The sequence below is a fragment of the Brevundimonas faecalis genome (assembly GCF_040549405.1).
GTDB lineage: Bacteria > Pseudomonadota > Alphaproteobacteria > Caulobacterales > Caulobacteraceae > Brevundimonas > Brevundimonas faecalis.
The window spans coordinates 781183-1002085 of record NZ_JBEPTF010000001.1; the positions used below are offsets into that span (position 1 = coordinate 781183).

213 protein-coding genes, 9 tRNA genes, 1 other RNA gene and 1 pseudogene (2 of these 224 running past the window's edge) are annotated in these 220903 nt (G+C 68.8%); 138 read left to right on the plus strand and 86 right to left on the minus strand.

Annotated elements, in window-relative coordinates; translation table 11 throughout:
* Positions 1 to 527, plus strand: partial view of a glutathione S-transferase family protein gene (locus ABIE19_RS03725; RefSeq protein WP_354087777.1) — the 3' portion only. Its footprint begins 106 nt before the window's first position; only the last 527 of its 633 coding nucleotides appear in the window; its start codon lies beyond the left edge, outside the window; the stop codon is at positions 525 to 527.
* Here ABIE19_RS03725 and ABIE19_RS03730 read toward each other — a convergent pair.
* Positions 524 to 1078: a putative immunity protein gene (locus ABIE19_RS03730; RefSeq protein WP_354087778.1), complete on the minus strand. Its 555-nt coding sequence runs from the start codon at positions 1076 to 1078 to the stop codon at positions 524 to 526. The genes ABIE19_RS03725 and ABIE19_RS03730 overlap by 4 nt on opposite strands.
* A 107-nt stretch (positions 1079 to 1185) precedes the next feature.
* Here ABIE19_RS03730 and ABIE19_RS03735 point away from each other — a divergent pair, with 107 nt between their 5' ends.
* Both ABIE19_RS03735 and ABIE19_RS03740 read left to right on the plus strand, forming a co-directional pair.
* On the plus strand, positions 1186 to 2499 hold the full coding sequence (locus tag ABIE19_RS03735; RefSeq protein WP_354087779.1) for a hypothetical protein: 1314 nt from the start codon (positions 1186 to 1188) through the stop codon (positions 2497 to 2499).
* Positions 2500 to 2556: 57 nt separating this feature from the next.
* The gene (locus ABIE19_RS03740) at positions 2557 to 3345 is read left to right on the plus strand and encodes a TSUP family transporter (protein ID WP_354087780.1); all 789 of its coding nucleotides are present in this window, start codon (positions 2557 to 2559) and stop codon (positions 3343 to 3345) included.
* A gap of 19 nt (positions 3346 to 3364) precedes the next feature.
* Here the strand turns inward: ABIE19_RS03740 and ABIE19_RS03745 are convergent, their stop codons facing one another.
* Positions 3365 to 3796: an HU family DNA-binding protein gene (locus tag ABIE19_RS03745; protein WP_354087781.1), complete on the minus strand. Its 432-nt coding sequence runs from the start codon at positions 3794 to 3796 to the stop codon at positions 3365 to 3367.
* Positions 3793 to 4518, minus strand: a complete 726-nt coding sequence (locus ABIE19_RS03750) for a hypothetical protein (protein ID WP_354087782.1) — start codon at positions 4516 to 4518, stop codon at positions 3793 to 3795. Before ABIE19_RS03750 ends, ABIE19_RS03745 begins: the two co-directional genes overlap by 4 nt.
* Positions 4519 to 4718: 200 nt before the next feature.
* On the opposite strand from ABIE19_RS03750, the gene ABIE19_RS03755 reads away from it, so the two are divergent.
* Both ABIE19_RS03755 and ABIE19_RS03760 read left to right on the plus strand, forming a co-directional pair.
* A complete protein-coding gene (locus ABIE19_RS03755) occupies positions 4719 to 5000 on the plus strand; it encodes a hypothetical protein (protein ID WP_354087783.1) in 282 nt (93 codons plus the stop codon).
* A 119-nt stretch (positions 5001 to 5119) separates the two neighbouring features.
* The gene (locus tag ABIE19_RS03760; protein WP_354087784.1) at positions 5120 to 5758 is read left to right on the plus strand and encodes a hypothetical protein; all 639 of its coding nucleotides are present in this window, start codon (positions 5120 to 5122) and stop codon (positions 5756 to 5758) included.
* 261 nt (positions 5759 to 6019) lie between these two features.
* Here the strand turns inward: ABIE19_RS03760 and ABIE19_RS03765 are convergent, their stop codons facing one another.
* The gene (locus ABIE19_RS03765) at positions 6020 to 6820 is read right to left on the minus strand and encodes a class I SAM-dependent methyltransferase (RefSeq protein WP_354087785.1); all 801 of its coding nucleotides are present in this window, start codon (positions 6818 to 6820) and stop codon (positions 6020 to 6022) included.
* A gap of 313 nt (positions 6821 to 7133) precedes the next feature.
* Here ABIE19_RS03765 and ABIE19_RS03770 point away from each other — a divergent pair, with 313 nt between their 5' ends.
* Positions 7134 to 7688, plus strand: a complete 555-nt coding sequence (locus ABIE19_RS03770) for a hypothetical protein (protein WP_354087786.1) — start codon at positions 7134 to 7136, stop codon at positions 7686 to 7688.
* A gap of 183 nt (positions 7689 to 7871) precedes the next feature.
* Here ABIE19_RS03770 and ABIE19_RS03775 read toward each other — a convergent pair whose 3' ends face one another.
* Positions 7872 to 9698: an ABC-F family ATP-binding cassette domain-containing protein gene (locus ABIE19_RS03775; protein ID WP_354087787.1), complete on the minus strand. Its 1827-nt coding sequence runs from the start codon at positions 9696 to 9698 to the stop codon at positions 7872 to 7874.
* 100 nt (positions 9699 to 9798) lie between these two features.
* Between ABIE19_RS03775 and ABIE19_RS03780 the strand changes: the two genes are divergently transcribed.
* The 5 genes from ABIE19_RS03780 to ABIE19_RS03800 all read left to right on the plus strand — a co-directional run bounded on the left by ABIE19_RS03780 (position 9799) and on the right by ABIE19_RS03800 (position 14751).
* Positions 9799 to 10389 carry a hypothetical protein gene (locus ABIE19_RS03780; RefSeq protein WP_354087788.1) on the plus strand — a complete coding sequence of 197 codons (591 nt, stop codon included), beginning with the start codon at positions 9799 to 9801 and terminating at the stop codon, positions 10387 to 10389.
* Between the two features lie 42 nt (positions 10390 to 10431).
* On the plus strand, positions 10432 to 11028 hold the full coding sequence (locus tag ABIE19_RS03785; RefSeq protein WP_354087790.1) for a TetR/AcrR family transcriptional regulator: 597 nt from the start codon (positions 10432 to 10434) through the stop codon (positions 11026 to 11028).
* The gene (locus ABIE19_RS03790) at positions 11025 to 11363 is read left to right on the plus strand and encodes a DMT family transporter (RefSeq protein WP_354087791.1); all 339 of its coding nucleotides are present in this window, start codon (positions 11025 to 11027) and stop codon (positions 11361 to 11363) included. The genes ABIE19_RS03785 and ABIE19_RS03790 overlap by 4 nt, the downstream gene beginning before the upstream one ends.
* Positions 11364 to 11808: 445 nt before the next feature.
* On the plus strand, positions 11809 to 12300 hold the full coding sequence (locus ABIE19_RS03795) for a YcgN family cysteine cluster protein (RefSeq protein WP_354087792.1): 492 nt from the start codon (positions 11809 to 11811) through the stop codon (positions 12298 to 12300).
* A gap of 36 nt (positions 12301 to 12336) precedes the next feature.
* On the plus strand, positions 12337 to 14751 hold the full coding sequence (locus tag ABIE19_RS03800; RefSeq protein WP_354087793.1) for a hybrid sensor histidine kinase/response regulator: 2415 nt from the start codon (positions 12337 to 12339) through the stop codon (positions 14749 to 14751).
* A 369-nt stretch (positions 14752 to 15120) separates the two neighbouring features.
* Here the strand turns inward: ABIE19_RS03800 and ABIE19_RS03805 are convergent, their stop codons facing one another.
* Positions 15121 to 16239 carry a DUF2336 domain-containing protein gene (locus tag ABIE19_RS03805; RefSeq protein WP_354087794.1) on the minus strand — a complete coding sequence of 373 codons (1119 nt, stop codon included), beginning with the start codon at positions 16237 to 16239 and terminating at the stop codon, positions 15121 to 15123.
* A complete protein-coding gene (locus ABIE19_RS03810; protein ID WP_354087795.1) occupies positions 16236 to 17615 on the minus strand; it encodes a hypothetical protein in 1380 nt (459 codons plus the stop codon). The genes ABIE19_RS03805 and ABIE19_RS03810 overlap by 4 nt, the downstream gene beginning before the upstream one ends.
* 244 nt (positions 17616 to 17859) lie before the next feature.
* On the opposite strand from ABIE19_RS03810, the gene ABIE19_RS03815 reads away from it, so the two are divergent.
* The 8 genes from ABIE19_RS03815 to ABIE19_RS03850 all read left to right on the plus strand — a co-directional run bounded on the left by ABIE19_RS03815 (position 17860) and on the right by ABIE19_RS03850 (position 22851).
* Complete coding sequence (locus tag ABIE19_RS03815; RefSeq protein WP_354087796.1) at positions 17860 to 18312, plus strand: citrate synthase family protein; 453 nt, start codon at positions 17860 to 17862, stop codon at positions 18310 to 18312.
* Positions 18254 to 19450: a DNA-packaging protein gene (locus ABIE19_RS03820; RefSeq protein WP_354087798.1), complete on the plus strand. Its 1197-nt coding sequence runs from the start codon at positions 18254 to 18256 to the stop codon at positions 19448 to 19450. The genes ABIE19_RS03815 and ABIE19_RS03820 overlap by 59 nt, the downstream gene beginning before the upstream one ends.
* Positions 19451 to 19628: 178 nt before the next feature.
* Entirely contained in the window at positions 19629 to 20786 is a 1158-nt protein-coding gene (locus ABIE19_RS03825; RefSeq protein ID WP_354087799.1) for a phage portal protein, read from the plus strand.
* Positions 20787 to 20991: 205 nt separating this feature from the next.
* Positions 20992 to 21216 carry a hypothetical protein gene (locus ABIE19_RS03830; RefSeq protein ID WP_354087800.1) on the plus strand — a complete coding sequence of 75 codons (225 nt, stop codon included), beginning with the start codon at positions 20992 to 20994 and terminating at the stop codon, positions 21214 to 21216.
* A gap of 27 nt (positions 21217 to 21243) precedes the next feature.
* On the plus strand, positions 21244 to 21678 hold the full coding sequence (locus ABIE19_RS03835) for an HK97 family phage prohead protease (RefSeq protein ID WP_354087801.1): 435 nt from the start codon (positions 21244 to 21246) through the stop codon (positions 21676 to 21678).
* A 257-nt stretch (positions 21679 to 21935) separates the two neighbouring features.
* A complete protein-coding gene (locus ABIE19_RS03840; RefSeq protein ID WP_354087802.1) occupies positions 21936 to 22082 on the plus strand; it encodes a hypothetical protein in 147 nt (48 codons plus the stop codon).
* Positions 22083 to 22089: 7 nt separating this feature from the next.
* On the plus strand, positions 22090 to 22500 hold the full coding sequence (locus ABIE19_RS03845) for a hypothetical protein (RefSeq protein WP_354087803.1): 411 nt from the start codon (positions 22090 to 22092) through the stop codon (positions 22498 to 22500).
* A 15-nt stretch (positions 22501 to 22515) separates the two neighbouring features.
* Positions 22516 to 22851 (plus strand): hypothetical protein, encoded by a 336-nt coding sequence (locus ABIE19_RS03850; RefSeq protein ID WP_354087804.1) that lies wholly within the window; start codon positions 22516 to 22518, stop codon positions 22849 to 22851.
* Between the two features lie 143 nt (positions 22852 to 22994).
* On the opposite strand, the gene ABIE19_RS03855 is transcribed toward ABIE19_RS03850, so the two are convergent.
* From ABIE19_RS03855 to ABIE19_RS03865, 3 genes are read right to left on the minus strand one after another with little or no spacing between them, the layout of a single operon-like run.
* Positions 22995 to 23636, minus strand: a complete 642-nt coding sequence (locus tag ABIE19_RS03855) for a hypothetical protein (protein WP_354087805.1) — start codon at positions 23634 to 23636, stop codon at positions 22995 to 22997.
* Positions 23633 to 24565 carry a hypothetical protein gene (locus ABIE19_RS03860; RefSeq protein WP_354087806.1) on the minus strand — a complete coding sequence of 311 codons (933 nt, stop codon included), beginning with the start codon at positions 24563 to 24565 and terminating at the stop codon, positions 23633 to 23635. Before ABIE19_RS03860 ends, ABIE19_RS03855 begins: the two co-directional genes overlap by 4 nt.
* Positions 24566 to 24578: 13 nt before the next feature.
* Complete coding sequence (locus tag ABIE19_RS03865; protein WP_354087807.1) at positions 24579 to 24959, minus strand: hypothetical protein; 381 nt, start codon at positions 24957 to 24959, stop codon at positions 24579 to 24581.
* A gap of 125 nt (positions 24960 to 25084) precedes the next feature.
* Here ABIE19_RS03865 and ABIE19_RS03870 point away from each other — a divergent pair, with 125 nt between their 5' ends.
* The 7 genes from ABIE19_RS03870 to ABIE19_RS03900 all read left to right on the plus strand — a co-directional run bounded on the left by ABIE19_RS03870 (position 25085) and on the right by ABIE19_RS03900 (position 28903).
* Positions 25085 to 26329: a phage major capsid protein gene (locus ABIE19_RS03870; protein ID WP_354087808.1), complete on the plus strand. Its 1245-nt coding sequence runs from the start codon at positions 25085 to 25087 to the stop codon at positions 26327 to 26329.
* 205 nt (positions 26330 to 26534) lie between these two features.
* Entirely contained in the window at positions 26535 to 26801 is a 267-nt protein-coding gene (locus tag ABIE19_RS03875; protein ID WP_354087809.1) for a head-tail connector protein, read from the plus strand.
* Positions 26798 to 27199 (plus strand): DUF3168 domain-containing protein, encoded by a 402-nt coding sequence (locus tag ABIE19_RS03880; protein WP_354087810.1) that lies wholly within the window; start codon positions 26798 to 26800, stop codon positions 27197 to 27199. Before ABIE19_RS03875 ends, ABIE19_RS03880 begins: the two co-directional genes overlap by 4 nt.
* Positions 27200 to 27266: 67 nt before the next feature.
* Positions 27267 to 27677, plus strand: coding sequence for a phage major tail protein, TP901-1 family (locus ABIE19_RS03885; protein ID WP_354087811.1), 411 nt, complete (start codon positions 27267 to 27269; stop codon positions 27675 to 27677).
* Between the two features lie 205 nt (positions 27678 to 27882).
* Complete coding sequence (locus ABIE19_RS03890) at positions 27883 to 28176, plus strand: GTA-gp10 family protein (RefSeq protein ID WP_354087812.1); 294 nt, start codon at positions 27883 to 27885, stop codon at positions 28174 to 28176.
* A complete protein-coding gene (locus ABIE19_RS03895) occupies positions 28173 to 28358 on the plus strand; it encodes a phage tail assembly chaperone (RefSeq protein WP_354087813.1) in 186 nt (61 codons plus the stop codon). Before ABIE19_RS03890 ends, ABIE19_RS03895 begins: the two co-directional genes overlap by 4 nt.
* A 17-nt stretch (positions 28359 to 28375) precedes the next feature.
* Complete coding sequence (locus tag ABIE19_RS03900) at positions 28376 to 28903, plus strand: phage tail tape measure protein (protein WP_354087814.1); 528 nt, start codon at positions 28376 to 28378, stop codon at positions 28901 to 28903.
* A gap of 46 nt (positions 28904 to 28949) precedes the next feature.
* Here the strand turns inward: ABIE19_RS03900 and ABIE19_RS03905 are convergent, their stop codons facing one another.
* On the minus strand, positions 28950 to 29654 hold the full coding sequence (locus ABIE19_RS03905; RefSeq protein WP_354087815.1) for a DUF805 domain-containing protein: 705 nt from the start codon (positions 29652 to 29654) through the stop codon (positions 28950 to 28952).
* A 111-nt stretch (positions 29655 to 29765) separates the two neighbouring features.
* On the minus strand, positions 29766 to 30401 hold the full coding sequence (locus ABIE19_RS03910; protein ID WP_354087816.1) for a DUF805 domain-containing protein: 636 nt from the start codon (positions 30399 to 30401) through the stop codon (positions 29766 to 29768).
* Between the two features lie 89 nt (positions 30402 to 30490).
* Between ABIE19_RS03910 and ABIE19_RS03915 the strand changes: the two genes are divergently transcribed.
* From ABIE19_RS03915 to ABIE19_RS03955, 9 genes are all read left to right on the plus strand, one after another.
* Complete coding sequence (locus ABIE19_RS03915) at positions 30491 to 31102, plus strand: phage distal tail protein, Rcc01695 family (RefSeq protein ID WP_354087817.1); 612 nt, start codon at positions 30491 to 30493, stop codon at positions 31100 to 31102.
* Positions 31103 to 31311: 209 nt separating this feature from the next.
* Positions 31312 to 31965, plus strand: coding sequence for a phage/gene transfer agent baseplate hub protein (locus ABIE19_RS03920; RefSeq protein ID WP_354087818.1), 654 nt, complete (start codon positions 31312 to 31314; stop codon positions 31963 to 31965).
* A gap of 164 nt (positions 31966 to 32129) precedes the next feature.
* Positions 32130 to 32582 carry an NlpC/P60 family protein gene (locus ABIE19_RS03925; RefSeq protein ID WP_354087819.1) on the plus strand — a complete coding sequence of 151 codons (453 nt, stop codon included), beginning with the start codon at positions 32130 to 32132 and terminating at the stop codon, positions 32580 to 32582.
* A 3-nt stretch (positions 32583 to 32585) separates the two neighbouring features.
* Positions 32586 to 36296 (plus strand): baseplate multidomain protein megatron, encoded by a 3711-nt coding sequence (locus ABIE19_RS03930; protein WP_354087820.1) that lies wholly within the window; start codon positions 32586 to 32588, stop codon positions 36294 to 36296.
* Positions 36297 to 36420: 124 nt separating this feature from the next.
* Complete coding sequence (locus ABIE19_RS03935) at positions 36421 to 37329, plus strand: DnaJ C-terminal domain-containing protein (RefSeq protein WP_354087821.1); 909 nt, start codon at positions 36421 to 36423, stop codon at positions 37327 to 37329.
* 48 nt (positions 37330 to 37377) lie between these two features.
* Positions 37378 to 38553 carry a phosphoserine transaminase gene (locus ABIE19_RS03940; RefSeq protein ID WP_354087822.1) on the plus strand — a complete coding sequence of 392 codons (1176 nt, stop codon included), beginning with the start codon at positions 37378 to 37380 and terminating at the stop codon, positions 38551 to 38553.
* Between the two features lie 56 nt (positions 38554 to 38609).
* A complete protein-coding gene (locus tag ABIE19_RS03945; protein WP_354087823.1) occupies positions 38610 to 39296 on the plus strand; it encodes a hypothetical protein in 687 nt (228 codons plus the stop codon).
* 221 nt (positions 39297 to 39517) lie between these two features.
* The gene (locus ABIE19_RS03950; protein ID WP_354087824.1) at positions 39518 to 40813 is read left to right on the plus strand and encodes an adenylosuccinate synthase; all 1296 of its coding nucleotides are present in this window, start codon (positions 39518 to 39520) and stop codon (positions 40811 to 40813) included.
* Positions 40814 to 40928: 115 nt separating this feature from the next.
* Positions 40929 to 41714 carry a response regulator gene (locus ABIE19_RS03955; RefSeq protein WP_354087825.1) on the plus strand — a complete coding sequence of 262 codons (786 nt, stop codon included), beginning with the start codon at positions 40929 to 40931 and terminating at the stop codon, positions 41712 to 41714.
* Between the two features lie 193 nt (positions 41715 to 41907).
* Here ABIE19_RS03955 and rpoH read toward each other — a convergent pair whose 3' ends face one another.
* Complete coding sequence (gene rpoH / locus ABIE19_RS03960; protein WP_354087826.1) at positions 41908 to 42792, minus strand: RNA polymerase sigma factor RpoH; 885 nt, start codon at positions 42790 to 42792, stop codon at positions 41908 to 41910.
* 271 nt (positions 42793 to 43063) lie between these two features.
* Here rpoH and ABIE19_RS03965 point away from each other — a divergent pair, with 271 nt between their 5' ends.
* Entirely contained in the window at positions 43064 to 44002 is a 939-nt protein-coding gene (locus ABIE19_RS03965; RefSeq protein WP_354087827.1) for a siderophore-interacting protein, read from the plus strand.
* A gap of 4 nt (positions 44003 to 44006) precedes the next feature.
* Here the strand turns inward: ABIE19_RS03965 and ABIE19_RS03970 are convergent, their stop codons facing one another.
* Positions 44007 to 45008 carry an RluA family pseudouridine synthase gene (locus tag ABIE19_RS03970; RefSeq protein ID WP_354087828.1) on the minus strand — a complete coding sequence of 334 codons (1002 nt, stop codon included), beginning with the start codon at positions 45006 to 45008 and terminating at the stop codon, positions 44007 to 44009.
* A gap of 78 nt (positions 45009 to 45086) precedes the next feature.
* Here ABIE19_RS03970 and ABIE19_RS03975 point away from each other — a divergent pair, with 78 nt between their 5' ends.
* On the plus strand, positions 45087 to 45725 hold the full coding sequence (locus ABIE19_RS03975; protein ID WP_354087830.1) for a DUF2799 domain-containing protein: 639 nt from the start codon (positions 45087 to 45089) through the stop codon (positions 45723 to 45725).
* A 161-nt stretch (positions 45726 to 45886) separates the two neighbouring features.
* Here ABIE19_RS03975 and fba read toward each other — a convergent pair whose 3' ends face one another.
* The 5 genes from fba to ABIE19_RS04000 form a co-directional block, all read right to left on the minus strand.
* A complete protein-coding gene (gene fba / locus ABIE19_RS03980) occupies positions 45887 to 46951 on the minus strand; it encodes a class II fructose-bisphosphate aldolase (protein WP_354087831.1) in 1065 nt (354 codons plus the stop codon).
* Between the two features lie 254 nt (positions 46952 to 47205).
* A complete protein-coding gene (gene sciP, locus ABIE19_RS03985) occupies positions 47206 to 47490 on the minus strand; it encodes a CtrA inhibitor SciP (protein ID WP_354087832.1) in 285 nt (94 codons plus the stop codon).
* Positions 47491 to 47676: 186 nt separating this feature from the next.
* Entirely contained in the window at positions 47677 to 49110 is a 1434-nt protein-coding gene (gene flgE, locus ABIE19_RS03990) for a flagellar hook protein FlgE (protein ID WP_354087833.1), read from the minus strand.
* Positions 49111 to 49131: 21 nt separating this feature from the next.
* The gene (locus tag ABIE19_RS03995; protein WP_354087834.1) at positions 49132 to 49869 is read right to left on the minus strand and encodes a flagellar hook assembly protein FlgD; all 738 of its coding nucleotides are present in this window, start codon (positions 49867 to 49869) and stop codon (positions 49132 to 49134) included.
* Positions 49870 to 49871: 2 nt separating this feature from the next.
* Positions 49872 to 51548: a flagellar hook-length control protein FliK gene (locus ABIE19_RS04000; protein WP_354087835.1), complete on the minus strand. Its 1677-nt coding sequence runs from the start codon at positions 51546 to 51548 to the stop codon at positions 49872 to 49874.
* A 394-nt stretch (positions 51549 to 51942) separates the two neighbouring features.
* On the opposite strand from ABIE19_RS04000, the gene flgK reads away from it, so the two are divergent.
* From flgK to ABIE19_RS04030, 6 genes are all read left to right on the plus strand, one after another.
* Positions 51943 to 54057 (plus strand): flagellar hook-associated protein FlgK, encoded by a 2115-nt coding sequence (flgK, locus tag ABIE19_RS04005; protein WP_354087836.1) that lies wholly within the window; start codon positions 51943 to 51945, stop codon positions 54055 to 54057.
* The gene (locus tag ABIE19_RS04010; RefSeq protein ID WP_354087837.1) at positions 54054 to 54995 is read left to right on the plus strand and encodes a flagellin; all 942 of its coding nucleotides are present in this window, start codon (positions 54054 to 54056) and stop codon (positions 54993 to 54995) included. Before flgK ends, ABIE19_RS04010 begins: the two co-directional genes overlap by 4 nt.
* Before the next feature lie 221 nt (positions 54996 to 55216).
* A complete protein-coding gene (locus ABIE19_RS04015) occupies positions 55217 to 56338 on the plus strand; it encodes an ABC transporter permease (protein ID WP_354088580.1) in 1122 nt (373 codons plus the stop codon).
* The gene (locus ABIE19_RS04020; protein ID WP_354087838.1) at positions 56335 to 57138 is read left to right on the plus strand and encodes an ABC transporter ATP-binding protein; all 804 of its coding nucleotides are present in this window, start codon (positions 56335 to 56337) and stop codon (positions 57136 to 57138) included. Before ABIE19_RS04015 ends, ABIE19_RS04020 begins: the two co-directional genes overlap by 4 nt.
* 15 nt (positions 57139 to 57153) lie before the next feature.
* A complete protein-coding gene (locus tag ABIE19_RS04025) occupies positions 57154 to 58092 on the plus strand; it encodes an MlaD family protein (RefSeq protein ID WP_354087839.1) in 939 nt (312 codons plus the stop codon).
* On the plus strand, positions 58089 to 58709 hold the full coding sequence (locus ABIE19_RS04030) for an ABC-type transport auxiliary lipoprotein family protein (RefSeq protein ID WP_354087840.1): 621 nt from the start codon (positions 58089 to 58091) through the stop codon (positions 58707 to 58709). Before ABIE19_RS04025 ends, ABIE19_RS04030 begins: the two co-directional genes overlap by 4 nt.
* A 78-nt stretch (positions 58710 to 58787) precedes the next feature.
* Here ABIE19_RS04030 and ABIE19_RS04035 read toward each other — a convergent pair whose 3' ends face one another.
* Positions 58788 to 59438, minus strand: a complete 651-nt coding sequence (locus ABIE19_RS04035) for a 3-oxoacid CoA-transferase subunit B (protein WP_354087841.1) — start codon at positions 59436 to 59438, stop codon at positions 58788 to 58790.
* A gap of 3 nt (positions 59439 to 59441) precedes the next feature.
* On the minus strand, positions 59442 to 60143 hold the full coding sequence (locus tag ABIE19_RS04040; protein WP_354087842.1) for a CoA transferase subunit A: 702 nt from the start codon (positions 60141 to 60143) through the stop codon (positions 59442 to 59444).
* Between the two features lie 182 nt (positions 60144 to 60325).
* Here ABIE19_RS04040 and ABIE19_RS04045 point away from each other — a divergent pair, with 182 nt between their 5' ends.
* Entirely contained in the window at positions 60326 to 62806 is a 2481-nt protein-coding gene (locus tag ABIE19_RS04045; RefSeq protein WP_354087843.1) for a S9 family peptidase, read from the plus strand.
* 154 nt (positions 62807 to 62960) lie between these two features.
* Here the strand turns inward: ABIE19_RS04045 and ABIE19_RS04050 are convergent, their stop codons facing one another.
* From ABIE19_RS04050 to ABIE19_RS04065, 4 genes are read right to left on the minus strand one after another with little or no spacing between them, the layout of a single operon-like run.
* The gene (locus tag ABIE19_RS04050) at positions 62961 to 63791 is read right to left on the minus strand and encodes an HpcH/HpaI aldolase/citrate lyase family protein (RefSeq protein ID WP_354087844.1); all 831 of its coding nucleotides are present in this window, start codon (positions 63789 to 63791) and stop codon (positions 62961 to 62963) included.
* A 51-nt stretch (positions 63792 to 63842) separates the two neighbouring features.
* Positions 63843 to 64739, minus strand: a complete 897-nt coding sequence (locus tag ABIE19_RS04055; protein WP_354088581.1) for an ROK family protein — start codon at positions 64737 to 64739, stop codon at positions 63843 to 63845.
* Entirely contained in the window at positions 64736 to 65230 is a 495-nt protein-coding gene (locus tag ABIE19_RS04060; protein WP_354087845.1) for a GAF domain-containing protein, read from the minus strand. The genes ABIE19_RS04055 and ABIE19_RS04060 overlap by 4 nt, the downstream gene beginning before the upstream one ends.
* 18 nt (positions 65231 to 65248) lie before the next feature.
* The gene (locus ABIE19_RS04065) at positions 65249 to 66010 is read right to left on the minus strand and encodes a hypothetical protein (RefSeq protein ID WP_354087846.1); all 762 of its coding nucleotides are present in this window, start codon (positions 66008 to 66010) and stop codon (positions 65249 to 65251) included.
* A 185-nt stretch (positions 66011 to 66195) separates the two neighbouring features.
* Between ABIE19_RS04065 and ABIE19_RS04070 the strand changes: the two genes are divergently transcribed.
* A complete protein-coding gene (locus tag ABIE19_RS04070; RefSeq protein ID WP_354087847.1) occupies positions 66196 to 66375 on the plus strand; it encodes a hypothetical protein in 180 nt (59 codons plus the stop codon).
* A gap of 213 nt (positions 66376 to 66588) precedes the next feature.
* Here the strand turns inward: ABIE19_RS04070 and ABIE19_RS04075 are convergent, their stop codons facing one another.
* Both ABIE19_RS04075 and ABIE19_RS04080 read right to left on the minus strand, forming a co-directional pair.
* Positions 66589 to 66972, minus strand: a complete 384-nt coding sequence (locus tag ABIE19_RS04075; protein ID WP_354087848.1) for an immunity protein Imm33 domain-containing protein — start codon at positions 66970 to 66972, stop codon at positions 66589 to 66591.
* A 153-nt stretch (positions 66973 to 67125) separates the two neighbouring features.
* Positions 67126 to 67201 (minus strand) — tRNA-Ile (locus ABIE19_RS04080).
* 186 nt (positions 67202 to 67387) lie between these two features.
* Here ABIE19_RS04080 and ABIE19_RS04085 point away from each other — a divergent pair.
* The 16 genes from ABIE19_RS04085 to ABIE19_RS04160 all read left to right on the plus strand — a co-directional run bounded on the left by ABIE19_RS04085 (position 67388) and on the right by ABIE19_RS04160 (position 84750).
* On the plus strand, positions 67388 to 68134 hold the full coding sequence (locus ABIE19_RS04085) for an SIMPL domain-containing protein (protein ID WP_354087849.1): 747 nt from the start codon (positions 67388 to 67390) through the stop codon (positions 68132 to 68134).
* A gap of 162 nt (positions 68135 to 68296) precedes the next feature.
* The gene (sppA, locus tag ABIE19_RS04090) at positions 68297 to 70081 is read left to right on the plus strand and encodes a signal peptide peptidase SppA (protein WP_354087850.1); all 1785 of its coding nucleotides are present in this window, start codon (positions 68297 to 68299) and stop codon (positions 70079 to 70081) included.
* Between the two features lie 110 nt (positions 70082 to 70191).
* Complete coding sequence (locus ABIE19_RS04095; RefSeq protein WP_354087851.1) at positions 70192 to 70515, plus strand: hypothetical protein; 324 nt, start codon at positions 70192 to 70194, stop codon at positions 70513 to 70515.
* Between the two features lie 9 nt (positions 70516 to 70524).
* Entirely contained in the window at positions 70525 to 71286 is a 762-nt protein-coding gene (locus tag ABIE19_RS04100) for a peptidoglycan recognition protein family protein (protein WP_354087852.1), read from the plus strand.
* Between the two features lie 55 nt (positions 71287 to 71341).
* An RNA gene (rnpB, locus tag ABIE19_RS04105) (RNase P RNA component class A) lies at positions 71342 to 71718 on the plus strand.
* 522 nt (positions 71719 to 72240) lie between these two features.
* On the plus strand, positions 72241 to 72717 hold the full coding sequence (locus ABIE19_RS04110) for a division/cell wall cluster transcriptional repressor MraZ (protein WP_354087853.1): 477 nt from the start codon (positions 72241 to 72243) through the stop codon (positions 72715 to 72717).
* Complete coding sequence (gene rsmH / locus ABIE19_RS04115; protein ID WP_354087854.1) at positions 72714 to 73679, plus strand: 16S rRNA (cytosine(1402)-N(4))-methyltransferase RsmH; 966 nt, start codon at positions 72714 to 72716, stop codon at positions 73677 to 73679. The genes ABIE19_RS04110 and rsmH overlap by 4 nt, the downstream gene beginning before the upstream one ends.
* A complete protein-coding gene (ftsL, locus tag ABIE19_RS04120) occupies positions 73676 to 74056 on the plus strand; it encodes a cell division protein FtsL (protein WP_354087855.1) in 381 nt (126 codons plus the stop codon). The genes rsmH and ftsL overlap by 4 nt, the downstream gene beginning before the upstream one ends.
* A 20-nt stretch (positions 74057 to 74076) precedes the next feature.
* On the plus strand, positions 74077 to 75858 hold the full coding sequence (locus tag ABIE19_RS04125; RefSeq protein WP_354088582.1) for a peptidoglycan D,D-transpeptidase FtsI family protein: 1782 nt from the start codon (positions 74077 to 74079) through the stop codon (positions 75856 to 75858).
* Positions 75855 to 77315 (plus strand): UDP-N-acetylmuramoyl-L-alanyl-D-glutamate--2,6-diaminopimelate ligase, encoded by a 1461-nt coding sequence (locus tag ABIE19_RS04130; RefSeq protein ID WP_354087857.1) that lies wholly within the window; start codon positions 75855 to 75857, stop codon positions 77313 to 77315. Before ABIE19_RS04125 ends, ABIE19_RS04130 begins: the two co-directional genes overlap by 4 nt.
* Positions 77308 to 78756, plus strand: coding sequence for a UDP-N-acetylmuramoyl-tripeptide--D-alanyl-D-alanine ligase (locus tag ABIE19_RS04135; protein WP_354087858.1), 1449 nt, complete (start codon positions 77308 to 77310; stop codon positions 78754 to 78756). The genes ABIE19_RS04130 and ABIE19_RS04135 overlap by 8 nt, the downstream gene beginning before the upstream one ends.
* Before the next feature lie 11 nt (positions 78757 to 78767).
* The gene (mraY, locus tag ABIE19_RS04140; RefSeq protein WP_354087860.1) at positions 78768 to 79877 is read left to right on the plus strand and encodes a phospho-N-acetylmuramoyl-pentapeptide-transferase; all 1110 of its coding nucleotides are present in this window, start codon (positions 78768 to 78770) and stop codon (positions 79875 to 79877) included.
* Between the two features lie 4 nt (positions 79878 to 79881).
* Positions 79882 to 81273, plus strand: a complete 1392-nt coding sequence (gene murD, locus ABIE19_RS04145) for a UDP-N-acetylmuramoyl-L-alanine--D-glutamate ligase (protein ID WP_354087861.1) — start codon at positions 79882 to 79884, stop codon at positions 81271 to 81273.
* Positions 81270 to 82448 carry an FtsW/RodA/SpoVE family cell cycle protein gene (locus ABIE19_RS04150; RefSeq protein WP_354087863.1) on the plus strand — a complete coding sequence of 393 codons (1179 nt, stop codon included), beginning with the start codon at positions 81270 to 81272 and terminating at the stop codon, positions 82446 to 82448. Before murD ends, ABIE19_RS04150 begins: the two co-directional genes overlap by 4 nt.
* 11 nt (positions 82449 to 82459) lie before the next feature.
* Positions 82460 to 83542: an undecaprenyldiphospho-muramoylpentapeptide beta-N-acetylglucosaminyltransferase gene (gene murG, locus ABIE19_RS04155; protein ID WP_354087865.1), complete on the plus strand. Its 1083-nt coding sequence runs from the start codon at positions 82460 to 82462 to the stop codon at positions 83540 to 83542.
* A 65-nt stretch (positions 83543 to 83607) separates the two neighbouring features.
* On the plus strand, positions 83608 to 84750 hold the full coding sequence (locus ABIE19_RS04160; protein WP_354087867.1) for a mechanosensitive ion channel family protein: 1143 nt from the start codon (positions 83608 to 83610) through the stop codon (positions 84748 to 84750).
* Here ABIE19_RS04160 and ABIE19_RS04165 read toward each other — a convergent pair.
* On the minus strand, positions 84747 to 85208 hold the full coding sequence (locus ABIE19_RS04165; protein ID WP_354087869.1) for a hypothetical protein: 462 nt from the start codon (positions 85206 to 85208) through the stop codon (positions 84747 to 84749). The genes ABIE19_RS04160 and ABIE19_RS04165 overlap by 4 nt on opposite strands.
* A gap of 72 nt (positions 85209 to 85280) precedes the next feature.
* Here ABIE19_RS04165 and ABIE19_RS04170 point away from each other — a divergent pair, with 72 nt between their 5' ends.
* Positions 85281 to 86150, plus strand: a complete 870-nt coding sequence (locus ABIE19_RS04170; protein ID WP_354087870.1) for a WecB/TagA/CpsF family glycosyltransferase — start codon at positions 85281 to 85283, stop codon at positions 86148 to 86150.
* 178 nt (positions 86151 to 86328) lie between these two features.
* Here the strand turns inward: ABIE19_RS04170 and smc are convergent, their stop codons facing one another.
* The 4 genes from smc to ABIE19_RS04190 all read right to left on the minus strand — a co-directional run bounded on the left by smc (position 86329) and on the right by ABIE19_RS04190 (position 91723).
* Positions 86329 to 89769 carry a chromosome segregation protein SMC gene (gene smc / locus ABIE19_RS04175; protein ID WP_354087871.1) on the minus strand — a complete coding sequence of 1147 codons (3441 nt, stop codon included), beginning with the start codon at positions 89767 to 89769 and terminating at the stop codon, positions 86329 to 86331.
* A gap of 10 nt (positions 89770 to 89779) precedes the next feature.
* Entirely contained in the window at positions 89780 to 90418 is a 639-nt protein-coding gene (locus ABIE19_RS04180) for a thioredoxin domain-containing protein (RefSeq protein ID WP_354087873.1), read from the minus strand.
* 4 nt (positions 90419 to 90422) lie between these two features.
* Positions 90423 to 91058, minus strand: coding sequence for a DsbA family protein (locus tag ABIE19_RS04185; protein WP_354087875.1), 636 nt, complete (start codon positions 91056 to 91058; stop codon positions 90423 to 90425).
* A gap of 101 nt (positions 91059 to 91159) precedes the next feature.
* Positions 91160 to 91723 carry a DUF721 domain-containing protein gene (locus ABIE19_RS04190; protein ID WP_354087877.1) on the minus strand — a complete coding sequence of 188 codons (564 nt, stop codon included), beginning with the start codon at positions 91721 to 91723 and terminating at the stop codon, positions 91160 to 91162.
* Between the two features lie 21 nt (positions 91724 to 91744).
* Between ABIE19_RS04190 and mutY the strand changes: the two genes are divergently transcribed.
* Positions 91745 to 92776: an A/G-specific adenine glycosylase gene (gene mutY, locus ABIE19_RS04195; protein WP_354087878.1), complete on the plus strand. Its 1032-nt coding sequence runs from the start codon at positions 91745 to 91747 to the stop codon at positions 92774 to 92776.
* A 3-nt stretch (positions 92777 to 92779) separates the two neighbouring features.
* On the opposite strand, the gene ABIE19_RS04200 is transcribed toward mutY, so the two are convergent.
* The 16 genes from ABIE19_RS04200 to ABIE19_RS04275 all read right to left on the minus strand — a co-directional run bounded on the left by ABIE19_RS04200 (position 92780) and on the right by ABIE19_RS04275 (position 114237).
* On the minus strand, positions 92780 to 94924 hold the full coding sequence (locus tag ABIE19_RS04200) for an amylo-alpha-1,6-glucosidase (RefSeq protein WP_354087879.1): 2145 nt from the start codon (positions 94922 to 94924) through the stop codon (positions 92780 to 92782).
* Positions 94925 to 94979: 55 nt separating this feature from the next.
* Positions 94980 to 96107 (minus strand): glycosyltransferase family 4 protein, encoded by a 1128-nt coding sequence (locus tag ABIE19_RS04205; protein ID WP_354087880.1) that lies wholly within the window; start codon positions 96105 to 96107, stop codon positions 94980 to 94982.
* Positions 96108 to 96215: 108 nt separating this feature from the next.
* On the minus strand, positions 96216 to 97295 hold the full coding sequence (locus tag ABIE19_RS04210; protein WP_354087881.1) for a site-specific DNA-methyltransferase: 1080 nt from the start codon (positions 97293 to 97295) through the stop codon (positions 96216 to 96218).
* 137 nt (positions 97296 to 97432) lie between these two features.
* Positions 97433 to 98554: a P1 family peptidase gene (locus ABIE19_RS04215; protein WP_354087883.1), complete on the minus strand. Its 1122-nt coding sequence runs from the start codon at positions 98552 to 98554 to the stop codon at positions 97433 to 97435.
* Positions 98551 to 100167, minus strand: a complete 1617-nt coding sequence (locus tag ABIE19_RS04220; protein WP_354087885.1) for an ABC transporter ATP-binding protein — start codon at positions 100165 to 100167, stop codon at positions 98551 to 98553. The genes ABIE19_RS04215 and ABIE19_RS04220 overlap by 4 nt, the downstream gene beginning before the upstream one ends.
* 2 nt (positions 100168 to 100169) lie before the next feature.
* Positions 100170 to 101024: an ABC transporter permease gene (locus tag ABIE19_RS04225; protein WP_354087886.1), complete on the minus strand. Its 855-nt coding sequence runs from the start codon at positions 101022 to 101024 to the stop codon at positions 100170 to 100172.
* Positions 101021 to 103609, minus strand: coding sequence for an ABC transporter substrate-binding protein (locus ABIE19_RS04230; protein WP_354087887.1), 2589 nt, complete (start codon positions 103607 to 103609; stop codon positions 101021 to 101023). Before ABIE19_RS04230 ends, ABIE19_RS04225 begins: the two co-directional genes overlap by 4 nt.
* A gap of 52 nt (positions 103610 to 103661) precedes the next feature.
* Positions 103662 to 104981: an omega-aminotransferase AptA gene (gene aptA, locus ABIE19_RS04235; protein WP_354087888.1), complete on the minus strand. Its 1320-nt coding sequence runs from the start codon at positions 104979 to 104981 to the stop codon at positions 103662 to 103664.
* Between the two features lie 191 nt (positions 104982 to 105172).
* Positions 105173 to 107380: a TonB-dependent receptor gene (locus ABIE19_RS04240; RefSeq protein ID WP_354087889.1), complete on the minus strand. Its 2208-nt coding sequence runs from the start codon at positions 107378 to 107380 to the stop codon at positions 105173 to 105175.
* Between the two features lie 291 nt (positions 107381 to 107671).
* The gene (locus tag ABIE19_RS04245; protein WP_354087890.1) at positions 107672 to 108238 is read right to left on the minus strand and encodes a cupin domain-containing protein; all 567 of its coding nucleotides are present in this window, start codon (positions 108236 to 108238) and stop codon (positions 107672 to 107674) included.
* Between the two features lie 5 nt (positions 108239 to 108243).
* Positions 108244 to 109530, minus strand: coding sequence for an acetylornithine deacetylase/succinyl-diaminopimelate desuccinylase family protein (locus ABIE19_RS04250; RefSeq protein WP_354087891.1), 1287 nt, complete (start codon positions 109528 to 109530; stop codon positions 108244 to 108246).
* A gap of 10 nt (positions 109531 to 109540) precedes the next feature.
* Positions 109541 to 110659, minus strand: coding sequence for a 3-isopropylmalate dehydrogenase (gene leuB / locus ABIE19_RS04255; protein ID WP_354087892.1), 1119 nt, complete (start codon positions 110657 to 110659; stop codon positions 109541 to 109543).
* A complete protein-coding gene (locus tag ABIE19_RS04260) occupies positions 110643 to 111407 on the minus strand; it encodes a glucose 1-dehydrogenase (RefSeq protein ID WP_354087893.1) in 765 nt (254 codons plus the stop codon). The genes leuB and ABIE19_RS04260 overlap by 17 nt, the downstream gene beginning before the upstream one ends.
* Positions 111408 to 111422: 15 nt before the next feature.
* On the minus strand, positions 111423 to 112868 hold the full coding sequence (locus tag ABIE19_RS04265) for an aldehyde dehydrogenase family protein (RefSeq protein ID WP_354087894.1): 1446 nt from the start codon (positions 112866 to 112868) through the stop codon (positions 111423 to 111425).
* A gap of 172 nt (positions 112869 to 113040) precedes the next feature.
* Positions 113041 to 113778 carry a class I SAM-dependent methyltransferase gene (locus ABIE19_RS04270; RefSeq protein ID WP_354087895.1) on the minus strand — a complete coding sequence of 246 codons (738 nt, stop codon included), beginning with the start codon at positions 113776 to 113778 and terminating at the stop codon, positions 113041 to 113043.
* A 9-nt stretch (positions 113779 to 113787) separates the two neighbouring features.
* Positions 113788 to 114237, minus strand: coding sequence for a PACE efflux transporter (locus ABIE19_RS04275; RefSeq protein ID WP_354087896.1), 450 nt, complete (start codon positions 114235 to 114237; stop codon positions 113788 to 113790).
* Between the two features lie 85 nt (positions 114238 to 114322).
* On the opposite strand from ABIE19_RS04275, the gene ABIE19_RS04280 reads away from it, so the two are divergent.
* Entirely contained in the window at positions 114323 to 115219 is an 897-nt protein-coding gene (locus ABIE19_RS04280; protein WP_354087897.1) for a LysR family transcriptional regulator, read from the plus strand.
* 59 nt (positions 115220 to 115278) lie between these two features.
* On the opposite strand, the gene ABIE19_RS04285 is transcribed toward ABIE19_RS04280, so the two are convergent.
* A complete protein-coding gene (locus tag ABIE19_RS04285) occupies positions 115279 to 116253 on the minus strand; it encodes an alpha/beta hydrolase family protein (RefSeq protein ID WP_354087898.1) in 975 nt (324 codons plus the stop codon).
* Positions 116254 to 116421: 168 nt separating this feature from the next.
* On the opposite strand from ABIE19_RS04285, the gene ABIE19_RS04290 reads away from it, so the two are divergent.
* The 8 genes from ABIE19_RS04290 (at position 116422) to ABIE19_RS04325 (ending at position 126598) form a co-directional block, all read left to right on the plus strand.
* A complete protein-coding gene (locus ABIE19_RS04290; RefSeq protein WP_354087899.1) occupies positions 116422 to 117333 on the plus strand; it encodes a LysR family transcriptional regulator in 912 nt (303 codons plus the stop codon).
* 199 nt (positions 117334 to 117532) lie between these two features.
* Positions 117533 to 118123: a hypothetical protein gene (locus ABIE19_RS04295; RefSeq protein ID WP_354087900.1), complete on the plus strand. Its 591-nt coding sequence runs from the start codon at positions 117533 to 117535 to the stop codon at positions 118121 to 118123.
* A 76-nt stretch (positions 118124 to 118199) separates the two neighbouring features.
* A complete protein-coding gene (locus ABIE19_RS04300; RefSeq protein ID WP_354087901.1) occupies positions 118200 to 118931 on the plus strand; it encodes a fimbrial biogenesis chaperone in 732 nt (243 codons plus the stop codon).
* Between the two features lies 1 nt (position 118932).
* Positions 118933 to 121554 (plus strand): fimbria/pilus outer membrane usher protein, encoded by a 2622-nt coding sequence (locus ABIE19_RS04305; RefSeq protein ID WP_354087902.1) that lies wholly within the window; start codon positions 118933 to 118935, stop codon positions 121552 to 121554.
* Positions 121517 to 122449, plus strand: coding sequence for a hypothetical protein (locus ABIE19_RS04310; protein WP_354087903.1), 933 nt, complete (start codon positions 121517 to 121519; stop codon positions 122447 to 122449). Before ABIE19_RS04305 ends, ABIE19_RS04310 begins: the two co-directional genes overlap by 38 nt.
* Before the next feature lie 417 nt (positions 122450 to 122866).
* Positions 122867 to 123433: a helix-turn-helix transcriptional regulator gene (locus ABIE19_RS04315; protein WP_354087904.1), complete on the plus strand. Its 567-nt coding sequence runs from the start codon at positions 122867 to 122869 to the stop codon at positions 123431 to 123433.
* A 127-nt stretch (positions 123434 to 123560) separates the two neighbouring features.
* Positions 123561 to 123764, plus strand: coding sequence for a ribbon-helix-helix domain-containing protein (locus ABIE19_RS04320; RefSeq protein WP_354087905.1), 204 nt, complete (start codon positions 123561 to 123563; stop codon positions 123762 to 123764).
* A gap of 185 nt (positions 123765 to 123949) precedes the next feature.
* A complete protein-coding gene (locus ABIE19_RS04325) occupies positions 123950 to 126598 on the plus strand; it encodes an autotransporter family protein (protein WP_354087906.1) in 2649 nt (882 codons plus the stop codon).
* A gap of 171 nt (positions 126599 to 126769) precedes the next feature.
* Here the strand turns inward: ABIE19_RS04325 and ABIE19_RS04330 are convergent.
* From ABIE19_RS04330 to ABIE19_RS04360, 7 genes are all read right to left on the minus strand, one after another.
* Positions 126770 to 126859, minus strand: a tRNA-Ser gene (locus tag ABIE19_RS04330).
* 94 nt (positions 126860 to 126953) lie between these two features.
* Positions 126954 to 127895 (minus strand): NUDIX hydrolase, encoded by a 942-nt coding sequence (locus ABIE19_RS04335; RefSeq protein WP_354087907.1) that lies wholly within the window; start codon positions 127893 to 127895, stop codon positions 126954 to 126956.
* An 8-nt stretch (positions 127896 to 127903) separates the two neighbouring features.
* The gene (locus tag ABIE19_RS04340; protein ID WP_354088583.1) at positions 127904 to 128497 is read right to left on the minus strand and encodes a YfbR-like 5'-deoxynucleotidase; all 594 of its coding nucleotides are present in this window, start codon (positions 128495 to 128497) and stop codon (positions 127904 to 127906) included.
* A gap of 155 nt (positions 128498 to 128652) precedes the next feature.
* Positions 128653 to 129525 (minus strand): methyltransferase type 11, encoded by an 873-nt coding sequence (locus tag ABIE19_RS04345; RefSeq protein WP_354087908.1) that lies wholly within the window; start codon positions 129523 to 129525, stop codon positions 128653 to 128655.
* Positions 129526 to 129619: 94 nt separating this feature from the next.
* Positions 129620 to 130480 carry an AAA family ATPase gene (locus ABIE19_RS04350; protein ID WP_354087909.1) on the minus strand — a complete coding sequence of 287 codons (861 nt, stop codon included), beginning with the start codon at positions 130478 to 130480 and terminating at the stop codon, positions 129620 to 129622.
* A gap of 60 nt (positions 130481 to 130540) precedes the next feature.
* On the minus strand, positions 130541 to 130747 hold the full coding sequence (locus tag ABIE19_RS04355) for a hypothetical protein (protein WP_354087910.1): 207 nt from the start codon (positions 130745 to 130747) through the stop codon (positions 130541 to 130543).
* Complete coding sequence (locus ABIE19_RS04360) at positions 130744 to 131106, minus strand: hypothetical protein (RefSeq protein WP_354087911.1); 363 nt, start codon at positions 131104 to 131106, stop codon at positions 130744 to 130746. The genes ABIE19_RS04355 and ABIE19_RS04360 overlap by 4 nt, the downstream gene beginning before the upstream one ends.
* 163 nt (positions 131107 to 131269) lie before the next feature.
* Here ABIE19_RS04360 and flbT point away from each other — a divergent pair, with 163 nt between their 5' ends.
* Together flbT and flaF are read left to right on the plus strand one after the other, a co-directional pair.
* Positions 131270 to 131695 carry a flagellar biosynthesis repressor FlbT gene (flbT, locus tag ABIE19_RS04365; RefSeq protein ID WP_354087912.1) on the plus strand — a complete coding sequence of 142 codons (426 nt, stop codon included), beginning with the start codon at positions 131270 to 131272 and terminating at the stop codon, positions 131693 to 131695.
* Positions 131655 to 132017, plus strand: a complete 363-nt coding sequence (gene flaF / locus ABIE19_RS04370) for a flagellar biosynthesis regulator FlaF (protein ID WP_354087913.1) — start codon at positions 131655 to 131657, stop codon at positions 132015 to 132017. The genes flbT and flaF overlap by 41 nt, the downstream gene beginning before the upstream one ends.
* Positions 132018 to 132368: 351 nt before the next feature.
* Here the strand turns inward: flaF and ABIE19_RS04375 are convergent, their stop codons facing one another.
* The 9 genes from ABIE19_RS04375 to ABIE19_RS04415 form a co-directional block, all read right to left on the minus strand.
* On the minus strand, positions 132369 to 133145 hold the full coding sequence (locus tag ABIE19_RS04375; protein ID WP_354087914.1) for an exopolysaccharide biosynthesis protein: 777 nt from the start codon (positions 133143 to 133145) through the stop codon (positions 132369 to 132371).
* A gap of 81 nt (positions 133146 to 133226) precedes the next feature.
* Positions 133227 to 133415, minus strand: a complete 189-nt coding sequence (locus ABIE19_RS04380; RefSeq protein ID WP_354087915.1) for a DUF3008 family protein — start codon at positions 133413 to 133415, stop codon at positions 133227 to 133229.
* A 51-nt stretch (positions 133416 to 133466) separates the two neighbouring features.
* Entirely contained in the window at positions 133467 to 134093 is a 627-nt protein-coding gene (locus ABIE19_RS04385; protein ID WP_354087916.1) for a hypothetical protein, read from the minus strand.
* Complete coding sequence (locus ABIE19_RS04390; protein ID WP_354087917.1) at positions 134074 to 134259, minus strand: hypothetical protein; 186 nt, start codon at positions 134257 to 134259, stop codon at positions 134074 to 134076. Before ABIE19_RS04390 ends, ABIE19_RS04385 begins: the two co-directional genes overlap by 20 nt.
* Positions 134260 to 134303: 44 nt before the next feature.
* On the minus strand, positions 134304 to 135467 hold the full coding sequence (locus ABIE19_RS04395) for an isovaleryl-CoA dehydrogenase (protein ID WP_354087918.1): 1164 nt from the start codon (positions 135465 to 135467) through the stop codon (positions 134304 to 134306).
* Positions 135468 to 135500: 33 nt separating this feature from the next.
* Complete coding sequence (locus ABIE19_RS04400; protein WP_354087919.1) at positions 135501 to 136316, minus strand: lysozyme; 816 nt, start codon at positions 136314 to 136316, stop codon at positions 135501 to 135503.
* A gap of 84 nt (positions 136317 to 136400) precedes the next feature.
* On the minus strand, positions 136401 to 137816 hold the full coding sequence (gene mgtE, locus ABIE19_RS04405; protein WP_354087920.1) for a magnesium transporter: 1416 nt from the start codon (positions 137814 to 137816) through the stop codon (positions 136401 to 136403).
* Positions 137817 to 137875: 59 nt separating this feature from the next.
* Positions 137876 to 137960: transfer RNA gene (locus ABIE19_RS04410), tRNA-Leu, on the minus strand.
* 149 nt (positions 137961 to 138109) lie between these two features.
* Positions 138110 to 138415 carry a FliM/FliN family flagellar motor switch protein gene (locus tag ABIE19_RS04415; protein ID WP_435521128.1) on the minus strand — a complete coding sequence of 102 codons (306 nt, stop codon included), beginning with the start codon at positions 138413 to 138415 and terminating at the stop codon, positions 138110 to 138112.
* 9 nt (positions 138416 to 138424) lie between these two features.
* On the opposite strand from ABIE19_RS04415, the gene lipB reads away from it, so the two are divergent.
* On the plus strand, positions 138425 to 139153 hold the full coding sequence (gene lipB / locus ABIE19_RS04420; RefSeq protein WP_354087922.1) for a lipoyl(octanoyl) transferase LipB: 729 nt from the start codon (positions 138425 to 138427) through the stop codon (positions 139151 to 139153).
* Here lipB and ABIE19_RS04425 read toward each other — a convergent pair.
* The gene (locus ABIE19_RS04425; RefSeq protein WP_354087923.1) at positions 139117 to 139524 is read right to left on the minus strand and encodes a DUF805 domain-containing protein; all 408 of its coding nucleotides are present in this window, start codon (positions 139522 to 139524) and stop codon (positions 139117 to 139119) included. The genes lipB and ABIE19_RS04425 overlap by 37 nt on opposite strands.
* Before the next feature lie 173 nt (positions 139525 to 139697).
* Between ABIE19_RS04425 and ABIE19_RS04430 the strand changes: the two genes are divergently transcribed.
* The 4 genes from ABIE19_RS04430 (at position 139698) to ABIE19_RS04445 (ending at position 143214) form a co-directional block, all read left to right on the plus strand.
* A complete protein-coding gene (locus ABIE19_RS04430; RefSeq protein WP_354087924.1) occupies positions 139698 to 141176 on the plus strand; it encodes a hypothetical protein in 1479 nt (492 codons plus the stop codon).
* A 110-nt stretch (positions 141177 to 141286) separates the two neighbouring features.
* Positions 141287 to 141778 (plus strand): peptide-methionine (R)-S-oxide reductase MsrB, encoded by a 492-nt coding sequence (msrB, locus tag ABIE19_RS04435; RefSeq protein WP_354087925.1) that lies wholly within the window; start codon positions 141287 to 141289, stop codon positions 141776 to 141778.
* A gap of 49 nt (positions 141779 to 141827) precedes the next feature.
* The gene (locus ABIE19_RS04440) at positions 141828 to 142418 is read left to right on the plus strand and encodes a hypothetical protein (protein ID WP_354087926.1); all 591 of its coding nucleotides are present in this window, start codon (positions 141828 to 141830) and stop codon (positions 142416 to 142418) included.
* A gap of 139 nt (positions 142419 to 142557) precedes the next feature.
* Positions 142558 to 143214: a DedA family protein gene (locus tag ABIE19_RS04445; RefSeq protein ID WP_354087927.1), complete on the plus strand. Its 657-nt coding sequence runs from the start codon at positions 142558 to 142560 to the stop codon at positions 143212 to 143214.
* A 65-nt stretch (positions 143215 to 143279) separates the two neighbouring features.
* On the opposite strand, the gene ABIE19_RS04450 is transcribed toward ABIE19_RS04445, so the two are convergent.
* Positions 143280 to 146570: an amidohydrolase family protein gene (locus tag ABIE19_RS04450; RefSeq protein ID WP_354087928.1), complete on the minus strand. Its 3291-nt coding sequence runs from the start codon at positions 146568 to 146570 to the stop codon at positions 143280 to 143282.
* Between the two features lie 287 nt (positions 146571 to 146857).
* On the opposite strand from ABIE19_RS04450, the gene ABIE19_RS04455 reads away from it, so the two are divergent.
* Positions 146858 to 147319 carry a PraA/PraB family alkane oxidation protein activator gene (locus ABIE19_RS04455; protein ID WP_354087929.1) on the plus strand — a complete coding sequence of 154 codons (462 nt, stop codon included), beginning with the start codon at positions 146858 to 146860 and terminating at the stop codon, positions 147317 to 147319.
* Positions 147320 to 147603: 284 nt separating this feature from the next.
* Here the strand turns inward: ABIE19_RS04455 and ABIE19_RS04460 are convergent.
* Positions 147604 to 147678 (minus strand) — tRNA-Thr (locus ABIE19_RS04460).
* A gap of 100 nt (positions 147679 to 147778) precedes the next feature.
* On the opposite strand from ABIE19_RS04460, the gene ABIE19_RS04465 reads away from it, so the two are divergent.
* The 15 genes and pseudogenes from ABIE19_RS04465 to ABIE19_RS04535 form a co-directional block, all read left to right on the plus strand.
* Entirely contained in the window at positions 147779 to 147949 is a 171-nt protein-coding gene (locus tag ABIE19_RS04465; protein WP_354087930.1) for a hypothetical protein, read from the plus strand.
* Between the two features lie 128 nt (positions 147950 to 148077).
* Positions 148078 to 149367 carry a UDP-N-acetylglucosamine 1-carboxyvinyltransferase gene (murA, locus tag ABIE19_RS04470; RefSeq protein ID WP_354087931.1) on the plus strand — a complete coding sequence of 430 codons (1290 nt, stop codon included), beginning with the start codon at positions 148078 to 148080 and terminating at the stop codon, positions 149365 to 149367.
* The gene (locus ABIE19_RS04475) at positions 149357 to 149851 is read left to right on the plus strand and encodes a DUF2948 family protein (protein WP_354087932.1); all 495 of its coding nucleotides are present in this window, start codon (positions 149357 to 149359) and stop codon (positions 149849 to 149851) included. The genes murA and ABIE19_RS04475 overlap by 11 nt, the downstream gene beginning before the upstream one ends.
* Positions 149848 to 150315, plus strand: a complete 468-nt coding sequence (locus ABIE19_RS04480) for a UPF0262 family protein (RefSeq protein ID WP_354087933.1) — start codon at positions 149848 to 149850, stop codon at positions 150313 to 150315. Before ABIE19_RS04475 ends, ABIE19_RS04480 begins: the two co-directional genes overlap by 4 nt.
* 161 nt (positions 150316 to 150476) lie before the next feature.
* On the plus strand, positions 150477 to 150695 hold the full coding sequence (gene infA / locus ABIE19_RS04485; RefSeq protein ID WP_008261544.1) for a translation initiation factor IF-1: 219 nt from the start codon (positions 150477 to 150479) through the stop codon (positions 150693 to 150695).
* 8 nt (positions 150696 to 150703) lie between these two features.
* A complete protein-coding gene (locus tag ABIE19_RS04490; RefSeq protein ID WP_354087934.1) occupies positions 150704 to 151303 on the plus strand; it encodes a Maf family protein in 600 nt (199 codons plus the stop codon).
* 1 nt (position 151304) lies between these two features.
* Positions 151305 to 152330, plus strand: coding sequence for a ribonuclease E/G (locus ABIE19_RS04495; protein ID WP_354087935.1), 1026 nt, complete (start codon positions 151305 to 151307; stop codon positions 152328 to 152330).
* An 11-nt stretch (positions 152331 to 152341) separates the two neighbouring features.
* On the plus strand, positions 152342 to 152506 hold the full coding sequence (locus tag ABIE19_RS04500) for a DNA gyrase inhibitor YacG (protein WP_354087936.1): 165 nt from the start codon (positions 152342 to 152344) through the stop codon (positions 152504 to 152506).
* Between the two features lie 63 nt (positions 152507 to 152569).
* A tRNA-Phe gene (locus tag ABIE19_RS04505) sits at positions 152570 to 152645 on the plus strand.
* Positions 152646 to 153107: 462 nt separating this feature from the next.
* Complete coding sequence (locus ABIE19_RS04510) at positions 153108 to 154025, plus strand: MotA/TolQ/ExbB proton channel family protein (RefSeq protein WP_354087937.1); 918 nt, start codon at positions 153108 to 153110, stop codon at positions 154023 to 154025.
* Positions 154026 to 154030: 5 nt separating this feature from the next.
* The gene (locus ABIE19_RS04515) at positions 154031 to 154462 is read left to right on the plus strand and encodes an ExbD/TolR family protein (protein ID WP_354087938.1); all 432 of its coding nucleotides are present in this window, start codon (positions 154031 to 154033) and stop codon (positions 154460 to 154462) included.
* 18 nt (positions 154463 to 154480) lie between these two features.
* A complete protein-coding gene (locus tag ABIE19_RS04520; RefSeq protein ID WP_354087939.1) occupies positions 154481 to 155200 on the plus strand; it encodes an energy transducer TonB in 720 nt (239 codons plus the stop codon).
* A gap of 168 nt (positions 155201 to 155368) precedes the next feature.
* Positions 155369 to 156121 (plus strand): M48 family metallopeptidase, encoded by a 753-nt coding sequence (locus ABIE19_RS04525; protein ID WP_435521129.1) that lies wholly within the window; start codon positions 155369 to 155371, stop codon positions 156119 to 156121.
* Between the two features lie 94 nt (positions 156122 to 156215).
* Positions 156216 to 156292, plus strand: a tRNA-His gene (locus ABIE19_RS04530).
* Between the two features lie 41 nt (positions 156293 to 156333).
* Positions 156334 to 156759: pseudogene (locus tag ABIE19_RS04535) on the plus strand (methyltransferase domain-containing protein); the annotation flags it as partial.
* A 238-nt stretch (positions 156760 to 156997) separates the two neighbouring features.
* Here the strand turns inward: ABIE19_RS04535 and ABIE19_RS04540 are convergent.
* Positions 156998 to 158836 carry a patatin-like phospholipase family protein gene (locus ABIE19_RS04540; RefSeq protein ID WP_354087941.1) on the minus strand — a complete coding sequence of 613 codons (1839 nt, stop codon included), beginning with the start codon at positions 158834 to 158836 and terminating at the stop codon, positions 156998 to 157000.
* Positions 158837 to 158916: 80 nt separating this feature from the next.
* On the opposite strand from ABIE19_RS04540, the gene ABIE19_RS04545 reads away from it, so the two are divergent.
* From ABIE19_RS04545 to ABIE19_RS04590, 10 genes are all read left to right on the plus strand, one after another.
* Positions 158917 to 160509, plus strand: a complete 1593-nt coding sequence (locus tag ABIE19_RS04545) for a carboxyl transferase domain-containing protein (protein ID WP_354087942.1) — start codon at positions 158917 to 158919, stop codon at positions 160507 to 160509.
* Positions 160510 to 160629: 120 nt separating this feature from the next.
* Positions 160630 to 161136 carry a hypothetical protein gene (locus ABIE19_RS04550; RefSeq protein ID WP_354087943.1) on the plus strand — a complete coding sequence of 169 codons (507 nt, stop codon included), beginning with the start codon at positions 160630 to 160632 and terminating at the stop codon, positions 161134 to 161136.
* A gap of 17 nt (positions 161137 to 161153) precedes the next feature.
* Positions 161154 to 161561, plus strand: coding sequence for a hypothetical protein (locus tag ABIE19_RS04555; RefSeq protein ID WP_354087945.1), 408 nt, complete (start codon positions 161154 to 161156; stop codon positions 161559 to 161561).
* Positions 161551 to 162450 (plus strand): enoyl-CoA hydratase-related protein, encoded by a 900-nt coding sequence (locus ABIE19_RS04560; protein WP_354087946.1) that lies wholly within the window; start codon positions 161551 to 161553, stop codon positions 162448 to 162450. The genes ABIE19_RS04555 and ABIE19_RS04560 overlap by 11 nt, the downstream gene beginning before the upstream one ends.
* Positions 162451 to 162643: 193 nt before the next feature.
* Positions 162644 to 164647: an acetyl/propionyl/methylcrotonyl-CoA carboxylase subunit alpha gene (locus ABIE19_RS04565; RefSeq protein WP_354087947.1), complete on the plus strand. Its 2004-nt coding sequence runs from the start codon at positions 162644 to 162646 to the stop codon at positions 164645 to 164647.
* Complete coding sequence (locus tag ABIE19_RS04570; RefSeq protein WP_354087948.1) at positions 164644 to 164982, plus strand: hypothetical protein; 339 nt, start codon at positions 164644 to 164646, stop codon at positions 164980 to 164982. Before ABIE19_RS04565 ends, ABIE19_RS04570 begins: the two co-directional genes overlap by 4 nt.
* Before the next feature lie 42 nt (positions 164983 to 165024).
* Positions 165025 to 165423 carry a DUF1489 family protein gene (locus ABIE19_RS04575; protein WP_354087949.1) on the plus strand — a complete coding sequence of 133 codons (399 nt, stop codon included), beginning with the start codon at positions 165025 to 165027 and terminating at the stop codon, positions 165421 to 165423.
* 63 nt (positions 165424 to 165486) lie between these two features.
* Positions 165487 to 166827, plus strand: coding sequence for an MATE family efflux transporter (locus ABIE19_RS04580; RefSeq protein ID WP_354087950.1), 1341 nt, complete (start codon positions 165487 to 165489; stop codon positions 166825 to 166827).
* A gap of 119 nt (positions 166828 to 166946) precedes the next feature.
* Entirely contained in the window at positions 166947 to 168656 is a 1710-nt protein-coding gene (gene metG / locus ABIE19_RS04585) for a methionine--tRNA ligase (protein WP_354087951.1), read from the plus strand.
* Complete coding sequence (locus ABIE19_RS04590; protein WP_354087952.1) at positions 168653 to 169381, plus strand: 2OG-Fe(II) oxygenase; 729 nt, start codon at positions 168653 to 168655, stop codon at positions 169379 to 169381. Before metG ends, ABIE19_RS04590 begins: the two co-directional genes overlap by 4 nt.
* Positions 169382 to 169439: 58 nt before the next feature.
* Here the strand turns inward: ABIE19_RS04590 and ABIE19_RS04595 are convergent, their stop codons facing one another.
* Together ABIE19_RS04595 and rlmB are read right to left on the minus strand one after the other, a co-directional pair.
* Positions 169440 to 170285, minus strand: a complete 846-nt coding sequence (locus ABIE19_RS04595) for a TerC family protein (protein ID WP_354087953.1) — start codon at positions 170283 to 170285, stop codon at positions 169440 to 169442.
* A 64-nt stretch (positions 170286 to 170349) separates the two neighbouring features.
* Positions 170350 to 171222, minus strand: coding sequence for a 23S rRNA (guanosine(2251)-2'-O)-methyltransferase RlmB (rlmB, locus tag ABIE19_RS04600; RefSeq protein WP_435521130.1), 873 nt, complete (start codon positions 171220 to 171222; stop codon positions 170350 to 170352).
* A 147-nt stretch (positions 171223 to 171369) separates the two neighbouring features.
* Between rlmB and ABIE19_RS04605 the strand changes: the two genes are divergently transcribed.
* From ABIE19_RS04605 to ABIE19_RS04630, 6 genes are all read left to right on the plus strand, one after another.
* Positions 171370 to 171453, plus strand: a tRNA-Tyr gene (locus ABIE19_RS04605).
* 96 nt (positions 171454 to 171549) lie between these two features.
* A tRNA-Gly gene (locus tag ABIE19_RS04610) sits at positions 171550 to 171623 on the plus strand.
* A gap of 61 nt (positions 171624 to 171684) precedes the next feature.
* A complete protein-coding gene (tuf, locus tag ABIE19_RS04615; protein WP_354087954.1) occupies positions 171685 to 172875 on the plus strand; it encodes an elongation factor Tu in 1191 nt (396 codons plus the stop codon).
* Between the two features lie 328 nt (positions 172876 to 173203).
* Positions 173204 to 174775 (plus strand): PAS domain-containing hybrid sensor histidine kinase/response regulator, encoded by a 1572-nt coding sequence (locus ABIE19_RS04620; protein WP_354087955.1) that lies wholly within the window; start codon positions 173204 to 173206, stop codon positions 174773 to 174775.
* Positions 174776 to 174844: 69 nt separating this feature from the next.
* Positions 174845 to 174979, plus strand: coding sequence for a hypothetical protein (locus ABIE19_RS04625; RefSeq protein WP_354087956.1), 135 nt, complete (start codon positions 174845 to 174847; stop codon positions 174977 to 174979).
* Between the two features lie 108 nt (positions 174980 to 175087).
* Positions 175088 to 176410, plus strand: coding sequence for a hemolysin family protein (locus ABIE19_RS04630; protein WP_354087957.1), 1323 nt, complete (start codon positions 175088 to 175090; stop codon positions 176408 to 176410).
* A gap of 28 nt (positions 176411 to 176438) precedes the next feature.
* Here the strand turns inward: ABIE19_RS04630 and ABIE19_RS04635 are convergent, their stop codons facing one another.
* The 3 genes from ABIE19_RS04635 to cydD all read right to left on the minus strand — a co-directional run bounded on the left by ABIE19_RS04635 (position 176439) and on the right by cydD (position 180289).
* A complete protein-coding gene (locus ABIE19_RS04635) occupies positions 176439 to 176810 on the minus strand; it encodes a hypothetical protein (protein WP_354087958.1) in 372 nt (123 codons plus the stop codon).
* 192 nt (positions 176811 to 177002) lie between these two features.
* Positions 177003 to 178664, minus strand: a complete 1662-nt coding sequence (locus tag ABIE19_RS04640; protein WP_354087959.1) for an amino acid ABC transporter ATP-binding/permease protein — start codon at positions 178662 to 178664, stop codon at positions 177003 to 177005.
* The gene (gene cydD / locus ABIE19_RS04645; RefSeq protein WP_354087960.1) at positions 178661 to 180289 is read right to left on the minus strand and encodes a thiol reductant ABC exporter subunit CydD; all 1629 of its coding nucleotides are present in this window, start codon (positions 180287 to 180289) and stop codon (positions 178661 to 178663) included. Before cydD ends, ABIE19_RS04640 begins: the two co-directional genes overlap by 4 nt.
* 215 nt (positions 180290 to 180504) lie before the next feature.
* Between cydD and ABIE19_RS04650 the strand changes: the two genes are divergently transcribed.
* The 4 genes from ABIE19_RS04650 to ABIE19_RS04665 all read left to right on the plus strand — a co-directional run bounded on the left by ABIE19_RS04650 (position 180505) and on the right by ABIE19_RS04665 (position 184213).
* Positions 180505 to 182070: a cytochrome ubiquinol oxidase subunit I gene (locus ABIE19_RS04650; protein WP_354088585.1), complete on the plus strand. Its 1566-nt coding sequence runs from the start codon at positions 180505 to 180507 to the stop codon at positions 182068 to 182070.
* A gap of 26 nt (positions 182071 to 182096) precedes the next feature.
* Positions 182097 to 183245: a cytochrome d ubiquinol oxidase subunit II gene (gene cydB / locus ABIE19_RS04655; protein ID WP_354087961.1), complete on the plus strand. Its 1149-nt coding sequence runs from the start codon at positions 182097 to 182099 to the stop codon at positions 183243 to 183245.
* A 22-nt stretch (positions 183246 to 183267) separates the two neighbouring features.
* Entirely contained in the window at positions 183268 to 183387 is a 120-nt protein-coding gene (cydX, locus tag ABIE19_RS04660; protein WP_354087962.1) for a cytochrome bd-I oxidase subunit CydX, read from the plus strand.
* Between the two features lie 172 nt (positions 183388 to 183559).
* Positions 183560 to 184213, plus strand: a complete 654-nt coding sequence (locus ABIE19_RS04665; protein WP_354087963.1) for an OmpW/AlkL family protein — start codon at positions 183560 to 183562, stop codon at positions 184211 to 184213.
* An 81-nt stretch (positions 184214 to 184294) separates the two neighbouring features.
* On the opposite strand, the gene ABIE19_RS04670 is transcribed toward ABIE19_RS04665, so the two are convergent.
* Both ABIE19_RS04670 and ABIE19_RS04675 read right to left on the minus strand, forming a co-directional pair.
* Positions 184295 to 185038 (minus strand): Crp/Fnr family transcriptional regulator, encoded by a 744-nt coding sequence (locus ABIE19_RS04670; protein WP_354087964.1) that lies wholly within the window; start codon positions 185036 to 185038, stop codon positions 184295 to 184297.
* 79 nt (positions 185039 to 185117) lie between these two features.
* On the minus strand, positions 185118 to 185513 hold the full coding sequence (locus ABIE19_RS04675) for a hypothetical protein (RefSeq protein WP_354087965.1): 396 nt from the start codon (positions 185511 to 185513) through the stop codon (positions 185118 to 185120).
* 97 nt (positions 185514 to 185610) lie between these two features.
* On the opposite strand from ABIE19_RS04675, the gene ABIE19_RS04680 reads away from it, so the two are divergent.
* The 6 genes from ABIE19_RS04680 (at position 185611) to rplA (ending at position 188671) form a co-directional block, all read left to right on the plus strand.
* Positions 185611 to 186147, plus strand: coding sequence for a pyridoxamine 5'-phosphate oxidase family protein (locus tag ABIE19_RS04680; protein ID WP_354087966.1), 537 nt, complete (start codon positions 185611 to 185613; stop codon positions 186145 to 186147).
* A 136-nt stretch (positions 186148 to 186283) separates the two neighbouring features.
* A tRNA-Trp gene (locus ABIE19_RS04685) sits at positions 186284 to 186359 on the plus strand.
* Positions 186360 to 186429: 70 nt separating this feature from the next.
* The gene (gene secE / locus ABIE19_RS04690) at positions 186430 to 186729 is read left to right on the plus strand and encodes a preprotein translocase subunit SecE (protein WP_354087967.1); all 300 of its coding nucleotides are present in this window, start codon (positions 186430 to 186432) and stop codon (positions 186727 to 186729) included.
* Between the two features lie 13 nt (positions 186730 to 186742).
* Positions 186743 to 187318, plus strand: a complete 576-nt coding sequence (gene nusG / locus ABIE19_RS04695; protein ID WP_354087968.1) for a transcription termination/antitermination protein NusG — start codon at positions 186743 to 186745, stop codon at positions 187316 to 187318.
* Positions 187319 to 187546: 228 nt separating this feature from the next.
* Positions 187547 to 187978: a 50S ribosomal protein L11 gene (gene rplK, locus ABIE19_RS04700; RefSeq protein WP_207826319.1), complete on the plus strand. Its 432-nt coding sequence runs from the start codon at positions 187547 to 187549 to the stop codon at positions 187976 to 187978.
* Between the two features lie 3 nt (positions 187979 to 187981).
* A complete protein-coding gene (rplA, locus tag ABIE19_RS04705) occupies positions 187982 to 188671 on the plus strand; it encodes a 50S ribosomal protein L1 (protein WP_354087969.1) in 690 nt (229 codons plus the stop codon).
* An 81-nt stretch (positions 188672 to 188752) separates the two neighbouring features.
* Here rplA and ABIE19_RS04710 read toward each other — a convergent pair whose 3' ends face one another.
* Both ABIE19_RS04710 and ABIE19_RS04715 read right to left on the minus strand, forming a co-directional pair.
* Positions 188753 to 189232, minus strand: coding sequence for a nuclear transport factor 2 family protein (locus ABIE19_RS04710; RefSeq protein ID WP_354087970.1), 480 nt, complete (start codon positions 189230 to 189232; stop codon positions 188753 to 188755).
* Positions 189233 to 189245: 13 nt separating this feature from the next.
* The gene (locus tag ABIE19_RS04715) at positions 189246 to 189857 is read right to left on the minus strand and encodes an NAD(P)-dependent oxidoreductase (RefSeq protein ID WP_354087971.1); all 612 of its coding nucleotides are present in this window, start codon (positions 189855 to 189857) and stop codon (positions 189246 to 189248) included.
* Positions 189858 to 189911: 54 nt separating this feature from the next.
* Between ABIE19_RS04715 and ABIE19_RS04720 the strand changes: the two genes are divergently transcribed.
* From ABIE19_RS04720 to rplL, 8 genes are all read left to right on the plus strand, one after another.
* A complete protein-coding gene (locus tag ABIE19_RS04720) occupies positions 189912 to 190316 on the plus strand; it encodes a winged helix-turn-helix transcriptional regulator (RefSeq protein ID WP_354087972.1) in 405 nt (134 codons plus the stop codon).
* Between the two features lie 91 nt (positions 190317 to 190407).
* Complete coding sequence (locus ABIE19_RS04725; RefSeq protein ID WP_354087973.1) at positions 190408 to 191064, plus strand: DUF47 domain-containing protein; 657 nt, start codon at positions 190408 to 190410, stop codon at positions 191062 to 191064.
* A gap of 6 nt (positions 191065 to 191070) precedes the next feature.
* Positions 191071 to 192072 (plus strand): inorganic phosphate transporter, encoded by a 1002-nt coding sequence (locus tag ABIE19_RS04730; protein WP_354087974.1) that lies wholly within the window; start codon positions 191071 to 191073, stop codon positions 192070 to 192072.
* Complete coding sequence (locus ABIE19_RS04735; RefSeq protein ID WP_354087975.1) at positions 192072 to 192503, plus strand: NUDIX hydrolase; 432 nt, start codon at positions 192072 to 192074, stop codon at positions 192501 to 192503. Before ABIE19_RS04730 ends, ABIE19_RS04735 begins: the two co-directional genes overlap by 1 nt.
* A gap of 61 nt (positions 192504 to 192564) precedes the next feature.
* Entirely contained in the window at positions 192565 to 193053 is a 489-nt protein-coding gene (locus ABIE19_RS04740; RefSeq protein ID WP_354087976.1) for a DUF2059 domain-containing protein, read from the plus strand.
* Between the two features lie 64 nt (positions 193054 to 193117).
* Positions 193118 to 193675: a DUF2059 domain-containing protein gene (locus tag ABIE19_RS04745; RefSeq protein WP_354087977.1), complete on the plus strand. Its 558-nt coding sequence runs from the start codon at positions 193118 to 193120 to the stop codon at positions 193673 to 193675.
* 296 nt (positions 193676 to 193971) lie between these two features.
* Positions 193972 to 194487, plus strand: coding sequence for a 50S ribosomal protein L10 (gene rplJ / locus ABIE19_RS04750; protein ID WP_354088586.1), 516 nt, complete (start codon positions 193972 to 193974; stop codon positions 194485 to 194487).
* 55 nt (positions 194488 to 194542) lie between these two features.
* Entirely contained in the window at positions 194543 to 194923 is a 381-nt protein-coding gene (gene rplL / locus ABIE19_RS04755; protein ID WP_354087978.1) for a 50S ribosomal protein L7/L12, read from the plus strand.
* Positions 194924 to 195212: 289 nt separating this feature from the next.
* Here rplL and ABIE19_RS04760 read toward each other — a convergent pair whose 3' ends face one another.
* From ABIE19_RS04760 to ABIE19_RS04770, 3 genes are all read right to left on the minus strand, one after another.
* Entirely contained in the window at positions 195213 to 197210 is a 1998-nt protein-coding gene (locus tag ABIE19_RS04760; protein WP_354087979.1) for a M61 family metallopeptidase, read from the minus strand.
* Between the two features lie 50 nt (positions 197211 to 197260).
* Positions 197261 to 199228 (minus strand): M61 family metallopeptidase, encoded by a 1968-nt coding sequence (locus ABIE19_RS04765; protein WP_354087980.1) that lies wholly within the window; start codon positions 199226 to 199228, stop codon positions 197261 to 197263.
* A gap of 209 nt (positions 199229 to 199437) precedes the next feature.
* A complete protein-coding gene (locus ABIE19_RS04770; RefSeq protein ID WP_354087981.1) occupies positions 199438 to 200052 on the minus strand; it encodes a hypothetical protein in 615 nt (204 codons plus the stop codon).
* A gap of 187 nt (positions 200053 to 200239) precedes the next feature.
* Between ABIE19_RS04770 and ABIE19_RS04775 the strand changes: the two genes are divergently transcribed.
* Positions 200240 to 201160, plus strand: a complete 921-nt coding sequence (locus ABIE19_RS04775; protein WP_354087982.1) for a DUF2268 domain-containing putative Zn-dependent protease — start codon at positions 200240 to 200242, stop codon at positions 201158 to 201160.
* Positions 201161 to 201170: 10 nt separating this feature from the next.
* Here the strand turns inward: ABIE19_RS04775 and ABIE19_RS04780 are convergent, their stop codons facing one another.
* Entirely contained in the window at positions 201171 to 201689 is a 519-nt protein-coding gene (locus ABIE19_RS04780) for an FKBP-type peptidyl-prolyl cis-trans isomerase (RefSeq protein WP_354087983.1), read from the minus strand.
* 461 nt (positions 201690 to 202150) lie between these two features.
* Here ABIE19_RS04780 and rpoB point away from each other — a divergent pair, with 461 nt between their 5' ends.
* The 4 genes from rpoB to ABIE19_RS04800 all read left to right on the plus strand — a co-directional run bounded on the left by rpoB (position 202151) and on the right by ABIE19_RS04800 (position 213961).
* The gene (gene rpoB / locus ABIE19_RS04785) at positions 202151 to 206266 is read left to right on the plus strand and encodes a DNA-directed RNA polymerase subunit beta (protein ID WP_354087984.1); all 4116 of its coding nucleotides are present in this window, start codon (positions 202151 to 202153) and stop codon (positions 206264 to 206266) included.
* Between the two features lie 97 nt (positions 206267 to 206363).
* Positions 206364 to 210560, plus strand: a complete 4197-nt coding sequence (gene rpoC, locus ABIE19_RS04790) for a DNA-directed RNA polymerase subunit beta' (protein WP_354087985.1) — start codon at positions 206364 to 206366, stop codon at positions 210558 to 210560.
* Between the two features lie 224 nt (positions 210561 to 210784).
* On the plus strand, positions 210785 to 211621 hold the full coding sequence (locus ABIE19_RS04795) for a LytTR family DNA-binding domain-containing protein (protein WP_354087986.1): 837 nt from the start codon (positions 210785 to 210787) through the stop codon (positions 211619 to 211621).
* Between the two features lie 117 nt (positions 211622 to 211738).
* Positions 211739 to 213961: a CocE/NonD family hydrolase gene (locus ABIE19_RS04800; protein WP_354087987.1), complete on the plus strand. Its 2223-nt coding sequence runs from the start codon at positions 211739 to 211741 to the stop codon at positions 213959 to 213961.
* On the opposite strand, the gene ABIE19_RS04805 is transcribed toward ABIE19_RS04800, so the two are convergent.
* From ABIE19_RS04805 to ABIE19_RS04820, 4 genes are all read right to left on the minus strand, one after another.
* Complete coding sequence (locus ABIE19_RS04805; RefSeq protein WP_354087988.1) at positions 213948 to 214775, minus strand: hypothetical protein; 828 nt, start codon at positions 214773 to 214775, stop codon at positions 213948 to 213950. The genes ABIE19_RS04800 and ABIE19_RS04805 overlap by 14 nt on opposite strands.
* Before the next feature lie 66 nt (positions 214776 to 214841).
* Positions 214842 to 215501, minus strand: a complete 660-nt coding sequence (locus ABIE19_RS04810; RefSeq protein WP_354087989.1) for a PA4824 family protein — start codon at positions 215499 to 215501, stop codon at positions 214842 to 214844.
* 27 nt (positions 215502 to 215528) lie between these two features.
* The gene (locus ABIE19_RS04815; protein WP_354087990.1) at positions 215529 to 216443 is read right to left on the minus strand and encodes a CorA family divalent cation transporter; all 915 of its coding nucleotides are present in this window, start codon (positions 216441 to 216443) and stop codon (positions 215529 to 215531) included.
* A complete protein-coding gene (locus ABIE19_RS04820; protein WP_354087991.1) occupies positions 216440 to 216694 on the minus strand; it encodes a hypothetical protein in 255 nt (84 codons plus the stop codon). Before ABIE19_RS04820 ends, ABIE19_RS04815 begins: the two co-directional genes overlap by 4 nt.
* Before the next feature lie 528 nt (positions 216695 to 217222).
* On the opposite strand from ABIE19_RS04820, the gene rpsL reads away from it, so the two are divergent.
* The 4 genes from rpsL to tuf (ABIE19_RS04840) form a co-directional block, all read left to right on the plus strand.
* Complete coding sequence (rpsL, locus tag ABIE19_RS04825) at positions 217223 to 217597, plus strand: 30S ribosomal protein S12 (protein WP_008260482.1); 375 nt, start codon at positions 217223 to 217225, stop codon at positions 217595 to 217597.
* Between the two features lie 78 nt (positions 217598 to 217675).
* Positions 217676 to 218149, plus strand: a complete 474-nt coding sequence (rpsG, locus tag ABIE19_RS04830) for a 30S ribosomal protein S7 (RefSeq protein ID WP_354087992.1) — start codon at positions 217676 to 217678, stop codon at positions 218147 to 218149.
* 135 nt (positions 218150 to 218284) lie between these two features.
* Positions 218285 to 220366, plus strand: a complete 2082-nt coding sequence (gene fusA, locus ABIE19_RS04835) for an elongation factor G (protein ID WP_354087993.1) — start codon at positions 218285 to 218287, stop codon at positions 220364 to 220366.
* Between the two features lie 109 nt (positions 220367 to 220475).
* A protein-coding gene (gene tuf / locus ABIE19_RS04840; RefSeq protein ID WP_354087954.1) for an elongation factor Tu crosses the window boundary here: on the plus strand, positions 220476 to 220903 show its beginning. It continues 763 nt past the right edge of the window; the window shows 428 of its 1191 coding nt (coding positions 1–428); it begins with the start codon at positions 220476 to 220478; the stop codon falls past the right edge of the window.

Genomic DNA, 220903 nt, shown 5'->3' on the forward strand with positions numbered 1-220903 from the left:
GCGAAAGCCGAGCGTTCCGGGATTTCAGCCCCGCCGGCCGTGTTCCCGTCCTGCTCGACGAGGGCGGGGCCCTTTGGGAGTCCGCGGTCCTGGTCGAGTATCTGGAGGAGCGCTTTCCCGATCCGCCGCTGACGCCGGTCGACGTGCTTGATCGGGCGACCGCCCGGCTGTTGGTTCAGTGCGTCGATCTCTATCTGACGCCGCCCCTCGTGGCGCTCGCCGATCCCCGCACCGACGGCGCGGGCGCGCGGCGCGCGGTGGAGGACGCCCTGAACAGCGTCATGATGATCGACCGGCTTCTGACCGGGCCGCGATACGCGCTTTGCGACGAACTCTCGATCGCCGACTGCGCCCTGGCGCCCGCCCTGTTCGCGGTCGGCGTGACGGGCGAGCGCATCGGCCTGGACCTGCTCGAACCGGGTTCGACCCTCCACGCCTACGCCCGCATGTCGCGACAGGACCCGCACATCGGCCGCGTGATCGATGAAATGGAGGAGGGGCTGCGGCTTCTGACCCGGACCGCCTAGCCCGGCTCAGGGGCGGATCGCAGCAGGGCGTCCAGTTCGCGGATCAGGGCGCCCGTGCGGCCGCCGCCGGGCGGGGCGGGCGGATAGCGGCGGAGGACCGCGATCACCGACGGCGCGGCGGCGCGGCGCGCGCGGTCCAGGGCGGCGGACGCGACGGCCGGATCGTCTGCGGCTTCCTGCTCCAGGGCGCGGGCGGCATGGGCGGCGGCGCCCAGGACGTGCTTGACCTGGGCGGCCTGGGGCAGGGGATGCAGAAAGCCCGCGGCGGCCGCCGCCATGGCCGCCCGCGCGGCTTCCGACGCGGCGGACAAGCCGTCGTCGCGCGCCGCGATCGCCGCCCCTTGCGCGGCCCATGCGGCGTCGCGCAGGGCCTTGCTGCGAGGCGCGCCCGCCGCGAAGGCCTCGGCGGCGTCCAGCGCCGCGCGCGGACGCAGGTCGCTGGGGCGGTCGCGCTCGAAGACCGCCAGGACAGGCCGGGCGCAGGCGGCCGCATAGCGCGCCGTCTCGCGCAGCTCGGCCATGCTCAGGGCGAAGGGTTCGGGGGCGCTCATGCCGACGGTTCTAGCAGTTTCGGTCCCATCTGGATCATGAGCAAAGCTTAAGCTGCGCTCCGACCCTGAATCTGGGATGCGTCGTCGCGAAACGAACGGGGAAGGCCATGTCCATGAAATCCTGGGTGAAGCTTCTGGCGGCGATGGGTCTGGGGGCGATCGCGTCTCAGGCCCAGGCCCAGGCTCAGGCTCAGGCCCAGGCCGCAGCGCAGAATCCGCAGCCCGCCCCGCCGTCGGCCGAGGGCCTGGCCCAGGCCGGAGCGGCGCTGAAGGTCGGGCCGGACGGGCTTTCCGGGCCGGGGGCGGAGATCCTGGCCCAGGCCGTAGCCGCCAGCCGCTACGTCATGGTCGGCGAAAGCCATCACTCGCGGGAGATTCCCGCCTTCACGGCTCAGGTCTGCCGGCTGATGGCGCCGGGCGGCCTGACGGCCATGGCGGTCGAGATGGGGCCGGAGGCCGCCAGGGCGATCGACGCCGACATGCGCGCGCCGGATCGAGATCAGAGGATCGCCGACTTCGCGCGCGGCCATCCCGACGCCCTGATCTTCTTCAACAGTCCCGACGAGGCCCGGATGGCGGCGGACTGCGCAGCGGCGGCCGGCCCTGACTTCGCGCTCTGGGGGCTGGACCAGGAGTTCCTGGGGGCCAGCGGCCACCTGCTGGAGCAGATGCTGGCGGCCGGTCCCGGTCCGGTCGCCCGCGCCGCGATCCAGGCCCTGTCGGAACAGGAACGGGAGGCGACGCGCGAGGCCCTGGAATCCGGCTCGCCCGGCGACCTGCTGCTGTTCACGGTGACGGACGAGACCCTGGAGCGGACCCGGGCGGCCGTCGCTCGCGACGGAGGAGACAGGGTCGGCGAACTGTTCGAGGCCCTGGCCGAGACCCACGCCATCTACCAGGCGTCGCAGAAGGGGCAGGGCGATCCCAACGGGCGCCGCGCGCGACTGATGAAGCGGACCCTGGCGGGTCGTCTGGCCGAAAACCCGGGGGCGCGGGTCCTGATGAAGTTCGGCGGCTGGCATCTGTACAAGAGTCTCAACCCGCTGGATCAGCGCGATCTCGGCGCCTTCGTGGCCGAGCGCGCCGACGGCGAGGGCGTGAATGCGCTTCACGTGGTCGTTTTGGGAACGCGCGGCTCGGAGGCCGGCTACAACGGCGTCGGGCGACCCGCCGTCGTCCGCACCTTCGACGCCCTGACCGAGGAGGGCGAGGACTGGCGCAAGGAGGTCGCGCTGGCGCGTCCCGCCGACATGGCGGCCGAGGACTGGTTCCTGGTGGACCTGCGTCGCCTGCGTGGTCCGGCCGCAGCCAATTATACGCCGGAGTGGCGACGTCTGGCGCTCGGCTACGACATCGCGATCCTGGCCCCGACCCTCAGCGCGACCCGCTTCCTCGGGGCGCGAGAGGCCGCCGCGCCCTAGGGGCGGCGTTTCTGCAAGGCGCTGGATCGGGGGCGCGGGTCGGCGTAGGTGCGGGGCATGCTCGAACTCGCCCCTGAAATCATCGCCCTGCTGTTCCTGGCCGCGGTCGCGGCGGGCTTCGTCGACGCCATCGCCGGGGGCGGGGGACTGATCACCGTGCCGGCTCTGCTGGCCGCCGGGGTCAGCCCCGTGGCGGCCATCGCCACCAACAAGATCCAGGGCAGTTGCGGCACGGCGGCGGCGACCTGGACCTTCTGGCGCAAGGGACGGATCGACTTCGCCCTGCTGAAGTGGCCGCTGATCGCCACGGTGGTCGGGGCGGCCCTGGGCGCCGTGACGGTCATGTTCGTGGACACGACCTGGCTGATGGTCCTGCTGCCGCTGCTGCTGGCGGCCATCGCCGTCTATTTCCTGGTCGGGCCGAAGGCGAGCGACGAGGACGTCCACGCCCGGCTGACGCCCTTCGCCTTCGGGGCCGTGGCCGGGGGGATCGGCTTCTACGACGGCTTCTTCGGCCCCGGCGCCGGCTCCTTCTTCGCCCTGGCCCTGGTCACCCTGCTGGGCATGGGCCTGACCCGCGCCACGGCCCACACCAAGGCGCTGAACCTGGCCAGCAACCTGGTCTCGGTCGCGGTCTTCGCCGTCGGCGGCCAGGTGCTGTGGGCCGTCGGCCTGTCGATGGCGGTCGGCCAGGTGATCGGCGGCTGGCTGGGCTCCCACGCGGCCATGCGCTTCGGCCCGCGCCTGATCCGGCCCCTGCTGGTCGTCATCTGCCTGGCCATGGTGGTCAAGCTGCTGTCCGACCCGACCAACCCCCTGCGGGTCTGGCTGGCCGGCTTCTTCTGACCAAGGGCGAAGGGCGTCTTCAGCCGGCCGCCTCGCCCTCCTCGACGGCCTGGACCAGGTCCTCGTCGGGGATGAATTCCAGGACTTCCATCACCCTGGCCTCCTGGGCGGGAATGACGACGGTTTCGATCTTGGCGATCTTGATGACCCCCAAGCGCTCAAGCATGACGGGGTGACCGGCGATGAGCTGTTCGGCCAGGGTCTCCATCGTCTGGTCCAGGATGCGGGCCACCTCCGTCTCGGGCAGGCCGGAACGGATCGTCACCCGCTCGATCAGCTCGGCGTGGGTCAGGGGGAGATCGGTCTCGGCCTCGGCCTCCGCGACCAGTTCCTCGATGGCGCGAGGGCGCCAGTTGATGGCCGCCTCCCCGCCGCCGACGATGTCGGTGAAGCCGTCGGGCATGTCGTAGGGCGGGGCGGAACCGGGATCGGCCTTGAACTTGGGGCTCATGACAGGGCCTCCGTGACTCTGCGCCTCTGGGCGACGTCCTGAAGATCCCAGGACGCGCTCCAAGAATAGCCTATCAGCAGGGGTCTGCCCAAGGGCTTGTCGTCGGCGCCGACGGCGCTGGCCAGATCGCGCATCAGGGTCTGGGCCGAGGCGGCGTCGATCAGCCGCCTCAGCATCTCGCGTTCATAGGGGGTGAAGGCGTCCCCGGCCTGGTCCAGCCGGTCCTTCAGCTCCGCCCTGACCCTGGCGGGGTTTTCGGGGCAGGCGCCCAGCTTGGCCCAGGCGTAGCCGCCGATGTCGAAATTGGCGTAGGCGCGGCATCGGGCCACGCCCAGATGGTCGTAGACCACGGCGGCGTTCCGCAGGGCGGTCCGCGTCAGGCGCTGGCCCTGAAGCAGGCTCTCCAGCACCAGCAACTCGAAATGGACGGTCAGGGCCCCGGCCTGATCGCGCAGGAAACGCTGGGCCATGCGGGTCTGGCCGTCGTCGACATAGAGCAGCAGGCCGCCGATCGTGTCGTCGGCCAGGACCTCGTCCGCCATGAACCAGCCGACGCGGGTCCCCTGCGCCAGCGGCAGGTCGGCCGCCAGCAGGCGGGCCGCCTCCACGACCTCCGCCTCGCTCCTGTTCAGAAAGACGGCCGCCGTCTGCTCGCCCTCGACCTCGATAGGGCGAGAGCCGAAGTCCGGCGTCCAGGGCCACAGAGAGCGGATAAGGGTCATGGCGTGACGGGGGCGGTTGCAGGAGGGGTCATTCTATTTGTCGAACATCGTTCGTCAATCGAGGGCTGCTTCTCCTACCCTGCGCAGCGGGGGAGGAGTTCGGGTGACGGTCCTGAGAGAGTTTCACGTATTATTGTTTTGCGAATCTATGCCGTCGCCTGCCTCCCTTCGCGTGGAGGTTGTCTCCAAGGGAGGGTGAAATGAGCGGTTCCATTATTCGCAGGCTGGCGCTGGGCGCCGTGGTCCTGGCTGCGGCGGGTCTGACGGCGGCCGTCACGCCGGGCGCGTCCCCGGCCGAGGCCCAGGGCCTGTCCCAGTACGACATGTGCATGCTGAACGCCTATTACGACTGCTACCCTCGGGATTCCTCGGGCCAGCCCCGGCCGCCGAACCTGGGCGACATGGACGAGGCGGCTGCGTTCGAGCAATGCGTGGCGGCCAGCTATCCCCGCTGTGCGGGACTGCCCGGCGATCCCAACTGATCGGGGCGCCAGACAGGGGACGGCGGCTCCGACCGGGGCCGCCGTTTCCGTTTGATAGCCGTCGCTTGTCGAGGGGCGCGGTCGGCGCCTAGGCTGGGCCGCCGGAGGAGGGCGGGGCGATGAAGATCGGTTCCAGGCTGTTCATGCTGAAGCTGCTGTTGCTCGGGACGCTCGCCGCGACCCAGGCCCAGGCCGGCAATCAGGCCCAGAACAAGGCCCAGAACCAGGGCAGCGCCCTGGAGGAGGCGCGCGCACAGGGCGGAATTTTCGCCGAAACCCAGCGGCCGAGCCGAACCGAGGCCCTTGAACAGAGGCCGCCCTTCGGCGGCGTCAGCCTGTACGCCTATCTGTCGCGCGCATGGTCGGTGAACAGCTTCTACACGGTGTTCCGAGGGCAGGGGGCGGAGCAGACCTGGTTCTGGGTCGTGAAGCGCATCAGCTGGGCGCCGGGCGGGACGCGGACCGTGGTCTGGGCGGATTCGCGATCATGTCCGGCGGTCGAGAAGACGCTGACGGCGATGGAGAATATGCCCCCGGTCCGGCCCGACGCTCCGCGCCTGGGGACGGAGAGCGCCAACCTGGGCCTCGTCCTGGATGGAACGCGGCATGTCTTCTGGAACAGCTTGGCGCGATCCGGGGACGATGACGCGACCGTGGCCCTGGAGATCGTCGGCAACGTCAACAGCCCGGTCGGCCAATGGTGGAGCGCCGGAGAGGCCGCGCTCGCCGAATGCTGGAGCGAAACCACGCCGTCCTAGGGACCGCCTTCCCGCAGGCGGGGGAGGCGTTTCTTCTCCTCTCCTGCGAAGCGGGGGAGGGGGACCGCGCGCAGCGTGGTGGAGGGGGCGAGGGTTCGGGCGGCGGTGTCCGGTTCGGGTGGAGGCCGGCGGAAGCTGGGCCGACGTCGGCGTCTGTGGTCGCCCCCTCCACCACTTCGTGGTCCCCCTCCCCCGCAGGCGGGGGAGGAGTTTAGGGGGCCTGCTCTCAGCCGTTCCGCTGAGGCGCCCTGATCCCTGTCTCTAGGTCTTGAGGGCCAGGGTGGACAGGTAGGTCGGCAGGCAATGGTCGATCAGGAAGCGCGGCGCCGGGGGTCGATCCTCCTGGAAGCCCGCGATCACGAAGCCCGCCTCGATCTGGCCCGCGACGAGATCGGTCAGGCTGTGGCCGAAGACCAGGGCCTCGCCGCGTTCGACCTTGGCCGCCAGGGCGTCCGGGGCCAGGTCGGTCGCGTCGGCGTAGGGGATCGAATAGACGGGTCGGATCAGGCCCTGCCGGACCAGTTCGGGGTCGCGATCTCCGATGAAGATCGCCGGATTATAGAAGCCGGCCAGCATTCGCCCGCCGGGCTTCAGGACGCGGAAGCACTCGCGCCATATCGGCTTCACCTCGGGGACGTAGTGGTTCGATATGGGATGGAAGACGATGTCGAAGGCCTCGTCTTCGAACATGGAGAGGTCGCGCATGTCGCCCTGCGCGACGGTCAGGGAAAGACCGTCGCGGTCCGCGACAAGACGGTCCTGATCGAGCTGCCTGCGCGAGATGTCGAACACGGTGGTTTCGGCGCCGGCCGCGGCCAGGACGGGCGCCTGTTGGCCGCCCGCCGAGGCGAGGCAGAGGATGCGTCGCCCGCGAACATCGCCGAGCCAGTCGTCGGGCAGGGCGCCCGGCGTCAACTGAACGGACCATCGCCCGGCCCTGGCGGCGGCGACGGTCTCCGGAGAAACGGGACGCGACCAGTCGCAGTCCAGGGCGGCCTGTCGATCCCAGGCGGTCTGATTGTGCGCGAGGACGTCGAGCGCGTCGGAGATGAATTCTGGCATGTGGAAAGCTCGGATCAAGGTCCGGCCGGTCTGTCGGCCGGACATCAGGAATGTTCGATCCTGCGAATGACGCAGGGCGCTATTGCGCGGTTCCTGAATGTTTCAGGCGTCTTCGCGCAAACAGTCGACAGTCCTAGATCAAGGCGGCGCTTCCCAGTTTCGATAGGGCCTCTATCACCCGGCGCCTGTCCTGACAACGCGATGCGGCTTGTGCGGCGTCCCTGACTCCTCCCCTGCGGAGCGGCGGAGGAGTCAGGGACGGTTTCGCATTCTGGGAAAACGCGGATATGAAGGAGCGCCGGGGGAGGGCGAGATGTCAGGATTTGAAGCGATATTCGCCTTCTACGCCTTGTTGCTGGGGCTGGCGGTGGCGAACGTCACCTCGGCCTTCGCCAACATGTACAAGGCGCGACGGAAGACGGCTGTCGGCTGGACCACGCCGCTCCTGGGCGTGGTCATCCTGCTCTCGGCCAGCCAGCAGTGGATCGCCCTGTTCCGGGCCCAGGCCGACATCGCCATCGGCCTCAAGGAAATCCTAGCCTGCCTGGGCATGGCCCTACCCTATATCTTCGCCAGCCATACGATGACGCCGCGCGACGGCGAGGTCGCCTCGCTGGAAGACTATTATGTGGACCATCGCCTGGTCCTGGTCTGGGCGCTTCTGACGCCGATCTGCACCAGCGCGATCCTGAACCTCGTCTACACCTCGACGCTGGATCGATGGAGCGTTCAGGTGGTCATGGAGATGCTTCTCTATCAGGGCGTGCGGTTCGCCTGCCTGATCCCCATGCTGATCTGGCCCGCCGCGGCCGTCCAGCGCGCCGGCCTCCTGGCCCTGGCGGCCTACACCGTCTTCCTGATGATCTGAGGGCGGCGCTGATCTTTCCTCCCCGCTTGCGGGGAGGGGGACGATGCGAAGCATGGTGGAGGGGGCGGCGGGACGGTTGGTTTTTGAGGCGCCTGGGACGGCAGGCGTCGGCGACGCCCCCTCCGTCTCGGCCGCTGTGCGGCCGATCCACCTCCCCATGAATGGGGAGGAGAAGAAGCGCCCTCACCCCGCCAGGGCGGCCTTCTTCTCTTCCAGCTCCAGCCAGTCCATTTCGGCGGCTTCGAGGTCGGTGCGGGCCTTTTCGGCGGCCTTCATGGCGCGGTCGAAGGCGGCGGGGTCGCGGGTGTAGAGGCTCTGGTCGGCGAGGACGGCGTCCTGCTTCGCGATCTCGACCGGCAGGGTCTCCATCAGCTTCTCGACCTCTTCCAGACGGCGGGCGTCCTTGTAGGACAGCTTCTTGGAAGTGGCGGGTGGCGAGTGGCGAGTGGCGAGCGCAGGGGCGGACGGCGGCGATCCGAGCTTTTTCTTCTCGTCACTCGCCACTCGTGACTCGTCACTTAGGAAGGTCGGGTTCTGGCGCAGGAAGTCCTGCCAGCCGCCGGGGGTCTCGACGATGTCGCCGCGCCCGTTCATGGCGATGGTCGAGGTGGCCAAGCGGTCGACGAAGTCGCGGTCGTGGGACACCAGGATCAGGGTGCCGTCATAGCCCTCGAGCAGCTCTTCCAGCTTGTCGAGGGTGTCCATGTCCAGGTCGTTGGTCGGTTCGTCGAGGACCAGCATGTTGGCGGGCTTGGCCAGGGCGCGGGCCAGCAGCAGGCGGTTGCGTTCCCCGCCCGACAGGGTCGAGATCGGCTGGCGCAACTGGCTTTCCTGGAACAGGAAGTCCTTGGCGTAGGCGGCGACGTGCTTGGAGAAGCCGCGCACCAGGATGGAGTCGCCGCCCCCCGGCGTCAGGGCGTCCCACAGGGTCATGTCCGACTTCAGCCCCTCGCGCGACTGATCCAGATAGACGGGCTCCAGATTGGCGCCGAGGCGGACGGTCCCTTCGTCGGGCGTCAGTTCGCCCAGCAGGGTCTTGACCAGGGTGGTCTTGCCCGCACCGTTGGGGCCGACGATGGCCAGGCGGTCGCCGCGCATGACGCGGGTGGTCAGGCCCTTGAAGATGGTCCGCTGGCCGAAGACCTTGGACACGCCCTTCAGCTCGGCCACCAGCTTGCCCGAGACGGCGCCGGAATCGACGCCCAGATAGAGGTCGCGCGGGACGTCCTTCATCTTCTCGGCGCGTTCGGCGCGCAGGGCGGCCAGGTTGCGGGCGCGGCCCTCGTTACGGGTGCGGCGGGCGGTGATGGAGCGGTAGAAGGTCTCGGTCTCGCGCTCGATGGTCTTGGTCAGCTTTTCGAGGGCCAGGGCCTCTTCTTCCTGAACCTTGGCGGCCCAGTCGTCGAAGGCGTCGAAACCCTTGTTCAGGGTGCGGACGCGGCGGTTGTCCAGCCAGTGGACGGTGTTCGTGACCTTGTTCAGGAAGGCGCGGTCGTGGCTGACCACCAGGACGGCGAAGCGGGCCTGGACCAGCTCGTTCTCAAGCAGTTCGATGGCCAGGATGTCGAGGTGGTTGGTCGGCTCGTCCAGCAGCAGGACGTCGGGCTCCTCGGCGAAGGCTTTCGCCAGGGCGGCGCGGCGGGTCTCTCCGCCGGACAGGTTCTGCGCGGGCTTTTCCGGGTTGAGGCCGAAGGTGGTCAGCCAGCTCTCGGCGGTCCAGCGCTCGGCCCCGCCCGAGGCGGCGTAGTCCAGCAGGGTGTCGCCAGTGATGTCCGGCTCCTGCGCCACATAGGCGAAGCGGGTCCCGGCCTGGACGGCGCGGTCGCCGCTGTCGGCCTCGACCAGGCCCATGGCCACCTTCATCAGGGTCGACTTGCCGGCCCCGTTGCGGCCGACGACGGCGGCGCGGCTGCGCGGCTCGACCGCCAGGTCGACACCGTCGAACAGCGGGCGCTGACCATCCTGAAGACGGACATCCTTAAGGGCGACGAGGGGGGGACGAGCAGCCATGGGCGGCCATATAGCGACTGACCGCCGGTTCGGCCATCGGCGTTGACCAAGTCGGCGACGCGGGCTGTAGTCCTGCTGAAAAAGGGGAGGCGGGGCGCGCATGGATCTGAACGGTTCGAAACGACACGAGGGGTCGCGCAAGGCGCCGGGCCGGGGGTGGTACGCCCTGGCCGTCCTGCCCGCGATCTGCGGCTTCGCGGTCATGGGCGTCATCCTGTTCACCTCGTTGTCCAAGCTGGACGACGGGCTGGAGCAGATCGTCGTGCCGGGCGCGCGCGAGTTGAAGCTGGAGCCCGGCCGGCACACCGTCTTTCTGGAGTACAACAGCGTCGTGGACGGCCGGGTCTATCGGGTCGATCAGGTGTCCGGCCTGGCCGTTCGGGTCGAGGCGGCGAACGGAGCGCCGGTCGCGGTGCGCGCGCCGACGGGCAGCTCCTACTATACGATGGGCGGCGGCCAGGGCGAGGCGATCAACGTCTTCGACGTCGAACAGGCCGGCGCCTACCGGATTTCAGCCGACTACGACGGGGCGGCGGGACCGCAGACGGTGATCGCCGTGGGGCAGGGCTTCATGGGGGCGCTTTTGGCGTCCGTCTTTGGAGGCCTGGGGGCGGCCTTCCTGGGCGTGTTCCTGGCCTCGGGAGCGGCGCTCTGGGTCTATCTGGCGCGGCGAAGGGTGCGACAAAATTGACGGGGTCTTGATTGCTACCGTCCGGCTGGTATGTAAAGCGTCATGGACGCACAGACACGCCGCCGCGCGCCGGAAGCCACCCGCGCAGAGATCATCGACATGGCCATCGAGGTGGCCGCCGACCAGGGGGCCATGGGGCTGACCCTGGATGCGGTGGTGGCGCGCCTGCCCTTCAGCAAGGGCGCCCTGCTGCATCACTTCCCGACCAAGCAGGCCCTGCTGGAAGGCGTGGTCGATCAGCTGGCGAACGAGATGACGGCGGCCATCCTGGCCGAGGCGGCGCGCGACCCCAACCCCTATGGCCGCAACGCCAGGGCCTATCTGCGCGCGACGGTCAACGAGCCGGTGACGGAGCGCGACGTCAGCATCGGGCGGGCCATCCTGGCCACCTGCGCGGTGGAGCCGGCCTTGATCGGGCGCTGGCGGGCGGCGATGCGGACCCTGGCCGAGGACGATCCGACCGACATGGCGGGCAAGGACGACGCCCTGATGCTGCGGCTGATCGCCGACGGCCTGTGGATGAGCGACCTGTTCGGCACCCATGAGGTGTCGCCGGAACAGCGCCGCGCCCTGCTGTCCCTGCTGACGCCGGGCAGCATCCTGACCGAGGCCCAGAACGAGCTTGAAGGCGTCGAATGAGCCCGATCACCTGGGCGTCCCTGCTGGGCGCCATCGCCTTCGAGGTCATGGGGACCACCCTGCTGCAGGCGTCGCAGCAGTTCACCCGACCCTGGCCGACGGCCGGGCTGGCGATCTGCTACGGCCTGGCCTTCTACCTGCTGACCATAGCCCTGAAGCAGATGCCGGTGGGCCTGGCCTACGCCATCTGGAGCGGGCTGGGCGTGGTGGCGATCTCGATCATCGGCCTGGTCCTGTTCAAGCAGAAGCTGGACGGCCCCGCCGTCCTGGGCCTGGCCCTGATCGTCGGCGGGGTGGTGGTGATCAACCTGTTTTCCAAGAGCGTGTCGCACTGAGCTTCCTTCTCTAGCCGGCGGGGATTTCTTCTCCTCCCCTGCGAAGCGGGGGAGGGGGACCATGCGGAGCATGGTGGAGGGGGCGGCGGGACGGTTGGTGTTTATGGGGCCTGGGACGGCTGGCGTCGGCGCCGCCCCCTCCGTCACGTCCGCTGCGCGTCCGCGCCACCTCCCCATGAATGGGGAGGAAGGAGGCGGGTTTTTCCTCCCCGCAAGCGGGGAGGGGGACCATGCGGAGCATGGTGGAGGGGGCGGCGGGACGGTTGAAGTGTATGGCGCCTGGGACGGCTGGCGTCGGCGACGCCCCCTCCGTCACGTCCGCTGCGCGTCCGCGCCACCTCCCCATGAATGGGGAGGAGAGAAGCGGGTTTTTCCTCCCCCGCAGGCGGGGGAGGAGTTTGTTCTTGGGGCGACAGGGCGGTGCTGGGGGGGTATAGGCCCGGCGATGAAGCCGTTCTGGGAGAGCAAGGGGCTGGAGGAGATGACTCCGGCCGAGTGGGAGAGCCTGTGCGACGGGTGCGGTCTGTGCTGCCTGGTCCGCTTCGAGGACGAGGACACCGGCGAGGTGATCCCGACCAAGGTCCACTGCAAGCTGTTCGACTCCGGGACCTGCGCCTGCACCGACTATGTCCACCGACAGAAGCACGTGCCGGACTGCATCCGGCTGACGCCCGGCAAGATCGGTCAGCTGGGCTGGCTGCCGCTGTCCTGCGGCTATCGTCGGGTGCATGAGGGGCGGGGCCTGGCCTGGTGGCATCCCCTGGTCTCGGGCGATCCGGAGACGGTCCATAAGGCGGGGGTCTCGATCCGCGGCCAGACCATCTCCGAAGAGACGCTGGAGCATGAGGAGGACGCCCTGGACTTCATCGCCGCCGAATGGCTGCTGGAGCGGGGCGGCGACGCGCCGGGAGGCGGGTCGAAGCCGGGCGGTTCGTAACGAATAATTACCCTGGGGCGGGGAATAAGGGCGGGTATGGCGATCGTGGTTACGCAGGCGAAGACGCAGCAGGACGGTGCGGAGCGGGACGCTTTCGACCGGCTGACCGCCGTGGCCTGCAGTCTCTTTGGAACCCCCGCCGCCATGATCGCGGTCCTGGACGCGGAGCAGGCGGTCTTTCGGTCCAGCCTCGGACTGGATCGCGTCAGCGTGCCGCGCGAAGGCAGCGCCAGCTTCCGCCTAGTCGACATGGGGGCGGGCGGCGAGCTGATCGTCGAGGACACGTTGGACCGGGAAAGGGACCATCCCCTGGTCGTCGGCGGCCCCCGGGTGCGCTTCTTCGCCGGGGTGACGATCAGCACGCCCGACGGCCGGCCGGTCGGCGCCTTCGGCGTCATGGATTTCAAGACCCGTCCGGCGCCCGAGCCGGAAAAGATGGCCCTGCTGCATGAGCTGGCGGCCGTCGCCGGGCAGCTTCTGGAGCAGGACGAGGCGGCGCGGCAGGAGGCGGCGCGGCTGGAGACCCTGAGGCTGGCCGAGGCCATGGTCGGGGTCGGACGCTGGCGCTATGAGGTCGCCGGCGCCGAAGTGACCTGGTCGGACGAGATCTATCGCATCCACGGCGCGGCGCCGGGCGCGTTCCAGCCGACGCTGGAGACGGTGATCGCCGCCTATCATCCCGACGACCGGGAGGAGATGCGCGGCCTGGTCGAGCAGGCCCTGAAGACCGGGGAGCGCTACGCCTACAAGCTGCGGCTGATCAGCCGCGACGGGACGGAGCGGATCGTGGCGGCCGAGGGGGCGGCCGAGAAGGACGCCACGGGCCGGGTCGTGGCCCTGTACGGCGTCCTGCAGGACGTGACGGACCGCGAGTCCCTGCTGCGCCAGGCCCAGACCAACGAGCGCCGCTATCGCCTGCTGGCCGAGAACACCGGGGACGTCATCACCCGGGTGAAGATGGACGGGTCGAGCAAGTATATCTCCCCGGCGATTCAACAGCTTCTGGGCTGGACCTTTGAGGAGATGAGCGGGCAGTCGACCGACTACGTCCACCCCGAGGACCGGCACCTGGTGCTGAAGGCCATCGGGGAGGCGGTGAAGACCGGCTCGCCCAGCCGCCTGGAGCACCGCGCCGTCCATCGCAGCGGGACGGTCATCTGGGTCGAGTGCACCTTCAAGGCCCTGACGGACCAGAACGGCCACGTGGACGACGTGGTGGTGGTGATCCGCGACATCACGGCGCGCAAGGCCCTGGAGGCCGAGGTGCTGGAGGCCAAGGAGACGGCCGAGGCGGCGGCCCGGGTGAAGAGCGAATTCCTGGCCAACATGAGCCACGAGCTGCGGACGCCCCTGACCAGCGTCATCGGCTTCTCCGACCTGCTGAAGGCGTCGGATACCCTGCCGGAGGCGGAGCGGGTCTACGCCGAGCGGATCGCCACGGCGTCGGAGGCCCTGCTGGGGGTGATCAACGACATCCTCGACTACTCCAAGCTGGAGGCCAATGCGATCGAGATGGACCCCGAGCCCTTCGCCGTCGCGGCGCTGGCGGAGGGGGCGGCGGCCATCGTCGAGGCCCAGTGCGCGGCCAAGGGGCTGGCGCTGGCGGTGACGGTGGACCCGGAGACGCCGGAGGTCCTGACGGGGGACGCCGGGCGGCTGCGCCAGGTCATGCTGAACTTCCTGTCCAACGCCGTGAAATTCACCGGCAAGGGCGGGGTGACCATGAGGGTCGGCGGCCGGGCCGACGGCGATGGACGCTGGCGCCTGAGGACCGAGGTGACGGACACCGGCATCGGCATCCCGACCGAGAAGATCGAGCAGTTGTTCGAGCGCTTCACCCAGGCCGACGCCTCGACCACGCGGCTCTACGGCGGGACGGGACTGGGCCTGGCCATCTCGCGCCGCCTGATTGAGATCATGGGCGGGGAGATCGGGGTCGAGAGCCGGCCCGGCGAGGGGGCGACCTTCTGGTTCGAGACCCCCCTGGCCCAGGGCGGGACGGTCGGACAACTGGACGCCGGCGACGCCCCCATGCCCGAGCCGGGCGCCACGGCGGGCGGGCGCATCCTGATGGCCGACGACGCGCCGGGCAACCGGGAGCTGGTCGGCGCCATCCTGCGCGGCCTGGGACTGGAGATCGAGGTGGTCTGCGACGGGGCCGAGGCGGTCCACGCCATGCAGGTCGGCGCCTACGACCTGGTGCTGATGGACGTCCACATGCCGGTCATGGACGGGCTGACGGCGACGCGGGAGATCCGGCGGATGCAGGTCGGGACCGGGCGCCGCACGCCCATCCTGGCCCTGACCGCCAACGTCCAGGCCGACCAGGTCGCACGCTGCCTGGAGGCGGGCATGGACGGCCACCTGGCCAAGCCCATCCAGATCCCGGCCCTGGTCGAGGCCCTGTCCCGCTGGCTGACCCCTGACGAAGCGGCGGCCCTGGCCAGCTGAGTTGCTTCTCCTCCCCTGCGGAGCGGGGGAGGGGGACCATGCGGAGCATGGTGGAGGGGGCGAAAGGTCGGGCCTGGGGTTTCCAGGTTCGGGCAGGCTTCGGCGGAAACAAGCTGAACGTCGGCGGCTGTGGTCGCCCCCTCCACCACCTTCGGCGGTCCCCCTCCCCCGTGAACGGGGGAGGAGTCAGGGCGCCCCTTCTTCTCCTCCCCGCTTGCGGGGAGGGGGACCGCGCGCAGCGTGGTGGAGGGGGCGGCGAGGCGGTTGATGTTTGAAGCGCTTGGGACGGCTGACGTCGGCGCCGCCCCCTCCGTCACGGCCGCTGCGCGTCCGCGCCACCTCCCCATGAATGGGGAGGAAGGATCGACTCTAAGCGGCCTGGGCGGCGCGGCGCATGCGCCAGAAGCGGAGGGTGCGCAGGGCGGCGTCGCGGGACAGTTCGTTGTACATGCCGGCGTAGGCCCGGGCCTTGCCCATGGCGTTGTCCTCGGTGTTCAGCAGGACCACGGCGTAGGTCAGGAAGAGGGCGCGGTCGAGGTCGGCGGCCTTGCAGACCACGGCCAGGGCGTCCAGCTCGCGCCGGTCGATGATCTGGCGCGCGGTGTGGTAGTCGATGTCCGCCAGCTGGGACAGGGCGATCAGGAAGGACGTCCGGCTGCCCGAGCGCAGGAAGCGGGCCAGCATCTCGGGCGTCAGCTGACCGGCGGCCCGCAGCTCCTCCACATAGGCCAGGCTCTCGGCGTGGTCGGGCGGCAGGATGCCGTCGTCGGCGGCGACGCGGGCGCGTCCGGCGGCCAGGGCGCTTTCCAGCAGGACCGGGTCCATGCGGGCGTTCTGGGCCAGGATGTGACGGCGCAGCCGGGCCTCGACCGCGAAATACATGTCGTTCAGCAGGTCCGGCGGCAGGGCGGCGCGCTCGACCGTCACGGCGTGCAGGGCCGGATTGGCCAGGGCGCGGCCCACGGCGGCCTCGGAGGCGGCGCGGGACAGATGGGCGCCCTGGTTGCCCAGGAGGACGCCCAGGGTCTGGTCGTCGCCGCGTTCGACGATGGCGTCGGACACGGCTTCCGGCACGTCGGCGCGGAGGCTGACGGCGCGCATGTGGCCCTGGCCGCGCGAGCGGATGACGCGGATCAGGTCGGCTTCGGTCAGGACGGGGGAGGCGCGCAGCACGGGCTCGGCCACGGCCTCGGCCTCGTCCTCGGCTAGGCGGCGGATCAGTTGGACCGGGGCGTCCGGGGCCGTGGCGAAGCGTTCGGCCAGTTCGGCGCGGACGGCGGCGTCCATGGCCTGGGTCAGGTCGCCCAGGACGGCGCCGTACAGGGCGGTCTCGGCCTCGGTGCGCTCCGACACGCCGAAGAAGGCGTCCGACAGTTCGCGCAGCAGGGCGCGGCGCTTTTCGCTGGACGGCTCCTGGGCCAGGGCGATCAGCTCGGGAAGGCGGGACGCGGGAACCGGAACGCGCTTTGGAGAGGCGCCGTCGCTCATAGGATGTCGGGATCGTCGGTCATCGGAGCGGCGCGAACGCGGCCGTCCTGGTTGCGGATCAGGTTGGGAGCGGCGGGAGGCTCGGCCAGGTCGGTCGAGGCGGGCGCCTGGTCCAGCTCCACCGGCAGGGCGTTCAGATAGGTGGGGGCGGGCAGGGGCGCGGCGTCCGGCTGACGACCCGCCTGACGGTGCAGGGAGTAGTAGCGGGCCGTCTCCTGCGGGGGGACGGGCGCGGCCGAATAGGGCTGGGGCTGGGTCGGCGCGGGGGCGGCGGCCTGAGAGGCGGGTTGGGGCGCGGCGCGTCGGCCGCCCTGTGCGGCGGCGCGGGGCGGTTGGCCCGAAGCCTGGTTCTGCGCCTGGTTCTGGGCTTCGGCCTGGGCGCGCGCCTGGGCCTCGGCCTCGGCCTGGGCCGCCTGGGCCGCCTGGGCGGCGGCGGCCGCAGCGGCCTCCTGCTGGGCTCTCAGGCGGAAGATGGGGGCGTCCCGGCGCGGGGCCATGGGATCGTAGGCGGGCGCAGCCTCGGCCGCAGGGGCGGGGGCGGCTTCCGCCGCTGGTGCGGGGGCGGCCTCGATCGTGGGAACGGGCGGGGGAGGCGGCGGCGCCTCGACTGCGGGAGGCTCGACCCTGCGGGTCGGCGCGGGCAGGGGCGCGTCCGCGACGCGGGCGGGCGCGGGCGCCGGGGCGGGGGCCTCGACGGGAGGCTGGACGACCGGGGGGGCGTAGGCGGGCGGAGGCGGGGCGGCGCGTTCGCGCACCGGGGCCGGGATCGGCGCGTCCCTGTAGACCTCGCGCGGCGGCGCGGGCGGCTGGTAGGCCGGGGGTTGGGGCGCGGCGGCGTAATAGGCCGTCGGGGCCTCGGCCGGCGCTTCGACCGGGGGCGGGGCGTAGGCGGGGGCGTCGACGTAGGAATAGACCTGGGCCTGGCCTTGATCCGGGGCCTGATCCTGGCCCTGCGGGGCGTAGGCCTGGGCCTGCTGCGGCCGGGCGTTCCAGGGTGCGGCGGGGGCGGGGCCTCGGCTGAGGACGCGGCCGCCCCAGGAGGGCGGAGCCGGACGGGCGTCGGGATAGGGCGGCGGGGCGGGCTGGTAGACGGGGGCGTTCGGCCCCGTCCAGGCGCTGGCCGGCGTCAGGCCCTGGGCGGGGGCCTCGGGCGCGGCCGCCTCCGCCGGGGGATAGGCGCGGGCGAAGCCGCCGTGCGGGATCATGGGGGCGTTGCGGCGCGAGGCCATGACCACGGCCGTCGGGCTGGGCCGGGCGGTCGAGGCGGTCTGAACATAGGGGGCGACGGTCTGGGCCGTCGCCGGCGCGCCTGCGGCCAGGGCTCCGGCGACCAGGACGCCGGCGGCTGGAAGAAGCGATTTGGGCGGACGTCGCACGGACGGGCTCCTGAGGCGGACCACGGGTTCAAGCGTCCATCCTTAACGCCGGACGGCTTAATCCGGCGCTAACGCGGGTTTGGGGCTTCTTTTCCTCCTCTGCGGAGCGGGGGAGGAGATAGGGGTGCGGGAATATTCGCGCGGGTCGCCTATCGGGACGGGCCAATCCCAAGGATTCATTGGGATTGGAAGTTTCTGGAGGCTTTTCGCCAGCCTAGGCGCGGCGGCGCCCTATGCTTTGGGTATGACGCAAGAAACCGATGAAATCGACGATTGGACGGCCGCGGTCGTCCGCACGCTGAAGGGCGAGGTGGACCAGGCGATCATCGCGATGGCGAAGATCACATACCCCACGGAGCCCGCGGAAATCGAGCGGCGGACGCGGCTGGCGGGGACGATCGCCCGGACGGCGGCGGCCGTGACGGCCCTGATGCGGCGACCGGCCCGCAAGGCGCGCGAGACCGCGCGCGAAGAGGATCAGATGAGCGAAGACGACCGTGAACTCACCGAGGCTGAAGTGGACGGGATCGAAACTGAGCTGTTCGCCCGCGTCGATCATCTGGTCGGAGCCGTCGAACGCAAGTCGCTTGTTGCGGGAATGGGCGCGATCCCTGCCGAGGGAGGAGCGTGGCCCGGCCTTGAAGGCGGCCTTGCAGGCGACGCCCTGGCTGAGCGACGAACAGGTCAGTCCGCCTGACGACTGGCGCACCTGGGTGCTGCTGGGCGGGCGGGGGTCGGGCAAGACCTTCGCCGGGGGCTTCTGGATGAACGAGCTGGCCAAGGGCGGGGACCTGACCTTCGCCCTGGTCGGGCCGGCCATCCACGACGTGCGCGAGGTCATGGTCGAGGGGCCGTCGGGGCTGAAGGCCCAGGCGCCCAGGGACAACCGGCCGCGTTGGGAGGCGGGACGGCGGCGGCTGGTCTGGCCGTCGGGCTGCAAGGCCTACGCCTATTCGGCGGAGGACCCGGACGGGCTGAGGGGACCGCAGTTCCATGCGGCCTGGGCCGACGAGTTCTGCGCCTGGCGAAACATCGAGGCGACCCTGTCCAACCTGAGGTTCGGGTTGCGGCTGGGGCCCCGGCCCCGGCTGACGATCACCACCACGCCCCGGCCCATTCCGGAACTGAGGCGGCTGCTGGCCGAACCGGGGGTGAGGCGGGACCGGGCGAGCACGGCGGCCAACGCCGCCAACCTGGCCCCCGGCTTCCTGGAGCATCTGCGGTCGCTGTACGCGGGGACGCGGATGGAGGCGCAGGAGCTGGAGGGGCTGATCGTCGAGGACGACGGCGCCCTGTTCCGGGCCGAGGACCTGGCGCGGGCGCGGGGAAGCCGGCCGGCGCGGCTGGATCGGGTGGTGGTGGCGGTGGACCCGCCCGCCAGCGCCCACGGCGACGCCTGCGGGATCGTGGCGGCGGGACGCAGGGGCGGGACGGCCTATGTCCTGGCCGACCGGTCGGCGCGGGGACTGTCGCCCATGGGCTGGGCGCGGCGGGTGGTCGAGACGGTCCGGGATTTCGGGGCCGACCAGCTGGTGGCCGAGGCCAACCAGGGCGGGGAGATGGTGCGGGCCCTGCTGGTCCAGGCGGACTGTCCGCTGAAGCCGCAACTGGTCCACGCAACGCGCGGCAAGCGGGTCCGGGCCGAGCCTGTGGCGGCTCTCTACGAACAGGGGCGGGTCGTCCACTGCGACGCCTTTCCGGCCCTGGAGGAGGAGATGATGGCCCTGGGCTGCGACGGCGGCGGGCGCAGCCCCGACCGGGCGGACGCCCTGGTGTGGGCGCTGACGCAACTGATGCTGGCCGGCCGGACCCAGCCCCGACTGCGGGTGCTGTGAGGGGGACCGCGCGGAGCGTGGTGGAGGGGGCGAGGGTCGGGCCTGTGGTTTCCAGGTTCGGGCGGGTGTCGGTGGACACAAGCTGAACGGCGGCGGCTGTGGTCGCCCCCTCCACCACTTCGTGGTCCCCCTCCCCCGTGAACGGGGGGAGGAGTTCTTTAGGCATCGGGAGGTCTGGATGGATTGGCGGCGGGTGTTCGGGCGGGGGGCGCCGGAGGCGAAGGACAGTCGGGCGGGGCCGCTGATCGCGGTGACGTCGGGCGGGCGGGCCAGATGGACGCCGCGCGACTACGCCCATCTGGCGCGGGAGGGGTTCGGGAAGAACCCGGTGGCCTATCGCTGCGTGCGGATGATCGCGGAGGCGGCGGCCTCGGCGCCCCTGGTGGTGACGGCGGGGGGCGTGCGGACGGCGGAGCATCCGCTGGCGCGGCTGCTGGAACGGCCCAATCCCGAGCAGTCGGGGGCGGAGCTGATGGAGGCGGTCTACGGTGCCCTGCAGACGGCGGGGAACGCCTATGTCGAGGCGGCGGGGGACGCCGACGAGGACGGCGCGCCGGACGAGTTGTGGGCGCTGAGGCCGGACCGGGTGAAGGTGATCCCCGGACGGGCGGGCTGGCCCGAGGCCTATGAGTATGCGGTGGGGGCGCGGTCGGTGCGGATCGGGCGCGCGAGCGACGGTTGGTCGCCGGTGCTGCACCTGAAGCTGTTCCACCCGACGGACGACCACTATGGATTTTCGCCGCTGGAGGCGGCGGCCTTCGCCATCGACGTGCACAACGCCTCGGGGGCCTGGAACAAGGCGCTGCTGGACAATGCGGCGCGGCCCAGCGGGGCCCTGGTCTATGGCGCCAAGGACGGGGACCGGCTGACGGCCGAGCAGTTCGAGACGCTGAAGGCGGAGCTGGGCCAGGTCCACGCCGGGGCGGGGAACGCGGGGCGGCCCCTGTTGCTGGAGGGCGGGCTGGAATGGAAGCCCATGAGCCTGACGCCGCACGACATGGACTTCATCGCCGGCAAGCACGCGGCGGCGCGGGAGATCGCCCTGGCCTTCGGCGTGCCGCCGCAGCTGCTGGGGATTCCGGGGGACGCCACCTACGCCAACTATCGCGAGGCGAACGCGGCCTTCTGGCGCGGGACGGTTGTTCCGCTGGCGCGCAAGGCGGCGGGGGCGATGACGGCCTGGCTGGGCGGGCGCTTTCCCGACTGTCGGATCGAGGTCGACCTGGACGCCGTCCCGGCCCTGCAGATCGAGCGGGACGCCCTGTGGGCGCGGCTGAACGCGGCGGGCTTCCTGACGGACGAGGAGCGGCGGCGGATGGCCGGGGTCGGGGGGTGAGCGTCTTCTCCTCCCCTGCGGAGCGGGGGAGGGGGACCGCGCGCAGCGGGGTGGAGGGAGCGAAGGATCGGGCTGAGGTATCCGGGTTTGGGCGGGGCGGTGGTGGGAACTGGGCTGACGTCGGCGACTGTGGTCGCCCCCTCCACCGCTCCGCGGTCCCCCTCCCCCGCAGGCGGGGGAGGAGTTTGGAGAGGAGGAGAAAAGCATGACGGAGTGGAAGAAGGCGCCGGCGGCGCTGGTCGCGGCGCTGGCCGTGCAGACGGTGGCGGGGCTGGTGTGGGCGGGCGGGGCGGCGGCGCGGATCGCGACCCTGGAGCAGAGGGTGGCGGAGCAGAGGCTGGTGGCCGAGCGGCTGGCGCGGCTGGAGGCCCAGGGCGAGGCCGTGCGGGCGGCCGTGGCGCGGATAGAGACGCGGCTGGAGGGCCGATGATCCGGCGGACGCGAGGGGAGGCGGAGCATGTCTGAGACGCAAAAGGCAGAGCGGCGGGCGCCGCTGAGGATTTCCGGCTACGCCTCGCTGTGGGGGCGGGTCGACCTGAACGGGGACGTGACGGCGCGCGGCGTCTTCGCGCGGAGCCTGGCGCGGACCGGGGCGCGCGGGGTGCGGATGCTGTACCAGCACGAAAGCCGCGCCGTGGTCGGGGTCTGGGAGCGGATGGTCGAGGACGATCGCGGCCTGTGGGTCGAGGGGCGGATCGAGGCCTGGTCGCCCGAGGCCCGCTACGCCGCCGCCCTGACGCGGGCGGGCGCCCTGGACGGCCTGTCCATCGGGTTCCGCACGGAAAGGTCGCGGCGCGACGGCAAGCTGAGGGTCCTGAGCCAGGTGGAGTTGTGGGAGGTGTCGCTGGTGACGTTTCCGATGCTGCCCTGGGCGCGATACGCGGCGGCGTGAGGCGAAACGAAATCTCCCTCCCCGTTCGGGGAGGGTGGCCGGCGCATAGCGCCGGACGGGCGGGGAGGGCCGGGAGAGGCGGAGATGTCGTTTGGTCCTGGTTCGGCGCCCGTATCGCCTTGCCGCCCCCGCCCGGCGCTGCGCGCCACCCTCCCCCGCAGGGGGAGGGAGAGACGTAGAGCTTGGTTGGTCGCCTTGACGGGCGGGGCGGGCTGACTGTTGATGGCGCGTATGGTTCGAGTCGAGGGAAGCGTCGGATGAGCAAGAAGGACGGGATGAACTTCTGTTTGGGGGTCATCGGGGGAATTCTGCTGGGCGCCCTGATCGGCAATATGGCGATCGGTCTGATGCTGGGGCTGGCCGTGGGCTTGGGCCTGGTGAAGTTCAACAAGAGCAGGTCGTAGGTCGGCCATGAGGTCTTCCGTTTCCGAGCCCCAGGCGCAGGGGGTCATGACGCCTCTGTGGCTGGCGGGCGCCGTGACGGCGATCTTCATCACGGGCGCGGGCTTGGGGAGCGCGTGGATGACGGGCTACTTGCCCGTGCGGGCGTTCAATTCCGAGGTGTGGAAGGCCGAGAGGGAGACCGGCACGCGGGTCAACATGGTCAACGCCCTGATCGGGGACGTCTGGCTGAAGGAGATGACGCGGGGCGAGATCATCGACCTGCTGGGCCAGCCGACGGAGACGACCTATTTCGGGGACTGGGACTTCGTCTATGAACTGGGTATGGAGCGCGGCCTGTTCCGGATCGACCGGGAATGGCTGGTGCTGGACTTCGGGCCAGACGACAGGGTCGTGGCCTGGGCGGTCGTCAGCGACTAGAGCGGTTCGGCTGCGATGCTGACCTTCCTCGCCTATTTTCTGATCTTCGCGGCGGTCGCGCCCCTGGTTCTGCTGGGGCTGGCGGTGCTGGCGGACGCCCTGGGATTCAAGGCGGGGATGAGGATGCTGGACGGCGTGATCGCCCTGTTGGTGCTGCAGGGGGCCGTCGGGGGACTGCTCAACCTGGTCGGGGGCGCGGCCGTGGCGGCGCTGGGGATATGGGGCCTGTCCCGGATGGAGGGATGGCCGGGCATGCTGGGCGCGGCGGCCCTGGTTCCCTTCGGCGCCTGGCGGAGCTGGCGCGGCCTGCAACTGCTCAGGGCCGTGTGGGCGGAGTTGCGCGGCGGTTGAGGTTTCTTCGCTTCCCCTGCGGAGCGGGGAGGGGGCGGAGGTTGGCGTCGGTGGACGCTGGGCTGACGTTGGGCTGTGGTCGCCCCCTCCACCGCCTTCGGCGGTCCCCCTCCCCCGCAGGCGGGGGAGGAGTTTGGGGCGGTTCAGAAGCTTCGGCCCGAGGTCTTGGCCTCGGCGGCGTAGTGGTCGTGCATCTGGCGCAGCCAGGACAGGAAGCGGAACCCCAGGATCAGGGAGAGCAGGAGCAGGAAGGTCGTCCAGTAGGACAGGGGCCAGGGCGCGCCGATCAGGCGCGAGGCCAGGGCGATGGGATCGTCCAGCAGGGCCATGGCGATAAGCACGAGGTCGGCGGGAAGACTGACCAGAAGGGCGACAACGCTCAGGACGGGTGCCGGACGACCGAAGCGACGGGTCAGGACCTGAAGGACTGGCGGAAGGCTTGTGAAGGCGGGCTTCTGGTCGATGCCCAGAATCTCCTCGAGCGGCTGGTAGTCCATTTCCTCCGACATCTGCATGCGTTGCAGCGGCGAGAGGGCGCGACGGCGGGCGCGTTGGAGGGGTCTGAGCATCCGCTTCACGATTGAGGGGGCGAAGCCGATCAACAAGGCGGCCGCTACAGTCGCTGGGATGAACCGGGAGTCTAGGCTGCCGTGCTTGACGGCCGCGCAGATGACGACGGGGATTTCGGGGACGCACAGCCAGGCCAGTTTGAGAGACCAGGAGCGTTCGATGGCGTCGAAGGGGACGAAAGCGCCCAGGGGACGAGTGTTGGAGAACTCGCTCATTTGCCGGGCTCTTTCGATATCTTGGTCAGGAAGCCGCAGGCCATGAAGAGGATGAACGCCAGGAAGAGGGGCGAGATCGGGAGCCAGCGGAGGGGCGGGCCGAAGACGGACAGGATGAAAAGGGCGAAGGCCAGGCCGTAGCCGAGGCGGGCCAGGCGCTGCAGCCCGGGCGAGGGGGCCATGGAGACGGCGGGATCGGCGCCCGGATTCTGCGCGGCCTGGCGGGCCTTGATCTTTTCCAGGACGGCGGCGACGGCGTCGTTGACGGGATCGGGGTCGGGTTTCTGGCCGGACTGGAGCTTCTTGAGCGAGGAGACGAGGGCGCCGTTGTCGCCGAACATCGCGGGCGCGGGGGCGGCTTTTTGCGGCGCGGGCTTGTGCGAGACCGGGCGATGGGCGGCGGATGCGGCGGGCGCGGGTCTGGACGGCGTCGGCTGGGGTCGGGCCTGGACCTGGGTCTGGGCTTTCGGGGTCTGGGTTTTCTGGGCCTGGGCGCGGTTCGGCGCCGGACGGGCGGGGGCGTCGGGGCGCGGCGGGTCGTAGAAGACGGACCGGCCCGAGGCGTCGATCAGGAAGACGTCCTCGAAGGGAACCGCAGCGAAGTCTATGGCGCGGGTGTCCTGGCCGTAGCTGGAGGCATGCAGGGCGACGAGGCGGCCCTGGCGCAGTTCGATCTGGAAGGCGACGGGGTCGGGCAGGCGGCCGACCATGGCGTGGACCGTGCCGAACAGGCCGGAGGGCGCGCGGGAGCCCTTGGGCGCCGGGCGCCGATCGACGATGAAGCGGGTCAGAAGCCCGGCGCCGGTGTTGCGGCGAGATTCAGGCCGGGCGTGCCGGGCCTGGGTCGCGAGGTCGGGGGCGAGGGCGCGCTGCTCCCAGGCCAGGGCTTCCAGGACGGCGCGTTCGAGCGGGGCGAGGGCGAGGGACATGGGCGTCGTCAGGTCAGGAGGGATCGGCGGCGACGAGAGGGGCGGTCGCGGTCTGGACCCCGACCTCGGCCCCGGCCTCGGCGTCGAGTTCGGCCTGGAGGCGGAGCATGTCGGCGCGCAGGGCGTCGAGGGCGGCGTGGCAGGCTTCCTCGGTCGGGGGCGATTCCTGGGCCGCGGCGAGGCCGCCTTCATAGGCCGCGACCAGTTCGGGGTCCGACCCGTCGGCGAAGGCGGCGTTCAGGGACTGGGCCGCGTCTGGAAAGACCGCCTCGCAGGCGCCGGCGAGGGCGAACATGTCCACGAGGTCGGCCTGGAGCCTTTGCAGGAAGGCTTCGGTCGTCGCCTCGGCGGGCGACTGGACCAGAAGGGCGGCCGATAGGGCGGCGATGATCATGAAACTCTTCCCCCTCGATCCGGCGATAGCACGGTTCGGATCGGGGACGAAGGGAGACCAGGGTTCGGGCTGAACGCCCGACGACGGCGCGCCGATCCGGGGCGCATATTTTCCACGGAGACATCATGAAAGAGACCAAGACCGTGTCGGGTTCGCCCGAGGCGCGGGCGGCGCTGCACGAGATGATGGCGGCGTTCGAGGCGTTCAAAGGGGCGAACGACGCCCGGCTGGAGGAGATCGAGCGGAAGGCGTCGGCGGACGTCCTGCTGGAGGAGAAGGTGGCGCGCATCGACGCCGCCGTGACCCAGGCGCAGGCGCGGCTGGAGCGGGTGGCGAGCGAGGGGCGCAGGCCGGCCTTGAGCGGGGGCGGGGAGGAGACGCCCCGGGTCGCGGCGCCGGAGGCCAAGGCCGGCTGGGACGGCTATATGAAGTCGGGTTCGGCCCCGGGTGCGGGCTGGGGTCTGGAGCAGAAGGCGGGGCTGTCGACGGCGTCGAACTCGGCCGGGATGGTGGCGCCGCCGGAGACGGAGCGGGCCATCGAGCGGCGGCTGGCGGCGGCCTCTCCCATGCGGGAGATCGCCACGGTGCGGACGGTAGGCGCGGGGGTCTTCCGCAAGCCGGTGTCCACGGCCGGGGTGCAGGCGGGCTGGGTCGCGGAGACGGCGGCGCGGCCGGAGACGGACCCGGCGAGCCTGGCCCTGCTGGAGTTCGCCTCGGCCGATCTCTACGCCTGTCCGGCGGCGACGCAGAACTTGCTGGACGACGCCCTGATCGACCTGGACGAATGGCTGGCGGCCGAGGTGGAGGACGCCTTCGCCGCCCAGGAGACGACGGCCTTCGTCGTCGGGGACGGGGTCAACAAGCCTAAGGGCTTCCTGGCCTATGACACGGCCGCCGAGGGGAGCCAGACCTGGGGGCAGATCGGGACCGTGGCGTCCGGGGCGGCGGGGGCCTTCGCCGCCGCCAATCCGACCGACCGGCTGATCGACCTGATCTATGCGCCCAAGGCCCGGTTCCGGCCGAACGGGCGCTTCGTGATGAACCGGCGCACGGTCGGGACGGTGCGCAAGTTCAAGGACGCGGACGGGAACTACATCTGGTCGCCGGCGACGCGGCCGGGTGAGACGGCGTCCCTGCTGGGCTATCCGGTCACGGAGATCGAGACCATGCCGGACATGGCGGCGGGCAGCCTGTCGATCGCCTTCGGCGACTTCCAGAAGGGCTATCTGATCGTCGACCGGGCGGGGGTGAGGGTGCTGCGCGATCCCTATTCGGCCAAGCCCTATGTGCTGTTTTACACGACCAAGCGGGTCGGCGGCGGGGTGCAGAACTTCGACGCGATCAAGGCGATGAAGTTCGCCGCGAGCTGAGGGGGTCTCCTCCCCGGCGGAGCGGGGGAGGGGGACCGCGCGTGAGCGGGGTGGAGGGGGCGAAAACTCGGCTGCGGTTTCCGGGTTTGGGCGGGCGTCGGCGGAAACAAGCTGAACGCCGGCGGCTGTGGTCGCCCCCTCCACCACTTCGTGGTCCCCCTCCCCCGTGAACGGGGGAGGAGTTTTATGTGAAAAGGAGAGACTGATGACCGAGCCGGTGACGCTGGCGGAGGCCAGGCTGTTTCTGCGCGTGGGGGATGGGGCGGAGGACGGGGTGATCCAGACCCTGATCGACGCGGCCCGGGCGCGGGTGGAGGCGGAGACGGGGCGGGCGCTGGACGGCGCGTCCCCGGCTCCGCTGAGGCTGGCGGTGATGATGCTGGCGATGCGAGCCTATGAGCGGGGCGAGGCGGATGAGACCGTCGCCCCGGTCGAGGGCTGGATCGCGCCCTATCGGACGGTGCGGCTGTGAAGGATCACGAGGGGGCGCTGATCAAGGGATTGATCGCGCGGCTGAAGGGCGACGGGGCGCTGAAGGCCCTGCTGGGCGATCCGATCCGGATCTGGGACGAGCCGCCCGCCGGGGCGGCCTTTCCCTATCTGCTGGTCGGCCGGGGTGAGAGCCGGGAGCTGGCGGGCGGGGGCCTGATCGAGCATCGGCTGACCCTGAGCTGCGCCAGCCGGTTTCGCGGAACGGAGGAGGCGCGGGCCGTGGCCGCCGCCGTCCGGGCCAGGCTGGCCGACGCGCCGGTCGAGGCGGACGGGGTGAGGGCGGTCAGCCTGGGCGTCGTCTTCACCGACGTGTTTCGCAGCAGCGACCTGAAGCGGGCCTGGGCCGTGATGCGGGTGCGGGCGGCGACGGAGGAGTGAGGGGGAGGCTTCTTCTCCTCTCCTGCGGAGCGGGGGAGGAGTTGTTTGATTGAAGGGGAGATGAGGCATGGGCGCGCAGCGGGGCAAGGATGTTCTGTTGAAGATCGAGGACGGGGGCGGGGGCTTCACGACCGTGGCGGGGTTGAGGGCGCGGACGATTTCGCTGAATGCGCGGACGGTGGATGCGACCGACGGCGACAGCGCCGGGCGGTGGCGGGAGCTGCTGGCCGGGGCGGGGGTGAAGTCGGCGGCGGTTTCGGGACAGGGAATCTTTCGCGACGCGGCCTCCGACGCCCTGATCCGGGAAGCCTTCTTCGAGCAGGCGGCGCGGCGGTGGCGGCTGATCGTCCCGGACTTCGGGGTGCTGGAGGGCGCCTTCCTGGTGGCGGCGCTGGAATACGCCGGGGAGCACGAGGGGGAGGCGAGCTTCGCCCTGAGCCTGGCGAGCGCGGGCGAGGTGACGTTCGCGGCGGTTTGAGGGGGCTGCTTCTCCTCCCCTGCGCAGCGGGGGAGGGGGACCGCGCGTAGCGGGGTGGAGGGGGCGAGGTTCGGGCGTCGGTGTCCGTGTTGGGGCCGGCGTCGGTGGGAACTGGGCTGGCGTTGCGGCTGTGGTCGCCCCCTCCACCGCTCCGCGGTCCCCCTCCCCCGTGAACGGGGGAGGAGAAGAGAGCAGGAGGTTTCGGATGATCAACGGGGCGAGGGGCGAGGTGGGGGTGGTGCTGGCGGGGGCGGAGCGGAGGCTGTGCCTGACGCTGGGAGCGCTGGCGGAGATGGAGACGGCGCTGGGCGTCGCGGGGCCGGGAGCCTTGGCGGAGCGGATGAAGACCCTGTCGGCGCGGGACCTGGCGGCGGTGCTGGCGGCCCTGCTGCGCGGCGGGGGCGAGACGGCGTTCGCGGCGCGGCTGGCCCAGGAGCCGGTCGATCCCCATGCGGCGGCGGAGGCGGTGGCCAGGGCCTTCGCGGCCTCGGTCGCATGAGCGCAGCCGGGGAGGAAATCTGGGGCGAGATGCTGCGGGCGGCGGCGCGGGCGGGCGTGACGCCGGAGGTCTTCTGGCGGCTGTCGCTGCGGGAGTGGCGGATGCTGACGGCGGCGCCGGCCCAGGCGCGGCCGATGGGACGGGCGGAGCTGGAGCGGATGGCCGAGCTGTGGCCCGATTGAGCGGGAGGAGGACGAGGATGGACGAGCGGGGGCTGGACGACCTGCCGATGCGGGCGGCGGAGGCGGGCGAAGCGCTGGAAGGACTGAAGGCACCGGCGGAACGGGCGGCGGCCTCGATCGAGGCGGCGTTCGGACGCGCGGGGGAGAGCCTGTCGCGGTCCCTGGTCCGGGCGGCGGCGGACGGGGAGGTGAGCCTGGGCGAGCTGGCGCGGGCGGTGCTGAACGCCGTGAACGCGGCGGCAGCGGCCATGAGCAAGGGCGGGAGCGGGGGTCTGTCGGAGGCGGTCGCGGCGGCCGTGAACGGCTTTTCCGGCGGACGGGCCGACGGCGGGCCGGTGCTGGGCGGCGGGGCCTATCTGGTCGGGGAGCGGGGGCCGGAGGTGTTTCGTCCGGCGGGCGCGGGGATGATCGAGCCGATGGGCGCGGGGCCGGGGGTGACGGTCAATCTGAAGATCGACGGCGGGGCCGAGGGCCTGTTGCGGTCGGAGGCGCAGATCGCGCGGATGCTGGCCCGGGCGACGGCCCTGGGGGCCAGGCGGTTCTAGAACCAAGGAAAAAGGGAGCAGGGCGGACCCTGCTCCCTCAATCGACTTACTCGCCCTTGGGGTTGGGGCCGAACCTGTTGTCGCCGCGCTGGCTGTCGGTGATGCCGATCCAGAGCAGGAAGGCGATGCCGACCAGGAACATGACGGCGAGGCCGCCCATCATCGAGCCGATCATGGCCAGGGCCGCGGACGGGTCTTCGTTCTCGAAGGCCTGAGGGTTGGTGAAGATCGCCGTGCCGACCGAGGCGATGATCATGAAGAAGCCGACGACGGTGGCGGCCCAGGGAATGACGGCGAACCAGCCGCTCTTGCCCATGTCGTGCAGGCGTTTCACCGTGATGGCCAGGTTCGGCCAGATCAGGGCGATGGAGATCACCGTGCCGATGATGGGAATCCAGCCCAGGACGACGCTGACGCCGAGGAGGATCAGCCAGCTGATCCAGAAATGCTGGCGGCGCAGGCGGCCGTTGAAGGACAGCATGGCGCTTTGGAAATCATAGCCGCCGCCGGTGTCGCGCACGGTGTAGGCGGCCTGGGCCGCCTGGCCGAAGGCGGCGGCGGGCGAGCCGGCGAGGATCATGATCTGGGTCGCTTCAAGCCCTTCGGGAACGAAGTCGACGCGGGCGCCGGGGGCGATCACGCCGCCGCCCGCCTGGACGGCCGAACGGCCGAAGCCGTAGCGGATGCTGTCGTCGCCGCTGATCAGGCCCGTGCCCGAAACGTCGTCGTAGCTGAGAATTTCACCGCGCACTCAAGGTCTCCAGATCTGAACGGCCCCTTGCCGTAAAGGAAGCATGACATGGGCGAAGGCGAGGCTGCAAGCCGGTGTTTTCCCTGAGGCGACGTTTTCTGCGACTCGATCTCAGGAGCGGCTCTGCGGCGGGCCGTAGGGGTTGGGGTAGGGCTGGGACGGGATGCAGGCGACCACCAGCATGAAGAAGCCCCCGACATAGGGGATGAAGGTCACCAGATAGAGCCAGCCGGTCAGGCCGATGTCGTGCAGGCGGCGGACCGCCACGCAGACCGACGGAATGATCATGAAGAAGGTCCACAGCACCGGCAGGACCAGCAGGACCAGGGACAGGGGGAAGAGATCCTCGTTCACCGCGCCGAGGACGGCGGCGGCGAACAGGAAGGGCAGGAAGGCCCCGAGCAGGGTCAGGGTGGAGAAGAGGACGAAGGACCAGTACTCCAGCCGGCGGGCGCGGCCGTAGCCGTCGAAATACTTGCCGCGCAGGCAGCGGACGAAATAGGCCCACATGTCCAGGGGCGGCTCGCCCGGCTGGAAGGCGGCGGCGGGAAGGCCGCGTTCCTGAACCTGGAGCAGGATGATCTGGCGGGCCTGGCCGCCGTCCGGAACGAAGTCGACGCGCAGGCCGGGCGCCGGAGCGACGTCGCCGCCGAGGTCGGCGCGGTCATAGGCGTAGCGCGCGAGGTCGTCGCCGCTGATCAGGCCGGAGCCTGTGGTTTCGTCGTAGCTGAGAATCTCGCCGCGCATGGACGTCCCCCGACCAGCGGCCCGGGCGGCCGCCTTTGACGTCCGTGGACGGGGCGGGCGCGAAAATCAAGGAAGGGGAGACATTCGGCATGGCCTTTCACGAGGTGCGCCTGCCGGCGCGGCTGGCCTTCGGGTCGACGGGCGGGGTGGAGCGGCGGACGGAGATCGTCGCCCTGGCGTCCGGTCACGAGCGGCGCTCCACCCCCTGGGCCGAGGGGCGCAGGCGGTATCTGATCGGGGCGGGGCTGAGGTCGCTGGACGACATGGCGGCCCTGACCGCCTTCTTCGAGGCGCGGCGGGGGCGGCTGTACGGGTTCCGCTTCCGGGATTTCGCCGACTTCAAGAGCTGTGCGCCGGGGGCGACGGTCGCGGCGACCGACCAGGCGATCGGGACCGGCGACGGGACGCGGCGCGTCTTTCAGTTGAGCAAGGCCTACGGCGACCACGCGCGGCGCATCGCCAAGCCCGTGGAGGGCAGCGTGCGGATGGCGGTCGCGGGGACGGAGACGACGGCCTTCGCGGTCGACTGGACCACGGGGGAGGCGAGCCTGAACGCGGCGCCGGCGGCGGGAGCCGTGGTGACGGCGGGCTTCGTCTTCGACGTGCCGGTGCGGTTCGATTCCGACCGGATCGAGGTGACGCTGGAGAGTTTCGGCGCCGGGCGGATGGCGGCGATGGGCTTGGTCGAGGTGAGGGTTTGAGGGGGCTCTCCTCCCCGGCGGAGCGGGGGAGGGGGACCGCGCGTAGCGTGGTGGAGGGGGCGAAGGGTCGGGCGGCGGTTTCCGGGTCTGGGCGGGAGGTCGGTGGGGGATTGGGCTGGCGTGGCGGCTGTGGTCGCCCCCTCCACCACCTTCGGTGGTCCCCCTCCCCCGCAAGCGGGGGAGGAGTTTGTTTGAAGGGGGAGAGAGCGTTGCGGAACTTGCCGGGGGGGATGGTCGAGCGGATCGAGAGCGGGGCGGCGGGGATGTGCCATGCCTGGACGGTGCGGCGGGGGGACGGGGCGGTCCTGGGCTTCACTGATCATGACCGGGATCTGAGGCTGGGGGACGTGGTCTGTCTGGCCGGGAGCGGGTGGACGGCGGGGGCCGGGGACGCGGCCGTGGGGACGGCGGCGGGCGGGCTGTCGGCGTCCGGACCGCTGGACGAGACAGGGGTCGTCGAGGCGGAGATCGAGGCGGGGTTGTACGACGGGGCGCGGGTCGAGCTGTGGCGCGTGGACTGGGCGCGGCCGGAGCTGAGGGTCCGGTTGTGGGCGGGGAGGCTGGCGCGGATTCGGCGCGAGAACGGCGCCTTCGTCGCCGACCTGGAGGGGCCGGCGGCGGCGCTGGAGCGGGTGGTCGGGCGGACCTTCGGACGGAGCTGCGACGCGGTGCTGGGCGACGCGCGGTGCGGCCTGGCGCCGGAGGCGGTCGCCGGGCGGCGTTGCGACAAGCGCTGGGCGACCTGCGTCGGGGTCTTCGGCAACGGGGTCAATTTCCAGGGCTTTCCGGACATTCCGGGCGACGACTTCCTGACCGCCCAGCCGATGGAGACGGGGCGGAACGACGGGGGGAGCCGGCGGTGAGGGGGAAGACGGGCGACGTCTCCCCTGCGGAGCGGGGAAGGGCGAAGGGTAGGGCGGAGGTTTTCGCGTTGGTCGGGAGCGTCGGTGGAAGTTGGGCTGATGTCGCGGATGGGGTCGCCCCCTCCACCGCTTCGCGGTCCCCCTCCCCCGTGAACGGGGGAGGAGTGCTGGAGGTGCGGGAGGCGGTGTTGCGGGCGGCGCGGGGGTGGTTGGGGACGCCGTATCGGCATCAGGCGAGCGTGAGGGGCGAGGGGGCGGATTGCCTGGGGCTGGTGCGGGGGGTCTGGCGCGAGGTCGTCGGGCCGGAGCCCGAGGCGCCGCCGCCCTATCGCCCGGACTGGGCCGAGGTCGGGGGCGAAGAGAGCCTGTTGCAGGCGGCGCGGCGGCGGCTGACGGAGATTCCCCTGGGCCGGGAGCGGCCGGGGGACGTGCTGCTGTTCCGCATGGCGGCGGGCTGTCCGGCCAAGCACTGCGCGATCCTGTCGGCCGACGACGGGCCGGAGCGGCGGATGATCCACGCCTATTGGGGGCGGTCGGTGGTCGAGAGCTGGATGGGGACATGGTGGCGGCGAAGGCTGACGGCGGCCTTCCGCTGGCCCGGAACGACGGGGAGCTGAGGCATGGCGCAGGTCGTACTGAGCGAGGCGGGCCGGGCGATCGGCGGGCCGATCGGCCAGGCTGTGGGCTCGACCCTGGGGCGGATGCTGGACCAGAGGCTGATCGCGAGCCTGTCGCCCGCGCGGCGGGGGCCGAGGCTGGAGGGGCTGAGCCTGCAGTCCTCGGCGGACGGGGCGCCCATGGCCTGCGTCCTGGGACGGGCGCGGGTGGTCGGGCAGGTGATCTGGGCCGCGCGCTTCCTGGAGAAGAAGAAGGAAAGGTCGGGCGGCAAGGGCGGGCAGAGGGTCGTGGACTACAGCTATTCGCTGAGCTTCGCCGTGGGGCTGTGCGAGGGGCCGATCGACGGGGTGGGGCGCGTCTGGGCGGACGGGCGGCCGATGGACCTGTCGGGCGTGAGCATGAGGGTGCATCGCGGGACGCCGGACCAGGCGCCCGACCCGCTGATCGAGGCGGTCGAGGGGGCGGCTCCCGCGTTCCGGGGCGCGGCCTATGTGGTGTTCGAGGACCTGCCGCTGGGGCCGTTCGGCCATCGGCCGCCGCAACTGGCCTTCGAGGTCTTTCGGCGGCCTCTGGGGTCGGAGCGGCGGCTGGAGGACCGGCTGGAGGGCGTCTGCCTGATCCCCGGGGCGGGGGAGTTCTGTCTGGCGACCGAGCCGGTGATGCGGCGCGAGGGCCTGACGCGGACCACGGCGGAGAACGTCAACAACGCCGAGGGACGGGCGGACCTGGAGGTGTCGCTGGATCATCTCATGGCTCAGGCGCCGAACCTGAAGCGGGTCAGCCTGGTGGTCGGCTGGTTCGGGGACGACGTGCGGGCCGGGCGGTGCCGGGTGCGGCCGGGGGTAGAGCGGCGGATGAAGCCGACGGAGCCCCTGGTCTGGAGCGCGGCGGGGCTGGACCGGGGGAGCGCGCATCTGATCTCGCAGGCCGGGGGCGGGCCGGCCTATGGCGGGACGCCGTCGGACGAGAGCGTGCGGCAGGCGATCCGCAGCCTGAAGGCGCGGGGGCTGGAGACGACCCTCTATCCCTTCGTCTTCATGGACTGCCCCGGCTATCCGTGGCGGGGGCGCGTGGCCGGGACGGACGGGGACGGGGCGGCGGCGGAGGTCGCGGCCCTGTTCGGCGGGACGGAGGACTGGGGCCTGAGGCGGATGGCGCTGCATTATGCGCGGATCGCGGCCGAGGAGGGGGCGGACGGCCTGCTGATCGGGTCGGAGATGCGGGGCCTGACGCGGACGCGGGACGCGGGCGACGGCTTTCCGGCCGTGGCGCAGTTCCGGGCCCTGGCGGCGGAGTGCCGGGCCGTGGTCGGGCCGGAGGTCAGCCTGTCCTACGCCGCCGACTGGTCGGAGTATTTCGGGGTGCAGGGCGGCGGGGAGGCGCGGTTTCCCCTGGACGCCCTGTGGGCCGATCCCAACATCGATTACGTCGGAATCGACTGGTATCCGCCGCTGGGGGACTGGCGCGGTGGGGACGGGGGGCTGGACGCGGAGACCCACGACGGGCCGTCGGACCCGGCCTATCTGGCCCTGCAGATGGCGGGGGGCGAGGGCTATGACTGGTTCTATGCGGACGAGGCCGACCGGGCGGCGCAGGCGCGGACGCCGATCCGCGACGAGGCGCACGGCGAGGACTGGCTGTGGCGGCCCAAGGACCTGAAGGGCTGGTGGTCGAACCCGCATCACGAGCGGATCGGCGGCGCGCGCAGCCCGACGCCCACGGCCTGGGTCCCGATGATGAAGCCGATCCGCCTGACGGAGTTCGGGTGCGCGGCGACGGACCGGGGGACCAACGCGCCCAACCTGTTCCAGGACCCCAAGAGCGCGGAGAGCGCCCTGCCGCCCCATTCGACCGGGGCGCGGGACGACCGGATGCAGAGGCGGGCGCTGGAGGCGGTGCTGGCCCATTTCGACGAGGCGGCGAACAATCCGGTCTCGCCCGTCTACGGCGGGCCGATGATGGCGGGGGCGGACGCCTGGTGCTGGGACGCGCGGCCCTGGCCGGCCTTTCCGGCGCGGGCCGAGGTCTGGGCCGACGCTGGGGCGTGGCGGACGGGGCACTGGTTGAACGGGCGGCTGTCGGGGGAGGCGGCGGACCTGGTCGGAGCGGTGCTGAGGCGCGGGGGGCTGGCGGACGAGGACTTCGCCGTGGACGCCCTGGCGGGGTCGGTCGCGGGCTATGTGATCGACCGGCCGATGCGGACGCGGGACGCCCTGGAGCCCCTGCTGGCGGCCCTGGGGGCGACGGCGGCGGAGCGGGACGGGCAGGTGGTCGTCCTGGGGGAGACGCCGGTGGAAACCGTGCTGGCGCTGGAGGCCCTGGCCCTGCCTGAGACGGGCGGGAGCCTGGTCGCCGAGCGGGCGCTGTCGCCGGCGCCGGACACGGCGCGGGTGCGCTTCATCGACGAGACGGCGGACTATCAGACCGGGGCGGCGAGCGTGCGGGCCGAGGACGACCTGGGGGAGGGACCGGCGCGCGGGCGGGGCGGCGGCGGGCTGGACCTGGAGCTGCCGGTGGTGTGCGGGGCGGCGCAGGCCCTGGCCGTGGCGCGGCGGGCCCTGGCCGAGGACGAGGGGCGGGCCGAGCGGCTGACGGCGCGGCTGGGGCCGCTTGAGGCGCTGAGGCTGGAGCCCGGCGACGCGGTGCGGGTCGAGGGCCGGGACGGCGACTGGCAAGTGACGCGGCTGGAACTGGACGAGCAGCCGTCGGCGATGCTGGCGCCCCTGGTCGTCGTGCGGCCGGGAGAGACGGTCGAGGCATGGCGGCCGGGCGAGGGGCCGAGGCGGCCGGGGGCGCCCTTCCTGAAGCTGGCGGACCTGCCGCCCCTGCCGGGCGAGGAGGAGGACGCGCGGCCCGTGGCGATCGTGGCGGCGGACCCGTGGACGCTTACGACCGTGCACGGGGGCGAGACGGCGGACAGCCTGACGCCGCGCGCGACGGCGGAGCGGCCGGCGACGGTCGGGGTCTTGACCCAGGCCCTGGCGCCCGGCGTCGTCGGGCGCTGGGACGAGGTCGGGGCGGTGGTGCTGCGCGTCGAGGGCGGGGCGCCGCAGAGCCGGTCGGCCGGGGCCGTGCTGGGCGGGGCCAATGTCCTGGCGGTCGAGACGGCGGCGGGCTGGGAGGTGCTGCAACACCGTCGGGCGGAGCTGGTCGGGGCGGGGATCTGGCGGCTGACGGGCCTGTTGCGCGGACAACAGGGGAGCGAGGCGGCGGCCGAGGCCGGAGCGCCCGAAGGGGCGGTCGCGGTCTTTCTGGAACGGGACATGCCGAGGGTCGAGGTCGCGGCCGGGGAAAGGGGCTTGCCGCGTCTGTGGCGGGCGGGGCCGGCGGGCGCGCCTCCGGGCGGGCCGGGGTTCGCCCAGGCGGACTTCGCCTGGAAGGCCGAGGCCCTGAGGCCGTGGCGGCCCGCCCGGCCCAGGGTCGAGGTCCTGGCGGACGGAGGGCGGCGGCTGAGCTGGACGCCGCGCGTACGGACCGGCGGCGACGGCTGGGAGACGGAGCCCGTCGAGGTCGATCCGCGCCGTTTCCGGGTGCGGGTCATGGACGGGGAAGTCGAGGTCCGCGTCTGGGAGGTCGAGGGGCTGGAGACGCTCTATCCGGCGGACCAGGCGGCGGCGGACTTTCCGGGCGGCGTCGGTCCGGGCGCTCGGGCGAGGATCAGCCAGAGGAGCGAGGCCTATGGATGGGGGAGCGAGGCGGAGACGGGGTTGTAGGGGGCTTCTCCTCCCCTGCGGAGCGGGGGAGGAGAAGAAGCAGTCCCCTTTCCCCTTTCGGCGGGGGGGAGGATGGCTTAACTGACGCTCTCTTGGTTTTTCTGTCTCTCGGAGCGGCGTGAAGGTGGCTGGCGATCCCTATAAGGAACTGGGCGTTTCGAAGGGCGCGAGCGCGGACGAGGTCAAGAAGGCGTTCCGCAAGCTGGCCAAGGAGCTGCATCCGGACAAGAACCCCGGCGACAAGGCGGCCGAGGAGCGGTTCAAGCGCGTGACCGGCGCCTTCGACCTGCTGGGCGACGCCGAGAAGCGGGCCAAGTACGACCGGGGCGAGATCGACGCGGACGGGCGCGAGCAGTTCCGCGGCTTCGGCGGAGGTCAGCCGGGCGGCGGACGGTCGGGCGGTTTCGGGGGCTTCGGCGGTTCGGGCGGACGCGGCGGTTTCGAGGACATCGACCTGGAGGAGCTGTTCGGCGCCTTCGGCGGCGGCCGGGCGAAGGGCGGTTTCGGGGGAGGCGGGCGCGGGCAGGACGTCCGGGCCACCCTGGACGTCAGCCTGGAGGACGCCATCGCGGGGACGACGCGGCGCATCCAGTTCTCGGACGGACGCATGCTGGACGTGGCCATTCCCAAGGGAGCGACGGACGGCCAGACCATCCGCCTGAAGGGGCAGGGGACGCCCGGACGGGGCGGCCAGGCGGGCGACGCCCTGATCGAACTGCGCATCCAGCCGCATCCGCTGTTCAAGCGCGACGGGGCGGACCTGACCATGGATCTGGCCGTGTCGGTTCCCGACGCGGTCCTGGGCGGAAAGATTCCGGTGCCGACGCCCGAGGGCACGGTGATGATGACCATTCCCAAGGGCTCGAACAGCGGCAAGACGCTGAGGCTCAAGGGGCGGGGCGCCTATGCCGGCGGCAAGCGGGGCGACCTGCTGGCCCGCCTGGTCGTGACCCTGCCGGAGACGCCGGACGAGGACCTGGTCCGCTTCGCGACCGAATGGCGCGACAAGCGCCCCTACAAGCCTGGCCGTTGATGGCTTAAGGGTGTCGTCTCTCTCCCCGAGACACAGCGAGTCGCGCCCATGAACGCCCAGACCGTCGCCAAACCCCTCGTCAAGCCCGCGCGGCCGTGGTTCTCGGCCGGGCCGACGGCCAAGCGGCCGGGGTGGTCGCTGGCGGGGCTGCCCGACGACCTGATGGGGCGGGGCATTCGCGCGCCGGAGGTGGTGGAGCGGTTCGCCCACGGCCTGAGGCTGACGCGGGAAGTCCTGGCGCCGCCGGCGGACTATGTGCTGCTCTATACGCCGGGATCGGACACGGGCGCGGTGGAGGCGGCCCTGTGGGGCATGCTGGGCGAGCGGCCGGTGCAGGTGGTCGCCTATGAGAATTTCGGCCTGACCTGGCTGGCGGACGTCAAGACGCACCTGGGGCTGGAGCCCGAGGCCCTGACGGCGCCCTGGGGCGAGCTGCCGGACCTGTCCCGGGTCGATCCGAAGAAGGACGTGGTCTTTCCGTGGAACGGCACGACCTCGGGCGTGCGGGTGCCGGACGGCGACTGGATCGCCGACGACCGCGAGGGGCTGACGATCTGCGACGCCACCTCGGCCGCCTTCGCCCAGCCTCTGCCCTGGGCGAAGCTGGACGTGACCACTTTCAGCTTCCAGAAGGCCCTGGGCGGGGAGGCCGGGATCGGGGTCATGGTCCTGTCGCCGCGCGCCGTGGCGCGGCTGGACGCCTATCGGCCCGACCGGCCCGTGCCCAAGCTGCTGCGCCTGACGGACGGCAAGGGGTTCGACCGGGCCCTGGGCGAGGGGGTGGCGATCAACACCTTCTCGGTCCTGACGATCGAGGACTGGATCGACGCCCTGGACTGGGCCCGGGGGATCGGCGGGATCGAGGCCCTGATCGCCCGCACCGACGCCAACTACGCCGCCCTGGCGGCCTGGGTGGAGCGGACCGACTGGATCGACTTCCTGCCCGCGCGGCCGGAGATCAGGTCCACCACCTCGGTCTGCCTGAAGTTCGTCGATCCGCGCGTCACGGGCCTGGACGAGGCGGGGCAGAAGGCCTTCGTCAAGCGGTTCAAGGCCCTGCTGGAAGGCGAGGGGGCGGTCTATGACATGGAGCCGCACCGCAACGCCCCGCCCGGACTGCGCCTGTGGTGCGGATGCACGGTCGAGACGGCCGACGTGATCGCCGCCACGCCCTGGCTGGAATGGGCGTTCGAGACGGCGGTCGCCTCGTCCGAAATCTCCTAGGGTCTGTCCTGTTCGCCCCAACCGGATTGCGGCTCCGAACGGGCGCGACCCATGCCTTGGCCCTCAATTCGGTTCGCGCCGACATTCGCATTCAGAAGGGAAGCGACATGCAGGCCTGGAAACCGATCCTCAGCCAAGTCGCTTCCGAGTTCGCCGAGCGAGGCTGGCGCAGCTTCAGATCGGAAATACTCACGAGCGAGCCGGCGGCAGGAGGGTGTTACGGCTGGATAGGGTTGAACGGCACGCCGATGAGCGTAGGGGCCACGGTTGGACTCGTTCATCCTGAGCTCAATCGAATCTGCGCGGGCGCTGCAAACCGAGCCCATGGCGCAGGGATCGGCGCAGGGTTTACGCGCAGACCTGGCGTCCCGGTTCTCCAGTACGTCGTGCGGCCGGACGAACGGTGGGGAATGGAACGGCTTGACGCAGATCGTATCAGCCCTGCCGACATCCAGAGCTATGCGCGAAGGATCGAAACGGCCTTTCACGACAGGATCGATCTGAGTTGGTCGCTGAATGAAATTGTTGAAGTTTTTCGTGGCGGCGGGGTCATCGGCGGTCAAGCTGCAATGTATCTGATGCCTGTGGCGCTCATGATGATCAATGACGAGGCGGGCCTGCACGCTCTCGTTCAGGATATCCGCTCGGGTGTGGGGTTGGGCGCCGAGTATGAAGTCTACCTCGAGGCGGCTGCCGAGATTGTTCGCGGAGCCGAACCCCCGCGGGCCCGTCCATTGGGCTGAACTCCCGGGTTCAGGAGCGGTTGAGGCCCGACCGGCTGCTACATGTCGGCGCGCCGACGCCTCCATGTCGAAGGGATGCGTGGGTTTGGAACCTCCTCATGCGCTGCTGAACGAATTGCCGGATCAGCCACTCAAATCCGCGAATATCGTCCAGGCCTGAGACAAATCGCGATTCAGGGGTTATAGGCTCCCACCGCATTCTGGATTGCGGAGAAACGGTCTTGGCTAACGTCGCGGTGGTCGGCGCCCAATGGGGCGACGAGGGCAAGGGCAAGATCGTGGACTGGCTGTCCAATCGCGCCGACATGGTGGTGCGGTTCCAGGGCGGCCACAACGCGGGCCACACCCTGGTCGTCGACGGCAAGGTCTACAAGCTGGCGCTGCTGCCCTCGGGCGTGGTGCAGGGCAAGCCCTCGATCATCGGCAACGGCGTGGTCGTGGACCCCTGGCACCTGGTCGGCGAGATCGAGAAGATCCAGGCCCAGGGCGTGGCCATCACGCCGGACATCCTGACCATCGCCGATAACGCCTGCCTGATCCTGCCGATCCATCCGGCCCTGGACGTGGCGCGCGAGGCCGCCGCCAGCGCGCCGGGCGCCAAGATCGGCACGACCGGCCGGGGCATCGGCCCGGCCTATGAGGACAAGGTGGGGCGCCGGGCCATCCGCGTCTGCGACCTGGCCAACGAAGACGACCTGAAGATCAAGATCGACCGCCTGCGCTCGCATCACGATCCGCTGCGCGCCGGCCTGGGGCTGGAGCCGATCGATCCGGCGGCCCTGCTGGCGCAACTGCTGGAGATCGCGCCGAAGATCCTGCCCTATGTGAAGCCGGCCTGGCGCGTGCTGGACCAGGCCCAGAAGGACGGCAAGCGGGTGCTGTTCGAGGGGGCGCAGGGCGCCTTCCTGGACGTGGACCACGGCACCTATCCCTATGTGACCAGCTCCAACACCGTGGCCGGTCAGGCGGCGGCGGGATCGGGCCTGGGGCCGCGCGGGGTCGGCTATGTGCTGGGCATCGTCAAGGCCTATACGACCCGGGTGGGCGAGGGACCCTTCGCCTGCGAGCTGAACGACGCGGTCGGCGAGCATCTGGCGACCGTGGGTCGTGAGGTCGGCGTGAACACCGGCAGGGCGCGTCGCTGCGGCTGGTTCGACGCCGTGCTGGTGCGCCAGTCGGTGGCGATCAACGGCATCGACGGCATCGCCCTGACCAAGCTGGACGTCCTGGACGGGCTGAAGACGCTGAAGATCTGCGTCGGCTATCGCGTGAACGGCGAGGTGCTGGACTATCTGCCGTCCAGCCTGAAGGACCAGGCGGCGGCCGAGCCGGTGTTCGAGGAACTGGACGGCTGGGACGAGAGCACGGGCGGGGTCCGCAGCTTCAAGGACCTGAACGCCCACGCCCTGAAATACGTGCGGCGGATCGAGGAGCTGATCGGCGCGCCGGTGGCCCTGCTGTCGACCAGCCCCGAGCGGGACGACACCATCCTGATGCGCGATCCGTTCCAGGGCTGATCGAGCCTAAGGGTAATTTACAAAAGGCCGGGTTTGAAACCGGCCTTTAACCCGTGGGGCGATAGGGTCAGGCTCGAAACGGAGTCCGCCCTTGTTCGCTTTAGACGCCAGGACGATGCAACGGATCGCCCCCGTGGTGAGGCGCGTGGTCATCGTCGATTCCAATCCCGCCGCGGCCCGCCTGTTGAGCGACCTGTTGAAGGGGTTCGGCGCGCGCGAGATCGCGGTCGAGAGCGACGAGGCCAAGGTGATCGACCTGTGCCGGGAGATGGAGCCGGGGCTGATCCTGACGGAACGCGCCGGGCCGCGCCTGGACGGGGAGGGTCTGGTGCGGCGCATTCGCCGGTCCAGCCTGTCGTGCCGCCGGGCGCCCATCGTCATGGTGACGGCCGAGGCCACCGCCACATCGATCAAGGGCGCACGCGATGCGGGCGTGCACGAGTTCCTGAGGAAGCCCTTCACCAGCGGCGATCTGCAACGCCGGATCGAGAACCTGGCGACCAAGCCGCGCGACTGGGTCGAGGCGGTCGGCTATGTCGGGCCGGACCGGCGGCGCTTCAACTCGACCGACTACGCCGGGCCGGGCAAGCGCAAGGCGGACAAGCCGGCGTCGGGCGCCGAGGCGGCCCTGGCGGTCAAGGACCAGGCGATGCGCATCCTGGCCTCGGCCCTGACCCAGTTCGACACCGATCCCATGCAGGCCTTCCGCGCCATCAAGCAGCAGGCGGAGACCCTGAAGGCCCTGGCGGTCAAGACGGGGGACGCCTCCCTGGCCATAGCCGCGGCGGGGCTTGAGACGCATCTGACCAGCGGCGGAGCGCCGACCAAGGCCAGCCTGACCGATCCGATCAACGCCGTCCTGGCCCTGGCCTCGCCCGAGAGCCTGTCGCGGGCGGGGTAGGGGCGAACCCTTTCCCTCCCCCTTGGGGGAGGGTGGCGCGCAGCGCCGGGCGGGGAGGGCGAGGCAAACGCGCCTTGCGATCGTTCCCCGCGCCTGACGTTTTCAGTCCCTGCATCGCCCAGCGCCCCCACCCGGCCTCGCCTCACGGCTCGACCACCCTCCCCGAATGGGGAGGGAGAGGTCTTGGGACGCCCTAGGCGTCGACCAGGTTGCGTTCCATGGCGGCGGCGCGCATGGCCTTTTGCAGTTTTTCGAAGGCGCGGACCTCGATCTGGCGGACGCGTTCGCGGGACACGCCGTATTCGCCGGCGAGTTCCTCCAGGGTGACGGGGTCGTCCTTGAGGCGGCGTTCCGTGAGGATGTGCTTCTCGCGGTCGGTCAGCTCCTCCATGGCTTCCTGAAGGAGGCTCATGCGGATGGATTTTTCCTCGCTGTCGGCCAGCTGGGTTTCCTGGCTGACCGCGTCGTCGTCGGCCAGCCAGTCCTGCCATTCGCTCTCGCCGTCGGCGCGCAGGGGCGCGTTCAGGGAGGCGTCGCCGCCGAGGCGGCGGTTCATGTCGGTCACTTCCTGTTCCGACACGCCCAGCTTGGTGGCGATGGCGGCCAGGTGCTCGGGGTGCAGGTCGCCTTCTTCAAAGGCCGAGATCTGGCTTTTGGCCTTGCGCAGGTTGAAGAAGAGCTTCTTCTGGGCGGCGGTGGTGCCCATCTTCACCAGCGACCAGGAGCGCAGGATGTATTCTTGGATCGAGGCGCGAATCCACCACATGGCGTAGGTCGCCAGGCGGAAGCCCTTGTCCGGGTCGAATTTCTTGACGGCCTGCATCAGGCCGACGTTGCCCTCCGAGATCACTTCGCCGATCGGCAGGCCGTAGCCGCGATAACCCATGGCGATCTTGGCCACGAGGCGAAGGTGGGAGGTGACGAGACGGTGGGCCGCTTCGGGATCCTGGTGTTCGCTCCACCGCTTGGCGAGCATGAACTCCTCGTCCTTGGTGAGCATCGGAAACTTGCGGATTTCCGTGAGATAACGGGACAGTCCCTGTTCAGGCGACATCACCGTCAGCGTATTATTGGCCATGTGGTCCCTCCGGCTGGACGAGCAGGTTCTGCGGCTTTGACCACTTGGCGTGCGCCATCGCCTGACCCCTCAACTGACTAGATGGGAATCCGTTGCCCTCTGGAAAAGGGGCGAATTGTCCCAATTCGGCGGCGGCTCGTTTCCGCGTCGTCGTCGAGGCGATTATCTAGCACAGACAGTGTTGCTGATAAAGGGGTAAATTTGCAAACAAGTCTCATTAGCGATACGGCCGGTCCCAGTACATCGTCCTAGCGAGAGAGTGAGGCGCGCCATGGGCCCCTATCGTCTGTTTGACCTGGTGCTGGCGCGGCGGACGCGGCTGTGTCCGTCGCTGACGCGGTTCACCTTCGGCGGGGCCGGGGTGGAGCACGTGGGCGCCTTCGCCCCGGACCAGAGGGTCAAGCTGTTCTTTCCCTCGGCGGACGGACGGGCGGCGCAGCTGGCCGAGCGGCTGGGGGCGGCGAACGCCGGCTGGCTGGAGGCCTATCGCGACCTGCCGGAAGAGCGGCGGCCGCCCATGAGGACCTACACCATTCGCGCCCTGAGGCCCGAGGCGGGCGAGGTGGACATCGACTTCGTCATGCACGGCGGGCCGGAGCATGGCGACGAGGCGGCGGACCTGGGGCCGGCGGGCCGTTGGGCCATGCGGGCCCGGGTCGGAGATCGCCTGTCCATGTCGGCGCCCGACAGCCGGTCGGCGGCCGAGCCGGTCGGGTTCGAGTGGCGGCCGCCGCGCGCCGCGCGCCAGGTCCTGATCGCCGCCGACGAGACGGCCGTTCCCGCCGCCATGGGCATAGTGGAGGCCATGGGGGCCTGGACCGAGCGGCCGCGCGTGCGCCTGCTGGTCGAGGCGCCGAGCGAGGCGGACCGCCTGCCCACGCCCGACTGGGTCGAGGCGGAATGGCTGCCCCGGCGGGGCGGCTACGGCGAGGCCCTGACGGCGGCGGTGCGCGGGTTGGACCTGTCGGGCGTCCTGCCGACGCAGGGCGAGCGGCGGACGGAGACGGACGAGGCGATCGGCCGGGTCGACATCGACGCCGAGATCCTGTGGGACACGGCGGTGGACGAGGGGGCCGAATTCTATGCCTGGATCGCCTGCGAGACGCGGGCGGCGCGGGACATCCGCCTGCACCTGACCCGCGAACGCGGCGCGCCGCGACACAGCGTGGCCTGCATGGGCTACTGGCGCGAGGGGCGGGTGCTGGAGTGAGGCTCTAGAGCTCGGCCAGCAGGGCTTCCAGCTGGCGCATGTCCTCGGGCGGGGCGGTTTCGAAGCGGAGGGCCTGGCCGGTGACGGGGTGGACGAAGCCGAGGACGGCGGCGTGGAGCGCCTGGCGGGTCAGGCCCGCCTGGGCGACGGCGTCGCGCACGGCGGCGGCCGGGGCGCCTGAGCCGTAAACTGGGTCGCCGAGCAGGGGCGAGCCCTTGGACGCCATGTGGACGCGGATCTGGTGGGTGCGGCCGGTGTGCAGGGTGCAGGCGACGCGGGCGGCCAGGGGCGCGCCCGAGGCCTTGGCCGGGCGGCCGAAGGTCTGCTGCACGACATAGTCGGTGACGGCCTCGCGCCCGCCGGAGCGCAGGACGGCCATCTTCTTGCGGTCATGGGGGGAGCGGCCGATCAGGGTCTGGATGCGGCCCTTCTCGGGCGTGGGCGCGCCGCGCGTCAGGGCCAGGTAGGTGCGCTCGATGTCGTGGGCGGCGAAGAGGGCGGATAGGCCCGCGTGGGCGCGGTCGGACTTGGCGGCGACCATGACGCCGGAGGTGTCCTTGTCCAGGCGGTGGACGATGCCGGGGCGGGCGACGCCGCCTATGCCCGACAGACTGTCGCCGCAGTGGGCCAGCAGGGCGTTGACCAGGGTGCCGGTCTCGCAGCCGGGCGCCGGGTGGGCGGCCATGCCGGGCGCCTTGTCGATGACGATCAGGTCGGCGTCCTCGTAGAGGACGGTCAGGGGGATGGCCTCAGGCAGGGGGAGGGCCGGGGCCACGGGGGGCAGGGTCACGGCGTAGAGGCCGGGCAGGGCCTTGGCCGAGCCGCTGGAGACCGGCTGTCCGTCGCGGGCGACGGCGCCCTCGGCCAGCAGGGCCTGGAGGCGGGCGCGGGACAGGTTCGGGAAGGCGGCGGCCAGGGCCTTGTCCAGGCGGACGCCGGGCGCGTCGATCCGCGCCTCGAAGATTTCCGCGTCTTCGTCTTCCGTCAGCAAAGGTTCATCGGCCATAGGGTGGAATAGCATGGCTTGCGGGGCGAAACCTCATTCGTCCGGGTCGTGGAATGAAACGCCTTGGGAGAGGCCGATATGAAGGTTCTGATCGCCGCCGCAGCGGCGGCCGCGGGCGTCCTGCTGCTGTCGGGATGCGCCACCATGAACGAGGACCAGTGCATGGTCGGCGACTGGGGCGGGCAGGGATGGCGCGACGGCGCGGCCGGCTATCCGACCAGCCGGGTCGACGACCACGCCAAGGCCTGCGCCAAGTACGGGGTGGCGCCGAACATGAGCGCCTATCTGGCGTCGCGCGAGGACGGCCTGAGGACCTATTGCACCTGGGAGAACGGTTTCCGGCAGGGGCGGCAGGGCAACAGCTATCACGGGGTCTGCGCCCCGGCGGAGGAGCGCGACTTCGTGCCCGCCTATGAGGACGGACGGCGCATCCATTCCGTCGAGCAGGCGGTGTCGGCGGCGCAGAGCGCGCTGAACTCGGCCATCAGCCGGATCGACGACCGCGAGGACAAGCTGGACGCCAAGGAGCGGGAACTGCGGCAGGAAGGCCTGTCGAACGAGGACCGCGAGCGCATCCGCAACCGTATTCGCGAGGTGCGGGGCGAACTGCGCGACGCCCGTCGCGACGCGCGCCAGGCCGAGGAGAATCTGCGCTATGCCGAGATCGAGGCGCGGGCGACGATCAGCGCGATCGGCGGGCGGTACGGGGTGTGGTGAAACTGAGACCTTCCTCCCTGTCGCGGAGCGATGGGGAGGTGGATCGGCGCCGATAGGCGACGAGACGGAGGGGGCGACTCAACGGTTGACGTCGGCGCCGCCCCCTCCACCACGCTTCGCGCGGTCCCCCTCCCCGCGAGCGGGGAGGAGAGCATGGACGATCAGCCGATCCGCGGGGTCAGTTCGCCGGAGGCGTAGCGCTTGGCCATCTGGGCGGTGGACAGGGGCTTGATCTTCGAGGCCTGGCCTTCGCAGCCGAACTGCTGGTAGCGCTCGACGCAGAGCTTGCGCATGGCTTCCTTGGCGGGCTTCAGGTAGGCGCGCGGGTCGAACTCGCCCGGCTTCTCGGCCAGGACCTTGCGGATGGCGCCGGTCATGGCCATGCGGTTGTCGGTGTCGATGTTGATCTTGCGCACGCCGTGCTTGATGCCGCGCTGGATCTCCTCGACCGGGACGCCCCAGGTCTGGGGCATCTGGCCGCCGTAGGCGTTGATGATGTCCTGCAGGTCCTGCGGCACCGAGGAGGAACCGTGCATCACCAGGTGGGTGTTGGGCAGGCGCTTGTGGATTTCCTCGATCACGTTCATGGCCAGGACCTCGCCGTCCGGCTGACGCGTGAACTTGTAGGCGCCGTGGCTGGTGCCCATGGCGATGGCCAGGGCGTCGACCTGGGTGGCCTTGACGAAGTCCACGGCCTGGTCCGGGTCGGTCAGCAGGGCCGAGTGGTCCAGCTTGCCCTCGAAGCCGTGGCCGTCCTCGGCCTCGCCCATGCCGGTTTCCAGCGAACCCAGAACGCCCAGTTCGCCCTCGACCGAGACGCCGCAGGAGTGGGCCATCTCGGTGACGCGACGGGTCACGTCGACGTTGTATTCGTAGGAGGCGGGGGTCTTGGCGTCTTCTTCCAGCGAGCCGTCCATCATCACCGAGGTGAAGCCGTACTGGATGGCAGTGGCGCAGGTGGCCGGGCCGTTGCCGTGGTCCTGGTGCATGCAGACCGGGATGTGGGGGTAGATCTCGACCAGGGCGTCGATCAGGCGGGCCAGGACGATGTCGTTGGCGTAGCTGCGGGCGCCGCGCGAGGCCTGGATGATGACGGGGGCGTTGACGGAGTCGGCGGCCTCCATGATGGCCAGGCCCTGCTCCATGTTGTTGATGTTGTAGGCCGGAAGGCCGTAGTCGTGCTCCGCCGCGTGGTCGAGCAGCTGTCGCAGCGTGATGCGCGCCATGTAGTAGTCTCCTGAGCCGATTTATATTTTGCGGCAGGCTTTAGCCCGAAGGGCCGGGGAAGTCACGCCGGGTTACAAGACCAATTCGGCGTTCGTTCGCGATGGGCCGCGATTGTCGTCGAACGTCGAGTCGCCCCCTCCACCGCTTCGCGGTCCCCCTCCCCGCAGGCGGGGAGGAAAAAGATGCTGCGGAGCGATAGAAACGAGAAAGGCCGCCCGGAGGCGGCCTTTCGTGTCTTGTCGAGGCGCGAGGGTCAGTCGCGGTAGCTCTGGATGCGCGTGGTGCGCAGTCCCTGCATGCCCCATTTGTCGATCGCCTGTTGCCAGGCGATGAATTCCTCGGCCGTCAGACGATATTTCGTCAGGGCGTCTTCCAGGCTGATCAGCCCGCCGCGAACGGCGGCGACCACCTCGGCCTTGCGTCGGATGACCCAGCGGTTCGTGTCCGCCGGCGGGAGGTCCCGCAGGGTCAGGGGCGTGCCCGTCGGACCGACCACATATTGTTCGCCTCTACTATTCAGGCGTCGCTCTTGCAGCATGGGCTTAAGCCTCTTTCACCACCACCATCGACGCGCAGGCTAGACCCTCGGCTTCTAAGGTCAGTTTAAGCGTCGTGGTGAAGGAATGGCTAAGACGCGCCCCCCGCGTCCGGCGCGTCGAGGGCGCCGGATACGAAGGATTCATCGACCCTAACGGAAGCTTACTCATCGAACCCCGTCAGGCCGTCAGCGCTTGATGTTGATCAGTTCCGCCAGCATTTCGTCGGCGGTGGTGATGATCTTCGACGAGGCGGAGTAGGCGCGCTGGGTGGTGATCAGGCCGGTGAACTCGGTCGAGAGGTCGACCGTGGAGGCCTCCAGCTGCTTGGCGCCCAGAAGGCCGGCGCCGCCCGTGCCCGGGGCCTTCAGGTTGAAGGTGCCGGAGTCCTGGCTGACGCGGTAGGCGTTGCCCGAGACCTCGACCAGGCTGTCGGTGCTGGGGAAGGTGGCCAGGGCGACCTGGGCGATACGGCGCATCACGCCGTTGTCGAAGATGGCGGTGACGAAGCCGTTGTCGTCGATCTCGACCTCGGTCAGGTTCCCGAAGGCGGTGCCGTTCGTATAGGTGGCCTGGACGACGGAGGTGCTGTCGTACTGGGTCAGGCCGCCCGCCGAGGCGTTGAGGTCGAAGTTGATGGTCTGGGCGGCGATGCCCAGGCCGGCGGCCCAGGCGCCGTTGGCGCCGGGAACGGCGCCGTCGGACGAGCCGAGCGACAGGACGGCCTTGGTCGGGTCGTCGAACAGGCCGGTGCCGGCGGCCCAGCCCTGCATCTTGGCCACGTCGAGGCGGCCGTCCTGGGTGAAGGCGACGCGGCCGGACTTCAGCAGGCCGTTGGCGTTGGTCACCGTGCCGGCGGGGGCGTGGATCTCCGCATACCATTCATTGGCGACGTTGCTCTTCAGGAAGGAGACCGTCAGGTTGCGCTGGCCGCCCTTGGAGTCCGAGACCGGGATGGTGATCTCGAAGTCCGGCTTCACGCCCGTGGCCGCATTGTTCGAGTTCATGGCCATGGAGTTGGTGGCCGCGTTGTAGGGCGTGACGCCGGTCGGCGGGGGGACCTGGGCCGCCTCGTTGATCGCCTGGCTGGACTTGAGGTTGGCGTTCAGGCTGACGCGGGTGGTCGGTTCGGCGGCGCCGCCGACCGAGCCGACGTTGATGGTGCGCAGGCGGCTCATGTCCGAGGGGTCGCTGTTGACCACGCCGTCGGCGTCCACCGGCCAGCCCTGGAGGTAGAGGCCCGAGGTGTTCTTGAGATAGCCCAGGTCGTCGATCTTGAAGGCGCCGGCGCGGGTGAAGAGGCGGGCGTCCGACAGGGTCAGGTTTTCCGACTTCTCGGTCACGACGAAGAAGCCCTGGCCGGCGATGGCCAGGTCGGTGCCCGAGGTGGTGCGCTGAAGCTGACCGGCCTGGCTGATGAAGTGGCGGGCCGAGGCCTGGACCCCGCCGGCCGAATAGCCGACGCCGTGGGTCTGGGCGTTGACGACGGTGGCGAACTCGGTCGACGCGCGCTTGTAGCCGACGGTGTTCACGTTGGCGATGTTCTGCGAGATCGTCGAAAGGGCCGCGGCGTTCGCGGCCAGGCCGGACACGCCGGCGAGCATGGCGCCGTTGATGCTCATGTCAGGTGCTCCTTGCGAAAGTTAGTTGAAGAGGTTGGGGATGGAGGAGAAGGCGGACGCGGCGGCGTCTTCCTCATCCTTTTTGGCGGGGGGAGAGGCCTTGGCCTCTTCCAGGGCGATCAGGCTGCTGACCGGCATGATGGACTTGCCGATGGTGACGAAGGCGGCGCCGTCGTACATCTCGACGCCGGAGACGCGGCCGCGGATGACGACCTGGCTGCCGACGTCCTTGCCGGCGCCGTCCTTGGCGATGACCTTCATGGTGTAGACGCCGCCGTCGTCGACCTGACCGCCGCCGGTGGTCTTTCCGTCCCACTTGAAGTCGTGCAGGCCGTTGGTCTTGGCCGGGGCGTCGCCGCTCCAGACCACCTTGCCCTTGGCGTCCAGGACCTGGATCGTCGCCGTGGCCGCGTTTCCGGCCAGTTCGTAGCTCCAGTTGGCCTCGCCGTCCTCGAAGCGGGTGGTCGACCAGACGGCCGTGGCCTCCTTGCCGATGTACTGGGCGGCGCCGTTCAGGCCCTGGCCTTCCTGGGCCTTGAGCAGGCTGTTCAGCAGGGTGTTGGTCAGGAGCTGCTGCTCGACCCCGGCCATCTGGGTCAGCTGGGCGGTGAATTCGTTGGAATCGACCGGGGACAGGGGGTCCTGGTTCTTCAACTGGGCGGTCAACAGCGACAGGAAGGTCTCGAAGTTCGAGGCCATCATGGTCGAGCCGGTGTTGATCTTCCCGGCGGCTGAGTTGGAGGAGACGGCGTCAACCATCGTCAGACCTTCAGATCGACGCGGTCAGGCGTCAGGGAAAGGGTGGTCCAGGCACCCGAAGCGGGGGCGGCCAGGTCGGCCTCTGCGGCCAGGCGGGCGGCGCCGGCGAAGGCGCGGCGGTCGGGTGCGCGGTCAAAGCCCTGGCCGCCGCCGAAGCCGGAGGAGGCGTCGCGTTCGGCGAACTGCAGGGAATCCTGGCTGAGCTCAAAGCCCGCGTCCTGAAGCTGACGACGCAGGTCGTCGGCGCGGCTGCGCAGCTCGGCCGAGGCGGCGGCGCTGTCGGCGGCCAGGACGGCGGTCAGGCGGCCGTCGGCCTCGATCTTCATCGAGACGTCGACGCGGCCCAGGTCGTCGGGCGTCAGGGCCATGTCGAAGCGGGTCGAGCGGCCGTCCAGCTTGCGGATGATCTGGGCGGCGATCTGGGCCGTGGTCTCGACCGTGGCGCGCGACAGCATGGAGGCGGCCCCGTGGCGCTCAGGCGCGGCGGCGGTCGAACCGGCGTTGGCGGCGTCGCCCGAAGCGGCCGGAGACAGGTCGGCGGGCGGCGGGGCGTCGTCCTCGACGGCGGCGGTCTGGAGCGGGGTCGGCTGGGCCGAGGCCTGTTCGGCCGGGCGCGGCGCCGGGGCGGCGCCGGCGCCCTCGACGCGGGCCTGGCCGTCGGACAGCAGGGCGCCGGTCGCGGTTTCGGCGTTGGAGAGGCGGTCGGGGTCGACGCGGTTCTCGCCGCCGCGCAGACGCGACGGAGCCGGCGCGGGGACGGGCGCCTGGGCGGAGGCCTGGGCGGCGGATTGGGCCTGCGCGGGGCGGGCCTCGGCCGTGGACTGAGCCTCGGCCGGGGCCTGTCCGACCAGGGCGGGCTCGGCGTCCTCGGCGGCCGTGTCCGCGACCTGGGGCAGGATCGGGGCCTGGAGAGAGGATTTGAAGACGGAGGCCGAGGGGGGCGCCGCCATGCGGGCGAGGGCGGCGACCAAGGCGGCGTCATCGACCTGGGGCCGGGCGGTTTGCGCCTGAGCGGTCGGAGATTGCGCGGACTGGGCCTGAGCCTGGGTCTGGGTCTGGGTCTGGGCCTGGGTTTGGGCGGACGGCTCGGCGGCAGGCGCGTTTGGGGCGGCCTCTGCAGAAACGACGGGTGCGACGGCGGACGGTTGGGTCTGAGCCTGAGCCGAAGACAGGGTTTGAGTCTGAGCCTGAGCCTGGCCTGGGGTCTGTGCAGGGGCGGAAGACTGGGGCGAGGGCGCGTCCTGGCCTTCGGCCGGAGCCGCGTCGGCGGAGGCGTCCTGGGCGGCGAGATGTTGAGCGGCGGCAGGCGCGATCTGGGCGCCGGGCCGGCCGTCGGCCTGACCGTCGGACGAGGCCGTCGTGACCGGCGGCTGGACGGGCGCGGGGACGGGAAGGGGGGCGGCCTGGGCCGCGGCGAGGGCGGCGACGTCGGCCGGGACGGTCGTAGCCTCGTCCTTTTCAGCCGGGGCCACAGGCGCGGCGAGGCCGAAAGGGAGGATGGAGGCAGTCTGGGGCGCCGTGACTTCGGCCGCTTGAGACGGAGCGGGGGCGGGGGCGACCTGGGCCAGCAGGTCCGCGAACAGACCGGCCCCGGCGTCGCCTTGAACGGCGGACGCGTCGACGGCGGCCGTCGCGGGGACGGTCGGCGTCAGGACGGACAGGATGTTCAAGGCGGACATCGGGCGCAGGGCGGCTTTCGAAGGATACGGCGGCGCCTGCTGCGCCCAAGGTGTTCGATCAGGCCGTCGCAAGCGGCGGGCCAGTTTGTTACGTTTCTTCAGCATGTTGAAAACAAAGAGATTTGTTCCGAATTTCGGCCGGGTTCGGGCGAATTCGGCCGGGCGCTTCTTGCCGCGCCGTTACGCTTTTTGCCGGGTGGGAAACGACAGGCGCCGGGGTCCGTCCAGGCCTGGCCCGCGACTTGCGAGTCTGGAGGCGAACGCACAGAGGCTGAAAGTCGATGTCTTATAAATTCAGCGGGTTAGCCAGAAGGCTGGGCCGTACGGCCGGGCAAGAATTGCGCGCAGGGCAGCATGTCTTGCCGGGCGCCGTCACGTGGAAAGGTCGCGTCTGATGTCGCTCAGCTCGGTCATGAACAACGCCGTCTCGGGCATGAATACGGCCCAGACGCAGCTGCGGGTCGTTTCGGACAACGTCTCCAACGTCAACACGCCCGGCTATATCCGCAAGATCGCCGACCAGCAGGCCTATACCAACCAGGGCATAGGCGCGGGCGTGGAGGTGGCGCGCATCCGCCTGGCCACCGACCGCTTCCTGCAGGCCGCAGGCATGAGCGCGGGCGCCGAGGCAGGACGGCAGACCGTGCGCTATGAGCTGTTCGACCGCATCCAGTCCCTGTTCGGCGATCCGGGCGCGGACAGCGGCTTCTTCTCGCAGATCGACAACCTGTTCGCGGCCTTCGCGGCCTCGGCCGAGAACGCGACCTCGGGGCCGGCGCGGCAGGACGCCATCTACAAGACCCAGGCCCTGTTCGACGAATCCGCCCGCATCGCCAAGCAGATCCAGGGCGTGCGCGCCGACGCCGACGGCCGGGTGCAGAGCGCGGTCGAGCGGGCCAACGCCCTGCTGGAGCAGATCGAGAAGCTGAACACGGAGATCGCCAAGGCCACGGTGATCGACGGCGACGCGACGGGCGCAGAGAACGCCCAGGCCAACCTGATTTCGGAACTGTCCGAGCTGATGGACGTGCGGGTGGCCCCGCGCTCGGTCGGCGGGGTCGAGATCCGCACCGGCGCCGGAATACTGCTGGCCGGGCAGGGCGCGGCGAAGCTGGAATATACGCGGGCGGGCGCCGTCACGTCCGAGACGAGCTTCGGCGACATCGTGGTGGTCGAGCCCAGCGGCCAGAAGAAGATCCTGTCGGAAAGCCTGACCTCGGGTGAGATCAAGGGTCTGCTGGAACTGCGGGACGTCGAGGCGCCGGCGACGGCGGAGCGGCTGGGCGAACTGATGGCCAAGCTGGCCGACGAGCTGAACCGCGCGCACAACGCCTCGGCCTCCGTCCCGGCGCCGATGGTGCTGACGGGCCGCAACACGGGCCAGTCGCTGGACACGGCCCTGGCGGGCTTCACCGGCAAGACGACCATCGCCATCGTCAATGCGCAGGGCGTGGTGCAGAGCCGGGCGGAGATCGACTTCTCCGGCGGGGCGATCACCGTCAACGGCGTGGCGACGACGCCCGCCGCCTTCCTGACGACGCTGAACGGCCAACTGGGCGGCGCCACGGCCAGCTTCAACAACGGCGTGCTGAGCATCGACGCGGGCGCGCCGAACGGGGTGGCGATCGCCGAGGACCCCACGACCCCCAGCAACAAGGCGGGACGGGGCTTCTCGCACTATTTCGGTCTAAACGACCTGATCGCGACGGACCGGCCGTCGAACTACGACACCGGACTGACGCCCGCGTCGCAGCACGGCTTCACGCCGGGCGAGACCCTGACCTTCCGCTTCTCGGACCCGGCGTCGGGGACGAAGATCCGCGACGTGGTCTTCACCGTGCCGCCGGGCGGGGACATGGCCTCGCTGATCACCGCCCTGAACGATCCGGCGACGGGGATCGGGCGGCAGGGCAGCTTCGCCCTGAGCGCGACGGGCGAAATGGTCTTCACCGGCCGGGGCAATCCGGCGCCGAGCCTGTCGGTGGCCGAGGACCGCACGACCCAGGTTCCCTCGGGCGTTTCGATGAGCGAGCTGTTCGGCCTGGGCGGGGTTCGCGCCTCGCGCGCCGACGGCTTCACCATCCGGAGCGACATCGCCAAGGACCCGTCCAAGCTGGCCCTGGCGCAGTTGAACCTGACCGCCCCGGCGGGAACGCCGGCCCTGGGCAAGAACGACGGACGCGGCGCGCGCCTGCTGGCCGACGCCGGCCAGGCGGCCACGCGCTTCGCGGCGGCGGGCGGCGCGGCGGGCGGGTCCATGTCCATCTCCCGCTACGCCTCGGAACTGTCGGGCGACATCGGCGGCAAGGCGACCATCGCCAAGAACCGGGCGACCAGCGCCGAGGCCCTCTATACCGAGGCGACCAAGCGCCGGAGCTCGGCCGAGGGCGTCAACATGGAAGAGGAACTGGTGCTGATGACCACCTATCAGCAAGCCTTTAACGCCTCGGCGCGCCTTATCCAGGCGGCGACGGAAATGTACGACACGCTGATCGGGATGGTGAGATGACCCGCGTTTCGACCTATGGAAACTATCAGTCGGCCCTGTTGCAGCTCATGGCGGCGCAGTCGCGCGGCGAAGAGGCGCAGAACAAGGTCAACACCAAGAAGAACGCCACCGACCTGGTCGGATTCGGCCGGACCTCGGAGACGGTCAGCGCGCTGAAGTCCAGCCAGACGCGGATCCAGGCCTTCATCGACACCTCCAAGACGGTGGCCGACCGGCTGGAGACCCAGGACCTGGCGCTGGGGCGGGTCGGCGACGCCGCCACGGCCGCGCGCAAGGCCATCGCCGAGGCGATCGCCGCCGGCCGCAGCGAAGGGCTGATGTCCAGCATGGAAGCCCTGTTCCAGCAGGCGCAGGAAGGGCTGAACACCCGGCACCAGGGCAAGTACCTGTTCTCGGGCGGGACGACCGAGCAGGCGTCCGTGGTCCTGCCGACCACGCCCGTGGGGGCCAGCAGCCTGGAGAGGCTGGCGACCCTGCCGGCGGCGGGCGACGCCTTCCGCAACGATCCGCTGAAGCAGACGTCCTGGATGGACGAGACGGTGACGATGGAGACCGGCTTCCTGGCCGACGAGGTGGGGGAGGAGCTGTTCGGCATCTTCCGCGACCTGCAGATCTTCCATCAGACCACGCCGCTGAACGGAAACCTGAATCAGGCGCAGATCAACTTCCTGACGACCCAGATGACCCGCTTCGAGACGGCGGCCAAGGGAGTGGTCGAGGTCCAGGCGATCAACGGCGCCAAGCAGGCGCGGGTGGACGCCCTGATCGAGACGCAGGAGGCGCGGAAGATTTCGGTCGACACCATCCTGTCGGGCAAGACGGACGCCAACATGGCCCAGGCCGTGACCGAGCTGGAGATGGCCCAGATCGCCATCCAGGCCTCGGCCCAGGTGATCAGCCAGCTGCGCCAGGTCTCCCTGCTCGACTATCTGCGCTGAGGCGCGGCGAACCTTCCTGACTGAACGAAAGCGGCGGCGCGGCGTTTTCAAGCGGCGCCGTGAACAGGGAGGGCGTGGGTGAACCGTATCGAGTCCGCAGCAGCGACAGAATGTCATCCGTCGTTGACAGTCGCCGGAAAGCAGAGCTTTAAGCGCGTTCGATCGGCGTCGCCGGCCTGCGGGCGTAGGCGGACGCCATGGCCTGTGTCAGTGTCGGAACGATGAATCGGGCGGCGGAATATCAGATCGATCAGGCGGACGACGGCGCGGCGCGGCTGAGGCTGACCGGCGACTGGTCGACGACCTCGGTCGGGCGCCAGGGCGAGCGGCTGAAGGCCGAGCTGGCCGAGCGGCCGGTGACGACGCTGGACCTGGACGACCTGGGCCGGTTCGACACGGCGGGCGCCCTGGCCGTGGCCCAGGCCATGTCCTCGCCCATTCCCGACGCCGCCTGGCGCGCGCGGCCGGAAGCCGGACGCCTGTACCGCATGGTGGCCAAGCTGGACTGCATGACGGCCGATCCGCCGTCGCGGTCGGCGGCCATGACGCGCGGCTTCGCCAAGGTCGGGCGCGGGGTCTACGACTTCGCCGCCGAGGCCATGCTGTCCCTGGCCTTCCTGGGACGGCTGATGGCGGCGGTGGTGACGGCGCTGAAGCACCCGGGCCGCCTGCGCTGGGCCGCCTGGTTCAGCCAGGCCGAGCGCACGGGCCTGGACGCCATTCCCATCGTGGTGGTGACCAACTTCTTCATCGGCGCCGTGGTGGCCTTCATCGGCGTGGACCTGCTGACCCAGTTCGGGGCCGGGGTCTTTTCCGTGCAACTGATCGGCGTGGCCGTCTTCCGCGAGTTCGCGGTGGTGATCACGGCGGTCCTGCTGGCGGGCCGTTCGGCCTCCTCCTTCGCGGCCGAGATCGGCTCCATGCGGATGACGCAGGAGGTGGACGCCATGCAGGTGATGGGCGTCGACCCCTTCCAGGCCCTGGTGATCCCGCGTCTGGCGGCCCTGCTGATCATGCTGCCGCTGCTGACCTTCCTGGCCATGCTGGGCGGTCTGATGGGCGGGATGCTGGTGTCGTGGAGCCAGTTGAACCTGGGCCCGGCCTTCTTCCTGCAACGGCTGCTGGAAGACGGCTACATGCACAAGCACATGATGGTCGGCCTGGTGAAGGCGCCGGTCTTCGCCGTGGTCGTGGCCGCCATCGGCTGCCGCCAGGGCATGTCCGTGGCCGGGGACGTCGAGAGCCTGGGCCGTCGGGTGACGGCGGCGGTGGTGCAGGCCATCTTCGCCATCATCCTGCTGGACGCCGTCTTCGCCCTCATCTTCATCGAGCTGAAAATATGACGGCGGACGCGAAGATCGAAACCGGCGCGGCCGCGGAGACGCCCCTGATCCAGGTGCGCGGCCTGCTCAGCCAGTTCGGGGACCGGGTGATTCACCAGGACTTGAACCTGGACGTGAAGCGCGGCGAGGTGTTGGGCGTGGTCGGCGGGTCCGGCACGGGCAAGACGGTGCTGCTGAACTCCATCATCGGCCTGAAGGAGCCGGAGGGCGGAGAGGTCCGCCTGTTCGGCCAGGACCGCGCGACCATGACCGAGGCCGAGACGGCGGCGGTCGAGCGCCGCACCGGGGTCCTGTTCCAGCAGGGGGCGCTGTTCTCGGCCCTGACGGTGCTGGACAACGTCGCCTCGCCCCTGGTCGAGCATACGCGCCTGCCGCGATCGACCATTCGCGAACTGGCCGAGATGAAGGTGGCCATGGTCGGGTTGAAGCCCGAGGCCCTGTATCTGAAGCCCGCCGAACTGTCGGGCGGAATGAAGAAGCGGGTCGGCCTGGCCCGCGCCCTGGCCCTGGATCCGGAACTGGTCTTCCTGGACGAGCCGACGGCGGGGCTGGACCCCATAGGGGCGGCGGCCTTCGACGAGCTGATCCGGCAGTTGTCGGACGACCTGGGCCTGACGGTCTTCATGATCACCCACGACTTGGACAGCCTGTACGCCATCTGCGACGAGGTGGCGGTGCTGGCGGACAAGCATGTGGTGGCCAAGGCCCCGGTGGCGGAGCTGGAACGCTCCGACCATCCGTGGATCAAGGAATACTTCCTGGGGCCGCGCGGACGCGCCGCCCACAAGAGCGCGGCCTGAGGAGGGCGCGAGACGATGGAAAGAGACGCACACTACGCCGCCGTCGGCATCGCCACAGTCGCCCTGATGGTGGCGCTGGCGGTGTTCGCCATCTGGCTGGCTCGGCTGCAGTTCAACAAGGACTTCGACGTCTACGACATCGTCTTCTACGGGCCGGTGCGCGGCCTGTCGGAGGGCGGCGAGGTCCACTTCAACGGCATCCGGGTGGGCGAGGTGACGGACCTGAACCTGGACCCGAAGAAGGGCGACCAGGTCATCGCCCGCGTTCGCCTGAACGGCACGACGCCGGTGCGCACGACCTCGCGCGCCCAGTTGGAGCCGCAGGGCATCACCGGCCTGAACTACATCCAGATCACGGCGGGCGATCCGGCCAGCCCCATGCTGAAGGCGCAGTATCCGGACAATGTCGTGCCGGTGATCCAGAGCCAGCCCAGCCCCATCGCCGAGCTGCTGAGCGGATCGGGCACGGTCCTGGCCCAGACGGTGGACGCGCTGAACCGCATCAACCGGGTCATGTCGGACGACAACATCCGCAGCTTCTCGTCCAGCGTGAAGAGCGTGGAGGCCCTGACCGCCGAGCTGGAGGCCCGCAAGGGCATGTTCCAGCAGCTTGAGGAAACCATCGCCAAGGCCAACGCCGCCGTCGGCGAATATCAGGCCCTGGGCGCCAGCGCGCGCCAGATGGTCGACACCGACGGCAGGCAGGCCATCGCCAACATCAACAAGGCGACGCAGGAGGCCCAGGCGGCCATCGCCTCCATCAACCGTTCGGCCAGCGGGCTGGAAGGGCCGTTGGGCGATTTCGGGACCCAGACGGTGCCGCAGCTGAACGACACCATCCGCCAGCTGGACCAGGCGACGCGCTCGCTGCAATCCCTGATCGACAATGTGCGTGACAGTCCCCGCGACTTCATCAGCAAGGCCCCGTCCAAGGAAATCGAGGTGCAGCCATGATCCGTAACAGCCTGCTGATCGCGGCCGCCTCCGTCGCGGTTTCGGGGTGCGCCCTGCTGTCGTCGCCGGATCCGGTGCAGCTCTATCGTTTCGGCGGGGCGTCGGCCTTCGCGGGGACGGGAGCGACCTCGGCCTGTCCCGACGTCCAGGTCTCCCTGCGCCGGGTGGACTTTCCCGAAGCCGCGCGGGGGGACCGCATCCTGGCCGTGACGGGCGCCGAGGCCGCCTACATCAAGGGCGCGCGCTGGGTGTCGCCGGCCGAGACCCTGTTCGAGGAAACCCTGCGCAACGCCTTCCTGGACGGCGCGGCCTGCACGGTCCTGAGCGGCGGTCCGCTGACGCGCGACGGCCTGCTGCTGAGCGTGGAGGTGCGGCGGTTCGAGGCGGCCTACGCCGCGCCGGGCGCCGTTCCTGACGCGAACATCGATGTGCTGCTGCGCCTGGTTCGTCCCGGCGACCGCTCCATCGTCGCCGAGGACCGCATCTCGGTCAGCGAGAACGCGGGCCAGAACCGCCAGTCGGCCATCGTCGCCGCCTTCGACCGCGCCGCCGCCGAGGCCAGCCGCCAGATCGTCGTCTGGACGGACCAGCAGGCCAGCCAGGCGACGCCGCGCTGATCTCTACATGAAGCCGAATAAAAACCCCGGCGGCCTCGCGGTCGCCGGGGTTTTCGCTTTTCAGGCCGAAAGGGCGGTTCAGGCCAGGCCGGCCGCCGTGGTGTAGGTCGCCTCGGTCTTGGCCGCGACCTCGTCCAGGGTCACGCCCTCGGCCAGTTCGATCAGCTCCAGGCCCGAACCGTCCGGCTTGACGTCGAAGGTCGCCAGGTCGGTGATGATGCGGCTGACCACGCCCGTGCCCGTCAGCGGCAGACTGCAAGCCTTCAGGACCTTGGACTGGCCGTGCTTGTTGGCGTGCTCCATGACCACGACCACGCGCTTGACGCCCGCGACCAGGTCCATGGCGCCGCCCATGCCCTTCACCAGCTTGCCGGGGATCATCCAGTTGGCGATGTCGCCGTTCTGGGCCACTTCCATGGCGCCCAGGATCGACAGGTTGATGTGGCCGCCGCGGATCATGGCGAAGCTGTCGGCCGAGGAGAAATAGCTGCTCTCGGGGATTTCGGTGATCGTCTGCTTGCCGGCGTTGATCAGGTCGGGGTCTTCCTCGCCCTCATAGGGGAAGGGGCCCATGCCCAGCATGCCGTTCTCCGACTGCAGGGTCACGACCATGCCCTCGGGGATGTAGTTGGCCACCAGGGTCGGGATGCCGATGCCCAGGTTCACGTAGAAGCCGTCCTGCAGCTCCTTGGCGGCGCGCTCGGCCAGTTGTTCGCGAGTACGAGCCATGGATCAGGCCTCCTTCTGGCGGACGGTGCGCTGTTCGATGCGCTTTTCGGAGACGGTCTGGATCAGGCGGTCGACGTAGACGCCCGGCGTGTGGATGTGATCGGGGTCGATCGAGCCGACGGGGACGATCTCCTCGACCTCGACGACCGTGACCTTGCCGGCCGTGGCCATCATCGGGTTGAAGTTGCGGGCCGTCTTGCGGAAGACGAGGTTGCCGCGTTCGTCGGCCTTCCAGGCCTTGATGATGGACAGGTCGGCGATCAGGCCGGTCTCCATCACGTATTTGCGGCCGTCGAAGTCGCGGACTTCCTTGCCTTCGGCGACCAGGGTGCCGACGCCGGTGGCGGTGAAGAAGGCGGGGATGCCCGCGCCGCCTGCGCGGATGCGCTCGGCCAGGGTGCCCTGGGGGTTGAATTCCAGCTGCAGTTCGCCGGCCAGGTACTGACGCTCGAACTCCTTGTTCTCGCCGACGTAGGACGAGATCATCTTGGCGATCTGGCGCGTCTCCAGCAACTGGCCCAGGCCGAAGCCGTCCACGCCCGCGTTGTTGGAGATGACGGTCAGACCCTTCACGCCCGTGTCGCGCAGACCGGCGATCAGGTTTTCGGGAATGCCGCACAGGCCGAAGCCGCCGGACATGACGGTCATGCCGTCGAAGGTCAGGCCCTCCAGCGCGGACTTCACGTCAGCGTAGATCTTTCCCATCGGTCTCCCTTTTTTCATCGTGTGATGAATATTGTGGTTCTTTTCGTCCATAAGACGGGACGCGAGGAGGGGCAAGCGCCGATCGCAGGCGCCGACGACAAGCCAGGCGGTTGACCCCCATGCATGAAATCCTTCAAACCCGGAACCGTCGCGCCGCAAGCGAAGTTTTCGGGAAGGGTTTCATGCACCGCCTCATTCTGCGATCCGCCGTATCCGCCCTGGTCCTGATGACCGCCGCGCCTGTCTTGGCCCAGGTTTCGGCCCAGACTCAGGCAAGCGCTCAGGCAAGCGCGCCGCCGGTCTATCAGCAGCCGCCGCAGCCGATCGCGCAGATCCTGGATTCGAAGCCCAATCCCTCGGCGAGCCTCAGCCCCGACCGGCGCACCGTCCTGTTGCAGGAGCGGACCAACCTGCCGAGCATCGCCGAACTGTCGGAGCCCATGCTGCGGCTGGCCGGCTATCGCATCAATCCCCAGAACAACGGTCCGGCCAACAGCCGCGTCTCCTGGCTGACGGGTCTCAGTTTCCAGGGCGTGGACGGGGGCGCGGCGCGTCCCGTGACCGGCCTGCCCGCCGGCGCGCGCCTGACCGGCGTCAGTTGGGCGCCGACCGGCAAGGCCGTGGCCTTCCTGCTGAACACGCCGACGGGGCTGGAGCTGTGGACCGCCGACGTGGCCGCGGCCCAGGCGCGCCGCCTGACGGGACCGACCGTCAACGCCGCCGCCGGCTCGGGCTACAGCTGGTTGCCGGACGGATCGGGCCTGCTGGTCCAGGCCGTGCCGGCCGGGCGTCGCGCGGCGCCGGACGTGACGCGTCCGCCCTCGGGCCCGACCGTGGCCGAGACGGGCGGCCGCGCCGCGCCGGTGCGGACCTATCAGGACCTGCTGACCAATGCGGGCGACGAGGCCCTGTTCGACCACTACTTCACCAGCCAGCTGACGGTCGTTCCGCTGAACGGACGGGCGCGGACGGTGGGGCAGCCGGGCGTGATCCTGGGCGCCTCCGTCTCTCCGGACGGGCGCTTCATCCTGCAGACCCGGGCCAAGAAGCCCTATTCCTACGTCGTGCCCGCCGGCCTGTTCCCGGCCGAGGTGATCGTCGTCGACATGAACGGGCGCGAGGCGCACCGCGTGGCCGACCTGCCGCTGCGGGACAATGTGCCGACGCCGTTCGACGCCGTGGCGCCGGGGCCGCGCTCGGCCCAGTGGCGGGCCGACGCCGACGCGACCCTGGTCTGGGTCGAGGCCCAGGACGGCGGCGATCCGCGCAACGCCGCCGAGGTGCGCGACCGGGTCTTCATGCTCCCGGCGCCCTTCAACGACCGTCCGCGCGTTCTGCTCGACCTGAAGGAACGCTATGAGGGCGTGAACTGGGGCCGCGCCGACACGGCCATCGTCAACAGCAGCTGGTTCAACACCCGGCACGAGACCCGCACCCTGGTCGATCCGTCGAACCCCGGCGCCGGGCGCGTCCTGGTCGATCGCAACTATCAGGACCGCTACAACGACCCCGGCTCGGTCGTGGTCGAGCCGAATGCGCGCGGCCGCTCGGTGATCCGCTTCAACGCCGACGGGACCAAGGTCTTCGTCGAGGGCGACGGGGCGACGCGCGAGGGGGAATATCCCTTCCTCGACCTGCTGGACCTGAAGACCGGAGAGTCGCAGCGCGTCTGGCGTTCGGCCCAGGGCGAGTATGAGACCGTGGTCGGCATGCTGGACGAGTCGGGCCGCAAGCTGATCACCTATCGGGAAAGCCGGACCGATCCGGCCAACCTGCGGGTGCGCGACCTGGACGCCCAGGGGGACGCCCAGGTGACGGCCCTGACCCGCTTCCCCGATCCGGCGCCGCAGCTGGCCGGGGTCAGCCGCCAGTTGATCACCTACAAGCGCGACGACGGGGTGGAACTGTCGGGGACCCTGTATCTGCCCGCCGGCTACGACAAGGATCGGGACGGACCCCTGCCGCTGCTGATGTGGGCCTATCCGGCGGAGTTCACCGACGCCTCGGTCGCGGGCCAGGTGGTGGATACGGAGAACCGCTTCGTGCGGCCGTCGGGATCGAGCCACCTGTTCCTGCTGACCCAGGGCTATGCGATCCTGGACAACCCGACCATGCCGATCATCGGCCGCGACGGGGCCGAGCCGAACGACACCTATATCGAGCAGCTGTCGGCCAGCGCCAAGGCGGCGGTGGATGCGGTCGTGGCCCTGGGCGTCGCCGACCGCGACCGGATCGCCGTGGGCGGCCATTCCTACGGCGCCTTCATGACGGCCAACCTGCTGGCCCACACCGACCTGTTCAAGACGGGCATCGCACGGTCTGGCGCCTATAACCGCACCCTGACGCCGTTCGGCTTCCAGGCCGAGCAGCGGACCTATTGGGAGGCGACCGACACCTATAACGAGATGTCGCCCTTCACCTTCGCCAACAAGGTCAACGAGCCCATCCTGCTGATCCATGGCGGAGCGGACGACAACTCCGGCACCTTCCCGGTCCAGTCCGAGCGCTTTTATGCGGCGCTGAAGGGCAATGGGGCGACGGCGCGCTATGTGGTCCTGCCGCTGGAGGCCCACGGCTATCGCGCGCGGGAATCGGTCGGTCACGCCCTGTATGAGATGACCGCCTGGCTGGATCGCTGGATGAAGCCGGCCAAGGCTCAGTAAGGCGGGTCCTACCTTGCGTCTCCTCCCCCGTTCACGGGGGAGGGGGACCATGCGCAGCATGGTGGAGGGGGCGAGGGTCGGGCTGTGGGTTCAAGCCCGGAATCCGTCCGAACGCCCCAACACTCCGAAAACCTCTTCTCTTGCTCTGTCCGGCTCAGAGGCCCGCCAGCAGGGCCTCGGCCTGGGCCAGGTGCAGGCGTTCCGCCATCTCGCCCTCGATGCGGATGACGCCCTGGCCCTGGGCTTCCGGCGCGGCGAAGGCGGCCACGACCTTGCGCGCCCAATCGATCTCCTGCTCCGAAGGGCCGAAGGCGGCGTTGGCGGCCTCGATCTGCGACGGGTGGATCAGGCTCTTGCCGTCGAAGCCGTAGAGGCGGCCCTGGGCGCATTCGGCCGCGAAGCCCGCCCCGTCCTTGATCCGGTTGAAGACGCCGTCCACGGCGACCAGGTCGTTGGCGCGGGCATGGGCGACCACGGCGGCCAGCCAGGGTTTCAGCGGCTCCCGATCCGGCGAGGGGCCGGTCCTCAGGTCCTTGGCCAGGTCGTTGACGCCCAGCATCAGCCCGCCCAGGGCGCCGCCCGCGCCGGCGATCGCGGCGAGATCGACCAGGGCTCGGGGCGTCTCGATCATGGCCCAGAGTTCGACGCCGGGCGCCATGGCCTGCGACAGGGCCTGGACGGCGGCGGCGTTGTCCACCTTGGGCGCGACGATCAGGGCGACCGGGGCGTCGCGCAGGGCCGCCAGGTCGTCCGCCCCCCAGGGCGTGTCCAGGCCGTTGATCCGCACGCCCAGGCGAGGGCCGAAACCGCCCGCCCGCACCGCCGCCACGGCGGCCTGTCGCGCCTCAACCTTCATTTCCGGAGCGACGGCGTCCTCCAGATCCAGGACGGCCAGATCGCAGGGCAGGGCGCGCGCCTTCTCGACCGCGCGGGCGTTGGAGGCGGGCAGGTAGAGGACGCTGCGGACGCGGGCGGAAGAGGTCATGGGCGGTCCCGGTGGTTTTCGCGCGGGACCATATAGGCCGCCGCACGCCGATCAATCGTTCCAGAGACGGGCCGCGCCGCGCACGCCGGAGGAATCCCCCCATCGGGCCGGGACGATCCGCCCTTCCCAGACATCCGAGAAGACATGGCGGCGCACGACGTCCGGCAGGCGGTCGTAGAGTTCGCCCACGTTCGACATGCCGCCGCCCAGGACGAAGACGTCCGGGTCCAGCAGGTTGACGATCATGGCCAGGCCGCGGCCCAGGCGGTCGACGTAGCGGTCCAGGGCCTGGACGGCGCCTGCGTCGCCGTCGCGCGCGGCTTCGATCACGGCCTGGGACTTCCAGGCGCGGCCCGTCGTCGCCTGGTGGTCGCGCTGGAAGCCGCTGCCGGACACCCAGGTTTCGAGGCATCCCCTCTGGCCGCACCAGCAGGCGGGGCCGGGCGCCTCGTCGGCCGCGGGCCAGGGCAGGGAGATGTGGCCGACCTCGCCCGCCACGCCGTGGGCGCCCTGGATCAGCCGGCCGTCGATGATCAGCCCGCCGCCGCAGCCCGTGCCCAGGATGACCCCGAACACTCGCGCCGCGCCGGCGGCCGCTCCGTCCAGGGCCTCCGACAGGGCCAGACAGTCGGCGTCGTTGGCCAGGCGCACCGGACGGCCCAGGGCCGTCTCCAGGTCCCGGGCGAAGGGGCGGCCGTTCAGGTAGACGGAGTTGGCGTTGCGGATCAGGCCGGTGCGGGGCGAGGGCGATCCGGGAATGGCTGCCCCGACCGAGCGGGCCGGACCTGCCTCCGCCTCGACCCGCTGCACCAGGGCCGCGACCAGGGCCAGGGCGCCGTCATAGGTTCCGGGATTGGGTTCGCGGATACGGGCGGCGAAGGCGCCTGTATCGTCCAGGGCGGCCGCCTCGATCTTGGTCCCGCCGAAGTCGACGCCGATCCGCATCAGGCGGCGAAGGCCCGCGCCATCAGACGCTCCAGAGCCTCCTGGTCCACAGCGTCGAAGGCGGCCTTTTCCGTCGCGTCCACGTCCAGGACGGCGATCAGGGCGCCGGATGCGTCCAGCACCGGCACGACGATCTCGCTGGCCGAGCGGCTGTCGCAGGCGATGTGGCCGGGGAAGGCGTGCACGTCCTCGACCACCTGGGTCGTCCGCGTCTTCGCCGCCGCGCCGCAGACGCCGCGCCCGAACGGGATGCGCAGGCAGCCCAGGGTTCCCTGATAGGGGCCGACCACCAGTTCCTCGGGCTTGGCCGCGTCCACGACGTAGAAGCCGGTCCAGAAGAAGACGGGGAAGGCGTCGGCCAGCATCGAGGCGACGGTGGCCATGCGCGCCGTCAGGTTCGGCTCTCCGTCCAGCACGGCCAGGATCTCGGCCTCGACCTCGGCGTAGCGTTCGGCCTTGTCGGCGGGGCGGTCGTCACGGGCGACGTAGGACATGAAGGCGTCTCGAGAAACTTAAGGGACCGTATAGGCGCTGCAGTCGGGCAGGGGCGCGTCGGGAACATAGGCCTTCGTCGCCGGATCGAAAACGAAGACGCGGCGGATGGTGCACGCCTCGTCCACGACCTTGACCAGGTCCTTGGGCTTCAGCGGCGGCTTGGCCAGGGAGTCCTCGTTGCGCGACACGGGGCCGGGGAAGCTGGTGGCGGTGGTGGAATAGATCAGGGTGGGCGGAAAGGCGTCGCCCTCCGCCTGCAACGCGCCGGTGAAGTCGTATTCGTCGTGGCAGGCGCCGGCGCGTTGCGCCGTGTCCTCCTCGCCGAAACAGGCGCGGATCGTCAGGGAGCCGCCGACCGGCACGGTCAGCACGTCCTGAGGCGTCTCGCTGGGCGCGAACCGCACCAGGGTCCGGTAGGTCGACATGCCGCCGCCGCCCGAATACATGGCCGTCAGGTCCATGTCGGCGCCGACGAGGATCGCCTCTTCCCCTTCCTTGCGCAGAACGCCGCTCAGCTTCCAGTAGCTTTCCGTGGGACCCTCGATGGGGTGGGAGGCGACGGGTTCGCGGCCGTCCGGCGGGCCGTCGTAGAGACGCAGGACCCGATGTTCCCGGGTCTCGTCCGTGTCGATCACGGCGCACCAGCGACGGTCGGCGGTGCAGGCGGGCGCCTTGGCGTCGGCTTCCTCTCCGGCGAGGGGCTGCAGCGGCTCCAGCGGCGACGGGCCGGGCGCCTGGACGAGGGCGGTCAGGGCGGCGCTGAGCAGGAAGGCGATCATGCGGCGTCTTTCGGCGTGGACGAGAGGGAACAGCTATCCCACGAACCGTCGGGCTTTCAAACGGCGCCCCTTCAAACGGCGTCTGGGCCGTCGCTCCGAGAATCAGGAACAAAAAGAGAACAATTCACTTGAGCCGCGAACGGTCGTCGCGTTAGCTTCGGCGGGTGCTGTTCGAGGAGGCGAGGATGAAGCGGACGACCCAGGCGGACGAGAATTTCGCGCGACAACTGGCGTGGCTGGATCGTGAACTGGCCCTGAGGGTGGAGGAGGCGAGGGCGGGCGAACCCGGCAACCGCGCCCTGGCCGTGGGCCTGCTGATCGGCCTGGTCGCGGGCATGACGCGCGGCGGATCGACGGCTTCGTGAGCGCGCCCCTTCGGACGCCGCCGGACCTGGCGCGGCTGCTGGACGACCTGGACTGGTCCCGATGCTCGGGCCGGGAATTGCACCGGCTGGCCGAGTGCGCCGCGCAGGCGCGGAGGGGGGAAAGACGTGTCGGAAGCGAGGAGCGAGGTCTTCAACCGCGTATCCGCCTGACCGAGCCCAGCGGATGATTCCGATGGACGCCGGTTGCGCGGTCTATGGGATTTCGACCGTCACCTCCTTCTTCGTGCCGGTCTTGTAGAAGCGGACGCCGTCGCTTCCCTTCTCCAGATAGACGTCCGTGCCCACGGGCATGTCGTACAGCAGCAGAACCGCGGGCTCGATGTTCGCCATGGTGTTGAAGTCCAGGACGAGGTTGTTGGCGGCGACGTTGATGTAGGTCTCGCTGTCGTCCCTGCCGATGAAGCGCCAGCCATTGTCCTCGGGCGCCACGGACTTCACGCGGAAGCACCATTTGACGGGCGTCCTGCCCTCGAAGACGCTCCTCGTGCAGATGCAGCCTCCGGCGTTCTCGATGAACATGGCGGGGTTCCGCAGGCGTTTTCTGATCCTGAGAGCGTTCAGATAGCTTCGGATCATCGGTCGGCTCCCGCGCGATCTGATGCGGGCGTTCCGCCACGCCAGGTAGGAAGCCATCTAACGCAGGGCGGAGCGCGGGCTGTCAAATCCGGATGGAAAAAGGCCCGAACGGCCGTTCGGGGCGTCTGCAATTCCGATACGGAAGTCTTGGGGTGGTAGGCCCGGAGGGACTCGAACCCCCAACCAGACCGTTATGAGCGGTCGGCTCTAACCATTGAGCTACAGGCCCCCGAAGCAGGGAGACTGTGCCTAGCAGGGGTTGAGGCCGCTGCAAAGGCGCCGTGAAGCTGTCGCGCTTTTCATGCAGATGAATGGAACCTGCATGGGCGTCTTCCGCGTTCGTTCAGGATTGAACGGCCAAGTTGGCCGCCAGTCGGACGAGGACGTCCGGCCCTGGTTCTTGACGGAGATCATGATGACCCGCACCGCTCGCGCCCTGATGTTGGGCACGGCCCTGATGACCCTGGCGGCCCCGGCCGTCGCCTTCGCGCAATCCGCTTCCCCGATGCAGGTCCACGCCATGGCTCAACAACCCGCCCTCAACCTGTCCGCCTATGGCGAGGTCAAGGTCGCGCCGGACCAGGCGACGATCAACTTCGGCGTCGTGACCGAGGCGGCTACCGCTCAGGAGGCCATGGCCCAGAACGCCCAGCAGATGACCCGCGTCGTCGCCGCCCTGCGCCGCGCCGGGGTCGCCGAGCGCGACATCCAGACCTCGGGCCTGAACCTGTCGGCCCAGTACGACTATCAACAGAACGAGCCGCCCAAGCTGCGCGGCTATCAGGTCCAGAACCGCGTCACGGTGATCATCAACGACCTGACCAAGGTCGGCTCGACCGCCGACGCCGTGGTGACGGCCGGCGTCAACCAGATCGACGGCATCAGCTTCGGCCTGAAGGACGCCAAGGCGGCCGAGGACCAGGCGCGCCAACTGGCCGTGCGCGCCCTGCAGGACAAGGCGCGGCTCTACGCCCAGGCTCTGGGCGTGCAACTGGGCGGCGTCCGCTCCCTGACCGAGGGCGGCGGCTTCATGCCTGAACCGCCGCGTCCGATGCCGATGTACGCCCGCGCCATGGACGCCTCGGGCGCCGCGACCCCGGTGTCGGCGGGCGAGCTGACGGTGCGCATCGACATCAGCGGCGTCTACGACATCGGTCGCTGATCGCGCTCCTTGTTGCAAGAACGGGAGGGGCTCGCCGGCGACGGCGGGCCCTTTTCGCATCGCGGCCGCATTCATTGCTTCGGCTTCATTTGACGGGGCCGCGCCGCGCCCTATGCTCGCGGCTAAGCCGCGCTTGGCCCTGATCCGGACGTCCGCCTTTTCATGAAGCAATTCTTCCTCACCATGCTCGGCGTCTTCGCCGGGCTCGTGGCCTTCTTCATCATCCTGCCGGTGGCGGCGCTTCTGTTCTTCGCGGCGGCGGCCGGGGCGTCCAAGCCGACCACCCCCGCCCATACGGTGCTTGAACTGGACCTGCGCGAGGGTCTGACCGACCAGGCGCCGACCAATCCCTTCGCGGCCTTCGGCGGGTCCGGCCTGTCCGTGGTGGGGGTGGTCGACACCCTGGCCCAGGCGGAGAAGGATTCGAACGTCAAGGTCCTGCTGATCCGGGCGCCCGAGGGCGGGATGAACCCGGCGGCCGCCGACGAGCTGCGCCAGGCGATCGCCCGCTTCCGCGCTTCGGGCAAGACGGTCATCGCCCACAGCCAGGGCTTCATGCCGGTGGGGGCGGTGGTCTCCAGCTATATGGTGGCGGCCGGCGCCGACCAACTGTGGATGCAGAACACGGCCAGCTTCCAGGCCACGGGCCTGTCGACCGACAGCGTCTTCCTGGGCCGCGCCTTCCAGAAGTACGGGGTGAAGCCCGAGTTCGAGCAGCGCTACGAGTACAAGAACGCCGTCAACGAATACACCCAGAGCGACTTCACCCCCGCCCACCGTGAGGCGATGACGGCGTGGATGACCTCCATCTACGACAGCGCCCTGGCCCAGATCGCGCGCGACCGGAAGACGACGCCCGAGGCGCTGAAGGCGGTGATCGAGGCCGGTCCCTATTCGGCGGATCAGGCCCTGTCGCTGAAGCTGGTCGACAAGATCGGCCAGGTCGAGGAGGCCGAGAAGGCCGCCAAGGACAAGGCCGGCAAGGACGCCAAGATCGTCTCCTTCGGCGACTACGCCGCCCTGCAGGGCGCGCGGACGGGCTCGGGCAAGTCGGCCATCGCCATCGTTGGCGGGGAGGGGGCCATCATGACCGGACGCGGCGGGGTCTCGCCCTTCGGATCCGGCTCGGACATCCGTTCGGACGACACGGCCAAGGCCATCTATCAAGCGATCGAGGACAAGGACGTGAAGGCCATCGTCTTCCGCGTCTCCTCGCCCGGCGGCTCGCCCGAGGCATCGGAGCAGATCCTGGCGGCGGTGCGCGCGGCCAAGGCGGCGGGCAAGCCGGTGGTGGTCTCCATGGGCGCCTATGCGGCCTCCGGCGGCTACTGGATCAGTTCCGAGGCGAACTGGATCGTGGCCCAGCCGACGACCCTGACCGGCTCCATCGGCGTCTTCGGCGGCAAGTTCGTGCTGGCGGACGCCCTGGGACGCTTCGGCGTGGACATGCGCGGCCTGTCGGTCGGCGGCGATTATTCGGACGTCTTCTCGCCATCGCACGGCTTCGACCAGGGGCAGCGCGCCGCCTTCGCCGCCTCCATGGACCGGACCTACGAGGAGTTCGTGGCCCGCGTCTCCACCGGACGCAAGCTGCCGGTCGAGCGGGTGCGCGAGATCGCCAAGGGGCGCGTCTGGACCGGCGCCCAGGCCAAGGGCCTGGGCCTGGTCGACGAACTGGGCGGCCTGACCGAGGCCGTGGCCAAGGCCCGCAAGCTGGCGAACATCCCCAGCAGCGAGTCGGTGCGGTTCAAGCGCTATCCGACGCCGCAGTCGCCGTGGGAGGCCCTGGCGACCGCCTTCGGCGCCTCGGGCGAGGCGGCCCAGGTCCTGGTCAAGGTCGGCCGCGTCATGGGCGATCCGGCGGCCGAAGCCATGCTGCAGCAGGTCCAGACCGAGCGTCTGCGCAGCCGCGGAGCGGTGGTCATGGCGGACCAGCCCGGCCTCTGAACCGTGTTCCTGACTGACGCGTGATGTCGCAGTCCATTGACCGTTCATGTCGATGGACCGACATTGCGGTTCAGGCGTTCCTTCGCCGGAGCGCTGTGAAAGGCAAGCAGATGATTCAGTCCGACCCCTTCGCCCAGATCGGCTTCACCGCCCGGCGCCGCGCCGGCGGCGGCCTGCTGGCGCCCTTCGTCTGGCTGGGCGGCCTGATCGCGACGGCCATCGCCGTGACCGTGGGCGCGGTCCTGGCCGTGCTGACGGCCGCCGCCGTGGCCGTGATCGCCCTGATCGCCGGCGTGGTGGTCTTCTTCGCCGGCTTCGCCTTCCGCGCCCGTCGCGCCCGCGCTGCTACGGCCCGCCGCGACGAGGGCGTGATCGACGCCCAGAAGGTCGGCGACACCTGGGTCGCCTACGGCTGGGAACGCGAAGGGCGCTGATCGGGCGTCATGCTGAGCTTCACCGACGCGCCTTCCCCCAATTTCAACGCCCGGCGCGGCCCGCCGGACATGCTGGTGCTGCACTACACCGGCATGAGGACGGCGGAAGAGGCTGTCGCCCGCCTGCGCGATCCCGCGGCCGAGGTCTCGGCCCACTATGTGGTCGACGAGGACGGCTCCATCCTGAAGCTGGTGGCCGAGGAGCGTCGCGCCTGGCACGCGGGTCGCGGCGCCTGGCAGGGCGAGACCGACGTCAACGCCGCCTCCATCGGCGTGGAGATCGTCAATCCGGGCCATGAGTTCGGCTATCGCGCCTTTCCCGAGGCGCAGATCGCGGCGGTGATCGCCCTGGTCGCCGACATCCGCTCGCGCTGGACCATCGCTGACGCCCGCATCATCGGCCATTCCGACACGGCGCCGGACCGCAAGCAGGACCCGGGCGAACTGTTTCCCTGGAAGCGCCTGGCCGAAGCCGGGCACGGCCTGTGGTTCGAGCCGGCGGCCGAGCGGGTCGCCGCCCTGGGCGGGCCCCTGTCGCCGGGCGACGACGGCCTGGGGGTCATCGTCCTCAGGTCCGGGCTGCACCGGCTGGGCTACGCCCTGAAGCCGGGCGGCGACTATGACGAAGAAACGCGCCTGACGGTCGAAGCCTTCCAGCGCCACTGGCGGCCCGAACGCGTGGACGGCGTCGCCGACGGCGAAACCCGGGCTCGCCTGGTCGGCCTGCTGCAACTGGCCAGCGCCGAGAGCGTGACGGGCGTTCTGAACTGAGGCTGTGACGCCTGTCGCATTGACCTTCGCCTCATTCGCGCGCATCTAGCCCCCGCCAGACGGCCGGGCGGTCGCGGCGAGGGTTCGCTCTCGTCGAGGAAAGTCCGGGCTCCACGGTGAAAAGGCGGCGGGTAACGCCCGCCCGGGGCGACCCGAGGGATAGCGCCACAGAAAGCAAACCGCCTGGGCTTCGGCTCAGGGAAGGGTGAAAGGGTGGGGTAAGAGCCCACCGCGTCGGCGGCAACGTCGGCGGCATGGCAAGCCCCGCCTGGAGCAAGACCAAATAGGGACGTCGCGCGGTTTCGGCCGCAGGGCTCACCGCCCCAGGCGTCCGGGTAGGTCGCGAGAACCGCTCAGCAATGGGCGGTCCAGAGGAATGATCGTCGCCGCCTTCGGGCGGAACAAAACCCGGCTTACAGGCCGTCTGGCATATTTCTGGGCCTATCGGCCTTCGGCCTGCTTGAGGCTTTGTTCTTGGCCTATCGGCCTTCGGCCTACTTGAGGCTTTGTTCTTGGCCTATTGGCCTTCGGCCTACTTGAGGCCGTGTAGGGGCCTACCGGCCTTCGGCCTGCTTGAGGCTCTAATTCTGGGCCTACCGCGCTACGCGCTGCTTGAGGCCGTGCCGGGGCCTGCCGCGTTTCGCGCTGCTTGAGGCCTGTGGTCCTTCCTCGCTCGTCGAGAGGGGCGGGCCGTTAACCCTTCCGTTGAAATCAAGGCGTTAGACCCTGTCCACAGGCTGTGAATACTCTATTTGTTCTGTGTATGTTCCGATTTTACACTTCGAAGATCGGCGTGTGACTGCAAATTTGGTTAAAGGGTGTCAACTAATCCCATTGAGGCCCATCTGATCCCATGCTATCCCATAATCTCATGAGTAGGGGCTGACGCCCGACTGCGTGGGCGTTTCAACGGATTTCAGGGACGGGCCTCAGGGGGCTCGATTGGGACAGGGCGTGTTTCTCTCGACCTACGAGAAGCAGCTGGACGGCAAGCGCCGTCTCCTGATCCCTCAGGAATTCCGCACGGCCGAGAACGGCGCCGAGCACGGCGTCTTCTGCTTTCCTTCGATCGAGGCGGACTGCCTGGAGGCCGGCGGCGACAAGCTGTTCGCCGAGTATCGCGCCGTGATCGAAAGTCTGCCCTTCGGCGATCCCTATCGGTCGGCGCTGGAAGCCTCGATCTTCGGCGAGCAGAAGCCCCTGTCCTATGACTCGGCCGGCCGCATCACCCTGCCGGAACATCTGTGCGCCGAGGTCGATCTGTCCGACACGGTCGTCATCTACGGCGTCGGCGAGCGCTTCCAGATCTGGAACAAGGACAAGTGGGCCGCGCACCGCGCCGAGCAGCGCCGCATGGCGCGCGAGGGCCTGAAGCAGTTCGGCGAGATGCGTCGTCAGGCCGTGGTCGCCAAGTCCGGAGGCGCGGCATGACGTCTCCGCACGCGCCGGTCCTGCTGGCCGAAGTCCTGGCCGCCCTGAATCCCAAGCCGGGCGACGTCATTATCGACGCCACCTTCGGCGCCGGCGGCTACACCCGCGCCATCCTGGAGCGCGGCGCCGAGGTCATCGGTCTGGACCGCGATCCGACCGTCCAGCCGCACGCCGACGCCGTGGCCGCCGCCTATCCGGGTCAATTTCAGCTGATCCGCACGCCCTTCTCCGGCCTGTCCGAGGCGTTCGAGGAGAGCGGCAAGGCGCGGCTGGACGGCGCCGTCTTCGACATCGGCGTCTCGTCCATGCAGCTGGACCAGGCCGAGCGCGGCTTTTCCTTCATGCGCGACGGGCCTTTGGACATGCGGATGGGCGACGCCGGGGCGACCGCCGCCGACATCGTCAACACCTGGGACCACGGTCCCCTGGCCCATATCTTCAAGCAGTACGGCGACGAGCGTCAGTCGGGCCGCGTGGCGACAGCCATCCTGCGTCGCCGCGTCGAGCAGCCCTTCACCCGAACCCTGGATCTGGCCGAGGTGGTGGAGAAGGCCCTGGGCGGGCGTCGCGGCGCGGCCATCCATCCGGCCACCCGCGTGTTTCAGGCCCTGCGCATCGCCGTCAACGACGAACTGGGCGAGCTGGCGCGCGGTCTGGAGGCGGCGGAGGCGACCCTGGCGCCCGGCGGGCGTCTGGTGGTCGTCACCTTCCATTCGCTGGAAGACCGCATGGTCAAGGCCTTCCTGACCGAGCGCACGGGTAATGCGCCGGGCGGCTCGCGTCACGCCCCGGTCGCGACCGAGACGCGCAAGCCCAGTTTCGACCTGATGTTCAAGGGCGCGCAGGAGGCGGGCGAGGCCGAACTGGCCGCCAACCCCCGCGCGCGCTCGGCGCGGCTGCGCGCCGCCGTCCGCACCGAGGCGCCGGCCTGGGGCCCGCTGACGGGGAGGATGGCCGCATGATCGCCGCCCCCGTCATGATCAAGCGCCTGTTCGACTGGAAGGTGCGCGGCGTCCGCTGCATCGAGATCATCGGCGTGGTCTGCGTCGCCGCCCTGATCTTCTCGGTCTATATCGCCAAGGCCGCCGCCGCCCGCGAAAGCAGCGAGATCAGCCGCATCGAGAGCGAAATCCGCGAGAACCGCGAGCGCGTCCGCCTGCTGCGGGCCGAGGCGACCCGGCTGGAGCAGCCCGCGCGTCTCGAGGCCCTGTCGCGCCAGATCGGTCTGGGGCCGGTCGATGTGCGCCGTCAGGCGGGCGAGGCCGCCCTGCCTGAACTGGCCCCGGCGCCCGCCGTGAAGGCCCCGTCCGCCGTTCCCGCCGCGGAGGCCGCCCAGTGAGCGTTCACGACCATCACGGCATGGACTACCGCCGCCCCGCGCAGGGCCGCGCCCAGCCGCGCCCGCAGGCGCCTTCGGTCGGCGGTCTGTTCGCCGCCTGGGGTCGCTGGGTCTCGGCCTGCATCTGGTGGCTGGAGCATTCGTTCGAGCGCGCCCGCGCCGACGGACGCCCGGAAGAAGACACCCGCGTCCGCATCTTCCTGATCCTGGCCGTCTTCTCGGCGGTCTTCGTCTGCCTGGCCCTGGGGGCGACTCATGCGGCCCTGCTGGCGCCGCGCAGCGGCGCGGCGGGCGCCTTCAATCCGAACGCCCTGACGCGCGCCGATCTGGTTGATCGCAACGGCCAGCTGCTGGCGACCAACATCACCCACTACGGCCTCTATATCGATCCGCGCGAGATCTGGGACCCGGCCGCGGCCAAGGCCCAACTGCGTCGCGCCCTGCCGCGCCTGTCGGCCGCGCGCATCGACCGCGTCCTGGCGGGCGATCGCCGGTTGATCGTGCTGAACGGCCTGACGCCGTCGGAGCGTCGCGCGGTCCATGACCTGGCCCTGGGCGGGGTGTCGTTCGAGCCGGAGGACCGCCGCGTCTATCCGCTGGGCACGTCGGCGGCGCACCTGATCGGCCGGGCCGACACGGGCGGCGAGGGCGTCTCGGGCGCCGAGCTGGCCTTCAACCAGGACATCCGCGCCGCCGGCGCGGCGGGCGAGGACTTCCAGCTGTCCATCGACCTGCGGGTCCAGGGCGTGGTCGAGAACGAACTGGCCGCCGCCGCTGAACAGGTGAAGGCCAAGGGCGCCGTCGCCGTGGTGGCCGACGCCCAGACGGGCGAAATCCTGGCCATGGCCAGCTGGCCGACCTATGACGCCAACCGCCGCAACAGCGCGCCGGACGAGGCGCTGATCAACCGCGTCACCTCGGCCCACTATGAGATGGGCTCGGTGTTCAAGAGCTTCACCGTCGCCGCCGGCATCGACACCGGCCGGGCCGACATGAACACCCTGTTCGACGCCTCGCAGGCCCTGCAGATCGGCAAGCGCCGCATCACCGACTTCCACGCCACCAACAAGGTGCTGACGCTGGAGGAGGTCTATCTGCACTCGTCCAACATCGGCACGTCGCGTCTGGCGGTCGAGATGGGCGGGGACGTGATGCGCGACTACTTCCGTCGCCTGGGCCTGCTGGACGCCGCGCCGATCGAGCTGAAGGAATCGGCCAGCCCGCCCAAGGTGCGCAAGTGGGACGACACCACCCTGGCCTCCTTGTCCTTCGGCTACGGCATCATGATCACGCCGATCCAATATGTGGCGGCCTATGGCGCCCTGGTGAACGGCGGCCGCTATGTGCAGCCGACCCTGCGCAAGGGCGGGCGTCCCGACGCCCCGACCCGTCAGGTCGTCTCGGCCGAGACCTCGGCCACCATGCTGGACCTGATGCGTCGCAACGTGACGCGCGGCTCGGGCCGTTTCGCCGATGCGCCGGGCCTGCGGGTCGGGGGCAAGACCGGTTCCGCCAACAAGCTGGTCAACGGCCGCTATAATCCCGCCGTGGCCGTGGGCTCCTTCGCCGGGGTCTTCCCGGCCGACGGTCCGGTGACGGCCAAGCGCTACACCGTCTTCGTGCTGATGGACGAGCCGGGCACCTTCCCCCGCACCGGCGGCTATGTCGCTGCGCCGGCCGTGGGACGCATCGCCGATCGCATCGCCCCCTTCCTGGGCGTCCAGCGCAAGGCCGACCGCTGGTCCACCGCCCTGGGCGAAAAGATCCCCGAGTTCCAGGACGTCGAGGGCGACGGCCGATGAGCGCGCTTCGTCTCTCAGAACTGCTGCGCCGCGACCTGTCCTCGGACCCCGAGATCACGGCCGTGACCGCCGACAGCCGCAAGGTGGCGCCGGGCGCCCTGTTCGTGGCCCTGCCGGGCGCGCATGCCGACGGCCGGGCCTTCATTCCCCAGGCACTGGCCAAGGGCGCGGCCGCCATCCTGGCGCCGGCCGACACGCCCGCCGGGGTCGCCCCCCTGCTGGTGACGTCGGGCGACGTGCATCGGGCCTACGCCCTGGCGGCGCGCAGTTTCTACGGCGCCCAGCCCAGGACCTGCGTCGCGATCACCGGCACCAACGGCAAGACCTCGGTCGCCAACTTCTGCCGCCAGATCTGGGCGGGCATGGGTCTGAAGTCGGCCAGCATGGGCACGCTCGGCGTCGTCGGTCAGAAGGGCGAAAAGACCTACGCCCTGACCGGCCCCGGCCTGACCAGTCCCGACGCCGCCGACGCCGCGCGCCTGCTGGCCGAACTGGCCGCCAAGGAGGTCACCCACCTGGCGCTGGAGGCCTCCTCGCACGGCATCGAGCAGCGCCGTCTGGACGGGGTGGCGATCAAGGCGGCCGGCTTCACCAACCTGACCCAGGATCACCTCGACTATCACGGCACGATGGAGGCCTATCGCGCCGCCAAGCTGCGCCTGTTCGAGGCCCTGCTGCCGCGCGGGCGCACCGCCGTGCTGAACGCCGACTCCGACGCCTATTCGGCCTTCGCCTCGGCTTCGATCATGGCGGGTCTGGGCGTCATGGGCGTGGGCGAGCGCGGTCGCGACCTGAGCCTGCTGGCGCGCCGGGCGACGCCGGAGGGCCAGCGCCTGACCATCGACGCGCGCGGCCGCATCCATGATGTCCTGCTGCCGCTGGCCGGCGCCTTCCAGGCTTCGAACGCCCTGGTGGCGGCGGGCCTGTGCATCGCGGGCGGCGAGGACCCGGACCGGGTCATTCCGGCGCTGGAGCTGATCCAGGGCGCGCAGGGCCGTCTGCAGCGCATTCCCGGCGAAGGCTCGCGCGGGGGCGAGGTCTATGTCGACTACGCCCACACGCCTGACGGTCTGGAGACGGTGCTGAACGCGCTTCGTCCGCACGCGACCGGCCGCCTGATCGTCGTCTTCGGCGCCGGCGGCGACCGCGACCGCGCCAAGCGGCCGATGATGGGCGAGATCGCCGGTCGCCTGGCCGATGTGGCCATCGTCACCGACGACAATCCGCGCTCGGAAGATCCCGCAGCCATCCGCGCCCAGGTCCGCGCCGGCTGCACCGACGCCCTGGAGATCGGCGACCGTCGCGAAGCCATTCGCCACGCCGTATCCCTGATGCGCGAAGGAGATGTGGTCGTGATCGCCGGAAAAGGGCATGAACAGGGTCAGATCGTCGGGGGAGTCGTTCATCCCTTCGACGACGCCACTGAAGCGACCGAAGCCCTGCGCGACCATGCCTGACACCCAAACGCCGCTCTGGACCGCCGAAGCCATCGCCTCGGCGACCGGCGGCCAACTCCACGGACCCGACGCACCCCAAGAAATTAGCGTCTCGGGCCTGACCTACAACAGCCGCGAGATAGAGCCGGGCGACCTGTTCCTGGCCCTGCACGGCGCGCGCGACGGGCATGAGTTCGCCTCCGCCGCCTTCGCCGCCGGAGCGACGGCGGCCCTGGTCGATCGGCCCGTCGAGGGCGGCCCCTATGTCCTGGTTCCGGACACCCTGAAGGGGCTGGAGGCCATGGGCGTCGCCGCGCGCGATCGCGCTCGGCTGCGCGGCGCCGTCACCGGCAGCGTCGGCAAGACCAGCGTGACCCAGGCGATCAAGGCTGGTCTCGATCTGGCGGGGTCCAGCCACGCCTCGATCAAGAGCTACAACAACCACATCGGCGTGCCGTTGACGCTGGCGCGGACGCCGCACGGCACCGACCGCGCCGTGTTCGAGATCGGCATGAACCATCCGGGCGAGATCGGGCCGCTGTCGCAGTTCGTCCGCCCGCACGCCGCCTGCGTCACCACGGTCGGACCGGTGCATATCGAGGCCTTCGCGGACGGCGAGGCGGGCGTGGCGCGCGAGAAGGCGGCCATCTTCCAGGGTCTGGTCCCCGGCGGGATCGCCGTGGTCAACGCCGCTGACGCCCATGCCGACATCGTGCGCCAGGGCGCGCTGGAGGCCGGGGCCGTGCTGCGAACCTTCGGCCATGAGGCGGGCTGCGACGCGCGCCTGCTGGACTTCGCCGCCGACAGCGAGGGCGCGACCGTCACGGCCGAGCTGGACGGCCGGCGGATCGAATACCGCCTGGCCCAGTCGGGCGTCCACTGGGGCCTGAACAGCCTGTGCGTCATCCTGATGCTGCAGGCGCTGGACGTGTCGCTGGATACGGCGCTGCAGGCCCTGGCGGGCTTCCAGCCCCTGGCCGGGCGCGGGCAGATGAAGACGGTCGCCATTCCCGGCGGCGCCTTCACCCTGATCGACGAGAGCTACAACGCCAATCCCCTGTCGATGAAGGCGGGCTTCGTCAGCCTGGGCGGCAAGCCCGTGGGAGAGGGCGGCCGTCGCGTCGTCGTCCTGACCGACATGCTGGAGCTGGGCGAGCACAGCCGCGCCCTGCACGAGGGCCTGGCTTCGGCCATCCAGGCGGCGGGACTGGACCTGGTCCATGCGGCGGGACCGCAGATGCGCCTGCTTTATGACATTCTTCCGCCGTCGCTGCGGGGCCAATGGCGCGCCGCCGCCGCCGAACTGGCCGCCGAGGCTGCCGACCTGGTTCGACCCGGCGACGTGGTCATGGTCAAGGGATCGAACGGTTCCAGGGCTTCCCTGGTCGCGGCGGCCCTGGGAAAGCTCACTTCTGAAGGCGACAACCCCTCAAGCAGCGGCGCGCCGCGCGCGACGCGATAGGGTCACTTACTATGTTCTACCTGCTCTATCTCTATTACGCCGACATCGCGCAGGATTACCCCCTGCTGCACCTGATCCAGTATCAGACCGTGCGCGTGGCCCTGGCCATGGCCACGGCCATGATCGTCGCGGTCGCCATGGGCAGCCGCTTCATCAACTGGATCCGCGCCAAGCAGGGGCGGGGCCAGCCGATCCGCGACGACGGCCCGGTCTCGCACCTGTCCAAGGTCGGCACCCCGACCATGGGCGGGCTGATGATCCTGGCGGGCATCGGCGTGGCCGTCCTGCTGTGGGGCGACCTGACCAATCCCTATATCTGGATCGTCTCGGGCGTGACGGCGGCCTTCGGCGTGCTGGGCTTCATCGACGACTACGCCAAGGTGACGAAGCAGACTTCGGCGGGCCTGACGTCGAAGCAGAAGCTGGCGGCCCAGGCGGTGGTGGCCGTGATCGCGGGCGTCCTGACCGTGGTCTGGATGACCTATTCCCCGACCTCGCCGGGGCTTGAGACCTCGATCGCCTTCCCCTTCCTGAAGGCCATCCTGCTGAACATCGGCTGGTTCTACGTGGCCTTCGCCGCCTTCACCATCATCGGCTTCTCCAATGCGGTGAACCTGACGGACGGCCTGGACGGCCTGGCCATCGTGCCGGTCATGATGGCGGCGGGCGCCTTCGGCATCATCTCCTATCTGGTCGGCAACTTCCTGTTCGCGGACTATCTGCAGGTCCACCACGTACCCGGCGCGGGCGAGCTGGCCGTCTTCTGCGCCGCCATGATCGGCGGGGGCATGGGCTTCCTCTGGTACAATGCGCCGCCGGCCAAGATCTTCATGGGGGACACCGGCTCGCTGGCCCTGGGCGGCGCGCTCGGCTCCATCGCCGTGGCGACCAAGCACGAACTGGTGCTGGGCATCGTCGGCGGCCTGTTCGTGGTCGAGGCGGCCTCGGTCATGATCCAGGTCGGCTACTTCAAGCTGACGGGCAAGCGCATCTTCCTGATGGCGCCCATCCACCACCATTTCGAGAAGATGGGCTGGCCGGAATCGACCGTGGTCATCCGCTTCTGGATCGTCGCCGCCATGCTGGCCCTGGCCGGTCTGGCCACGCTGAAGCTGCGCTGATCCGATGATCCCCGTTCCCGGCTTCGAGGGCAGACGCGTCGCGGTCTTCGGCCTGGGCCGGTCCGGGATCACGGCGGCGCGCGCGCTTCAGGCGGGCGGCGCCATCCCGGTCCTGTGGGACGACGGCGTCTCGGGCCGGATGCAGGCCGAGGCCGAGGGCTTCGTGGTCGAGGACCTGACCCGCGCCGACTGGTCGAGTTTCGCCGCCCTGGTCCTGTCGCCGGGCGCGCCTCTGACCCATCCCAAGCCGCACTGGACCGTCGACCGCGCCCAGGCGGCGGACGTGCCCGTCATCGGCGACGTCGAACTGTTCGCCCGCGCCCTGGAGGCCCTGCCCGAGGGCCGGCGTCCTCGCGTCGTCGCCGTCACGGGCACCAACGGCAAGTCGACGACCACGGCTCTGATCGGCTGGGTGCTGAAGTCGGCGGGGTTGAGCGTCCACATCGGGGGCAATATCGGCATCGGCGTCCTGGCCCTGCCGGAGCCGACGCCGGAGGCCGTCTATGTCATCGAGGTCTCGTCCTATCAGTTGGACCTGACGACGAGCTTCGCGCCCGACGTGGCCATCCTGACCAACATCAGCCCCGACCATCTGGACCGCCACGGCGGCATGGAAGGCTATGTCGCCGCCAAGCGCCGCATCTTCCAGGCGCAGGGGCCTGAAGCCCTGGCCCTGGTCGGCGTGGACGAGACCTGGGGGCGGGATATCGCGGCGGACCTGCGGGCGCATGGCCGGAGGGTGGAGACGGTTTCGACGTCCACTGCCATGACGGAGGGCTATGTCGCCGCCCCCGGCCTGCTGAACTTCGACGGCAAGCTCGTCGCCGATCTCTCCGCCGCCCGGTCGCTGCCCGGTCGTCACAACGCTCAGAACGCCGCCTTCGCCTACGCCGCCGCGCGCGCGCTGGGCGTGCCGCATGAGGCGGCGGTCGAAGGCCTGCTGAGCTTCCCGGGGCTGGCGCACCGCATGGAGGCCGTGGGCCGCCTGGGCGGGGTGCGCTTCATCAACGATTCCAAGGGCACCAACGCCGACGCGGCGCGTCAGGCGCTCGCCTCATACCCCTCGGTCTTCTGGATCGCGGGCGGCAAGGCCAAGGAGGGCGGCATCGACAGCTTGCGCGACCTCTTCCCCCATGTGGCCAAGGCCTATCTGATCGGGGAGGCGGCGGACGCCTTCGCCGTCGTCCTGGCCGACACGCCGCATGTCGTGGCCCATACGATGGAGCGCGCGGTCGAACTCGCCGCCGCCGACGCGGCCGCGGCCGGGGGCGAGCAGGTGGTCCTGCTGTCGCCGGCCTGCGCCAGCTTCGACCAGTTCCCCGACTTCGAGGTGAGGGGCGAGGCCTTCCGCGCGGCGGTCCTGGCCCTGGGCGCACGGCCGGAGGGCGCGGCGTGACCAGGGGCTACAGCCATCCCTTTTCCCGTAACGACCAGAGCCTGATCGCGCGCTGGTTCTGGACGGTGGATCGCGGCCTTCTGGGCGCGGCCCTGACCCTGGTCGCCCTGGGCGTGTCGCTCAGCTTCGCCTCCAGTCCAGCGGCCATCCTGGCGGACGAGTCGATCACCGACCCCTTCCACTATTCCTGGCGGATGATCGTCTGGGCCTCCATGGGCACGACCATCATGCTGACGGCCTCCCTGCTGTCGCCGCGCGGGGTCAGGCGGATCGCGGTCCTGGCCCTGTTCGGGGCCATCCTGGTCATGGCGGCCCTGCCCTTCATCGGGGACACGGTGAAGGGGGCGGCGCGCTGGGTGAACCTGGGCCCGTTCAGCCTGCAGCCGTCCGAGTTCGCCAAGCCCGGCCTGATCGTCTTCGCCGCCTGGATGTTCGCCGAGGCCCAGAAGGGGCAGGGGGTGCCGGGCGTCAGCATCGCCTTCGGCCTGTGGGCCCTGACGGTCGGCCTGCTGCTGATCCAGCCGGACATCGGCCAGACCCTGTTGATCACCACCACCTTCATGGCCGTCTTCTTCATGGCCGGGGTGCCGCTGAAATGGGTGGCCGTCATCGCCGCCATGGGGGCGGGCGGGGTGGTGTCGCTCTACTTCACCTTCAGCCACATGCGCGACCGCCTCAGTCGCTTCCTGTCGCCCGAGACGACCGACACCCACCAGATCGACCGCGCCTCCGAGGCCATTCGCGCCGGCGGCCTGGTCGGACGCGGCATCGGCGAAGGGGTGATGAAGCGCCACGTGCCCGACCTGCACACCGACTTCATCTATTCGGTCGGCGCCGAGGAGTTCGGCCTGATCCTGTCCCTGGCCATGATCGGCCTCTACGCCTTCATCGTCATCCGGGGGATGCGCAAGGCGATGAAGCTGAATGACCCGTTCGAGCAGACGGCGGCGGCGGGGCTGTTCATGCTGATCGGGCTGCAGGCCTGCATCAATGTGGCGGTGAACCTGAACCTGATCCCGACCAAGGGGATGACCCTGCCCTTCATCAGCTACGGCGGGTCGTCCATGCTGGCCATGGGGCTGACCATGGGGTTCGCCCTGGCCCTGACGCGGCGCCGTCCGGGCGCCTATGAGCCCGGCTCGAACATTTCGCCGCCGCGCCGCCGCCTGCTGTAAGAGAGACGTCCATGAACAAGGTCTGCGTCGTCGCCGCCGGGGGCACCGGCGGCCACATGTTCCCCGCCGAGGCCCTGGCGCGCGAACTGGCGGCGCGCGGCTGGCGCGTGGTCCTGGCCACCGACCGGCGCGGAGAACAGTACGCCCAGACCTTTCCCGCCGAGGAGCGGCTGGCCCTGGACGCCGCCACCGGCAGCGGCCCCCTGGGCCTGCTGAAGGCGGGCGTCGCCATCCTGAAGGGGGTGGGGCAGGCGCGGGCGGCCTTCAACCGCATCGGAGCGGACGTGGTGGTCGGTTTCGGCGGCTATCCTTCCGCGCCGGCCCTGGTCGCGGCCGTGGCGACGCGCCGTCCGACCCTGATCCATGAACAGAACGCGGTCCTGGGACGCACTAACCGCATGCTGGCCTCGGCGGTCGGGACCGTGGCCTCGGCCTTCCCGACCCTGGGCCGCGCGCCCGACAAGGTGAAGGCCCGCGCCCAGGTGGTCGGCAATCCGGTTCGCCCCGACATCCGCGCCCTGTTCGACCGTCCCTATGTCGCCCCGACCGGGGACGGCCCGATCCATGTCCTGGTCACGGGCGGCAGCCAGGGCGCCCGCATCCTGTCCGAGACCGCGCCGCGCGCCCTGGCGGCCCTGCCCGAGGCGATCCGCAACCGCCTGAAGGTGCAGCAGCAGTCGCGGCCCGAGACCCTGGAGGCCGCGCGCCAGATCTATCTGGACGCTGGGATCGAGGCCGAGGTCGCCCCCTTCTTCCGCGACATGGCTGACCGCCTGTCCAGGGCGCACCTGGTCATCGGCCGCGCCGGCGCCTCGACCTGTTCGGAGCTGGCCGTGGCGGCCCTGCCGTCGGTGCTGATCCCGCTGAAGATCGCCATGGACGACCACCAGACTCTGAACGCCCGCGCCCTGTCCGAAGCCGGCGCCGCCCGAGTCATCGCCGAGGACGACCTGACGGTCGACGGACTGGCGGCGGTGCTGAACGCGGTGTTGTCGGACCCTGCGGGCCTGGCGGCCATGTCCGCCGCCGCCCGTTCGGTGGCCATTCCCGATGCGGCGCAGCGATTGGCCGATCTGGTCGAGGCGGCCGTCTAAGAACCCTCTCCCGGCGGGAGAGGGAAGCGGGTGACGATCCTGTTCGCTCCGTCTAACCTTCGCCCATGCCCCAGTTCGTCGCCGACCTGACCAACACCGTCTTCACCCTGTGGCGTCAGTTCTACTGGCTGCCCGAATGGGCGGTGATCTCCATCATCACCGTGGCCTTCGTCTTCATCGGCTGGGCGGCCAATCAGGTCGTGTTCGCCCTGCTGAAGCTGGCCGTGCGCAACCGCGACGTCTTCTGGAAGGGGATGCTGGGCCGCGCCCGGCTGAAGGTTCGCATTGCGGTGATGATCATCGCCCTGGCCCTGGCGGTCACGGTGTCGCCGCTGGACCCGGAGCCTTCGCTCTTCATCCGGCGGACCCTGCTGTTCGGCTTCATCCTGGTGTGCGGCTGGATGCTGGCCGGGGCGGTGGACATGGGCGCCGTCGTCCATCTGAAGAAGTTCAACATGGACACGGAGGACAACCTCCATGCCCGCAAGCACGTCACCCAGACCCGCATCCTGCAAAGGGTGGCGGCCATACTGATCGCCCTGATCACCCTGGGGCTGGCCCTGCTGACCATTCCCGGCGTGAGGCAGTGGGGGCTGTCGCTGCTGGCCTCGGCGGGGGTGGTGGGCATCGTCGCCGGCCTAGCCTTGCAGCCCTTCCTGACCAATCTGATCGCGGGCATCCAGATCGCCACCGCTCAGCCCATCCGCCTGGACGACGCCGTCATCGTGGAAGGGGAGTGGGGCCGGGTCGAGGAGATCACCTCCACCTATGTCGTGGTCAAGCTGTGGGACTGGCGCCGGATCGTCCTGCCCCTGACCTACTTCATCCAGAAGCCGTTCCAGAACTGGACGCGTGAGGATTCACGCCTGATCGGCGTGGCCTTCCTCTATGTGGACTATGAGGCGCCGATCGACCGGTTGCGCGTGAAGCTGGAGCAGATCGCCCACGCCTCGCCCTACTGGGACGGGGACGTGGTGGCGCTGCAGGTGACGGACGTTACGGACCGCGTGGCTCAGGTCCGCTGCCTGACCAGCGCCCGCAACGCCTCGACCGCCTTCGACCTGCGCTGCGAGGTGCGTGAGAAGATGCTGGCCTTCATGCGCGACGAATGCCCCCAGGCCCTGCCCAGGGACCGGCTGGACCTGGATCGGAACGGTCGCGGCGTTTTCCCTCCCCGAAACGGGGAGGGAGAAGACGAGCGTCTCTAGTCCTTCATCCGTTCGCGTCCGATCCGCACGGCCTCGGCCGTCGTGGCCGCATCCGTGGGGGGCGTTTGCGTTCCGCAGGCCAGGGCGGCCAGTTCGGCCGCGTCGCCGCCGGGCGCGACGGCGTAGGGCGGGGCGCGCTCGGGCGTGATCGGGCCTTCCGTGCCGTCGGCGCGGAGGGAGGCGAAGTCCAGCCGGTCGGCCGTTTGGGCGACGCAGTCGAACCGCCACCAGGACCAGCCGCCGACATAGGCGACGCCGCCGATCATCATGTCCTCCTCGCTGACCTGCAGGGCGCGCATCCGCACCCCGTCCCCGTCGGGCGTGACCGAGGCGGCGTCGGCGAAGACGGCGAAGCGCCCCACGCCGGTCAGCACCAGGGCCTGGTCGGGCGCGGCGTCCTGGGCCGATGCGGCGCCGGCGATCAGGGCGACGGCGGCGGCGATGACGGGGATTTTCATGGGCGGCGGGCTCAGGCTTCATTAACCGTGAAAGCAAACCCGACGTTGAGCGGGTCAGGCTAGGCTGTATCCATGTATCAGGAGCCCCACGGAGTCGACCAGGCCAAGGCCGCGCCGGATCGGCGGGCGCGCGAGCGCCGTCCTTTCCGCCAGCAAAGGCGGCCGGAGGAGCGCGTTCGCATTCTGGGCGAGATCGTCGACCTGATGCGGCCCGAAGAGGTCCTGCTGCACGTCGAGCGCTGCGTGGAGGCGGGACGGCGCAGCGTGGTGGCCAACCACAACCTGCACAGCCTCTATCTGCTGCCCCGGACGCCGGGCATGAGGCGGATCTATGATCTGGCCGACGTGGTGGAGCTGGATTCCACGCCCCTGATCCATTTCGCCCGGCTGCTAGGCCTGCACAGCCGGCCCTTCCACCGCTGCACCTATCTGGACTGGCGGGCTCATTTCTGGAGCCTGGCGGACCGCAAGGGCTGGCGCGTCCTCTATGTCGGCGGGGCCGACGGCGTGGCGGAACAGGCGGCCGCCCGGGTGTCCCAGCGTTATCCCGGCGCGGTCCTGAAGGGCATGACCGGCTATTTCGACGCGACGCCGGGCTCGGCCGGGAACGAGGCGGTGCTGGCCGAGGTGCGCGACTTCCGTCCCGACATCCTGTTCGTCGGCATGGGCATGCCGCGCCAGGAGCTGTGGATCGCCGACAATATCGAGGCCCTGCCGAATGCGGTCATCCTGCCGGTCGGGGCGGCCTTCGACTATGAGGCGGGGGTCCAGAAGGCGGCGCCCCGCTGGATGGGGCGAATGGGGGTCGAATGGCTCTTCCGCCTGTTCGCCGATCCCAAGCGCCTCTACGCCCGCTATTGCGTCGAGCCCTGGTTCCTGATCGGCCCGGCGCTGAAAGACGTGCGAGAGGCCTGGGCGCGCCGGAAGAAGAAGCGGTCCTGAACTCCTCCCCCGTGAAACGGGGGAGGGGGACCGCGGAGCGGTGGAGGGGGCGACTACAGCCGCTACGCCGAGCGACTTTCACCGCCGTCCCGCACTAACCTGGAAACTGTCGCCTGAACCTTGCCCCCTCCACCACCTTCGGTGGTCCCCCTCCCCCGCTGCGCAGGGGAGGAGAGGCTTACGCCGCCACGATCTGTTCGGCCTGGTTCAGGTTGACGCTGACCAGCTGGCTCATGCCGCGTTCGGGCATGGTGACGCCGTAGAGGCGGTCCATCCGGCTCATGGTCACCGGGTTGTGGGTGATGACGATGAAGCGGGTGTCGGTGCGGCTGCGCATCTCGTGCAGCATGCGGCAGAAGCGGTCGACGTTGGCGTCGTCCAGCGGGGCGTCCACCTCGTCCAGCACGCAGACGGGCGCCGGATTGGCCAGGAAGACGCCGAAGATCAGGGCGGCGGCCGTCAGGGCCTGCTCGCCACCGCTCATCAGGCTCATGACCGACAGGCGCTTGCCGGGCGGGCAGGCGTAGATTTCCAGGCCGGCCTCCAGGGGGTCGTCGCTCTCGACCAGTTTCAGCTCCGCCTGGCCGCCGCCGAACAGGGCCTCGAACAGGGTCTTGAAGTTGGCGTTGATGACGTCGAAGGCGGCCGTCAGCCGCTCGCGGCCCTCGGCGTTCAGTTCGTCGATGCCGTCGCGCAGCTTGGCGATGGCCTGGGTCAGGTCGATGCGTTCCGACTTCATGGCGCCCAGGCGGTCGCCGTACTCGGCGGCCTCCTCCTCGGCGCGCAGGTTGACGGCGCCCAGGGCCTCGCGTTCGCGCTCCAGCCCGGACAGCAGGCTTTCGGCGCCGGCCGTGTCCGGCGGGCGGGCGATGGCGTCGTCGGTCAGCTTCTGACCCAGTTCGTCCGGCGACATCTGGGCCGTCTCGCGGACGTTGGCCTCGGCTTCGGCCAGACGTTCGGTCGCGGCCTCGGCGCGGGCGGCCAGGCCGGCGCGAGCCTCGCGCGCGGTCCCGGCAGCGGCGTCGGCGGCGCGGCTGTCGCGGTCGGCCTCCGCCGCCGTGCTTTCCGCCAGGGACAGGGCCTCGGCGGAGGCGGTCTTGCGCGTCTCGGCGGCGATCAGGGTGTCCATCAGGGTTCCGCGCTGTTCGGCGAAGCCCTGGGGCGCGATCTCGGCCTGTTTCAGCAGGGCGGCGGTCTTGTCGGCGTCCTTGCCCAGGGCGGCGACGCGGGCGGCGCTTTCCCTGGACCGTCCGGCCCAACCTTCGTGGGCGCGGCTCAGGCTCCCCAGGCGCTGTTCGCGCCCGGCGCGGTCGCGGGCTTCCTCGTCGCGGGTCGAGCGGGCGGTCTGGGAGGCCTGGCGTGCGGCGTCGGCGGCGACGCGAGCGGCGGCCAGTTCGTCGCGAAGGCCGGCGATGGTCTCCGACGGGGCCTCGACGCTCTGGGCGGCCTCCAGCGCGGCTTTCGCTTCGGCGACTTCGCCGTCCAGACGGGCGACGGTTTCATCCAGGGCCTGGGCGCGGGCCTCGCGCCGGGTCTGGTCGCGCATCAGGCTTTCGACGCGGTCGCGCGCGGCGGCCACGGCCTTGTCGGCGGCGAAGGGCTTGAGGCGGGCGGTCTTCACCGCCTCCTCGGCGGCGCGGAAGGCTTCGGTGGCTGATTTCTGGGCGGCTTGCGCCGTCTCCAGCGCGGGCTTGCCCGTGTCGATCTCGGCCTCAAGCTCGGCCAGACGGGTGCGCTGGGCCAGGCGGACGGCGGCGGGACGGGGGGCCTCGGCGCGGCTGACGAAGCCGTCCCAGCGATAGAGGTCGCCTTCCACCGTCACCAGGCGAGCGCCGGTCGGCAGGGCCTTGGCCAGGGTCGCGATCCGGTCCTTGCCGACCACGCCGCAGAAGGCCAGGCGGGCGGCCAGTTCGGCGGGCGCTGTCACATGGGCGGCCAGGGGCTCGACGCCTTCGGGCCAGGCAGGCGAGGCCGCGTCCGCTCCCGCCCAGTGGGCGGCGGCGCGGGCGTCCAGAGCCGCGTCCAGATCGTCGCCGAGCGCCGCAGCCAGCGCCGCCTCATAGCCCTTGGCCGCCGACACCCTGTCCAGAGCGGGCGGGTGGTCGCGCTTGCCTGTGATGAGCAGTTGGGCCAGGCCGCGCGCCTCGGTCTGCAACCGGCCCAGGCGATCCTCGGCGGCGCGAGCGGTTGTGCGGGCCTCCGCCTCGACGCGGGCCAGGTCGCCGCGGGCGGCCTCGGCGGTCTCGACGGCTTCGCGGGCGGCGGTCAGTTCGGCCTGAGCCGTTTCCAGCGCAGTGCGGGCGGTCGCCAGTTCCGGGGTCTCGATGGGGCCGAGAGCTTCGCGTTCGCGTCCGGCCTGTTCGAACTGGCCGACGACGCGCGACAGGCGGGCCTCGGCGTCGCGCTTCCTGGCGCTCTCGGCGTTGGCGCGGGCCTCGACGGCGGCCAGGGTTCCGGCCAGGCGTTCGACCTCGGCGTCGGCGGCCTTGCGGGCGTCCTCGGCGACCAGCAGGGCCTTTTCCAGTTCGGGCGCGCGTTCAGGCGCGGCGGCGATCTCGGCCTTCAGCTTCGTCAGTTCGTGGTCCAGCCGGTCCAGTTCGCGCTTCGCGTCGGCGGCCATGCGCTCTTCGCGCTCGACGTCGGCGGCGATGCGGGCCGCTTCGGCCTTCAGGCGTTCGACCTCGGCGCGGGCGGCCTGCTCGGCCATGTCGAGGCGGTCGCGCTCCAGCGTGGCCCGGTGCAGCAGGGCGCCGGCCACGGCGTCCTCTTCCCGCGCGGGCTTCATGGCCTCCTGCGCCTTCAGGGCGTCGGCCTCGGCCTTGGTCGCGGCGGCGGTCGCTTCGGCCACGGCGCGGTCGGCGTCGCGCAGTTCCTGGGCCGCCGCCTCGGCCGCCGTCTTGGCGTCGTTCCAGCGCACGAAGAGAAGGGCGGCCTGCAGGGCGCGGATCTCGGCCGAGATCTTCTTGTACTTCTCGGCCTGGCGCGCCTCGCGCTTCAGGCGGTTCAGCGCCGTCTCCAGCTCGCGGCCGATGTCGTCGAGGCGGTCCAGGTTGGTCTCGGCGGCCTTGAGGCGCAGCTCGGCCTCATGCCTGCGGGTGTGCAGGCCCGCCACGCCGCCGGCTTCTTCCAGAATGCGTCGACGGTTCTGCGGCTTGGCGGCGATCAGTTCGGAAATCTGGCCCTGACGCACCAGGGCGGGGCTGTTGGCGCCGGTCGAGGCGTCGGCGAACAGCAGTTGGACGTCGCGGGCGCGGACCTCCTTGCCGTTGATGCGGTAGGTCGAGCCCTGGCCCCGGTCGATGCGCCGCGACACCTCCAGCACCGGGCTGTCGGTGAAGGGTTGGGGCGCGCGCTTCTGAGCGTTGTCGATGGTCAGGACGACTTCGGCGTGGCTGCGCGGCGGACGGCCCGCGGCGCCGGCGAAGATGACGTCGTCCATGCCCTGGCCGCGCATGGCCTTGGCCGAGTTGGCGCCCATGACCCAGCGCAGGCTTTCCAGCACGTTGGACTTGCCGCAGCCGTTGGGGCCGACGACGCCGGTCAGGCCGGACTCGATCTGAACTTCCGCCGCGTCGACGAAGGATTTGAAGCCGACGAGCTTCAGTCTCTGGAATTGCATGGGCGGGCGGTCAGCGGCCCTTGATCAGCGGGTCGATGGCCGCCGCCAGGGTTTCGATCGAATGGTCTTCGACGCGCCGACCGTTGACGAAGAAGGTCGGCGTGCTGTTGACCCCCGCCGCCTGGGCGGCCGCGATGTCGTGCTGCAGGGCCTGGCCCGTGGCCGGGTCGGACAGGCAGGTCTCGACCTCGGCCTGGCTGCGGCCGCTGGCGGCGATGGCGTCCATGTACCATTGGCGCGCGTCGCCGGCGGCGAAGGCGGCGGCCTGGCCGGCCATCAGGCTGCGGGCCACGTCGTAGAACCTGCCGGGGGCGGCGCAGCGGCTGATGGCGGCCGCGGTGGCCGCGACCTGGGCCGGAGCCGTCGGCAGGTCGCGGAACACCAGCCTGACCTGGCCCGTGTCGATGTAGCGGGCCTTGAAGGCCGGCATGACGTCGTTGGTCCAGGCGGCGCAGTGGCTGCAGGTGAAGGAGGCGTATTCCACCACCGTCACCGGTGCGTCGGCGCGGCCGATCACGCGGTCGGCCGCCGTCACCGCCGGAATCGACGCGGGCGCCGGTTCGGCCGCGACGGCGGGCGCGACCGACAGCAGGGCCGCCGCCGCGGCGACGGCGGCCGTCAGCCGGATCATGTTCGGTCGCGCCATCATCAGCCTACTTCTTGGCCAGTTCGGCGTCGATGGCGGCGGACAGGCCCGACAGGCTGCTGTCGGCGACCTTGACGCCGTTGACGAGGAAGGTCGGGGTGCCCGACACGCCCGCGTCGATGCCGGCCTTGATGCGGTCGCTCATCTTCTCGATGGCGGCCTTGTCACGGATGCATTCCTCGATCTGGGTCTGGCTGAGGCCGGCGGCCTGGCCGACGCGGAACAGGGTGGTGCGCGGCTGCACGCCCGTCAGCCATTCCTTCTGACTGGCCATGATGTCGTGGACGACGTCGAAATACTTGTCCTCGCCGGCGCAGCGGGCGATCAGGAAGCCGGCGACGGCGATGTCCTGCGGCGGGGTCGGGAACTCGCGGAAGACGTAGCGGACCTTCTTGGTGTCCACGTACTTGGTCTTGAATTCGGGCCAGACCTCCTCGTTCCAGACGGCGCAGTGGCCGCAGGTGACGGAGGCGTATTCGACCACGGTGACCTTGGCCTCGGCGCCGGCGCCCATGGCCATGTCGCCCTCGGCGGCGCCGCCCGCCTTGCCGGTGCAGCCGGCCACGAGGGCCATGGAGGCCAGGGCGGCGGCGGTCAGGGCCGCGCGGCGGCTCATGGCGGCGTATTTGAACGTGGGAGCCATCTAGGGGTCCTTGGTCAGGAGTGGGACTCGATAAGTTCGTACGATTCGCGGACGTCCGTGAAATCGCTCTGATAGTCGAGAACCGCGATGGCGAAGGTTTGTCAACGGCGCTCGTTTTCGGACGGCTGCGACAGGGCGGCGCGTCCCAGCTTCAGAAGGGCGGCCTTCAGCCCGTCCGGCGCGTTTTCCACGGTCGCGTTCAACTCGGCCTCGACCGAGGCGGGCAGGGGCGGAAGCACGGCGCGGCCGCGTGCGCGGGGCTTGGCGGCGGCTTCGGGCAGGGGCTTCACCGGCCCCTGGGCGATGCGCAGCTTGCTGATCGTGTTCGGGCCGAGGGCCAGATTCACGCGATCGACGATGTCCTGTTCCTGATGCTGCACCAGGAGGGCGGCGGCGCTGACGACCCGCAGTTCAAGCGCGCCGACGGCGTTGCCGCGCGCCTTGACCAGCTTGAGGGGGCGGGTGACGCGGGCCAGGCGTTCGCCGACGATCTCCAGCCAGCGCCGTTCCAGCGCATTGGCGTCGCGGCCGAACTGGGCGTCCAGCTTCTTGATCAGCGGCGCCAGGGACTTGCCGGCAGGCGGCGGCGGACGCAGGGGCGGACGCGTCCGGCGACGAGCCAGGATTTCGCGCGCTTCGCTTTCAGTGGGCAGGGACCGACGCATTCGTCCTATATAGCCTGACCCATGCCCGACGTCCCCTCTCTCCGCGCCGCCCTGCTCGATTGGTACGACGCCCATGCGCGCCGCCTGCCGTGGCGCGCCGCGCCGGGCTCCGGTCAGCGGACCGAGCCCTATCGCGTCTGGCTGTCGGAGGTCATGCTGCAACAGACGACGGTGCCGCACGCCGCCCCCTATTTCGAGCGTTTCACCGCGCGCTGGCCGACCGTGACCGATCTGGCCGCCGTCGAGGACGCCGAGCTGATGGCCGCCTGGGCGGGGCTGGGCTACTACGCCCGCGCCCGGAACCTGCTGGCCTGCGCCAGGGCGGTGGCGGGGACGCATGGCGGGGTCTTTCCCGATACGGAGGCGGAATTGCTGGCCCTGCCGGGCGTGGGCGCCTACACCGCCGCCGCCGTGGCCGCCATCGCCTTCGACCGTCCGGCCAATGTGGTGGACGGCAATGTCGAGCGGGTCATGAGCCGCCTGTTCGCGGTGGAGATCCCCTTGCCCGCCGCGCGGCCCGAGCTGCGGCGGTTGGCGGCCCTGTTCGTCGACGCCCATCGTCCGGGCGACTGGGCCCAGGCCCTGATGGATCTCGGCTCCGGCGTCTGCCGACCGAAGTCGCCCCTGTGCGGCCAGTGCCCGCTGACCTTCGGTTGCGAGGCGTGGAAGACCGGCGCGCCGGCGCTCTATCCGTTGAAGACGAAGAAGGCGGCGCGGCCGCATCGCCTGGGTCACGCCTATGTCCTGCGTGACGGAGCGGGCCGCGTCGCCCTGGTGCGGCGACCGGACAAGGGGCTGCTGGGCGGCATGGCGGGCCTGCCGACCTCGGACTGGAGCGTCGCTGCGCCGGCGTTCGAGCCCCCGGCCGCCGGCGACTGGCGGGCGGTCGGGGCGGTGGAGCATGTCTTCACCCACTTCAGCCTGACCCTGACGGTTCATGTCGGGCGCGGCGACGGCGCGGACTTCCAGTGGACCGCGCCCGAGACGGCGGCGAAGGCCCTGCCCACGGTGTTCAGGAAGGCGCTGGAGCGGGGGCTGGCGGGTCCGGACTAGGCCCTATCCCGTGACCCGCAGGCTGACGCCGCCGCGTTCGCGCGGCATGACGGCGACATGGCCGTCCAGGCGCTGGAAGTTCAGGTCGATGACGCCGTCGCCGACCTGAAGGCCCGTCACGGACAGGCGTTCCAGCCCGGCGGGCAGGGTGGGGGCCGCGACCTCGACCAGACCCTCGATCGCGTCGATGGACACGCCCAGGACCGCCTGGAGCATCAGGAAGACCGAGCCCGCCGCCCAGGCCTGGGGCAGGCAGGCGACGGGATAGGCGATGGGCGGTTCGCCCGTCTCGCGCACGAAGCCGCAGAAGAGTTCGGGCAGCCGCAGGTGGAAGTGGGTGGCCGCGCCGTAGATTTCGTCCAGCAGCATGGCCACGGCCCGGCGCTCGCCGTAGCGGGCCATGCCGGCCGCCGCCATGGCCGTGTCGTGCGGCCAGACCGAGCCGTTGTGATAGCTCATGGGATTGAAGCGCGGCTGACCCTTGGCCAGGGTGCGCAGGCCCCAGCCGGAACGGAACTCGGCGGTCAGCAGGCGCCGGGTCACGCGCCGGGCCCGCTCCCTCGACGGCAGACCGCAGAACAGCAGGTGGCCGGCGTTGGAGCCGATGGCCTCCATCCGTCGCCCGTCGCCGTCCAGGGCTATGGCGTAGAAGCCCTGTTCCTCGATCCAGAAACGGTCCTCGACCAGGGCGCGGACAGCCTCGGCGCGGGCCGCCCATTCCGTGCGACGCTCATCGCCCAGAAGGCCGCCTAGGTCGGCCAGGGCGCGCCAGGCGGCGAAGGCGTAGCCCTGGACCTCCAGCAGGGCGACGGGGCCTTTCGGGAAACGGCCCTGGCTGTCGAAGATGGAGTCCTCTGAATCCTTCCAACCCTGGTTGGACAGGCCGGTCTCGGCCGCGCGGGCGTAGTCGATCAGACCGTCGCCGTTGCTGTCGCCATGGTCGCGCATCCAGTCCGCCGCGGCGATCAGATGAGGCCACAGGTCGCGGACGGTCGTCAGGTCCCCCGTGCGACGGGCGTAGGCGCCGGCCAGGGCGATGAACAGGCAGGTGGTGTCGACGCCGCCGTAGTAGAGGCCGAAGGGCACCTCGCCCAGGGCGCTCATCTCTCCGCCCCGGGTCTCGTGCATGATCTTGCCGGGGGCGGAGTCCATGAAGGCGTCGGTTCCGGTCGCCTGGCGAGCGGCGAGATAGGTCAGGACGCCCTTGGCCAGGGAAGGGTCGATCCACAGCATCTGCCAGGCGGTGATGATCCCGTCGCGGCCGAAGGGGGTCGAGAACCAGGGCACGCCCGCATAGGGATAGGGGCCGGTCGGCAGGTCGGTGGTCAGCAGGGCCACGTCCGTCCGGGACTGCGTCAGCCAGTCGTTGAAGCGCGGGCTGCGTCGGCCGCGCACGCTGGCCCCGCGCCGCATCCGTCGCCGCATGGCCAGACGGGCCTGGACGCCGTTCCAGCGGAAGCGGTCTTCATCCGGCGCCGCGCAGGCGTCGATCCCGCATTCGACATAGAGGTCGAGGCGACGCCCCCTGGGCAGGCTGAACATGAACTCGGCGCGTTCGGCGGTCAGACGGGCGGGCGGTTCGGAGAAGGCGATGCAACTGCTGCGATCGACCCCGTCCAGGCCGGTGTAGCGGAAGGCGACGCGTCGTCCGTCCGTCGTCGGCGGATGGATGCGGCCGTGCTGGGCCCTAGGCGTGCCCCGCACCTGGAAGATGTCGGCGAAGTCGGCGCCGAACTCGAAGGCGAGGGGCAGGAGGATGTCCTCGGTCCCGTGATTGACCACGCGGACCCGCTCGAACAGGCGTCGGTCCCACAGGAAGCGCCGTCTTTCCAGGTGCAGGACGCCCGCAGGGGCGGAGCGCCCGCCCATCGGCGGCAGGGGGCGGTTGGTCGAATGGCAGGCAAAGAAGACATTGTCCCGGGTGACGCCGGAACTCAGCCGCGAGGGGCGCGCCCGACCCACCGTCAGGACGAACCGCGACAGCAGGCGCGTGTCCCGGTCGAACAGGCCGTGCGCCCCGTCCTTCACGTCGCCCCAGGGATCGGCGACCAGGAAGGCGTCGCGGTCCTTGAGCGTCGTCAGCGTCTCCAGGCCGTCGTGCTCTCCCTCGTCGGCGGTCGTGGTCTGGATCGAATAGGCGTCGTCCATCTTCGCCTCTCTTCAACGCGCCCCTGCATGGGAAATGGCCGTGCGGCCCAAGGGTTCAGCCCAGGGCGCCGAAGCTGCGGATCTCTTCGGCGATGCGGGACGGTTCGGGCGGCGGCGGGGCGTCGTCGTTCAGGACGTGAAGCGCGAACGGCCGCCGGGCCAGGATGTCGGCGTAGACGTCCACATAGCGCCGCGCCATGGCCGTGGCCGAGAAGCGCAGATCGAAGCGGGCGCGGATCGCCTCCCGGTCCAGTTCGACGGCGCGGGCGGCGGCGGTCACGGCCTCGTCCAGGGTGTCGACCAGGAAGCCGGTGGCGCCGTCCTCGATGATTTCGGGCGTCGAACCGCAGCGGAAGGCCACGACCGGCGTGCCGCAGGCCATGGCCTCGATCATCACCAGGCCGAAGGGCTCGGGCCAGTCGATGGGAAAGAGCAGGGCGTCCGCTCCGCCCAGGAAATCGGACTTGTCGGCGTCGCCGATCTCTCCGACGAACTCGATCAGGGGATTGGCCTTCACCAGGGGCTCGATCGTCGTTTCCCAATAGGCGCGATCGGCGTCGTCGATCTTGGCGGCGATCTTCAGGGGCCGGTTCAGCCGGGTCGCGATCTCGATCGCGCGGTCAGGGCGTTTCTCGGGCGAGATGCGGCCCAGGAAGGCGAGATAGCCCCGGGACCGAGGCGAGAAGCGATAGAGGTCGCCGGGCATGCCGTGATGCACGGTGGCGCGCCAGTTGGCGCCGGGCAGGGGGCGTCGCTGATCGTCGGAGATGGAGATCAGGCCGAACTCGGGCCAGCGCGCATAGACGGGCGACAGGTCCTTCAGGTCCAGCCGCCCATGCAGGGTCGTCACCGTCTTGTCCGCCAGGGCGGCGAAGAAGGGGAAGTGGATGATGTCGGTGTGGAAGTGGATGACGTCGAAGTCGTTCGCCCGCTCCAGCACCTGGGACAGCATGGCCATGTGGGCGGCCAGGTCGGACTTCAGCGGCGCGGGATCCAGGCGGATGGCCTGATCGCGCACCGGGATCAGGCGCGCGCGGGTCCGCGCGTCGGCGCTGGCGAACAGGGTGACGTCGTGGCCGAGGTCGACCAGGGCGTCGGTCAGGTGGGCGACGACCCGCTCGGTGCCGCCGTAGAGCCTGGGCGGCACGGCCTCGTACAGGGGCGTGACTTGGGCGATCTTCATGACGAACTCCGACGCCGCGAGCGCGCGGCGGCGGTAGGTCAATCCGTCGCAGGGGGGCGGGTTCCAGCGTGACCGGAAGGAATGTCTCCGGAGGCGGAGGAACAGACCCTATTGCATGCCCGCGCGGATTTCGGCGCGAAGGACGTCGATGGGACGCAGGCCCGTGTCGGTCTTGAAGCGCCAGTAGGTCCAGCCGTTGCAGGCGGGTGCGTTTTCCAGCAGGGCGCCCAGCTTGTGGATCGAGCCGGTCATGGAGCCGGACACCAGCGAGCCGTCGGCGCGCACGCGGGCCTCATGGTCGCCCTTGGGGCAGTAGAGCTTGTCGCCGGGGGCCAGCAGACCGGCTTCCACCAGGGCGCCGAAGGGCACCTTGGGCTCGGCCTTCTTGGAGCCGGTGACGACCAGGTCCTCGGGCGAGGCGGGGATGACCGCCTTGATGCGCTTCTCGGCCAGCCTGGCGTAGGTTTCGTCGCGTTCGATGCCGATGAAATGACGGCCCAGGCGCTTGGCCGCGGCGCCCGTGGTGCCGGTGCCGAAGAAGGGGTCCAGGATGACGTCGCCGACGCGGCTGGCCGACAGCAGCACGCGGTGCAGCAGGGCCTCGGGCTTCTGGGTCGGGTGGGCCTTGTTCCCGTCATCGTCCTTCAGGCGTTCGCCGCCGGTGCACAGGGCGAGGGTCCAGTCCGAACGCATCTGGGTGTCTTCGTTGAAGGCCTTCAGCGCGTCGTAGTTGAAGGTGTAGCGCTTCTGCTCGCGCGACTTGGCGGCCCAGATCAGGGTCTCGTGGGCGTTGGTGAAACGCGTGCCCTTGAAGTTGGGCATGGGGTTGGACTTGCGCCAGATGATGTCGTTCAGCACCCAGAAGCCCAGATCCTGCATCGCTGCGCCCAGGCGGAAGATGTTGTGATAGCTGCCGATGACCCAGAGGCTGCCCTCGTCCTTCAGCACCCGGCGGCACTCGCCCAGCCAGGCGCGGGTGAAGGCGTCATAGGCGGCGAAGCTGTCGAACTTGTCCCAGTCGTCGTCGACGGCGTCGACCTTGGAGTTGTCGGGACGCAGCAGGTCGCCGCCCAACTGCAGGTTATAGGGCGGGTCGGCGAAGACCATGTCCACCGACTTGTCCGGCAGGCCCTTCAGCACCTCGATGCAGTCGCCACGCAGGATGACGTCGGTCTTCAACTCGGACATGGATAAGCGGCCCCGGACTGGTTAGGCGCTTATGGTGAATCCTTACGGTTAAGGCAGAGTAACCAAGACGCCCGGATCGACGTTTCCGTCATTCCAGGCGTCCTGGCCAGGCGTCCTGGCCGGACATGCCGGGCCTTCTACAGCTCCCGCCAGGTCTTGCCCGTGACGCCTTCGTAGTTGGTCGCGTTATAGACGCCGCGCGCCACGGCGCGGGCCAGGACGTCGGCGGCGACATTGCCCAGTTGGGCCACTGCGACCTGACGCAGGGCCGGGTTGTCGATGATCTTCTTGCCGGTGGACAGGCAGAACAGGGTGTCGCCGTCGAAGGGGGCGTGGGCCGGACGGATGGCGCGGGCCATGCCGTCCTGGGCCATGATGGCCATGCGCTGGCACTCCACCCGGGTCAGGGCGACGTCGGTGGCGATGCAGGCGATGGTGGTGTTCTCGCGCGGGCGGGCGCCGAACTTGGACAGGCCCCAGTCCTCGGCCGAGGCGTGCAGGCCCGAGGCGCCCAGGCCGCCGAACTCGTCGCCGATTTCATAGGGGGCGGCCCAGAAGGTCTTGCCGCCCGGCGCCACGACCGAGCCGACGCTGTTGACCGCCACGATGGCGCCGACCGTCCAGCCCGAGGCCATGACGGCGGACGCCGAGCCGATCCCGCCCTTCAGCGCCCCGGCTTCCGCGCCGTAGCCGGCGCCGGCGGTGCCCAGGTCGAAGCGGTCGCTCGCGGCCTCCAGCGCCTGGACCGACAGGCGGCGATAGGGCGGCTCCATCTCCCAGCGCTTGTTCCCGCCGTTGGCCAGGTCGTAGAGGCAGGCGGTCGGGATGATGGGCGAGGGGGGCACGCCCGGCGCCCCGCCCATGCCGTAGCCGCGCCCGCGCATCCCCATCCAGGCGGCGACGCTGTCAGCCGAGCCGAGGCCATAGACCGACCCGCCCGACAGGATGATGGCGTCCACTTCCTGCACCAGGTTTTCGGCGCGCAGGACGTCGGTCTCGCGCCCGGCGGGGCCGCCGCCGCGCACGTCCACGGCGGCTGTGGCGGGCTTTTCAGCCAGGATGACGGTGACGCCGGTGCGGACGCCCGCGTCGTGGGCCTGGCCGACCTTGATGCCCTCGACGTCGGTGATCAGGTTCAGCGGCCCGGTGCGACCCGACGCTCGGGCGGCGCTTTGGGCGGCCGGTTTGGCGCTCGCGACGCCGGCGGCGGAGGCGGCGGCGCCGATCAGGGCGGAGCCGAGGACGGTTCTGCGGTTCATCCGACGATTTCCTTTTCCAGAGCGTGATTGCGAACCAGATCCGGCGTCGCCGCCAGAAGTTTCTGCGTATAGGGGTGCGAAGGGGCGGCGAAGACGTCGGCGGTCGCGCCCTGTTCGACGATTTTTCCGGCCTGCATGACCAGCAGGCGATCCGTCACCGTACGCACGACGCTGAGGTCATGGGTGACGAAGAGGTAGGACAGGCCCAGCCGGTCCGACAGGTCGGCCAGCAGGTCCAGCACCTGGGCCCGCACCGAAACGTCCAGCGCCGAGACCGCCTCGTCCAGACAGATGACCGAGGGCTCGGTGATCAGGGCGCGGGCGATGGCGATACGCTGGCGTTGGCCGCCCGAGAACTCGTGCGGGTAGCGGTCGGCGGCGTTGCTGTTCAGCCCGACGCGCTCCAGCATTTCATCGACGCGGCGGCGGGCCTCGGCGGGGGTGGGTTTGGCGTCCAGGAGGTGGAAGTTCTCGGCGACCAGATCGCTGACCTTCCAGCGCGGATCGAAGCTGCCGTAGGGGTCCTGGAACACCACCTGGATGTCGCGGCGGATGGACTTCAGCGCGGCGCCGCGCGCGGCGGTGATGTCGCGACCCTTGACCCGGACGCGGCCCGCTTGCGGCGTCTCCAGCGCGAGGATGGCGCGCAGCAGGGTGGACTTGCCGCAGCCGCTTTCGCCGACCAGGCCGACGCTCTCGCCCGGCTGGATCGACAGGCTGACCTGGTCCACGGCGTGGAAGGTCCTGGCCTTGCCGAACAGGGCGGGCGCGCCGCCGTATTCGCGCACCAGACCCTCGACCTGAAGCACCGGGGCGGCGTCGGCCTGGGGGCGGCTGCGGCGCGTGGGGGCGTGGGTCGCGTTGGCCAGCAGGCGCTGGGAATAGGGATGCGCCATGCCGGTGTGGATGCGGCTGACCGGCGCTTCCTCGACCAGTTCGCCGTCCTTCATCACCGCCAGCCGGTCGGCGGTTTCGGCCACGACGGCGAGGTCGTGGGTGATGAGGATCAGGCCCATGCCGTCCTCGCGCACCAACCGCTTCAGCAGGTCGAGCACCTGGGCCTGGGTCGTCACGTCCAGCGCCGTCGTCGCCTCGTCCGCGATCAGCAGCTTGGGCGTCAGGGCGATGGCGATGGCGATGGCGACGCGCTGTCGCTGGCCGCCCGACAGCTCATGCGGATAGCGGGTCAGGGGGAAGCGTTCGGCGGGCAGGCCGACGCGGTCCAGCACCGACCGGGCGACGGCGAGGGCCTCCTTGCGCGAGGCCTTCCTGTGAAGGCGGACGGTCTCGGCGACCTGATCGCCGATGGTCATGACGGGGTTCAGGGCCGTCATCGGCTCCTGGAAGATGATGCCTACGTCGCGGCCGCGCACCTTTTGCATCATGGCGTCGGGGGCGTTCGAGACGATCTGACCGTTCAGGCGGATTTCGCCGGTCAGGGTCGCGCGCGGCGGCGTCAGGCCCAGCACGGCCAGAGACGTCATGGACTTGCCCGAGCCGCTTTCGCCGACCAGGCCGAGGATTTCGCCGGGGGCGACGGACAGGCTGACGGTCTTCAGGATCGGCGTCGAACCGATCGACAGGCTGAGGTCGCGGATGTCGAGGACGCTCATGCTCAACGCTCCCGCCGCACGCGCGGGTCGAACAGGTCGCGCAGGCCGTCGCCGGTCAGGCTGAGGCCCAGGACGGTGACGAAGATGGCCAGCCCCGGCATGATCGCCAGCCAGGGCGCGAAGCCGATCATGGTCTGGGCCTCGGCCAGCATCCGGCCCCAGCTGGGCGCGGGCGGCTGGGCGCCGAGGCCGACATAGGACAGGCCCGCCTCAGCCACGATGCCTACGGCGAACTGGATCGCCGCCTGCACGACCAGCAGGCTCATCAGATTGGGCAGGATGTGCTGGATCGAGATCAGGGCCCTCGACTTGCCCGCCGTGCGGGCGGCCAGGACGTATTCACGGGTCCACAGCCCTTGCGCCGCGCCGCGCGCCACGCGGGTGAAGACGGGGATGTTGAAGACGCCGATGGCGATGACGGCGTTGATCGCGCCCGGCCCCATGACGGCGGTGATCATCACGGCCAGCAGCAGGGCGGGGAAGGCGAAGATCAGGTCGTTGCCGCGCATGACCAACTCGTCGACCCAGCCGCCGCGCGCCGCCGCCGTCAGGCCCAGGGGCGTGCCGATCCCGACGCCTATGCCGACGGCGACGAAGGCCACGATCAGGGAGTTCTGCGCCCCCGCCATGATCATCGACAGCACGTCGCGGCCGAAGTGGTCCGTGCCCATCCAGTGGGCGGCCGAGGGGGCGGTCAGCTTGGCGGCGATGTCGACCGACTCGACGTCATAGGGCGTCCAGACGAGGGCCAGCAGGGCGGTGGCCAGCACGACGGCGGTCAGCGTGGCGCCGACGATCAGGGACAGGGGCCAGCGCACGCGGGGCTTGGCGGCGGGGACGGCGGGGGCGTCGGTCATGCGCGGCGTCCCCTCAGGCGCGGATCGGCGAACAGATAGGCCAGGTCGATCAGGAAGCTGACCAGCACCACGGCGAAGACCAGCACCACCACCACGCTCTGCACCACGATCAGGTCGCGCTGGGTGATGGCCTGGAAGACCAGTCGGCCCAAGCCGGGCAGGGAGAAGACGTTCTCGATGATGATGCCGCCCGCCAGCAGGAAGGGGAATTGCAGGCCGAGGATGGTCAGGACCGGGATCCAGGCGTTGCGCAGGGCATGACGCCACAGGGCCTGATTGACGCTCAGACCCTTGGCGCGGGCGGTGCGGACATAGTCCTCGTTCATGGTGTCCAACAGGGCGGTGCGCAGGACGCGGGCCAGGATGGCGGCCTGGGGCGCGGCCAGGGCCACGGCGGGCAGGATCAGGGCCTTGAAGGCGGGCCAGAAGCCCTGGCTCCAGCCGGGGAACCCGCCCGCCGAGAACCAGCCCAGGTTCACCGAGAACAGCAGGATCAGCAGCATGGCGATCCAGAAGTTGGGCAGGGCGACGCCGACCTGGGTCACGCCGATCAGGCCGGTGTCGACGGCGGTTCCCCTGCGGCTGGCGGCGGTGACGCCGATGGGCAGGGCGACGATCAGCGACAGGACGGTGGCCATCAGGGCCAGGGGGGCAGAGACCGCCAGACGTTCGGCGATCAGGCCGCCGACCGGCACCTGATAGGTGTAGCTGGTCCCGAACTTTCCGGTCAGCAGGTCGCCTAGCCAGACGAAGTAGCGCTCGAGGCCGGAGCCTTCGAGACCCATCTGCTGACGCAGGGCGGCGATGCTTTCCGGGCTGGCGTTCAGTCCCATCATATAGCTGGCCGGATCGCCGGGCACGACCTGCAGCAGCAGGAAGATGACCGCGGTGGCCGCCAGCAGGGTCAGGGCGTGGCCGCCCAGCTTCTTCAGCAGCCAGGCCGCGCCGAAGCGCCAGGCGACGAAGGCCAGCAGGGCGACGCCCGCGATCAGGCTGATCCAGCCCCAGGGCAGGCCGCCGCTCGCGCGCTCGGCGCTGGCGCTCGCGGCCGCGCCTGCGCCGGTCCATCCGGCGCCGGTGACGTCGTTGGCGGCGATGGGGCCGTTGATCCACAGGCCGTTCACGTCCGCCTTCCACACGCCGATGCGCGAGGACTGGAACAGGAAGCCGTTGACCGCGTCATCGGCGATGCGGCGTTGCAGGTCGCCCAGCAGGCGGTTGCGCGTCGGTTCGTCCGGGGCGGCGTTCACCTGGGCCAGCAGGGCGTCGAAGGCCGGGTTGTCGTAGCCGAAATAGTAGTCCTTGCGGCCGTAGATGTCGTAGTCCATCGGCTCGACGTGCTCGACGATGGTCAGGTCGAACTGGCGGCGCTTGAACACCTGATCCAGCCACTGGGCCCATTCCAGGTTCTCGATCTTGGCGCGGATGCCCGCCTGGGCCAGCTGTGAGATCAGCACCTCGCCGCTGCGTCGGGCGTAGGGGCGCGGCGGCAGGCGCAGGGTGACGTCTATGCCGTTGGGATAGCCCGCTTCGGCAAGTAGTCGGCGCGCCCTGGCCGGGTCGTGGGGATAGAGGCCGGTCAGGTCGACATAGCCCGGCGCCTGACGCGAATAGTGGCTGCCGATCGGCTGGCCGAAGCCGAACATGGCCCCCTGGATCAGGGCGTCGCGGTCGATGGCGTAGGACAGGGCGCGGCGCACCCGCACGTCGTTGAACGGCACCTTGGTGTTGTTGATCCCCAGGATGACCTTGCCCTCGGACGCGCCGACGACGACGCGGAAGCGCGGGTCGCGCTGGAACTGGGCCACGTTCTCGGGCGCGGGATAGTTGGGGAAGGCGTCCACGTCGCCCGCGCTGACAGCGGCGAAGGCGGCGGTCGGGTCGCTGATGAAGCGGAAGACGACGGTGTTCAGGCGGGGCGGCGTCCCCCAATAGCCGTCGCGGCGCACCAGGGTCAGCTGGCTGCCGCGCTGCCAGCCCTGCAGTTTGAACGGGCCGGTGCCGACCGGGGTGACGGCGTTGGTCGCGGCGCTCCTGGGCGAGACCATGACCGCGTCGCCCCAGGCCAGGACATAGGGCAGGGTCGCCATGGGCCGCGACAGGCGGATGCGCAGGGTCGCCGGATCGACGACCTCGACGCTCTGGATCGGCGCGAACAGGGCCTTCTGGGCGTTGGTCGACCCTTCGGCCGTGATGCGGTCCAGCGAGAACTTGGCCACCGAGGCGTCGAAGGGCGCGCCGTCGGAGAAGGTGACGCCGCGTCGCAGATGGAAGGTCCAGGTCAGGCCGTCGGGCGCAGCCTCCCAGGTCTCGGCCAGGGACGGGGCGACGGCGCCGTTCTGGGTCAGCCGGGTCAGGCCCTCGAAGACGTTGGCGTAGACGACTTCGTCCACCGCCGCGGCCGCGCCCGAGGTCGGATCGAGGTTCGGCGGCTCCAGCGGCAGGCCCAGGACCAGCCGATCGCGCGGGGCCTGCGCCTGGGCCTCATGGGCCGGGGCGAAGACCGTCAGGCCGACCAGCAGCGCGGCCGCCGCCAGCGTGCGGCCCAGCCGGTTCCATGCCTTGCGCCCCAAACCCCGCTTCACGCCGTCCTGTCTCCCCGTTGATGATGCAGCATCGCCCAAATCGCGCGCGGCGTCAGGGCGTGTTGCGCAGAATGTCGGTCAGGCGTCCGATGAGTTCGTCGACCTGTTCGCGGCTGATGATCAGGGGCGGGGACAGGGCGATGACGTCGCCGGTGACGCGGATCAGCAGGCCCTCGTCGAAGGCGCGGTGGAAGACCTCGGTCGCGCGGGCGCCGGGCGCCTCAGGCCGCGGGGCCAACTCGACGGCGGCGACCAGGCCCATGTTGCGGATGTCGATGACGTGGGGCGCGCCCTTAAGGCTGTGCACCGCCTCTTCCCAATAGGGGCCGAGGTCACGCGCCCGGTCGTACAGGCCCTCGCCTTCGTAGACGTCCAGCGTCGCCAGGCCGGCGGCGGCGGCCAGGGGGTGGCCCGAATAGGTGTAGCCGTGGAAGAATTCGATGCCGGGGCCGGCGGCGCCGTTGACCACGGCGTCGTAGATCTCGCCGCGCACGCCCACGGCGCCCATGGGCACGGCGCCGTTGGTCAGGCCCTTGGCGCAGGTCAGCAGGTCGGGGATGACGCCCAGGGTCTCGGCCGCCGTGGCGCCGCCGACGCGGCCGAAGCCGGTGATGACCTCGTCGAAGATCAGCAGGATGTCGTGGCGCGTGGTGATCTCGCGCAGGCGCTCCAGATAGCCGACCGGCGGCACGATGACCCCGGCCGAGCCGGACATGGGCTCGACGATGACGGCGGCGATGGTCTCGGCGCCGTGTTCGGCGATCAGGACTTCCAACTCGTCCGCCAGGTGCGCGCCCCAGGCCGGCTGCCCCCGCGAGAAGGCGGCCTCCTCCAGGTTCAGGGTGTGGGGCAGGTGATCGACGCCCGGCAGGGTCAGGAAGCCGCGTTTGTTGTTCTCCAGCCCGCCGACCGAGATGCCGCCGAAACCGACGCCGTGATAGCCCTTCTGGCGGCCGATCAGGCGGGTACGGTTCTCGAAGCCGCGCGCTCGTTGATAGGCCAGGGCGATCTTCAGGGCGCTGTCCACCGCCTCGGAACCCGAACCGGCGAAGAAGACGTGGTTGATGTCGGCCGGGAACAGCATGCCCAGCCGCGCCGCCAGTTCGAACACGAGGGGGTGCCCCAACTGGAAGGTCGGGGCGTAGTCCAGCACCTCGGCCTGGCGCTGGATGGCCTCGACGATGGGCTTGCGGGCGTGGCCGGCGTTGACGCACCACAGGCCCGCGGTCCCGTCCAGGATCGAGCGGCCGTCGGGGGTGAAGTAGTGCATGTCCCTGGCTGAGGCCAGCAACCGGGGATGCGCCTTGAAGCTGCGGTTCGCGGTGAACGGCATCCAGAAGGGATCGAGGTCGTTGGCGGCCCGTTGGGTCATGCGTGAATCCTTTCGAGACGACCAGTAGCGGATGAACGACCGTCAAAGGAAAGTCTGTTATTCACGCGCTTCAACATACTGAAAACATTGATGTCGTTCGCCGTCCGATCAGGATCGTGAGCGCCTTGATCAAGGGCGGGAAAAAGAGGATGCGGAGGACGGGGCGCCGTCCTCCGCATCGCGGCGGGCCGTCAGTACTGCAGGCTCAGGCGAGCGCCGATTGTCCGCGGGCGGCCCGGTTGGGCGATGTCCGCGCTGGTGAAGAAGTTACGCGTCAGGTCGTATTCCTGATCGAACAGGTTGCGGGCCCAGAAGGTGACGGACCAGTTGGCGTTTTCCGGCCCGACCGTCACGCTGGCGTTGGCCAGCCAGTAGTCCGGCACGTCGTATTTGACGCCCAGCCACGACGGATATTCGTCGCGATAGGAGTAGTTGGTCTCGGCCGTGACGGCGAAGCCGCTGACGGTCCAGTCGTAGCTGATGGAGCCGGAATAGCTCCAGGCCGGGAAGAGGATCGGATCGCCAGCCATGTCGACATAGACGGCGTGTCCGGCCAGACGCGAGGCCGGGACGTCCATGGCTTCGTACTCGTCGTATTCGCCCTTCTTGTAGCTGAGCGACTGGCTGATCCGCAGGCCTTGAATCGGCTTGAGGACAGCCTCGAGTTCCGCGCCCCAGATATGGGAGGAGGGCACGTTGGCGAAGCGACCGACCGGGCCGTTCTGACCCCAGACCGCCGACAGCACCTGCTGGTCGGAATAGTCGTAGTAGTAGGCCGCGCCGTTCAACTGGAACGCCCGCGACGGATCGGCCTTGAAGCCGACTTCGTAGGCCCAGAGGATTTCGGGATTGAAGGGCTGGATGCCGCTGCGGTCGCCGGTGTTGTAGGTGGTGAAGCCGCCCGACTTGGCGCCCCGGCTGGCCGACCCGTAGATCAGCAGGTTGTCGGTCGGCTTGAACTCCAGCGCGGCCTTGCCGGTCAGGGGCGTCATCTTGGTCTCGACGCTGGTCGGGGGCAGGGCGGTGGCGCCGCCGAAGGCCGAACCGAAGCCCTGAAGCTCGCGGGTCTCTTCCTCGTAGCGCAGGCCCAGAATGGCCTTCAGCTTGTCGGTGAAGGCGTATTCCGCCTGACCGAACAGGCTCCAGGACTCGACCGTCTGGTCATAGGTGACCTGGGCGTAGGTGCCGTAGATGTCGATGAAGTCCGAGAAGTAGCGCTCGTTCAGATCCTGCTTCGAATAATAGAAGCCGGCCACCCAGGTCAGGGGGCTGTCGTTGTCCGAGGCCAGGCGCAGTTCCTGCGAGATCACGTCCACGTCGCTGCCGAAGAAGGTGTCGGCCTCGACCGAGGCGCTGGAGTCCCAATCGCCGTATTCGCTGCGTTCCAGGGTCTCGTAGCTGGTGATGCTGGTCAGGTTCATGCCCTTGAGCGCCAGATTGGCGTTCAGCGACGTGCCCCAGGAGGAGTTGTCGCGCCCGGGCTTGGCGTTCGGGGCGCGGCCGATGGAGGCGGCGAAGCGCGGGGAAATGCCCCAGCCGGTCTTGGAGTGATCCTTGTCGGCGGGGATCAGGGGGCCTGCTCCGCCGCGCGTGCGCAGGTCGCTGAGCAGGTAGAGGCCCTGGTTCTCGGACTTGTCGATCCCGCCGTGGACGTCCAGCAGGAAGGACAGGGTCTCGCTGGGATCCCAGGCCAGCAGGGCGCGGGCGCCGGTGCGATCGGCGTCGCCCAGGCTTTCGCCGGTGGTCCGGTTGCGCTGCCAGGCGCCGCCCTGTTCGGTCGAGACGGCCAGGCGGCCGCGCAGGCCGCTCGCCAGGGGACCGGAGACATAGCCTTCGCCCCGGAACAGGTCATGGCTGCCCCATTCGGTCATCAGGCCGGCGGACAGTTCCTCGGTCGGGCGCTTGGTGACGAAGCTGATGGCGCCGCCGGTGGTGTTGCGGCCGTAGAGGGTGCCCTGAGGGCCGCGCAGCACCTCGACCCGGTCGATGTCGAAGATCAGGCCCTGGGTCATGACCGGGACCGGATAGGCGACCTCGTTTACATAGACGCCGACGGTGGGCGAGTTGTTTGAGGCGTAGTCCTGGAAGCCCACGCCGCGCATCCGGAACTGCGCGGCGCCGCCGCCGAAGGCCGGTTCGACCTCCAGGTTCGGCGTGGCGTTCTGAAGCTGGTTGACGTTGGTGACGCCCTGCTGCGTCAGGCTCTCGCCGCTGAGGACGCTGAGGGCGATGCCCACGTCCTGGGCCGCCTGCTCACGACGCTGGGCGGTGACGATGACGTCATCGACCGTGGTCGCGCGATCAGGCTGAGCCTGCTGGGCTGTGGCGGGGGCCACGGCCATGGTGGAAAACAGGGTCGCGAGCGCCCCGGCGGATACGCTGACCAGAAGACGATTCATCGTCTCATCCCTCCCAATAGGCCGCATGGATCGTTCTGAGCGATCTTGCGCGGCTTGCGGCGAGACAAGGGTCTCGCCATCCCTGCATCTAGCCTCCGAACGGGGGTGTTGTGCAATGCAGCAATCGTCGCCGCGCCCCGCTCCCTCTCCCTCTGTCACTCTGTTGTCACGCACGAAGTAGCTGGCGAAACGCGAGATGCGGCAAGCCTGTTTCTTTGTTGAGACAAGTTGCGGAGATGTATTGGAATTATAATTTCTTGATCAGGATTCTGATCATTCCGAGCAGGGCGATCAGAAGGTGGGGGGCGTGCAGGCGCTGATGACCACGCAGGGGCTGTCGCCGATGTTGCGGAATCGGTGCGGCAGGGGGCTGGGGAACAGATAGCCGTCGCCGGCCTTCAGCACCCGCGACTGGCCGTCCACGGTGACTTCCAGACGGCCGGAGATGACCAGTCCGCCTTCCTCGCCTTCGTGGGACAGCATGACCCGGCCGCTGTCCGAGCCGGGCTGATAGGTTTCATAGAGAATCTGCAGGCTGCTGTCGTGGCCCGAGCCCAACTGGCGGTAGGAGACCTCGCCGCGCGAGATGTCGGTCAGTTCGTCGTGGCGGTAGAAGTATTTGGCGGGGGTTTCGAACTCGGCGCTGAAGAACTCGCCCAGGGACACGCCCGCCGCGTCCAGAAGCCGCTTGAGCGAGCCGACCGAGGGACTGGTGCGGCCGCTCTCGACCAGGCTGACGGTGCTGGACGGCACGCCCGCCTTTCGCGCCAGGGCGCGCTGCGACAGGCCGAGGCGATCTCGAAGCGCCCGCAGGCGCGGGCCGATGATGTTCTCGTCTTCCATGTCGCCGCGCGCCATCTCGCTCATCCTCGCTTGCGGGTCAGCAGGTCATAGGCCGCTCTCGCCATGACCTTGGCCGAGTTGGTCATGTCGTCGATCCCGACCCATTCGTCGGGCTGGTGCGCCAGGTCCAGCACGCCGGGGCCGTAGGCGATGCAGTCCTTCAGCTTGCCGATGCGGTCGACGTGCTTCTGGTCGTAGGTGCCGGGCGAGCAGACGAACTGGGCCTTGCGCCCCAGCACCGTCTCGATGGCGGCGGCGGTCGTGCTGGCCACCGGGCCGTCGCGGTCGGCCATGCTGGGCGCCACCTGGAAGAGGTCGCGCATCTCGTAGCGGAAGCCGTGGCGCTGGGCCGCCAGGCCGTCGAGGATGGCCTTCACCTCGCCCTTCACGTCGTCCAGCGTCTCCTCGATCAGGAAGCGGCGGTCGATGATCATGCGGCTGGAATCGGCGACGCAGGGCGCGGGCAGGCCGTCGAAGCCCTCGGCCTGACCGCCGTGGATGGAGTTGATGTTCATGGTCGACTGGCGGGCGCCCTCGGGCACGACCGGCATGTCGGAATGGCGGGCGGCCATGGCGGGATAGAGCTTGCTCTCGAACTCTTCCATCACCGCGCCCATGTGGCGGATGGCCGAGTCGCCCAGGAAGGGCATGGAGCCGTGGGCGATGCGGCCCTTGGTCTCGATCTCGGCCCACCAGACGCCGCGATGGCCGATGCAGACCCGGTCCACGTTCAGCGGCTCGGGGATGATGACGTGGTTGACGCGCGGCTCCGAGAACCAGCCGCGCTCGGCCAGATAGGCGACGCCGCCGTAGCCGCCGGATTCCTCGTCCACCGTGCCGGAGATTTCGAGCGCGCCGGGCAGGGGCAGGCCGGAATCGATCAGGGCCTCGACCGCGATGATGGAGGCGGCCAGCCCGCCCTTCATGTCGCAGGCGCCCCGGCCGTAGACGCGACCGTCCTTCACCTCGCCGCCGAAGGGATCGACGGTCCAGCCGGACCCGACCTCGACCACGTCGATGTGGCTGTTGAAGTGGACGCAGGGTCCGGGTTCGGAGCCGGTCCAGCGGGCGATGACGTTGGTGCGGGGATATTTGTCGCTGTCGCCGGGCGAGCCCTCGCCGCGCACATATTCGACGGTGAAGCCGCGCTTCTTCAGCCGCTCGCCGATGTACTCCGCGCAGGGGCGATAGGCCTCGCCCGGCGGGTTGACGGTGGGAAAGCGGATCAGGTCCTGGGTCAGGGCGACCAGTTCGTCGGTGCGGCCGTCGATCAGGTCCATGACCGTCTGCATTGTGGGGGCGCTCATCGGTCGATCCTCACGCGAACTCTGTGTCCAGCGCGGCCAGAACCGCGTCGGTCATTTGAATGGTGGAGACGGGGGCGACGCCGGCCTCCGCGATGTCGGGCGTGCGGACGCCGCTGGACACGACCCGGCGCACTGCGCGCTCCAGCGCATCGGCTAGATCGGCGCGGTCGAAGGACCAACGCAGGCACAGGGCGAAGGACAGGATGGTCGCGATGGGGTTGGCGACGCCCTGGCCCGCGATATCCGGCGCCGAGCCGTGGATCGGCTCATAGAGCCCCCGGCTGTCGCCACCCTGATCCAGGCCGGACAGGGAGGCGGAGGGCAGCAGGCCCAGCGAGCCGGTCAGGGCCGCCGCCGCATCCGACAGGATGTCGCCGAACAGGTTGTCGGTGACGATGACGTCGAACTGGTCGGGGCGCCGGACCAACTGCATGGCGCAGTTGTCGGCGTACATGTGCGACAGCTCGACGTCAGGATAGTCGGCGGCGACCTCGGTCGCCACGGCGCGCCACAGGGCGCCTGTCTCCATGACATTGGCCTTGTCCACCGAGCAGACGCGGCGTTTGCGCGTACGGGCCAGCTCGAAGGCCGTGCGGCAGACGCGGGCGATCTCGGCCTCGGTATAGGCCTGGGTGTCGTAGGCGCGGCGCGCGCCGTCAGCATCGACCTCATTGGCGCGCGGCAGGCTGAAATAGACGCCCGCCGTGGCCTCGCGCACGATCAGGATGTCGAGGCCCCGGATCAGTTCGGGCTTCAAGGCCGAAGCGTCCAGCAGTTCGTCGAAACAGACGGCGGGCCGCAGGTTGGCGTAGAGATCCAGCGCCTGACGCAGGCGCAGTATGCCCATCTCGGGTCGCTGGGCGCGGGGCAGGTGGTCCCACTTCGGTCCGCCGACGGCGCCGAACAGGACGGCGTCGGAGGCCAGGGCTTGTTCGACCACGTCCTCCGCGATGGGCGCGCTGACGATGTCGATGCTGGCGCCGCCCGCGAGGGCCTCGCTCAGCTCAATTCGCAGCCCGGCGTTCCGGGCCCAGTCGACGACGCGCAGGGTCTCGCGGACGATCTCCGGTCCGATGCCGTCGCCGGGCAGGACCAGAAGCTTGAAGACGCGGTCAGATGCAGCGGCCACCGTCCACCTCCAGCGCCACGCCGGTGATCATCGAGGCGTCGTCCGAACAGAGGAAGGCGGCGGCGGCGCCCATGTCCTCGGGCGTCGAGAAGCGGCCGATGGGGATGGAGGCCAGGAACTTGGCCCGCACCTCGGGCGTGTCTGCGCCCATGAAGGTCTTCAGCAGGGGGGTGTCGCCCGCCACCGGGTTCAGGGCGTTCACTCGCACCTGGAAGGGCGCCAGCTCGACCGCCATGGCGCGGGTCGCCGTGATCACCCAGCCCTTGGAGGCGTTGTACCAGGTCAGGTTCGGCCGGGGGCTGACCCCGCCGGTCGAGGCGATGTTGAGGACGGCGCCCGAGCCCTGCGCCTTCATCGCCGGGACGAAGGCCTTCGACATCAGATAGATGGAGCGCATGTTGACGGCGGCGATGCGGTCGAAGGCCTCGTCCGACAGTTCGTCCAGGGGTTGGGGCGTGTGGCCGACGCCGGCGTTGTTGACCACGATGTCGATCCCGCCTAGCAGGCGGTTCGCGATCTCGGCCAGGGCGGCGACCTGCTCGGCGTTCGATACGTCGACGGCGACGCCCAGGTCGGCGTCGCCCAGTTCAGCGGCCAGGGCGCGAGCGGCGTCCCCGTTCAGGTCGGCGACGATGACGCGGGCGCCTTCCTCGGCGAAGCGGCGCGCGATGCCGGCGCCGAAGCCGGAGGCGCCGCCCGTGACGATCGCCCGCTTGCCCTCCAGCCGCTTCGATCTGTTCTCCCCCAAGACGCCTACTCCCTGCTATCCGTGATGGGCCGCGACGGTCTTCAGGGTGGTGAAGGCGTAGAGCGCCTCGAACCCCTTTTCGCGACCGTGGCCCGATTTTCCGACGCCGCCGAAGGGCAGTTCGACCCCGCCCGCCGCGCCGTAGTTGTTGATGAAGACCTGTCCGGCCCGCAGCCGTTTCGCCAGCCGCATCTGCCGCCCGCCGTCGGCGGTCCAGACCCCGGCGACCAGGCCGTAGTCCGTGCCGTTGGCGACGGCGACGGCCTCGTCCTCCGTCTCGAACGGGATGACGACGACGGCGGGGCCGAAGATTTCCTGCTGGGCCAGCGGGTGATCGGGCGCGACGTTTGCGAACAGGGTGGGCGCGACATAGGCGCCGCCTTCGGGCAGATCGCCCAGCCTCGCCTGGGCGACGATCAGGCCGTCGGCGCGGCCCTTCTCGATGAAGCCTTCGACCATGGCCTGCTGCTTCTTAGACACCAGAGGGCCGACGTCGCGGTCGTCCATCGCCGGGCCGACGCTCAGGGCGCTGAAACGCTCGGCCATGCGGCGCACGACCTCGCCATAGACGCCGCGTTGGACCAGGACGCGCGATCCGGCCGAGCAGGTCTGGCCCGCGTTCTGGACGCCCGCGTTGACGAGGAAGGGCAGGGCCTTGTCCAGGTCGGCGTCGTCGAACACCAACTGAGGCGACTTGCCGCCCAACTCCAGCGTCACGGGCACGGCGTTGAGGGCCGCCGCCTGCTGGATGGCCGCGCCCACCCCGGTCGAGCCGGTGAAGGACAGGTGGTTGATTCCGGGGTGAGCGGCCAGGGCCGCGCCCGCTTCCGCGCCCGTGCCGGTCACGACGTTCAAGGCGCCTGCGGGCATTCCGCAGTCGGCGGCGATATGGGCGAAGGCCAGGGCGGTCAGCGAGGCCTGCTCGGCGGGCTTCAGCACCACGGCGTTGCCCACGCATAGGGCCGCCACGACCGAACGGCCGATGATCTGCATCGGATAGTTCCAGGGGATGATGTGCCCCGTCACCCCGTGCGGCTCGCGCAGGGTGTAGACGGTGTAGCCGTCCTGGAAGGGAATGGTCTCGCCGTGCAGCTTGTCCGCCGCGCCGGCGTAGAATTCGAGGTAGCGGGCCAGGGCGATCACGTCGTTGCGGGCCTGCTTCAGCGGCTTGCCGACGTCTAGGGCCTCAAGCTCGGCCAGCATGTCGATGCGGGCTTCGACCTCGCGCCCCATGCGGGCCAGGATGCGGCCGCGCTCGACCGCCGTGGTCCGGCCCCAGTCTCCGTCGAAGGCGATGCGGGCGGCCTGGACGGCGGCGTCCACATCGGCGGCGGTCCCGGCGGCCAGGGCGCCCATGACCGCGCCCGTCGAGGGATTCTCGATCGGCAGGGTCGCTCCGCCGTCCGCCGCGCGCCAGACGCCGCCGATGAAGACCTGATCCGTCGCGAACGGCGCCGTCATATGCTTCCTGCTCAATCCCTGTGCGATCTTCTGCGGGATCGCTGACACGAGAGTGGGCCTGATTATGGATTGTGCAACAAGCCCTTTTCGGGAAGCGCTCAAGTCATTGATTTTGTGATCTAGGCGATCAGAATTCTGAGCGAATTGGGCGGATTTCAACAGCCTGAGGCGGTCAGGCGGCGGCCTTTCGGGCTGAAACGATCAGCATCATCGGGCGCTCCAGCTCCTCGGCCAGGGCGGGGGTGCGGTCGATCTGTTCCGCCGTCGGGGCGAACTCCTCCACCGCCTGGATGAGGAAGTCGGCGCGGATGAGGGCGTTCAGGGTGGTCGCCAGGGTTCGGTGATGCTTGAGCACCCCCTTCACGAACCAGTCGGTGCGGCGTTCGCCCTCCAGGGCGTACTGGTCGACAGGCCAGGTCTTGCGGCCGTCCGGGCCGGTCAGCCAGTCGGCATGGGCCGCCGCCATGTAGATCGGATGCTCGATGGTGAAGACCAGGCCGCCGCCCGGCGTCAGGGCGCGGCCGATCGCGCGGACCAGGCGGTCGAAGTCCCGCACATAGTGGAAGGCCAGGGCGCTGAAGGCGAAATCGAAGGTGTCGGCGGGCAGGTCCAGGTCTTCCAGGTCGGCGAGGCTGTACTGGATCGCGGGATCGGCCGTGTCGGCCCTCGCCCGCGCCAGCATGGTTTCGGACAGGTCCAGGCCCAGGACCGAGGTCGCGCCCTGTTCCCGCATCCAGCGCGCGGCCCAGCCGAAGCCGCAGCCCAGGTCCAGGACGCGTCGCCCCGTCAGATCGGGGATCAGGGCGCGGACGGCGGGCCATTCCGGCGCCCCGTCCAGGCCCAGGGTCTGGCGCGGCAGGCGGCTGTATCCGGCGAAGAAGGCGGGATCGTCATAGATGTTCTGGGCCATGGCTTCAGCCTAGGCCGCGCGCGGGGCGGCTTCAAAGGCGGAGACCGTCGGAACCGGGAAGAGGCGGTCGTAGGTCAGATTGAAGAGGAAGGCGTAGACCAGATAGAAGGCGACGATGGCCAAGTCCATCATCAGGGCCGCCCACAGGCTGATGCCCAGGAACCAGGCGACCATGGGGATCAGCAGGATCACCAGCCCGCCCTCGAACATCAGGGCGTGGACGACGCGCAGGCCGAAGGTCTTGCGCACCCCGCCCGTGAACCGGATCAGCGCCCGGTCGAAGCCGAGGTTGAACACGAAGTTCCAGACGGTGGCGATGGTGGCCGACACGATCCCGATCACGCCCATGCGCTCGATCGGATGGTTGAAGGCCAGGGCCGCGCCGGGCGTGAATATGGCCAGGGCGAAGGCTTCGAAAAGGACTGCATGTCGGATCCGGTCGGGCAGGGTGCGCGACATCGGGAGCTCCTGTCGTTGTTTCCGAGCGGGGTTCTATCCGTTATTCTGCATGTTCAAAGTTGGGTTGTATCTGGATTTGAGATAGATGCAGGTTTCCATGGAGCAACTGGCGGCCTTTGTCGCGGCGGCGGAGCAGGGGTCCTTCTCGGCGGCGGGGCGGAGCCTGGGCAAGGCGCAGTCGGCGGTCAGCACCCAGGTGGCGGCGCTGGAGGACGACCTGGGCCTGTCCCTGTTCAGCCGCGCCGGCCGCAATCCCGTCCTGACGCCCGCCGGCGAGCGGTTGTTGAGCGAGGCCCGACTGATCCTCGACCGGCGCGAGCACCTGATCGGCATGGCCGCCGCCTTCGAGGCGCATGTCGAGAAGCGGCTGGTGGTGGCGGTGGACGAACTTTATCCGGAGCCCGTGCTGGGCGCGCTGCTGGCGCGTTTCGCCCAGGCCTTTCCCCATGTCGAGCTGGAGGTCCTGGTTCCGGTCATGGAGGACGTCAGCCGCCTGGTGCTGGACGGCAAGGCCGACGTCGGCGTGATGTGGCGGCAGGAGAAGCTGCCGACGGAGCTGGGCTTCCACACCCTGGGGTGGACGCCGATGAAGCTGGTCTGCGGCGCCGCCCACCCCCTGGCCGAGGCGGAGGTGGAGTGGGAGGACCTGAAGCGGCACCGCCAGATCATGGTGACGGTCCGGATCGAGGGAACCGAGAAGCATCGCCTTCGCGTCGGCGCCGAGGTCTGGTGGGTGGAGAGCCACTGGCTGATCCTGCAGATCCTGCGGCAGGGCGTCGGCTGGGCCCTGATCCCGGCCCACATCATGGATCATTCGCCCCTGGCGCGGGACCTGGCGACCCCCAGGCTGAAGTTCGACGAAGGCATGCATCCCGTCGCCCTGGAACTGATCTGGCACAAGCAGCGCCCGGTCGGCCCGGCGGCGACCTGGCTGCGCCAGGCCTTCGCCGCCACGAGGATCGACGCGGAAAGGGCGGCCTAGCCGCCGAGTCCGGAGCCGGGAGCGCGTTCGCGCCCCCGACATCGCCTCCCGGTCGATGGTCAGCCCATGTATCTGGCCAGGTAGGACAGGACCTTCTCGGGGTGACGGCCGAACCAGTTGTAGCCGTCCTCGAAGCGCTTGGTGGTGCCTTCGATCCAGTACAGTTCCTTGTCCGTGCTGCCCAAGGCGTCGAAGGTGCTCTGGGCGTCGCTCGGATTCTCGACCACCGCGTCGTCGAGCACCTGCCACATCAGGACCGGCAGCTTGACGTTCGGCGCCCACAGCCGGCCCGACATGTCGGCGGCGGGGAAACCGCCCAGCTTGAGCAGTTCCAGGTCGATCAGCTCCTGATATTGGCTGACGCCCTGATAGCCCGAAAGCGTGCTGAGGACCGAGGTCATGTTCGGCACCAGCGGGCTGAGCAGGCATTTGACGTTCTCGAACAGGTCGGGACGCTTGGTGATCGCCGCGTACTGAGAGACGCCGCCCAGGCATTGGCTGAACAGGGCGACGTCCATCTGGCCCAGGCGCGGGTGGGCGTCGACGAAGGCCTTCACGCCCACGCAGTCGCGCCATTCCCACTGACCGACGCCGCTGACGCCGCCGTTGGCCGCGCCGCTCTGGCCGTGGTTGCGGAAGTCATAGGTCAGGACATTGTAGCCGGCGTCGGTCAGGTGCTTGTACTGGATGACGAAGTCGATCTCGACTGGTTCGATGAAGTCGCTCCAGGGCGGGCCCATGTGGCCGGGATAGCCGGCGCGGCACATGGGCAGGGCGTGGTTGAAGATGACCAGCTTCTTGCTCTCGCCGCCCTTGGCCGGGATGTACCAAGCCTCCAGCGGGGTGCCGTCGTCCGAGGGGATGGACCAGGTCTCCCAGTCGGTCATCCCGTATTCGTCGGGGTTCTTGAAGATGAAGCTGCGCGGCATCTTCACCATGCCAGCCAGCGCCTTGACCTTGGCGTGATCCTCCTCGGAGATGGATTTCTCCTGCTTCAGGGCCGCCTGCATCCGTTCTTTCGAAATGCCCGTCATGATCAGACTCCTTCGTCTGTCTGAAAGATGGAAAATCCATCTGGAAACCTGTCCGGGTCCCGCCGTCGCTGCGACAGCCCGGGAACTAGGGGAAACTAGGTCGAAGCCCACGACGGAAAAATCGGCGCCCTCTTCAATCAGCTTGAAGTTTGCCTTCATAATGGGGCCATGGATCGCACCCTGCTGCCGGCGCTCGCCGCCTTCGCCGAGGTCGCCCGAGAGGGCGGCTTCACCGCCGCCGCGCGACGATTGAACGTCTCGCCCTCGGCCCTGTCCCAGACCCTGCGAGCCCTGGAGGAGCGGCTGGCCGTGCGCCTGCTGAACCGTTCGACCCGGTCGGTTTCGGCGACAGAGGAGGGGCGGCGTCTGCTGGCGCGCATCGAGCCGGCCCTGGCCGACATCGCCCAGGCGATGGTCGGCCTGGACGACGACCGGAAACAGCCGACGGGGGAGATCCGCATCTCCACCTCGCGGCTGGCGGCGCGCTATTTCATCGAGCCCTACCTGGGCGAGTTCCGGCGGCGTTATCCCAAGGTGCGTCTGGAACTGGTGATCGACGACGGCCTGGGCGACATCATCCGCGAGGGCTGCGACGCGGGCGTCCGCCTGCGCGAGGCCGTGCCGGACAGCATGATCGCCGTGCCGATCAGCCCGCCCATGCGTCTGGTGGTGGTCGGCTCGCCCGCCTATCTGGCCGGTCGACCGGCGCCGCGAACGCCCGCCGATCTGGAGGCGCACGACCGCGTCGCCTTCCGGCCCGGCGTCCAGGGGCCGATGCTGAAATGGGAGTTCACGGACCCCGATACGGGCCGCGAGTTCACGGCCGAGCCGCCCGCCGCCTTCGTCACCAATGCGGACGAGACCATGCTGAGCGCCGGGCTGCAGGGCCTGGGCCTGGTCCAGCACATGGACTGCATGGTTCGCGAACATGTCGCGGCGGGCGCCCTGATCCGCATGCTGGACGACTGGTGCCCGCCCTTTGACGGCTTCGATCTCTATCTGCCGTCGCGCGAGCAGATGGCGCCCAAGCTGCGGGCCCTGGTGGATTTCCTGGTCGAGAAGCGGCGCGCTCTGGACTGAGGAAACCTCCGTGACGCTTCAGTCGTCGCGATCGGAAAATTAGCAAAATTGACTAGCCGAAGACGCTGAACAGCCTTGGGGATGCGAGCCTGCGGGCGTCGCCTCTAAATGGCGACATTGTGGCGACAGGCCGCAAGGTTCGGTTTCGTCTGAAAACGGCGCTCCGGATAATCAATAACAATAGGCTTTGGAGGAATAGATGCGTGCTTTTATTGTCGCCATGGCGACGGCTGCTGCGGCTGTTCTGGCGGTTCCCGCCGTGGCCAGCGCTCAAACCAATGTAACCGTGACCACCAGCGTCACTAACTTCTGCGGCATCGGCCTGGCCAATGTGGCCGGCGGCAACGTCGCCGTCGCCAACGGCGCCCGGCAGAAGGTCACGACCCTGCGGATGTCCTGCAACTCGGCCACCGGCGCCAAGCTGACCTCGAGCGCGCAGAACGGCGACTTCAAGTCCCCGGACGGCGTCCTGATCAACTACGACTGGGATCTGGTGGTCCAGGGCGTGCCGAGCCTCGGCTTCGCTCCGGTCGACACCTGGCCCGGCAGCCCGGCGATCGTCACCAACTCGGGCGGCTATAGCCAGGCGCTGGCCGACGGCATCTTCGCCGATCTGTTCCTGAACCTCTGCTACAATGTCCCGGGCGGTCCGGGCGTGGGCGGAAGCCAGGGCGACAACACCAATCCCGGCTCTTCGGGTTGCGCCGCGGCGCCGTTCGGTCCCGGCGCGGCCTCGGCCCCCGCCGGCACCTATACGGAAGTCTTCACCTTCGCGCTGAACCCGGCCTGACCGGGAGGAAGGCGGGGAGTCGTTGGAGCGGCTCCCCGTTTTTCCTGCGCCTTTTTCTGCAGGGGAGGATGCAGTCATGAGATTGCAGTTGTTCGCCGCCGCCGCCGCAGGCCTGATCATGGCCATGGGCGCGCCGGGCGGCGCCGGGGCCATGGACGTCTCGCCCATGGTCGCCAAGATCACGCCGTCCGGCGGCGGTTCCAGCTATCGGTTGACGGTGCGCAACGACAGCGCCGCGCCCGCCACGGTGGAGATCGAAGTCTATCGGATGCAGGTCGACGGGAACGGCGCCCGAAGCCTGACGCCGGAAGACAACGACATCGTCGCCTTTCCGGTCCAGTCGGTGATCCCGCCGAACCGGGAACAGGTGGTCCAGGTCCGATACCTGGGCGAGGCGACGGACGAGGGCCGGATGTATCTGGTCCGCGCGGCCCAGTTGCCGATCGACATGCAGGCGGCGACCGGAGGCGACGCCGGCGCCGACATCAAGGTGGCCTTCACCATCAACACCTATGTCTTCGTCGCCCCCGCCAGCGCGCGGGCGGCGGTGGAGGTGACGGCGGTGTCGCGGGCGCCGAACGGCGACGTCCTGCTGTCGGCGCGCAATACGGGGACGGGCTTCGCCCATCTTCGCGAGGCGCGCTTCGTCCTGACGACCGCCGACGGCAAGGCGCACGAGGCGCCGGCCGCCGACGTCGATGTGGGCGAGGTCAGCGTCATGGCCGGCGGCGCGACGCGTCAGATCCGCATTCCGGCGGCCCTGATCGCGGGCGTGAACGGCGATGTGACGGCGTCGATCGTCCTGTGACATGTCCAGTCGCACGACGACCTGGCGTCTGGGCGTGGCGGCCGCCTGCCTGGGCGGCGGCCTGGCTTCGTCCAGCCGCGCGGAGACGCCCTTCGCCATGGACGAGGTGGTGAGGACGGCGAGGGATTATTCGGGCGAAAGGGTTGGAGCCGCCGCCGCCGTGACGGTTCCGATCGAGCGGAGCGACTCCAAGGTTCCGCTCGCCGCCGGCGCCGCGTCGGTCGTTCCCCCCGCGGGCGACGCGGCGGCCGGCGGACTGCAGGACCAGGCGCCGAGCGCCCGGCCCACGCCTGTCCTGACGCCGATCCAGGGGCCGTTGACGCTCGACGGCCGCTATCTGGGCGACATCAGCGGCGAGGTGGACATGCAGGGCGAGGGGCTGATCGACGCCGTGGCCCTGATGGACCTGCTGGGCCCCAGGGTGTCGCCGGCGGTGCGCGAGCGGCTGAAGGCCGTCATCGCATCGCGGTTGAGGGTCGGCATGGCCGATCTGCGCGGCGATGGATTCTCCCTGGTCTTCGATCCCCTGTCCCTGACCTTCGTCGCCGAGCTGGCGGCGAACGCCCGGGCGCGGCGCGACGTCAGCTTCACGCGCAACGACGTGGTCGATCCCGCCGCCTTCGACCAGCCCGCCGGTTTCGCGGCGGGGGCCAACATCAGCCTGGCCCAGCTCTATTCCCACGACGAGGGCGAGTTCGGGCCTCTGTCGGCCGGAGTGGACATGTTCGCCAAGGTCGGCGGCTTCGACGGCGTCACCCTGACGGCGGGCGTGGACTATGACGGCGGCAGCCGCGACCAGAGGTGGCGACGGCGCGAGATCCGGTTGACCAAGGACCTGTTCCAGTCGGCGATCCGCCTGATCGCGGGAGAGTTCGCCCCGCCGGTCGAGAGTTTCCAGGGGTCGCAGCGCTTCCTGGGGTTGTCGGCGGCCCGGGCCTATTCGACCATTCGGCCGTTCCAGAACGTGCGGCCTTCGGGCCGTCGCCAGTTCACCCTGGATCGGCCGGCCCTGGTCCTGGTCGAGGTCAACGGGGTCATCGTCGAGCGCATCCGCCTGGACGCCGGTCCCTATTCCCTATCGGACTTTCCGTTCGGCCAGGGCGCCAACGTCGTCCGCCTGCTGGTCGAGGAGGACAGCGGTCGGCGTGAGATCGCGGTCTTCGACCTGTTCGGCGGCGCGGGCCTGCTGGACCCCGGCGTCGTCGATTTCGGCGTCTCCGCCGGGGTGCTGGAGGAGGGCGGGCAGCTGGAATACGGCTCGACCCTGGCGGCCACCGGCTTCGTGCGAAAGGGCGTCACCGACGCCCTGACCCTGGGGGCCAACGCCCAGTGGGCGGACGGGCGCGGGCAGGTCGGCGGGCTGGCGATATGGGGCAATCGGCTGGGCCTGATCCAGGCCGGCGCCGCCCTCAGCTACAACAGCGACACGGGCAACCAGGGCTATGTCGTCTCTCTGGACTATCTGCGCGAGGCGACCCTGGGTCGCGAGGTCGATCTGCGGCTGACAGCCTCGGCCCAGGCGACCAGCCGGTTCTTTCAGACGGCGTTCGAGAACTCGGCCTTCAATCGCGAGCAATGGCGGGCGGCGGGGCAGGCCCTGGTGCGATACAAGGCCTATTCGCTCAGCCTGGGCGCCGCCTTCGTCAAGGGCCGAGGCCAGGATGACCGCACCGACTTCAGCGTGGCGCTGGGCCGCACCTTCCGGCGCTTCGGGATCAACCTGGCCTGGCAGCGCGGGGCGACGAGCAACGGGATCGAGGAGACGCGGTTCGGCCTGACCCTGACCTCGCGCTTCGGCGGCCGCTGGAGCGGGGCCGCGCGCTACGACAGTCAGAACCAGTACCGCGAGGTGGGAATTTCACGCGCCTCCTCCGGGCGACTGAACGATCTCAGCGGCGACATCCGTTTTTCCGAGGATCGGAACAACCAGACCCTGTCGGGCGACCTGCGCTACATCAACAACCGCTTCGACGCCGAGATCATCTCCAATCGCCTGGTGTCCACCACGCCGGGCGGCGAGACGCGGCAGGAGTCGCTGTGGCGGCTGTCGACCATGATCGGCTACGCCGACGGGGCCTTCGGGATCGGCCGGGCCTCGCGCGAGGGCTTCGTCATCGCCACGGGCCATCCGACGCTGAAGGGCGCGCGGATCAGCCTGACGGATTCCAGCGGCTATCCGGTGGCGCGCAGCGGCTGGTTCGGACCGGCGATGGCGGGCGTGGATCGCGGCTACGGCGTCCGCCGCTATGAGTTGGACGTCGATCCCCTGCCTGCGGGCTATGACCTGGGGGCCGGGGTGATCACCGCCTTCCCAGGTTTCGGCGACGGCTACAGGGTCGTGGTCGGCAGCGACGCCGCCTATACCGCGCGCGGCGTCCTGGTCTCTCCGGCCGGACCCGTCGCTCTGGTCGGCGGGGTCATAGAGGCCGTCGGCGCCGCCGAGGGCGCGACGGGCAAGCCCTTCTTCACCAACCGCAACGGCCGCTTCGTCGCGGACGGCATGGCGCCTGGGCGCTATCGCCTGGTCGTCAAGGGGCAGGTGCTGGGGGAGTTCGTCATCCCGGAAAACGTGGAAGGAATAGTCGATGTCGGCGAGATCAAGACGTCCGCGCCCGTCTCTTGAGCGGCGTGGAACGGGAATAGGCGCGGGCCTTGGTCTGGCCCTGGCCCTGCTGGCGTCCGCGACGGCGGCCCAGACCTGTGATCCGGTCCTGACGGAGGGGAGCCAGGTCGTCCGTATCATCTACAACCCCTTCGCCGTCGGCCCCTCGCCGGGCGCTCTGGACCTGGGGCTGGAGAACCGGGGGGAGGCGCCGTGCGACCTGCGGCTGTCCTTCACCGATGCGGCGGACGTGGAGGCGACCGACATCACCCTGGGCGGGGTCGGCATAAGGTTCCGGCCCCGGGAATCCTCGGGCGTTCAGGCGGCGGACGTGCAGAAGGGCGTCTTCCAGTACCTGCTGGCGCCCGGCGTCCGCGGCGTGGCGCAACTGGACGCCGTCGTGGTGCATGAGGCGGTGGCTGACGCCGGCGAGTACGGCGTCGATCTGCGCCTGCTGGTGAAGGACGTCGATGGAAGGATCCTGATCGCGCCTATCCCTGTGCGGCTGACGTTGCAGTCCACGCCCCGGGCGCAGTTGAACCTGGCGGGCGCCGCCGGCGCCTTCGGCGCGGGCTCCAGCGTCGAGGTGATCGATTTCGGCGAGGCGGCCACCGGCGCGACCCGGCGCATCTATGTCCAGGTGCGGGCGAACGCCCTGTCGACCCTGTCGATCAAGTCGGAACATGGAGGTGTCATGCATCGCGTCGAACAGGTCGAGAACGCCACTGTCGTGCCCTATGGGCTCGAACTGGACGGTCAGTCGGTCGATTTATCCGCGCCGTGGGAAAGGGAAGTCGATCCGCCGCGCACCCTGGCGGGCGTCTCTCTGCCCATGATTTTCACCCTCGGTGAAATAAAAGGTCAGATGGGAGGGCGATATGAAGACGTAATAACCCTTGATGTCTATCCAAAATAGGCGTTTCAAAAAGTAAAAATGGGTAAATTTCCTGTATTTCTTACATATACTATCAACATTCTTAGCAATGTTCGCAGTTATTCGGCAGCTTACGTCAGTGTTGATTTTTGAACATTTTGAAATTGTCGTTCTTTTCTTTGTACGTAAATGTGCGTATTTTCTGATATATTATTGATTTAAAACCAAAATTTCCATCTTTTTTCTTGAAATAAATCTGAGTTGTGCCGAAGTGGAACAAAGGAGCGGCGATTTCGTGATCGCTCCGAAAAGAAAAGCTCAGGTAGGGAGCAGGATGTGATGATTGGGTCCGAGGTTTCATCCGCGCGGCATGGCGCGAGCAACGACGGCTTCGTGCGAGGTTTCGCGGACGCCTCACTGGATGCGTCGGGACGCGAGGCCCGTTCCTATGCCCGACCCTTGTCCGACAGCGCTGTCCGCCGTGTTTCGGAAGCCGACGCCTGGTTCGAGGACGACGAATGCGCGCGGTTCATCCTGGACATGAAGGGCCACGTCCTCAGGGCCAACGCCAGCGCCAAGGCCTTGGCGGCCAGCGGAATGATCGGTTCGGGCGGAGTCTTCATCTGTTCCAGGCATCGCAGTCGCGGCGAACTGGACCGGCTGCTGGAACGCCTTGCGGCGAGGCGGCAAAGCAAGGGGCGCATCCTGTTCCGCGCCGGCGACGACGCCTGGTGCACCCTGGACCTCATGACCAGTTCGCGAGCGCCGGGCCGGATCTTCGCCGTCGCGCGTCCGGTGAAGTGCCTGGACGCCGAGCGTGTCGACAGCATGGCCGCCGTCTTCGGCCTGACACGGGCGGAAAAGACCATCCTGATCCATCTGGCGGATGGAGAGGCGCCCAAGGACATCGGGCGCGTCCTCGACATGTCGATCCACACCGTTCGATCCCATCTGCGCTCCATCTGCATGCGCATGGGCGTGAAGGGCATCAACGGGGCTCTGCGGCTGACCCTCCAGATGTGCTGAAGCGGCAGAGGCCTCGGGTTCAGCAGGCTGCGCCGTGTGGAAGGTTCCAGGCCCTACCTGGTATTTCCCCGAAATTGAGGTCGTGAGTTCCCACCCTATCCTCGGCGCCGGACATGCGGAGGCGCTGATGACGGATGCACCGAAAGCCCGCGGGCGACCCAGGGTCGGCGCGATCGCCGTCAATGTCCGTGTGCCGCCCGACCTCGTGGAATCGATCGACCGCTTCATCTCGATGGACGCGCCCGGCAGTTCGCGCGCGGAGGCCTTGCGTCGACTGGCGGCCGAGCACTTGAAGACGCTCGGCGTCAGGCCCGCGCCCGACACGCGTTGACGTCTGGGTCTGGGGTCTGTTGCGAGGTTCGCGACGCCAGCCGAGACCCGCACCGATGGTGTTTATGAATCCTATACCGGCCATGCCGCAGGGTCGGTTGTTCATATAATACCGTTGGCGGGGCAGAAGTGATGAAGGCGTGGGTGAAGGATCGTGCGGCAATTCGCAGCTCTCGCCGATCGCTAATGCTGTCTACGGCAGCCGCCACGCTGGTCTGCATCTGCCTTGGCGAGGTTCCGGCCCACGCGCAATCGGTCGTGGGGAGCGGCAATCTGAGCCCGGGGCCTGTTCAGACGCCGACTTGGGCGGTCGACGGCGATCTGCTGGTCGGAGACGCCGGAAACGGCCAGCTGGACATCACGGCCGGCGGGACGGTGATCAACGATACCGGCCATATCGGTTACGACACGGACGGCAACGGCGTCGTCACTGTTTCTGGGACGGACGGCGGCGGCAATGCGTCGACCTGGACCAACAGGGGCGATCTTTTTGTCGGCTCCGGGGGAACGGGGACCCTGAACATACTGGCGGGCGGCAAGGTTTCCAGCCTCGGCGGGATCATCGGCGCCGGCGGAGCGGGCGAGGTTCTGGTCAGCGGACCGAATTCGTCCTGGGAGAACAGCGGGCGCCTCAGCGTCGGCCTGTTCAGCGCCGGAACCTTGCGTGTCGAGGGCGGGGCGACGATCTCCAGCGCGGACGGCGTCGTCGGCGACGGTGACCGAGGCGAAGCCGTTCTGACCGGTCCGGGCACGACGTGGACCAATACCGGCCAGTTCACGGTCGGGAGTTTCGGCGACGGCGTCTTGCGTGTTGAGAACGGCGCAACGGTCACGAGCAATCAGGGCTATATCGGCGCCGGCGCCGGAGTCACGGGCGAGGTCACAGTGACCGGGGCGGGGTCGAAGTGGCTGATGACGCCGTACAGCCTGACAATCGGCAATTTCGGGACCGGTTCGCTTACGATCGAGGACGGCGGGCTGGTGCGCGCCGAAGGAGGCGTCCTGCTCGGCGTCGACGCCGGGGGCGGCGGGACGCTGCTGGTCAAGGATCTGGCGGGCCGTCGCGGCGTTCTGGAAACCAGCGGGATCAGGGCCGGCGCGGGGGCGGTGAGCGTCGTCTTCGACGGCGGTCTGTTGCGCGCGACGCGAAACAACGCCGCCTTCTTCGACAACTTCGGCGCGCGCAGCGTCGTCATCGGCCCGAACGGCGTCGTCATCGACACCAACGGCTACGACATCGGCATGTCGCCCAGCTTCTCCGGCGCTGGCGCCCTGATCAAGGACGGCGCGGGCAAGCTGACCCTGACCGGCGACAGCGGCCGAACCTTCACCGGCGCCGGCAGCGTCATCTCCGGGACGCTCGTGGTGGACGGCGTCCTGGGCGGGACGATGCAGGTCATCGGCGGCCGCCTGCAGGGGATCGGCACGGTCGGCGCCACGATCCACCAGCGAGGCGGTACGATCGCGCCGGGCAATGGGATCGGCAGGCTGACGATCAACGGCGACTATCTCGGCAACGGCGGCCTGCTCGAGATTGAAACCGTGCTCGGCGGCGACGCTTCATCGTCCGACCGTCTCGTCATCACCGGCGCCACGGCCGGCTCGACCCTTGTGAAGGTCCTGAACCAGGGCGGGGCCGGCGCGGCGACCGTCGAAGGCATCAAGATCGTCGATGTCGGCGGCGCCTCAAACGGCGATTTCACCCTGCAGGGCGACTATGTCTTCCAGGGGCGGCAGGCCATCGTGGCCGGAGCCTATGCCTATACCCTGCAGAAGAACGGCGTCAGCACGCCGAACGACGGCGACTGGTATCTGCGCTCCGCATATCTCCCGTCCGGGACCGACCCATCCAAGCCGACGCCGGTTCTGCCGATCTATCAGCCGGGCGTGCCGATCTATGAAGCCTATGGTCAGGTCCTTCAGAGCCTGAACGGCCTGCAGACACTGCGTCAGCGCGTCGGCGACAATTTCGACGACCAGACGGTCCGGAATTCCGCGCCAGGCCGCGCCGTCTGGACGCGCGTCGACGTCGCGCATCGCCGGAGCGCATCGGGGCTGTCGACCAGCGGCGCGGATTATGAGATCGGCAGTTGGCGAATCCAGGCCGGGGCTGAAGGACGCGTGGCGGCCAACGAGGCCGGCGTGCTGGTGGGCGGCTTCACCCTGCATCATGACGAGGCGCAGGCCGACGTCGGCTCGGTCTACGGGAACGGCGAGATCCGTACGCGCGGCGTCGGTTTCGGCGCGGCGCTGACATGGTACGGCGAGAACGGCGTCTATGCGGACCTGCAGGGGCAGGCGACCTGGTTCGACAGCGACCTTACCTCGACGACGACCGGGCGGCGGCTCGCCGAGGAGAAGGCCGGCTTCGGCTATGCGCTGGGGTTGGAAGGCGGACGTCGCATCGCGCGTGGGGGAGGCTGGTCGCTGACGCCGCAGGCGCAACTGACCTATTCCCGGGTCGATGCGGACAGTTTCGTCGATCCGTTCGGGCCTCATGTCAGGCTGGACGACGGCGACAGCCTGCGCGGACGGCTCGGCCTGTCCGCGGATTATCTGCGGAGCCGAAGCGAAGCGACCGCGCGACCGAGCGACGTCGCATTCTACGGCGTCGCCAACCTGTATTATGAGTTCCTCGACGGCGTGACGGCCTTCGTCGCGGACACGGCCTTCACCACCCGCGAAGAGCGGCTCTGGGGCGGCCTGGGCCTCGGCGCCAGATATGGATGGGGCCGCTATGCGGTCTATGGCGAGGTCGAGGGCCAGACCGGCCTGGCCCACTTCGCCGACAGCCACAGGGTCGCGGGCCGCGCCGGATTCCGGGTCAGCTGGTAGACGCTTGATCGTCGATGACGGCGGCGCGCGGGGGCGCCGCCGAGCCAGGCGCCTGCGACGGTCTGGGTCAAGCCCAAGGGCCTGCGGGATGCCCAGGGGCGTCAAGCCGACGACGCAGCGCGTCGCGCTTCATCCCGTGGGGGCTAAATCATTGGATTTACTGAAGGCCGGTGGCGGAGAGGGTGGGATTCGAACCCACGGTACGCTTCCACGTACGCCGCATTTCGAGTGCGGTACATTCGACCACTCTGCCACCTCTCCGCGGGGCCGATATTCGCTTGGTCGAGCGAGGCGTCTGTCTAGTCAAAGGCGGCGACGGCTGCAAGCGATTCCGCTGCGGAAATCGACAAATCTTTCAGCGCTGTCCGGGCAGGGTCAGGCCGGGGGCGGCGGCGCCCGAGGGATGGGCGCCGAGGAAGCGGAAAAGCTCGGCCGGGCGGCCGCCGGTGTCGCTGGCGAAGACGCCCGTGGCCTGGGCCAGGCCGGCGCGTTCGACGCCGCGCCGGAAGTTCTGCTTGTGCAGGGACAGGCCGGCGACGGCCTCGGCCGCGCCCTGCAGGGCGGACAGGGTGAAGGTTTCGGGCGTCAGGTCGAACAGGACCGGGCGGTACTTCAGCTTGCTGCGTAGGCGGCCCAGGGCGGTGGCGACGATGCGGCGGTGGTCCGAGGCCATGGGCAGGTCGGGAAGGACGGCGGGGGCAGGGCGATCGTGGTCGCGGGCGGATTCGGCGACCAGGCCGGCTTCATAGAGAAGCTCGTAGCGCTCCAGCACCTTTTCCTCGTTCCAGCGCCGTTCGGGCGACAGGGCGAACAGGGTCTCGATCCGCGCCAGGCGTCGGGCGTCTTCGGCGGCCCAGGCGCGCAGGCCCGGCTCCAGCGCGGCCATGACGGCGGGGCGGCCGTCGCGCCAGTCCTCCCAGGGGAAGATGTCGAAGACGGGCGTCCAGGCGGCGTCCAGGCCCGGCGCGGCGGAGGCGTCGCGCGTCAGGGCCAGGTAGCCGACCGAGACTTCTCGCGCGCGGTCGGGGCCGGGCGTGGCGCGGGGCGAGGCGCGGCCCAGGTCGCCGAAGGTGTAGAGCTGTTCGACGAAGCCCAGGGGAAAGCCGGTCTGGGCCGTGACGAAGGCGCGCAGGGCCAGCTCGAAGGTGCGGTCGCGCGCGGGGTCAAAGGGGCCGAAGGGCAGGGCCGGGGCGCCGTCCGCCGCATGGGTGGTCAGGACGACGGCCTGGCGGTCGCGAAGGGCGATGACGACGGCGGACAGGCCGATGCGAACGCCCAGATCGCCCCCCTGCGCCATGCCGGTCCCTATTCCGTATGCCAGGCGTCGGCGCCGGGCAGGATGCCGACGGCCTCGGCCAGGACGCGATAGCGGTCCAGGTAGCGCTGCTGGGCCACGGCGGCGGGCAGGGGATCGATCACCAGGTCGTAGCCGACGGGCGGGGCGCCGAAGATCTGCAGCGACTCGCGGCGGTTGAAGCCCGCCAACTGGGTCGCCTCATAGAAGGCGCAGGCGCGGTCGGCCTTCTTGATCAGGGTCTTGATGGTCTGCGGCGTCTTGGGCGGCAGTTGGAAACGCACGTGGATGGCGGCTTCCAGCCGGGCCTCGAAGTCCTTGTAGCCGGCGCCCAGGGCCGACTTGAACGGCGAGATCATGTCGCCGATGACGTATTCCGAGGCGTCGTGCAGCAGGGCGGCCAGGCGCCATTTCGGCTCCAGCCCCGGACGGATGTGGGCGGCGATCTCCTCGACCACCAGGGAGTGCTGGGCGACGGAGAAGGCGTGCTCGCCGATGGTCTGGCCGTTCCAGCGGGCGACGCGGGCCAGGCCGTGGGCGATGTCCTCGATCTCGATGTCGAACGGCGACGGGTCGAGCAGGTCCAGGCGACGGCCCGACAGCATGCGTTGCCAGGCGCGCGGGGGCTTGGGCGTCTTCGGCTTGGGCTTGGGCGCCAGGTCTTCGTGGTCTTCGGACAAGTTCGGGATCCTGCGCATGGGGCAGGTGAGGTGACGCATCCCGAACGCGCGATCAAGGCCGAGCGTTGCGATTCCCGCTCTTAATCCCCGACGTTCAGCGTCACCAGGGCCTTTGCGGCGTCGAAGAGGCGGTTTTCGTTGCGATCCTTGCCGCGCACCGTGGCGACGATGATCGGTCCGCCGGACGGACCGCGCGCTTCATAGCCGACGACGCGCCACCCTTCGTCGGAGGGCTGGTCCGTAGTCAACAGGAAGGTGGCGCGGACGGATTCGCCGCGCGTGTTCGTGCGGATGCGGGCCGCGCCGTCGGCGGCGTTGATCGTCACGCCCTCGTCGTCGGAGGCGATGTTGACCTGGCTGCTCTTGTCGTCGGCGCGGATGGTCAGGCCGCCGATGCGGATGTTGGCGCGGTCGCCGTCGGCCTCGATATGCATGCCGGGCAGGCGGACGTTGGCCTTGTCGCCCTGGGCGTCGATGCGCACGCCCGGCGCCGAGACATGGGCGGAATCGCCGGCGGAAGTGCGATCGGCCTCGGCGTCCGCGCGAGCGGCCTCCGCATCGGCGCGAGCGGATTCAGCGTCCGCACGGGCGGTTTCGGCGCGGCTGCGGTCCTCGGCCGCCTTCACCTCGGCCATGGCGGCGGGCAGGGCGGCGGTCAGCCGGTTCTCGAACACCTTCAGCGCGTCCTGGGACGAGCGGCCGTCCAGCCGTACCAGGTGCAGGGTCACTTCCGCGCCGCGCGGACCGCTGTAGACGCAGGAGCCGTCCGCCTGGGCCGAGCCCTTGCGCGTCAGCACGCCCTGGGTCTGCGGGCATTGCAGGGCGTCCACCACCTTGAGCACGCGTCCGGAATCGTCGCTGGACGAGGTGGAGGTGATGCGCACCGTTCCGCCATTGTCGCAGGCGGCGGTCATCAGCGCCAGGGCGATGAAAGGCCAGGTGATCTGTTGCATGGGTCGGCTCCACATTGGGCCTGATTGTGCGCCAAGCCGGCGTTCAGGCCAGTGAAATCGCGGTAATCGAAAGGCGACGGAAAAGCGGCTGGATTCAGCCGCCCGGACGGGCGCCTTCGCGACGGGCCAGGAAGGCCAGGCGTTCGAACAGATGCACGTCCTGCTCGTTCTTCAGCAGGGCCCCGTGCAGCGGCGGGATCAGCTTGCCGGGCGTCTTTTCCCGCAGGGTTTCCGGATCGACGTCGTCCACCAGCAGAAGCTTCAGCCAGTCCAGCAGTTCGGAGGTGGACGGCTTCTTTTTCAGACCCGGGGTTTCGCGGATTTCATAGAAGGTCTTCAGCGCCTCGGCGACTAGACGCGGCTTGATCCCGGGGAAGTGGACCTCGACGATCGACTTCATCGTCTCCGCGTCCGGGAAGCGGATGTAGTGGAAGAAGCAGCGGCGCAGGAAGGCGTCCGGCAGTTCCTTCTCGTTGTTGGAGGTGATGACGACCACGGGGCGGACGGCGGCGCGGATCGTCTCGTCGGTTTCGTAGACGTAGAACTCCATCCGATCCAGCTCCTGCAGCAGGTCGTTGGGGAATTCGATGTCGGCCTTGTCGATCTCGTCGATCAGCAGGACCGGGCGGGCGGGGGAGGTGAAGGCCTCCCACAGCTTGCCCTTCTTCAGGTAGTTGCGGACGTCGTGCACCCGCTCCTCGCCCAACTGGCTGTCGCGCAGGCGGCTGACGGCGTCGTATTCATAGAGGCCGTTGTGGGCCTTGGTCGTCGACTTGACGTGCCAGGTGATAAGGGGGGCGTTCAGGGCGCGGGCCAACTCATAGGCCAGGACCGTCTTGCCCGTACCCGGTTCGCCCTTGATCAGAAGGGGGCGTTCCAGCGCCACGGCGGCGTTTACGGCCACCTTCAGATCGTCAGTGGCGATATAGTCGTCGGTGCCTTCGAAGCGGCTCATGCAACCCTGCTCCTGTCGGGGATCATGAGCAGGTAGCTTATCAGGACGCGCCTGAACAGATCAGGTGATGCGCTTGGCCGATACGGGGTCGCTGGCGGGGAAGGTTTCCTCCACCCCCTCGTCGATCAGGGCCTCCTGACGGTTCTCGGCCGTCTTCTCCTTGTCCTTGAGCTGGTCGGGCTTGCCCTTCTCCTCGGCCGCGCGCTTGGCCGGAGGGGTGTCGGGATCGGCGTCTTCCTGGGCCGGCGTGGGGTTCTTCCTGTTCATGGGGTCTCCTCTTCGTCGGGGCCGTAGCCCAGGTCCGCGATGTCGTCGTCGGAGAGGCGGCGGGCCTCCCAGTGGGCGGCGCTGGCCTGGGCGCCGCGCTGGTTGCGCATCAGTCCGGCGTAGACCAGTTCGACCTCGTCCGAGGCGGGCTGCGAGTCTTCCTCGGATTCGGCGTCGATCTCCTCGCGCGGGGCGCGGGGCGGGGCGTAGGGGTCGATGTCGGCCCGCTCTCGGGTCACGTCCAGGACGTCGTCGATCTCCTCCAGCGACAGGTCGCCGTCGCCGTCGTCGTCCAGATGGGTTTCATCATAGACCTCGGCCTGATCCTGCGGGTCGAAGTCGGCGTCGGGCCTGACCATCCTCTCCTCCGTGGCCTCTCCTCCGTGGTTGAAAGGGTAACGATCCAGCCGACGGCGACGTTCCCATACGGAAAGCGAGGCATGGGAAGGGATGGTTAACCACGGCGGTTTACAGTTCCTCAGCCGCCCTCCCTTCAGGTTAGGGCCGTTACGGAGAACCCCTTTGCCGCTGAAACTGTCGCTCAAGCCCGGCGAGAAATTCGTCCTGAACGGCGCCGTCGTCCAGAACGGCGACCGGCGCGGGGTTCTGGTCCTGCAGAACAAGGCCAGCGTTCTGCGCGAAAAGGACATCATGCAGCCGGAAGAGGCGATCACGCCTGCGCGTCGCATCTACTTCCCGGTCATGATGATGTACCTGGACGAGACCGAGGCGCCGAAATTCTATGATGAGTTCGCCCTGCGCCTGACGGAGTTCATGGGGGCGATCCGCAATCCGGACATCCTCAGCGAATGCGTGGCCTGCTCCAAGCACGTCATGGCGCGGCAGTATTACAAGGCCCTGATGGGCGCTCGCAAAATCGTCGACTACGAAGATCAAAGGCTCGGGAATGTCGCTTCAAGCGTACAAGACGGCGGCGACGCGGGCTGAATCTCCGCGTGAAATGGAATACCGCCTCTTCGGCCAGGTGACGCGCGCCCTGATGGATGCGGCCGCGACCGAGAAGACGGACATCGCCAAGCGGATCGACGCCCTGGACTGGAACCGGCGCGTGTGGTCGACCCTGTCCACCGCGTGCAGCGATCCGTCCAACGGCATGTCCCATGCCGTCCGGGCGCAGATCATTTCGCTCGACCTCTTCATCAGCCGGCACAGTTCGGCGGTGATGCGGGGCGAGGAGGATTTCGAGACCCTGATCGACATCAACCGCATGATCATGCAGGGCCTGGCCGGACCGTCGCCGACGGCCTGATCACCTTGTCGCGAGCGGGGCTTTACGCCGGTTCTCGACAGGGCCTAGCCTGACCTTCCTGTTCAGCAGCTGAAAGGAGGTGGCCAGTGTCTCATTGTCATCAATCGCGTGCGTCGGCCGCGATCTGGACCTCTAGGGAGGTCCGGGCCTGATCCTTTGGGAGGGCAGCGGCTCGATCATTGTGATCGACAATGCGGCGCCGTCGGAGCTTGCTCCGGCGGCGTCTTCTTTTTTGGGGCTGCTACCGCGCTTCGCGCTGCTTCTTAGGTGGGCTATCGCGCTTCGCGCTACTTGAGCCCGCATTTAGGGTCTACGGCGCGTTTGGGGACGTCGCCGCGCTGTGAGCGGGGATCAGAACAGGCCGCCGAGCCAGTGGGCGACGCCGTTGACGATGGCGACTACGGTGGTCCAGACGAGGGTCACATAGACTCCGCAGATCGCCGTGCCGATCAGGCCGGCAAGTATGAAGACGCCGTCTCTCTGGATGATGGCCAGGCCGAAGATCGCCAACGTCAGACCGGGCAGGGCATCGCCGAAGGGCACGGGCAACGCCATCATCATGGCCAGTAGGATGCAGATGATCCCCACGATCACATCTGCGATTTCATTGGTCATGACGGGCCAGCGAGGCCGGGTCAGGCGTTCGGCGCGGCGTAGAAGCTCGATGGCCGTCGGACTGCTCGGGCGTTTCCTCACAGCCTGCCGAACCCAGTCCGAAAAGCCGTAGCGACCGGACCATCGTCCGAAACCGATCTGGAGTTCACCCAGTAGCACCTGTCGACGAAGCCAGCGTGGGGCTGCGAAATGAGAGGTCAGCAATCGGCGGTAGGTTTCTCGTCTCAAGGTCGCCTTCATCAACCAGCGAGGCAGCCAGACCTTGTCGCGCTGCAGAGCCAACTCGGCGGCGATCAGGATGATGGGGACCGAGAAGACCGCCTTGCCGCCTGGCGGCCAGGGTAGGAGAGCCATCAGCGACAGCATGAGGATGACGGCGCCAAAGCCGCGTTCGCCGAAGGCCTCGACCATCTCCTTCAAGGTCAGATTGGGGTCTTCACCTCGGCCTAGAGATTCCAGCACGTCCGAAAACGTCCGATTCTCGTCCGGCGGCGGCGTGGAAACAGGCGACATCAGGCGAAACTCGGGGAGCGAAGGTTCGCCAAGTTAGGGGCGAGACGAAGCCCGCGCCATCCCCAAGACGCAGGCTGCGGCTTAATGTTTCGTCACGTGCTCGGGCTTGCCCTTGCGCTTGCCGCGAGCGAGCGCCTCAAGCTCCTTCTCGGTCATGGATTCGACCATGGATTTGGACGCGCCCTTCAGGCTGGACCTGGGCGTCTCGCCGCGTTTGGCCGACAGGGCGGCGCCGGCGGCCTTTTGCTGGGCTGCGGATTTGGCGGGCATGACGGTCTCCTTTCCTGGAAAGGCAACCGTCGGGCGGGGAAGGGGTTCCGCTCAGCCGTTTTCCGCGATCCAGCCGCGGACGACTTCGCACAGATCGACGAAGGCGGCGGCGTCGGGTGAAAGGCCCAGGGCCTTGCAGATGACGGGATAGTCGTTTTCGAACAGGCTGAAGCGTTCCGAAACCGCATCTGGGCCAGGCAGGATTTCGCCGCGCGCCGTGCGCAGCCAGTCACGGACTTCGCGGACGACCAGGTCGGCTGACATGTCGTGGACCCGAGGGTCCTGGCCGGAGATGTCGGACAGGCAACGCTTGGTCTCGTGGGCGGTCTTCTCGAAGATGACGCATTCCTTGTCGCGCTGGCGCCGGTCGTACCTCTGCGCGGCGAGAAAGAGCCCCAGTTCGAACGGCATGTTGAACCGCGCCAGGCCCGAGGCCGCGTCCAGTTGGGTGAAGGAAAGGTCGTGGATCGACCAGCGGCATGTCCGGATGATGCGCAGCAGCTTGTCGAAGCGAATCTCGCCGCCGTTGTCGTTCTCGCGGGCGCAGCGTGGGCGCAGGCCGCAATACATGACGGCGAAGACATAGGCTCGCATCAACCCAGCGTAGTCCGGGGTGAAGGGGCAGTTCAGGAAGACGGATTCGTCGTAGGCGGCGGGTTCAGCGCTGGGTTTCGCCACGTTCCCCCGCACGATGCTCCTTCACCGCCTGGACGGCCTTGCGGACTTCGCCCTTCTTCAGGGTCGAGCCGCGCGGGGGCTCGACCAGAACGCGACCGCTGGCCGTTCGATAGGTTTCGACGCCCTTGGGCGGCGCGGCGCGGGTGGTGCGGTCGGTGAAGGCCATGACGTAAAGTCTATCACGCTTTCACCGACCGGAAAGTCCGAGCCTCAGCTGCCCAGCAGTTCGCGGCCGATCAGGAAGCGGCGGATCTCATTGGTGCCGGCGCCGATGTCGTAGAGCTTGGCGTCGCGGACCAGGCGTTCGACCGGCCATTCGCGGGTGTAGCCGGCGCCGCCCAGGGCCTGGACGGCCTCCAGCGTGACCTTCACCGCGTTCTCGGAGGCCAGCAGGATGGCGCCGGCCGCGTCGTAGCGGGTGGTCAGGCCCTGATCGCAGGCGCGGGCGACCGAATAGACATAGGCGCGGGCGCTATTCAGGGCGACGTACATGTCGGCCACCTTGCCCTGCATCAGTTGGAAGGAGCCGATGGCCTTGCCGAACTGCTTGCGATCGCGGACGTAGGGCAGGACCACGTCCAGGGCCGCCTGCATGATGCCCAGGGGGCCGGCCGACAGGACCGCGCGTTCATAGTCCAGGCCGCTCATCAGCACGGCCGCGCCGCGCCCTTCGCCGCCCATGATGTTTTCTTCAGGGATTTCGCAGTCCTCGAACACCAGTTCGGCCGTGTCGGAGCCGCGCATGCCCATCTTGTCCAGCTTCTTGGAGACGCTGAAGCCCTTCATGCCCTTTTCGACCAGGAAGGCGGTGACGCCGCCGTTGCCGTCGCCGGTGCGGGCGTAGACCACCAGGGTCTCGGCGTGGGGGGCGTTGGTGATCCAGAACTTGGTCCCGTTCAGGACGTAGCGGTCGCCCTTCTTCTCGGCGCGGGTGCGCATGGACATGACGTCGGAGCCGGAGCCGGCCTCCGACATGGCCAGGGAGCCGACATGCTCGCCCGAGATCAGCTTGGGCAGGTATTTCGCCTTCTGCTCGGGCGTGCCCCAGCGGCGGATCTGGTTGACGCACAGGTTGGAGTGGGCGCCGTAGCTCAGGCCGATCGAGGCCGAGGCGCGGGACACCTCCTCCATCGCCACCACGTGTTCGAGGTAGCCGAGGCCGAGGCCGCCGAACTCTTCTTCCACCGTGATTCCGTGCAGACCCAGTTCGCCCATCTCGGGCCACAGGTCGCGGGCGAACTCGTTCTTCTCGTCGATTTCGGCGGCGCGGGGGGCCAGGCGTTCAGCCGCCCAGCGGGCGGTCGTGTCGCGAATGGCGTCAGCGGTCTCGCCGAGGCCGAATTCCATGGATTGGGGCGCGAAGGGAATGCTCATGCCGCAAGGCGTAGCATCGCGCACGCGCTTCGCCTAGCGGGCTTGAACGTCGCCCTTCTTGTTGCGCGCCCGCATCAGGTTCCAGCCCGCCGTTCCGATGAAAATCAGGCCGATCAGGGCCAGGGCGACGCCGACCACCATGGTTCCCGTGGAGATGGGCTGGGTTCCCAGCAGGCGGCGGAAGGCGGCGATCCCGGCCGCGAAGGCCAGCAGGCCGACGCCGCCGATGAAGACGACGGCGCCCGTGTCGCCCAGGGCGGGACTAGGGGCGTCGGTCTTCTCGTGACGCAGGATCTGGACGGTGGCGGGCGGAGCGTCCCGGTCCTCGGTCCTGGGCGGTCCGCCGGCGCCGTAGACGGGGGCGGTCAGCAGCCGATCCAGCGGAGCGGCCTGCTCGGCTGGAACGTCGAACAGGGCCCGTTCGGCCGAGCGGCGACGATAGGGGGCGTCCACGGGGGGCGGCGTCCGGTCGGGCCAGCCGCTCATGGCGTCGGCGGCCTGGGCGGTCGAACCGGCCTTCAGGCGATCCAGCACGTCGGAGGTCTCGAACCGCTCGACGCCGATGGAGAAGATGAAGCTGGCCAGGGCGTCGAACTGATGCTGGTTCAGCGGAACGGCGACGCGGGCGTGGATGATCTCGACGATGGGCAGCAGGTCGTATTGCAGCAGCAGTTCGGCTTCCTGCTCCGATACGCTGGCTCCCGGCCGCGCCGACCGGGTATGGCCGTAGCCGATCACCGGCGCTCCGTCGCGGCGGCGCACGGTCCGGGGGCGGAAGCCCTCGAAACTCTTGATCAGAAGCAATCCCTCGCGGGACACCTTCATGCGCTGGGACGAGGCTGAGGCCACGGACTGATCCATTCTGATACGGGCGCGCTCGCCCGTACCCGGGATCAGCAAGCCGCGTTCCGCCCCGAGCGGGACAGGTGCGGCCTAGAGGAGGACGACGGTCGCCAGTCCGAGGAAGATCAGGAAGCCGAAAAAGTCCGTCGTCGCGGTGACGAAGACGGCCGAGGAGACGGCGGGGTCGAACTTCAACTTAGACAGGGTCAGGGGCGTCAGCACCCCGACCGTGGCGGCGACCAGCAGGTTCAGGATCATGGCCGTGGAGATGACCGCCCCGATGCGCCAGTCATGGAACCAGAAGCCCGCCGCCAGACCGACCAGGGGCGACAGCACCAGGCCGTTGGCCAGGCCCACGGTCAGTTCGCGCCAGAAGGTGCGCACGGCGTTGGACGAGGTCAGTTCACGCGTCGCCAGGGCGCGGACGGTGACGGTCAGGGCCTGGGTGCCGGCGTTGCCGCCGATGGCCGAGACGATGGGCATCAGGACCGCCAGGGCGACGATCTGCTGGATCGTGCCCTCGAAGAAGGCGATGACTCCGGCGCCGAGGATGGCCGTGAACAGGTTGACGCCCAGCCAGGGCACGCGGCCGCGCACGATTTCCAGCACGCCCGACGACCGGTCTTCATCGGAAACGCCGGCCAGGCGCAGGATGTCTTCGCGGTTCTCTTCCTGAATGATGTGAACGATGTCGTCGACGGTCAGCTGACCGACCAGGCGTCCGCCGGTATCGACGACAGGGGCCGAGATCAGGTTGTACTTCTCGAAGATGTAGGCGACCTCTTCCTGGTCGACGTCGACGTCGATCTCGTTGACCGGCTCCATCAGCTCGGTCAGCGGCGTCTCGCGCGGGGCGCGCAGCAGGCGGCTGATGGCCACGCCGCCGACGGGACGGTTCACCGGATCGACGACATAGATGTCGAAGAAGAGTTCGGGCAGGTCCTCGCCCTGGCGGCGGACGTGGTCGATGGTGTCGCCGACGTTCCAGAACTGCGGCGCGGCCATGACCTCGCGCTGCATCAGACGACCGGCGGAATCCTCCGGATAGCCCAGGGAGCTTTCGATTGCGGCGCGATCGACCTCGGGCATGGCGGCCAGCACCTTCTCGCGCTGGTCGTCCTCCAGGTCCTCGACCACGGCGGCGGCGTCGTCGGAATCCAGCTCCTGAAGGGCCTCGGCCAGGGTCAGGTGAGGCACCCGCTCCAGCACTTCCTCGCGGATGCCGTCGTCCAGTTCGGGCAGGGTGTCGGCCAGAAGGTCCGGCGGCAGCCACTGGACCACGACGGCGCGATGCTCGGCCGTCAGGAAGCCCATCAGGTCGGCCACATCGGCGGGGTGCAGGTCTTCCAGCAGGCCGCGCAGGCGCATGCCGTCGCCGTCGTCGGCGGCGTCCACGACCTTTTCGACGAAGGACGCCGTCAGGGCGTAGTCCTCGCCGAGGGCGACGTGGTCTTCGGTTTCGATTTCGGGAGCAGGGGCCGGGGAGGCGGTGTCCGTGTGGGTCACGTGTCTGCCTCCCCGATGTTCAGCCTGGTAGCAGCCGAGTGTCGCCCTGTCAGATCAGATGGTGCGGTCGAGAAGACTCGAACTTCCACGGGTTGCCCCACAGCGACCTCAACGCTGCGCGTCTACCAATTCCGCCACGACCGCTCGCATCGGAGGGCGGGCAATAGCGGAGAGACGACGGAAAGAAAAGAGCGATTTGCGGAAATAGGCGAAGGCGGCGATTTTCCTGCTTATTTGGCGTCAGGAGCCGCGTCGGGTCGAGAAGGCGGAGCCTTCTGACCGCAGCTCCAGCATCAAGCCGCGCCGGCCATGAAGTCGTAGACGTCGGCGGGGCGGGTCACGGTGATGGCGATGCGGTCGTCGCGAATTTCGATCTCGCCGCGCGCCACGGGATGGTTGTTGGCCAGGATCCAGACCTCGTCGCGTTCCGAGGCGTCCAGCGGGATGACGGCGCCGCGGCCCATGCGCAGCAGTTGCTGCATGGGCAGGACCGAACGGCCCAGCACGACCGAAATCTCGACATCAACGGCTTCGATCTGGCTCAAGACGATACTCGCGATACGACGGCGGCCCTTGCGCCGCCGCATTCGGAGACACATTGAAGCCTCATGCTTGCCGAGCCGTTAAACATGCCCGAATCTTCGCTGCGCCGTCCCGACGAACATCCGGTCGAATGGGCCGTGTCCACGGGTTATGTCGACTATCAGGCCGCCGTCGAGGCTATGGAGGCGCGCGTGGCCGCCATCGCGGCGGGCGAGGCGGGAGAACTGGTCTGGCTGCTGGAGCATCCGCCCCTCTACACGGCCGGGGTCTCCGCCCGGGACGAGGATCTGCTGGCGCCGGATCGTTTTCCGGTCCACCAAACGGGGCGGGGCGGGCAGTTCACCTATCACGGGCCCGGCCAGCGGGTGGCCTATGTCATGCTGGACCTGAACCGGCGCGGCAAGGACGTGCGCGGCTTCGTGCGCGGGCTTGAGGACTGGATCATCGGCGCCCTGGATCGCTTCGGTGTGCAGGCCGGCATGCGCGAGGGCCGGGTCGGCGTCTGGGTCGAGCGCAAGGGCGCCGGCTGGAGCCGCGAGGACAAGATCGCCGCCATCGGCGTCAAGGTCCGCAGATGGGTCAGCTTCCACGGCATCAGCCTGAACGTGGAGCCGGACCTGGATCATTTCGGCGGCATCGTGCCCTGCGGAATCACCGAGCACGGCGTGACCAGCCTGGTCGATCTCGGCGTTCTGGCGACCATGGACGAGGCGGACGACGCCCTGAAGACCTCGTTCCAGCGGGTCTTCGGCTCGGTTCAGCCAGCGGAGCCGCCGGTCAGGGGCGCCCCGTAACGGTTGAAGGCCTTCTGTCCGGGCAAAAGGATCAGATCGACTGAGACCGGAACCAGCAGGACCGCCGCCAACCCGTCGATCGGCGCCTGGCCCCCGTGAAGCAGGAGGGGAAGGGCCATGGCGATCAGCAGCAGGATCGGTCCGCTCCACCAACCGCTGCGCCCCCGGTCGTGCAGGCGTTGCGACAGAAGGTTGGCCCCGACGAACAGCAGGACCACGGCGATGATTCCGCCGATCAATCCCCTGAGGAAGACGGGCGCGTACAGGTCATAGGCCGCCCAGATCAGTAGGACGGGAACGCCGCTCGCGATGAAGGCCAGTCGGCCGATGCGACCGCTGGACGTCAGAAAAGCATCTGAAAACCGGTGCATGCGCCGCCGACCATGAAAGGGTCTGTCTCGCATACGGTCAGGCTGCGCACGAGTAAACCGACGGCGTCGCCGGGAAAGGCGACGGTCAATTCGTCGCGGGGGTGGAATGCGAGCGTTTCTTGGGTTTAAACACGGCCAAACCGCGTTTCGACGGCACACCGGGAGTCCTCTTCATGCAACGTCTGCTCACCGCCTCGGCGGCTGTGATCGCCCTGGCCTTCGCGGCCGGAAGCGCCGCCGCCCAGAACTTCAGCGACCTCGCACGGCAGGACCTTCAGGCCGTTCATGACGCACTGAAGGCCAATCATCCGGCCGCCGTCGTGCCCGGCGCCGCGAGCGAACCCTTCCGCGCTTGGATCGACACGGGCCTGCAGCAGGCCTTGGGCAAGGCGGGTCAGGTGAACAGCGGCGAAAGCCACGCCTATCTGCTGCGCTGGTACGCCACGGGCTTCCGCGACGCCAATATCAAGACGGCCCCGACCTTCGAAGGCGCCAGCCCCTTCTTCGCCACCAGCTGGCCCGGCGTGGCCACGGCCTGGCGCAATGGTCAGTATGTGGTCTCCTACGTCCAGCCGGGCGTGCGCGGCGCCCCGCCGGTCGGCGGCGTGATCAAGAGCTGCAACGTCCAGCCGATCGAGGAGTTCGCCAAGGCCAAGCTAGACGGCTTCGAAGCCGACCTGACGACCGAGGCGGGCCGCGTGGCCTCGGCCCCCTATCTGCTGTGGAACCGCAACAACCCGATGGTCAGCGGCATGCCGTCGACCTGCGAGATCCAGGTCGGCCGCCGCAGCCGCGACTTCACCTTCACGCCGCAGCCGGCCACGGCCGCCAATCTTGAGGCCGCCTATCGCGCCTCGGTCTTCACGCCGGGCGCAACCAAGCTGTCGATCGAGCAGGTGGACGGCCGTCCCTGGGTTCACGTCAACGCCATGACCGATAATGCGGGCTGGGACGCCTTCTTCAGCCAGGTCGAGGCTCAGGCTTCGACCCTGCGCGGCGCACAGGGCCTGGTCATCGACCTGCGCGGCGCCGACGGGGATTCGATCAACGCCACCTCGCGCGGTTACGGCCTGGCCAACCGCATCTGGTCGCCCGAGTTCACCGTCAGCCGCCAGCCGGAAGCGGGCCAGATCACCTATCGCGCCACCCCGGCCAACCGCCAGTGGTTCGTCGACACCTTGAACCGCATGCAGGCCGATCCGCGCTTCGTGCAGGAATCGGCTGCGGTGATCGAGCAGACCCAGGCCATCGTCGCCGCCTTCGACGCCGCCCTGGCCGCCGGTCAGCCGACCTTCGTCCTGCCCGGCCGTCCCGCGACGCCGGACACCGGCGCGGCCAACCCGGTTCAGGGCAAGGTCGTGGTCCTGGTCGACGGCGGCTGCTCGGGCGGCTGCCTGGACACCCTGGACCTGCTGACCCGCCTGCCGAACGTGCGCCTGGCCGGCTCGGTCACTGCCCCGGATTCGATCTTCATCGAGCCGACCGTGCAGCGCCTGCCGTCGAACTATTCGGATATCAGCTACGGCCACAAGGCCTGGACCACGCGTCAGCGCCCGGCCAACCAGCCCTTCACCCCGGGCCAGGGCCTGGCCTACGCCGGCGACCCCGCCGACGAAGCCGCCGTTCGCGCCTGGGTCGGAACGCTCTTTTAAGAGGGCCTATCGCCCTTCGGGCTGCTTGAGGCCCGTTTAGGGGAGAGGCGTCTTTCAGCCTGTTGGGCCGGACGGTGGAAACATCGTCCGGCCTCTCCTATTTTGAAGGCATGACCCAAGCCTCCTCGACCTCGCCGCTTCGTTCGCCTTCGGGCTATGATCTGACGCCGCCCAGCGACGGCCAGCGCGTGGCGCTGGAAGCCGATCTGTCGCCAGAGGAGAAACGGGTTCTGCTCGCTCATGGCACCGAGGCGCCCTTCTGCGGGACTCTGCTGGGCGAGAAGCGGGCCGGGGTCTTCTGTTGCCGGGAGTGCGGCCTGCCGCTGTTCCGCTCGGGAACCAAGTTCGAGAGCGGCACGGGATGGCCCAGCTTCAACCAGCCGGTGGACGAGACCCACGTCCGCGCCGTTCGCGATGAAAGCTACGGCATGGTCCGCGTCGAGACGCGCTGCGCCCGTTGCGACAGCCATCAGGGCCACGTCTTCCCCGATGGTCCTCCGCCGACCGGCCTGCGCTACTGCATCAACTCCGTCGCCCTCAGCTTCGTGGCCGAAGGGCAGGCCTTGCCCGATCCCCTGGGGCGCGGCGACGGCGTCGCCTGACCTTGGCCGCAATTGGGTCTAGTGTAGGGATGAACGGGAGTATGGGCGCATGATGATCGAACTGGTCGCCGTCGCGACGCTGATGATCGGCATGGACCCCGAGGGCGTCGTCACGACCGCGCCGCGCGGGGATCAGGCCGTGCTTTCGGCCACGGCCGACATGGCCGCCGCCACCGTCACGAACGCCTCGCCCAGCACCACGGTGCAGAGCGCGGCCCCGCACGGTCTGACCACGGATCAGCAGATCGCCCGCTGGATCGGCGCCCGGACGGCGGAAACTGCGTCGGCGCCTCAGGCTTGGGCCGATCCCTGGGAAGAGCCGGAACCGCGCAAGGTGCACGGCATGGTCAGCGCCGGTTTCGGCACGGGCGGTTATCGCGACTATGCGGCGACCGTCTCCATGCCCCTGGGGGAAAGCGGGATGCTGAATCTCAGCATCAGCCAGACGAAGAACGCGCCCTGGAGCTACGGCTACTACGGCTCGCCCTGGGGCCACGGGGCCTATGGTCGATCCTTCGACGCGGCCGAGCCCTGGGCCTACGGCCTGGCCGACCGTCCCTATCACGGGCGCGTGGTGCGCGAGCGTACGCGGCTGCAACGGGAAGATTCGAAGGCGGATTCGCCCGACGCGGGTCGCTGAAATCGTCTTGAGAGCGCGAAAACGGGCCTGACTGCGGCCTTCGCGCCACGGGTGGCGCCTTATCCGCCGGGGCGTCCCATCGCCGCATTCCCTTCGGGCGTTCGTCTCCCATATGGCAGGGGACGCTTCGAGGATCAGTATGGACAGTTTGCTTAGTTCGGCCGCCGATTTCATCGCCAGACACCATGTCTGGGCCGGCGTCGTCCTGGGCGTCGTCACCTTCTTCGAATCCCTGGTGGTCATCGGGGCTTTCGTGCCCGCCACGGGCCTGCTGGTGGCGGCGGGCGGCTTGGTGGCCGCCGGCGTGCTCGACCCTGTCACCGTCATCGCCGGCTGCGTGATCGGCGCGGTCATGGGCGACGCCATCTCCTACTGGATCGGGCGACGGCTGGGCACGGGCGTGCTGCGCCAGCCCATGCTCTTGCCGCATCGGCGCAAGATCGCCTGGACGCGCCTCTATTGCCGCCGCTACGGCGTGGCCTCCATCTTCATCGGCCGCTTCTTCGGCCCCTTGCGCGCCTTCGTGCCGGTCATGGTCGGGGTGTTGCGGATGCGTCAGCGCGTCTTCCAGGTCGCCAACGTCGTCTCGGCCTTCGTCTGGGTCCTGGCCATGCTGGCGCCCGGCTATCTGGCGGCCAAGGGCCTGGCGCGGCTGGAGTTCCTCAGCGAGGCCCACGGTCCGACCCTGATGCTGATCGCCTTCGCCGGGATCGTGGTCGCCGCCGTCGTGGCGATGCGCTGGCTGAAGGGCAGGGCGGCGCGCCGCTCGGCCCTGCTGGAAGCCGCCGTCAAGTAAGCCCAATGAAACAAGGGCCCGGCCGGACGGTCGGGCCCTTTTTCCTTATCCGCGACCGACGGTGATCAGTCGTGGGTGTGGGTATGACTTTCGGCCGCCGTGGCTGACAGGCCGGTGGCCCAGGCCTGACCGTCCGCGCTCTGATGCCAGAAGGGCCGGCGTTCGGCGCCGCCGACCTCGTTCATGTGGTCGTCGAACAGACGGCCGTTGATCATGGTGTAGCCGATCTTGGTCGTGTCCCGCAGGTTCTCCAGCGGGTTGGCGTTCAGCACCACCAGGTCGGCCAGCTTGCCGACCTCCAGGGAGCCGATGTCCTTGTCCATGCCCAGGGCGCGGGCGCCGTTCAGGGTGCCGACGCGCAGGGCCTCGTGCGGGGTCATGCCGCCCTGCTCGAACATCCACAGCTCCCAGTGGGCGCCGAGACCTTCGCGCTGGCCGTGCGCGCCCATCTGGACCGACACCCCGGCGTCCGCCAGGCGCTTGGCCTCGCGGGTGATGGAGATGTGGTTCAGTTCGTTCTCGGGCGTCTTGACCGGACGGCGCGAACGCGAATCCAGCACCCGGCGCGGCACGTACTGCGTCAGGATCGGATCGTTCCAGACGTCGGTCGTCTCGTACCAGTAGTTCTCGCCCCAGGCGCCGCCGAAACCGACGATGGGCGTTGGCGTATAGGCCGTGCCCGTCTGCGACCAGAGCTGGACCGAGTCGGCGTACATGCGGGCGACCGGGATGGAGTGCTCGATCGTGGTGTGCCCGTCCACCAGCATGCTCATGTTCTGCTGGTACAGGGAGCCGCCCTCGGGAACCACCATCATGCCCAGTTCGCGGGCGGCCTGGATGATCTGCTGGCGCTGGTCGCGACGCGGCTGGTTGTAGCTCTTGACGCTCCAGGCGCCGATGGCCTGCATCCGCCGCAGGTTGGAGCGCGCCTCGTCGATGTTGTTGATCACCGCCGTCGAAGGCGTCGCCGCTCCGTACAGGATGGTGCCGGTCGAGAAGATGCGCGGCGCTACGACGCGGCCGGCCTTGGCGAGTTCGCTGTGGGCGAAGATCTCGCTCGAATCGTTCGACGGGTCGTGCAGGGTCGTCACCCCGAAGGCCAGGGCGGCGTAGTTGACCCAGCTCTGCTGCGGGATGATCTCGTCGGCGCCCATGCGGCCGTGCCAGTGGGCGTCCACTAGGCCCGGGATGATGGTCTTGCCCGTCATGTCGATGACGCGGGCGCCGGCGGGGACGGTCACGGAGCCGCGCGGGCCGATGGCCTCGATCCTGTTGCCGTTGACCACGACCACGCCGTCCTCGACGACCTCGTCGCCCTTCATGGTGATCAGGCGCGCGCCCGACAGGACGGTGACGCCCGCCGGCTTGGCGTAGTCGGCGGAGAAGCCGATCTTGATCCCGTGCTCGGCCGGGCGGGGCAGGTCGGCGGCGGCGCCGTCGACGAAGGCGAAGCTGTCGGTCAGGGGACGCGAGAACAGCTCCGGCCCCAGCGACCACTGCAGGCGGCTGGAATCGCCGGACCAGTGCAGCCATTCGCCCGCGTCGCGCGTCACTCGCGCCTGGGGCACGGCCTTGGCGTCGACGCCGACCGTGACGGCGCGTCCGGCGGCGGCGAAGGGAGCGACATAGGCGTTGAACCTCTCGGTCCAGGCCACCCAGCGTTCGTCCGGAGAGACCGAGAACTCGCTGGCCCAGTCGGTGCTCAGGTGGGTGCGGGCGTCCTCGCCCGACAGGTTGACCGACTTCAGCACCCGCTTGTCGCCCTGACGGTCGGTCAGGAAGATACGGTCGTTACGCAGGCCGAACTGGGGATGGACGCCGTCGGCGGTGATCTTGACCGGCTCTCCGCCGCGCACGGAGACGCGGTAGACGCCGGGATCGCGCGCCCACAGGGCGGTGCGCAGATAGCCGTCGCTGGCCGTGCGGTAGACCACGGTCTGACCGTCCGGCGAGAACTGGGGCTCCAGGTAGTGGCCGGGGTGGGCGCTGATCACGCGGCCTTCGCCGCCCGCGGCCGGGATGACCCGCAGCGTGCCCAGGTCCTGATCGTTCCAGGTCGTGTAGACGATGGAGCGGCCGTCGCGCGACCAGGAGGGGTAGAGCTCGAAATGGTCGCTCTGGCGCGTCAGGCGGCGCGGGGCGCCGGCGACGCCGCCGCGCAGGTCGCGAATCCACAGATTGCCCAGGGCCTCGAACACCACCTTGGAGCCGTCTGGCGAGGTCTGGGCCCAGCGGATCATCTTCACGTCGAACTGAGCCGGGGCGACCTCGACGGGGAAGCGGACGGTCTCCTGGACCCGGCGGGTGTCGGCGACGTGGAAGGGGATGTCGCTGACGGCCTTGGAGGCGACGTCGATACGGCGAATCTTGCCGCCGGCCCAGAAGACGATGGAGCGGTTGTCCGGCGTCCAACTCATGGTCGGATAGACGCCGTGGATCGCCCAGGTCTCCTGCATGTCGCGGTCCAGGGCGTCGTAGATCGGGGTCTCGCGGCCGGACTCGATGTCCATGACGTAGAGGACGGACTGGTAGCGATCGCGCCGGATGAAGGCCAGGGACTTGCCGTCGGGCGAGGGGGTGGGGCGAATCGAGCCGCCGGGGCCGGTGACATAGGGCTCGACCTGGCCGGTCTCGCGATCCAGGCGCTGGATCACATAGATCTGGCTGTTCGGGTCCTTGGAGTATTCGAACACGCCGCCCGGCGTGGAGTCGTCGCTGTAGTAGAGATAGCGGCCGTCAGGCGAGAAGGCGGGCTCGCCCGTGTCCTTCTGCTGGGTGCGGCGTTCGGTCAGTTGAACGCCGGCGCCGCCTCCGCCGCGGTGATACATCCACATCTCGCCCGCGCCGAGCGAGCGGGAAGAGGTGAAGTGCTTGCGGCCGACGATGAACTGGCCGTCCGGCGACCAGTCGGGCTGGGTCAGCAGGCGGAAGCTCTCGTTCGACACCTGGCGGGGATTCGAACCGTCGCGGTTCATGACCCAGATATTGTCGCCGCCGCCCCGGTCGGAGGTGAAGGCGATGAAGCGGCCGTCCGGCGAATACTTGGCCTGCATGTCCCAGGCGACGCCGGAGGAGACGGGGCGCGCTTCTCCGCCGCCGATGGGCAGGGCGTAGATGTCGCCCAGCAGGTCGAACAGGATCTCGGTTCCGTCAGGGCTGACGTCCACCGACATCCAGGTGCCCTCGTTCACGTCGATGCGGATGTCGCGCGATGGGCCCATGGGGTTCTGGACGTCCCATTTGGCGGTTTCCGTCGCCGGGGCGGGGGCCGATCCGGCCGCCTGTCCCGCCGCATGGGCGTAAGCCGGGAAGGCCACGGCCAGGGCCGCGACGGTGGTCAATAGACGACGCTTCATGAGAACAGTCCCCAAAGTCCCTCAACTGTCAGAGGACCGAAGGCTAGCGGCGCGGGCTCGCGCTTGGCGAGTCGGTATAAGGGGGCGAAACCCGAATATTCTTCGGGACGCGGAAGGTTCGATTTTCAGGAAAGCGCTGGATGGCGCCGCCGGGAAGGATTGAACTGCCGCTCTCAGCCTTGCCAAGGGGGCGACGGCGGTCGGGGCCTCGGCGGGCCGACTTGACTCCTTCATTGTCTACATAATTGTAGATAGGCCAAATTGGTTGGCTGAATGGGGAGGCTACTATGAGCAAGTTCATTTCGGGCGCCGCAGGCGCCATTGCGGTTGCGGCGGCGTTGCTGGCAAGCCCAGCATCGGCGGAAAGTTTTACCATGCCGCCACCGGCAAGCAGCACGTCATACGGCAATATATCCATTGATCTTCAAGGCGCACCGCCAGTTTCTTGTCCGGTAGAGGTTTGGTGGAATGTTGAAGATGGAGTAGTAAATATCGATGGAATGGTTGGAACCGGATCGGCTGACTGCGAAAATTCGCTCTGGATATCAAGAGCTTTAGTTTTTACTGCAGCAAACTCGACGACTCCTGGGCATGCAAACATCGTAATATTCTATCAGGGAGGGCTTTCGCTATGCCATGGCGTCGGCACGTTCAACAACTCCACCCAAACGTTTGCGTTCTCAGATAATGGTTCTGCCTGCAAAATCAGCGGCAGCCTACATTTGCCGGGCGTCACTCTGGCGCCGTAAAAACTCAAATATTCTGCAACTTTAAGGCTCGTTTCGGCGGGCCTTTTTCTATGGAGGCTAGATGATCGACACCCGCTCCGCACGCGGCAAGGACGTGCCTGCTGAATGACGTCTGACCGCTCGATCATGTGCTGTGCGTTTTCATAGGCCATGACGGCACGCTCCCAGGAAACTCCCGAGAAATGCAGCTGGTTCATGAAATGTTCCGAAACTATCGGCCATGTCCCCGCGAGGGGGTAGTTTCTGATTTCTCGGAAAACCCTTGGAAATCCAAGGGCTCAGTGTGGTGCCGCCGGGCAGGATTGAACTGCCGACCTCAGCCTTACCAAGGATGCGCTCTACCACTGAGCTACGGCGGCGGGTCACTGAGGAAGCGGCCGTATAGCCAAGAGCCTCGGCCGGGCCAAGCCAAAAATGCATGCTTGATCAGAATCTTTGCTCGGGCCCATGCTGCGCCTCATGGAAACGCCTCCGAAGCACGCCGTTACGCCCGCCGCCCAGCCGGAAGAGACGGTCAAGGCCACGCTGAAGGCCGAGCGCGCGATGCGACTCGCCGCCGCCCTGCGGACCAATCTGAAGCGTCGCAAGGCGCCGCGCCTGGCCTCGCCGCCCGCCGACGACCGCAACTGAACGGCCGGTCGAAAGGCGCAACGCAAAGTCATCGCGGCGCGTCCTTCGCGCCCCTTTCGTTTGGGGGCGGGGACTTGCTAGATAGCCGGTTCGCCGGGGCGTGGTGTTCCCGGCCGTGAAAGACTCTCATGGACAGCATCGTCATCCGTGGCGGAAACCGCCTCAACGGCCAGATTCAGGTCAGCGGCGCCAAGAATTCCGCCATCAAGCTGATGGCCGCCTCCATCCTGACGGATCAGCCCCTGCTGCTGACCAACATGCCGCGCCTGGCCGACACGCGTTTCCTGGGTCAATTGCTGCAGCAGTTCGGCGTGGAGGTGACGGAGCGCGACGGGGCGGACGGGCAGGAGACCCTGTTCCATGCGCCGACCCTGACCTCGACCTTCGCCCCCTATGACCTGGTGCGTCAGATGCGGGCCTCCTTCAACGTCCTGGGTCCGCTGCTGGCCCGTTCGGGCGAGGCCAAGGTCTCGCTGCCCGGCGGCTGCACCATCGGCGCGCGCCCGGTCGACCTGCACCTGATGGCCCTGACCGCCATGGGCGCCGAGATCGAGTTGGAGGAGGGTTATGTCTCCGCCCATGCGCCCAAGGGGCTGCAGGGCGCCGAGATCGAGTTTCCCTTCGTCTCTGTCGGCGCGACCGAGCACGCCCTTCTGGCCGCCGTCCTGGCCAAGGGCACCACGGTGCTGAAACGCGCCGCGCGCGAGCCCGAGATCGGCGACCTGGCCCGCTGCCTGATCGCCATGGGCGCCAGGATCGAGGGGCTGGACACCGACGTCCTGACCATCACCGGCGTCTCGTCCCTGTCGGGCGCGACCTGGTCGGTGATTCCGGACCGGATCGAGATGGGCAGCTACGCCCTGGCGGCGGCCATGGCCGGGGGCGAGGTGCGCCTGACCAAGGGCCGCGCCGACCTGATCACCGCCCTGACCGACAAGATGATCGAGGCGGGCGTCGAGGTGGAAACCACCGCCGACGGCGTCGTCGTGCGTCGCGACCCGGCGCAGCGGCTGAAGGCTGTCAATGTCACGACCGAGATCTATCCGGGCTTCGCCACCGACCTGCAGGCCCAGTTCATGGCCCTGATGACGACGGCCGAGGGCGAAAGCGTCATCCACGAGAACATCTTCGAGAACCGCTTCATGCACGCGCCCGAGCTGGCGCGTCTGGGGGCCGACATCTCGGTCCACGCCGGCGAGGCGCGGGTGCGCGGCGTCGAGACGCTGCACGGGGCGCCGGTCATGGCGACCGATCTGCGCGCCTCCATCAGCCTGGTCATGGCCGGGCTGGTCGCGGAGGGTGAAACCACGGTCGGCCGCGTCTATCATCTGGACCGCGGCTTCGAACGCATGGAAGAAAAGCTGGGAGCTTGCGGCGCCGACGTGCGGCGCGTGAAAGGCGAGGCGAATGAGCACTGAGGTCGAGACGATCTCTGACGACGGTCCGGCGGCGGAAGCCCTGCCGCCTATGGAGCCCTTGCGCCTGCTGGCCGAGGACGCCGTCGATCTGCAGATCATTTCGGCCGCGCTTCAGGACGCCATCATGCGGCCTGTCGACATTCGCTGGGAAAAGGAGGCGCGGCGCCTGACCATCGTCCTGTCGCGTTTCTGCTGGGAATGCGGCGGCACGCGCGTCATGGCGGCGATGCAGTTCGGCGACGTCGAGGCGGTCAAGAGCCGCCGCCTGCCGCGTCTGCCCGAATCGGCGCTGGAGCTTCTGGCTCTGGACTTCGAGCCGACCGAGGCGCCGGGCGGACGGGTCGTCCTGATGTTCGCCGGGGGCGGGGATCTGCGTATCGACGTGGAATGTCTGGACGCCGTGCTGACGGACCTGTCAGATCGCTGGCCGGCGCGGATGGCGCCGACGCATCCGGACGACCAGGGTCAGGGGGAGACGTCGTGAGCGCTTCGCACAGGTTGAAGTCCGTCGAGATCGACGCCGCGACCCTGCCGGCGCCGACGGCGGAGATCGATCATCAGCGCCGCGTGGCCATCTTCGACCTCGTCGAGCAGAACAGCTTCATCCCCGAGGGCGCCGAGGGCGGTCCCTACGCCCTGAAGCTGTCGTCCCAGGACAATCGCCTGGCCTTCGACATCGTCGGACCCGAGTTTTCGCGCACCCACGTCCTGTCCCTGTCGCCGATGAAGACGGTGATCCGCGACTACGCCCTGATCTGCGAAAGTTACTACGAAGCCCTGCGCGGCTCCTCGCCCAGCCAGATCGAATCCGTGGACATGGGGCGGCGCGGCCTGCACAACGAAGGGGCCGAGCTGTTGAAATCCCGGCTCGAAGGCAAGGTCGAACTGGATCAGGAGACGGCCCGTCGCCTCTTTACCCTGGTTTGCGCCCTCTACCGTCGGGGCTGAACTCGACTAAATCCGCATTTTGGTGCATTAGGCGCCTCCCTAGAGCGAAATCGGTTCGGACGCGCTCGCGTTTGAGTCCGGATATTCGTTTCAACTTCTAGACGGCTCGCGTTCACGCCCGGCGCGAGCCATACGCCGTTTCACCGGGCGAGAGAGACCGCATGGCCAAGGAAGAACTTCTCGAGTTCCCCGGCACCGTCAGCGAACTGCTGCCGAACGCCACCTTCCGCGTGACGCTGGAAAACGACCACGAGATCATCGCCCACACCGCCGGCAAGATGCGCAAGAACCGCATCCGCGTTCTGGCGGGCGACAAGGTGCTGGTCGAAATGACGCCCTACGACCTGACCAAGGGCCGCATCACCTATCGCTTCAAGTAAGGACGCGCGTGTCGCGTCCTGACCTTTCCGCTCCGAGGCTGGTTCTGGCCTCGTCGAGCCCGCGCCGCATCGAACTGCTGGCGCAGATCGGGGTGGTTCCCGATCATGTCGATCCCGCCGACATCGACGAGACCCCGCTGAAGGGCGAGGCGCCGGCGCGGCTGGCGGAACGCCTGGCGCGCGGCAAGGCCGAGGTGGTCGCCGCGCGATCGCCGGACGCCGTCGTCCTGGCCGCCGACACCGTGGTGGCCGTGGGCCGCCGCCTGCTGGAAAAGCCCGCCGACGAGGCCGAGGCCAGGCGCTTCCTGGAACTTCTGTCGGGGCGCAATCACCGCGTCTACACCGGCGTGGTGGTGATCGCGAACGGGGCGGTTAGCGCCCGCGTGGTCGAGACCCGCGTCTCCTTCAAGACCCTGTCGCCTGAAGACGTCGCGGCCTATGTCGCTTCCGGCGAATGGCGCGGCAAGGCGGGCGGATACGGGATCCAGGGCCGGGCCGCGGCCTTCGTGCGCCGTATCGTCGGCAGCCATCCGGCGGTCATGGGCCTGCCGCTTTATGAGGCGGCCAATCTTCTCTACGGCGCCGGCTGGCGGCCCAAGGTCGCCTGAGGTGGCCGATGTCGAGGTCTTCCTCGATGACACGCCCGGCGAAACGCGCGGCGTCGTCGCCCGCGACGGGCGCTTCCACCATCTGATCATTCAGCGCGAAAGCGATCGGCCGGGCGACCGGCTGGGCGCGCGCAGCGTCGGCCGGGTCGCTCGGGTCGAGCCGGGCCTGCGGGGCGCCTTTATAGACATGGGCGTCGGCGAACCCTTCGGCTTCCTGCCTCTGGGGGCGAATGAAAAGCCGGGGCAGGGGGCCAAGATCGAGGTCGAGACGGTCGCCGAACCCCGCGAACGCAAGGGACCGGTCTTGCGCCGTATCGGCGAGGCTTCGGGCGAACCGCGCCTGCTTCAGCCGGGGCCGGACGTCTCCTCTATTCTCGCGGACCTGGCGCCGGGCGTTGTGATCCAGACCGGCGCGGTCGCCGTCCAGGCGGCGCTGGAGGCGGAGGAGGAGGCTCTGTCCCTCCATGTGTCGGAGCCCTCCGTCGGGCTCGATCTGATGATTCAGCGCACGCGCGCCCTGATCGCCGTCGACATCGACCATGCGCCCGCCCCCGGTCGAGATTCGCGCAAGGCCCGGGAGACGGTGAATCGCGAGGGCCTGGCGCAGGCCGCGCGGATGCTGACGTTGAAAGGCTGGGGGGGGCTGGTGATCGTCGACCTGGCCGGCGTCGGTCTGCATGGAGAGACGGTGATGAAGACGGTGCGCGCCGCCTTCGCCGCCGAGCCTCAGACGGCCTTTGGTCCCTTCAGTCGTTTCGGCCTGGCGCAACTGTCCCTTCCGTGGCGCCGAACACCCCTGGACGACCGCCTGCTGGACGCGGCCGGGCGGCGCACCTTGGAGACGCGCGCCATCGACGTGACGCGGCGCCTGCGTCTGGCCCTGCTGACGGACATGGCCTCGCCGCGCATCATTGCGCGCTGCGGAGAAGGGGAGGCGGCCCTGGCTGCGCCACTGGTCGAACGCCTGGGACCGCGCGCTGCTGTCGTGGGGGATTCCGCCCTGCTTCCCGGTGAAGTTCGAATTTAAAGAGGTTTCCCATGTCGCTCTGCCCGATCTGCCGTCGCCAGGAAGCCGTCCAGGCCTACAAACCCTTCTGTTCCAAGCGTTGCGCCGACGTCGATCTGCAGCGCTGGTTCACCGGCGCCTACGCCATTCCGGCCGACGAAGCGGCGGAAGATGAAAAAGATCGCGAAATTGAGTGAATTGGCGTCTGGACACCCCGATCGGGCTCGCCTATAGACCCGCCTCTCGCGACGCAATCGCGCGCCTGGATAGCTCAGTTGGTAGAGCAGCGGATTGAAAATCCGCGTGTCGGTGGTTCGAATCCGCCTCCAGGCACCATTTCCCTTAAAATTTGGTTTTCGATGCGCCCGGCCGAAGTCCGTTTCGGTCGAACAGGCGTTGCGTCTCGAAAAGGCCTTATTTTCGCCAACGAAATTGCATGCTCGTAATTTTCCGCAACGCAGCGTTTTCGTGTCTGTATCATGATGGTTTTGGAAAATAATTTGCCCACCCGGGTGAATGCTGCGAGTGCGAAAGGGAAAAGAAACTTTGCGGACTTGACGCTAAGAGGGGTGTTCGCCAAAGGGACTTAACCGCATTCCTGCTTGCAGGTCAGAGTTGGAGAGATATGGTCTCTTCCGACCTTGGCGGCGACGGAAGTTCTCGAACAACCGTTGCGGGGGGGCGGCTCCACAGGTCGGTCGATCCGGCCGTGGTGCAAATCATTTCATAGGGACGGCCGACTGACGCGGTCCGTGTCTTGGGTTCCACGTGTCAGACCAAAGCAGGAACTGGCGAAACATGCTCGACAAGAAGACGAATATCCTCCTCGCAATGGCCGGCGCTGCCGTCCTGATGGCGAGCTCGCCGGTTCTGGCGCAAGACGCCGCGGCTCCGGCCGCCGCGCCTGCCGCCGCTGCCGCTCCGGCTGCTGATGCTGCTGCGGCTCCGGCCGCTGACGCTGCTGCTCCGGCCGCTGCTGAAGCCGATCCGGCTTCGGTCGGTGACTCGGTGAGCGGCGGCCACGGCAGCAGCGGCATCACCCCGATCTCGATGTTCATGGAAGCGACCATGGTCGTTAAGCTGGTCATGGCTGGCCTGCTTCTCGCCTCGATCTTCTCGTGGACCCTGCTGCTGATCAAGCTGATCGAGTTCGGTTCGCTGAACAAGGCCACCGACCGCTTCCTGGAAGCCTTCCGCGGCGCCCGCACCATCGCTGACATGCGTCGCGTCGCCACCTCGGAAGACTTCGACGGCAACCCGCTGGCCGACATGGCCGCCGCCGCCACCGAGGAAATCGAACTGTCGCGTCAAGCCGGCCTGAGCGTCACCGGCGATCACCGCGACTCGGCCCTGCTGCGCGCCCAGAACGCCGTGGCCGCCGTCCAGTCCAGCCTGCCGAAGCGCCTCTCGGGCGGTCAGCAGTTCCTGGCTTCGGTCGGTTCGACCGGTCCGTTCGTCGGTCTGTTCGGCACCGTGTACGGCATCATGAACTCCTTCATCGGCATCGCCGAGTCCAACACGACCAACCTGGCCGTCGTTGCTCCGGGTATCGCTGAAGCCCTGCTGGCCACCGGTATCGGCCTGTTCGCCGCTATCCCGGCCGTTATCTTCTATAACTACTTCAACACGCGCATCTCGTCGTACGGCACCCGTTCGGACGGCTTCAACGCCGAACTGATCAACGCTATCTCGCGTCAGCTCGACAAGGGGGCATAAGACGGATGGCCGCCAAACTTTCCGGTTCCGGCGGCGGCAAGTACACCGTCGAGGCGAACAGCGAAATCAATGTCACACCCTTCGTGGACATTATGCTGGTTCTCCTCATCATCTTCATGGTGGCGGCTCCGCTCGCCACCGTGTCGGTGCCGGTGAAACTTCCTCGCGCCGTCGCTCCGCCGGCTCCGAATCCGCCCAAACCCGTTTTCATCTCCATTCAAAATGATGGCGATGTCTTCGTGGGCGACTTCCGGACGTCGACGGCAACGCTGGGCGATGATCTGAAGACCCAAATCGGCTCGCGTAACCCTGAGCAGGAGCGGATTTTCATCCGCGCTGACCAGCTCACGCGGTACGGGGACTTCATGCAGGTCATGAACGCCTTGCAAGACAATGGTTTCTACAGCGTCGCCCTGGTTGGCGAAGATCAATCGTAAGGGGGCGTGGCGAATAGCATGACAGCTGAACCTCACGACCACCGCGATCCGATCTTGGATCCGCCGAAGAAGAAGAAGAAGCTCTCGACTGGGGCTATCGTGGGCATCGCCGTTTCGGTGCTGGTCCACGGCCTGGCCGGCTTGTACCTGTATAATAACAAGTTCAAGCTGAAGGAGATGACCTACGAGGACGAGGCCGTCGACGTGGAGCTGATGGCTCCGCCTCCGCCGCCTCCGCCGCCTCCGCCGCCGCCTCCGCCGCCGGACACGCCTCCGCCGCCGAAGCTTCAGGTGCGCGAGCCGCAGATCAATACGAATGCGCCTCCGCCTCCGGTGACTCTGCCGATCGAGCCGACGAAGAAGGAAGACCGCCAGGAGTATACGGGCCCGCCCGTCATCGTCCCCGGACCTCCGCCTCCGCCGGCTCCCCCGGCTCCGCCGAAGCCTTCGGTGATCACGAACCCGAGCTGGGCGCGTCCGCCGCGTCCGACTGAACGTGATTTCCCGCAGCGCGCCATGGATCGGGGCGTCAGCGGCTCGGCCACGGTCGAGTGCACGGTGACCCCGAGCGGCCGTCCGGAAGACTGCCGTGTCGTTTCGGAAGATCCGTCGGGCATGGGCTTCGGCGCCGCGGCCGTCCGGATCGTCCAGCGCGGGCAACTTTCGCCCCGCACGGTCGACGGCGCTGCAACGAACGCCAAGTTCGTCGTCCGCGTCCCGTTCAACCTGGGCGACTGACGCGAGCGATCGCATAACGACAAAGGCGCCCCGAGGTTCTCCTCGGGGCGCTTTTTTCATGAGTGCAAGGGAAGGCGGGTCGAGACATCGTCGGCTTCCGTCATTGATCGCTGGCGTCTCTGTGATTTCCTCCGCATGATCCTTGGCGAAAGCCGCCAGGAGGCCCGCGTGAAAAAAGCCCTCGTTCTCGCCGTCGGATCGGTCGTCGCCCTGTCAGGCCTTTTGGGCGCCTGCGCCTACAACGAGGCCCTGGGACGGAACCAGTTCGTCTTTGTGGACGACAGCGCCCTGATCCAGCAGTCGCGTGCAGCCTGGGCCGAGACCTTGCGGACCCAGAAGGTGTCGAACAACGCGGCCCAGAACGCGCGTGTGCGGCGGGTCGGCGACCGCATCGTCCAGGCGGCGCGCCTGACGGACCGTCCCTGGGACTACGCCGTGTTCGAGGACGCCTCGCCCAACGCCTTCGTCCTGCCGTCGGGCCATATCGGCGTGACGACGGGCCTGTTGAACCTGGCGAAGAACGACGACCAACTGGCCACGGTCATCGGCCATGAGGTCGGCCACGTCGTCGCCCGCCATGCGGCCGAGCGCTCCTCGACCAACGCCGCGACCGGCCTGGTGCTCGGCGCGGTCCAGAGCCAGGCGGGGGACTACGGCCAGGCGGTCCAGGCCTTCGGCGGTCTGGGCGCCCAACTCGGCGTGCTGCTGCCCTTCTCGCGCAGCCATGAACTGGAGGCCGACCGCCTGGGCGTCGATTACCTGGCCGCCGCGGGCTACAAGCCGTCGGAGGCCGTGGCCCTGTGGCGCCTGATGGCGCAGCAGCGGCAGTCCTCCACGCCCCAGTTCGCCTCGACCCACCCGTCGGACCAGACCCGCATCGCGGCTCTGGAGCAGTACATCGCCAGCCGTGGGTGGAACTGACGGGGATAAAAGCCATTTCCCTGCGGCGAGGATGAAAAGGGCGCTTGCCCCATCGGGCGAGTGCCGCTAGAGAACCGCCCTCGCGCAGAGATGTGCAGCCTTAGCTCAGTTGGTTAGAGCGCCGGTTTGTGGAGCCGGAGGTCCTCAGTTCAAACCTGAGAGGCTGTACCATTCTTCCTCGAATCGCTTCGGCGATGACATGGGAGACGCCGATGACCGCCCCGATATGGGATCCCCAGCAGTATAGTCGTTTCGAGGCCGAGCGCGATCGCGCCGCCCTGGATCTGCTCGTCCGCCTTCCGGAAGACCTGTCGCCGGCCGAGATCTGGGATCTGGGCTGCGGGACGGGGCAGCATGCGGCCCTGTTGAAGCGTCGCCATCCGCGAGCGCATGTGCATGGCTTGGACGCCAGCGAGGCGATGATCGCCGAGGCCAGAGCCTTGACGGCGGACGTCGACTGGCGAACGGGGGACATCACGACCTGGGCGCCGGATCGACCGGCCGACCTGATCTTCGCCAACGCCTCCCTGCAGTGGCTGCCTGATCATGAACCCCTGTTCCGGCGGCTGGCCGAAGCCCTGGCGCCGGGCGGCGTCCTGGCGGTCCAGATGCCGTTGAGCTGGGAGACGCGGCACCACCGCCTGATGCGCGAGACCGTGGCCGAGGCGCCGTGGGCGTCGCGCCTGACCGAGGCGACGGCCAGGGTTCAGGTCATGCCGGTCGAGGCCTATTACGACGTCCTGGCGCCCCTGTGCGCGGACATCGACATCTGGTCCACCACCTATCTGCACGTCCTGGCGGGCGAGAACGCCGTGCTGGAATGGATGAAGGGGACGGCCCTGCGCCCCTATCTGACGGTGCTGGCCGACGACGCCCCTATGAGGGACACCTTCCTTTCAACCCTAGGAAGCCGGCTTTCCGAGGCCTTTCCGCGACGGGCGACGGGGGAGACTCTTCTGCCATTTCCTCGTCTGTTTCTGGTGGCGCGCCGGGGATGACGTCCTTGCGGTGCATGTGCTCGATCGGGCCGTCCAGGGTCTCCAGCGCCGCGCGCGCGGCGTCATGGCCGGCGCTGACGGCCGGGTCGTAGGCCTTCCAGTCGCGGATTTCGACGCCCTCCGGCTTGGGCAGGATCAGCAGGTCGGTGTCGGCCCGCGCCTGCATCAGCTCGCTTTCGGTCGTCAGGGTGGCCGCCCGCATCAGGATGGAGACGATCGGCGGCCCCTTCTTCCACGAGCCTGACAGGATCCATCGCCACCAGGACGGCGGATTCTCCAGAGCCTTGGGGTCCACGCCGCGCGTCTGGGATACGTCCACGCCGACTACGGGGCCGGTGTTCAGGCGGCGCATGACCTCGCTGGGGAAGTTGCGCAGGACGGCGCCGTCCACTAGCACCTGGCCGTTCATCACCACGGGCGGCATGACGCCGGGCAGGGAGATGGAAGCCCGCAGCGCATGGCGCAGCACGCCCTGGCGGTGGATCTCCAGCCGCCCGGTCGTGAGGTTGGTCGAGACGGCGTAGAAGGGCAGGGTCATGTTCTCGATCCCCACCTCGCCGAAGGCGTCCTGCATCAGGCCCGCCACCTTGCCCGCGCGGGTCATGGCGATGATGGGGAAGGCGATGTCCGACAGGGGATCGGACTGGACGAAGGCGGTGCGGATGCGATCCTCCAGCTCCTCGTCCGACCAGCCCAGGGCTGGGCCAGCCCCGATCACCGCCCCCATGGAGGAGCCGCCGATGAAGTCGATGGGCGTCCCCGCTTCGCGCAGGGCGCGCAGGGCGCCGATGTGGGCGTAGGCGCGCGCGCCGCCGCCCGACAGGACCAGACCGACCGCCGACCCCGTCACGACCCGCGCGATCCGCGCCGTGTCGCTGAACAGGCCCTCGACCACGTGGAACCATCGTCCGGGGCGAACCAGGTCCAGCCAGGCCCGGGTGTTGCTCGGCAGGCCCATGTGCGGCTCGCGCAATAGGATCAGGTCGGTCAGCGGATGGGCCTCGTCCGTGCTGGGCTGGAAGACGGGCGAGCGGGGAGGGCGGTCGGCCGTCCCGACCAGGAAGACGCGGTCCACCTGGCGCGCGCACAGGGCGGCCCAGCTCGGTTGGTCCGATTCGGCGACATAGAGGACATAGTCGTGGGCCTGCTCCACGCCGGAAAACCATTCGGCGGCCGAGGTCAGGGCCGTATGGTCGATGACGAGGCATGAGAAGCCCTGGCCCTCAACGGCGCGGGCCACCCGCTCGACGAAACCGCGGATCGGCTGTCCCCGGGCGGAGATGAAGCCGAAGACGCTGGGGGCGTCGCCCACGGCGTTGCGGTCGCGGGCGCGGGCCAGCATGACCTGGCCCAGCTCGGTCATCAGGGCGGGTTCGTCCCGCGCGGCCTGGAAGAAGGCGTCGCGGGGCAGGGCGATCACGTCGCTGTCGCGCAGGGCCACCACGTCCGACAGGTGGGTGGTCCCCGCCAGCAAGGCCATCTCCCCGACCGGGTCGCCCGGCTTGATCACCCCGACGAACTGGGGCGCGCGTCCCTCGTCTTCGCGGAAGACGCCCAGTCGGCCGGCGCGCAGCAGATAGAGGGTGTCCGCCGGATCGCCCGCAGAGAACAGCCGCTCGCCCCGTGTCAGGGCGAACCAGCTGGCGCGGGTGTTGTGCGCGCCGTCGAAGACTCGCGCCAGGGCGGCTTCCAGAGTGTCGGGACGGGGGGAGGCCATGACCCCCACATAAGCGCGATTTCCGTCGCCTGGAAATCCGGCGCTTCCCACCGGAGCGGAAGCTGCTTACACCTTGGGGCATGCCCAAGCTGATTTCCGCCGTCGATCGCAACAGTCCTGCTTTCAAAACGCTGGATGCGCATAATCGCGCCCTGCGGGACGAGCTTTACGAGAAGGTCGCCAAGGCCGCGCGTGGGGGCTCCGACGCCAGTCGCGATCGCCATGTGGCGCGGGGCAAGCTGTTGCCGCGCGACCGGGTCGAGCGCCTGCTGGACCCCGGCTCGCCCTTCCTGGAGGTCGGGCAACTGGCCGCCAACGGCATGTACAAGGACGAGGCGCCGGGCGCGGGCATGATCTGCGGCGTCGGCCGGGTCTCGGGCCGCGAGGTCATGATCGTCGCCAACGACCCGACGGTGAAGGGCGGCGCCTACTTCCCCATGACGGTGAAGAAGCACCTGCGGGCGCAGGAGATCGCCGAACAGAACAATCTGCCCTGCGTCTATCTGGTCGATTCCGGCGGGGCCAACCTGCCGCACCAGGCCGAGGTCTTCCCTGACCGCGACCACTTCGGCCGCATCTTCTTCAACCAGGCGCGGATGAGCGCACGGTCGATCCCCCAGATCGCCTGCGTCATGGGCTCCTGCACGGCGGGCGGCGCCTATGTGCCGGCCATGTCGGACGAGACGGTGATCGTGCGCAATCAGGGCACCATCTTCCTGGCCGGTCCGCCTCTGGTGAAGGCCGCGACCGGCGAGGTCATCTCGGCCGAGGAACTGGGCGGCGCCGAGACCCACGGCCGCAAGTCCGGCGTGGTCGATCATGTGGCCGAGAACGACGAGCATGCGCTGGCGATCGTCCGCTCCATCGTCGCCAACCTGAACACCATCAAGCCCCAGCCGCTGGATGTGCGCGAGCCGCGCGCCCCGGCCTATGATCCGGCTGAACTGTACGGGATCATCCCCGAGGACGTCCGCGCCCCCTATGACGTGCGCGAGGTCATCGCCCGCATCGTCGACGGCTCGGAGATGGACGAGTTCAAGGCGCTTTACGGTACGTCGCTGGTCTGCGGTTTCGCCCGCATCTGGGGCCAGCCGGTGGCCATCCTGGCCAACAACGGCGTCCTGTTCAGCGAGAGCGCCCAGAAGGGCGCGCACTTCATCGAACTGGCCTGCAAGCGCAAGATTCCGCTGCTCTTCCTGCAGAACATCTCGGGCTTCATGGTCGGCGGCAAGTATGAGGCCGAGGGCATCGCCAAGCACGGCGCCAAGCTGGTGACGGCGGTCGCCAGCGCCGAGGTGCCCAAGTTCACCGTCCTGATCGGCGGTTCGTTCGGCGCCGGCAACTACGGCATGTGCGGCCGGGCCTACAGCCCGCGCTTCCTCTTCACCTGGCCGAACAGCCGGATTTCGGTGATGGGCGGAGAGCAGGCGGCCAGCGTCCTGGCCACGGTCCACCGCGACGCGGACACATGGACGCCGGAAGAGGCCGAGACCTTCAAGGCGCCGATCCGCCAGAAGTACGAGGACGAGGGCAATCCCTACTACGCCACCGCCCGTCTGTGGGACGACGGCGTCATCGACCCGGCCCAGACCCGCGACGTCCTGGGCCTGGCCATCAGCGCCAGCCTGAACGCCCCGATCCCCGAAACCACCTTCGGCGTCTTCCGGATGTAGGACGGGGCCGCATCAATTATACGCTGTTCAAAAAAGAACTTGAAGCAGGGCGATGCGCTTGAGAAGGTCGCATCGACGATCTCGGCCCGAGATCGGAATCCGGACGAGAAGGACTGAGACATGAAGACGTCAGCCGTTATCATCACCCTGACGACCCTGCTGGCGGCCTGCGGCTCCCAAGCGGATTCCGCCGCCCCGAAGTCTGACGCCCCCGCCGCCGCGGATCAGGCCGCCCCCGCCGCCGCGACGCAGGCGGCGTCGTCCGAGCCTGTTTCGGCCGCAGAGGAAGAGGCAGCGCGGGCGGGACAGCCGTCGCAGGCGGTCTTCCCCGTCGGCTATCGCGGCAATTGGGACTACAGCGACACCGGTTGCGACAAGGACGAGAGCGGCACGCGCTTCGTCATCACGGCCGATGAGATCAAGGGCTATGAGGACACCTCCAAGCTGGTGGCCCTGGAAACCCTGGAAGGTCAGGGCGACGCCATCCGCGTCGTGCTGGAGAACCAGTCGTCGGACGGGGACAAGACCATCGTCCAGACGCTGCGCCTGTCGCCGGTCGCCGGGGTCTCGCTGCGGGTCGAGCAGGACGGCAAGACGGTTCGCGCCAACCGCTGCGATCCTGTTTGACCGCCGGGAGGGCCGTCATGAACCGCGTCGTCGTCCGCCTGCTGTTCGGAATGATCTGCGCCGGCGCGGCCCAGGCTGCGCAGGCTCAAGCCGTCGACGCCTCGGCGCCCCTCGTTCCCGAGCGCTTCCACGGGGAATGGAACAGCGAACTCGAGCGCTGCGGCGACCGGGAAAGCGGAACCAACCTGATCATCGACGGGACCTCGATCACCTATTTCGAGGCCGGAGACACAGTGATCGCCGTCCTGCCGGCTGAACTGGACGGGATTACCGTCACGGTCGATCATCAGGACGAATATGGGATCGAACGCCTCTATCGGACGCTGATACTGTCGGACGATCAACAGAAGCTCAGCTTCACCTACGGCGACGGGCCGGAGTCCGTCGTCCTGCGATGCCCGCAAGGAAACCAAGATGGCCGATAAGCCGACCGAAGAAGACCTGAACGCCCTGGACGTCACCGACGCCGAGGCGGTCGAGATGAACGCCATCGCCCATCCCTTCGTCGCCGATCCGGCGCCGGACGCGAACGACGACCTGGTCCAGATCGACGCCCTGCCGTCGGGCGTGGTCTTCGTGACCATCAACCGGCCGCAGAAGAAGAACGCCTTCGACGCCGCGACCATCGCGGCCCTGTACGAGGCGTTCGAGACCCTACACGGCGCCGACCGGGTGCGCGTGGTCTTCATTCGCGGCGCGGGCGGCACCTTCAGCGCGGGCGCCGACCTGAACTGGATGCGCGACGCCGCCGGCTGGTCCGAGGCCGACAACCGCGACGACGCCATGGGCCTGGCCAAGATGCTGAAGGCCCTGCACGACGTGCCGGCCCTGACGGTGGCCCTGGTCGAGGGAGCGGCCATGGGCGGCGGCGCGGGCATCGTCGCCGCCTGCGACATGGCCGTGGCGGTCGAGGGCGCGCGCTTCGCCTTCTCCGAGGTCAAGCTGGGCCTGATCCCGGCGACCATCGCCCCCTATGTCATCGAGGCGGTCGGCGCGCGCCGCGCCCGCCAGCTGTTCCTGACGGCCAATATCTTCGACGCCGACTACGCCGCCCACGCGGGCCTGATCGACCTGGTCCTGCCGGAAGGTTCGGTGGACGAGTTCATCTCCATGCTGACCGACAGCCTGACCAACTGCGCTCCCGGCGCCATGGGCGACGCCAAGCGTCTGGTCCACGATGTGGCGGGCGAGGCCATCGACCATCGCCTGCTGGAGGAGACCGCCAAGCGCATCGCCCGCGCCCGTGTCTCCGCCGAGGGCCAGGAAGGCGTCCGCGCCTTCCTCGACAAGCGCGCCCCGAGCTGGGCGCAGTAAGACTTCCTTCCTCCCCACGTGTGGGGAGGGGGACCACGAAGTGGTGGAGGGGGCGGCGCAAAGGTTCGCCGACTGAGACGCCCCCTCCGTCACGTCGCCTTCGGCGCCGCGCCACCTCCCCATTCGCCTTGCGAACAGGGAGGAGCAAGGTGGAGCAGGGCGCCCATTTGCAAAGGCAGAGTTCAAGACCGCCATGTTCAAGTCCGTCCTGGTCGCCAATCGCGGCGAGATCGCCTGCCGCGTCTTCCGCACCGCCCGCCGCATGGGCCTGCGCACCATCGCCGTCTACTCCGAGGCCGACGCCCAGGCCCTGCACGTGCGGGAAGCCGACGAGGCGGTGCTGATCGGCCCGGCGGCGGCGCGCGAGTCCTATCTGGATGCGGCCAAGGTGCTGGCGGCGGCCAAGGCGACGGGGGCGGAGGCCATCCACCCCGGCTACGGCTTCCTGTCCGAGAACGCCGACTTCGCCGAGGCCGTCATGGCGGCGGGCATCGTCTGGATCGGCCCGCAGCCGTCCTCGATCCGCGCCATGGGCCTGAAGGACGCGGCCAAGAAACTGATGATCGAGGCGGGCGTGCCCGTCACCCCCGGCTATCAGGGCGAGGACCAGTCGGTCGAAACCCTGACGGCCGAGGCGAACCGCATCGGCTTCCCGGTCCTGATCAAGGCGGTCGCCGGCGGCGGCGGCAAGGGCATGAAGAAGGTCGACCGGGCGGAGGACTTCGCCGACGGTCTGGCCTCGGCCCAGCGCGAGGGTCAGTCGTCCTTCGGTGACCCGCGCGTCCTGATCGAGAGCTACATCACCCGTCCGCGCCACATCGAGGTGCAGGTCTTCGGCGACAGCCACGGCAATGTCGTCCACCTGCATGAACGCGACTGCTCGCTGCAACGCCGCCACCAGAAGGTGATCGAAGAGGCCCCGGCGCCGGGCATGGACGCCGCCACGCGCGAGGCCGTCACCGCCGCCGCCGTCCGCGCCGCCAAGGCCGTGAACTATCAGGGGGCGGGGACCATCGAGTTCATCGCCGACGCCTCCGACGGGCTGAAGGCCGACCGCATCTGGTTCATGGAGATGAACACCCGGCTGCAGGTCGAGCATCCGGTGACGGAGAGCATCACCGGCGTCGATCTGGTCGAATGGCAGCTGCGCGTCGCGGCGGGCGAACCCATTCCGCTGAAGCAGGAAGACATCCCGATGAAGGGCTGGGCCATGGAGGCCCGTCTCTACGCCGAGGACCCGGCCCACGGCTTCCTGCCGTCCATCGGGCGGCTGGATCACTTCGTCCTGCCTGACGACATCCGCGTCGATACGGGCGTGGAGCAGGGCGGCGAGGTCAGCCAGTTCTACGACCCCATGATCGCCAAGCTGATCGTCTCCGCGGACACCCGCGAGGAGGCGGCCGCCTACCTGGCCGACGCCTGCGCTGACGTCGAGGTTTGGCCGGTCAAGACCAACGCCGGCTTCCTCGCTCGCTGTTTGGAGCATCCGCGCTTCATCTCCGGCGATGTGGACACGGGGTTCATCGCGGCAGAGGCGGACGCTTTGTCCGCCGGGCCTATCCCGGAAATCGTCCGTCAGGGCGGGGTCTTCGTGCTCGCCCACGACGCATTGCTCCAGGACGGCGGCTGGGAGCAGTCGGATGTATGGAGCGCAACGGCTGGCGCTCACGGCCTGCGATTGAACGGCGACCGGCGAGCGAGCCGAAAATTCCTCGTCAACGGCGAACCGGTTGAAGGCGATGCCCACATGCTTCAGGCGCAGGCGCCGCACTGGAAGGACAGATTGTCTTGGAAGGTTCGGACTGGCGGGGCCGAGGCGATTGCACAGGACGACGTGACACGAGTTGTTGTCGATGGGGTTCGCCTGAACCGGACCTTGGGCCTCCCGACCATTCTGTTCCTTGATGGCGAAGCTTTCGAGATCCAGCCCTGGCGCTACGAAGCTGTATCTGCCGGCGGTTCCGCCTCCGACGGCGGTCTGCGCGCGCCCATGCCGGGCAAGATCGTCGCCGCGCTGGCCAAGGCCGGCGATGTCGTGACCAAGGGCCAGCCGGTCGTGGTGCTGGAGGCCATGAAGATGGAGCACGCCCTGACCGCGCCCTTCGACGGCGTGGTGGCCGAGTTCAACGTCGCCGTCGGCGATCAGGTCACGGACGGCGCGGTCCTGGCCGTGGTGAAGGCCGAGGAGACGAAATGATCCTTGCGGCGATGATGGCGACGGCGCTTCTGGGCGCCGACCTGACCGACCTGCCTGCGGCGTCCCAGGCGGACCTGCAGTGCATGGGCCTGTTGGCGGTGGCGATCGACGACCCGGCTCTGTCGGATGCGCTCAGGCAGCAGTATTCGGGCGGCATGATGTATTATCTGGGCCGTCTGGAAGGCCGTGATCCCCAGGCGAACTGGATCCGGCGGATGCTGGACTATACGGACAACACCCCGGTCCAGCAGGTTCGGTCGCACAGCCAGAGGTGCGGGCGTGAGCTGATCGCCAAGGGCCAGGAAATCTTCACCCTGCTGGACCGGGTGCCCTGAGCGGGTCTGGTCATCGCGACGCGGGATGACTAGTTGGGCGTCATGCCCCTTCACCTGATCAAGCTGTGCGTCGGCGTTTCCGAGGTCGAGACGCTGGAGGCGAACGCCGCGCGTTCCGACTGGCGGATCGTCCACACCCGCATGACGCCCAAGCGGGCGGCGGAGATCGAGGACGGCGGCTCTCTCTATTGGGTCATGAAGGGCTCCGTGACCTGCCGCCAGCGCATTCTGGAGATCACCACCCTGGGCGAGGGCAAGGCCAGCCGCTGCGAGATCCGGGTGGATTCCCAGGTCATCCGCACCGCGCCCCTGGCCCGGCGACCCTTCCAGGGCTGGCGCTATCTGGAGGCCAAGGAGGCGCCGGGCGACCTGTCCACGGCCGATCCCACCGATCTGCCGGACGACCTGGTGCGCGAACTTCGGGAACTGGGCGCCTGGTAGGCGCCCGAGGCGGCGGTAAAATCATTTGACCCGCGCCCGCGCGCATGGCTGTTGCGGCCTCCGATGACCAAGGCCCTGTTCAGCTTCAAGACCCGCGAAACCCTGTCCGAGCTGCTGAAGCTGGCCTGGCCGGTCGTGCTGGCGCGTCTGGGCATCATGACCATGGGCCTGACCGACGCCATCGTCGTCGGCCACTACGCCAGCCGCGAGCTGGCCTATCACTCCCTGGCCTGGGCGCCGTCCTCGGTCGTGTTGACCACGGCGGTCGGCCTGATGATGGGGGTGCAGGTCATGACCGCCCGCCTGCTGGGCGAAGGTCGCAAGGACGAGGTCGGTGCCGTCCTGCGGCGGGGCATGGTCTATGCGCTGCAGATCGGCGTCGTCGCCATGATCGGCCTGCTGCTGCTGGGGCCGTTCGGCCTGGTGCACATGGGGCTGGAGGACGGTCTGGGCGAGGGCGCGACGCCCGCCCTGATGGTCTTCGCCCTGTCCATGCCCGCCTATCTGATCTCGGTCGCGGCCCAGTTCTTCCTCGAGGGCCTGCATCGGCCCAAGGCCGGCATGGTCGCCATGTGGGTGGCCAACGCCGTCAACCTGGCCCTGAACCTGATGCTGGTGCCGGACCTGCTGGGCATCGGCGTGCACGGCGCGGTCGCCTCGGCCTGGGCCACCTTCGGCGCGCGCACGGCTCTGGCCATCTTCCTCGTCATCTTCATCCTGCGCCTGCCCGAGGCGCGGGCCCTGGGTATTTTCAGCAAGCCCAAGCGCGACAAGGCGGTCGAGCGCGAGCAGATCAAGGTCGGCGTCGGCGCTGGTTCGTCCAACTTCATCGAAGTGGGCGCCTTCGCCGCCATGACCCTGTTCGCGGGTCAGCTGGGCGCGGCCGAGACCGCCAGCTGGGCCGTGGTCATCAACGTCTCCGCCATCGTCTTCATGGTGCCCATGGGCCTGTCGTCGGCCACCGCCGTCCTGGTGGGTCGGGCCTATGGCGCGGGCGACAAGGCCGGCGTGATGCGCAGCGGCCTGTCGGGCATAGGCGTGGTGACGGTCCTGGCCTTCATCATCGCGGTCGGCCTGTGGCTGGCGGCGCGACCCGTGGTCGGCGCCTATACGACCGACCCGGCCATCCTGGCCATCGCGGCCCCGGCCCTGGTCCTGGCGACCCTCTTCTTCGTCGCCGACGCCCAGCAGGTGGTCGCGGCCCAGGCCAACCGCGCGGCAGGCGACGTGGTCTGGCCGACGCTGATGCACCTGCTGTCCTACGGCATCATCATGATCCCTCTGGGCTGGTGGCTGGCGCACCGCATGGGCGTGGACGGCATCGTCTGGTCGGTCATCGTGGCCAGCCTGATCTCGGGCGCCCTGCTGACCGGGCGGTTCGTGCGGATCGCGCGGAGGCTTTGATAAGTGGCGAGTGGCGAGTATCGAGTGGCGAGCGAAACGCATTAATGCGCTGCTCGGTGTTGCGATAGGTCGCCACACTCGCCACTAACCACTCGCTACTCGTCACTTTCTGGAAAATCATGGCCCGCATCCTCATCACCTCGGCGCTGCCCTATATCAACGGCATCAAGCACCTTGGGAATCTGGCCGGGTCCATGTTGCCCGCCGATGTCTGGGCGCGGTTCATGCGGGCGCGCGGGAACGACGTCCTCTATGTCTGCGCCACCGACGAACACGGCACCCCGGCCGAGCTGGCCGCCGCCGCCGCGGGGCAGGACGTCCGCACCTATTGCGACGAGCAGCACGAGGTGCAGCGCCGCGCCGGCGAGGCCTTCAACCTGTCGTTCGATGTCTTCGGCCGCAGCTCCAACGCCCCGAACACCCGCCTAACCCAGTATTTCGCCAAGGTGCTGGAGGAGAAGGGCCTGATCGAGGAACGGGTCGACCGGATGATCTATTCGATCGACGACGCCCGCTTCCTGCCCGACCGCTATGTTGAGGGGACCTGCCCCCACTGCGCCTATCCCAAGGCGCGGGGCGACCAATGCGACAACTGCGGCCGCCTGTTGGATCCGACGGACCTGATCGAGCCCTATTCGGCGGTGTCGGGCAGCCGCAACCTGGAGGTTCGCGACACGCGCCACCTCTATCTGCTGCAGACCAAGGTGGCGGACGAGGTGCGCGCCTGGGTCGACGCTCGCTCGGAAGGCTGGCAGCCGCTGGCTCGTTCCATCGCCTACAAGCATCTGGACGAGGGCCTGATCGACCGCGGCATCACCCGCGACCTGAAGTGGGGCGTGCCGGTCGTCGGTCCGGACGGCGGGCCGCGTCCGGGCATGGAGGGCAAGGTCTTCTACGTCTGGTTCGACGCCCCCGTCGAATACATAGGCGCGACCGAGGAGTGGGCCGACGCCAACGGCGGCGACTGGCGCTCCTGGTGGCGTCTGGACGAGGGCGCGGACGACGTGCGCTACGTCCAGTTCATGGGCAAGGACAACGTCGCCTTCCACACCGTCAGCTTCCCCGCCACCATCCTGGGCTCGGGCGAGCCGTGGAAGACGGTCGACCAACTCAAGGCCTTCAACTGGCTGAACTGGTACGGCGGCAAGTTCTCGACCAGCATGGGCCGAGGCGTCTTCATGGATCAGGCGCTGGATCTGCTGCCCGCCGACTACTGGCGCTGGCACCTGACGGCCTATGGCCCGGAGCATTCCGACGCCGCCTTCACCTGGGAGCAGTTCCAGGCGACGACGAACAAGGACCTGGCCGACGTCCTGGGCAACTTCGTCAACCGCATCGTCAAGTTCACGGAATCCAAGTTCGACGGCGTCGCGCCCGAGGGCGGCGAGGCCGGCGCGCTGGAAGACAAGCTGGCGGCCGACGTCAAGGCGGCCCTGGCGACCCTGACCTATGAGTTCGAGGCCATGGAGTTCCGCAAGGCGGCACAGGCGGCGCGCGCCCTGTGGGTTCTGGGCAACGAATACCTGCAGGAAGCCGCCCCCTGGACGGCGCTGAAGACGGATCGTGATCGCGCCGCCGTGGTGGTGCGCACCGGCCTGTCGCTGATCGCCCTGTTCGCCCGCGTCACTGCGCCCTTCATGCCGGAGGCGGCGGCCCGCATCGCCGCCACGGTGGGGGCGACCGACCTGTCCTGGCCGGACGTCGAGGGCGATCTGCTGAATCTGGTTCCCGCCGGCCGCCCGGTCGCCGCGGCCCAGGTTCTGTTCGCCAAGATCGAGGACGCCCAGGTCGCCGAATGGACCGAACGCTTCGGCGGCGCCGAGGGGTGACGGCCGGCGCGCACAGCCCGGCCCTGGCCGACCTGTCCGAGGAGCGGCGCGCGAGCGTGCGCGAGCGTCTCGCGGCGACCGGCCGGGCCCAGGTGCTCGACATCCTGTCGCCGGCCTCGGCCCAGGCCCTGCACGCGGCGGCCTGCGAGGCGGACTATAACGTCGTGACTCGACGCGGGACCGGCCATGTGGACCTGCCGAGCGCTTGGTTGGCCTCGCTTGAGCCCGCACAGAAGCAGGCCCTGGGCCAGGCGATCCAGTCGGCCGCGACGGACGGCTTCCAGTATCTGTACGACAACCATCCGGTCTTCGACCTGGTCCAGACTGGGCAGGCGGCGCCGATCTGGACAGACCTGCTGGCCTTCCTGAACGGCGAGGCGTTTCTGGGCCTGATGCGCGACCTGACGGGCGAACCGCGCATCGCCCTGGCCGACGCCCAACTGACCCGCTTCCGTTCCGGGCACTTCCTCACCGAGCATGATGATCACGTCGAGGGAAAGAACCGCTACTTCGCCTATGTGCTGAACCTGACCCCGGCCTGGCGGATCGACTGGGGCGGGCTTCTGGCCTTCCATAGCGCAGACGGCAATGTGGCCGAAGCCTTCACGCCGCGCTTCAACGCCCTGAACCTGCTGCGTGTCCCCATGCCTCACTCCGTCACCCAGGTCGCCCTGTCGGCCGGAGCGGAACGGATCTCGGTCACGGGCTGGCTGCGAGGCGGCTGAAGGCGGCGACCAGAAAAGAAGAAAGGCCCGGATCGCTCCGGGCCTTTTTTGTTGTCGGTCAGTGGGCGGCAGGCGGCGCTTCGGGCGGCGCGGCTCGCTGTTCGCGCGCGCCGGGCAGGGCGGCGGGGGTGGCCTGCTTGCTGCCCGCGCCGGCGTGTTTCATGTGCTTGGCCTCTTCCTCCGCGCCGATGTCGAGGAAGGCCGGGGCCGAAGCGTTGAACTGTTGCGTGTGGCCGGTGCGGACGATGACCGAGCGGCCGCCGTCCCAGATCATGTGCAGGGCCACATAGAGGACGATGGCCAGGCCGATGTAGGCGATCCAGCGATAGCGGTTCAGCAGCTTGGCGATGAAGCTGGCGGCCAGGCCCATCAGGGCGATGGACAGGATCAGGCCGAAGACCATGATCCACGGGTGGTCGTGGCTGGCGCCGGCGACGGCCAGGACGTTGTCCAGGCTCATGGTCAGGTCGGCGATCATGATCTGGATCAGGGCGGCGCCGAAGGTCTTGCGCTTCAGGCCCAGTTCCTCGGGCGAGGGACCGCCGCCGTGTTCGATGGCCATGGCCCGTTCTATCTCGGCCTCGGCCTCCGCCTGGTCATGGGTGGCCTGCTCGCGCAGTTCGCGCCACATCTTCCAGCATACCCAGAGCAGCAGGAAGCCGCCCGCCAGCAACAGGCCGACGATGGCCAGAAGCTGAACGGTGATCAGAGCCAGGCCGATGCGCATGACGACGGCGGCGGCCAGGCCGATCAGGATGGCCTTGCGGCGCTGTTCCTGGGGCAGGGCGGCGGCGGCCAGGCCCACGGCCACGGCGTTGTCGCCGGCCAGGACCAGGTCGATCATCAAGACCTTGCCGAGGGCGGTCGCCTGGCTGACGAGTTCGGGATTCGAGAGAAATTCCATCCCGGTTTCCTAAACCGGGCTACGGGCTGCGCCAAGTCGCCGCAGCCCGTGTTCGCGCGCGGGATCAGCCTCGCTGGGCGCGTGACGCCTCATACAGGGCGATGGCGGCGGCGTTGGAGACGTTCAGGCTTTCGAACCCGCCCGGCATGGGGATCTTGGCCATGACCTCGCAGTGTTCGGCGACCAGGCGGCGCACACCGTCGCCCTCGGATCCCATGACGATGACGGTCGGGCGGGCGTCCAGCGCCTCTTCCAGAGTCAGTTCCGCCTCGCCGTCCATGCCCACGGCGCGCCAGCCCAGATCGGCCAGCTTCTCCAGGGCGCGGCTCAGGTTGGTCACGCGGGCGCAAGGCAGGCGTTCGGTGGCGCCGACCGCCGCCTTGGCCAGGGCGCCGGCCAGGGCGGGCGAGTGCCGATCCTGCACCACGATGCCCCGCGCACCGAAGGCCAGGGCGGAACGGAAGACGGCGCCGACGTTCTGCGGATCGGTCAGTTGATCGAGCATGACGATGATTCCCTGGGCCGGCTCGGCCAGGTCCTCCAGGGCCACGCCCTGCAAGGGCTGAACCTTGAAGACCATGCCCTGGTGCACGGCGCCGGGCGGCAGCATCCGGGTCAGGGCCGTCGAATCGACCACTTCGATTCGGTGGCCGTTCGCCAGATTTTCCCGTTCGATTTCAGCGGCGCGGTCCTCCGTGACCATCAAACGGCCCGTTCCGCGGCGCGCCGGATTGGCCAGGGCGGCTAGGACAGGGTGGCGCCCCCAGATAAAATTATCCGCATCAGCCTTGTTTCGCGGGGGCTTGGAGGCGGAATCGCCCCCGGAACGGCTGATCGGCGCGGCCGACCGACCTTTCTCGGCCCGGCTTTCGCCGCGTTTGTGGAAAGATTGTTTTTTACCGGTTTTCCGGTCGTTGCGTTCTGGAAATGACGACACTATAAGACGGCCTCCGATTTGGGCCCCAGGGCTTCGGGTCAGGCGCTTCCTCTACTGCAGGCGTCGCCGGACACGAAGGCTTTCGCGACGAAAATGATCGAAAGATCGCTACGTTGCGTATCCAGACCGGTTTTGAAAACGCGCGCTGGGGGAATGTCCCGAGTGGCAAAGGGGGCGGACTGTAAATCCGCTGCGAAAGCTTCGAAGGTTCGAGTCCTTCTTCCCCCACCACGCGCGTTTCAAGATCGAGAGGACGGGAACTCCAGAAAGGAATCGGGTGCGGAAACGCCGACCTCTTAAACAGGGTCGGGGCAACGCATTCTTCGCGCGGGTATAGCACAATGGTAGTGCAGCAGCCTTCCAAGCTGAGGATGTCGGTTCGATCCCGTCTACCCGCTCCAGGTTTCTTGAACTGAGCAGAAGCGCCCCTCCGCTTTGGACCCGGGCCACAGGAGTTTGGCCATGGCCAAGGAAAAGTTCGAACGCACTAAGCCGCACTGCAACATCGGCACGATCGGTCACGTTGACCACGGCAAGACGACGCTGACGGCGGCGATCACGATCACGCTGGCGAAGTCGGGCGGCGCGACGGCGAAGAACTATGCGGACATCGACGCGGCGCCGGAAGAAAAGGCCCGCGGCATCACGATCAACACGGCGCACGTGGAATACGAGACGGCGAACCGTCACTACGCGCACGTGGACTGCCCCGGCCACGCCGACTACGTGAAGAACATGATCACGGGCGCGGCTCAGATGGACGGCGCGATCCTGGTGTGCTCGGCCGCTGACGGCCCGATGCCGCAGACGCGCGAGCACATCCTGCTGTCGCGTCAGGTCGGCGTTCCGGCGCTGGTGGTCTTCCTGAACAAGGTGGACATGGTCGACGACGAAGAGCTGCTCGAGCTGGTCGAGATGGAAGTTCGCGAACTGCTGTCGTCGTACCAGTTCCCGGGTGACGACATCCCGGTCGTCAAGGGTTCGGCCCTGGCCGCTGTCGAAGGCCGCGACGCCGCGATCGGCGAAGAAGCCATCCTGAAGCTGATGCAGGCCGTGGACGACTACATCCCGCAGCCGGAGCGTCCGATCGACCAGGCCTTCCTGATGCCGGTCGAAGACGTCTTCTCGATCTCGGGCCGCGGCACCGTGGTCACGGGTCGCGTCGAGCGCGGCATCGTCAAGGTCGGTGAAGAAGTCGAGATCGTCGGCATCCGTCCGGTCCAGAAGACGACCTGCACGGGCGTTGAAATGTTCCGCAAGCTGCTGGACCAGGGTCAGGCCGGCGACAACGTGGGCGTGCTGCTGCGCGGCACCAAGCGTGAAGACGTCGAGCGCGGCCAGGTGCTGTGCAAGCCGGGTTCGATCACGCCGCACACGAAGTTCGTGGCCGAAGCCTACATCCTGACGAAGGAAGAGGGCGGCCGTCACACGCCGTTCTTCACCAACTACCGTCCGCAGTTCTACTTCCGCACGACCGACGTGACGGGCATCGTGAAGCTGAAGGAAGGCGTTGAGATGATCATGCCCGGCGACAACGCCGAGCTGGACGTCGAGCTGATCACCCCGATCGCGATGGAAGAGAAGCTGCGCTTCGCCATCCGCGAAGGCGGCCGCACGGTCGGCGCCGGCGTGGTGTCCAAGATCGTCGAGTAATCGATCGATCCGGCCCTTAACGGCCGAACAGTAAGCGTAACAGAGCGGCCCTTGGAGCAATCCAGGGGCCGTTTTGCCGTCAGACCTTGGGCAGTGCGCAGGCGTGGCAGGCTAGTAGAGCCCCTGAAGCAGAGCGAAATGGCAGGTCAAGCGATCAGGCAGAGTGTAAAATCCGATTTCACATCCCCTTTGAATTCGGGCGTCCAGGTTTGATCTGGATTAAAATGTCTATTTTTATAATGGGATAACGGCGACTCCTTCCCCCACGTTAAGAATGTAGTGGTGAAGCTTGACGCATGAAATGGTCCGGACAAGGAAGGCTCGGATCATGGGCGATATTGACTGGCCGCGCAGGGCAGGGCTCTCGGCGACCCTGGACGAGGCGGCGATCGTGGCGATTACCGATCGGGCCGGGCGAATTCTCTACTGCAACCAGAAGTTCGTGGACGTCAGCGGCTATCAGCGGGCGGAGCTGATCGGCCAGACCCATCGCCTGGTGAACTCCGGCGCCCACCCCCGCGACTTCTTCCGGACCCTGTACCGCACCATAGCGCGGGGCGAGGTCTGGCGTGGAACCATCGAGAACCGCAACAAGAACGGCCGGCTCTATTGGGTGGACACGACCATCGTGCCCAATCTGGACGAGGACGGGCGGCCCGAAACCTACACCGCCATCCGCTTTGAGGTGTCGGACCACATCCGCGCCCTCCAGGCCCTGGAGATCGCGCAGGAGGAGGCGCGACAGGCGGCCCAGGTGCGCGATCGTTTCTTCGCCAACGTCAGTCATGAGGTGCGCACGCCCCTGAACGCCGTCCTGGGTCTGGCCTCGGCCCTGGCGCATACGGAACTGACCGAGCGGCAAGGCCACATGCTGTCCTTGATCACGGGCGCGGGCGACGCTCTGCGGCGCGTGCTGGACGACATGCTGGACCTGTCCAAGATGCGGGCTGGCCAGTTCCGCCTGTCCCCCGCGTCCTTCGACCTGCGCGCCGACCTGGCCGCCGTGGTCGAGATGCGGTCCGCCGTGGCGGAGGAGAAGGGGCTGGACCTCTCGGTCGTCTTCACCGACGCGGCCGCCGGCCGGGTGCTGGGCGACGGCGTCCGCATTGCGCAGATCGTCTCCAACCTGGTCTCCAATGCGCTGAAATTCACCTCGACCGGCGGGGTGGAGGTGCGCGTGGACTTGACCGAGGACGGCGGCGATCGTCTGCGCATCGAGGTCGAGGACTCAGGCATCGGCTTCGACGCCGAAACCGGCGCGCGCCTGTTCCGTCCCTTCGTCCAGGCCGACGACGCCATCTCGCGCGAATACGGCGGAACGGGCCTGGGTCTGTCCATCTGTCGTTCCCTGACCGAACTGATGGGCGGGGAGATCACGGTCCGCTCCGAGCCGGGCGCGGGCAGCGTCTTCACCGTCGTCCTGCCGATCGAGCGCCTGAGCGCGGAGCTGTCGCCGGCCCTGGACGACGCCGCCGCCGAAGCGCAGCGCGCCATGCGCATCCTGGTGGTCGAGGACAATCTGGCCAATCAGATGGTGGTGCGCTGTTTGCTGGAGCCCCTGGGTTTCCAGATCGACACCGCCGACGACGGACGCGAAGGCGTGGAGTGCTTCCGCGACGGCGGCTACGACATGATCCTGATGGACATGCAGATGCCGGTGATGGACGGTCTGGAGGCCATAGCCGGCATCCGCGAGGAGGAGGCGAGGGACGGCAGGGCGCGCACCCCCATCGTCATGCTGACCGCCAATACGGCCGAGGCGCACAAGGAACGGGCCATGCGCGCGGGCGCCGACGCCCTGACCGCCAAGCCGGTCACGCTGGAACTTCTGCTGGACGGCTTGAGCCGGGGAATGGCCGCCGCCGCCGAGGCGAACGAGACCGCCGCCGTCGCCGCCTGACGATTCCTCTTGCGGAACCCGGTGTTCGGAAGGACGTTGCCGAGGGTTGTTAACCATTTGGCAAGCCTGATGCTGCGCGCGATCCGGACGGGACTTTTCATCGGCCTGGTCATAGGCATGACCGCCTGCGCCACGGCGCCGGCCAGGGAAGGGCGGTCCGATTCCGGACTATACGGCTCCATCGGCGTGGGACGAACGCACTGAAGGCCCGCTTCATTCCGCAACAATCACTGGCGCGGAGCGGCGTTCAGCCTTAGTGTGCGGGAGCGGACGCCGGTAGTCGCGCCGCGCCGCGGGTAAATCCCCCCTCCGATGTTGACCATCGCTATCGCCGTCGTGCTGCTGCTTGTAGTGCTGAACGGCTTGTTCGCCATGACCGAGCTTGCGGTCGTCTCCTCGCGCAAGTCCAAGCTGCAGAGCCGCGCCGAGCGCGGAGACCGCGGGGCGCGCGCCGCCCTGAAGTTGTCGGAAGAGCCGACCCAGTTCCTGTCGGCGGTCCAGGTTGGCATCACCCTGATCGGGATTCTGGCGGGCGCCTATGGTCAGGCGACCATCGCGGGCGAGCTGGACCGGATTCTTGAGGCGAGCTTCCCCGTCCTGGCGCCCTATTCGCAATTCGCCTCGACGGCCCTGGTGGTCGTGCTGATCACCTATGTTTCGCTGATCGTCGGCGAACTGGTGCCCAAGCGGCTGGCCCTGATCTTCCCCGAGACCATCGCCTCCAAGATGGCGGCGCCGATCTCGACCATGGCCCTGGTGATGAAGCCCTTCGTCATGCTGCTGACGGCTTCGACCTCGGGCATTCTGAAGGTTCTGGGCGTCAAGGACCGCGACGGTTCGGACGTCACCCAGGAAGAGGTCGAAAGCATCCTGGCCGAGGGCGCCTCGGCGGGCCTGATCGAGCCGGAAGAGCAGGAGATGATCGAGGAGATCCTGCGTCTGGGCGACCGCGCCGTGCGCGTGGCCATGACGCCGCGTCACGAGGTCTTCTGGATCGCCCTGGACGACCCCGAGGAGGTGCGCCGTGAGGAAATCCGCACCTGCCCCTATTCGCGGATCGTGGTCGCCCGAGAGAACGACGTCGATAATCCCCTGGGCGTGGTCCACAAGAAGGACCTGCTGGACGCCCTGCTGACCGACGGCGTCTACGACATCGAGAAGTTGGTGGCCGAGCCCGCCTTCATCCCGCAATCGACCTCGGTGCTGAAGGCGCTGGAGATCCTCAAGGGCTCCAAGGTCCATATGGCCTTCGTCGTCGACGAATACGGCGCCTTCGAAGGCGTGGTCACGGCCACCGATCTGTTGGAAATGATCGCCGGAGACTTCAACGAGAGCCACGACGAGCAGGACCTGTCGATCCGCAAGCGCGAGGACGGGTCCTGGGCCGTGGACGGCCAGGCGGATCTGGACGAGCTGGGCGACGAACTGGGCGAGGACTTCGGCGAGCACGAGAGCTTCCACACCGTCGCCGGCCTGGTCCTGCACCACCTGTCGCGTCTGCCCCAGGAAGGTGAAATCCTGCAACTGGGCCGGTTCGAGGTCGAGGTCATCGACATGGACGACCGCCGCATCGACAAGTTGCTGTTCAAGCCCATCATTCCTGGACAGGAAGAGCGCCGGACCGACGTCGACTGAGGCGCCGCATCGGGCCGGCTCGGACCGGTCAGTTCTTGTCGACCGGACGGCTCAGGGTGACGCGATAGGGGTGCATGACCCCGTCCGCGTCGGCGACCGAGACATACTCGCCGGGCGTGAAGGCCTCGTCCTCCAGCCGGAAGCCCGTAGCGTCGTCCGCCTCGCCGGGAAAGTCGAACATCCAGCCTCTCTCGGCGTCACGGACCAGCCTGCCGACGGCCAGGGTCTCGTTGCGGATGAAGCGGCGCACGCGGGTCTGGTCCGGCTCGGACTCGGCGGCGGCCGCGTCCAACCGGTGCGCGGCGTCCAGGGGCAGGACCAGGTCATAGCCGACGGCGTCGTCGCCGTTGGGACTGCCGGGCTCGCGCGCCAGCTCCAGGCGGATATGGCGGCGGCTCACTTGCGGCCCTCGCCCATGTTGCTCCAGACCGACACGAAGCCCAGCACGCCCATCAGGACGAGAAAGGCCGAGGCGAGGGCGGCGACGAAGGGAACGGCTTCAGCAGGCATGGGAATTCTCCTTTGATCCCAGCAAAGCCGGTTCGCGGGAGGGCCGCCTTGATGAAGATCAAAGCCCCGCCTTGAATCGAGGTCAGGCGGCCTGTTTCCGGTCGTCGAGGGACAGGCGCACGGCGCCGTTCGCAGCCAGGCCTTCGACCTTCAGTCGTTGATCGCACAGGTCCAGGGGGGCGGGGCGGTGGCTGATCAGGATCAGACCCTGCCCGGTGCGTTCCAGCCGCTGCGTAAGCCGCTCCAGAACCCGGGCCTCGGTCGCGGGGTCCAGGCCTTCGGTCGGTTCGTCCAGAATCAGCCAGGGCGCGGTGCGCAGATAGGCGCGGGCCAGGCCCAGACGTCGCCGTTCCCCGCCCGACAGGCGGGTGCCGTTCTCGCCCAGGGGCGCGTTCAGGCCCAGGGGCGCCGCGCGAACCCGTTCCGCCAGGTCGGCGTCCTCCAGGGCAGCCCACAGGGCGGCCTCGTCCGCATCAGGCCGGGCCAGCAGCAGGTTCTCGCGCACTGTCCCAGCCAGCAGCACCGCCTGCTGCGGCGCATAGGCGAACAGGGCGCGGGCGGCGTCGGGCGACGCTTCGGTCGCGTCGGCCTCGCCCAGAATGACTTCGCCGGCCACGGGCGCGCGAAGCCGCATCATCCGCTCGACCAGCGTGGTCTTGCCCGACCCCGACGGTCCGACCACGGCCAGCCGTTGCGGCGGGGCCAGAGCCAGGTCGGCGGCGGTCAGGACGATCTCCGGTCCGGATGGAACCGCATCGGGCGTCTCGCCGGGCTCCAGCAGGTCGCCCAGGCGTCCGACCGCCGCCTCGACCGCGCCGTTCTGGCGGAAGGCGGTCAGCAGGGCGCCGGCGCTTTCCACCGTGGTCACGGCGGCCAGGATCGCCAGGGCGACGAAGGGCGGCGGCGTCGAACCGGCTGTCGCCAAGACGCCGGCGACCGCCAGGGCCATGGCGACGGTCTGGGTCAGCATGATCCAGCCGCCCGCCGCCGTCAGCCGCTCGGTCGCCCGTTCCAGCGTCGCCCCTTGCTCGGCCAGGCGGTCGATCGCCCAACCGCGCACGCCATAGGCCTGAAGCTCGGGCGCCGCGGCGGCCAGGGCGGCGAAACGGGTCTTGAAGTCGCCCGAGGCGGCCTGGACCGCGCGTCCCGCCGATTCGGCCAGGCGACGGCCGACCAGGGCGGCGGCGATCATGCCCAGCCCGGCGGCCAGGGCGATGACCAGGGCAGGCTTCCAGCCGGCCAGGACCGCCATGCCCATGCCTGCGGCCAGGCCGGCCCCGACGCCCCAGGGGGCCGACAGGCGGACGAAGCGGTTCTGCACCGCATCGACGTCCTGCATCATCCGGGCGGAGGCCTCGCCCCCCGCCAGGGACAGGGCGCGCTCGACCGGTCCGCGCGCCACGCCCTCGAACAGGCGGGGCCGCATGGCGGCCAGGGCGTTCAGGGCCGCGTCGTGGCCGGTCACGCGTTCGCCGTATCGCGACCCGGTGCGGATGATGGCCAGGAAGCGGATCAGGGCGCTTGGCATCATGTAGTTGAAGCTGTGCGCCGCGGCCGATCCGGCCGCGCCCGCCAGGGCCGAGGCCGTGATGAACCAGCCTGATATTCCCAGCAGCAGGACTGCGGCGGCCGACACCAGGGCGGCGGTCACGGCGGCGGCCAGCAACAGGCCCGCCTGGCGCTTCTCCTGCGTGCGGATCAGGCCCTTCAGGCGGGCGACGCCCTCGGTCGGATGCGCCCTCACAGCCGCACCACGACGTCGGCCATGGCGGCGACGGCCTCGGAATGGGTGGCGATCAGGGTGGTGCGGCCCTGGGCCGCGGCGCGGATGACGGGCAGAAGGGCGGCTTCGGCCTCCGCGTCCAGGTTGGCGGTCGGCTCGTCCAGCAGCAGCAGGGGGGCGGGCTTCAGGAAGGCGCGCGCCAAGCCCAGGCGGCGGCGTTCCCCGCCCGACAGGCCGCCGCCGCGCTCGTCGATGGGGCGGTCCAGATCGACGGCCAAGTCGCTGGGCAGACCGGCGCAGGCTGCGGCTTCCATGATGCGGGCCATGGGGGCGCCGCGCCAGGCCAGGGCGATGTTGTCGGCCAGGCTGCCGGGCACGACCACGGGCGCCTGTCCGGCCCAGCCGATCCAGTGGGTCAGGTCAGGGCGTTGCGACAGCCGGGCCTCTCCAACCTCGACCTCGCCCTCGCTCAGCGGGGCCAGGCCGAGGAAGAGGTGGAGCAGGCTGCTCTTGCCCGATCCGCTGGGCCCGACCAGGGCGACGATGGCGCCGGGCGCGATCTCCAGGTCGAAGTCCTTCAGGACCGGCGCGCCGGGCTCATAGGCGACGGAGACCCCGCGAAAGGCGACGGCGGGCGCGGCGGCGGGCGCCGGCGGGCGGCTGGGTCGCGCCTCGGGCGCCTCGATCAGGCGGCGCAGGGCAGGGACGGCCGACTCCGCGGCCTGGCGATCATGATAGGCTGCCGACAGCCGCCGCATGGGGGCGTAGACCTCGGGCGCGAGGGCCAGCAGGAAGAAGGCCTGGGTCAGGCTCAGTTCGTCCGGCGCCGGGAAGGGCAGGAGCTTCAGAAGGTTGAACCCGCAGTAGACCGCCACCAGTGCGACGGCCAGGGCGGAAAAGAACTCCAGCACCGCCGAGGACAGGAAGGCGACTTTCAGCACTCGCCCCGTGCGCCGCGCCAGGTTGTCGGAGGCGTGGGCGATCACCGCCGTCTGCCGGGCCTCGGCCTGGAAGGCCAGGACGGCGGGCAGGGCGCGCACCCGGTCCAGGAACAGGCCCGACAGGCGCTCCATGGCCTGGAACTGACGCCGGCTCTCGGCGCCGGCCGCCATGCCGGTCAGGGCCATGCCCAGGACGAAGGGCAGCAGGGTGAAGATTAGGATGCCCGCCGTGAACGGACTGACCACGGCCGCAGCCGCGATCAGCAGCAGGGGAGAGACGCCCGCCGCCAGCCGCGCGGGCAGGAAGCGCGAGACATGGCCGTCCAGGGCCTCCACGCCCTCATGGGTCGCGGTCATGGCCTCGGCGTCGGACAGGCGGCCGTTCAGGGCGCCGTTCAGGGCCTGTCGCCGGATGTCGCCCTTGACCGCCCGCGCCGCCCGCGCGCCCACGACGACGGCGCACTGGGTCAGCAGGCCGCGCGCGATCAGGGCCGCGACCGCCAGGGCCGCGCCGGGAACGGCGGCCTCCATCCCGCGCGGCAGGGCGCCGACCGCCAGGGCCAGCCCCGCCGCGAAACCCACGGCCGGGATCACGTCCGCGATCACCAGGCCGGCGGCCAGGGTCATGACGCGCTTGCGCGGCGCCAGTGCGGCCTTCAGCCAGGCGGCCGGGGCGACGTCTGCTTCGATCGGCTGGGCCGTCATCCTGTCTCCTGCTCCTCGCGCGACCAGACATGGATCGCCGCGAAGGCGCATTGGGCGAATCGTCCTTGTGACGAAACAGCCTTGGGCGAAACGCCGTCTAGCCGGAATTCGGCGCCGGGCCTTTGATCAGGATCAAGGCGTCTCGAAAAGCCGCGTCTTAAGGTATAGTAGAACGCCGGTCGATGAGGGCCGGCTGTCAGGAGCCATAACCCATGATCGACCTGGCGGTCGTAGACCTCTCCCGCCTTCAGTTCGCACTGACGGCGCTTTACCACTTTCTGTTCGTGCCCCTCACCCTGGGCCTCTCCTTCATGCTGGTCATCATGGAGAGCATCTATGTGATGACCCGTCGGCCTATCTGGCGGACCATCACCCGGTTCTGGGGGACGATCTTCGGCATCAACTTCGTGCTGGGCGTGGCCACCGGCCTGACCATGGAATTCCAGTTCGGCATGAACTGGTCCTACTACTCCCACTACGTCGGCGACATCTTCGGGGCGCCCCTGGCCATCGAGGGCCTGATGGCCTTCTTCATGGAGGCGACCTTCGTCGGCCTGATGTTCTTCGGCTGGGACAAGCTGAAGCCGCACGCCCACCTGTTCGTCACCTTCATGGTCGCCCTGGGCACCAACCTGTCGGCCCTGTGGATCCTGGTCGCCAACGGCTGGATGCAGAACCCGGTCGGCGCGGCCTTCAACCCAGACACCATGCGCATGGAGATCACCGACTTCATGGCGGTGATCTTCAACCCGGTGGCCCAGGCCAAGTTCGTGCACACCGTCTCGGCCGGGTACGTCTGCGCCGCCGTGGTCGTTCTGGGCGTCTCGGCCTTCTATCTGCTGAAGGGCAAGCACAAGGGGTTCGCCAAGCGCTCGATGACGGTTGCGGCCGCCTTCGGCCTGATGTCGTCGCTGTCGGTCGTCGTCCTAGGCGATGAGTCGGGCTATGCCCTGACCGACAACCAGAAGATGAAGCTTGCCGCCCTGGAGGCCATGTGGCGCACCGAGCCGGCGCCCGCCGGCCTGACCGCCTTCGGCCTGCCCAGCCTGGAAGACCGCCACACCCATTTCGAGGTCAAGATCCCCTATGTCCTGGGCCTGATCTCGACCCGCAGCATCGACAAGCCGGTAATCGGCATCCTGGAACTGGTCGCCGTCGCCGAGGACCGCATCGAACGCGGCGTCGTCGCCTATGACGCCCTGGAGAAGGTCAAGGCCGACCACACCGACATGGCCGCTCGCGCCCAGTTCGAGACCGTGCGCAACGACCTGGGCTACGGCCTGCTGCTGAAGCGCTATGTCGAGGACCCGCGTCTGGCGACCCCGGACCAGATCAAGCAGGCCGCCTGGGACACGGTGCCCAACGTGCCGCTGATGTTCTGGGTCTTCCGCATCATGGCCGGGATCGGCTTCCTGATGATCGGCCTGTTCGGTCTGGCCTTCGTCCTGTGCACCCTGCGCAAGCATGAGACCAGGTGGTTCCTGCGCCTGGCCGTCCTGGCCATTCCCCTGCCGTGGATCGCCATCGAATCCGGCTGGCTGCTGGCCGAGGTGGGTCGTCAGCCCTGGGCCGTGGAGGGCGTCCTGCCGACCTTCCTCGGCGCCTCGAGCCTCAGCGTGCCGCAACTGTGGACCACGATCGTCTGCTTCACCCTGCTCTACGGCGCCCTGGCCGTGGTCGAGGTCGGCCTGATCCTGCGCACCATCAAGAAGGGGCCGTTCGCCGAACAGGAAGCCCGCGAAGCCGACGCCAGCACGGAAGGCGAACCGGCGGTCGCCTGACCCCGGTCGTTGAAGGAAATAGAGAGATGGAACTTCCCCTCGACTACACCACCCTCCGCCTGATCTGGTGGGGACTGCTGGGCGTGTTGCTGATCGGCTTCGCCCTGACGGACGGCTTCGACATGGGCGTCGGCGCCCTGCTGCCCTTCGTCGCCAAGACGGACGAGGAGCGCCGCATGGTGATCAACACCGTGGGCGCCACCTGGGAAGGCAACCAGGTCTGGTTCATCGTCGGCGGCGCGGCGATCTTCGCCGCCTGGCCCCAGGTCTACGCCGTCAGCTTCTCGGGCTTCTACCTGGCCATGTTCCTGGTCCTGTCCGCGCTGATCCTGCGGCCCGTGTCGTTCAAGTATCGCTCCAAGCGGCCCGAGGCGCGCTGGCGCTCCATGTGGGACTGGGGTCTGTTCATCGGCAGCTTCGTTCCGGCGCTGGTCTTCGGCGTCGCCGTCGGCAACGTCCTGATGGGCGCGCCCTTCCGCCTGACCAGCGACCTGCGCAGCTTCTATGAAGGCAGCCTGCTGGGCCTGTTCACGCCCTTCACCCTGCTGTGCGGTCTGCTGTCCGTGGCCATGCTGGTGCTGCACGGCGCCGCCTGGTTGTCGATCAAGGGCGAAGAAGGGCCGGTGCTGAAGCGCGCCCGCGCCATCGGCGCCGTCGCCGGCGCGGCCAGCCTGGTCCTGTTCGCTGTCGGCGGCGCCATGGTCGCCTTCGGCGATATGGGTTTCCGCATCACCGGCGTGGTGGACACGGCCGGCGTCTCCAATCCGTTGCGCACGGCGGTCGAGGCGGCGCCCGGCGCATGGCTGGACAACTACGGCCGCTATCCCTGGATGATCATCGCCCCTGTTCTGGGCTTCCTGGGCGCGGCGGCCGGCCTGATCGGCATGTGGCGCAAGTCGGCGGCCCTGGCCTTCGGCGGCTCCTCGGCCTCGGCGGCGGGGATCATTTCGACGGTCGGCCTGTCGATGTTCCCCTTCATTCTGCCCAGTTCGATCGACGCCCAATCCAGCCTGACGGCGTGGAACGCATCGTCCAGCCACACGACCCTGTTCATCATGCTGATCGTGGTCGCGGTCTTCCTGCCCTTCGTCCTGCTCTACACCTCCTGGGTCTACAAGGTGCTGTGGGGCCGCTCGACGACCGAGGCGTTGAAGACCAACCCCGACCTCTACTGATCCCGCGAAAGGAGATCATCCCATGTGGTATTTCACCTGGATCCTGGGCCTCGGCCTGGCCGTGGCCTTCGGCGTCCTGAACGGTCTCTGGCACGAGTTCCATCTGTATGACGAAGGCGATGAGGGCCGGTCGGAACCCTGAGCCTTCCACCGACGATGCTCAGCCTCCCTGACCTGGGTCGGGGAGGCTTTTTCGTGCGCCTTTTTCACGGGGTTGCGATGGATCAAGGCGCGGCGGGGCAGGGCGTGGCCTGATGTCTTCGACATCGAAGCCGGACCCTCCCTCGATCCGGCGATTGTCGGGGATAGACCTTATGAAAACCGCCGCCGCACTCCTGGCCGCCGCCGGAGCCCTGACCCTGGCGGGCGCCGCCCATGCCCAGACGGCCGCGCCCGAGCCGGTGGGCAAGGGCTCCCTGATCGTCACCGCCCGCATGACCGGCGTCTTGCCTCAGGCCGACGACGCCATCGTCACGGCCGCAGGGGCCGACAGCGGCCTGAAGGTCGACGTCGGCGACGACTGGATGCCGACCCTGGGCTTCACCTATTTCGTCGCCGATCACTGGGCGGTCGAGGCCATCCTGGGGGCGACCCGACACGAGGTTCGCGCCAAGGGCGTCGGAACGGACGTCGCGGTGCACGAGACCTGGGTCCTGCCGCCGGTGGTGACGCTGCAGTATCGGCCGACGCCGAATGCGGTAGTCAGCCCTTATTTGGGCGCCGGGGTCAGCTACATGGCCTTCTTCGACGGCAAGGACAGAAACGGCTTCGAGGTCGACCTGGACAACGGGTTCGGCGTGGCGCTTCAGGCCGGGGCCGACTGGAACCTGTCGGGTCCCTGGACCCTGAACCTGGACGCCAAGAAGGTGTGGTTCGACACGGACGCCAGCATCAACGACGGCGCGCTGAAGAGCAGCGTCAGCCTTGACCCCTGGGTCGTGTCGGTGGGCGTCGGCCGGAAGTTCTGAGGTTCGGAACGGTCCGGTCGATGCGGGCGGGGGTGCGGGACGTCAGCCCGTACCCCTTTCGCCCCTTTCGGCGCGAATCTTTCAGGCGGCGCCGTCGCCCAGGGCCTTCAGCGCTTCGGGATCGGGCAGGGCGACCTCGTTGTCGGGCAGCAACCGGATCAGGCCCGAGGTCTTGAACTGGGTGAAGACCCGGCTGACCGTCTCTATGGTCAGGCCCAGGTAGTCGGCGATGTCCAGCCGCGTCATCGGCAGGTGGACCCGGCCTTCAGCGCCGCCCAACTGCACCTGTCGCGCCGACAGGCGGGTCAGGAAGCTGGCGATCCGCTCTCGCGCCGTCTTGCGGCCCAAGAGGACGATCTGTTCCTGCGCCGCCATCAGCTCGTCGCCCGCCATGGCCACCAGGCGGTGCTCCAGAGCGGGCAGGGCGTCCAGAAGGCGGTCGAAGTCGCCGCGTCTGAAGCGGCAGGCGCTCAGGGGCGTCAAGGCCTCGGCCGTGAAGCTGGAGGTTCCGCGTCCGCCCAGGCCCAGGAAGTCGCCCTGGAACAGGAAGCCGGTGATCTGGCGCCGGCCGTCCGGCAGCAGGCGGTACAGCTTCACCGCCCCCTCGACGACGTTGAAGACATAGGGGTTGGGGTCGCCCTCATGGAACAGGGCCTGACCTGGCTGGGCCGTCACCGTTTCGCTGGCGCAGGCCATGTTCTGGAGTTCATGCCCCTTCAGGTCCGCGCAGACGCCCAGAGGCCGGGCGCCGCAGGTCGCGCAGGGATGCACGTCCTCGAGACGGACGTCTGGGGCTTCGGCCAGGGCGGCGTTTCGGGCGGTCATGATCGACTCCGGCATTCCGCCTCAGCCTAGCGGAACGGGATTCGCTTTCGAAGTGGGCAGGCTGTCCCAGCCTTCGACTCTAGTCCTCGGCGTAGCGCAGCCTGGCGCCCAGCCGATGGGCCAGGGCGGTCAGTTCCACTGCCAGGCTTTGCCGGACCAGGGGGCGAACCCCCATCTCGCGCACCACGAAGGGACCGGCCCACAGTGTTTCGCCGAACTCCAGATCCGGCTGCCGCCACCAACTGACGAAGCCCAGGACGCCGCCGCGCAGGCTCCGAGCGCTGAGGATGCCGCGGCTGTCGGGGGCCGCGCGCCAGTCGCGCAGGAAGGTCCGCCATTGATCGGCGCCCAGATCGGGTCGCCACATCCGGGCCAGGGCGAACTCGGCCGGCGCCTCGGCCTCGGTCAGGGGAACGACATCCAGGCGCGGGGCGTCTGGCCAATGAACGTCCTGGGTGAGGCGGGACTGGGTCATGCGGCCATTTCGCGCGCTTGAAGCCCAACCGCCTTGATCTGTGTCAAGGTGAACCCGGCGAGGTCGCCGCAGGTTCACCGCATAAGGAGTTCACGTCATGAGCGCAGAACAAGCATCCGGCGTCATCCCCATCCACGGCGCGGCGGTGGCCGCCGTGCTGAAGCTGCTGGCGTCGCAGAACCTGATGACCCTGGCGACCAATCGGGCGGACGGGCGGCCCCAGGCCAGCACCCTGGGCTATCTGAACGATGGACTGAACCTCTACTTCGTCACCGCCCGCGACAGCGAGAAGCTGCGCAACATCACCGCCGATCCCCGCGTCGGCGTCGCCGTCCGCGGCGTGGGCGCGGAAGGGGAGGCGGTCGGCCTGTCCATCGACGGCCGGGCGGAAGAAGTGACCGACGGTGACGAGGTCCGACGCCTGAACGACCGGATCGTCGCCCGCTCGCCGGACATCACCCCCTGGGCGCCGGGCGCGGACGCCGTGGCGGTGGTCAAGGTGATTCCCGAGACGGTGGAGGCCGTCGCCGTCATCGCCGGCCGCAGCCGCGCCCAGACCTTCTCGATCGGCGATCCCGAACGCGAGGTGCAAGGCGTCAGCTACGAGCCCAGCGCCGTGGCGCGGCTGTTCTGAACAAACCTGCGCATCTGTCGGCGCTTATCGCGAAACGCCCCTTGAAATGCGATCGACCGTCAGGCATATGCGCCCCTCTGGCGAGGTTAGCGCCGTCGAGCTTGCTCACGGCGCATTGATCCTTGTCCGGGACACTAGGAGTGTAGCTCAGCTGGTAGAGCATCGGTCTCCAAAACCGAGGGTCGTGGGTTCGAGTCCCTCCGCTCCTGCCATTCCCCCTGTCGCAGTCGCTTGGGAGTTCCCATGTGAGGCGACAGGTTCCAGAGGTTGAAGAGACGTCATATGGCCAAGGCGAAGACCCCAGGCGGTCGCCGCACCGTGGGAAACCAGACCGCAGCCGCCGCGCAAGGCGCAGCCACGGTCGCTGTCGATGCGCCCTCGCCCAAGAAGAAGACGTCGCCTGCCCAGTTCTTCAGCCAGGTCCGCGCTGAAGCCCGCAAGATCGTCTGGCCCAGCCGCAAGGAGACCTGGATCACCTCGGTGATGGTCTTCATCATGGTGCTGATCGCCTCGATTTTCTTCTGGATCGTCGATACGGGGCTGGGCTTCGCGTCCCGCTTCATTCTCGGCCTCGGCCAGTAAAGGAGACGCGCACATGAGCGATGCAGCGCCCAAGCCGGCGGCCAATCCCCGCCACAAGTGGTATATCGTCAACGCCTACTCGAACTTCGAAAAGAAGGTCGCGGAACAACTGCGCGAGCAGGCGAAGCAGCAAGGCCTGGAAGACGCCTTCTCCGAAATCCTGGTTCCGACCGAGGAAGTCGTCGAGATCCGTCGCGGCCGCAAGGTGAACTCGGAACGCAAATTCTTCCCCGGCTACGTGCTGGTGAAGATGGAGATGACCGACAACGCCTATCACCTGGTCAAGAACACGCCGAAGGTCACGGGCTTCCTGGGCGCCGCGGGCGGCACCAAGCCCCTGCCGGTCTCGGAACGTGAGGTCCAGAACATCATCGGTCAGGTGGAAGAGGGCGTGGAACGTCCGAAGCCCACCATCCGCTTCGACATCGGCGAGACCGTCAAGGTCATCGACGGTCCCTTCGCCAGCTTCGACGGCCAGGTCGAAAGCGTCGACGAGGAAAACGCCCGCCTGCGCGTGGCCGTCTCCATCTTCGGCCGCCCGACCCCGGTGGACCTGGAATACAATCAGGTGGAGAAGGTCGGCGCCTGATCGGCTCCTCCATCCAAGCCTTTGCAGCGGCGGCCTTCGGGCCGCCGTTTTGCGTTTCGGGCGTGCTGTGCGGCTGTCCATTTGCCTTCATGGCCCTGTCCTGCTACACGCGCGCCTTCGCTGAACGGCCTTCGAGTCGTCCGGCGGCAAATCCGTGGGAGGCAGCCATGCCAGACCACGGCTCACCGGCCTGCCGCATCGTCGTCGGGTCATTCATAGGAGAGACCAATGGCCAAGAAGATTCTCGGCTATATCAAGCTGCAAGTGGCGGCCGGTTCGGCCACCCCTTCGCCCCCGATCGGCCCGGCTCTGGGTCAGCGCGGCGTCAACATTATGGGCTTCTGCAAGGAGTTCAACGCGCGCACCGAGAAGGTCGCCAAGGGCACCCCGCTGCCGACCGTCATCACGGTCTATCAGGACAAGTCCTTCACCTTCATCACCAAGACCCCGCCGGCCACCTTCTACCTGAAGCAGGCCGCCGGCATTAAGTCGGGCGCCAAGCTGGTCGGCCGCGAGATCGCCGGCAAGGTCACGCAGGCGCAAGTCCGCGAGATCGCTGAAGCGAAGATGAAAGACCTGAACGCCAACGACATCGACGCTGCCATGCGCATCATCGAAGGCTCGGCCCGCGCGATCGGCATCCAAGTGGTGGAGGGCTAATCCATGGCTAAGCAAACCAAGGCTCAAAAAGCCCGCACCGGCGTCACCCAGGAACTGCTGTCGTTCTCGGACGCCATCAAGCTGGTCAAGGACAACGCCAAGGCCAAGTTCGACGAGTCGATGGAAATCGCCGTCAACCTGGGCGTCGACCCGCGTCACGCCGACCAGCAGGTCCGCGGCGTGGTCAACCTGCCGTCGGGCACCGGCCGCGACGTCAAGGTCGCCGTCTTCGCCAAGGACGCCAAGGCTGACGAAGCCCGCGCCGCCGGCGCTGAATACGTCGGCGCCGAGGATCTGTACGAGCAGATCAACGGCGGCCTGATGGACTTCGACCGCGTCATCGCCTCGCCCGACATGATGGCCCTGGTCGGCCGTCTGGGTAAGGTGCTGGGTCCGCGCGGCCTGATGCCGAACCCCAAGGTCGGCACCGTGACCCCGAACGTCGCCCAGGCCGTCAAGGACGCCAAGGGCGGCGCCGTCGAGTTCCGCGTCGAGAAGGCCGGTATCGCTCACGGCGGCATCGGCAAGGTCTCCTTCACGCAGGAAGCCCTGGAAGCCAACGTCAAGGCGTACGTGGACGCCCTGAACAAGGCCAAGCCCTCGGGCGCCAAGGGCACCTATGTGAAGCGCATCACCCTGTCGTCGACCATGGGCCCGGGCTTCAAGGTCGACCCGGCCTCGCTGGGCGCCTGATAGGCTGACGGCCTAAGCAGCCGTCAGGCGGTAGGCCAAGAAAAATGAAGGCCCCGGAGAGCGATCTCCGGGGCCTTTGTCTTAGTCGGCCTTGTCGCCGTCGAACATGGTGTTGCCGTTGGCCGTGGTCCGGGGCACGGCCTGGATGACGTCGAAATGCTCGACGATCTTGCCGTTTTCCAGGCGGAAGATATCCACGATGGCGCGGCCCGGATCGTCGGGCGTCTCCTGGGAATGGACGTGCAGAGCCACCAGGTCGCCGTCCGCGATCACCCGATGGATGGTCGCGCGGGACTGGGGGTGGTCTTTGAAGAAGCCTTCGAAATAGCCGTAGAAGGCGGCGGCCCCGTTCGGTACGGCCGGATTATGCTGGATATACCGGTCCCCGATGTAGAGGCGCGCGGCCTGGGTCGGCTGATGACGGTTGAAGGCCATGTCGTAGAAGTCGGCGACGATCCGCGCGTTGGCGGCTTCGGTCGGGCTCTGGTCCGTCTGGGCGGCGGCCGGGGTGGACAGGGCTGTCAGGCCAAGCGCGGTCGCGGCGATCAGAAGAGTCTTCATCGGGCGTCCTCTCTCAGTAGCCGACGGTGAAGCGTCGGCGGGCGTGCCGGGGCGTCTCGATCTCATCGACCATGGCGACGGCGTAGTCGGGGAAGGAGATGCGGCTGTTCCCCTTTGCATCGACCAGCAGGGCGTCCTCGCCCAGGCGGAAAGCGCCGGTCCTCTGGTCGCCGTCGAACAGGGCCGAGGGGGAGAGGAAGGTCCAGTCCAGATCCTTCTCCCTGCGCAGGCGCTGCAGGAAGCGTCCGCCGGCCGCGGCCTCCGGCTTGTAGGCCTCGGGGAAGTCGGGGGTGTCGATCAGGGCCAGGCCGGGCGCGACCTCCAGGCTGCCGGCGCCGCCGACGACCAGGTAGCGCGGAATGCCCGCCGCCTTGACGGCCGCGATCAGGGCTTCCGGATCGCTGTCGGTGAACATGACGGCGCTGACCACGGCGTCTGCGCCTTGGATCAGCGACGCCAGGGCGTCCGGATCATTGACGTCGCCGCTGATCGCCGTGACGCCGTCCAGGGCGGGCACGCGCTCAGGACGCCGGGCCACGCCCGTCACCTGATGGCCGCGTCGGGCCAGTTCCTTGACGATCTCCGAGCCGGCGCGACCGCTCGCGCCCAGGACTGCGACTTTCATGGGGAGTCTCCAGTTGGTTACCAATGGAAACCAGGTGTGCTACCGAAAGTTCCTATGCAAGAAGGCACCGAAATCTCACCTGGTCACCCGGCGGAAACCTGGCGCGGCGACGTCTACGCCGCCAACTGTCCGACGCGGTTGCTGCTGGACCGGATCGCGGACAAGTGGACGGTCCTGCTGCTGACCACGCTCGCTGACGGTCCGATGCGTTTCAACGCTCTGAAACGCCGGGTCGAGGGCGTGTCCCAGAAGATGCTCAGCCAGACCCTGCGCCAGATGGAGCGGGACGGACTGGCCGTCCGGACGGTGGAGGCCACGGTCCCCGTATCCGTCACCTACGCCGTCAGCCCCCTGGGTCTGACCCTGGTCCAGGCGATCCAGCCGATGATCGACTGGGCTGAAACCCGCATGCCCGAGGTGGAGCAGGCGCAGCAGGTTTATGATCGCCGGTCGACATGAGTGAAAATTCCGTACCCGGACGGCTTGACGGGGGCGGGGGAATTCCGGTTTTGAGCGCGGTCGCCTCGGGCGGCTGTTGCGGAGACGATCCATGCTGAGCTGGTTCCAGGCCCTGCTGCCCAAGGAAGATAACTTCTTCCGCCTGTTCGACGCCCACGCCGCCACCCTGGTGCAGGGCGCGGAGGCCATGCGTCGGATGATGGACGGCGGAGAGACGGTGTCCGAGTGGCGCCAGAAGGTGGTGGATCACGAGCATGAGGCCGACGCCGTGGCGCGCGAGGTCCTGTTCGCCGTGCGCCGCAGCTTCATCACCCCCTTCGACCGTTCGGACATCCGGGGCCTGACCAACTCCCTGGACGACACCATCGACCAGATGCAGAAGACGGCCAAGGTCGTGGACCTGTACGAGGTCCGCGAGTTCGCGCCCAAGATGCAGGAACTGGGCGACATCGCCGTCCAGTGCGGCGCCCTGACGGCCGAAGCCGTCTCCCTGTTGCCGGCCATGCGCAAGAACCACGAGCGGCTCAACGCCCTGACCGAGCAGATCGCCCTGCTGGAGAGCAAGAGCGACGCCCTCTACGACGAGGGCATGAAGGCCCTGTACGAACTGCACCGTCACGACATGACCGGGGGCAACACCCTGGGCTTCATCATCGGCGGCGAGATCTATGATCACCTGGAGAAGGTCGTGGACCGCTTCGAGGACGTGGCGAACCGCATCAACGGCGTCCTGGTCGAGCACCTGTAGGGCCCGATGGATCACGCCCTCCTGATCCTGGTCTTCCTGATCGGCGTCGCCCTGCTGTTCGACTTCCTGAACGGCCTGCACGACGCGGCCAACTCCATCGCCACCATCGTGGCGACGCGGGTGCTGCCGCCCATCTATGCGGTCGGTTGGGCGGCCTTCTTCAACTTTATCGCCTTCCTCTTCTTCGGCCTGCACGTGGCCGACACCATTGGGCGAGGGATCATCTCGCCCGACGTCATCTCGGACCAGGTCATCTTCGGCGCCTTGATGGGAGCCATCAGCTGGAACGTCATCACCTGGATGGGCGGCATTCCTTCGTCCAGTTCGCACGCCCTGGTCGGCGGCCTGCTGGGGGCGGGGATCGCCAAGGCGGGGACCGGGGCCGTGGTGATCGCCGGGGTGCTGAAGACGGTGGGCGCCATCTTCATGTCGCCGGCCATCGGCTTCCTGTTGGCCCTGCTGCTGGTGCTGATCGTGTCCTGGCTGTTCGTCCGGGCCAATCCCGCCTTCGCGGACCGGGTCTTCCGGGGGCTGCAGTTCGTCTCCGCCTCGGCCTATTCCCTGGGACACGGGGGCAATGACGCGCAGAAGACCATGGGCATCATCGCCATCCTGCTCTATTCGCGCGGCATGTTGGGCGGGGAGTTCCACGTGCCCTTCTGGGTGGTCATCACCTGTCAGGCGGCCATCGCCCTGGGCACCCTGTTCGGCGGCTGGAAGATCGTCCACACCATGGGCTCGCGCATCACGCGTCTGAGCCCGCAGCAAGGCTTCTGCGCCGAGACGGGCGGCGCCATCACCCTGTTCGCGGCGACCAGCATGGGCATTCCGGTTTCGACCACCCACACCATCACCGGCGCCATCGTCGGCGTCGGCGCGGCCAAGCGGGTCTCGGCCGTGCGCTGGAGCGTGGCGCGCAGCATCGTCACGGCCTGGTTCATCACCATGCCCGCCGCCGCCGCCATCGGGGCCGTCTTCTACTTTGTCGGCGGACTGTTCCTGACCTGATGACCGGGGCCGCGCGCACAGAGACGTCCGAGAACCGCCAGGTGGCCGCCCTGCCTTGGCGTCGGGGGGCGGACGGCGTCGAGGTGATGATGATCACCTCGCGCGAAACGCGGCGCTGGGTCATTCCCAAGGGCGGCCGCATGGTCGGCAAGACCGATCCCCAGGCCGCGGCGCAGGAGGCCTATGAGGAGGCGGGCGTCCAGGGCGAGATGCTGGAGACGCCCGTCGGCCATTTCCGCTACGCCAAGCGGCTGAAGTCCGGAGCGGAGCAGGCCTGCGTCGTCGCCGTCTATCCGCTGGAAGTCCTGATCCAGTTGGGCGGCTGGCCCGAGGACCAGCAACGCCGACGCCGCTGGATGAGCCAGGCCGAGGCCGCCGAGGCCGTCCATGAAGCGGACCTGGCCGAACTGATCCGACGCTTCAGGCCCTGATCGCCATAGCCGTCGCGGCCCGGTCGTGTGAGACTGGGGCTGAAACATGAGGACGGCGCCGATGCGGACACCCACTGGCCTTCTGATCGCCCTGAGTTTGAGCCTGAGCCTGGGCTTGGCTGTGTCGCCGGCTTCAGCGCAGGACGCCCGATCTGCGCTGGCGGAGCGCTATGTCGAGCTGGCGGTGGGGGGAGGGGTGAAGCAGACCCTGAACGAGGCCGTCGCGGTCGAACTGGCGGCGGCGACCGGCTACAGCGACGCGGAGCGCGCCTGGCTGGGCGAGAACGCGCCGCGTATCCTGGGCGTCCACATCGAGCGGATGATGGAGCGGATGAAGACCCTCTACGCCGAGCGCTTCACCGAGGAGGAACTGCGGGCCATGGTCGCCTTCCGCGACAGTCCCGTAGGGCGCTCGGTCACGGTCAAGGAGAACGCCGTCGCCGTGGACCAGAGGATGGAGATCCTGGGCCTGCAGCAGGCCTATAGCCAGGAACTGATGGCGGGCTTCTGCGCCGCCTTCACCTGCGAGGGCGCGGCGCCGAGGCCCTGATCTTCCGTCTCCTTGTTGCCAAGAACGGCGAAATCTGAAAACAGGACGGCGTTTGGGAGGGGCTATGTTCAAATCGAGTTTGATCGCCTTAGGCGTAGCGTCGGCGCTGGCCTTATCGACGAGTGCGGCGGCTCAGGAAGCGTCGAACAAGGAACAGTCCGCTTCTGTTCGGGTGGTGGTGCGCGACGATGCGCGCACAGCCTTGGCTGAACGGCTCGTGCGGTTGACCCTGGTAGGCATGGACAAGGTCATGCAGGGCTTGATCGAGCAGCAGATCACTCAGGCGGGAGACCGGTTGACCGATGCGCAGGCGACGTGGATGCGCAGAAGCCTGCCGACGATCATGGAAACCAATATGCGCCCCCTGATCGAGAGCGCGAAGGTCGAGTATGCGGCGCGCTTCACCGAGGCGGAGCTGAACGCCATGATCGCCTTCTATGAGGCGCCGATGGGACAGGACATCGCCTTCAAGCAGATGGAAGTCGGCGGCGCCCTGGGCGGCGCGATGCAGGCTTTCCAGAGGTCGTTCCTCACGGAATTGCTGACCAAGTTCTGCGGCGAGTTCGACTGCACCGCCGACGCCGCCAAGGAGGCGCCGACGACAAAGTCGCCGCGCCGTTGATTTTCTCGCGGAGCCGTGTATAGAGCGCGGCTTCTCGTCAGGGCTTCGGTCCTGGCGGATCCTGTCCGAGAACTTCGGGACGCGGGGGTCGCCTGCGTCATAATCGTCAGAGAGCCTTCTGACGCCGTGGGGAGATGGGGATGCAAAGACCTTTTGCCCTGCTGGTTTCCCGGCGGGCGGGCCTGCTTCCTTCGGACAATAAGACCGGCCTGAACGCGGTGCAGCGATGCATGGCGCTTAAGCCAAATCCGTCGTCGGGAATAAGCCCGGCGGCGAATACCGAACTGGAGACCGCAATGGACCGCGCACAAAAAGCCGAGTCGATCGAATCGCTGAAGAGCGTTTTCGCCGACGCGGGCGCCGTGGTCGTGACCCACAACCTGGGTCTGACCGTTGCGGAGATGGAAGACCTGCGTGGTCGCCTTCGTAAAGAAGGCGGCGCGTTCAAGGTGGTGAAGAACCGTCTGGCGCTGAAGGCGCTGGGCGTCGAGGAAGGCAGCGCCTACCACGATCTGTTCAAGGGTCCGGTGGGCATCGCCTACGCTTCGGATCCGGTCACCGCTGCGAAGGTCGCAGCTGAATTCGCCAAGGGCAACGACAAGTTCAAGCTCATCGGCGGCTTCATGGGCGACAAGGTGCTGGACGCCGCGGGCGTCGACGCCCTGTCCAAGCTGCCGTCGCTGGACCAACTGCGTGGCAAGCTGATCGGCCTGCTGCAAGCCCCGGCGACCAAGGTCGCTGGCGTTCTGCAAGCACCCGCCGGCCAACTGGCTCGCGTCTTCAACGCCTACGCGACCAAAGACGCCGCCTAAGCCCCGTCATCTCTGCATATCTCTCTGAACCTCATCCTACCGAAGGAAGACTAAAATGGCTGATCTCGCCAAGATCGTTGAAGAACTGTCGGCCCTGACCGTCCTGGAAGCCGCTGAACTGTCGAAGCTGCTGGAAGACAAGTGGGGCGTCTCGGCCGCCGCTCCGGTCGCCGTCGCCGCCGTCGCCGGCGCCGCCGCTCCGGCTGAAGCCGCTGAAGAGCAAACCGAGTTCACCGTTGTCCTGGTTGACGGCGGCGACAAGAAGATCAACGTGATCAAGGAAGTCCGCGGCGTCCGCACCGACCTGGGTCTGAAGGAAGCCAAGGACCTGGTCGAAGGCGCTCCGCAGAACGTCGTCGAGAACGTCTCGAAGCAAGCCGCTGAAGAGCTGAAGAAGAAGCTCGAAGAAGCCGGCGCCAAGGTCCAGATCAAGTAAGATCGGATTTTGCGTTTCGGCCTTCGGGCCGAGGCTCAGACTTCAAGGAAGCGGGCCGGAGGGAAAACCTCCGGCCCGTTTTCTGTTTGGGGGCTTTCTTCTCCTCCCCTGCGGAGCGGGGGAGGGGGACCATGCGGAGCATGGTGGAGGGGGCGAGGGATCGGGCTGTGGTGTCCGGAGGCAGGCGGGCGTCGGTGGAAGTTTGGCTGCCGTCGGCGGCTGTGGTCGCCCCCTCCACCACCTTCGGCGGTCCCCCTCCCCCGTGAACGGGGGAGGAGATAAGGACACACTAGCGTCGGCGGGGGGCGAGGATGTCGCCGAGGCGGTCCGGCGTCCCCTGGATGCGTTCCAGGCGCGGGTAGCGCAGGCCGTCGTGGTAGTCGAAGGCGACGGTGCGGTAGCGGTCGCCGTTCTTGAGCAGCAGGCGGATGGGGGCGTCGGTCCCCTTGGCGGCGGAGACGGCCTCGCGCAGCTTCTCGGCCGAGGCGGCCGTGTCGTTGACGGCGACCAGTTCCCAGCCGGGACCGATGTCGGCCTCGAAGGCGCGGCCGCCCCAGCGGACGCCGGTCAGCTTGTTCGAGGAGGACAGGGTGAAGCCCAGGGAATACTGGAAGTCGCGCTGCCAGCCGTCGCGGACGCGCTTCTCGGCGGCGGTCAGGCTGTCGGTGTAGACGAGGCGGTAGCCGCCGCGCGCCAGGCCGTCCAGCGGCGCCCTGGCGTCGGGACCGCTGGCGTCCAGGCGGGTCCGCAGGAAGGTCGCCCAGTCGTGGGGATGGACGGCGTTCAGGGCCGCGACTACGTCCTCGAACCTGTAGCCGCGCGGCGCCCAGGAGCCGTCGTCGCCGCCGAAGAAGCCCCGGGCGAAGTCGTCCAGCGACTTCTTCCCGCCCGTCGACTCGCGGATCAGGGTGTCGGCGTCCAGCCAGATCAGGGCGGACTCGCGATAGTAGTCGCCCGTGCCGCGCATCCAGGAGGCGTAGGGGTTGGTGGTCCGATAGCCCAGGAGGTTGTGGTTGTTCACGTCCTGGAGCGGACGCCAGGCCCGGCCCGGCTGGTTGTCGTAGAAGGCGGCGTTCTCGGCGATGATCCCCAGGACGTCCTCCTTGGAGGCCAGGCCCGCGCGGGCGGTCAGGACGTCGCCCCAGTATTCCGTCTGGCCTTCGTAGACCCACAGGAGGGTGTTCTGGGTCGGGATGTTGTGGTTGGCGGTCAGTTCGTCGGCCGGGCGCTGGCGCTTGCCGTTCCAGGCGTGGACGAACTCGTGCGGGAGGAGGCCCGCCGCGCCCAGGTCCTTGCCCCAGTCGGTGAAGAAGTCGGCGGGGACCGAGTTCTCGGACGAGCGGTGATGCTCCAGGCCGATGCCGCCCAGCCTGGCGGTGGCGGCGACCAGGAAGTCGTAGCGGTCATAGGGACGGGCGCCGAACAGCAGGTCGGTCTGGCCCACCAGGTTCTCGAACCACTGGAGCTGCTGGGGCGTGGGCGCCAGGTCCTTGGCCGCGTCGGCGACGATGTTCAGGTGGACGGCGCCTTCGCCGCTTCCGCGACGAGGGTCGATGGCGATCCGCTGGAAGTGGGCGCCGCCGAACAGGGGGCTGTCGATCAGGCTGTAGAGGTCGGTCGGCCTGAAGGTCGCCAGGCCGTCGACGTGGCTTTCGGTCTCCAGGGCCACGCCGTACTTCCAGCCCTGGGGGAGGCGGATCGACGGGGCGAAGGTGATCCCGGTCGAGCGATAGCCCGCCGGATAGAGCAGGGCCTTCTCCCACTGGAGATTGACCATCTCGGGCGTCATGACCACGCGCCAGGTCGAGTTGTCGGGCTGGGTCAGCCACTGGAAGTCGACGGTGATCTCGCTGACGCCCGAGGGCACGTCCAGGTGGAAGGCGTAGGGGTCGATGGTGTCGCGCAGCCAGTCGAGGCGGGCGCCGCCCCCCTGGATGTCCAGCCCCGCGATCAGCTGGATCGGGCCGGTGGCGGCGTGATTGCCCGGCAGGAACTTGGGATAGAGCAGGACCAGATGGCCCGGCTGGACCGGGATGGTCTGGCGGACGCGGATGATCTTCTTCTCGACGTCCGTGGCGTCGACCTCATAGCGGATGACGCCGGGGTAGGCCTCGGCCGTCGGCGCCGGGATCGGCGGCAGGGCGCGGGGCAGGGCCAGGGGCGTGTTCTGAGGCGTCGGGGCGGCCGGCGCCTGGGGGCCGGTCCAGGCCTGGCTGTGGGCGAAGGCCGAGGGCGCGGCGGAGGCCAGCAGGAGGGCGAGGGCGGCGGCGGGCAGGCGACGGGTCATTGGGCGTCCAGAACTCAAGGAGGATCAGGCGTAAGGCTTGGCAGGCGGCGTCAGCGACGGCGAGGCGACAGGATGTCGCCCAGGCGGTCCGGCGTGCCCTCGATCCGTTCCAGGTGGGGGTAGCGCAGGCCGTCGTGGTAGTCGAAGCGGACGGTCTTGAAGCGGTCGCCGTTCTTGAGGATCAGCTCGATCGGGTCGGTCGATCCCTTGGCGGCGGTGACGGCCTCCTTCAGCGCGTCGGCCGAGGCGGCGCGGCCGCCGACGGCGACGACTTCCCAGCCCGAGGTCAGGCCCTGCTCGAAGGCCGGGCCGCCCCAGAGGACTGAGGTGATCCGGTTCGACCCGTTCATCATGAAGCCGAGCGAATAGGTGAAGTCGTTGCGGCCCAGCTCCTTGTGCAGGGCGCCCATGTAGCCGGACGGCTGCTCCTTGAAGACCAGGCGGTAGCCGCCGCGCTCGATGCCGTCCAGCGGGCCGCGCGAGGCGGGGCCGACGGCGTCCAGGCGCTCGCGCAGGAAGGCGGACCAGTTGTTGGCCTGGACCCCGTTCAGGGTCGAGGTCACGGTGTCGAAGGTGTAGGGGGCGGGGTTCCAGTCGCCGTCCTGGACGCCGAAGAAGGCCTTGGCGAAGTCGTCCAGGGACTGTTTCCCGCCCGAGCGTTCGCGGATCAGAGTGTCGGCGTCGAGCCAGATCAGCGACCCCTCGCGGTAGTAGTCCTCGCTGCGCTGGTAGGAGCCCCAGGGCTGGGGCCGGCGCTGGCTGATGATGGGGTCGTTGGTGGTGTCCTGCATGGCGCGCCACTGGCGGCCGGGGATGTTCTGGAAGCTGGCGGCGGTCATGGCCAGGACGTCCAGGGCCTGCTGCTTGCTCATCAGACCCGCGCGGGCGGTCAGGACCAGGCCCCAGTATTGCGTCTGGCCCTCATAGACCCAGAGCAGGGAGTTCTGCAGCGGCTCGTTGAGGTTGGGCGTCATCTGGTCGGCGGGGCGGCGCCACTTGCCGTTCCAGCTATGGGTGTATTCGTGACCCAGCAGGTCCCGGTCGGCGAGGGTGCCTTCGCGGTCGGTGAAATACTTGGGATCGACGCTGTTCTCGGACGAGCGCTGATGCTCCAGGCCGATGCCGCCCAGCTTGTCCGTCACGGCCAGCAGGAAGTCGTAGTGGTTGTAATGGCGGGCGCCGAACAGGCGGTCGGCCTGCTGGACCAGGTTGCGGTGGAGCTGGATGTGCTCGTCCGAGGCCTCCAGCATCTTGGCCGTGTCGGCCACGACGTTGAGGCGGACCGGTGAGCGGCCGCCGGGATCCAGGTCGATCTGGCGATAGTGCTGGCCGGCGAAGACGGGGCTGTCGGCCAGGTGGTCGAGGGTGATGGGGGCGAAGGTCGCCAGGCCGTTTTCGAAGCTGACGGTGTCGAGCCCGGCGCCGTAGTTCCAGCCGGCGGGCAGTTTCAGCGTCGGCTTGAAGGTGATCTGGCGCGAGTAGTAGCCCGCCGGATAGAGCAGGGCCTTCTCCCACTGGATGTTCAGCATCTCGGGCGTGACGACGACGCGGCCCTGATTGCCCTCGATCGGGGTCAGCCACTGGAAGGCGACCTCGACCTGGCTGACGCCCTGGGGCACCTCGATCTGATAGGCCCAGGGGTTGGCGGTGTTGCGCACCCATTCCAGGCGCTGGCCATTGGCGGTGAAGGTCAGGCCGCCGACGTTGGCGACGGGGCCGGCGGGGCTGTGGTTGCCCGGCAGCCATTGCGGATAGAGCAGGACCATCGGCCCGGCCTGGGTCACGGGAATGGTCTGGCGCACCTGGACTAGGCGGCGGTCGATGTCGGTGGCGTCGACGTCTAGGCTGATGACGCCGGGATAGGCGACGTCGCGGGCTTCCGGCACGGGCGCCAGGGCGACGGGCAGGGCGGGGGTCCCGACCTGGACCCCAGCCTTGGCCCAGGCCGGACCGAATGCGGGCGCGCCCGTCGAGATCAGAAGAAGGGCGGCGGCGGAGGCCAGGAGGGCAGGCTTCATGACGGCTGAACTCGGAAAAGACGGCCGCGCGCGCAGCCCCCGGAAAATCGAGGCCGCAGACGACATTGTGTCGCACGAGGCGTCAAGGCGCGAGGAGGCGAAACCTGCGGCCGTCCCGGCCACGCCTGCGTGATCCCTTCTTCTTCAGCAGGCGGGGAGGCGATTGCACCGTGCAATGAAAAAACAGTGCAATGAGTGCAATGGGGGCGTCAGTCCTGTTTCAACAGGGTCAGGTCGGCCTTGGCGCGGTCGATCTGGGTGCGGAGGTCCTGGAGGAGGGCGAACTGCTTCACTGCCTCCATCTCGGTCTTGATCAGGCTCTGATGGGCGTGGGCGGCGCGACTCCCGGGCGAGGCGCGGCTGGTGGCGGCCAGGTCGCGATGGATGCGGGTCCAGCCCCGCGCCTCGATCATGCGGCCGGCGCGGATGGCGCGCTCGGCGGCCAGCCAGGCGAGGTCGGCCAGTTCCTTGGGCTCGGCGTAGATGCTCCCGAGCGAATAGTCGCCGTCCTCCTCGACGACGTAATAGGGGTCGTGCAGGTCCGGGTAGCCTTCCCGGGCGTTGTCGAGGCGGCCTTCGGTCGGGCTGGGGCGGTCCAGGTCCCAGTTGTCGGCGAAGGGGGCGTTCTCGGCCGTTTCCTGCTGATCCGCCCGGCGCCAACCTTCGACACGGGCGCGGTAGCGGAAGGTCGAGAGGTTGAGGCCGTGCCGCTCGCAGACCTCGGGCGCGCTGCCGCCCGCGAGATAGTCGGCGCGGGCCAGGGCCCAGAGGGCCTCGGAGCGGCGGGTGCGGGGCGGGGCGTCTTCGGCGTGTTCCTGGGTCATGTTGCGAGTCTAAGCCCGCCTGGAACCCAGGCTGGCGTTTGGGTCGCGAAAGCGCGCAATCCCTGAAATTCATTGGGATTGGGAGGCGCGGTTATGCATAGCTGCGGGCGAACGCCCGCGTTTTAGGGTGTTCAGGCGGGGGCGTCGCAGCGCGCGTCCGCATGGGGATCAGGAGAGGTTTCGGGGGATGGTCATGGGCGGAAAACGGTTTCTGGCGGGCGCGGCGGCGGCGCTGCTGATCCTGGGGGGCGGGGCGGGCGTCGCGGCGCAGGATCTGGTGATCGAGACCGGCGACGTCGATCGCTTCTTCGCCCTGTACGAGGCGACGGAGGGGCGGCCGAGCGCCGAACAGCTTCAGGCCTATCTGGACGGGGGATCGGCGGGCCTGAAATACCTGGCCCAGGCGCGGAACGTGACCGGGGCGCGGATGGCGGAAGCCAACACCGCCCGACCGGAGCTCTATGCCGAGGCCAGGACCTGCGCCGCCGCCCTGCCGCGCGTGCGGGCGCGGACGATGGAGGCCATGGCCCGGTTCGCGGAACAGTATCCGGAAGCGGACTTTCCGGCCGCGACCCTGGTGATCGGGCGCGGCAAGCCGGTGGCCGTGGGCAGTCCGGTGACGGGCATCCAGATCGGGCTGGAGGCCCTGTGCGCCACCCGCTTCATCAATCCCGACATGGAGGACCGCTTCTATCGCGTGTTGATCCACGAGTTCGCCCACACCCAGCAGGCGCCGGAGCTGACCGAGAAGGAGGACTTCACGGTGCTGGAGGTGTCGATGGCGGAAGGGGTGGCCGAGTTCGTGACCGAGCTGATGACGGGCGCGCCGGCCTACGCCTATCTGGAGCCGCAGACGCGGGGGCGGGAACTGGAGATCGAGACGGCCTTCATGGCCGACCTGGACAAGACCGACCTGACGGCCTGGGTCTATAATTCGACGCCGGAGAAGCCGGGCGACCTGGGCTATTGGGTCGGCTATCGGATCGCCAAGGCCTATTACCGCAAGGCCCCGGACAAGCGGGAGGCCCTGCGGCGGCTGTTGCAGGCGACGGACGTCAAGGCGGTGCTGGCCGACAGCGGATGGCGGCCGGGCATGGACCTGAGCTAGGGGCGCAGGCCTAGCGCGCCGGGTTCACTTCGAGCAGTTCGACGGTGAAGCGCAGGACCGAGTTGGCGGGGATTTCGGTCCCCATCCAGCGCGAGCCGTAGGCCAGGTCGGCGGGGATGACGAACTCATAGGTCTCGCCGGTGCGCATCAGGGCCACGCCCTCGGTCCAGCCCTTGATGACGCGGTTCAGCGGGAAGGTCGCGGGCTCGTTGCGCGAATAGGAGCTGTCGAACTCGCGCCCGTCGATGAAGGTGCCGCGATAGTGGACCTTGACCGTGTCGGTCGCGGCGGGCTGGGTCCCCGCGGGGGCGGCCTTGCCCACGCGGCGGTACTGGAGGCCCGAGGGGGTGGTGGTCCAGCCGCGCTGCTGGCCGTTCCACATCAGATAGGCGGCCTGGCCGACCTCCCAGTTCTCCTGCGTCGCGGGACCTTGCGGGGCCACGGCGACGGGGGCGGCGGGCGCGGTGGCGCAGGCGGCGGCCGACAGGGCGGCGAGGGCGGCGGCGGTCAGGACGAGGGCGCGTTTCATACGGCGGAGCTTAACACAAGGAACGGCGGTGTCTCCCCCCTGGAGCGGGGGCCGCGAAGCGGTGCAGGGCGCGACGCGACGCCTGATCGTTTCGCCTCACGGCGGAGGGCGGCGTCGCCCCCTCCGTCACGGACGCTGCGCGCCCGCGCCACCTCCCCATGCATGGGGAGGAAAGAGGGAAGGGGGCCTTTATTTCGCCGGAGATCGGCGTATATATGCGCCTCCCGCAGATTCCATGAATCCCGCGCGAAAGCGCCGAGGCCCGGTTTGTCGCCCTCCGACCGGTGCGCAGGCGTCGCTCCTTTCCCAAGGAGCGGGCATATCAGGCGTCCTGATCCCGTCGTGGATCGAGGGTGGACGCCGAGAGAACTTTCGGTCACGGATCGCCGGTCGGCGGGCCGTGGCTGCTGCATTGACAGCGGGCCCGTCTCTTCCCGGCGGCTCGCGATTGGGAAAACAGAATGGCAAACTCCTCTGACGGTCTCGCCCTGGGTAAGATCGCCTCCGCCACCTCGTTCACCGGAAAGAAGCGTATTCGTCACTCGTTCGGGCGCATCCCCGAAGCGGTGAAGATGCCGAACCTGATCGAGGTTCAGCGCGCTTCCTACGAGCAGTTCCTGCAGCGCGAAGTGCGCAGCGGCCTGCGCAAGGACCAGGGCGTCGAAGCGGTCTTCAAGTCGGTCTTCCCGATCAAGGACTTCAACGAGCGCGCCGTCCTGGAGTACGTCTCCTACGAGTTCGAGGAGCCGAAGTATGACGTCGAGGAATGCATCCAGCGCGACATGACCTATGCCGCGCCGCTGAAGGTCAAGCTGCGCCTGATCGTCTTTGAGACCGAGGAAGAAACGGGCGCCCGTTCGGTCAAGGACATCAAGGAGCAGGACGTCTACATGGGCGACATCCCGCTCATGACGGACAAGGGCACCTTCATCGTCAACGGCACCGAGCGCGTGATCGTCTCGCAGATGCACCGCTCGCCGGGCGTCTTCTTCGACCACGACAAGGGCAAGACCCACTCGTCGGGCAAGCTGCTGTTCGCCGCCCGCGTGATCCCGTACCGCGGCTCGTGGCTGGACTTCGAGTTCGACGCCAAGGACATCGTCTACGTCCGCATCGACCGCCGCCGCAAACTGCCCGCCACCAGCTTCCTGATGGGTCTGGGCATGGACGGCGAGGAGATCCTGAAGACCTTCTACGAGACCGTGCCCTATGAGAAGCGCGGCGAAGGCTGGGTCACGCCCTACAAGCCCGAGCGCTGGCGCGGGGTGAAGCCCGAGTTCGACCTGATCGACGCCGCCACCGGCGAAGTGGTCGCCCAGGCCGGTCAGAAGATCAGCGCCCGCGCCGCCAAGAAGCTGGCCGAAGGCGGCCTGGAGTCGCTGTCGCTGGCCGCCGACGCCCTGCTGGGCAAGTATCTGGCCGCCGACGCCGTCAACTATGAGACGGGCGAGATCTACGCCGAGGCCGGCGACGAGCTGGACGCCGCCGCCATCGCCCTGCTGGAAGAGAACGGCTTCACCACCATCGACGTGCTGGACATCGACCACGTCACGGTCGGCGCCTACATGCGCAACACCCTGCGCGTGGACAAGAACACGGGCCGGGAAGACGCCCTGTTCGACATCTATCGCGTCATGCGTCCGGGCGAGCCGCCGACCCCGGAAGCGGCCGAGGCCATGTTCCAGTCGCTGTTCTTCGACGCCGAGCGCTACGACCTGTCGGCCGTGGGCCGCGTCAAGATGAACATGCGCCTGGAAAGCCCGGAGGTCTCGGACGAGATCCGCGTCCTGCGCAAGGAAGACGTGCTGAAGGTCCTGCAGATCCTGGTCGGCCTGAAGGACGGCCGCGGCGAGATCGACGACATCGACAACCTGGGCAACCGCCGGGTCCGCTCGGTCGGCGAACTGCTGGAGAACCAGTACCGCGTCGGCTTGTTGCGGATGGAGCGCGCCATCAAGGAGCGCATGAGCTCGGTCGATATCGACACGGTCATGCCGCACGACCTGATCAACGCCAAGCCGGCCGCCGCCGCCGTGCGTGAATTCTTCGGCTCGTCGCAGCTGTCGCAGTTCATGGACCAGACGAACCCGCTGTCGGAAATCACCCACAAGCGTCGCCTTTCGGCGCTTGGCCCGGGTGGTCTGACGCGTGAGCGCGCCGGCTTCGAGGTCCGCGACGTTCACCCGACCCACTACGGCCGCATCTGCCCGATCGAAACGCCGGAAGGCCCGAACATCGGTCTGATCAACTCCCTGGCCACCCACGCCCGCGTCAACAAGTACGGCTTCATCGAGAGCCCGTACCGCCGCGTGGTCGAAGGCAAGGCCACGGACGAGGTGGTCTACATCTCGGCCATGGAAGAGGCGAAGCACGTCATCGCCCAGGCCAACATCGACCTGAAGGACGGCGAGATCATCGACGAACTGGTCCCCGGCCGGATCAACGGCGAATCCCAGCTGTTGACCAAGGAAACGGTCGACATGATGGACGTGTCGCCGAAGCAGGTCGTTTCGGTCGCCGCCGCCCTGATCCCCTTCCTGGAAAACGACGACGCCAACCGCGCCCTGATGGGCGCCAACATGCAACGTCAGGCCGTGCCTCTGGTGCAGTCGGACGCGCCGCTGGTCGGCACCGGCATGGAAGCGGTCGTGGCCGTGGACTCCGGCGCCGTGGTGATCGCCCGTCGTGACGGCGTGGTCGAGCAGATCGACGGCACCCGCATCGTGGTTCGCGCCACGGGCGACGTGGACGCCGGCCGTTCGGGCGTCGACATCTATCGCCTGTCGAAGTTCCAGCGCTCCAACCAGTCGACCTGCATCAACCAGCGCCCGATCGTGCGCGTGGGCGATGAAGTGAAGACCGGCGACGTCATCGCCGACGGCCCGTCGACGGACCTGGGCGAACTGGCCCTGGGCCGTAACGTCCTGGTCGCCTACATGCCCTGGAACGGCTACAACTTCGAAGACTCCATCCTGATCTCCGAGCGCATCGTGCGCGACGACATCTTCACCTCGATCCACCTCGAGGAATTCGAGGTCATGGCCCGCGATACGAAGCTTGGGCCGGAGGAAATCACCCGCGACATCCCGAACGTCGGCGAGGAAGCCCTGCGCAACCTCGACGAGGCCGGCATCGTGGCCATCGGCGCCGAGGTCCAGCCGGGCGACATCCTGGTCGGCAAGGTGACGCCGAAGGGCGAAAGCCCGATGACCCCGGAAGAGAAGCTGCTGCGCGCCATCTTCGGCGAGAAGGCTTCGGACGTGCGCGACACCTCGCTGCGTCTGCCGCCCGGCGTCGCCGGCACCATCGTCGACGTGCGCGTCTTCAACCGTCACGGCGTCGACAAGGACGAGCGCGCCATGGCGATCGAACGCGCCGAGATCGAACGCCTGGGCAAGGACCGCGACGACGAGCTCAAGATCCTGGAGCGCAACGTCTACGGCCGCCTGAAGCCCCTGCTGCTCGGCAAGGTCGCCGTGTCCGGTCCGAAGGGCATGGGCCGCGGCGAAGTGACCGACGAGAAGCTGGCCGAAGTGTCCAAGGGCCTGTGGTGGCAGGTCGCCCTCGAAGACGAGAAGGCGATGGGCGAGCTGGAGGCCATGAAGAAACAGTTCGAGGACGCCCGTAAGGCCCTCGACCGCCGCTTCGAGGACAAGGTCGAGAAGCTGCAGCGCGGCGACGAACTGCCCCCGGGCGTCATGAAGATGGTCAAGGTCTTCGTGGCCGTGAAGCGCAAGCTTCAGCCGGGCGACAAGATGGCCGGCCGTCACGGGAACAAGGGCGTCATCTCCAAGATCCTGCCGATCGAGGACATGCCGCACCTGGACGACGGCACCCACGTCGACATCGTTCTGAACCCGCTGGGCGTGCCTTCGCGCATGAACATCGGCCAGATCTTCGAGACCCACCTGGGTTGGGCCGCCGCCGGCCTGGGCAAGCAGATCAAGGGCTTGCTCGAGCAGTGGATGGACGGCGGCATGCGCGACGCCCTGGTGTCGCGTCTGACCGAGATCTACGGCGCCGACACCCCGCTGCCGCAGAGCGACGACGCGCTGATCGAACTGGCTCAGAACCTGTCCAAGGGCGTTCCGTTCGCGACTCCGGTCTTCGACGGCGCGCACATCTCGGACATCGAGGACCTGCTGGAAGCGGCCGATCTGGATCCGTCGGGCCAGTCGATCCTGTTCGACGGTCAGACGGGCGAGCAGTTCAAGCGTCCGGTCACGGTCGGCTATGTCTACATGCTGAAGCTGCACCACCTGGTCGACGACAAGATCCACGCACGCTCGATCGGCCCGTACTCGCTCGTCACCCAGCAGCCGCTGGGCGGTAAGGCGCAGTTCGGCGGTCAGCGCTTCGGGGAAATGGAGGTCTGGGCCCTGGAAGCCTATGGCGCCGCCTACACCCTGCAGGAAATGCTGACGGTGAAGTCGGACGACGTGGCCGGCCGGACCAAGGTCTACGAGGCCATTGTCCGCGGCGACGACAGCTTCGAGGCCGGCATCCCCGAGTCCTTCAACGTGCTCGTGAAGGAAATGCGCTCGCTGGGCCTGAACGTGGAGCTGGAAAACAGCTGACCGGATCAAGCGCCCTTCCTCGCTTCGGCGGGGGAGGGCGGTCCGCCTGTTCTCCTCTCTGAATGATTTTCGCGGCTCCGCCGCAGAAGGAAAAAAGATGAACCAGGAAGTCCTGAACATCTTCAACCCGGTTCCGGTCACCCCGACCTTCGACCAGATCAAGATCGCCCTGGCCTCGCCGGAGAAGATCCGTTCGTGGTCGTTCGGCGAGATCAAGAAGCCGGAAACCATCAACTACCGCACGTTCAAGCCTGAGCGTGACGGCCTGTTCTGCGCCCGTATCTTTGGCCCGACCAAGGACTACGAATGCCTGTGCGGCAAGTACAAGCGCATGAAGTACAAGGGCATCATCTGCGAGAAGTGCGGCGTTGAAGTCACGCTGGCTCGCGTTCGCCGCGAGCGGATGGGCCACATCGAACTGGCCGCCCCGGTGGCCCACATCTGGTTCCTGAAGTCGCTGCCGTCGCGCATCTCGCTGATGCTCGACATGGCGCTGAAGGACGTCGAGCGCGTCCTCTACTTCGAGAACTACATCGTCACCGAGCCGGGCCTGACCCCGCTGAAGCAGAACCAGCTGCTGACGGAAGACGAGTTCTATCGCTATCAGGAAGAGTTCGGCGACGACGGCTTCACCGCCGAGATCGGCGCCGAGGCCGTCCGCAACCTGCTGATGGCCATCGACCTGAACGCCGAGGCCGAGAAGCACCGCGCCGAGCTGGCCGACAATCCGTCGGAAATGAAGGCCAAGAAGGCGTCCAAGCGCCTGAAGCTGATGGAAGCCTTCCTGGAGTCGGGCAACAAGCCGGAATGGATGATCCTGACGATCGTCCCGGTCATCCCGCCGGAACTGCGTCCCCTGGTGCCGCTGGACGGCGGCCGCTTCGCGACTTCGGACCTGAACGACCTGTATCGCCGGGTCATCAACCGCAACAACCGCCTGAAGCGCCTGATCGAACTGCGCGCGCCGGACATCATCATCCGCAACGAAAAGCGGATGCTGCAGGAATCCGTCGACGCCCTGTTCGACAACGGCCGTCGCGGCCGCGTGATCACGGGCGCCAACAAGAGGCCCTTGAAGTCGCTGGCCGACATGCTGAAGGGCAAGCAGGGCCGCTTCCGCCAGAACCTGCTGGGCAAGCGCGTCGACTACTCGGGCCGTTCGGTCATCACCGTGGGCCCCGAGCTGAAGCTGCACGAGTGCGGCCTGCCGAAGAAGATGGCGCTGGAGCTGTTCAAGCCCTTCATCTATGCGCGTCTGGACGCCAAGGGCCTGTCGGGCACCGTCAAGCAGTCCAAGCGCATGGTCGAGCGCGAGCAGCCGCAGGTCTGGGACATCCTGGAAGAGGTGATCCGCGAACACCCGGTCATGCTGAACCGGGCGCCGACGCTGCACCGTCTGGGCATCCAGGCGTTCGAGCCGAAGCTGATCGAGGGCAAGGCCATCCGCCTGCACCCCCTGGTCTGCACCGCCTTCAACGCCGACTTCGACGGCGACCAGATGGCCGTTCACGTCCCGCTGAGCCTTGAGGCCCAGCTGGAAGCGCGCGTCCTGATGATGTCGACGAACAACATCCTGTCGCCCGCTAACGGCAAGCCGATCATCGTGCCGTCGCAGGACATCGTCCTGGGGCTCTACTACCTGTCGCTGGTCAAGGACGCCCAGCCGGGCGAAGGCAAGCTGTTCGCCAACATGGGCGAGATCGACGCCGCCCTGGACGCCCAGGTCGTCAAGCTGCACACCAAGATCAAGGCGCGCTGGACCGAGATGAACGCGGACGGCGAAGTCGTGACCAAGGTCATCGACACGACGCCGGGCCGGATGAAGCTGGGCGCCCTGCTGCCGCACAACCCGAACATCGGCTACCGCCTGCTCGAGAAGAACCTGACCAAGAAGGAAATCGGCAACCTGATCGATCAGGTCTACCGTCACTGCGGTCAGAAGGCGACGGTCATCTTCGCCGACCAGATGATGCAGCTGGGCTTCCGCGAAGCCGCCAAGGCCGGCATCTCCGTCGGCAAGGACGACATCGTCATCCCGGCCAAGAAGGAAGTCCTGGTCAACGAGACCCGCGCCCAGGTCGAGGAGTACGAGCAACAGTACGCCGACGGCCTGATCACCAAGGGCGAGAAGTACAACAAGGTCGTCGACGCCTGGGCCAAGGCCACGGACAAGATCGCCGACGAGATGATGGGCGAGATCGCCCAGCCGCGCGTCCTGATCAAGGGTCAGGAGCCGGACATCAACTCGGTCTTCATGATGGCCAACTCGGGCGCCCGCGGTTCGCAGGCCCAGATGAAGCAGCTGGGCGGCATGCGCGGCCTGATGGCCAAGCCCTCGGGCGAGATCATCGAAACGCCGATCATCTCGAACTTCAAGGAAGGCCTGACCGTCCTTGAGTACTTCAACTCCACCCACGGCGCCCGCAAGGGTCTGGCCGACACCGCGCTGAAGACCGCCAACTCGGGTTACCTGACCCGTCGTCTGGTGGACGTGGCGCAGGACTCGATCGTCACCGAGGAAGACTGCGGCTCGACGCGCGGGATCACCCTGCGCGCCGTGGTCGAGGGCGGCGACGTCCTGGTCTCCCTGGGCCAGCGCGTCCTGGGCCGTTACGCGGCCGAGGACATCAAGGAGCCCGGCACGGACACGGTCATCTTCCCGGCGGACACCTATCTGCAGGAAGAGGAAATCGAGGTCATCGAGGCCGCCGGCGTCCAGTCGATCAAGGTCCGTTCGGCCCTGACCTGCGAGGCCGAGACCGGCATCTGCGGCTCCTGCTACGGTCGTGATCTGGCGCGCGGCACCAACGTCAACATCGGCGAAGCGGTGGGCGTCATCGCCGCCCAGTCGATCGGCGAGCCGGGCACCCAGCTGACCATGCGTACCTTCCACATCGGCGGTACGGCCCAGGTGGCGGAAACCTCCTTCTTCGAGGCGACCAACGCCGGTACGGCCAAGATCGTCGGCGCGACCGTCGTGGCCGCTCACGGCGACCCGGTGGCCATGAGCCGCAACGTCGTGGTCACCGTGGCCGTCGACGGCAAGGAACGCGAGTCCTACAAGCTGCCCTACGGCGCCCGCATCCGGGTCAAGGACGGCGGCGACGTGACCAAGGGCCAGCGTCTGGCCGAGTGGGACCCCTACACCACCCCGATCCTGACGGAAGTCGGCGGCTCGATCCGCTTCGAGGACCTGGTCGAGGGCCTGTCGGTCCGCGAGGAAACCGACGAAGCCACCGGCATCGCCCAGCGCGTCGTGTCCGACTGGCGGGCCAGCCCGCGTGGTTCGGACCTGCGTCCGGCCATGGGCGTCATCCAGGGCGAGACCTACGGCAAGCTGTCGACGGGTTCGGACGCGCGCTACCTGCTGCCCGTGGGGGCCATCCTGTCGGTGGCCAACGGCGACGAGGTCAAGCCGGGCGACATCATCGCCCGTATCCCGACCGAAGGCGCCAAGACCCGCGACATCACCGGCGGTCTGCCGCGCGTGGCCGAACTGTTCGAAGCCCGTCGTCCGAAGGACTGCGCGGTCATCGCCGAGATGGACGGCCGCGTTGAATTCGGTCGCGACTACAAGAACAAGCGCCGCATCAAGATCACCCCGGAAGTCGATGCAGACGGCAACCAGGCTGAGGCGGTCGAGTTCCTGATCCCGAAGGGCAAGCACATCTCCGTCCACGACGGCGATCTGATCCAGAAGGGCGACTACATCATCGACGGCAACCCGGATCCGCACGACCTGCTGCGCATCCAGGGCGTCGAGGCCCTGGCCGAGTATCTGGTGAACGAAGTGCAGGAGGTCTACCGACTGCAGGGCGTGCCGATCAACGACAAGCACATCGAGGTGATCGTTCGCCAGATGCTGCAGAAGGTCGAGGTCGTCGACTCCGGCGAGACCACCCTGATCAAGGGCGATCACGTCGACAAGGTCGAGGTCGAGATCGAGAACGCCAAGGTCGAGAAGCGCGGCGGCCGCCTGGCCATCGTGCAGCCGGTCCTGCTGGGCATCACCAAGGCGTCGCTGCAGACCCGCAGCTTCATCTCGGCGGCTTCGTTCCAGGAGACCACCCGCGTCCTCACCGACGCCTCGGTCCACGGCAAGAAGGACACGCTGGAAGGCCTGAAGGAAAACGTCATCGTCGGTCGTCTGATCCCGGCGGGCACGGGCGCCTATCTGCGCGCGCTGCAGAAGCTGGCGAACGATCGCGACGCCGAGCTGACGCAGGCCCGCGAAGACGCCGTCGAGCCGCTGCCGGCGGACCTGGCGCTGGAGCTGGAGCAGTCGGAAGGCTGATCCGGTTTCGGAACTGAAGACTGAGGAGAGCGGCGCTGGAAACGGCGCCGCTCTTTCTTTTTGGCCTAACGCGCGTTCGCGCTGCTTGAGGCCGGTTTTGGGCCTATCGTCCTTCGGACTACTTGAGGCCGGTTTGGGCCTACCGCGCGTTCGCGGCGAAGGCTCTTTTCGCGGGGCGGCGGGTGCGGTTATTGGCGAGGGTCGTCCAAACCTGCAGGTCGTGCATGAACCGAGAGACCGTCGTCCGAGCCGAACCCGCACCGCCCCTGTCGTGGCGGCGCGTGGCGACGGGGGCGGCCGTGGTGTTCGGGGCCTACGCCCTGGTGCTGACGGCCGCGCGGGGCGAGGGGGTTGCGGCGACCCTGCTGGGCGCGGCGGCCAATACGGTTCCCGTGGTGCTGATGGGCCTAGTCGCGCGCCGGCTGATCCTGCGCTTCCTGATCGGCCGGCGGACGGCGCTCCTGGCCGCGGGGCACCTGGCCGTGGGCCTGGGGTTCGCGCTTGCGGCCTATTGGATGCTGCTGGTCCTGCTGGGTCTGATCCACGGGGTTTCGGCGACCGAGTTCGACGTGCGGCCGTTCGATCATCGCGCCATGGCCTGGCAGACGCTGCAGAACCTCACGACCTATGGAGTGATCGCGGCCCTGGTGCATCTGGAGGCGGCGCGGGCCGCGCTCACCGCCGCGGCCGTCGGGACGACGGAGGAGGTGGCGAAGCCCGTCGCGAGCGGCGGCGACCTGTCCCGCTATTTCATCCGCAGCGGCGAGGACATCCGCCCGATCGAGGTGGCCGCCATCATCAGCATCGCGGGCGCAGACGACTATGCGGAAGTGAAGACGGCGGCAGGGCGGCATCTGGTCCGCATGACCCTGACGGAGTTCGAGGCGGCGCTCGATCCCGACCGCTTCGCCCGGGTGCACCGATCGCATATCGTCAACCTGGACCGCATCGCGCGCGCCGAGCCGGCGGGGAACGGACGACTGCTTCTGCACATGGAGGACGGCGAGCGAATCCAGACCAGCCGCGCCGGATCGCAGCGGGTGCGCGCCCGGGTCCTGTGACCACCTGACTGACCGTCGGCGCCTGTCCGTTCACCGACAGGGCGTGTCGACCGGCCGCATTCCCGTCCGCAACTCCAGGCCGAGGCTATTCCGGCGACAGCCATGGAGGTTGCCGCGATGATCCGTTTTCTGTCCTTGAGCCTGACCCTGGGGTCGGCGTTGGCGCTGATGCTGGGCGCCTGTTCCGTCGCTGCAGAAGCCGCTGCGGAGACGGTCGAGGCGCGGTTCAGTCGCGCGGCGGCCGAGTTGCTGACGAGGCCGGACGCCGCGGCGCCGACGTCCCAGCGCCTGAGGCTGTTGCTGGCCGCCGGTCGATACGCGGAGGCCGAGGCGATGGCCGTGGACATGGCCTATCAGTTCCGACCGACCCAGCCGGGGCGCGCCGCCGCCCTGACGCCGTGGCGGATCTATGCGCGGGCCAGGCTGTATGAAACCCGGGGCATGGAGCGGCCGCAGGCCCTGACCCGCGCCTTCGACGAACTGTACGCAAGCCTGCCGGACCGGGAGGCGGCGGCCGTGCTGCCGACCTACGGCGCCGATCTGGCGCCCATGCGGGAAAGGGCGACGCGTGCGGCGGCGGCCTGTGCGGGCGTGGAACTGATCCAGTGCGAGGGAGGAATGCAGGCCGTGACGGCCCAGGCGATCCTGGACGCCTGGACCTATCTGACGCCGGCTTCGGAAGCCCTGATCCGGGCGGACCTGGAACAGCGGTTCATCGTCGAGGAGCGAATGGTTCCGACCGATGAGGGAATCGAGATCGCTGTCCTGCTGGTGCGTCCGCGCGGCGCAGAGGCGCAGCGGCTGACCACGCTGATGAGCTACACCCTCTATAACCGCGACGACTGGAGCCGGTCCGATGCGGTCCAGATGGCGGCGCGCGGATACGCCGGGGCGGTCGCCTATTCGCGGGGCAAGGGCCGGAGCACGGGCGAGCCCATGCCCTATGTCCACGACGGCGCGGACGCGGCGGCGGTGATCGACTGGCTGGCGGCGCGCGACTGGAGCGACGGCCGGGTGGGGATGTTCAGCGGCAGCTACAACGCCTTCGTCCAGTGGGCCGCCCTGAAGCACAGGCCCAAGGCGTTGCGGGCCATCGCCACCAATGCGTCGAACGCGCCGGGGATCGACACGCCGATGCAGGACGGCGTCTTCCAGAACTTCATCTATCCCTGGCCCCTGTACGCCGCGAGCGGTTCGGCCCTGGACGAGACGACCTATGGAGATCGCGAGCGCTGGAATCGCCTGGACCGGGAGTGGTTCCTGAGCGGGCGGGCCTATCGCGACCTGCCCAGGATCGACGGACGCGCCAATCCCATCTTCGAGACCTGGCTGAACCATCCCGACTATGACGCCTATTGGCAGGCGATGATCCCGCAGGGGCGGGCGTTCGCGGACATCGACATCCCCGTCTATGTCCAGACCGGCTATTTCGACGGCGGCATGGTCGGGGCCCTGCACTACTTCAAGGAGCATCTGCGCTATCGGCCGGATGCGGATCACCGGATGATCGTCGGCCCCTATCACCACACCGCCCAGCAGGCGGGGATCCTGCCGTCGGTCAACGGCTACGACCTGGATCCCAGCGCGCTGGTCGACCTGGCGGAGATCCGGATGCAGTGGTTCGACCACGTCTTTCGCGGCGCGCCCCTGCCAGAGGCGTTGAGCGCAAGGGTGAACTACCAGGTCATGGGCGCGGACCAATGGCGCCATGTCCCGACGCTGGAGGCCATGGCCGAGAATCGGCTGCGGCTCTACCTGGGCGAGGAGATGGGGACGGAAGGCCGCCGCCTGGCGCCGCAGCCGCCGGCCGGGGACGCGGTGATCGAGCTGAAGCTGGACATGGCCGATCGCAGCGGGCTGGACGCCGAGGTTCCGGAGGGACGGCTAGACCTGACCGGAACCCTGCTGTTCGAGACGGAGCCGTTCGCGGAAGGGATCGAGATCGCCGGAGCCTTCCAGGGGCGGTTCGACATCCTGACCAACAAGCGCGACCTGGACCTGGAGGTGATCCTGTTCGAGCATCGGGCGGACGGGCGCTATTTCCGGCTTTCCTCCTATCTGGGACGGGCCAGCTATATGGCGGATCGACGGACGCGTCGGCTGCTGACGCCGGGCCGGACGCAGACCCTGGCTTTCGAAAGCCAGACGGTCACGGGGGTCAGGCTGGCGCCGGGCAGCCGCCTGGCGGCCCTGGTCGGGGTTCCGTTCCGATCATCCGCCCAGATCAACTACGGCACGGGCCGGGACGTCAGCGACGAAACCATCGCCGACGCGGGAGAGCCGTTGACGGTGCGCTTCCTGCCGGGCGGCTATCTGGACCTGGGGGTCAATCGCCGCTGAGGGGGCGACGGGCGCCTGCTTCGGTCGTGCTGCGGGCGCCCTGGCGCATGTCGACGCCGGGGACGTCGGCCAGATGGGCGCCGGCGCAGCCCGTTCCGAAGTTGGAGCCGGGGCAGTCGGCGGGCGGCAGGACGCCGACGCCGCCGGACAGGGGGCGTCGCTTCTGATCGTAGCGGGCCAGGGCGGCGGCGCCCTGGCGGGCGAAGCGGGCGTCGCGTTCGGCGTCGCCGCTGCCCTGGATGGGGCGACGGGCGGCCGCCTCGGCGGCGGCCTGGTTGAAACGCTCGTCGCACAGGGCCTGTTCGGCGCGGTTCAGCAGATGGCGGGCGCGGCAGCCGGCGGGCGAGCCGCGCAGGGCGCGCGCGTTGGCGGCGGCCTGGCTGTCGGGCGCGACCCGCCAGGCGTCGGGGACGGGCTGGGCCGGGACGGCGTCGGGCGCGACGGCGGAGGACGGAAGGGCCAGGCGGGGCGCCGGCGGGGCCGGGCGCTCGTCCTCGTCCGCCTTCTTGCGCGGAGGGGCGATCCGGGGCGTAGCCGCATCGGTCGTGCGGGCCGTCGTGCTCTCTACCGGAACCTGGGGCGGGGCCGGGATCGGACGGGGGCGTTCGCCCGGGAGGAGAGGGCGGGGCTCGATGTCCAGATAGACCACGGGCCGGTCCTCATAGAGGGGCTGGTTCCCCTGAGTCACGGACCGCAGCGCCATGGGGCCGAGAATCGCCAGGTGAATGACGACCGAGGCGACCAGCAGAGCCGTCCGTCGCCGGCGCGGGTTCGCGAACAGGGAGGCGGGCGACGATACGACGGCGACGGTCATGCGGCCTTCCCTCCTTCCCTGTCCGCGCAAGCTGAGCGGTGAATCCGGCGACTTTCAGGCAGGCTGTCAGAAGGCGGCGGCGAGGGCCAGGGTCCAGGTCAGGCCGTCGTCGGCCCGGTCCGGCCGCCCGACCGTCAGGTCCAGGTCGAGGCGGTCGGGCGCCAGGGCGTAGCGAAGGCCCGCCTGCCAGCCCCGGCCGCCCCGGTCGTCGCCATGGGTTTCGGCCACGGCCCACAGGCGTGGTGCCAGCCGATGCTCGGCATTGAGGCCCCAGGTCGTGCGGCCGACGTCGCCCTCCTGGCTCCAGCCCAGGTTGAGATGAAGCAGGACGGCGTCCGCGGCCTGGATCGTCAGGGGCAGGTTGACGGCGACGACGGCCGGGCCGCCGTCTGTGGGAACCTCCGCCGCGAGGCTGGCGGCGAGGGTCAGGCGGCCGTCGCCGAAATCGGCCAGGCCTCGCTTGGCGGCCGGGCCCAGCCAGGTCGCGCCGCCCTGTCCCCGCAGGCCCAGGGTCAGTTCCACCGGGCGCGCGCCGCCGACCGCGCAGGCGGGGGCGACGACCCAGCCGGGGTCATGGCTGTGCGTGACCCAGGTCTCGATCTGGCAGCGGCCGGCCGGCGTGGTTCCGGCGTCGTCCACGACATAGGGGCCTCCCGCCCGCGCGCCCGAGGCGCACGCGAGGAAGGCCGCGGCCGCCGCAGCGGCCGCGATCAGAACAGTCTTCATGTCCGTGATTCCGTTCCGGCGGCGCCGTCAGCGCAGCCAGCCCTTCTTCTTGATGTAGATGAGCGGCAGCAGGGCCGCGAGCAGGGTCAGGACGATGGTGAAGCTGAAGCCGTGCTTCCAGGCCAGCTCCGGCATGACGGCGAAATTCATGCCGTAGAAGGTGGCCACCAGGGTCGGCGGCAGGAAGACGGCGGTGATGATGGTGAAGACCTTGACGATCTCGTTCTGCTTGGCGCTGAGCGAGGCGGTCACGGAGTCCTGGAGATAGCGCAGCTTGGCGTGCTCGAACCCCGCGCGCTCCTTCACGCTGGCGATGTCGGAGATCAGGGTCTCGACATGGGGACGCAGGGCCTGATCCCGCTCGGTCAGGGACTGACGCAGGTGGCGGGCCGCCCGGTCGAGCAAGAGCTGGCTGCGCTGGATGCGGGAGACGCGCTCTTCCTGGACGTTCAGTTCGGCCATGGCCTCGTGGATCAGGCTCGAATCGATGTCGCGCCCGGTCTCGTCGCGGCCGCGGGCGATGGTCCGCATCCGGTCGTTGACGCTTTCCAGACCGCCGCCGGTCAGGGCCAGGACATGCTCGGTGTCGGCGTTCAGGGCCAGAAGCAGGTCGTAGAAGACGGCGGCCGGGCCGGCGTGCGCCTCCGCTCCCTTCTCGGCCGGGGCCGGAAGGCGGTCGAAGGGCGAGAGGCCCTCGGCCGGCTCCAGGGTGATCAGGAGGTCGCGGCCCAGGGCGAAGACCAGAGGGCGGCCGTCCGCCTCCGGCTCGTCCCGTCGAAGGGCGTCGACCGGCAGGTAGAGGAAGTCGGCGTCCCGGTCGAAGACGTCCTCGACCGGGAAGCGGCAGGCGTGGCGCTCGGCGACGCGGGCCAGGGCGGCCGGGTCGTCGCGGCGCAGGCGCAGCCAGGGACGGGCGGCGAGCGTCGGAATGCGGAGGGTCATCGGGCGGCTCCTTCCTTGGCGACGGCGACGGCGGCGGCGGCGGCTGCTGCGTGAGTCGGGGAGGTGGAGGAGGTGGCCGTGGGGCGGTCCGATCCTTCCCCGCCCAGGGCGAAGTGGACGACCAGCATGGCGCCGGACAGCACGAGGTAGAGGGCCACCACGGCGGTGATGACTTCGCGCTCCAGGCTGGAGGCGGGGCGGCGGCGTGCGTCGGGCGCGCGCCGGAGGGCGTTCAGGCGGATGATGTGCATCGCTCGTCTCCTTGCGGCCGGCGTCGGCGCCGGCGGGACGAGCGGAGGGCCGAAGCCCCTAGCCGAGACCCCGGATCACGCCCGTCCGACCGAAGTCGGCGACGACCTTCGATGTCTTGCGCGGGGAGGCGGCGGCCTGGGCCGAGCCTCCGATGCGACTAGGATAGGGGTCCATGGTTCGGTTCGTTCTGCGCTTCGTCGATGAAGCGGGGCGGGCCTAGGCCTGTGAAGCGAAGGTGTCAACCCGGGCGAGGAGAGGGAGCGCGGCCTTGACCCGGGGGCGGCATGGGCGTAAAGGGCGCGCACTTTCGAGACGTGGGCGGTTCGCCGTCCGTCGAGATCGTGACAATCGAACGGACGGGCTGCGCCCGCCGGAACGCCCGAAGCGCGCGTTCCGGTTTTTCTGTTTGGGCGTGACGTCTCGCTCGATCAATCCCCGGGCGGCGCTTTGGCGGCGTCCAAAAGAAGGCTCATGAGGCGCTCCGGCCGAAAGGCACACGCCTCCACATCGAAAAGAGACGAATTCGTATGCCTACGATCAACCAGCTGATCCGCAAGCCGCGCAAGCCCAAGCCCACCCGCAACAAGGTGCCGGCCCTGGAAGGTTCGCCCCAGCGTCGCGGCGTCTGCACCCGCGTCTACACCACGACCCCGAAGAAGCCGAACTCGGCTCTGCGTAAGGTCGCCAAGGTCCGCCTGGCCAAGAACGGCTACGAAGCCGTTTGCTACATCCCCGGCGAAGGCCACAACCTGCAAGAGCACTCGGTTGTTCTGATCCGCGGCGGCCGCGTGAAGGACTTGCCCGGCGTTCGCTACCACATCCTGCGCGGCGTGCTCGATACGCAAGGCGTCAAGGACCGCAAGCAGCGTCGTTCGCACTACGGCGCCAAACGTCCGAAGTAAGCGAACCGTTTTCAGGCCTGCCGGTCTGGACCCTCAGAGATTTTCCCGGCGTCTGCCGGGCACTGCAAGGAATAACCCATGTCGCGTCGTCACCGCGCCCAGAAGCGTGAAGTTCTGCCGGATCCCAAGTTCGGTGATCTGATCGTCACCAAGTTCATGAACTACGTCATGTACGAAGGTAAGAAGGCCGTCGCCGAAAACATCGTCTACGGCGCCTTCGACATCCTGGCCGAGAAGAAGAAGGACCAGGAAGCGGTCGTCACCTTCCACGCCGCCCTCGACAACGTCGCCCCGTCGGTCGAAGTCCGTTCGCGTCGCGTCGGCGGCGCCACCTATCAGGTGCCGGTCGAAGTCCGTCCGGACCGTCGTCGCGCCCTGGCCATCCGCTGGCTGGTCAACGCCGCCCGCAAGCGCGGCGAGAACACCATGACGGAGAAGCTGGCGGCCGAACTGCTGGACGCTTCGAACAACCGCGGCACCGCCGTGAAGAAGCGCGAAGACACCCACAAGATGGCCGAAGCCAACCGCGCCTTCAGCCACTACCGCTGGTAAGCGTCTTAAAACCGCTACTGGCGGTCGCTATCTAAGACGATCCGGCGCGGGCGTTCAGGTTGAACCGCCCGCGCCGTCATATCCGACACCCATGGGCGCTCGCCGCGTCCGCGAAGCACCCCGAAGGCGACTCCAATGCCCCGCACACATAAAATCGAAGACTACCGCAACTTCGGCATCATGGCCCACATCGACGCGGGCAAGACGACGACGACCGAGCGGATCCTGTTCTACACCGGCCGTAACCACAAGATGGGCGAGACGCACGACGGCGCGTCCACCATGGACTGGATGGACCAGGAGCAGGAACGCGGCATCACCATCACGTCGGCCGCAACGACCGCCTTCTGGAAGGGCAAGCGCCTCAACATCATCGACACCCCCGGCCACGTGGACTTCACCATTGAAGTCGAGCGTTCGCTGCGCGTCCTCGACGGCGCCGTGACCGTGCTGGACGGCAACGCCGGCGTCGAGCCGCAGACGGAAACCGTCTGGCGTCAGGCCGACAAGTACAAGGTTCCGCGCATCGTCTTCGTCAACAAGATGGACAAGATCGGCGCCGACTTCGCGGCTTCGGTCCAGTCGATCCGCGACCGCCTGGGCGCCAAGGCCGTGCCGATCCAACTGCCGATCGGCGCTGAAAACCTGCTGAAGGGCGTCGTCGACCTGGTCGAGATGAAGGCCTATGTCTGGGAAACCGACACCGTCGGCGCCGACGCCGACGTCCGCGACATCCCGGCCGACATGGCCGATGAAGCCGCCGCCGCTCGCCAGTACCTGATCGACAACGCCGTCGAACTCGACGACGACGCCATGGAAGCCTACCTGGGCGGCGAAGAGCCCTCGGTCGAAGTGCTGAAGAAGTGCATCCGCAAGGCCGTGCTGACCGGCGCCTTCTACCCGATCCTCGGCGGCTCGGCCTTCAAGAACAAGGGCGTTCAGCCCCTGCTCGACGCCGTCATCGACTACCTGCCGTCGCCGACCGACATTCCGGCCACGCCGGGCATCGACTTCCGCACGGAAGAGCCGGTGACCCGCAAGGCTTCGGACGAAGAGCCCCTGTCGGTCCTGGCCTTCAAGATCATGGACGACCCCTTCGTCGGCTCGCTGACCTTCTGCCGCCTGTACTCGGGCAAGATGGAAACCGGCATGTCGCTGCTGAACTCGTCGCGTGACAAGAAGGAGCGCGTCGGCCGCATGCTGCAGATGCACTCGAACAACCGCGAGGACATCAAGGAAGCTTACGCCGGCGACATCGTCGCCCTGGCCGGCCTGAAGGAAACCCGCACGGGCGACACCCTGTGCGACCCGATCAAGTCGCCCATCATCCTCGAGAAGATGGAATTCCCGGCGCCGGTGATCGAGATATCGGTCGAGCCCAAGACCAAGGCCGACCAGGAGAAGCTGGGCGTCGCCCTGGCCAAGCTGGCCTCGGAAGACCCCTCCTTCACCGTCTCGACCGACCACGAGTCGGGCCAGACCATCCTGAAGGGCATGGGCGAGCTGCACCTGGACATCAAGGTCGACATCCTGAAGCGCACCTACAAGGTGGAAGCCAACATCGGCGCGCCGCAGGTGGCCTACCGCGAGTCCCTGGGCCGCAAGGTCGACATCGACTACACCCACAAGAAGCAGACCGGCGGTACGGGTCAGTTCGCCCGCGTCATGATCACCTTCGAGCCGGGTGAAGCGGGTTCGGGCTTCGTGTTCGAAAACGCCATCGTCGGCGGCGCGGTGCCCAAGGAATACATCCCGGGCGTCGAAAAGGGCCTGGAATCGGCCAAGGAAAACGGTCTGCTGGCCGGCTTCCCGATGATCGACTTCAAGGCCACGCTGACGGACGGCAAGTTCCACGACGTCGACTCCAGCGTCCTGGCCTTCGAAATCGCTTCGCGCGCCGCCTTCCGTGAACTGAAGGAAAAGGGTTCGCCCAAGCTGCTCGAGCCGATCATGGCGGTCGAGGTCGTGACCCCCGAGGAATACCTCGGCTCGGTCATCGGCGACCTGAACGGCCGTCGCGGCATGATCCAGGGCCAGGACATGCGCGGCAACGCCATCGTCATCAACGCCTTCGTGCCGCTGGCCAACATGTTCGGCTACGTGAACACCCTGCGCGGCATGTCGCAAGGCCGCGCCCAGTTCACCATGCAGTACGACCACTATGATCCGGTGCCGCAACACGTCGCCGACGAAGTGATCAAGAAGTACTCCGCCTAAATCCGTTTCGACGGACCACTTGAAAACGGGGCGGTTTGGTCACAAATCGCCCCACTCAATCCCCAAACCCAAATGGACCCCCGGTTCGGGGACACCCAGGAGCTAGAGAATGGCCAAGGAAAAGTTCGAACGCACTAAGCCGCACTGCAACATCGGCACGATCGGTCACGTTGACCACGGCAAGACGACGCTGACGGCGGCGATCACGATCACGCTGGCGAAGTCGGGCGGCGCGACGGCGAAGAACTATGCGGACATCGACGCGGCGCCGGAAGAAAAGGCCCGCGGCATCACGATCAACACGGCGCACGTGGAATACGAGACGGCGAACCGTCACTACGCGCACGTGGACTGCCCCGGCCACGCCGACTACGTGAAGAACATGATCACGGGCGCGGCTCAGATGGACGGCGCGATCCTGGTGTGCTCGGCCGCTGACGGCCCGATGCCGCAGACGCGCGAGCACATCCTGCTGTCGCGTCAGGTCGGCGTTCCGGCGCTGGTGGTCTTCCTGAACAAGGTGGACATGGTCGACGA

What these genes read in the sequence shown, in the direction of transcription:
- ABIE19_RS03730 (WP_354087778.1), bottom strand. Translation starts at nt 1,078, where the DNA reads ATGAGCGCCCCCGAACCCTTCGCCCTGAGCATGGCCGAGCTGCGCGAG.
- ABIE19_RS03735 (WP_354087779.1), top strand. Translation starts at nt 1,186, where the DNA reads ATGTCCATGAAATCCTGGGTGAAGCTTCTGGCGGCGATGGGTCTGGGG.
- ABIE19_RS03740 (WP_354087780.1), top strand. Translation starts at nt 2,557, where the DNA reads ATGCTCGAACTCGCCCCTGAAATCATCGCCCTGCTGTTCCTGGCCGCG.
- ABIE19_RS03745 (WP_354087781.1), bottom strand. Translation starts at nt 3,796, where the DNA reads ATGAGCCCCAAGTTCAAGGCCGATCCCGGTTCCGCCCCGCCCTACGAC.
- ABIE19_RS03750 (WP_354087782.1), bottom strand. Translation starts at nt 4,518, where the DNA reads ATGACCCTTATCCGCTCTCTGTGGCCCTGGACGCCGGACTTCGGCTCT.
- ABIE19_RS03755 (WP_354087783.1), top strand. Translation starts at nt 4,719, where the DNA reads ATGAGCGGTTCCATTATTCGCAGGCTGGCGCTGGGCGCCGTGGTCCTG.
- ABIE19_RS03760 (WP_354087784.1), top strand. Translation starts at nt 5,120, where the DNA reads ATGAAGATCGGTTCCAGGCTGTTCATGCTGAAGCTGCTGTTGCTCGGG.
- ABIE19_RS03765 (WP_354087785.1), bottom strand. Translation starts at nt 6,820, where the DNA reads ATGCCAGAATTCATCTCCGACGCGCTCGACGTCCTCGCGCACAATCAG.
- ABIE19_RS03770 (WP_354087786.1), top strand. Translation starts at nt 7,134, where the DNA reads ATGTCAGGATTTGAAGCGATATTCGCCTTCTACGCCTTGTTGCTGGGG.
- ABIE19_RS03775 (WP_354087787.1), bottom strand. Translation starts at nt 9,698, where the DNA reads ATGGCTGCTCGTCCCCCCCTCGTCGCCCTTAAGGATGTCCGTCTTCAG.
- ABIE19_RS03780 (WP_354087788.1), top strand. Translation starts at nt 9,799, where the DNA reads ATGGATCTGAACGGTTCGAAACGACACGAGGGGTCGCGCAAGGCGCCG.
- ABIE19_RS03785 (WP_354087790.1), top strand. Translation starts at nt 10,432, where the DNA reads ATGGACGCACAGACACGCCGCCGCGCGCCGGAAGCCACCCGCGCAGAG.
- ABIE19_RS03790 (WP_354087791.1), top strand. Translation starts at nt 11,025, where the DNA reads ATGAGCCCGATCACCTGGGCGTCCCTGCTGGGCGCCATCGCCTTCGAG.
- ABIE19_RS03795 (WP_354087792.1), top strand. Translation starts at nt 11,809, where the DNA reads ATGAAGCCGTTCTGGGAGAGCAAGGGGCTGGAGGAGATGACTCCGGCC.
- ABIE19_RS03800 (WP_354087793.1), top strand. Translation starts at nt 12,337, where the DNA reads ATGGCGATCGTGGTTACGCAGGCGAAGACGCAGCAGGACGGTGCGGAG.
- ABIE19_RS03805 (WP_354087794.1), bottom strand. Translation starts at nt 16,239, where the DNA reads ATGAGCGACGGCGCCTCTCCAAAGCGCGTTCCGGTTCCCGCGTCCCGC.
- ABIE19_RS03815 (WP_354087796.1), top strand. Translation starts at nt 17,860, where the DNA reads ATGACGCAAGAAACCGATGAAATCGACGATTGGACGGCCGCGGTCGTC.
- ABIE19_RS03825 (WP_354087799.1), top strand. Translation starts at nt 19,629, where the DNA reads ATGGATTGGCGGCGGGTGTTCGGGCGGGGGGCGCCGGAGGCGAAGGAC.
- ABIE19_RS03830 (WP_354087800.1), top strand. Translation starts at nt 20,992, where the DNA reads ATGACGGAGTGGAAGAAGGCGCCGGCGGCGCTGGTCGCGGCGCTGGCC.
- ABIE19_RS03835 (WP_354087801.1), top strand. Translation starts at nt 21,244, where the DNA reads ATGTCTGAGACGCAAAAGGCAGAGCGGCGGGCGCCGCTGAGGATTTCC.
- ABIE19_RS03840 (WP_354087802.1), top strand. Translation starts at nt 21,936, where the DNA reads ATGAGCAAGAAGGACGGGATGAACTTCTGTTTGGGGGTCATCGGGGGA.
- ABIE19_RS03845 (WP_354087803.1), top strand. Translation starts at nt 22,090, where the DNA reads ATGAGGTCTTCCGTTTCCGAGCCCCAGGCGCAGGGGGTCATGACGCCT.
- ABIE19_RS03850 (WP_354087804.1), top strand. Translation starts at nt 22,516, where the DNA reads ATGCTGACCTTCCTCGCCTATTTTCTGATCTTCGCGGCGGTCGCGCCC.
- ABIE19_RS03855 (WP_354087805.1), bottom strand. Translation starts at nt 23,636, where the DNA reads ATGAGCGAGTTCTCCAACACTCGTCCCCTGGGCGCTTTCGTCCCCTTC.
- ABIE19_RS03860 (WP_354087806.1), bottom strand. Translation starts at nt 24,565, where the DNA reads ATGTCCCTCGCCCTCGCCCCGCTCGAACGCGCCGTCCTGGAAGCCCTG.
- ABIE19_RS03865 (WP_354087807.1), bottom strand. Translation starts at nt 24,959, where the DNA reads ATGATCATCGCCGCCCTATCGGCCGCCCTTCTGGTCCAGTCGCCCGCC.
- ABIE19_RS03870 (WP_354087808.1), top strand. Translation starts at nt 25,085, where the DNA reads ATGAAAGAGACCAAGACCGTGTCGGGTTCGCCCGAGGCGCGGGCGGCG.
- ABIE19_RS03875 (WP_354087809.1), top strand. Translation starts at nt 26,535, where the DNA reads ATGACCGAGCCGGTGACGCTGGCGGAGGCCAGGCTGTTTCTGCGCGTG.
- ABIE19_RS03885 (WP_354087811.1), top strand. Translation starts at nt 27,267, where the DNA reads ATGGGCGCGCAGCGGGGCAAGGATGTTCTGTTGAAGATCGAGGACGGG.
- ABIE19_RS03890 (WP_354087812.1), top strand. Translation starts at nt 27,883, where the DNA reads ATGATCAACGGGGCGAGGGGCGAGGTGGGGGTGGTGCTGGCGGGGGCG.
- ABIE19_RS03895 (WP_354087813.1), top strand. Translation starts at nt 28,173, where the DNA reads ATGAGCGCAGCCGGGGAGGAAATCTGGGGCGAGATGCTGCGGGCGGCG.
- ABIE19_RS03900 (WP_354087814.1), top strand. Translation starts at nt 28,376, where the DNA reads ATGGACGAGCGGGGGCTGGACGACCTGCCGATGCGGGCGGCGGAGGCG.
- ABIE19_RS03910 (WP_354087816.1), bottom strand. Translation starts at nt 30,401, where the DNA reads ATGCGCGGCGAGATTCTCAGCTACGACGAAACCACAGGCTCCGGCCTG.
- ABIE19_RS03915 (WP_354087817.1), top strand. Translation starts at nt 30,491, where the DNA reads ATGGCCTTTCACGAGGTGCGCCTGCCGGCGCGGCTGGCCTTCGGGTCG.
- ABIE19_RS03930 (WP_354087820.1), top strand. Translation starts at nt 32,586, where the DNA reads ATGGCGCAGGTCGTACTGAGCGAGGCGGGCCGGGCGATCGGCGGGCCG.
- ABIE19_RS03940 (WP_354087822.1), top strand. Translation starts at nt 37,378, where the DNA reads ATGAACGCCCAGACCGTCGCCAAACCCCTCGTCAAGCCCGCGCGGCCG.
- ABIE19_RS03955 (WP_354087825.1), top strand. Translation starts at nt 40,929, where the DNA reads ATGCAACGGATCGCCCCCGTGGTGAGGCGCGTGGTCATCGTCGATTCC.
- rpoH (WP_354087826.1), bottom strand. Translation starts at nt 42,792, where the DNA reads ATGGCCAATAATACGCTGACGGTGATGTCGCCTGAACAGGGACTGTCC.
- ABIE19_RS03965 (WP_354087827.1), top strand. Translation starts at nt 43,064, where the DNA reads ATGGGCCCCTATCGTCTGTTTGACCTGGTGCTGGCGCGGCGGACGCGG.
- ABIE19_RS03970 (WP_354087828.1), bottom strand. Translation starts at nt 45,008, where the DNA reads ATGGCCGATGAACCTTTGCTGACGGAAGACGAAGACGCGGAAATCTTC.
- ABIE19_RS03975 (WP_354087830.1), top strand. Translation starts at nt 45,087, where the DNA reads ATGAAGGTTCTGATCGCCGCCGCAGCGGCGGCCGCGGGCGTCCTGCTG.
- fba (WP_354087831.1), bottom strand. Translation starts at nt 46,951, where the DNA reads ATGGCGCGCATCACGCTGCGACAGCTGCTCGACCACGCGGCGGAGCAC.
- sciP (WP_354087832.1), bottom strand. Translation starts at nt 47,490, where the DNA reads ATGCTGCAAGAGCGACGCCTGAATAGTAGAGGCGAACAATATGTGGTC.
- flgE (WP_354087833.1), bottom strand. Translation starts at nt 49,110, where the DNA reads ATGAGCATCAACGGCGCCATGCTCGCCGGCGTGTCCGGCCTGGCCGCG.
- ABIE19_RS03995 (WP_354087834.1), bottom strand. Translation starts at nt 49,869, where the DNA reads ATGGTTGACGCCGTCTCCTCCAACTCAGCCGCCGGGAAGATCAACACC.
- ABIE19_RS04000 (WP_354087835.1), bottom strand. Translation starts at nt 51,548, where the DNA reads ATGTCCGCCTTGAACATCCTGTCCGTCCTGACGCCGACCGTCCCCGCG.
- flgK (WP_354087836.1), top strand. Translation starts at nt 51,943, where the DNA reads ATGTCGCTCAGCTCGGTCATGAACAACGCCGTCTCGGGCATGAATACG.
- ABIE19_RS04010 (WP_354087837.1), top strand. Translation starts at nt 54,054, where the DNA reads ATGACCCGCGTTTCGACCTATGGAAACTATCAGTCGGCCCTGTTGCAG.
- ABIE19_RS04015 (WP_354088580.1), top strand. Translation starts at nt 55,217, where the DNA reads ATGAATCGGGCGGCGGAATATCAGATCGATCAGGCGGACGACGGCGCG.
- ABIE19_RS04020 (WP_354087838.1), top strand. Translation starts at nt 56,335, where the DNA reads ATGACGGCGGACGCGAAGATCGAAACCGGCGCGGCCGCGGAGACGCCC.
- ABIE19_RS04025 (WP_354087839.1), top strand. Translation starts at nt 57,154, where the DNA reads ATGGAAAGAGACGCACACTACGCCGCCGTCGGCATCGCCACAGTCGCC.
- ABIE19_RS04030 (WP_354087840.1), top strand. Translation starts at nt 58,089, where the DNA reads ATGATCCGTAACAGCCTGCTGATCGCGGCCGCCTCCGTCGCGGTTTCG.
- ABIE19_RS04035 (WP_354087841.1), bottom strand. Translation starts at nt 59,438, where the DNA reads ATGGCTCGTACTCGCGAACAACTGGCCGAGCGCGCCGCCAAGGAGCTG.
- ABIE19_RS04040 (WP_354087842.1), bottom strand. Translation starts at nt 60,143, where the DNA reads ATGGGAAAGATCTACGCTGACGTGAAGTCCGCGCTGGAGGGCCTGACC.
- ABIE19_RS04045 (WP_354087843.1), top strand. Translation starts at nt 60,326, where the DNA reads ATGCACCGCCTCATTCTGCGATCCGCCGTATCCGCCCTGGTCCTGATG.
- ABIE19_RS04050 (WP_354087844.1), bottom strand. Translation starts at nt 63,791, where the DNA reads ATGACCTCTTCCGCCCGCGTCCGCAGCGTCCTCTACCTGCCCGCCTCC.
- ABIE19_RS04060 (WP_354087845.1), bottom strand. Translation starts at nt 65,230, where the DNA reads ATGTCCTACGTCGCCCGTGACGACCGCCCCGCCGACAAGGCCGAACGC.
- ABIE19_RS04065 (WP_354087846.1), bottom strand. Translation starts at nt 66,010, where the DNA reads ATGATCGCCTTCCTGCTCAGCGCCGCCCTGACCGCCCTCGTCCAGGCG.
- ABIE19_RS04070 (WP_354087847.1), top strand. Translation starts at nt 66,196, where the DNA reads ATGAAGCGGACGACCCAGGCGGACGAGAATTTCGCGCGACAACTGGCG.
- ABIE19_RS04075 (WP_354087848.1), bottom strand. Translation starts at nt 66,972, where the DNA reads ATGATCCGAAGCTATCTGAACGCTCTCAGGATCAGAAAACGCCTGCGG.
- ABIE19_RS04085 (WP_354087849.1), top strand. Translation starts at nt 67,388, where the DNA reads ATGACCCGCACCGCTCGCGCCCTGATGTTGGGCACGGCCCTGATGACC.
- sppA (WP_354087850.1), top strand. Translation starts at nt 68,297, where the DNA reads ATGAAGCAATTCTTCCTCACCATGCTCGGCGTCTTCGCCGGGCTCGTG.
- ABIE19_RS04095 (WP_354087851.1), top strand. Translation starts at nt 70,192, where the DNA reads ATGATTCAGTCCGACCCCTTCGCCCAGATCGGCTTCACCGCCCGGCGC.
- ABIE19_RS04100 (WP_354087852.1), top strand. Translation starts at nt 70,525, where the DNA reads ATGCTGAGCTTCACCGACGCGCCTTCCCCCAATTTCAACGCCCGGCGC.
- rsmH (WP_354087854.1), top strand. Translation starts at nt 72,714, where the DNA reads ATGACGTCTCCGCACGCGCCGGTCCTGCTGGCCGAAGTCCTGGCCGCC.
- ftsL (WP_354087855.1), top strand. Translation starts at nt 73,676, where the DNA reads ATGATCGCCGCCCCCGTCATGATCAAGCGCCTGTTCGACTGGAAGGTG.
- ABIE19_RS04125 (WP_354088582.1), top strand. Translation starts at nt 74,077, where the DNA reads ATGGACTACCGCCGCCCCGCGCAGGGCCGCGCCCAGCCGCGCCCGCAG.
- ABIE19_RS04130 (WP_354087857.1), top strand. Translation starts at nt 75,855, where the DNA reads ATGAGCGCGCTTCGTCTCTCAGAACTGCTGCGCCGCGACCTGTCCTCG.
- ABIE19_RS04135 (WP_354087858.1), top strand. Translation starts at nt 77,308, where the DNA reads ATGCCTGACACCCAAACGCCGCTCTGGACCGCCGAAGCCATCGCCTCG.
- mraY (WP_354087860.1), top strand. Translation starts at nt 78,768, where the DNA reads ATGTTCTACCTGCTCTATCTCTATTACGCCGACATCGCGCAGGATTAC.
- murD (WP_354087861.1), top strand. Translation starts at nt 79,882, where the DNA reads ATGATCCCCGTTCCCGGCTTCGAGGGCAGACGCGTCGCGGTCTTCGGC.
- murG (WP_354087865.1), top strand. Translation starts at nt 82,460, where the DNA reads ATGAACAAGGTCTGCGTCGTCGCCGCCGGGGGCACCGGCGGCCACATG.
- ABIE19_RS04160 (WP_354087867.1), top strand. Translation starts at nt 83,608, where the DNA reads ATGCCCCAGTTCGTCGCCGACCTGACCAACACCGTCTTCACCCTGTGG.
- ABIE19_RS04165 (WP_354087869.1), bottom strand. Translation starts at nt 85,208, where the DNA reads ATGAAAATCCCCGTCATCGCCGCCGCCGTCGCCCTGATCGCCGGCGCC.
- ABIE19_RS04170 (WP_354087870.1), top strand. Translation starts at nt 85,281, where the DNA reads ATGTATCAGGAGCCCCACGGAGTCGACCAGGCCAAGGCCGCGCCGGAT.
- smc (WP_354087871.1), bottom strand. Translation starts at nt 89,769, where the DNA reads ATGCAATTCCAGAGACTGAAGCTCGTCGGCTTCAAATCCTTCGTCGAC.
- ABIE19_RS04180 (WP_354087873.1), bottom strand. Translation starts at nt 90,418, where the DNA reads ATGATGGCGCGACCGAACATGATCCGGCTGACGGCCGCCGTCGCCGCG.
- ABIE19_RS04185 (WP_354087875.1), bottom strand. Translation starts at nt 91,058, where the DNA reads ATGGCTCCCACGTTCAAATACGCCGCCATGAGCCGCCGCGCGGCCCTG.
- ABIE19_RS04190 (WP_354087877.1), bottom strand. Translation starts at nt 91,723, where the DNA reads ATGCGTCGGTCCCTGCCCACTGAAAGCGAAGCGCGCGAAATCCTGGCT.
- mutY (WP_354087878.1), top strand. Translation starts at nt 91,745, where the DNA reads ATGCCCGACGTCCCCTCTCTCCGCGCCGCCCTGCTCGATTGGTACGAC.
- ABIE19_RS04200 (WP_354087879.1), bottom strand. Translation starts at nt 94,924, where the DNA reads ATGGACGACGCCTATTCGATCCAGACCACGACCGCCGACGAGGGAGAG.
- ABIE19_RS04205 (WP_354087880.1), bottom strand. Translation starts at nt 96,107, where the DNA reads ATGAAGATCGCCCAAGTCACGCCCCTGTACGAGGCCGTGCCGCCCAGG.
- ABIE19_RS04210 (WP_354087881.1), bottom strand. Translation starts at nt 97,295, where the DNA reads ATGTCCGAGTTGAAGACCGACGTCATCCTGCGTGGCGACTGCATCGAG.
- ABIE19_RS04215 (WP_354087883.1), bottom strand. Translation starts at nt 98,554, where the DNA reads ATGAACCGCAGAACCGTCCTCGGCTCCGCCCTGATCGGCGCCGCCGCC.
- ABIE19_RS04220 (WP_354087885.1), bottom strand. Translation starts at nt 100,167, where the DNA reads ATGAGCGTCCTCGACATCCGCGACCTCAGCCTGTCGATCGGTTCGACG.
- ABIE19_RS04225 (WP_354087886.1), bottom strand. Translation starts at nt 101,024, where the DNA reads ATGACCGACGCCCCCGCCGTCCCCGCCGCCAAGCCCCGCGTGCGCTGG.
- aptA (WP_354087888.1), bottom strand. Translation starts at nt 104,981, where the DNA reads ATGACCCAACGGGCCGCCAACGACCTCGATCCCTTCTGGATGCCGTTC.
- ABIE19_RS04240 (WP_354087889.1), bottom strand. Translation starts at nt 107,380, where the DNA reads ATGAATCGTCTTCTGGTCAGCGTATCCGCCGGGGCGCTCGCGACCCTG.
- ABIE19_RS04245 (WP_354087890.1), bottom strand. Translation starts at nt 108,238, where the DNA reads ATGGCGCGCGGCGACATGGAAGACGAGAACATCATCGGCCCGCGCCTG.
- ABIE19_RS04250 (WP_354087891.1), bottom strand. Translation starts at nt 109,530, where the DNA reads ATGAGCGCCCCCACAATGCAGACGGTCATGGACCTGATCGACGGCCGC.
- ABIE19_RS04265 (WP_354087894.1), bottom strand. Translation starts at nt 112,868, where the DNA reads ATGACGGCGCCGTTCGCGACGGATCAGGTCTTCATCGGCGGCGTCTGG.
- ABIE19_RS04270 (WP_354087895.1), bottom strand. Translation starts at nt 113,778, where the DNA reads ATGGCCCAGAACATCTATGACGATCCCGCCTTCTTCGCCGGATACAGC.
- ABIE19_RS04275 (WP_354087896.1), bottom strand. Translation starts at nt 114,237, where the DNA reads ATGTCGCGCACCCTGCCCGACCGGATCCGACATGCAGTCCTTTTCGAA.
- ABIE19_RS04280 (WP_354087897.1), top strand. Translation starts at nt 114,323, where the DNA reads ATGCAGGTTTCCATGGAGCAACTGGCGGCCTTTGTCGCGGCGGCGGAG.
- ABIE19_RS04285 (WP_354087898.1), bottom strand. Translation starts at nt 116,253, where the DNA reads ATGACGGGCATTTCGAAAGAACGGATGCAGGCGGCCCTGAAGCAGGAG.
- ABIE19_RS04290 (WP_354087899.1), top strand. Translation starts at nt 116,422, where the DNA reads ATGGATCGCACCCTGCTGCCGGCGCTCGCCGCCTTCGCCGAGGTCGCC.
- ABIE19_RS04295 (WP_354087900.1), top strand. Translation starts at nt 117,533, where the DNA reads ATGCGTGCTTTTATTGTCGCCATGGCGACGGCTGCTGCGGCTGTTCTG.
- ABIE19_RS04300 (WP_354087901.1), top strand. Translation starts at nt 118,200, where the DNA reads ATGAGATTGCAGTTGTTCGCCGCCGCCGCCGCAGGCCTGATCATGGCC.
- ABIE19_RS04305 (WP_354087902.1), top strand. Translation starts at nt 118,933, where the DNA reads ATGTCCAGTCGCACGACGACCTGGCGTCTGGGCGTGGCGGCCGCCTGC.
- ABIE19_RS04310 (WP_354087903.1), top strand. Translation starts at nt 121,517, where the DNA reads ATGTCGGCGAGATCAAGACGTCCGCGCCCGTCTCTTGAGCGGCGTGGA.
- ABIE19_RS04320 (WP_354087905.1), top strand. Translation starts at nt 123,561, where the DNA reads ATGACGGATGCACCGAAAGCCCGCGGGCGACCCAGGGTCGGCGCGATC.
- ABIE19_RS04325 (WP_354087906.1), top strand. Translation starts at nt 123,950, where the DNA reads ATGCTGTCTACGGCAGCCGCCACGCTGGTCTGCATCTGCCTTGGCGAG.
- ABIE19_RS04335 (WP_354087907.1), bottom strand. Translation starts at nt 127,895, where the DNA reads ATGGCGCAGGGGGGCGATCTGGGCGTTCGCATCGGCCTGTCCGCCGTC.
- ABIE19_RS04340 (WP_354088583.1), bottom strand. Translation starts at nt 128,497, where the DNA reads ATGCTGTCGGGCCGTCGCCTGGACCTGCTCGACCCGTCGCCGTTCGAC.
- ABIE19_RS04345 (WP_354087908.1), bottom strand. Translation starts at nt 129,525, where the DNA reads ATGCAACAGATCACCTGGCCTTTCATCGCCCTGGCGCTGATGACCGCC.
- ABIE19_RS04350 (WP_354087909.1), bottom strand. Translation starts at nt 130,480, where the DNA reads ATGAGCCGCTTCGAAGGCACCGACGACTATATCGCCACTGACGATCTG.
- ABIE19_RS04355 (WP_354087910.1), bottom strand. Translation starts at nt 130,747, where the DNA reads ATGAACAGGAAGAACCCCACGCCGGCCCAGGAAGACGCCGATCCCGAC.
- ABIE19_RS04360 (WP_354087911.1), bottom strand. Translation starts at nt 131,106, where the DNA reads ATGGTCAGGCCCGACGCCGACTTCGACCCGCAGGATCAGGCCGAGGTC.
- flaF (WP_354087913.1), top strand. Translation starts at nt 131,655, where the DNA reads ATGTCGCTTCAAGCGTACAAGACGGCGGCGACGCGGGCTGAATCTCCG.
- ABIE19_RS04375 (WP_354087914.1), bottom strand. Translation starts at nt 133,145, where the DNA reads ATGTCGCCTGTTTCCACGCCGCCGCCGGACGAGAATCGGACGTTTTCG.
- ABIE19_RS04380 (WP_354087915.1), bottom strand. Translation starts at nt 133,415, where the DNA reads ATGCCCGCCAAATCCGCAGCCCAGCAAAAGGCCGCCGGCGCCGCCCTG.
- ABIE19_RS04390 (WP_354087917.1), bottom strand. Translation starts at nt 134,259, where the DNA reads ATGGCCTTCACCGACCGCACCACCCGCGCCGCGCCGCCCAAGGGCGTC.
- ABIE19_RS04395 (WP_354087918.1), bottom strand. Translation starts at nt 135,467, where the DNA reads ATGAGCATTCCCTTCGCGCCCCAATCCATGGAATTCGGCCTCGGCGAG.
- ABIE19_RS04415 (WP_435521128.1), bottom strand. Translation starts at nt 138,415, where the DNA reads ATGTGTCTCCGAATGCGGCGGCGCAAGGGCCGCCGTCGTATCGCGAGT.
- lipB (WP_354087922.1), top strand. Translation starts at nt 138,425, where the DNA reads ATGCTTGCCGAGCCGTTAAACATGCCCGAATCTTCGCTGCGCCGTCCC.
- ABIE19_RS04425 (WP_354087923.1), bottom strand. Translation starts at nt 139,524, where the DNA reads ATGCACCGGTTTTCAGATGCTTTTCTGACGTCCAGCGGTCGCATCGGC.
- ABIE19_RS04430 (WP_354087924.1), top strand. Translation starts at nt 139,698, where the DNA reads ATGCAACGTCTGCTCACCGCCTCGGCGGCTGTGATCGCCCTGGCCTTC.
- msrB (WP_354087925.1), top strand. Translation starts at nt 141,287, where the DNA reads ATGACCCAAGCCTCCTCGACCTCGCCGCTTCGTTCGCCTTCGGGCTAT.
- ABIE19_RS04440 (WP_354087926.1), top strand. Translation starts at nt 141,828, where the DNA reads ATGATGATCGAACTGGTCGCCGTCGCGACGCTGATGATCGGCATGGAC.
- ABIE19_RS04445 (WP_354087927.1), top strand. Translation starts at nt 142,558, where the DNA reads ATGGACAGTTTGCTTAGTTCGGCCGCCGATTTCATCGCCAGACACCAT.
- ABIE19_RS04450 (WP_354087928.1), bottom strand. Translation starts at nt 146,570, where the DNA reads ATGAAGCGTCGTCTATTGACCACCGTCGCGGCCCTGGCCGTGGCCTTC.
- ABIE19_RS04455 (WP_354087929.1), top strand. Translation starts at nt 146,858, where the DNA reads ATGAGCAAGTTCATTTCGGGCGCCGCAGGCGCCATTGCGGTTGCGGCG.
- ABIE19_RS04465 (WP_354087930.1), top strand. Translation starts at nt 147,779, where the DNA reads ATGGAAACGCCTCCGAAGCACGCCGTTACGCCCGCCGCCCAGCCGGAA.
- murA (WP_354087931.1), top strand. Translation starts at nt 148,078, where the DNA reads ATGGACAGCATCGTCATCCGTGGCGGAAACCGCCTCAACGGCCAGATT.
- ABIE19_RS04475 (WP_354087932.1), top strand. Translation starts at nt 149,357, where the DNA reads ATGAGCACTGAGGTCGAGACGATCTCTGACGACGGTCCGGCGGCGGAA.
- infA (WP_008261544.1), top strand. Translation starts at nt 150,477, where the DNA reads ATGGCCAAGGAAGAACTTCTCGAGTTCCCCGGCACCGTCAGCGAACTG.
- ABIE19_RS04500 (WP_354087936.1), top strand. Translation starts at nt 152,342, where the DNA reads ATGTCGCTCTGCCCGATCTGCCGTCGCCAGGAAGCCGTCCAGGCCTAC.
- ABIE19_RS04510 (WP_354087937.1), top strand. Translation starts at nt 153,108, where the DNA reads ATGCTCGACAAGAAGACGAATATCCTCCTCGCAATGGCCGGCGCTGCC.
- ABIE19_RS04515 (WP_354087938.1), top strand. Translation starts at nt 154,031, where the DNA reads ATGGCCGCCAAACTTTCCGGTTCCGGCGGCGGCAAGTACACCGTCGAG.
- ABIE19_RS04520 (WP_354087939.1), top strand. Translation starts at nt 154,481, where the DNA reads ATGACAGCTGAACCTCACGACCACCGCGATCCGATCTTGGATCCGCCG.
- ABIE19_RS04540 (WP_354087941.1), bottom strand. Translation starts at nt 158,836, where the DNA reads ATGGCCTCCCCCCGTCCCGACACTCTGGAAGCCGCCCTGGCGCGAGTC.
- ABIE19_RS04545 (WP_354087942.1), top strand. Translation starts at nt 158,917, where the DNA reads ATGCCCAAGCTGATTTCCGCCGTCGATCGCAACAGTCCTGCTTTCAAA.
- ABIE19_RS04550 (WP_354087943.1), top strand. Translation starts at nt 160,630, where the DNA reads ATGAAGACGTCAGCCGTTATCATCACCCTGACGACCCTGCTGGCGGCC.
- ABIE19_RS04555 (WP_354087945.1), top strand. Translation starts at nt 161,154, where the DNA reads ATGAACCGCGTCGTCGTCCGCCTGCTGTTCGGAATGATCTGCGCCGGC.
- ABIE19_RS04560 (WP_354087946.1), top strand. Translation starts at nt 161,551, where the DNA reads ATGGCCGATAAGCCGACCGAAGAAGACCTGAACGCCCTGGACGTCACC.
- ABIE19_RS04565 (WP_354087947.1), top strand. Translation starts at nt 162,644, where the DNA reads ATGTTCAAGTCCGTCCTGGTCGCCAATCGCGGCGAGATCGCCTGCCGC.
- ABIE19_RS04570 (WP_354087948.1), top strand. Translation starts at nt 164,644, where the DNA reads ATGATCCTTGCGGCGATGATGGCGACGGCGCTTCTGGGCGCCGACCTG.
- ABIE19_RS04575 (WP_354087949.1), top strand. Translation starts at nt 165,025, where the DNA reads ATGCCCCTTCACCTGATCAAGCTGTGCGTCGGCGTTTCCGAGGTCGAG.
- ABIE19_RS04580 (WP_354087950.1), top strand. Translation starts at nt 165,487, where the DNA reads ATGACCAAGGCCCTGTTCAGCTTCAAGACCCGCGAAACCCTGTCCGAG.
- metG (WP_354087951.1), top strand. Translation starts at nt 166,947, where the DNA reads ATGGCCCGCATCCTCATCACCTCGGCGCTGCCCTATATCAACGGCATC.
- ABIE19_RS04595 (WP_354087953.1), bottom strand. Translation starts at nt 170,285, where the DNA reads ATGGAATTTCTCTCGAATCCCGAACTCGTCAGCCAGGCGACCGCCCTC.
- tuf (WP_354087954.1), top strand. Translation starts at nt 171,685, where the DNA reads ATGGCCAAGGAAAAGTTCGAACGCACTAAGCCGCACTGCAACATCGGC.
- ABIE19_RS04620 (WP_354087955.1), top strand. Translation starts at nt 173,204, where the DNA reads ATGGGCGATATTGACTGGCCGCGCAGGGCAGGGCTCTCGGCGACCCTG.
- ABIE19_RS04625 (WP_354087956.1), top strand. Translation starts at nt 174,845, where the DNA reads ATGCTGCGCGCGATCCGGACGGGACTTTTCATCGGCCTGGTCATAGGC.
- ABIE19_RS04630 (WP_354087957.1), top strand. Translation starts at nt 175,088, where the DNA reads ATGTTGACCATCGCTATCGCCGTCGTGCTGCTGCTTGTAGTGCTGAAC.
- cydD (WP_354087960.1), bottom strand. Translation starts at nt 180,289, where the DNA reads ATGACGGCCCAGCCGATCGAAGCAGACGTCGCCCCGGCCGCCTGGCTG.
- cydB (WP_354087961.1), top strand. Translation starts at nt 182,097, where the DNA reads ATGGAACTTCCCCTCGACTACACCACCCTCCGCCTGATCTGGTGGGGA.
- cydX (WP_354087962.1), top strand. Translation starts at nt 183,268, where the DNA reads ATGTGGTATTTCACCTGGATCCTGGGCCTCGGCCTGGCCGTGGCCTTC.
- ABIE19_RS04665 (WP_354087963.1), top strand. Translation starts at nt 183,560, where the DNA reads ATGAAAACCGCCGCCGCACTCCTGGCCGCCGCCGGAGCCCTGACCCTG.
- ABIE19_RS04670 (WP_354087964.1), bottom strand. Translation starts at nt 185,038, where the DNA reads ATGACCGCCCGAAACGCCGCCCTGGCCGAAGCCCCAGACGTCCGTCTC.
- ABIE19_RS04675 (WP_354087965.1), bottom strand. Translation starts at nt 185,513, where the DNA reads ATGACCCAGTCCCGCCTCACCCAGGACGTTCATTGGCCAGACGCCCCG.
- ABIE19_RS04680 (WP_354087966.1), top strand. Translation starts at nt 185,611, where the DNA reads ATGAGCGCAGAACAAGCATCCGGCGTCATCCCCATCCACGGCGCGGCG.
- secE (WP_354087967.1), top strand. Translation starts at nt 186,430, where the DNA reads ATGGCCAAGGCGAAGACCCCAGGCGGTCGCCGCACCGTGGGAAACCAG.
- nusG (WP_354087968.1), top strand. Translation starts at nt 186,743, where the DNA reads ATGAGCGATGCAGCGCCCAAGCCGGCGGCCAATCCCCGCCACAAGTGG.
- rplK (WP_207826319.1), top strand. Translation starts at nt 187,547, where the DNA reads ATGGCCAAGAAGATTCTCGGCTATATCAAGCTGCAAGTGGCGGCCGGT.
- rplA (WP_354087969.1), top strand. Translation starts at nt 187,982, where the DNA reads ATGGCTAAGCAAACCAAGGCTCAAAAAGCCCGCACCGGCGTCACCCAG.
- ABIE19_RS04710 (WP_354087970.1), bottom strand. Translation starts at nt 189,232, where the DNA reads ATGAAGACTCTTCTGATCGCCGCGACCGCGCTTGGCCTGACAGCCCTG.
- ABIE19_RS04715 (WP_354087971.1), bottom strand. Translation starts at nt 189,857, where the DNA reads ATGAAAGTCGCAGTCCTGGGCGCGAGCGGTCGCGCCGGCTCGGAGATC.
- ABIE19_RS04720 (WP_354087972.1), top strand. Translation starts at nt 189,912, where the DNA reads ATGCAAGAAGGCACCGAAATCTCACCTGGTCACCCGGCGGAAACCTGG.
- ABIE19_RS04725 (WP_354087973.1), top strand. Translation starts at nt 190,408, where the DNA reads ATGCTGAGCTGGTTCCAGGCCCTGCTGCCCAAGGAAGATAACTTCTTC.
- ABIE19_RS04730 (WP_354087974.1), top strand. Translation starts at nt 191,071, where the DNA reads ATGGATCACGCCCTCCTGATCCTGGTCTTCCTGATCGGCGTCGCCCTG.
- ABIE19_RS04735 (WP_354087975.1), top strand. Translation starts at nt 192,072, where the DNA reads ATGACCGGGGCCGCGCGCACAGAGACGTCCGAGAACCGCCAGGTGGCC.
- ABIE19_RS04740 (WP_354087976.1), top strand. Translation starts at nt 192,565, where the DNA reads ATGCGGACACCCACTGGCCTTCTGATCGCCCTGAGTTTGAGCCTGAGC.
- ABIE19_RS04745 (WP_354087977.1), top strand. Translation starts at nt 193,118, where the DNA reads ATGTTCAAATCGAGTTTGATCGCCTTAGGCGTAGCGTCGGCGCTGGCC.
- rplJ (WP_354088586.1), top strand. Translation starts at nt 193,972, where the DNA reads ATGGACCGCGCACAAAAAGCCGAGTCGATCGAATCGCTGAAGAGCGTT.
- rplL (WP_354087978.1), top strand. Translation starts at nt 194,543, where the DNA reads ATGGCTGATCTCGCCAAGATCGTTGAAGAACTGTCGGCCCTGACCGTC.
- ABIE19_RS04760 (WP_354087979.1), bottom strand. Translation starts at nt 197,210, where the DNA reads ATGACCCGTCGCCTGCCCGCCGCCGCCCTCGCCCTCCTGCTGGCCTCC.
- ABIE19_RS04765 (WP_354087980.1), bottom strand. Translation starts at nt 199,228, where the DNA reads ATGAAGCCTGCCCTCCTGGCCTCCGCCGCCGCCCTTCTTCTGATCTCG.
- ABIE19_RS04770 (WP_354087981.1), bottom strand. Translation starts at nt 200,052, where the DNA reads ATGACCCAGGAACACGCCGAAGACGCCCCGCCCCGCACCCGCCGCTCC.
- ABIE19_RS04775 (WP_354087982.1), top strand. Translation starts at nt 200,240, where the DNA reads ATGGTCATGGGCGGAAAACGGTTTCTGGCGGGCGCGGCGGCGGCGCTG.
- ABIE19_RS04780 (WP_354087983.1), bottom strand. Translation starts at nt 201,689, where the DNA reads ATGAAACGCGCCCTCGTCCTGACCGCCGCCGCCCTCGCCGCCCTGTCG.
- rpoB (WP_354087984.1), top strand. Translation starts at nt 202,151, where the DNA reads ATGGCAAACTCCTCTGACGGTCTCGCCCTGGGTAAGATCGCCTCCGCC.
- rpoC (WP_354087985.1), top strand. Translation starts at nt 206,364, where the DNA reads ATGAACCAGGAAGTCCTGAACATCTTCAACCCGGTTCCGGTCACCCCG.
- ABIE19_RS04795 (WP_354087986.1), top strand. Translation starts at nt 210,785, where the DNA reads ATGAACCGAGAGACCGTCGTCCGAGCCGAACCCGCACCGCCCCTGTCG.
- ABIE19_RS04800 (WP_354087987.1), top strand. Translation starts at nt 211,739, where the DNA reads ATGATCCGTTTTCTGTCCTTGAGCCTGACCCTGGGGTCGGCGTTGGCG.
- ABIE19_RS04805 (WP_354087988.1), bottom strand. Translation starts at nt 214,775, where the DNA reads ATGACCGTCGCCGTCGTATCGTCGCCCGCCTCCCTGTTCGCGAACCCG.
- ABIE19_RS04810 (WP_354087989.1), bottom strand. Translation starts at nt 215,501, where the DNA reads ATGAAGACTGTTCTGATCGCGGCCGCTGCGGCGGCCGCGGCCTTCCTC.
- ABIE19_RS04815 (WP_354087990.1), bottom strand. Translation starts at nt 216,443, where the DNA reads ATGACCCTCCGCATTCCGACGCTCGCCGCCCGTCCCTGGCTGCGCCTG.
- ABIE19_RS04820 (WP_354087991.1), bottom strand. Translation starts at nt 216,694, where the DNA reads ATGCACATCATCCGCCTGAACGCCCTCCGGCGCGCGCCCGACGCACGC.
- rpsL (WP_008260482.1), top strand. Translation starts at nt 217,223, where the DNA reads ATGCCTACGATCAACCAGCTGATCCGCAAGCCGCGCAAGCCCAAGCCC.
- rpsG (WP_354087992.1), top strand. Translation starts at nt 217,676, where the DNA reads ATGTCGCGTCGTCACCGCGCCCAGAAGCGTGAAGTTCTGCCGGATCCC.
- fusA (WP_354087993.1), top strand. Translation starts at nt 218,285, where the DNA reads ATGCCCCGCACACATAAAATCGAAGACTACCGCAACTTCGGCATCATG.